The organism is Amycolatopsis sp. NBC_01480, from assembly GCF_036227205.1.
Lineage (GTDB): Bacteria > Actinomycetota > Actinomycetes > Mycobacteriales > Pseudonocardiaceae > Amycolatopsis.
The window spans coordinates 3,849,016-4,076,245 of the sequence record NZ_CP109442.1; the positions used below are offsets into that span (position 1 = coordinate 3,849,016).

General features: G+C 70.2%; 225 protein-coding genes, 4 tRNA genes and 2 pseudogenes (2 of these 231 running past the window's edge). 163 read left to right on the forward strand and 68 right to left on the reverse strand.

What is annotated here, in order from left to right:
* The 15 genes from OG371_RS18460 to nuoN all read left to right on the forward strand — a co-directional run.
* A protein-coding gene (locus OG371_RS18460; protein ID WP_329070853.1) for a geranylgeranyl reductase family protein crosses the window boundary here: on the forward strand, window positions 1-612 show its 3' portion. The gene continues 678 nt to the left of window position 1, outside the view; only the last 612 of its 1,290 coding nucleotides appear in the window; its start codon lies off the left edge, out of view; it ends in the stop codon at window positions 610-612.
* A 572-nt stretch (window positions 613-1,184) separates the two neighbouring features.
* Complete coding sequence (locus OG371_RS18465; RefSeq protein WP_091618603.1) at window positions 1,185-1,604, forward strand: NADH-quinone oxidoreductase subunit A; 420 nt, start codon at window positions 1,185-1,187, stop codon at window positions 1,602-1,604.
* Window positions 1,605-1,608: 4 nt separating this feature from the next.
* On the forward strand, window positions 1,609-2,157 hold the full coding sequence (locus OG371_RS18470; RefSeq protein ID WP_091618395.1) for a NuoB/complex I 20 kDa subunit family protein: 549 nt from the start codon (window positions 1,609-1,611) through the stop codon (window positions 2,155-2,157).
* Window positions 2,158-2,162: 5 nt separating this feature from the next.
* Window positions 2,163-2,933 (forward strand): NADH-quinone oxidoreductase subunit C, encoded by a 771-nt coding sequence (locus tag OG371_RS18475; RefSeq protein WP_329070856.1) that lies wholly within the window; start codon window positions 2,163-2,165, stop codon window positions 2,931-2,933.
* Complete coding sequence (locus OG371_RS18480; protein WP_329070858.1) at window positions 2,930-4,270, forward strand: NADH-quinone oxidoreductase subunit D; 1,341 nt, start codon at window positions 2,930-2,932, stop codon at window positions 4,268-4,270. The genes OG371_RS18475 and OG371_RS18480 overlap by 4 nt, the downstream gene beginning before the upstream one ends.
* Window positions 4,267-5,145, forward strand: coding sequence for an NADH-quinone oxidoreductase subunit NuoE (nuoE, locus tag OG371_RS18485; protein WP_329070859.1), 879 nt, complete (start codon window positions 4,267-4,269; stop codon window positions 5,143-5,145). Before OG371_RS18480 ends, nuoE begins: the two co-directional genes overlap by 4 nt.
* Complete coding sequence (nuoF, locus tag OG371_RS18490) at window positions 5,145-6,434, forward strand: NADH-quinone oxidoreductase subunit NuoF (RefSeq protein WP_329070861.1); 1,290 nt, start codon at window positions 5,145-5,147, stop codon at window positions 6,432-6,434. The genes nuoE and nuoF overlap by 1 nt, the downstream gene beginning before the upstream one ends.
* Window positions 6,431-8,905 (forward strand): NADH-quinone oxidoreductase subunit G, encoded by a 2,475-nt coding sequence (locus OG371_RS18495; RefSeq protein WP_329070863.1) that lies wholly within the window; start codon window positions 6,431-6,433, stop codon window positions 8,903-8,905. The genes nuoF and OG371_RS18495 overlap by 4 nt, the downstream gene beginning before the upstream one ends.
* A gap of 29 nt (window positions 8,906-8,934) precedes the next feature.
* Window positions 8,935-10,245, forward strand: a complete 1,311-nt coding sequence (gene nuoH / locus OG371_RS18500; protein ID WP_329073155.1) for an NADH-quinone oxidoreductase subunit NuoH — start codon at window positions 8,935-8,937, stop codon at window positions 10,243-10,245.
* Window positions 10,232-10,768, forward strand: coding sequence for an NADH-quinone oxidoreductase subunit NuoI (nuoI, locus tag OG371_RS18505; RefSeq protein ID WP_329070865.1), 537 nt, complete (start codon window positions 10,232-10,234; stop codon window positions 10,766-10,768). Before nuoH ends, nuoI begins: the two co-directional genes overlap by 14 nt.
* A complete protein-coding gene (locus OG371_RS18510; protein ID WP_329070868.1) occupies window positions 10,765-11,637 on the forward strand; it encodes an NADH-quinone oxidoreductase subunit J in 873 nt (290 codons plus the stop codon). Before nuoI ends, OG371_RS18510 begins: the two co-directional genes overlap by 4 nt.
* Window positions 11,634-11,933, forward strand: coding sequence for an NADH-quinone oxidoreductase subunit NuoK (gene nuoK / locus OG371_RS18515; protein ID WP_315653920.1), 300 nt, complete (start codon window positions 11,634-11,636; stop codon window positions 11,931-11,933). Before OG371_RS18510 ends, nuoK begins: the two co-directional genes overlap by 4 nt.
* A 10-nt stretch (window positions 11,934-11,943) precedes the next feature.
* Window positions 11,944-13,851 (forward strand): NADH-quinone oxidoreductase subunit L, encoded by a 1,908-nt coding sequence (nuoL, locus tag OG371_RS18520; RefSeq protein WP_329070870.1) that lies wholly within the window; start codon window positions 11,944-11,946, stop codon window positions 13,849-13,851.
* Between the two features lies 1 nt (window position 13,852).
* Entirely contained in the window at window positions 13,853-15,433 is a 1,581-nt protein-coding gene (locus OG371_RS18525; protein WP_329070873.1) for a complex I subunit 4 family protein, read from the forward strand.
* 12 nt (window positions 15,434-15,445) lie between these two features.
* A complete protein-coding gene (nuoN, locus tag OG371_RS18530; protein ID WP_442876167.1) occupies window positions 15,446-17,011 on the forward strand; it encodes an NADH-quinone oxidoreductase subunit NuoN in 1,566 nt (521 codons plus the stop codon).
* 57 nt (window positions 17,012-17,068) lie between these two features.
* Here the strand turns inward: nuoN and OG371_RS18535 are convergent, their stop codons facing one another.
* Window positions 17,069-17,794: a hypothetical protein gene (locus OG371_RS18535; protein ID WP_329070877.1), complete on the reverse strand. Its 726-nt coding sequence runs from the start codon at window positions 17,792-17,794 to the stop codon at window positions 17,069-17,071.
* A gap of 361 nt (window positions 17,795-18,155) precedes the next feature.
* On the opposite strand from OG371_RS18535, the gene OG371_RS18540 reads away from it, so the two are divergent.
* The 3 genes from OG371_RS18540 (at window position 18,156) to OG371_RS18550 (ending at window position 21,685) form a co-directional block, all read left to right on the forward strand.
* Window positions 18,156-18,824, forward strand: coding sequence for a hypothetical protein (locus tag OG371_RS18540; protein ID WP_329070879.1), 669 nt, complete (start codon window positions 18,156-18,158; stop codon window positions 18,822-18,824).
* Between the two features lie 121 nt (window positions 18,825-18,945).
* Entirely contained in the window at window positions 18,946-19,998 is a 1,053-nt protein-coding gene (locus OG371_RS18545; RefSeq protein WP_329073157.1) for a polyprenyl synthetase family protein, read from the forward strand.
* A gap of 13 nt (window positions 19,999-20,011) precedes the next feature.
* Entirely contained in the window at window positions 20,012-21,685 is a 1,674-nt protein-coding gene (locus OG371_RS18550; protein ID WP_329070880.1) for a sunset domain-containing protein, read from the forward strand.
* Between the two features lie 84 nt (window positions 21,686-21,769).
* On the opposite strand, the gene OG371_RS18555 is transcribed toward OG371_RS18550, so the two are convergent.
* From OG371_RS18555 to OG371_RS18570, 4 genes are all read right to left on the reverse strand, one after another.
* Window positions 21,770-22,834 (reverse strand): 2-oxoacid:ferredoxin oxidoreductase subunit beta, encoded by a 1,065-nt coding sequence (locus OG371_RS18555; protein WP_329070882.1) that lies wholly within the window; start codon window positions 22,832-22,834, stop codon window positions 21,770-21,772.
* Window positions 22,831-24,762, reverse strand: coding sequence for a 2-oxoacid:acceptor oxidoreductase subunit alpha (locus OG371_RS18560; protein WP_329070884.1), 1,932 nt, complete (start codon window positions 24,760-24,762; stop codon window positions 22,831-22,833). Before OG371_RS18560 ends, OG371_RS18555 begins: the two co-directional genes overlap by 4 nt.
* A 259-nt stretch (window positions 24,763-25,021) precedes the next feature.
* Window positions 25,022-25,783 carry an enoyl-CoA hydratase gene (locus tag OG371_RS18565; RefSeq protein WP_329070886.1) on the reverse strand — a complete coding sequence of 254 codons (762 nt, stop codon included), beginning with the start codon at window positions 25,781-25,783 and terminating at the stop codon, window positions 25,022-25,024.
* Between the two features lie 62 nt (window positions 25,784-25,845).
* Window positions 25,846-26,295 (reverse strand): Lrp/AsnC family transcriptional regulator, encoded by a 450-nt coding sequence (locus OG371_RS18570; RefSeq protein ID WP_329070888.1) that lies wholly within the window; start codon window positions 26,293-26,295, stop codon window positions 25,846-25,848.
* Between the two features lie 74 nt (window positions 26,296-26,369).
* Here OG371_RS18570 and ddaH point away from each other — a divergent pair, with 74 nt between their 5' ends.
* From ddaH to OG371_RS18640, 14 genes are all read left to right on the forward strand, one after another.
* Window positions 26,370-27,212 (forward strand): dimethylargininase, encoded by an 843-nt coding sequence (ddaH, locus tag OG371_RS18575; protein ID WP_329070890.1) that lies wholly within the window; start codon window positions 26,370-26,372, stop codon window positions 27,210-27,212.
* 84 nt (window positions 27,213-27,296) lie between these two features.
* Window positions 27,297-27,935: a polysaccharide deacetylase family protein gene (locus OG371_RS18580; RefSeq protein WP_329070892.1), complete on the forward strand. Its 639-nt coding sequence runs from the start codon at window positions 27,297-27,299 to the stop codon at window positions 27,933-27,935.
* A gap of 286 nt (window positions 27,936-28,221) precedes the next feature.
* Window positions 28,222-28,917: a glycoside hydrolase family 75 protein gene (locus OG371_RS18585; RefSeq protein WP_329073159.1), complete on the forward strand. Its 696-nt coding sequence runs from the start codon at window positions 28,222-28,224 to the stop codon at window positions 28,915-28,917.
* 220 nt (window positions 28,918-29,137) lie between these two features.
* The gene (locus OG371_RS18590) at window positions 29,138-30,454 is read left to right on the forward strand and encodes a nucleotide sugar dehydrogenase (RefSeq protein WP_329070894.1); all 1,317 of its coding nucleotides are present in this window, start codon (window positions 29,138-29,140) and stop codon (window positions 30,452-30,454) included.
* Window positions 30,444-31,634 (forward strand): glycosyltransferase family 4 protein, encoded by a 1,191-nt coding sequence (locus tag OG371_RS18595; RefSeq protein ID WP_329070896.1) that lies wholly within the window; start codon window positions 30,444-30,446, stop codon window positions 31,632-31,634. The genes OG371_RS18590 and OG371_RS18595 overlap by 11 nt, the downstream gene beginning before the upstream one ends.
* A 143-nt stretch (window positions 31,635-31,777) precedes the next feature.
* A complete protein-coding gene (locus OG371_RS18600) occupies window positions 31,778-33,112 on the forward strand; it encodes an exopolysaccharide biosynthesis protein (RefSeq protein WP_329070898.1) in 1,335 nt (444 codons plus the stop codon).
* Window positions 33,109-34,812, forward strand: a complete 1,704-nt coding sequence (locus OG371_RS18605) for a Wzz/FepE/Etk N-terminal domain-containing protein (protein ID WP_329070900.1) — start codon at window positions 33,109-33,111, stop codon at window positions 34,810-34,812. The genes OG371_RS18600 and OG371_RS18605 overlap by 4 nt, the downstream gene beginning before the upstream one ends.
* A gap of 73 nt (window positions 34,813-34,885) precedes the next feature.
* Window positions 34,886-36,799, forward strand: a complete 1,914-nt coding sequence (gene asnB, locus OG371_RS18610; protein WP_329070902.1) for an asparagine synthase (glutamine-hydrolyzing) — start codon at window positions 34,886-34,888, stop codon at window positions 36,797-36,799.
* A 7-nt stretch (window positions 36,800-36,806) separates the two neighbouring features.
* Window positions 36,807-39,008, forward strand: a complete 2,202-nt coding sequence (locus OG371_RS18615) for a bi-domain-containing oxidoreductase (protein WP_329070904.1) — start codon at window positions 36,807-36,809, stop codon at window positions 39,006-39,008.
* Window positions 39,008-40,915: an alginate lyase family protein gene (locus OG371_RS18620; RefSeq protein ID WP_329070906.1), complete on the forward strand. Its 1,908-nt coding sequence runs from the start codon at window positions 39,008-39,010 to the stop codon at window positions 40,913-40,915. The genes OG371_RS18615 and OG371_RS18620 overlap by 1 nt, the downstream gene beginning before the upstream one ends.
* Window positions 40,916-40,944: 29 nt before the next feature.
* On the forward strand, window positions 40,945-42,468 hold the full coding sequence (locus OG371_RS18625) for a right-handed parallel beta-helix repeat-containing protein (protein ID WP_442876168.1): 1,524 nt from the start codon (window positions 40,945-40,947) through the stop codon (window positions 42,466-42,468).
* 1 nt (window position 42,469) lies between these two features.
* Entirely contained in the window at window positions 42,470-43,711 is a 1,242-nt protein-coding gene (locus OG371_RS18630) for an O-antigen ligase family protein (protein ID WP_329073161.1), read from the forward strand.
* Entirely contained in the window at window positions 43,708-44,898 is a 1,191-nt protein-coding gene (locus tag OG371_RS18635; RefSeq protein ID WP_329070910.1) for a glycosyltransferase, read from the forward strand. The genes OG371_RS18630 and OG371_RS18635 overlap by 4 nt, the downstream gene beginning before the upstream one ends.
* A complete protein-coding gene (locus tag OG371_RS18640) occupies window positions 44,895-45,533 on the forward strand; it encodes a phosphatase PAP2 family protein (protein ID WP_329070912.1) in 639 nt (212 codons plus the stop codon). Before OG371_RS18635 ends, OG371_RS18640 begins: the two co-directional genes overlap by 4 nt.
* Here the strand turns inward: OG371_RS18640 and OG371_RS18645 are convergent.
* The gene (locus OG371_RS18645; protein ID WP_329070914.1) at window positions 45,493-45,891 is read right to left on the reverse strand and encodes a winged helix-turn-helix transcriptional regulator; all 399 of its coding nucleotides are present in this window, start codon (window positions 45,889-45,891) and stop codon (window positions 45,493-45,495) included. The genes OG371_RS18640 and OG371_RS18645 overlap by 41 nt on opposite strands.
* Before the next feature lie 106 nt (window positions 45,892-45,997).
* On the opposite strand from OG371_RS18645, the gene OG371_RS18650 reads away from it, so the two are divergent.
* The 4 genes from OG371_RS18650 (at window position 45,998) to OG371_RS18665 (ending at window position 47,924) form a co-directional block, all read left to right on the forward strand.
* Window positions 45,998-46,366, forward strand: a complete 369-nt coding sequence (locus OG371_RS18650; RefSeq protein ID WP_329070916.1) for a DoxX family protein — start codon at window positions 45,998-46,000, stop codon at window positions 46,364-46,366.
* Between the two features lie 30 nt (window positions 46,367-46,396).
* On the forward strand, window positions 46,397-47,110 hold the full coding sequence (locus OG371_RS18655; protein ID WP_329070918.1) for an SAM-dependent methyltransferase: 714 nt from the start codon (window positions 46,397-46,399) through the stop codon (window positions 47,108-47,110).
* Between the two features lie 110 nt (window positions 47,111-47,220).
* Window positions 47,221-47,541, forward strand: coding sequence for an AbrB/MazE/SpoVT family DNA-binding domain-containing protein (locus OG371_RS18660; RefSeq protein WP_329070920.1), 321 nt, complete (start codon window positions 47,221-47,223; stop codon window positions 47,539-47,541).
* Window positions 47,538-47,924 carry a type II toxin-antitoxin system VapC family toxin gene (locus tag OG371_RS18665; RefSeq protein ID WP_329070922.1) on the forward strand — a complete coding sequence of 129 codons (387 nt, stop codon included), beginning with the start codon at window positions 47,538-47,540 and terminating at the stop codon, window positions 47,922-47,924. Before OG371_RS18660 ends, OG371_RS18665 begins: the two co-directional genes overlap by 4 nt.
* A gap of 38 nt (window positions 47,925-47,962) precedes the next feature.
* Here OG371_RS18665 and OG371_RS18670 read toward each other — a convergent pair whose 3' ends face one another.
* The 13 genes from OG371_RS18670 to OG371_RS18730 all read right to left on the reverse strand — a co-directional run bounded on the left by OG371_RS18670 (window position 47,963) and on the right by OG371_RS18730 (window position 61,222).
* Window positions 47,963-49,273, reverse strand: coding sequence for a glutamate-1-semialdehyde 2,1-aminomutase (locus OG371_RS18670; RefSeq protein WP_329070924.1), 1,311 nt, complete (start codon window positions 49,271-49,273; stop codon window positions 47,963-47,965).
* Between the two features lie 5 nt (window positions 49,274-49,278).
* On the reverse strand, window positions 49,279-49,827 hold the full coding sequence (rfbC, locus tag OG371_RS18675) for a dTDP-4-dehydrorhamnose 3,5-epimerase (protein ID WP_329070926.1): 549 nt from the start codon (window positions 49,825-49,827) through the stop codon (window positions 49,279-49,281).
* Window positions 49,824-51,008 (reverse strand): polysaccharide pyruvyl transferase family protein, encoded by a 1,185-nt coding sequence (locus tag OG371_RS18680; RefSeq protein ID WP_329070928.1) that lies wholly within the window; start codon window positions 51,006-51,008, stop codon window positions 49,824-49,826. Before OG371_RS18680 ends, rfbC begins: the two co-directional genes overlap by 4 nt.
* Complete coding sequence (locus OG371_RS18685; RefSeq protein WP_329070930.1) at window positions 51,005-51,958, reverse strand: glycosyltransferase family 2 protein; 954 nt, start codon at window positions 51,956-51,958, stop codon at window positions 51,005-51,007. Before OG371_RS18685 ends, OG371_RS18680 begins: the two co-directional genes overlap by 4 nt.
* Window positions 51,955-53,256, reverse strand: a complete 1,302-nt coding sequence (locus OG371_RS18690; RefSeq protein ID WP_329073163.1) for a hypothetical protein — start codon at window positions 53,254-53,256, stop codon at window positions 51,955-51,957. The genes OG371_RS18685 and OG371_RS18690 overlap by 4 nt, the downstream gene beginning before the upstream one ends.
* A gap of 41 nt (window positions 53,257-53,297) precedes the next feature.
* Window positions 53,298-54,563: a DUF4910 domain-containing protein gene (locus tag OG371_RS18695; protein WP_329070931.1), complete on the reverse strand. Its 1,266-nt coding sequence runs from the start codon at window positions 54,561-54,563 to the stop codon at window positions 53,298-53,300.
* The gene (locus OG371_RS18700; protein ID WP_329070933.1) at window positions 54,563-55,585 is read right to left on the reverse strand and encodes an NAD-dependent epimerase/dehydratase family protein; all 1,023 of its coding nucleotides are present in this window, start codon (window positions 55,583-55,585) and stop codon (window positions 54,563-54,565) included. Before OG371_RS18700 ends, OG371_RS18695 begins: the two co-directional genes overlap by 1 nt.
* 4 nt (window positions 55,586-55,589) lie before the next feature.
* Window positions 55,590-56,237 carry a PIG-L deacetylase family protein gene (locus OG371_RS18705; protein ID WP_329070934.1) on the reverse strand — a complete coding sequence of 216 codons (648 nt, stop codon included), beginning with the start codon at window positions 56,235-56,237 and terminating at the stop codon, window positions 55,590-55,592.
* Window positions 56,234-57,031 carry a sugar phosphate nucleotidyltransferase gene (locus OG371_RS18710; RefSeq protein ID WP_329070935.1) on the reverse strand — a complete coding sequence of 266 codons (798 nt, stop codon included), beginning with the start codon at window positions 57,029-57,031 and terminating at the stop codon, window positions 56,234-56,236. Before OG371_RS18710 ends, OG371_RS18705 begins: the two co-directional genes overlap by 4 nt.
* The gene (locus OG371_RS18715) at window positions 57,028-58,263 is read right to left on the reverse strand and encodes a class I SAM-dependent methyltransferase (RefSeq protein ID WP_329070937.1); all 1,236 of its coding nucleotides are present in this window, start codon (window positions 58,261-58,263) and stop codon (window positions 57,028-57,030) included. The genes OG371_RS18710 and OG371_RS18715 overlap by 4 nt, the downstream gene beginning before the upstream one ends.
* A 193-nt stretch (window positions 58,264-58,456) precedes the next feature.
* Window positions 58,457-59,329 (reverse strand): LLM class F420-dependent oxidoreductase, encoded by an 873-nt coding sequence (locus OG371_RS18720; protein WP_329070939.1) that lies wholly within the window; start codon window positions 59,327-59,329, stop codon window positions 58,457-58,459.
* Window positions 59,326-60,201 carry an LLM class F420-dependent oxidoreductase gene (locus OG371_RS18725; protein WP_329070941.1) on the reverse strand — a complete coding sequence of 292 codons (876 nt, stop codon included), beginning with the start codon at window positions 60,199-60,201 and terminating at the stop codon, window positions 59,326-59,328. Before OG371_RS18725 ends, OG371_RS18720 begins: the two co-directional genes overlap by 4 nt.
* Before the next feature lie 40 nt (window positions 60,202-60,241).
* Window positions 60,242-61,222 (reverse strand): YncE family protein, encoded by a 981-nt coding sequence (locus OG371_RS18730; RefSeq protein WP_329070943.1) that lies wholly within the window; start codon window positions 61,220-61,222, stop codon window positions 60,242-60,244.
* Between the two features lie 161 nt (window positions 61,223-61,383).
* Here OG371_RS18730 and htpX point away from each other — a divergent pair, with 161 nt between their 5' ends.
* Window positions 61,384-62,247 (forward strand): zinc metalloprotease HtpX, encoded by an 864-nt coding sequence (gene htpX / locus OG371_RS18735; RefSeq protein WP_329070945.1) that lies wholly within the window; start codon window positions 61,384-61,386, stop codon window positions 62,245-62,247.
* 44 nt (window positions 62,248-62,291) lie between these two features.
* On the opposite strand, the gene rfbA is transcribed toward htpX, so the two are convergent.
* Window positions 62,292-63,173 carry a glucose-1-phosphate thymidylyltransferase RfbA gene (gene rfbA / locus OG371_RS18740; RefSeq protein WP_329070947.1) on the reverse strand — a complete coding sequence of 294 codons (882 nt, stop codon included), beginning with the start codon at window positions 63,171-63,173 and terminating at the stop codon, window positions 62,292-62,294.
* Between the two features lie 80 nt (window positions 63,174-63,253).
* Entirely contained in the window at window positions 63,254-64,405 is a 1,152-nt protein-coding gene (locus tag OG371_RS18745) for a sialidase family protein (protein WP_329070949.1), read from the reverse strand.
* Window positions 64,406-64,618: 213 nt separating this feature from the next.
* Between OG371_RS18745 and OG371_RS18750 the strand changes: the two genes are divergently transcribed.
* Window positions 64,619-65,308, forward strand: coding sequence for a hypothetical protein (locus OG371_RS18750; protein WP_329070951.1), 690 nt, complete (start codon window positions 64,619-64,621; stop codon window positions 65,306-65,308).
* On the opposite strand, the gene OG371_RS18755 is transcribed toward OG371_RS18750, so the two are convergent.
* Both OG371_RS18755 and OG371_RS18760 read right to left on the reverse strand, forming a co-directional pair.
* On the reverse strand, window positions 65,295-65,681 hold the full coding sequence (locus OG371_RS18755) for a nuclear transport factor 2 family protein (RefSeq protein WP_329070952.1): 387 nt from the start codon (window positions 65,679-65,681) through the stop codon (window positions 65,295-65,297). The genes OG371_RS18750 and OG371_RS18755 overlap by 14 nt on opposite strands.
* 102 nt (window positions 65,682-65,783) lie before the next feature.
* The gene (locus OG371_RS18760; RefSeq protein ID WP_091618448.1) at window positions 65,784-66,275 is read right to left on the reverse strand and encodes a YajQ family cyclic di-GMP-binding protein; all 492 of its coding nucleotides are present in this window, start codon (window positions 66,273-66,275) and stop codon (window positions 65,784-65,786) included.
* 129 nt (window positions 66,276-66,404) lie between these two features.
* On the opposite strand from OG371_RS18760, the gene OG371_RS18765 reads away from it, so the two are divergent.
* Window positions 66,405-66,486, forward strand: a tRNA-Tyr gene (locus tag OG371_RS18765).
* Between the two features lie 94 nt (window positions 66,487-66,580).
* On the opposite strand, the gene OG371_RS18770 is transcribed toward OG371_RS18765, so the two are convergent.
* The 6 genes from OG371_RS18770 to OG371_RS18795 form a co-directional block, all read right to left on the reverse strand.
* A complete protein-coding gene (locus OG371_RS18770) occupies window positions 66,581-66,805 on the reverse strand; it encodes a type II toxin-antitoxin system HicA family toxin (protein WP_329070955.1) in 225 nt (74 codons plus the stop codon).
* Window positions 66,802-67,014 carry a type II toxin-antitoxin system HicB family antitoxin gene (locus OG371_RS18775; RefSeq protein ID WP_329070956.1) on the reverse strand — a complete coding sequence of 71 codons (213 nt, stop codon included), beginning with the start codon at window positions 67,012-67,014 and terminating at the stop codon, window positions 66,802-66,804. Before OG371_RS18775 ends, OG371_RS18770 begins: the two co-directional genes overlap by 4 nt.
* Before the next feature lie 237 nt (window positions 67,015-67,251).
* Window positions 67,252-69,654 carry an endopeptidase La gene (gene lon / locus OG371_RS18780; protein WP_329070958.1) on the reverse strand — a complete coding sequence of 801 codons (2,403 nt, stop codon included), beginning with the start codon at window positions 69,652-69,654 and terminating at the stop codon, window positions 67,252-67,254.
* Between the two features lie 88 nt (window positions 69,655-69,742).
* Window positions 69,743-70,582: an SAM-dependent methyltransferase gene (locus OG371_RS18785; protein WP_329070961.1), complete on the reverse strand. Its 840-nt coding sequence runs from the start codon at window positions 70,580-70,582 to the stop codon at window positions 69,743-69,745.
* Window positions 70,579-71,433, reverse strand: a complete 855-nt coding sequence (locus tag OG371_RS18790) for an SAM-dependent methyltransferase (RefSeq protein ID WP_329070963.1) — start codon at window positions 71,431-71,433, stop codon at window positions 70,579-70,581. Before OG371_RS18790 ends, OG371_RS18785 begins: the two co-directional genes overlap by 4 nt.
* 100 nt (window positions 71,434-71,533) lie before the next feature.
* Complete coding sequence (locus OG371_RS18795) at window positions 71,534-72,472, reverse strand: GNAT family N-acetyltransferase (RefSeq protein ID WP_329070965.1); 939 nt, start codon at window positions 72,470-72,472, stop codon at window positions 71,534-71,536.
* A 264-nt stretch (window positions 72,473-72,736) separates the two neighbouring features.
* Here OG371_RS18795 and OG371_RS18800 point away from each other — a divergent pair, with 264 nt between their 5' ends.
* The 6 genes from OG371_RS18800 (at window position 72,737) to OG371_RS18825 (ending at window position 76,908) form a co-directional block, all read left to right on the forward strand.
* Window positions 72,737-75,373 carry a putative bifunctional diguanylate cyclase/phosphodiesterase gene (locus OG371_RS18800; protein WP_329070967.1) on the forward strand — a complete coding sequence of 879 codons (2,637 nt, stop codon included), beginning with the start codon at window positions 72,737-72,739 and terminating at the stop codon, window positions 75,371-75,373.
* 77 nt (window positions 75,374-75,450) lie between these two features.
* Window positions 75,451-75,523: transfer RNA gene (locus OG371_RS18805), tRNA-Thr, on the forward strand.
* 128 nt (window positions 75,524-75,651) lie between these two features.
* Window positions 75,652-75,724 (forward strand) — tRNA-Met (locus OG371_RS18810).
* Window positions 75,725-75,774: 50 nt separating this feature from the next.
* Entirely contained in the window at window positions 75,775-75,939 is a 165-nt protein-coding gene (rpmG, locus tag OG371_RS18815) for a 50S ribosomal protein L33 (RefSeq protein ID WP_020668467.1), read from the forward strand.
* Between the two features lie 124 nt (window positions 75,940-76,063).
* Window positions 76,064-76,513, forward strand: a complete 450-nt coding sequence (locus OG371_RS18820; protein ID WP_329070969.1) for a MaoC family dehydratase N-terminal domain-containing protein — start codon at window positions 76,064-76,066, stop codon at window positions 76,511-76,513.
* Complete coding sequence (locus tag OG371_RS18825; protein WP_329070971.1) at window positions 76,510-76,908, forward strand: MaoC family dehydratase; 399 nt, start codon at window positions 76,510-76,512, stop codon at window positions 76,906-76,908. Before OG371_RS18820 ends, OG371_RS18825 begins: the two co-directional genes overlap by 4 nt.
* Window positions 76,909-76,996: 88 nt before the next feature.
* Here the strand turns inward: OG371_RS18825 and OG371_RS18830 are convergent, their stop codons facing one another.
* The 4 genes from OG371_RS18830 to OG371_RS18845 all read right to left on the reverse strand — a co-directional run bounded on the left by OG371_RS18830 (window position 76,997) and on the right by OG371_RS18845 (window position 80,279).
* On the reverse strand, window positions 76,997-77,908 hold the full coding sequence (locus OG371_RS18830; RefSeq protein ID WP_329070973.1) for an SGNH/GDSL hydrolase family protein: 912 nt from the start codon (window positions 77,906-77,908) through the stop codon (window positions 76,997-76,999).
* 60 nt (window positions 77,909-77,968) lie between these two features.
* On the reverse strand, window positions 77,969-78,946 hold the full coding sequence (locus OG371_RS18835; RefSeq protein WP_329070975.1) for a hypothetical protein: 978 nt from the start codon (window positions 78,944-78,946) through the stop codon (window positions 77,969-77,971).
* Window positions 78,943-79,293 carry a GntR family transcriptional regulator gene (locus tag OG371_RS18840; RefSeq protein ID WP_329070977.1) on the reverse strand — a complete coding sequence of 117 codons (351 nt, stop codon included), beginning with the start codon at window positions 79,291-79,293 and terminating at the stop codon, window positions 78,943-78,945. Before OG371_RS18840 ends, OG371_RS18835 begins: the two co-directional genes overlap by 4 nt.
* A 95-nt stretch (window positions 79,294-79,388) precedes the next feature.
* Window positions 79,389-80,279: a TIGR03619 family F420-dependent LLM class oxidoreductase gene (locus OG371_RS18845; protein ID WP_329070979.1), complete on the reverse strand. Its 891-nt coding sequence runs from the start codon at window positions 80,277-80,279 to the stop codon at window positions 79,389-79,391.
* 306 nt (window positions 80,280-80,585) lie between these two features.
* Between OG371_RS18845 and OG371_RS18850 the strand changes: the two genes are divergently transcribed.
* The 6 genes from OG371_RS18850 to OG371_RS18875 all read left to right on the forward strand — a co-directional run bounded on the left by OG371_RS18850 (window position 80,586) and on the right by OG371_RS18875 (window position 84,372).
* Window positions 80,586-80,658: transfer RNA gene (locus OG371_RS18850), tRNA-Trp, on the forward strand.
* 26 nt (window positions 80,659-80,684) lie between these two features.
* On the forward strand, window positions 80,685-81,128 hold the full coding sequence (gene secE / locus OG371_RS18855) for a preprotein translocase subunit SecE (protein ID WP_329070981.1): 444 nt from the start codon (window positions 80,685-80,687) through the stop codon (window positions 81,126-81,128).
* A 79-nt stretch (window positions 81,129-81,207) separates the two neighbouring features.
* Window positions 81,208-82,068 carry a transcription termination/antitermination protein NusG gene (nusG, locus tag OG371_RS18860; protein ID WP_329070984.1) on the forward strand — a complete coding sequence of 287 codons (861 nt, stop codon included), beginning with the start codon at window positions 81,208-81,210 and terminating at the stop codon, window positions 82,066-82,068.
* 79 nt (window positions 82,069-82,147) lie between these two features.
* A complete protein-coding gene (gene rplK, locus OG371_RS18865) occupies window positions 82,148-82,582 on the forward strand; it encodes a 50S ribosomal protein L11 (RefSeq protein ID WP_091618458.1) in 435 nt (144 codons plus the stop codon).
* Between the two features lie 191 nt (window positions 82,583-82,773).
* Window positions 82,774-83,493: a 50S ribosomal protein L1 gene (rplA, locus tag OG371_RS18870; protein ID WP_329070986.1), complete on the forward strand. Its 720-nt coding sequence runs from the start codon at window positions 82,774-82,776 to the stop codon at window positions 83,491-83,493.
* Between the two features lie 69 nt (window positions 83,494-83,562).
* Complete coding sequence (locus tag OG371_RS18875) at window positions 83,563-84,372, forward strand: alpha/beta fold hydrolase (RefSeq protein WP_329070989.1); 810 nt, start codon at window positions 83,563-83,565, stop codon at window positions 84,370-84,372.
* On the opposite strand, the gene OG371_RS18880 is transcribed toward OG371_RS18875, so the two are convergent.
* Entirely contained in the window at window positions 84,324-85,511 is a 1,188-nt protein-coding gene (locus OG371_RS18880) for a CaiB/BaiF CoA transferase family protein (RefSeq protein ID WP_329070991.1), read from the reverse strand. The two genes, OG371_RS18875 and OG371_RS18880, sit on opposite strands and share 49 nt — an antisense overlap.
* Before the next feature lie 78 nt (window positions 85,512-85,589).
* On the opposite strand from OG371_RS18880, the gene OG371_RS18885 reads away from it, so the two are divergent.
* Complete coding sequence (locus OG371_RS18885) at window positions 85,590-86,300, forward strand: IclR family transcriptional regulator (protein ID WP_329070992.1); 711 nt, start codon at window positions 85,590-85,592, stop codon at window positions 86,298-86,300.
* On the opposite strand, the gene OG371_RS18890 is transcribed toward OG371_RS18885, so the two are convergent.
* Window positions 86,284-87,168: a hypothetical protein gene (locus tag OG371_RS18890; protein ID WP_442876169.1), complete on the reverse strand. Its 885-nt coding sequence runs from the start codon at window positions 87,166-87,168 to the stop codon at window positions 86,284-86,286. The genes OG371_RS18885 and OG371_RS18890 overlap by 17 nt on opposite strands.
* Before the next feature lie 558 nt (window positions 87,169-87,726).
* On the opposite strand from OG371_RS18890, the gene rplJ reads away from it, so the two are divergent.
* From rplJ to OG371_RS18960, 14 genes are all read left to right on the forward strand, one after another.
* Window positions 87,727-88,281 carry a 50S ribosomal protein L10 gene (rplJ, locus tag OG371_RS18895; RefSeq protein ID WP_315653863.1) on the forward strand — a complete coding sequence of 185 codons (555 nt, stop codon included), beginning with the start codon at window positions 87,727-87,729 and terminating at the stop codon, window positions 88,279-88,281.
* Window positions 88,282-88,331: 50 nt separating this feature from the next.
* A complete protein-coding gene (rplL, locus tag OG371_RS18900; RefSeq protein WP_329070995.1) occupies window positions 88,332-88,718 on the forward strand; it encodes a 50S ribosomal protein L7/L12 in 387 nt (128 codons plus the stop codon).
* An 84-nt stretch (window positions 88,719-88,802) separates the two neighbouring features.
* Window positions 88,803-89,084 (forward strand): hypothetical protein, encoded by a 282-nt coding sequence (locus OG371_RS18905; protein WP_329070997.1) that lies wholly within the window; start codon window positions 88,803-88,805, stop codon window positions 89,082-89,084.
* A 272-nt stretch (window positions 89,085-89,356) separates the two neighbouring features.
* Window positions 89,357-90,580 (forward strand): ABC transporter ATP-binding protein, encoded by a 1,224-nt coding sequence (locus OG371_RS18910; protein ID WP_329070999.1) that lies wholly within the window; start codon window positions 89,357-89,359, stop codon window positions 90,578-90,580.
* Window positions 90,581-90,621: 41 nt separating this feature from the next.
* Window positions 90,622-91,374 (forward strand): MlaE family ABC transporter permease, encoded by a 753-nt coding sequence (locus OG371_RS18915; protein ID WP_329073170.1) that lies wholly within the window; start codon window positions 90,622-90,624, stop codon window positions 91,372-91,374.
* Between the two features lie 2 nt (window positions 91,375-91,376).
* Complete coding sequence (locus tag OG371_RS18920) at window positions 91,377-92,213, forward strand: MlaE family ABC transporter permease (RefSeq protein ID WP_328606165.1); 837 nt, start codon at window positions 91,377-91,379, stop codon at window positions 92,211-92,213.
* Window positions 92,210-93,544 (forward strand): MCE family protein, encoded by a 1,335-nt coding sequence (locus tag OG371_RS18925; RefSeq protein WP_329071003.1) that lies wholly within the window; start codon window positions 92,210-92,212, stop codon window positions 93,542-93,544. Before OG371_RS18920 ends, OG371_RS18925 begins: the two co-directional genes overlap by 4 nt.
* Window positions 93,541-94,572 (forward strand): MCE family protein, encoded by a 1,032-nt coding sequence (locus OG371_RS18930; RefSeq protein ID WP_329071005.1) that lies wholly within the window; start codon window positions 93,541-93,543, stop codon window positions 94,570-94,572. The genes OG371_RS18925 and OG371_RS18930 overlap by 4 nt, the downstream gene beginning before the upstream one ends.
* Window positions 94,569-95,555 (forward strand): MCE family protein, encoded by a 987-nt coding sequence (locus tag OG371_RS18935; RefSeq protein WP_329071008.1) that lies wholly within the window; start codon window positions 94,569-94,571, stop codon window positions 95,553-95,555. The genes OG371_RS18930 and OG371_RS18935 overlap by 4 nt, the downstream gene beginning before the upstream one ends.
* Window positions 95,552-96,730 carry an MCE family protein gene (locus OG371_RS18940; protein ID WP_329071010.1) on the forward strand — a complete coding sequence of 393 codons (1,179 nt, stop codon included), beginning with the start codon at window positions 95,552-95,554 and terminating at the stop codon, window positions 96,728-96,730. The genes OG371_RS18935 and OG371_RS18940 overlap by 4 nt, the downstream gene beginning before the upstream one ends.
* A 2-nt stretch (window positions 96,731-96,732) precedes the next feature.
* Window positions 96,733-97,959 (forward strand): MCE family protein, encoded by a 1,227-nt coding sequence (locus tag OG371_RS18945; protein WP_329071011.1) that lies wholly within the window; start codon window positions 96,733-96,735, stop codon window positions 97,957-97,959.
* Window positions 97,959-99,221: an MlaD family protein gene (locus OG371_RS18950; RefSeq protein ID WP_329071013.1), complete on the forward strand. Its 1,263-nt coding sequence runs from the start codon at window positions 97,959-97,961 to the stop codon at window positions 99,219-99,221. Before OG371_RS18945 ends, OG371_RS18950 begins: the two co-directional genes overlap by 1 nt.
* A 36-nt stretch (window positions 99,222-99,257) precedes the next feature.
* Window positions 99,258-99,851 carry a hypothetical protein gene (locus OG371_RS18955; RefSeq protein ID WP_329071015.1) on the forward strand — a complete coding sequence of 198 codons (594 nt, stop codon included), beginning with the start codon at window positions 99,258-99,260 and terminating at the stop codon, window positions 99,849-99,851.
* 84 nt (window positions 99,852-99,935) lie between these two features.
* The gene (locus OG371_RS18960; RefSeq protein ID WP_442876170.1) at window positions 99,936-100,937 is read left to right on the forward strand and encodes a hypothetical protein; all 1,002 of its coding nucleotides are present in this window, start codon (window positions 99,936-99,938) and stop codon (window positions 100,935-100,937) included.
* Window positions 100,938-100,985: 48 nt separating this feature from the next.
* Here the strand turns inward: OG371_RS18960 and OG371_RS18965 are convergent, their stop codons facing one another.
* Genes OG371_RS18965 through OG371_RS18980 form a run of 4 tightly spaced genes read right to left on the reverse strand, consistent with a single transcriptional unit; the run spans window position 100,986 to window position 102,833 of the window.
* On the reverse strand, window positions 100,986-101,435 hold the full coding sequence (locus tag OG371_RS18965; protein WP_329071019.1) for a SitI3 family protein: 450 nt from the start codon (window positions 101,433-101,435) through the stop codon (window positions 100,986-100,988).
* Window positions 101,436-101,448: 13 nt separating this feature from the next.
* A complete protein-coding gene (locus tag OG371_RS18970; protein ID WP_329071022.1) occupies window positions 101,449-101,772 on the reverse strand; it encodes a colicin immunity domain-containing protein in 324 nt (107 codons plus the stop codon).
* On the reverse strand, window positions 101,769-102,242 hold the full coding sequence (locus tag OG371_RS18975; protein ID WP_329071024.1) for a SitI3 family protein: 474 nt from the start codon (window positions 102,240-102,242) through the stop codon (window positions 101,769-101,771). Before OG371_RS18975 ends, OG371_RS18970 begins: the two co-directional genes overlap by 4 nt.
* A gap of 9 nt (window positions 102,243-102,251) precedes the next feature.
* Window positions 102,252-102,833 (reverse strand): chorismate mutase, encoded by a 582-nt coding sequence (locus tag OG371_RS18980; protein ID WP_329071026.1) that lies wholly within the window; start codon window positions 102,831-102,833, stop codon window positions 102,252-102,254.
* A gap of 172 nt (window positions 102,834-103,005) precedes the next feature.
* Here OG371_RS18980 and OG371_RS18985 point away from each other — a divergent pair, with 172 nt between their 5' ends.
* On the forward strand, window positions 103,006-103,872 hold the full coding sequence (locus OG371_RS18985; RefSeq protein WP_329071028.1) for an ADP-ribosylglycohydrolase family protein: 867 nt from the start codon (window positions 103,006-103,008) through the stop codon (window positions 103,870-103,872).
* Window positions 103,873-103,924: 52 nt separating this feature from the next.
* Here OG371_RS18985 and OG371_RS18990 read toward each other — a convergent pair whose 3' ends face one another.
* The 5 genes from OG371_RS18990 to OG371_RS19010 all read right to left on the reverse strand — a co-directional run bounded on the left by OG371_RS18990 (window position 103,925) and on the right by OG371_RS19010 (window position 108,074).
* On the reverse strand, window positions 103,925-104,155 hold the full coding sequence (locus tag OG371_RS18990) for a hypothetical protein (RefSeq protein ID WP_329071030.1): 231 nt from the start codon (window positions 104,153-104,155) through the stop codon (window positions 103,925-103,927).
* Between the two features lie 4 nt (window positions 104,156-104,159).
* Window positions 104,160-106,292 carry a putative T7SS-secreted protein gene (locus OG371_RS18995; RefSeq protein ID WP_329071032.1) on the reverse strand — a complete coding sequence of 711 codons (2,133 nt, stop codon included), beginning with the start codon at window positions 106,290-106,292 and terminating at the stop codon, window positions 104,160-104,162.
* The gene (locus tag OG371_RS19000; RefSeq protein WP_329071035.1) at window positions 106,292-106,891 is read right to left on the reverse strand and encodes a hypothetical protein; all 600 of its coding nucleotides are present in this window, start codon (window positions 106,889-106,891) and stop codon (window positions 106,292-106,294) included. The genes OG371_RS18995 and OG371_RS19000 overlap by 1 nt, the downstream gene beginning before the upstream one ends.
* Window positions 106,891-107,019: a hypothetical protein gene (locus OG371_RS19005; protein WP_329071037.1), complete on the reverse strand. Its 129-nt coding sequence runs from the start codon at window positions 107,017-107,019 to the stop codon at window positions 106,891-106,893. Before OG371_RS19005 ends, OG371_RS19000 begins: the two co-directional genes overlap by 1 nt.
* 362 nt (window positions 107,020-107,381) lie before the next feature.
* Complete coding sequence (locus OG371_RS19010) at window positions 107,382-108,074, reverse strand: hypothetical protein (RefSeq protein ID WP_329071039.1); 693 nt, start codon at window positions 108,072-108,074, stop codon at window positions 107,382-107,384.
* A gap of 523 nt (window positions 108,075-108,597) precedes the next feature.
* Here OG371_RS19010 and rpoB point away from each other — a divergent pair.
* The 3 genes from rpoB (at window position 108,598) to OG371_RS19025 (ending at window position 116,624) form a co-directional block, all read left to right on the forward strand.
* Window positions 108,598-112,101: a DNA-directed RNA polymerase subunit beta gene (rpoB, locus tag OG371_RS19015; protein ID WP_329071041.1), complete on the forward strand. Its 3,504-nt coding sequence runs from the start codon at window positions 108,598-108,600 to the stop codon at window positions 112,099-112,101.
* Between the two features lie 132 nt (window positions 112,102-112,233).
* Entirely contained in the window at window positions 112,234-116,145 is a 3,912-nt protein-coding gene (locus OG371_RS19020; protein WP_329071043.1) for a DNA-directed RNA polymerase subunit beta', read from the forward strand.
* Window positions 116,146-116,225: 80 nt separating this feature from the next.
* A complete protein-coding gene (locus OG371_RS19025; RefSeq protein WP_329071045.1) occupies window positions 116,226-116,624 on the forward strand; it encodes an SRPBCC family protein in 399 nt (132 codons plus the stop codon).
* A gap of 56 nt (window positions 116,625-116,680) precedes the next feature.
* Here the strand turns inward: OG371_RS19025 and OG371_RS19030 are convergent, their stop codons facing one another.
* Complete coding sequence (locus tag OG371_RS19030; RefSeq protein WP_329071047.1) at window positions 116,681-118,162, reverse strand: hypothetical protein; 1,482 nt, start codon at window positions 118,160-118,162, stop codon at window positions 116,681-116,683.
* Between the two features lie 569 nt (window positions 118,163-118,731).
* On the opposite strand from OG371_RS19030, the gene OG371_RS19035 reads away from it, so the two are divergent.
* The 5 genes from OG371_RS19035 to OG371_RS19055 all read left to right on the forward strand — a co-directional run bounded on the left by OG371_RS19035 (window position 118,732) and on the right by OG371_RS19055 (window position 123,812).
* Window positions 118,732-120,591: a hypothetical protein gene (locus tag OG371_RS19035; protein WP_329071049.1), complete on the forward strand. Its 1,860-nt coding sequence runs from the start codon at window positions 118,732-118,734 to the stop codon at window positions 120,589-120,591.
* A gap of 118 nt (window positions 120,592-120,709) precedes the next feature.
* Entirely contained in the window at window positions 120,710-122,470 is a 1,761-nt protein-coding gene (locus tag OG371_RS19040; RefSeq protein WP_329071051.1) for a hypothetical protein, read from the forward strand.
* 226 nt (window positions 122,471-122,696) lie between these two features.
* Complete coding sequence (locus OG371_RS19045; RefSeq protein ID WP_329071052.1) at window positions 122,697-122,978, forward strand: hypothetical protein; 282 nt, start codon at window positions 122,697-122,699, stop codon at window positions 122,976-122,978.
* A 20-nt stretch (window positions 122,979-122,998) separates the two neighbouring features.
* Window positions 122,999-123,247: a hypothetical protein gene (locus OG371_RS19050; protein WP_329071054.1), complete on the forward strand. Its 249-nt coding sequence runs from the start codon at window positions 122,999-123,001 to the stop codon at window positions 123,245-123,247.
* Between the two features lie 76 nt (window positions 123,248-123,323).
* Window positions 123,324-123,812 (forward strand): hypothetical protein, encoded by a 489-nt coding sequence (locus OG371_RS19055; protein ID WP_329071056.1) that lies wholly within the window; start codon window positions 123,324-123,326, stop codon window positions 123,810-123,812.
* Between the two features lie 21 nt (window positions 123,813-123,833).
* Here OG371_RS19055 and OG371_RS19060 read toward each other — a convergent pair whose 3' ends face one another.
* Window positions 123,834-124,322 (reverse strand): GNAT family N-acetyltransferase, encoded by a 489-nt coding sequence (locus OG371_RS19060; protein WP_329071058.1) that lies wholly within the window; start codon window positions 124,320-124,322, stop codon window positions 123,834-123,836.
* Window positions 124,323-124,758: 436 nt separating this feature from the next.
* Between OG371_RS19060 and OG371_RS19065 the strand changes: the two genes are divergently transcribed.
* From OG371_RS19065 to truA, 38 genes are all read left to right on the forward strand, one after another.
* On the forward strand, window positions 124,759-124,905 hold the full coding sequence (locus OG371_RS19065) for a hypothetical protein (protein WP_329071060.1): 147 nt from the start codon (window positions 124,759-124,761) through the stop codon (window positions 124,903-124,905).
* A 354-nt stretch (window positions 124,906-125,259) separates the two neighbouring features.
* Window positions 125,260-125,634, forward strand: a complete 375-nt coding sequence (gene rpsL, locus OG371_RS19070; RefSeq protein ID WP_003102113.1) for a 30S ribosomal protein S12 — start codon at window positions 125,260-125,262, stop codon at window positions 125,632-125,634.
* Window positions 125,634-126,104, forward strand: a complete 471-nt coding sequence (rpsG, locus tag OG371_RS19075; protein WP_091618491.1) for a 30S ribosomal protein S7 — start codon at window positions 125,634-125,636, stop codon at window positions 126,102-126,104. The genes rpsL and rpsG overlap by 1 nt, the downstream gene beginning before the upstream one ends.
* Before the next feature lie 63 nt (window positions 126,105-126,167).
* Window positions 126,168-128,267 carry an elongation factor G gene (fusA, locus tag OG371_RS19080; RefSeq protein WP_329071062.1) on the forward strand — a complete coding sequence of 700 codons (2,100 nt, stop codon included), beginning with the start codon at window positions 126,168-126,170 and terminating at the stop codon, window positions 128,265-128,267.
* A gap of 126 nt (window positions 128,268-128,393) precedes the next feature.
* On the forward strand, window positions 128,394-129,587 hold the full coding sequence (gene tuf / locus OG371_RS19085; RefSeq protein ID WP_091618493.1) for an elongation factor Tu: 1,194 nt from the start codon (window positions 128,394-128,396) through the stop codon (window positions 129,585-129,587).
* 492 nt (window positions 129,588-130,079) lie between these two features.
* On the forward strand, window positions 130,080-130,385 hold the full coding sequence (gene rpsJ, locus OG371_RS19090) for a 30S ribosomal protein S10 (RefSeq protein WP_003102098.1): 306 nt from the start codon (window positions 130,080-130,082) through the stop codon (window positions 130,383-130,385).
* 32 nt (window positions 130,386-130,417) lie between these two features.
* The gene (rplC, locus tag OG371_RS19095) at window positions 130,418-131,074 is read left to right on the forward strand and encodes a 50S ribosomal protein L3 (RefSeq protein WP_091618494.1); all 657 of its coding nucleotides are present in this window, start codon (window positions 130,418-130,420) and stop codon (window positions 131,072-131,074) included.
* Window positions 131,071-131,760, forward strand: coding sequence for a 50S ribosomal protein L4 (gene rplD / locus OG371_RS19100; protein ID WP_329071067.1), 690 nt, complete (start codon window positions 131,071-131,073; stop codon window positions 131,758-131,760). The genes rplC and rplD overlap by 4 nt, the downstream gene beginning before the upstream one ends.
* A complete protein-coding gene (rplW, locus tag OG371_RS19105; RefSeq protein WP_091618496.1) occupies window positions 131,757-132,068 on the forward strand; it encodes a 50S ribosomal protein L23 in 312 nt (103 codons plus the stop codon). The genes rplD and rplW overlap by 4 nt, the downstream gene beginning before the upstream one ends.
* Window positions 132,069-132,082: 14 nt before the next feature.
* Window positions 132,083-132,919, forward strand: a complete 837-nt coding sequence (gene rplB / locus OG371_RS19110; RefSeq protein WP_091618497.1) for a 50S ribosomal protein L2 — start codon at window positions 132,083-132,085, stop codon at window positions 132,917-132,919.
* A gap of 18 nt (window positions 132,920-132,937) precedes the next feature.
* Complete coding sequence (gene rpsS, locus OG371_RS19115) at window positions 132,938-133,219, forward strand: 30S ribosomal protein S19 (RefSeq protein ID WP_153035997.1); 282 nt, start codon at window positions 132,938-132,940, stop codon at window positions 133,217-133,219.
* 31 nt (window positions 133,220-133,250) lie between these two features.
* Entirely contained in the window at window positions 133,251-133,670 is a 420-nt protein-coding gene (gene rplV / locus OG371_RS19120) for a 50S ribosomal protein L22 (RefSeq protein WP_091618499.1), read from the forward strand.
* Window positions 133,670-134,536 carry a 30S ribosomal protein S3 gene (gene rpsC, locus OG371_RS19125; protein ID WP_329071070.1) on the forward strand — a complete coding sequence of 289 codons (867 nt, stop codon included), beginning with the start codon at window positions 133,670-133,672 and terminating at the stop codon, window positions 134,534-134,536. Before rplV ends, rpsC begins: the two co-directional genes overlap by 1 nt.
* A gap of 3 nt (window positions 134,537-134,539) precedes the next feature.
* A complete protein-coding gene (gene rplP / locus OG371_RS19130) occupies window positions 134,540-134,959 on the forward strand; it encodes a 50S ribosomal protein L16 (protein WP_091618501.1) in 420 nt (139 codons plus the stop codon).
* The gene (gene rpmC / locus OG371_RS19135) at window positions 134,959-135,204 is read left to right on the forward strand and encodes a 50S ribosomal protein L29 (RefSeq protein ID WP_091618502.1); all 246 of its coding nucleotides are present in this window, start codon (window positions 134,959-134,961) and stop codon (window positions 135,202-135,204) included. The genes rplP and rpmC overlap by 1 nt, the downstream gene beginning before the upstream one ends.
* Window positions 135,201-135,479, forward strand: a complete 279-nt coding sequence (rpsQ, locus tag OG371_RS19140) for a 30S ribosomal protein S17 (protein ID WP_329071073.1) — start codon at window positions 135,201-135,203, stop codon at window positions 135,477-135,479. The genes rpmC and rpsQ overlap by 4 nt, the downstream gene beginning before the upstream one ends.
* Window positions 135,480-135,562: 83 nt before the next feature.
* Entirely contained in the window at window positions 135,563-135,931 is a 369-nt protein-coding gene (gene rplN, locus OG371_RS19145; protein WP_091618504.1) for a 50S ribosomal protein L14, read from the forward strand.
* A 3-nt stretch (window positions 135,932-135,934) separates the two neighbouring features.
* On the forward strand, window positions 135,935-136,249 hold the full coding sequence (gene rplX / locus OG371_RS19150; protein WP_091618505.1) for a 50S ribosomal protein L24: 315 nt from the start codon (window positions 135,935-135,937) through the stop codon (window positions 136,247-136,249).
* 2 nt (window positions 136,250-136,251) lie between these two features.
* Window positions 136,252-136,815 (forward strand): 50S ribosomal protein L5, encoded by a 564-nt coding sequence (gene rplE, locus OG371_RS19155; protein WP_328606200.1) that lies wholly within the window; start codon window positions 136,252-136,254, stop codon window positions 136,813-136,815.
* Between the two features lie 4 nt (window positions 136,816-136,819).
* Window positions 136,820-137,005 (forward strand): type Z 30S ribosomal protein S14, encoded by a 186-nt coding sequence (locus OG371_RS19160; protein WP_091618510.1) that lies wholly within the window; start codon window positions 136,820-136,822, stop codon window positions 137,003-137,005.
* A 106-nt stretch (window positions 137,006-137,111) separates the two neighbouring features.
* Window positions 137,112-137,510: a 30S ribosomal protein S8 gene (gene rpsH, locus OG371_RS19165; protein ID WP_076163008.1), complete on the forward strand. Its 399-nt coding sequence runs from the start codon at window positions 137,112-137,114 to the stop codon at window positions 137,508-137,510.
* Between the two features lie 16 nt (window positions 137,511-137,526).
* A complete protein-coding gene (gene rplF / locus OG371_RS19170; protein ID WP_329071077.1) occupies window positions 137,527-138,066 on the forward strand; it encodes a 50S ribosomal protein L6 in 540 nt (179 codons plus the stop codon).
* Between the two features lie 2 nt (window positions 138,067-138,068).
* The gene (gene rplR / locus OG371_RS19175; RefSeq protein WP_329071079.1) at window positions 138,069-138,470 is read left to right on the forward strand and encodes a 50S ribosomal protein L18; all 402 of its coding nucleotides are present in this window, start codon (window positions 138,069-138,071) and stop codon (window positions 138,468-138,470) included.
* 31 nt (window positions 138,471-138,501) lie between these two features.
* Window positions 138,502-139,149, forward strand: coding sequence for a 30S ribosomal protein S5 (gene rpsE / locus OG371_RS19180; RefSeq protein WP_329071082.1), 648 nt, complete (start codon window positions 138,502-138,504; stop codon window positions 139,147-139,149).
* Between the two features lies 1 nt (window position 139,150).
* A complete protein-coding gene (rpmD, locus tag OG371_RS19185; RefSeq protein ID WP_329071084.1) occupies window positions 139,151-139,336 on the forward strand; it encodes a 50S ribosomal protein L30 in 186 nt (61 codons plus the stop codon).
* Entirely contained in the window at window positions 139,333-139,779 is a 447-nt protein-coding gene (gene rplO, locus OG371_RS19190; protein ID WP_091618520.1) for a 50S ribosomal protein L15, read from the forward strand. The genes rpmD and rplO overlap by 4 nt, the downstream gene beginning before the upstream one ends.
* Window positions 139,780-140,169: 390 nt before the next feature.
* Complete coding sequence (gene secY / locus OG371_RS19195; RefSeq protein ID WP_329071087.1) at window positions 140,170-141,477, forward strand: preprotein translocase subunit SecY; 1,308 nt, start codon at window positions 140,170-140,172, stop codon at window positions 141,475-141,477.
* Window positions 141,474-142,028: an adenylate kinase gene (locus OG371_RS19200; RefSeq protein WP_329071089.1), complete on the forward strand. Its 555-nt coding sequence runs from the start codon at window positions 141,474-141,476 to the stop codon at window positions 142,026-142,028. Before secY ends, OG371_RS19200 begins: the two co-directional genes overlap by 4 nt.
* Before the next feature lie 44 nt (window positions 142,029-142,072).
* Complete coding sequence (gene map / locus OG371_RS19205) at window positions 142,073-142,849, forward strand: type I methionyl aminopeptidase (RefSeq protein WP_329071091.1); 777 nt, start codon at window positions 142,073-142,075, stop codon at window positions 142,847-142,849.
* 324 nt (window positions 142,850-143,173) lie between these two features.
* Window positions 143,174-143,395, forward strand: coding sequence for a translation initiation factor IF-1 (infA, locus tag OG371_RS19210; protein ID WP_004558881.1), 222 nt, complete (start codon window positions 143,174-143,176; stop codon window positions 143,393-143,395).
* A 37-nt stretch (window positions 143,396-143,432) separates the two neighbouring features.
* Window positions 143,433-143,546 carry a 50S ribosomal protein L36 gene (gene rpmJ / locus OG371_RS19215; RefSeq protein WP_004558882.1) on the forward strand — a complete coding sequence of 38 codons (114 nt, stop codon included), beginning with the start codon at window positions 143,433-143,435 and terminating at the stop codon, window positions 143,544-143,546.
* A gap of 206 nt (window positions 143,547-143,752) precedes the next feature.
* Window positions 143,753-144,133, forward strand: a complete 381-nt coding sequence (rpsM, locus tag OG371_RS19220; protein ID WP_220246095.1) for a 30S ribosomal protein S13 — start codon at window positions 143,753-143,755, stop codon at window positions 144,131-144,133.
* A complete protein-coding gene (locus OG371_RS19225; RefSeq protein WP_091618528.1) occupies window positions 144,130-144,315 on the forward strand; it encodes a hypothetical protein in 186 nt (61 codons plus the stop codon). Before rpsM ends, OG371_RS19225 begins: the two co-directional genes overlap by 4 nt.
* Before the next feature lie 18 nt (window positions 144,316-144,333).
* The gene (gene rpsK / locus OG371_RS19230) at window positions 144,334-144,741 is read left to right on the forward strand and encodes a 30S ribosomal protein S11 (RefSeq protein WP_091618530.1); all 408 of its coding nucleotides are present in this window, start codon (window positions 144,334-144,336) and stop codon (window positions 144,739-144,741) included.
* A 23-nt stretch (window positions 144,742-144,764) separates the two neighbouring features.
* On the forward strand, window positions 144,765-145,370 hold the full coding sequence (gene rpsD, locus OG371_RS19235) for a 30S ribosomal protein S4 (RefSeq protein WP_091618532.1): 606 nt from the start codon (window positions 144,765-144,767) through the stop codon (window positions 145,368-145,370).
* 106 nt (window positions 145,371-145,476) lie between these two features.
* The gene (locus OG371_RS19240; protein WP_329071098.1) at window positions 145,477-146,550 is read left to right on the forward strand and encodes a DNA-directed RNA polymerase subunit alpha; all 1,074 of its coding nucleotides are present in this window, start codon (window positions 145,477-145,479) and stop codon (window positions 146,548-146,550) included.
* Between the two features lie 41 nt (window positions 146,551-146,591).
* The gene (gene rplQ / locus OG371_RS19245; RefSeq protein ID WP_329071100.1) at window positions 146,592-147,155 is read left to right on the forward strand and encodes a 50S ribosomal protein L17; all 564 of its coding nucleotides are present in this window, start codon (window positions 146,592-146,594) and stop codon (window positions 147,153-147,155) included.
* Window positions 147,156-147,228: 73 nt separating this feature from the next.
* Window positions 147,229-148,059, forward strand: a complete 831-nt coding sequence (truA, locus tag OG371_RS19250; RefSeq protein ID WP_329073172.1) for a tRNA pseudouridine(38-40) synthase TruA — start codon at window positions 147,229-147,231, stop codon at window positions 148,057-148,059.
* A gap of 70 nt (window positions 148,060-148,129) precedes the next feature.
* Here truA and OG371_RS19255 read toward each other — a convergent pair whose 3' ends face one another.
* Both OG371_RS19255 and eccE read right to left on the reverse strand, forming a co-directional pair.
* Window positions 148,130-148,849 carry a hypothetical protein gene (locus OG371_RS19255; RefSeq protein WP_329071102.1) on the reverse strand — a complete coding sequence of 240 codons (720 nt, stop codon included), beginning with the start codon at window positions 148,847-148,849 and terminating at the stop codon, window positions 148,130-148,132.
* Complete coding sequence (gene eccE / locus OG371_RS19260; RefSeq protein WP_329071104.1) at window positions 148,846-150,087, reverse strand: type VII secretion protein EccE; 1,242 nt, start codon at window positions 150,085-150,087, stop codon at window positions 148,846-148,848. The genes OG371_RS19255 and eccE overlap by 4 nt, the downstream gene beginning before the upstream one ends.
* A gap of 894 nt (window positions 150,088-150,981) precedes the next feature.
* Between eccE and OG371_RS19265 the strand changes: the two are divergent.
* From OG371_RS19265 to OG371_RS19275, 3 genes and pseudogenes are all read left to right on the forward strand, one after another.
* Window positions 150,982-152,251: pseudogene (locus OG371_RS19265) on the forward strand (type VII secretion protein EccB).
* 84 nt (window positions 152,252-152,335) lie between these two features.
* A complete protein-coding gene (locus OG371_RS19270) occupies window positions 152,336-152,665 on the forward strand; it encodes a hypothetical protein (protein WP_329071106.1) in 330 nt (109 codons plus the stop codon).
* A complete protein-coding gene (locus OG371_RS19275; RefSeq protein WP_329071107.1) occupies window positions 152,662-153,777 on the forward strand; it encodes a WXG100 family type VII secretion target in 1,116 nt (371 codons plus the stop codon). Before OG371_RS19270 ends, OG371_RS19275 begins: the two co-directional genes overlap by 4 nt.
* 63 nt (window positions 153,778-153,840) lie before the next feature.
* Here the strand turns inward: OG371_RS19275 and OG371_RS19280 are convergent, their stop codons facing one another.
* Both OG371_RS19280 and eccD read right to left on the reverse strand, forming a co-directional pair.
* Window positions 153,841-155,472: a S8 family serine peptidase gene (locus tag OG371_RS19280; protein WP_329071110.1), complete on the reverse strand. Its 1,632-nt coding sequence runs from the start codon at window positions 155,470-155,472 to the stop codon at window positions 153,841-153,843.
* Window positions 155,472-156,839, reverse strand: coding sequence for a type VII secretion integral membrane protein EccD (eccD, locus tag OG371_RS19285; RefSeq protein ID WP_329071112.1), 1,368 nt, complete (start codon window positions 156,837-156,839; stop codon window positions 155,472-155,474). Before eccD ends, OG371_RS19280 begins: the two co-directional genes overlap by 1 nt.
* Before the next feature lie 372 nt (window positions 156,840-157,211).
* Between eccD and eccCa the strand changes: the two genes are divergently transcribed.
* The 6 genes and pseudogenes from eccCa (at window position 157,212) to OG371_RS19315 (ending at window position 165,133) form a co-directional block, all read left to right on the forward strand.
* Window positions 157,212-161,225: a type VII secretion protein EccCa gene (gene eccCa, locus OG371_RS19290; protein WP_329071114.1), complete on the forward strand. Its 4,014-nt coding sequence runs from the start codon at window positions 157,212-157,214 to the stop codon at window positions 161,223-161,225.
* A 40-nt stretch (window positions 161,226-161,265) separates the two neighbouring features.
* A pseudogene (locus tag OG371_RS19295) lies at window positions 161,266-162,768 on the forward strand (Hsp70 family protein); the annotation flags it as partial.
* A gap of 591 nt (window positions 162,769-163,359) precedes the next feature.
* On the forward strand, window positions 163,360-163,830 hold the full coding sequence (locus tag OG371_RS19300; protein ID WP_329073173.1) for a type VII secretion-associated protein: 471 nt from the start codon (window positions 163,360-163,362) through the stop codon (window positions 163,828-163,830).
* A 9-nt stretch (window positions 163,831-163,839) separates the two neighbouring features.
* Entirely contained in the window at window positions 163,840-164,196 is a 357-nt protein-coding gene (locus tag OG371_RS19305; protein ID WP_329071116.1) for a hypothetical protein, read from the forward strand.
* 257 nt (window positions 164,197-164,453) lie between these two features.
* Window positions 164,454-164,774: a WXG100 family type VII secretion target gene (locus OG371_RS19310; protein ID WP_091623789.1), complete on the forward strand. Its 321-nt coding sequence runs from the start codon at window positions 164,454-164,456 to the stop codon at window positions 164,772-164,774.
* Between the two features lie 71 nt (window positions 164,775-164,845).
* Window positions 164,846-165,133, forward strand: coding sequence for a WXG100 family type VII secretion target (locus OG371_RS19315; protein ID WP_091623792.1), 288 nt, complete (start codon window positions 164,846-164,848; stop codon window positions 165,131-165,133).
* Between the two features lie 268 nt (window positions 165,134-165,401).
* Here OG371_RS19315 and OG371_RS19320 read toward each other — a convergent pair whose 3' ends face one another.
* Together OG371_RS19320 and OG371_RS19325 are read right to left on the reverse strand one after the other, a co-directional pair.
* A complete protein-coding gene (locus OG371_RS19320; protein ID WP_329071119.1) occupies window positions 165,402-165,884 on the reverse strand; it encodes a DUF4333 domain-containing protein in 483 nt (160 codons plus the stop codon).
* 1,180 nt (window positions 165,885-167,064) lie between these two features.
* Complete coding sequence (locus tag OG371_RS19325; protein WP_329071121.1) at window positions 167,065-167,955, reverse strand: hypothetical protein; 891 nt, start codon at window positions 167,953-167,955, stop codon at window positions 167,065-167,067.
* Between the two features lie 265 nt (window positions 167,956-168,220).
* Between OG371_RS19325 and rplM the strand changes: the two genes are divergently transcribed.
* The 9 genes from rplM (at window position 168,221) to OG371_RS19370 (ending at window position 177,024) form a co-directional block, all read left to right on the forward strand.
* Window positions 168,221-168,673 carry a 50S ribosomal protein L13 gene (gene rplM / locus OG371_RS19330; protein ID WP_091623802.1) on the forward strand — a complete coding sequence of 151 codons (453 nt, stop codon included), beginning with the start codon at window positions 168,221-168,223 and terminating at the stop codon, window positions 168,671-168,673.
* 14 nt (window positions 168,674-168,687) lie between these two features.
* Window positions 168,688-169,185, forward strand: coding sequence for a 30S ribosomal protein S9 (rpsI, locus tag OG371_RS19335; RefSeq protein ID WP_329071122.1), 498 nt, complete (start codon window positions 168,688-168,690; stop codon window positions 169,183-169,185).
* A 204-nt stretch (window positions 169,186-169,389) separates the two neighbouring features.
* Complete coding sequence (gene glmM, locus OG371_RS19340; RefSeq protein WP_329071125.1) at window positions 169,390-170,724, forward strand: phosphoglucosamine mutase; 1,335 nt, start codon at window positions 169,390-169,392, stop codon at window positions 170,722-170,724.
* Between the two features lie 136 nt (window positions 170,725-170,860).
* Window positions 170,861-171,172: a hypothetical protein gene (locus OG371_RS19345; protein WP_329071127.1), complete on the forward strand. Its 312-nt coding sequence runs from the start codon at window positions 170,861-170,863 to the stop codon at window positions 171,170-171,172.
* Window positions 171,169-173,922: a hypothetical protein gene (locus tag OG371_RS19350; protein ID WP_329071129.1), complete on the forward strand. Its 2,754-nt coding sequence runs from the start codon at window positions 171,169-171,171 to the stop codon at window positions 173,920-173,922. The genes OG371_RS19345 and OG371_RS19350 overlap by 4 nt, the downstream gene beginning before the upstream one ends.
* Window positions 173,923-173,945: 23 nt before the next feature.
* Window positions 173,946-174,416 carry a hypothetical protein gene (locus tag OG371_RS19355; RefSeq protein WP_329071131.1) on the forward strand — a complete coding sequence of 157 codons (471 nt, stop codon included), beginning with the start codon at window positions 173,946-173,948 and terminating at the stop codon, window positions 174,414-174,416.
* Window positions 174,417-174,584: 168 nt separating this feature from the next.
* Window positions 174,585-174,890: a hypothetical protein gene (locus OG371_RS19360; RefSeq protein ID WP_329071133.1), complete on the forward strand. Its 306-nt coding sequence runs from the start codon at window positions 174,585-174,587 to the stop codon at window positions 174,888-174,890.
* Window positions 174,890-176,488, forward strand: a complete 1,599-nt coding sequence (locus tag OG371_RS19365; RefSeq protein WP_329071135.1) for a hypothetical protein — start codon at window positions 174,890-174,892, stop codon at window positions 176,486-176,488. The genes OG371_RS19360 and OG371_RS19365 overlap by 1 nt, the downstream gene beginning before the upstream one ends.
* A complete protein-coding gene (locus tag OG371_RS19370; RefSeq protein ID WP_329071137.1) occupies window positions 176,485-177,024 on the forward strand; it encodes a hypothetical protein in 540 nt (179 codons plus the stop codon). The genes OG371_RS19365 and OG371_RS19370 overlap by 4 nt, the downstream gene beginning before the upstream one ends.
* 1 nt (window position 177,025) lies before the next feature.
* On the opposite strand, the gene OG371_RS19375 is transcribed toward OG371_RS19370, so the two are convergent.
* The gene (locus OG371_RS19375) at window positions 177,026-177,916 is read right to left on the reverse strand and encodes a dienelactone hydrolase family protein (protein WP_329071139.1); all 891 of its coding nucleotides are present in this window, start codon (window positions 177,914-177,916) and stop codon (window positions 177,026-177,028) included.
* Window positions 177,917-178,111: 195 nt separating this feature from the next.
* On the opposite strand from OG371_RS19375, the gene glmS reads away from it, so the two are divergent.
* The 8 genes from glmS to tsaE all read left to right on the forward strand — a co-directional run bounded on the left by glmS (window position 178,112) and on the right by tsaE (window position 187,597).
* A complete protein-coding gene (gene glmS / locus OG371_RS19380; protein ID WP_329071141.1) occupies window positions 178,112-179,974 on the forward strand; it encodes a glutamine--fructose-6-phosphate transaminase (isomerizing) in 1,863 nt (620 codons plus the stop codon).
* 16 nt (window positions 179,975-179,990) lie between these two features.
* Entirely contained in the window at window positions 179,991-181,439 is a 1,449-nt protein-coding gene (locus OG371_RS19385; protein WP_329071143.1) for an NAD(P)H-hydrate dehydratase, read from the forward strand.
* 142 nt (window positions 181,440-181,581) lie between these two features.
* Window positions 181,582-182,385, forward strand: a complete 804-nt coding sequence (locus tag OG371_RS19390) for a DeoR/GlpR family DNA-binding transcription regulator (RefSeq protein WP_329071145.1) — start codon at window positions 181,582-181,584, stop codon at window positions 182,383-182,385.
* A complete protein-coding gene (gene xylB, locus OG371_RS19395) occupies window positions 182,375-183,814 on the forward strand; it encodes a xylulokinase (protein ID WP_329071146.1) in 1,440 nt (479 codons plus the stop codon). Before OG371_RS19390 ends, xylB begins: the two co-directional genes overlap by 11 nt.
* Before the next feature lie 3 nt (window positions 183,815-183,817).
* A complete protein-coding gene (locus OG371_RS19400) occupies window positions 183,818-184,909 on the forward strand; it encodes an ABC transporter ATP-binding protein (RefSeq protein WP_329071148.1) in 1,092 nt (363 codons plus the stop codon).
* 29 nt (window positions 184,910-184,938) lie between these two features.
* Window positions 184,939-186,057, forward strand: a complete 1,119-nt coding sequence (gene alr, locus OG371_RS19405) for an alanine racemase (protein WP_329071150.1) — start codon at window positions 184,939-184,941, stop codon at window positions 186,055-186,057.
* Window positions 186,054-187,145 carry an alpha/beta fold hydrolase gene (locus OG371_RS19410; RefSeq protein ID WP_329071152.1) on the forward strand — a complete coding sequence of 364 codons (1,092 nt, stop codon included), beginning with the start codon at window positions 186,054-186,056 and terminating at the stop codon, window positions 187,143-187,145. Before alr ends, OG371_RS19410 begins: the two co-directional genes overlap by 4 nt.
* On the forward strand, window positions 187,142-187,597 hold the full coding sequence (gene tsaE, locus OG371_RS19415; RefSeq protein ID WP_329071154.1) for a tRNA (adenosine(37)-N6)-threonylcarbamoyltransferase complex ATPase subunit type 1 TsaE: 456 nt from the start codon (window positions 187,142-187,144) through the stop codon (window positions 187,595-187,597). The genes OG371_RS19410 and tsaE overlap by 4 nt, the downstream gene beginning before the upstream one ends.
* Before the next feature lie 24 nt (window positions 187,598-187,621).
* On the opposite strand, the gene OG371_RS19420 is transcribed toward tsaE, so the two are convergent.
* Genes OG371_RS19420 through OG371_RS19430 form a run of 3 tightly spaced genes read right to left on the reverse strand, consistent with a single transcriptional unit; the run spans window position 187,622 to window position 191,324 of the window.
* The gene (locus tag OG371_RS19420) at window positions 187,622-188,566 is read right to left on the reverse strand and encodes a squalene cyclase (protein ID WP_329071156.1); all 945 of its coding nucleotides are present in this window, start codon (window positions 188,564-188,566) and stop codon (window positions 187,622-187,624) included.
* Window positions 188,563-189,906, reverse strand: a complete 1,344-nt coding sequence (locus OG371_RS19425) for a carboxyl transferase domain-containing protein (protein WP_329071158.1) — start codon at window positions 189,904-189,906, stop codon at window positions 188,563-188,565. Before OG371_RS19425 ends, OG371_RS19420 begins: the two co-directional genes overlap by 4 nt.
* The gene (locus OG371_RS19430; RefSeq protein WP_329071160.1) at window positions 189,903-191,324 is read right to left on the reverse strand and encodes an acyl-CoA synthetase; all 1,422 of its coding nucleotides are present in this window, start codon (window positions 191,322-191,324) and stop codon (window positions 189,903-189,905) included. The genes OG371_RS19425 and OG371_RS19430 overlap by 4 nt, the downstream gene beginning before the upstream one ends.
* A gap of 158 nt (window positions 191,325-191,482) precedes the next feature.
* On the opposite strand from OG371_RS19430, the gene tsaB reads away from it, so the two are divergent.
* The 3 genes from tsaB to tsaD are packed head-to-tail and all read left to right on the forward strand — an operon-like array spanning window position 191,483 to window position 193,673.
* Entirely contained in the window at window positions 191,483-192,148 is a 666-nt protein-coding gene (gene tsaB, locus OG371_RS19435; protein ID WP_329073174.1) for a tRNA (adenosine(37)-N6)-threonylcarbamoyltransferase complex dimerization subunit type 1 TsaB, read from the forward strand.
* On the forward strand, window positions 192,145-192,627 hold the full coding sequence (gene rimI, locus OG371_RS19440; RefSeq protein WP_329071162.1) for a ribosomal protein S18-alanine N-acetyltransferase: 483 nt from the start codon (window positions 192,145-192,147) through the stop codon (window positions 192,625-192,627). The genes tsaB and rimI overlap by 4 nt, the downstream gene beginning before the upstream one ends.
* Window positions 192,627-193,673, forward strand: a complete 1,047-nt coding sequence (gene tsaD / locus OG371_RS19445) for a tRNA (adenosine(37)-N6)-threonylcarbamoyltransferase complex transferase subunit TsaD (RefSeq protein WP_329071164.1) — start codon at window positions 192,627-192,629, stop codon at window positions 193,671-193,673. Before rimI ends, tsaD begins: the two co-directional genes overlap by 1 nt.
* A gap of 74 nt (window positions 193,674-193,747) precedes the next feature.
* Here tsaD and wecB read toward each other — a convergent pair whose 3' ends face one another.
* From wecB to OG371_RS19460, 3 genes are all read right to left on the reverse strand, one after another.
* Window positions 193,748-194,905, reverse strand: a complete 1,158-nt coding sequence (gene wecB, locus OG371_RS19450; RefSeq protein WP_329073176.1) for a non-hydrolyzing UDP-N-acetylglucosamine 2-epimerase — start codon at window positions 194,903-194,905, stop codon at window positions 193,748-193,750.
* A gap of 68 nt (window positions 194,906-194,973) precedes the next feature.
* Window positions 194,974-195,153 carry an LPXTG cell wall anchor domain-containing protein gene (locus tag OG371_RS19455; RefSeq protein WP_329071165.1) on the reverse strand — a complete coding sequence of 60 codons (180 nt, stop codon included), beginning with the start codon at window positions 195,151-195,153 and terminating at the stop codon, window positions 194,974-194,976.
* A 19-nt stretch (window positions 195,154-195,172) separates the two neighbouring features.
* On the reverse strand, window positions 195,173-195,937 hold the full coding sequence (locus tag OG371_RS19460) for a choice-of-anchor P family protein (RefSeq protein ID WP_329071166.1): 765 nt from the start codon (window positions 195,935-195,937) through the stop codon (window positions 195,173-195,175).
* A 328-nt stretch (window positions 195,938-196,265) separates the two neighbouring features.
* Between OG371_RS19460 and xrtP the strand changes: the two genes are divergently transcribed.
* Complete coding sequence (gene xrtP, locus OG371_RS19465; protein WP_329071168.1) at window positions 196,266-196,823, forward strand: exosortase P; 558 nt, start codon at window positions 196,266-196,268, stop codon at window positions 196,821-196,823.
* A 53-nt stretch (window positions 196,824-196,876) separates the two neighbouring features.
* On the forward strand, window positions 196,877-198,205 hold the full coding sequence (locus tag OG371_RS19470) for a glycosyltransferase (RefSeq protein ID WP_329073179.1): 1,329 nt from the start codon (window positions 196,877-196,879) through the stop codon (window positions 198,203-198,205).
* A 41-nt stretch (window positions 198,206-198,246) separates the two neighbouring features.
* On the opposite strand, the gene OG371_RS19475 is transcribed toward OG371_RS19470, so the two are convergent.
* The gene (locus tag OG371_RS19475) at window positions 198,247-200,181 is read right to left on the reverse strand and encodes an N-acetylmuramoyl-L-alanine amidase (protein WP_329071170.1); all 1,935 of its coding nucleotides are present in this window, start codon (window positions 200,179-200,181) and stop codon (window positions 198,247-198,249) included.
* A 216-nt stretch (window positions 200,182-200,397) separates the two neighbouring features.
* Between OG371_RS19475 and OG371_RS19480 the strand changes: the two genes are divergently transcribed.
* The 4 genes from OG371_RS19480 to groL all read left to right on the forward strand — a co-directional run bounded on the left by OG371_RS19480 (window position 200,398) and on the right by groL (window position 203,143).
* Window positions 200,398-200,661 carry a type II toxin-antitoxin system prevent-host-death family antitoxin gene (locus OG371_RS19480; protein ID WP_329071173.1) on the forward strand — a complete coding sequence of 88 codons (264 nt, stop codon included), beginning with the start codon at window positions 200,398-200,400 and terminating at the stop codon, window positions 200,659-200,661.
* Window positions 200,662-200,952: a type II toxin-antitoxin system RelE family toxin gene (locus OG371_RS19485; protein ID WP_329071175.1), complete on the forward strand. Its 291-nt coding sequence runs from the start codon at window positions 200,662-200,664 to the stop codon at window positions 200,950-200,952.
* Window positions 200,953-201,132: 180 nt separating this feature from the next.
* A complete protein-coding gene (gene groES / locus OG371_RS19490; RefSeq protein ID WP_009072407.1) occupies window positions 201,133-201,426 on the forward strand; it encodes a co-chaperone GroES in 294 nt (97 codons plus the stop codon).
* 100 nt (window positions 201,427-201,526) lie between these two features.
* Entirely contained in the window at window positions 201,527-203,143 is a 1,617-nt protein-coding gene (gene groL, locus OG371_RS19495; protein ID WP_329071177.1) for a chaperonin GroEL, read from the forward strand.
* 368 nt (window positions 203,144-203,511) lie between these two features.
* On the opposite strand, the gene OG371_RS19500 is transcribed toward groL, so the two are convergent.
* The gene (locus tag OG371_RS19500; protein WP_329071180.1) at window positions 203,512-203,811 is read right to left on the reverse strand and encodes a WhiB family transcriptional regulator; all 300 of its coding nucleotides are present in this window, start codon (window positions 203,809-203,811) and stop codon (window positions 203,512-203,514) included.
* Between the two features lie 248 nt (window positions 203,812-204,059).
* On the opposite strand from OG371_RS19500, the gene OG371_RS19505 reads away from it, so the two are divergent.
* The 5 genes from OG371_RS19505 (at window position 204,060) to OG371_RS19525 (ending at window position 209,179) form a co-directional block, all read left to right on the forward strand.
* A complete protein-coding gene (locus OG371_RS19505; protein ID WP_329071182.1) occupies window positions 204,060-204,980 on the forward strand; it encodes a MerR family transcriptional regulator in 921 nt (306 codons plus the stop codon).
* A 105-nt stretch (window positions 204,981-205,085) separates the two neighbouring features.
* Window positions 205,086-206,495 (forward strand): hypothetical protein, encoded by a 1,410-nt coding sequence (locus tag OG371_RS47430; protein ID WP_442876121.1) that lies wholly within the window; start codon window positions 205,086-205,088, stop codon window positions 206,493-206,495.
* A 131-nt stretch (window positions 206,496-206,626) separates the two neighbouring features.
* Complete coding sequence (locus OG371_RS19515; RefSeq protein WP_020662719.1) at window positions 206,627-207,223, forward strand: response regulator transcription factor; 597 nt, start codon at window positions 206,627-206,629, stop codon at window positions 207,221-207,223.
* A 423-nt stretch (window positions 207,224-207,646) separates the two neighbouring features.
* The gene (locus tag OG371_RS19520; RefSeq protein ID WP_091623879.1) at window positions 207,647-208,219 is read left to right on the forward strand and encodes a sigma-70 family RNA polymerase sigma factor; all 573 of its coding nucleotides are present in this window, start codon (window positions 207,647-207,649) and stop codon (window positions 208,217-208,219) included.
* Window positions 208,220-209,179, forward strand: coding sequence for an anti-sigma-D factor RsdA (locus OG371_RS19525; protein WP_329071186.1), 960 nt, complete (start codon window positions 208,220-208,222; stop codon window positions 209,177-209,179). It abuts the gene before it with no gap.
* Between the two features lie 138 nt (window positions 209,180-209,317).
* Here the strand turns inward: OG371_RS19525 and OG371_RS19530 are convergent, their stop codons facing one another.
* Window positions 209,318-209,713, reverse strand: a complete 396-nt coding sequence (locus OG371_RS19530; RefSeq protein WP_329071188.1) for a DUF5319 domain-containing protein — start codon at window positions 209,711-209,713, stop codon at window positions 209,318-209,320.
* A 140-nt stretch (window positions 209,714-209,853) separates the two neighbouring features.
* Between OG371_RS19530 and guaB the strand changes: the two genes are divergently transcribed.
* The 5 genes from guaB to OG371_RS19555 all read left to right on the forward strand — a co-directional run bounded on the left by guaB (window position 209,854) and on the right by OG371_RS19555 (window position 216,787).
* Window positions 209,854-211,365: an IMP dehydrogenase gene (gene guaB, locus OG371_RS19535; RefSeq protein WP_329071189.1), complete on the forward strand. Its 1,512-nt coding sequence runs from the start codon at window positions 209,854-209,856 to the stop codon at window positions 211,363-211,365.
* 138 nt (window positions 211,366-211,503) lie between these two features.
* Complete coding sequence (locus OG371_RS19540; protein WP_329071191.1) at window positions 211,504-212,643, forward strand: GuaB3 family IMP dehydrogenase-related protein; 1,140 nt, start codon at window positions 211,504-211,506, stop codon at window positions 212,641-212,643.
* A 138-nt stretch (window positions 212,644-212,781) separates the two neighbouring features.
* On the forward strand, window positions 212,782-214,488 hold the full coding sequence (locus OG371_RS19545; protein ID WP_329071193.1) for a GMC family oxidoreductase: 1,707 nt from the start codon (window positions 212,782-212,784) through the stop codon (window positions 214,486-214,488).
* Window positions 214,489-214,504: 16 nt separating this feature from the next.
* The gene (locus tag OG371_RS19550; RefSeq protein WP_329071195.1) at window positions 214,505-215,206 is read left to right on the forward strand and encodes a maleylpyruvate isomerase family mycothiol-dependent enzyme; all 702 of its coding nucleotides are present in this window, start codon (window positions 214,505-214,507) and stop codon (window positions 215,204-215,206) included.
* Between the two features lie 120 nt (window positions 215,207-215,326).
* Window positions 215,327-216,787, forward strand: coding sequence for an FAD-dependent oxidoreductase (locus OG371_RS19555; RefSeq protein WP_329071197.1), 1,461 nt, complete (start codon window positions 215,327-215,329; stop codon window positions 216,785-216,787).
* A gap of 4 nt (window positions 216,788-216,791) precedes the next feature.
* Here the strand turns inward: OG371_RS19555 and OG371_RS19560 are convergent, their stop codons facing one another.
* Together OG371_RS19560 and OG371_RS19565 are read right to left on the reverse strand one after the other, a co-directional pair.
* A complete protein-coding gene (locus OG371_RS19560; protein WP_329071199.1) occupies window positions 216,792-218,237 on the reverse strand; it encodes an aldehyde dehydrogenase family protein in 1,446 nt (481 codons plus the stop codon).
* An 85-nt stretch (window positions 218,238-218,322) separates the two neighbouring features.
* Complete coding sequence (locus OG371_RS19565; RefSeq protein ID WP_329071201.1) at window positions 218,323-219,357, reverse strand: zinc-dependent alcohol dehydrogenase family protein; 1,035 nt, start codon at window positions 219,355-219,357, stop codon at window positions 218,323-218,325.
* 137 nt (window positions 219,358-219,494) lie between these two features.
* On the opposite strand from OG371_RS19565, the gene OG371_RS19570 reads away from it, so the two are divergent.
* Window positions 219,495-220,160, forward strand: a complete 666-nt coding sequence (locus OG371_RS19570; RefSeq protein WP_329071203.1) for a rhomboid family intramembrane serine protease — start codon at window positions 219,495-219,497, stop codon at window positions 220,158-220,160.
* 78 nt (window positions 220,161-220,238) lie between these two features.
* Here OG371_RS19570 and OG371_RS19575 read toward each other — a convergent pair whose 3' ends face one another.
* On the reverse strand, window positions 220,239-220,793 hold the full coding sequence (locus OG371_RS19575) for a DinB family protein (RefSeq protein ID WP_329071204.1): 555 nt from the start codon (window positions 220,791-220,793) through the stop codon (window positions 220,239-220,241).
* Between the two features lie 119 nt (window positions 220,794-220,912).
* On the opposite strand from OG371_RS19575, the gene guaA reads away from it, so the two are divergent.
* The 4 genes from guaA (at window position 220,913) to OG371_RS19595 (ending at window position 224,877) form a co-directional block, all read left to right on the forward strand.
* Complete coding sequence (gene guaA, locus OG371_RS19580; protein WP_329071206.1) at window positions 220,913-222,469, forward strand: glutamine-hydrolyzing GMP synthase; 1,557 nt, start codon at window positions 220,913-220,915, stop codon at window positions 222,467-222,469.
* A gap of 188 nt (window positions 222,470-222,657) precedes the next feature.
* Entirely contained in the window at window positions 222,658-223,104 is a 447-nt protein-coding gene (locus OG371_RS19585; protein ID WP_329071208.1) for a GIDE domain-containing protein, read from the forward strand.
* Between the two features lie 236 nt (window positions 223,105-223,340).
* Window positions 223,341-224,648 carry a PspC domain-containing protein gene (locus OG371_RS19590; RefSeq protein WP_329071210.1) on the forward strand — a complete coding sequence of 436 codons (1,308 nt, stop codon included), beginning with the start codon at window positions 223,341-223,343 and terminating at the stop codon, window positions 224,646-224,648.
* Complete coding sequence (locus OG371_RS19595; protein WP_442876122.1) at window positions 224,626-224,877, forward strand: hypothetical protein; 252 nt, start codon at window positions 224,626-224,628, stop codon at window positions 224,875-224,877. Before OG371_RS19590 ends, OG371_RS19595 begins: the two co-directional genes overlap by 23 nt.
* A gap of 92 nt (window positions 224,878-224,969) precedes the next feature.
* Here the strand turns inward: OG371_RS19595 and OG371_RS19600 are convergent, their stop codons facing one another.
* The 3 genes in view from OG371_RS19600 to OG371_RS19610 are tightly spaced (at most 51 nt apart) and all read right to left on the reverse strand, a layout consistent with a single transcriptional unit that may run on beyond the window.
* On the reverse strand, window positions 224,970-226,421 hold the full coding sequence (locus OG371_RS19600; protein ID WP_329071214.1) for a hypothetical protein: 1,452 nt from the start codon (window positions 226,419-226,421) through the stop codon (window positions 224,970-224,972).
* A 51-nt stretch (window positions 226,422-226,472) separates the two neighbouring features.
* Entirely contained in the window at window positions 226,473-227,027 is a 555-nt protein-coding gene (locus OG371_RS19605) for a DUF3558 family protein (protein ID WP_329071216.1), read from the reverse strand.
* Window positions 227,024-227,230: the 3' end of a hypothetical protein gene (locus OG371_RS19610; protein WP_329071218.1), read on the reverse strand. Its footprint extends 297 nt past the window's final position; 207 of the gene's 504 nt are visible here — the last part of the coding sequence; the start codon falls outside the window, past its right edge; the stop codon is at window positions 227,024-227,026. Before OG371_RS19610 ends, OG371_RS19605 begins: the two co-directional genes overlap by 4 nt.

The following is a 227,230-nucleotide window of genomic DNA, read 5'->3' on the forward strand; positions in this document are numbered from 1 at the left end:
GGTTACGGCTGGGCGTTCCCGCTCGGCGACGGCACGGTCAACGTCGGGCTCGGCATGCTGTCGACGTCCGCCTCGTTCCGCAACACCGACTACCGCGCGCTGCTGCGGCAGTGGCTCGACGGCACGCCCGAGGAATGGGGCTACCGCGAGGAGAACGCGATCGGCAAGGTCGGCGGCGCCGGGCTGCCGATGGGCTTCAACCGCACCCCGCACTACCGCGACGGCCTGCTGCTGCTCGGCGACGCCGGCGGCATGGTGAGCCCGTTCAACGGCGAGGGCATCTCCGCGGCGATGGAATCGGCGCAGCTCGCTTCGGAGTTCGTGGTGCAGGCGCTGGCCCGCGCCGAAGGGCCTTCGCGCGAGCGCGCGTTGGAGGGCTACCCGCGCGCTGTCGGCGAGCTGATGGGCGGCTACTACCGGCTCGGCAACGTGTTCGCGAAGCTGATCGGCAAGCCCAAGATCATGCACGCCGCGACCAAGTACGGCCTGCGGATCAACAAGATCCTTCCGTTGGTGTACAAGGGACTTTCCGGCTGCTATGACGCCAAGGGCGGCGACGGCGTCGACCGTCTGATCGCCGCTCTCGCGCGCGCCACGCCCAGTCCCCGCTGACCCGCCGTCTGAAGCGCCCCAATGTGGCGTTCGGTGCGTTGAGCGCACCGAACGCCACATTGGGTGCGTGGAATCGGGGCTGGGCGCGGAGCGCCTCCGTTGAGGGTGGTGGTGGGGCAGGGCTGGAGCAACCAACGCCACATTGGGGCGGAGTGACCCGGCCGGAGCAGTGGTTGCCCGGCCGGTCAGGTGGGATACGTCACAAGATCAGGTCCGGTAAGCACCATATGCGAGTGCTCGCGAGGCCTCTTCCCGCTGGTCCCGAGAGTGCGCCCGGGCGAGTCCCGGATTGGCCGCCTGGTCAAGTTAGGTAAGCCTTATACCACGGCCCCTAGGGACAACCGTGTGAGTCGCGTCCTACACTCCCCCCATGCTTGTGAACCGCTTCACATCCACGACGAGTGGCTTGTGAACTATTTCACAAGCAGCCCCCGGTCCGGCCACGGGCCGTAAGGGTGCCCTGACCCTCGGCGGTGTGACCCAGCTCCCTTAGGGTGCCGTCGAGGAAGCGGACCACCACCCGTAGAAGAACCCCGCAGCGGCGCGGAAAGGATGGCGAAAACCCCGTGCTGATGTTGCCCGTGCTGGCGCAGGCGGAAACCGCAGGAGCGGCTGCGGCCGCGCCTGGCCTGAAGGTGTACCTGCCGCTCGTCCTGTTGTTCGTTCTCGCGGCGGCGTTCGCGCTGCTGTCCGTGCTGCTGGGCCCGATGGTCGGCCCGAGCCGGTACAACAAGGCCAAGACCTCGGCCTACGAGTGCGGGATCGAGCCCTCGCCCCAGCCGGTCGTCGGCGGCGGGCGGATGCCGGTGGCGTACTACATCACGGCGATGCTCTTCATCCTGTTCGACATCGAGATGGTGTTCCTCTACCCGTTCGCGGTGAACGCGAACGCGCTCGGTGTGTTCGGCCTGGTGGAGATCGTGCTGTTCATCGTTACGGTCGGGTTCGCGTACGCCTACGTGTGGCGGCGCGGCGGCCTGGATTGGAACTGAAGCCATGGGCCTCGAAGAGAAACTCCCCAACGGCATCCTGCTGGCCAGCCTCGAGGGCCTGGTCAACTGGGCGCGCAAGAACTCGCTCTGGCCCGCCACGTTCGGCCTCGCCTGCTGCGCGATCGAGATGATGACGGTCGGCGGCTCCCGCTACGACATCGCCCGGTTCGGCATGGAGCGGTTCAGCGCCACCCCGCGCCAGGCCGACCTGATGATCGTCGCCGGCCGGGTGACCCAGAAGATGGCCCCGGTGCTGCGCCAGATCTACGACCAGATGGCCGAGCCGCGCTGGGTGCTCGCGATGGGCGTCTGCGCCTCCTCGGGCGGCATGTTCAACAACTACGCGGTGGTGCAGGGTGTCGACCACGTCGTGCCGGTCGACATGTACCTGCCCGGCTGCCCGCCCCGGCCCGAGATGCTGCTCGACGCGATCCTCAAGCTGCACGCCAAGATCCAGGACGAGCCGCTGAACGCCCGCCGCGCCGCGATCCGCGCCGCCAGCGGGGCGCGCACCGAGCTGATCCCGTCGTCGATCAAGTACGCGAAGAAGTGAGCGACGTGCCCGAAACCCCAGAGACCGGACCGGAAACCGGCGGCGAGCAGTCCAGCGCCGAGCGCCCGGAAGGCGGCCTCGAGCCCCAGGGCGCCAACCCGGCCGCCCCCGCCGAGCCCGTCGTCTCCGGCCGCGCCCGCCAGGGCATGTTCGGCGTCACCGGCAGTGGTGACACCTCCGGCTACGGCGGCGTGCGCCTGCCCGCGTACAGCCCGGCCCCGGCCGAGCGCCCGTACGGCGGCTGGTTCGACGAGTTCGCCGACGAGTTCCTCGCCGCGCTGGCGGACAACAACGTTCCGGCGAGCGCGATCCTGCAGACCACGGTGCACCGCGACGAGATCACCTTCTACGTCGAGCGCGAGCACCTGGTGGCCATCGCCCGCACCCTGCGCGACGATCCGGGCCTGCGCTTCGAGCTGCTCAGCTCGGTGTCCGGAGTGGACTACGGCGTGGACGTGCCGCAGCGGCTGCACTCGGTCTACCACTTCACCTCGATGACCTACCGGCGCCGGATCCGGCTCGAGGTCACCCTCGACGTCGAGGACGCGCACGTGCCGTCGCTGGTCGGGCTGTACCCGACGGCGGACTGGCAGGAGCGCGAGACCTGGGACATGTTCGGCATCGTCTACGACGGCCACCCGGCGCTGACCCGGATCCTCATGCCGGACGACTGGGACGGCCACCCCCAGCGCAAGGACTACCCGCTCGGCGGGATCCCGGTCGAATACAAGGGCGCGGAGATTCCGCCGCCGGACCAGCGGAGGTCGTACTCGTGAGCATCGAAGACACCACCGAGACCGACGCCGCGGTCCCCGAGGCGGACAGCCGCGACACCACCGAAGGTCGCGTCTACACCGTTTCCGGCGGTGACTGGGACGACGTCGTCGCCGACGCGCAGCACGACGAGCGCATGGTCATCAACATGGGCCCGCAGCACCCGTCGACGCACGGCGTGCTCCGGCTCGTGCTGGAGATGGAGGGCGAGACCGTCACGCAGCTGCGTTCGGTGATCGGCTACCTGCACACCGGCATCGAGAAGAACTGCGAATACCGGACCTGGACCCAGGGCGTCACGTTCGTCACGCGGATGGACTACCTGGCGCCGCTGTCCACGGAGATGGCGTACTGCCTCGGCGTGGAGAAGCTGCTGGGCATCAAGGCCCCGCCGCGCGCGGAGCTGCTTCGCGTGATGCTGCTGGAGATCAACCGGATCGGCTCGCACCTGGTCTACATCGCGACCGGCGGCATGGAGCTCGGCGCCACCACCGCGATGACGCTCGGCTTCCGCGAGCGCGAAGAGGTGCTGCACCTGCTGGAGCACCTGACCGGCCTGCGGATGAACCACGCGTTCATCCGCCCGGGCGGGCTCGCGCAGGACATGCCGGCGGACTTCGAGGAGAAGGTCACCGAGTTCTGCAAGGTGATGGACAAGCGCCTTCCCTTGTACGACAAGCTGTTCACCGGTCAGCCGATCTGGCGCAACCGGCTCAAGGGCGTGGGCTACCTGCCGGTCGACGCGTGCCTCGCGCTCGGCGTCACCGGCCCGATCCTGCGCTCGGCCGGGCTGCCGTGGGACCTGCGCAAGACCGAGCCGTACTCGCGCTACGACGAGTTCGACTTCGACATCCCGACGTCCAACGACGCGGACTGCTGGGCCCGGTACCTGATCCGGGTCGAGGAGATGCACCAGAGCCTGCGGATCATCAAGCAGGTGCTCAAGAAGCTCGAGCCGGGCCCGGTCATGGTCGAGGACAAGAAGGTCGCGTGGCCGGCGCAGCTGTCGATCGGCAGCGACGGCATGGGCAACTCGCTCGAGCACGTCAAGAAGATCATGGGCCAGTCGATGGAATCGCTGATCCACCACTTCAAGCTCGTCACCGAGGGCTTCCACGTGCCGGCCGGCCAGGTCTACTCGCCGGTGGAGTCGCCGCGCGGGGAACTGGCCGCGCACCTGGTGTCCGACGGGGGCACCCGGCCGCTGCGCGTGCACGTGCGGGAGCCGAGTTTCGTGAACCTGCAGTCGATGCCCGCGATGGCCGAGGGCGGGCTGGTGGCCGACGTGATCGCCGCGGTCGCGTCGATCGACCCGGTGATGGGGGGAGTGGACCGATGACGAGTTCGACTGCGATGCCCGAGCCGGGGCCGCACGACGCGAAGGCGACGTACGCCGCCTCGGGCGGCGACACCGACGTGGTCGCGATCGCGCCGGATCCCGCTGTGGCCGAAGGCATCCTGGCGGATCACCCGGCCGAGGACATCTTCGGCGAGGACGTGCACGCCAAGGCGAAGGACCTGATCGCCCGCTACCCGATGTCGCGCTCGGCGCTGCTGCCGCTGCTGCACCTGGTGCAGTCCGTGCAGGGGTACGTCAGCCAAGAGGGCATCGCCTTCTGCGCCGCGCAGCTGGACCTGTCCGACGCCGAGGTCAGCGCGGTCGCGACGTTCTACACCATGTACAAGCGCCGCCCGTGCGGCGAGCACCTGGTGAGCGTCTGCACCAATACGCTGTGCGCGGCGATGGGCGGCGAGGCGATCTACAAGAAGCTCCAGACGCACCTCGGTTCCGAGGACGCGCCGCTGGGCCAGGAGGAGACGGCGGGCACGCCGGGCGAGCCGGGCTCGATCACGCTGGAGCACGCCGAGTGCCTCGCGGCCTGCGACCTGGCCCCGGTGCTGCAGGTCAACTACGAGTACTTCGACAACCAGACGCCGGAAAAGGCCGTCGCGCTGGTGGATGCGTTGCAGGCAGGCAAGAAGCCGGCCCCGACGCGCGGCGCCCCGCTCACGGACTTCAAGGGCGCGGAGCTCCAGCTCGCCGGGTTCTTCCCGGAGGACGAGGCCATCTACCGCGGTGACGTCGACGGGCCTTCGCAGGCCGTGGAAACGCTGCGCGGCGCGCAGATCGCGAACGAGCGCGGCTGGACCGCGCCGGCCACCCAGGACGTCCCGCTGCCGGTTCTGCCCGCCAAGGAAGGGGAGAAGAAGTAATGCCTGATCCCATTACTCCGGTCCTCACGAAGCGCTGGCTGTCGCCGAACTCCTGGCGCCTGGAGACCTACGAACGGCTCGAGGGCTACACCGCGGCGCGCAAGGCGCTGGCCGGCACACCCGAGCAGCTCGTCCAGGTGGTCAAGGACTCCGGCCTGCGCGGCCGCGGCGGCGCGGGCTTCCCGGCCGGCGTCAAGTGGTCGTTCATGCCGCCGAACTTCGACAAGCCGCACTACCTGGTGATCAACGCCGACGAGGGCGAGCCGGGCACCTGCAAGGACATCCCGCTGATGATGGCGGACCCGCACTCGCTGATCGAGGGCTGCATCATCGCCTCGTACGCGATGCGCTCGAACCACTGCTTCATCTACGTCCGCGGCGAGGCGCTGCACTGCATCCGCCGGCTCAACGCGGCGGCGCGCGAGGCGTACCAGGCCGGGTACCTGGGTAAGGACATCTTCGGCACCGGCTACGACCTCGAGCTGACCGTGCACGCCGGTGCCGGCGCGTACATCTGCGGCGAGGAAACCGCGCTGCTCGACTCGCTCGAAGGCCGTCGCGGCCAGCCCCGGCTCAAGCCGCCGTTCCCGGCCGCCGCGGGCCTGTACGCCGCGCCGACCACGGTGAACAACGTCGAGACGATCGCCTCCGCGCCGTTCATCGTGAACGCCGGCTCGGCCTGGTTCCGCGAGATGGGCCGCGAGAAGTCACCCGGCCCGAAGATCTACTCGATCTCCGGCCACGTCGAGAAGCCCGGCCAGTACGAGTGCCCGCTCGGCACCACGCTGCGCGAGCTGCTGGAGCTGGCGGGCGGCATGAAGGACGGCATCCCGCTCAAGTTCTGGACCCCGGGCGGCTCGTCCACGCCGATGTTCACCGCCGAGCACCTCGACACTCCGCTCGACTTCGAGGGCGCGGCCGAGGCCGGCTCGATGCTCGGCACCACCGCGGTGCAGGTCTTCAACGAGACCGTTTCCGTGCCGTGGGCCGTGATGAAGTGGACCCAGTTCTACGAGCACGAGTCCTGCGGCAAGTGCACGCCGTGCCGCGAGGGCACGTACTGGCTCGCGCAGATCCTGGAGCGCATGGTGGAGGGCCACGGCACCGCCGAGGACATCGACACCCTGCTGGACGTCTGCGACAACATCCTCGGCCGTTCGTTCTGCGCGCTGGGCGACGGCGCGGTGTCGCCGATCCAGAGCGGGATCAAGTACTTCCGCGAGGAGTTCCTCGCGCTGTGCGAGAAGAACAAGGCCGCCCAGCCCGAATTGGTGGGAGCACAGGCATGACGATCGCCCCCGACAAGCCGGCGACCCAGGAGACCCCGGTCCCCGAAGGTCACGTGAAGCTGATCATCGACGGTGAAGAGGTCATCGCGCCCAAGGGCGAGCTGCTGATCCGCACCGCCGAGCGGCTCGGCACGGTCATCCCGCGGTTCTGCGACCACCCGCTGCTCGACCCGGCCGGCGCCTGCCGCCAGTGCCTGGTCGAGGTGGAGATGGGCGGCCGGCCGATGCCGAAGCCGCAGGCCTCCTGCACCATGACGGTCGCCGACGGCATGGTGGTCAAGACCCAGCTGACCTCGGCCGTCGCGGACAAGGCCCAGCACGGCGTGATGGAGCTGCTGCTCATCAACCACCCGCTGGACTGCCCGATCTGCGACAAGGGCGGCGAGTGCCCGCTGCAGAACCAGGCTCTGGCCCACGGCCGCACGGAATCGCGGTTCGTCGACACCAAGCGCACGTTCCCGAAGCCGCTGCCGATCTCCTCGCAGGTGCTGCTGGACCGGGAGCGCTGCGTGCTCTGCCAGCGCTGCACGCGGTTCTCCGCGCAGATCGCCGGCGACCCGTTCATCGAGCTGCTCGAACGCGGCGCGCACCAGCAGATCGGCACCGCCGAGACCGCGGACGTGCTGGACCTGGCCTCGCGCACCACTTCGGGCCAGCCGTTCCAGAGTTACTTCTCCGGCAACGTCATCCAGATCTGCCCGGTGGGCGCGCTGACCAGCGCGGCGTACCGGTTCCGGTCGCGGCCGTTCGACCTGGTGTCGGCGCCGGGGGTGTGCGAGCACTGCTCGTCCGGCTGTGCCGAGCGCACCGACTTCCGCCGCGGCAAGGTGCAGCGCAAGCTGGCCGGCGACGACCCGGAGGTGAACGAGGAGTGGCTGTGCGACAAGGGCCGCTTCGGCTTCCGCTACGTGCAGGCCGGTGACCGCATCCGCCGCCCGCTGGTCCGCAACGCGGCCGGCGAGCTGGAAGAGGCCTCCTGGACCGACGCGCTGCGCACCGCCGCCGAGGGCCTCGCGAAGGCCCGTGACGGCAAGGGCGCCGGCGTGCTCACCGGCGGCCGGCTGACCACCGAGGACGCGTACGCGTACGCCAAGTTCGCGCGGATCGCGTTGCGCACCAACGACATCGACTTCCGCGCCCGCGCGCACTCGGCCGAGGAGCTGGCGTTCCTCACCTCGAACGTGCTGGGCACCACGCCGGAGAACGGCGTCACCTTCGGCGAGATCGAAACGGCCCGCACGGTCCTGTGCGTGGCCTTCGAGCCGGAGGACGAGGCGCCGATCGTGTTCCTGCGGCTGCGCAAGGCGGCCCGCAAGAACCGCACCCGGGTGCTCCACTTAGGACAGTGGACGACCTCCTCGGTCCGCAAGACCTTCGGTGAGCTGCTGGCCTGCGTGCCGGGTGGCGAGGCCGCAGCGGTCGACGGCATCGCGCAGCACGCGGCCGACGTCGATGCCGCGCTCAGCGCCGAGGGCGCGGTGATCCTGGTCGGCGAGCGCGCCGCCGAGGTCCCGGGTCTGTTCTCCGCACTGCGCCGGCTCACCGAGCGCACGGGCGCGCGGCTCGCGTGGATCCCGCGCCGGGCCGGCGAACGCGGCGCGCTGGAGGCCGGCTGCGCGCCGACGCTCCTGCCGGGCGGCCGTTCCGCCGAAGATGCCGACGCCCGCGCCGAGGTCGAAAAGCTTTGGGGCGTCACGCTTCCCGCCCAGGCGGGCCGCGACACCACGGGCATCCTCGAGGCCGCGTCCGGGCAGCAGCTCGACGCGCTGCTGGTCGGCGGCGTCGACCCGAACGACCTGCCCGACCCGGACCTGGCCCGGCGCGCGCTGGACAACGCCGGCTTCGTGGTCAGCCTGGAGCTGCGGGCGGGCGAGGTGACCGAGCGGGCCGACGTGGTCCTGCCGATCGCGCCGACGGTGGAGAAGGCGGGCAGCTTCCTCAACTGGGAGGGCCGCCACCGCCCGTTCGACATCACGCTCGAAGGCACCGGCGCACTGGCCGACAGCCGGGTGCTCGACACCCTCGCGGTCGAGATGGACGCGGACCTGTTCACGCAGACCCCGGCCGCCGCGGCGGCCGACTTCGCCAAGCTGGGAGAGTCCCTGAAGGCCACCTTCAGGGACCCAGATGCCCTCAAGGTGGCCTTCAGGGCGAGCGAGCCGGGGGCGGGCCAGGCGTTGCTGTCCACCTGGCGGCAGCTGATCGACAACGGCTCGCTGCAGGACGACGAGCCGCACCTCAAGGGCACGCAGCGCGAGCCCGTCGCCCGCCTCTCGGCGAAGACGGCCGAGGGCCTCGGCGGCACCGTCCGCGTGTCGACCGAGCGCGGCGCGATCACGCTGCCGGTCGAGGTCGCCGACCTGCCCGACGGAGTCGTCTGGCTCCCGGGCAACTCCGACGGCTCCGCCGTCCGCGCCGCTCTCGGCGCGGGCCACGGCGCGCTGGTGCAGATCTCCGGAGGTGAACAGTGAGCCCTCAGCTCACGCCGTTCCTGGACCAGATGCCGGACGCCGCCGAGCGGGCTCGCCTGCTCGCCGACGACCCGTGGTGGCTGATCCTGATCAAGGCCGTGGTCATCCTGCTGATCGGGCCGATCCTGACGATCTTCCTGATCGTCTGGGAGCGCAAGGCGGTCGGCCGGATGCAGAACCGGCCCGGCCCCAACCGGGTCGGCCCCGGCGGGTACCTGCAGTCGCTGGCCGACGCGATCAAGCTCCCGTTCAAGGAGCAGATCATCCCGGACACCGCCGACCGCAAGGTGTACTTCCTCGCCCCGGTGCTCGCCGCCGTGCCCGCGCTGATCGCGCTGTCCGCGATCCCGTTCGGGCCGGTGGTCTCGATCTTCGGCCAGCAGACCACGCTGCAGCTGGTCGACCTGCCGGTGGGCGTGCTGGTGATCCTGGCCTGCTCGTCCATCGGCGTGTACGGCATCGTGCTGGCCGGCTGGGCCTCGGGCTCGCCGTACCCGCTGCTGGGCGCGCTGCGCTCGACCGCCCAGGTGATCTCCTACGAGATCGCGATGGGCCTGTCGATCGTCGCGGTGATCCTCTACTCGGGCACGCTGTCCACCTCCGGGATCGTCGACGCGCAGGCCCACGGCTGGTACTTCTACATGCTCATCCCGAGCTTCGTGATCTACCTGATCTCGATGGTCGGCGAGACCAACCGCGCGCCGTTCGACCTCGCCGAGGCCGAGTCGGAGCTGGTCGGCGGCTTCCACACCGAGTACAGCTCGATGAAGTTCGCGATGTTCTTCCTCGCCGAGTACGTCAACATGGTGATCGTCTCGGCCTTCTGCACCACGCTGTTCCTCGGCGGCTGGCGCTTCCCGTTCGTCGGTGAAGACTCGGCGCTGAACCAGAACTGGTGGCCGATGCTCTGGTTCTTCGCGAAGACCTTCGTCCTCCTGTTCTGCTTCATCTGGCTGCGCGGCACGCTGCCGCGCATGCGCTACGACCAGTTCATGCGCCTGGGCTGGAAGGTGCTGGTGCCGGTCAACCTGGTCTGGATCGTCGTGGTGGTCGCCATCAAGACCGTCCAGTGGAGCTGGCCGCAGATCCTGGTCGGGGTCGGCATCGTCCTGGTCGTGCTGGTGCTGCTGAGCCTGGCGCTGCCGGAGAAGAAGGTGCCGAACGACGACTACGTGCCGATCACCGGCGGCGGGCACCCGCTGCCGCCGCTGGACCTGAAGGTCCCCGAGAGCACCCCGCGCCGCAAGGCGCTGGCCAAGGCGGAGGCGAGGGCCGCCCGGCGGGCCCCGGCCGCCGTCGGCACCGCGGCAAAGGAAGGGGCGGAAGATGGCCAAGACTGACTTCCTCAATCCCATCAAGGGTTTCGGCGTCACCTTCGCGATGATGTTCAAGAAGGTCGCCACCGAGGAGTACCCGGAGGCCGGTGCCCCGGCCGCGCCGCGGTACCACGGGCGCCACCAGCTCAACCGGCACCCGGACGGGCTGGAGAAGTGCGTCGGCTGCGAGCTGTGCGCCTGGGCGTGCCCGGCCGACGCGATCTTCGTCGAGGGCGGCGACAACACCGAGGAGGCGCGGTTCTCCCCGGGTGAGCGCTACGGCGCGGACTACCAGATCAACTACCTGCGCTGCATCGGCTGCGGGTTGTGCATCGAGGCCTGCCCGACCCGGTCCCTGACGATGATCAACTTCTACGAGATGGCGGACGACGACCGCCAGCGGCTGATCTACACCAAGGAAGACCTGCTCGCCCCGCTGCTGCCCGGCATGGAGCAGCCGCCGCACCCGATGCGCCTGGGCGAGAACGAGCAGGACTACTACGTGAACGGCCCTGAGCTGGCGAAGCAGCAGGAGGGCAAGCAATGATCACGGCTCTCCTCGCGCAGGCGCCCGCCGCCGCGGACGGTTCGGTCTCGGTCGGCGAGGCCATCGCGTTCTGGATCCTCGGCCCGCTCTGCCTGCTCGGCGCGCTGGGCATGATCTTCTCCCGCAACGCCGTGCACTCGGCGCTGTGGCTGGTGCTCACGATGCTGAGCCTGGGCGCGCTCTACATGACGCAGTCCGCGCCGTTCCTCGGGTTCACGCAGATCATCGTCTACACCGGCGCGATCATGATGCTGTTCCTGTTCGTGCTGATGCTGGTCGGGCGGGAGAGCTCCGACTCGGTGGTCGAGGTCCTGCGCGGGCAGCGGATGGCGGCCACCCTGCTCGGCATCGGGCTCGCCGCGCTGATCGCGGCCGGCCTGTTCCGCTCGCTGGTGAACGTGACCCCGGCCGCGCCACTCGACCCGTACACCCCGGCCGGCGGCGCCGCGGGCGGGCTGGGCCGGCTCATCTTCACCCAGTACCTGTTCCCGTTCGAGCTGACCTCGGCGCTGCTGATCACCGCCGCGCTCGGCGCGATGGTGCTCGCCTTCACCGACCGGCATGCCAAGGGCGGCAAGCTCTCCCAGCGCGAGCTGGTGGTCATGCGCTTCCGCGGCGAGCACGACCGCCCGTCGCCGCTGCCCGGCCCGGGCGTGTTCGCCACGGCCAACTCCGTGGCCACCCCGGCCCTGCTGCCGGACGGCACGATCGCCCCCGAGTCGCTCTCGGCGATCATCGAGTCCACCTCGGCCGTGCAGCTCCTGCGCGACCGCAAGCTCGTCGCCGACGAGGGCCCGAAGCCGGACGCGCACGCGCTGGTCGGCGCCGAGTCCGAAGCCGGCGCGGAAGAGGAAGGGGAAGGCAAGTGACCCCGACCTACTACCTGCTGCTGTCGGCGTTGCTGTTCGCCATCGGCGCCGTGGGCGTCCTGGTCCGCCGGAACGCGATCGTGGTGTTCATGTGCATCGAGCTGATGCTGAACTCGGTGAACCTCACCCTGGTCACGTTCGCCCGGATCAACGGCGGGCTCGACGGCCAGGTGATGGCGTTCTTCGTGATGGTCGTGGCCGCCGCCGAAGTCGTGGTGGGCCTGGCGATCATCATGTCGATCTTCCGCACCCGGCGCTCGGCCTCGGTCGACGACACCAACCTGCTGAAGTACTGAGAGGGCGAGTGTGACCGCATCATCGTGGCTGCTGGTGGCCCTGCCGGCCCTCGGCGCCCTGATCCTGCTGCTGGCCGGGAAGCGTTCGAAGGCGTGGGGGCACCTGCTCGGCACCGCCACCGTCGTCGCCGCCTTCGTCTACGGCCTGATCCTGTTCTTCGGCTTCGACGGCAAATCCACTGTGGACACCAAGCTGTTCTCGTGGATCCCGGTCGGGCAGCTCCAGGTGGACTTCGGGCTGCGCATCGACGCGCTGTCGCTGACGTTCGTGCTGCTGATCACCGGCGTCGGCATGCTGATCCACTTCTACTCGATCGGCTACATGGCCGACGACGAGGGCAGGCACCGCTTCTTCGCGTACCTGAACCTCTTCGTCGCCTCGATGCTGATCCTGGTGCTGGGCAACAGCTTCGTGACGCTGTACCTCGGCTGGGAGGGGGTGGGCCTCGCGTCCTACCTGCTCATCGGCTGGTACCAGGACCGCCCGTCCGCGGCCACCGCGGCGAAGAAGGCGTTCCTGATGAACCGCGTCGGCGACGTCGGGCTGGCGCTGGCGATCTTCCTGATGTTCAAGTACGTCGGGTCCACCGGCTACGCGCAGGTCTTCGACGGCGTCGCGAGCGGCAAGATCCCGTCAGGCGCGATCACCGCGATCGCGATCCTGCTGCTGCTGGGCGCCTGCGGTAAGTCGGGCCAGTTCCCGCTCCAGGCCTGGCTGCCGGACGCGATGGAGGGCCCGACCCCGGTCTCGGCCCTGATCCACGCGGCGACGATGGTCACCGCCGGGGTCTACCTGGTCGCCCGCTCCAACGTCATCTTCAGCCAGACGCCGGACGGCCGCCTGGTCGTGACGCTGGTCGGGGCGGTGACCCTGCTGCTCGGGTCCATCGTCGGCTGCGCCTACGACGACATCAAGAAAGTGCTCGCCTACTCCACGGTCAGCCAGATCGGCTACATGATGCTGGCCGTGGGCCTCGGCCCGGGCATCTACGCGCTGGGCATCATGCACCTGGTCGCGCACGGCTTCTTCAAGGCCGGGCTCTTCCTCGGGGCCGGCTCGGTCATGCACGGCATGAACGACGAGGTCGACATGCGCAAGTTCGGCGGCCTGGCCAAGAAGATGCCGATCACCTTCGTCACCTTCGGCCTCGGCTACCTCGCGCTGATCGGCTTCCCGTTCCTCTCGGGCTACTACACGAAGGACGCGATCATCGAGGCCGCGTTCGGCCAGGAGGCCTGGCGCGGCTGGGTGTTCGGGCTGGCCACGGTCATCGGCGCCGGGCTCACCGCGTTCTACATGACCCGCCTGATGATGATGACGTTCTTCGGCAAGTCGCGCTGGAAGACGATCAAGAGCACCGACGGGCGCGAGTTCCACCCGCACGAGTCCAAGCCGGTGATGTGGATCCCGATGGTGATCCTGGCGGCCGGCTCGGTCGGCGCGGGCGCGTTCTTCGCCATCGGCAACCGGTTCGTGGACTGGCTCGCCCCGACCGTCGGCCAGTTCCACGAGGCCGAGCACACGCCGATCTCGGCGTCGCTGGTCCCGTGGCTGACCCTCGCGCTGGCCCTGATCGGCGCCGTGATCGCGGTCCTGGTCTTCCGGCCCAGCGCCGACATCCCGGTCGAACGCCCCGAGCGCGTCTCGTGGCCGATCCGGGCGGCGCGCAAGGACCTGTACGGCAACGCCATCAACGAGACGCTGGTCGCCCGCCCGGGCACCTGGCTCGCGCGGGCGCTGGTGTACGTCGACAACCGGGGGGTGGACGGGGCGGTCAACGGCCTCGCCGCGGCCCTCGGCGGCGGGTCCGGCCGGTTGCGGCGCCTGCAGACCGGGTTCGTCCGGTCGTACGCGCTGTCCATGCTCGGCGGCACGTTCCTGCTTCTCGCGGCCCTTCTGCTGGTGAGGTTCTCCTGACATGACTTGGCTTCTGGCGCTCATCCTGCTGCCGCTGGCCGGCTCGCTGGTGCTGGCGTTCCTGAAGGGGAACGACCGCGCCGCGATGGCCACCGCGCTGGTCGTGTCCATTGTGGAGTTCTTGCTGATCATCCCGTTCTGGGCGAGCTACTCGCCCTCGGGGGACCGGATCCAGCAGGCGACCACGATGGACTGGATCCCCAGCTTCGGCATCCACATCTCGTTCGGCACCGACGGCATCTCGCTGATCATGATCGCGGTGATCGCCCTGCTGGTGCCGATCGTGGTCGGCGGCCTCGGCCTCACCGACAAGCTCCCGGCCGGCCGCAGCGCCGGCGGGTTCCTGTCGCTGATCCTGCTGCAGGAGGCCATCACCATCGGCGTCTTCGCGGCGACCGACGTGTTCCTGTTCTACGTGCTGTTCGAGATCATGCTGATCCCGATGTACTTCCTGATCGGCGGCTACGGCGGCGCGAACCGGCAGTACGCGGCGGTGAAGTTCTTCCTGTACTCCTTCCTCGGCGGCCTGATCATGCTGGCCTCGGCGATCGGCGCGTACTCGCTGGCGTCGGACAAGCTGGGCAAGGGCACGTTCGACTGGGCCACCCTGGTCACCGTGGTGCGGGACGCGCCGACCGGCACGCAGATCTGGCTGTTCTTCGGCTTCTTCCTGGCCTTCGCGATCAAGGCACCGCTAGTGCCGTTCCACACCTGGCTGCCGGACGCGGCGGGGCAGGCGCCGATCGGCGTCGCCGTGCTGCTGGTCGGCGTGCTGGACAAGGTCGGCACGTTCGGCTTCCTGCGCTACCTGCTGCCGATGTTCCCCGCGGCGAGCAAGACGCTGGCGCCGCTGGTGCTGGTCCTGTCGGTGATCGGCGTGGTCTACGGCTCGATCCTGGCCGCCGGGCAGTCGGACATGAAGCGGTTCCTCGCCTACGTCTCGATCGCCCACTTCGGCTTCATCGCGCTGGGCATCTTCACCTTCAACGAGCAGGCGATGGTCGGCTCGGTGTCGTACATGCTCAACCACAGCCTCTCCACCGGCATGCTGATCGTGGTGGTCGGCCTGATCATCCGGCGCGGCGGCTCCACCCGGATCTCGGACTACGGCGGGATGGCCAAGCTGACCCCGCTGCTCGGCGGGATGCTGCTGATCGCCGGCCTGTCCGCGCTGTCGCTGCCGGGCACCAACTCGTTCGTGAGCGAGTTCCTGGTGCTGCTGGGGTCCTTTGTGGACCACCCGGTGTACACGATCATCGCGACGGTCGGCATGGTGCTGGCCGCGGCCTACGTGCTCTGGCTCTACCAGCGGATCATGCAGGGCCCGGTGCGCGGTGACGCGCTGCTCTCGCCAGCCTCGTCCACTCCGGGCGGCGTGGAGTCGGGCGGCTCGGTCGCCACCGCGGTCGCGCAGGAGACCGGCGTGAAGAAGGCCGTCAAGGACCTCGGGGCACGGGAGATCGCGATCCTCGCCCCGCTGGTCATCCTGATCATCGGGCTGGGCTTCTACCCCAAGCCGGTGCTCGACACGATCACCCCGTCGGTGCAGGCGACCCTGTCTGCCGTGCAGGGAGGCAAGTAAACCGTGCTCGACATGTTCCTGGCGCAAGCGCCACAGCCGTTGCCGACGCCTTCGATCGACTACGCGGCCGTGCTGCCGATGCTGATCGTCCTCGGCATGGCCTGTGTGGGCGTGCTGGTGGAGGCGTTCGCGCCGAAGGCGGTCCGGTGGGGGATCCAGGTGACGATCTCCGTCATCGCGATCCTCGCGGCCGGGGTCTCGCTGATCCTGTACGCCACCGGCAGCTCGCCGAAGGCCGGGCTGACCACGTTCGCCGGCGCCATCTCGGTGGACCGGCCCTCGCTGTTCCTCTGGGGCACGCTGCTGCTGCTCTCGCTCGGCGCGGTGTTCCTGATCGCGGAGCGGAAGGTGGAGCCGGGCGGCGCGTTCGTCGCGCAGGCGGCGATCAGCCCCGGCACCGTGCAGGACCGCGCGCAGGCCGGCCCGACCACGGCGTCGCAGACCGAGGTGTTCCCGCTGACGCTGTTCGCCCTCGGCGGCATGATGGCGTTCTGCGCGGCCAACGACCTGCTGACCATGTTCATCGCCCTCGAGGTGCTGAGCCTGCCGCTGTACCTGATGTGCGGCCTGGCCCGGCGGCGCCGGCTGATCTCACAGGAGTCGGCGGTCAAGTACTTCCTGCTCGGCGCGTTCTCCTCGGCGTTTTTCCTCTACGGCCTCGCACTGCTGTACGGCTACGCGAACTCCGTGAAGCTCGCCGACATCGCCAACGCCGCGGCCGGCTCGGACCGCTCGGACACGCTGCTGTTCGCCGGCCTCGGCCTGCTGGTGGTGGGCCTGCTGTTCAAGGGCTCGGTCGGCCCGTTCCACACCTGGACGCCGGACGTCTACCAGGGCGCCCCGACTCCGGTCACCGCGTTCATGGCGGCCTGCACGAAGGTGGCCGCGTTCGGCGGGATCCTGCGCGTGCTGTCGGTCGCGTTCTCCTCGACCAGCTGGGAATGGCGCGGCGTGCTGTGGGCCGTGGCGATCATCTCGATGCTGATCGGCGCGGTGCTGGGCCTGACCCAGACCGACGTGAAGCGCATGATCGCGTACTCCTCGATCGCGCACGCGGGCTTCCTGCTCGTCGGCGCCATCGCGATGACCGAGAACGGCCTGTCCAGCACCCTGTTCTACCTGCTGGCGTACGGCTTCACGACGCTCGCGGCGTTCGGCGTGATCAGCCTGGTCCGCGACGGCAGCGGGGAGGCCACGCACCTGTCCGCCTGGGCGGGCCTCGCCAAACGCTCGCCGGTGCTGGCCGGGGTGTTCACGTTCTTGTTGCTGGCGCTGGCCGGCATACCGTTGACCAGCGGGTTCGTCGGCAAGTTCGTGGTCTTCTCGGCCGCGCTGTCCGACGGCATGGCCCCGCTGGTGGTGGTGGCGCTGGTGTTCAGCGCGGTGGCCGCGTTCTTCTACTTGCGCGTGATCGTGCTGATGTACTTCTCCGAGCCGGCCGCGGACGGGCCCACGGTCACGGTGCCCGGCGGGTTCACCACGGCGGCCATCACGCTCGGCGTGGTGGTGACGTTGGTGCTCGGCGTGGTTCCGGCGTTCGCGCTGAACTGGGCCTCTTCGGGCGGGTTCGCCTCGTAGGACTCGTGAGTGTTTATGACGGTTCTAACCGTCATAAACACTCACGAGTACTTGGGCTTACGGCGTGGGTGAGCAGGCGGTGCGCCCGACGGTCACCGAGCCCGTGATGCCGGACGCCGGCAGGAAGTCGAACCGCAGCATGGTGAGGCTGATGCTGCCGTCGCCGGGCAGGGTCTGGGCGTTGAAGACCGCGTTGGCGAGCACGGTGCCGTTCGTCTTGGTCAGCGGCTTGGTGTAGTTCGCCGGCATCGGCGAGGGCAGGCCGCTGATGCCGCCGAGCCCGCTGAACGTCCAGTTCGCGTTGGTCTGGGTTTGCGTCGCGGTGCAGGTGACGGTGTACGAGGACAGCCGCACGCGCGGCCCGCCCGCGCTGACGAGCGCGGAGAGCTCGAAGTTCTTCCCGTTGGCCGTCGACGTGGTGGTGGTGAGGTCGTTGCCCGGGTCGGTCACCGTGGTGTCACAGGTGGTCGAGCCGCCGCCGAAGGTCAGCCCGGTCTTGGTGACCGGTGAGGCCGTCGCGCTGGTCGGTCCTTCGACCGCGCAGGGAGCGAGGGTCGGGACGGTGACTGTGGTGGAGCCCTTGGTGAATCCGGCTTCGCCGAGATCGGCCGTGCCGGCCGCGGTGGCTGGTGCCTTTGCTGTGGCTTGTGTTGACGATGTTGCTGCGCTGGCTGCTGCGCCCGTCGGCGTGCCCGCCTGGGCCGTCCCCACGCCGGCGAAAACCCCACCGGCCACCAGCACCGCACCGACGAGCCCGGCCCGCCTGACGATGGTGTTACGCATGCGCTGTCCTCCTTACAACCCCGGGAGACCTGTCGGGACCGGCAGCTCTTCCACTGACTGAATATCCGCGCGCCCGATTCGCCCGTTGCGCCACGCCGCGGTGATCACTCGTCTGCGCGCGGTGATCAACCCGTTCGTGGCTCCGGTGCCCGTCCGGCAGGCTCGTGTGCCGGGAGGAATCATGAAGACAGTCCAAGGGTTCTTTCGGTCGGCTCCGCTGTGGCGTCTCTGCGTGGCTTGGTCGCGGTGGAACCACAGGTTTCTGACCAGCCCTCGGCCGTGGAAGCAGATGGTCCGCTCTGGCCTCACCGCCGACGAGGCCAGAGCGGGGTGGGACACAGCGGCCACCTCATTGGTGCCGATGCTGCACGGCTGGCTCTTCACCATGGCGTTCATCGTCGGCTGGGACCTCGCGTTCGAAGCCGTTTGGACGCTCTGGCGCAACCGCTGGGTTTTCTATCTGAACGCCGTCCCGATCGCGCTCGCCATCCCTGTGCTGGTGATCGTCTTGTGCCGCGTGGCCGGACGTCGAACGGCGCCGGAACGGCTGCTCGGCCGGGTGCAGGCGGCAGTTTCGGCACTGCGGCCCCCGATCATCCCACGACGTCGGAGGCGCCCTGGACAGCCTGGCCGCTGGTTCGCGCTGAGTCGCCTGCGGGCGCGGCAGCGGCGCAGGCTGAAGACGCTCGCGTGGCAGATAGACGGCGATCTTGCCCTGCTGGCGGGCTACCCCCGCAGGCATCGGGATCCTGGTCGCAGCCTCGGCAAGGTGCTTGTGTGGGCCGCGGATGGTCTCGACCAGGCCGACCGGACGGAGCTGGCTATCCGCTTGTGCAATGACGTGGTGCGCCACGTCGTATCCGGACAGCCCTGGCCAGTTCCGATCGATGGTTGGGACCCTGCGGGGCAACCACCGGTCAAGTGGAGGTTCGTCGATTTCATGACCGGCCTCAGGCGGTTGGTACCGGCGATCGCTCTCCCGGTGGTTACGGCGGTACTGGTCACTCTGGCCACGGGGGTACTGAAATAGGACCGATGTCATGTTCGTCACCGTTTCCCCTGGACAGCGGGTAAACCGGGTACCTGGGGTAACCACTACCCTGAAAGCAGAAAACCCGACCGGCGCATGAGAGAGCGGAGCCGACGTGTCTGTGTCTTCACCACCCCCGGGGGCGGGACCCGCCGCTGCTCGGGATGGCGCTGTCGAGGACCTGCGCGCGACCGTCGGGCTGCAGATCGAGGACGAGCAGCTGCTCAGGGCCATCGCGGGCGGGCTCGCGGAGGTGGAGACGATGCTGCGCGACGTCGTCAAGAGCGACGTGCAGGCGGTCCACGACGCGGCGTTGCACCTGGTCGAGGCGGGGGGCAAACGTTTTCGTCCCCTGTTCACGCTGCTGTCCTCGCAGTTCGGGCCCAAGCAGGGTGGGGAGCAGGTGCTCATCGCCGCCGCCGCGGTGGAGCTGGTGCACCTCGCGACGCTGTACCACGACGACGTGATGGACGAGGCGACCATGCGGCGGGGCGCGGAGAGCGTCAACGCCCGCTGGGACAACACCGTCGCCATCCTGACCGGCGACTTCCTGTTCGCGCACGCCTCGCGGCTGGTCGCGGACCTGGGCACCGACGCGGCGCGGATCATCGCCGAGACGTTCGGCGAGCTGGTCACCGGGCAGATGCGCGAGACGGTCGGGCCTGGGCCCGGCGACGACCCGGTCGAGCACTACCTCACCGTGATCGCGCAGAAGACCGGTTCGCTGATCGCGACGTCCGGCCGGTTCGGCGGGATGATGTCCGGCGCCGAGGAGGACCACGTCCAGGCGCTGCGCCGGTTCGGCGACATCGTGGGCACCGCGTTCCAGATCTCCGACGACATCATCGACATCGCTTCGCCGTCGGACGAGCTGGGCAAGGCCCAGGGCACGGACCTGCGTGAAGGCGTCCGCACCCTGCCCATGCTGTACGCGCTGGCCGACCCGGACACCGACCCGCGCCTGATCGAGCTGCTGGCCGGCCCCATCACCGAGGACGAGCTGGTCGAGGAGGCCTTGGAGCTGCTGCGCCGTTCCAGTGGCCTCGAACGCGCGCGCGTCACCCTTTCCGACTACGCTTCGCGGGCACGTTCCGAGCTCGCAGCGCTGCCCGCTTCCCCCGCGCGGAATGCCTGCGAGTCGGTCGCCGACTACATGGTCGCGCGCACGCACTAAAGGGGCAGGGAAGATGTCCATTTTCGGACAGGTTTGGCTGTGGAGCCTGTTGGCGTTTTTCGTCGGGGTGCTCCTCACGTGGCTGGTGCTGGTATTGCCCGCCCGCAAGCGCACCCGCGAGCTGGAGGCCGCGCTGACCGCGGCCCACGCCGAGTCGGCCCGGACCCCGGCCAACGCCGGGGCGCTGGCGGGCGGCACCGCACTGCTTTCGCCGGTGGACGAGGAAGACGACTTCTCCCCGGCCGAGCCGGCCGCGGCGCCCTCGTGGGCCCGTGAGCAGTCGCCCACCGAGCTGATCCACCGGGCCGAGCCGGAGCCCGAGCCCGCCGCCGTCGAAAGCCGGCTCGGCGGGTTCGAGCCGGAGGCCGAATACGAGGCGGAGTACCGCACCGCGGCCGAGCCGGCCGTCAGTCAGACCACTGTGGACGAAGAGCGGACGCCGGAACGGCCCCACGAAAGGGAATCCGAACCGGCCACGCGGCAGATCGACGGGTCCGTCTACCGCGCCGCCGCCACCGAGTACCTCAGCCCGGTCTCCCACAGCCTGGAGCCGGACTACGCCGAATCGGCCAGTGGCTACGAAGCCGACCGCCTCGACGAGTTCGCCGACACCGGCCGCGGCAGCTTCCAGGAGGTCGGGCAGCGCGCCGGCCACCGCGAGGAGGAAGACGCTTTCGCGGGTTCCGCCGGCCGTCACCTGGAAGCCGAGGGCGGCCACCACGCCGCCGAGACGACGTCCATGTTCACGCGGCCCGAGCCCGAAGCCGAGGAGTCCTTCTCGAATCGGCTGGAGCCGGCGGGCGACGCCGAGGCCGGATCGTCGTTCGGACAGCTGGGAACCCACGACGCCGAGGCGGGTTCGTCGTTCGGCAGCCTGGAGCCGGAAGCCGAGGCCGGGTCGTCGTTCGGGCAGCTGGAACCGCAGGCCGAAGTGGACTTCGGCCACCTGCCGGAGGCCGAGCCCGCCCGCCCGCAGGAGTCCGAATCGGACTTCGGCCGGGCGCCGGAATCCGAGGACGAGCAGGTTTCGCTGTTCCAGCCCGCGAAGGCCACCGACCCGAAGCCCGAGCCGGCCTGGTTCGAGCACGGGGACGACGTGACGCCGGACCGCTCGCCGTTCGAAGAGCCGGCCGGCGGGGACTTCCTCGACGAGCAGTCGTCCACCGAGCACCTGATCCCCTCGGCCGAACGCGCCGCGGAGCCTTCCGAGCACAGGGGCGGTGACCTCGTGGCCGGGGACGAGCCGATCGACTCCACTCAGGTCCTGCCCAAGCGCCAGCCGCGGGAGGCGCCGCGGGGCGGGTTCGAGCCGCCGCGGCCGATCCAGCCGTCGATGCGGCCGGTCGAGCGCCGGGAGCCGGAGCTGGCGGGCACGCAGAGCGGTTCGCTGTTCGAGCCCTCGGTGCAGCCGAACCAGCAGGGCGGCGCCGCGCCGTTGAACGCGCCCGAGCCGCCGCCCGCGCGGCAGGTCACCGAGGACGCCGTGCCGCCCGGCCCGTTCGGCCCCGGCTCGGCCATGCCCCGTCCAGGTGGCGGAAGGCCGTCGGACGGCTTCGCGGTGAAGGCGAGCGTCACGGCGCTGCGGTACTGCACCGAGGAGTCCCCGCAGTTCCCGCGCATGGTCGCCGAGGTCTGGTTCCGCACCTCGGCCGACGCAGAGCGGGTCGGGTTCCGGCCGCTCTCCTGACCGAATGACAAAAGTCCACATCGGACCCAAGAAAAGGGCCACCGCCCGGAAACCGAGCGGTGGCCCTTTCTCTGTCCATTCAGGTCAGACGACGGTCCACGTGTCCTTGCCGCGCAACAGACCCTGCAGGTCCGGCTTGCGGGCCGCGCGGGCCTGCTCGACCTGGGCGCGGGCGCCGTCGTCGTAGGTGGGCCGCTCGACCTGGCGCAGGATGCCGATCGGGGTGTGCGTCAGGTTCTGGTCGCCCAGGCGCGAGAGCGCGAACGAGTAGGTGGTGTCCGCGATCGACGGGTCGTGGACCACGAGGTTGTCCTCGCCGATGTCGCTGACCTTGCCGATGTCCAGACCACCCCAGTCGCCGCGGCGGACGCCGAACTCGCCCTCGGGGCCGAACCGGATCGGCTCGCCGGCCTTCAGCGGGATCAGCCGCTGGGCCGCCTCGTCCTTGTCCTTCAGCACGTCGAAGGCGCCGTCGTTGAAGATCGGGCAGTTCTGGTAGATCTCGACCAGCGCCGAACCACGGTGCTCGGCCGCGGCCTGCAGCACCTCGGTGAGGCCCTTGCGGTCGGAGTCCAGCGCGCGCCCGACGAACGAGGCCTCGGCACCGATCGCGAGCGAAAGCGGGTTGAACGGCGAGTCCAGCGAGCCCATCGGGGTCGACTTGGTGACCATGCCCTGCCCGGAGGTGGGCGAGTACTGGCCCTTGGTCAGCCCGTAGATCCGGTTGTTGAACAGCAGGATCTTGATGTTCACGTTGCGGCGCAGCGCGTGGATCAGGTGGTTGCCGCCGATGGACAGCGCGTCGCCGTCACCGGTGACGACCCACACCGACAGGTCCGGGCGGGTGGTGGCCAGCCCGGTCGCGATCGACGGCGCGCGGCCGTGGATCGAGTGCATGCCGTAGGTGTTGAGGTAGTACGGGAACCGCGACGAGCAGCCGATGCCGGAGACGAACACGATGTTCTCGCGCTTGAGCCCCAGGGTCGGCAGGAACGACTGCACGGCATTGAGCACGACGTAGTCGCCGCAGCCGGGGCACCAGCGGACTTCCTGGTCGGACTTGTAGTCCTTGGCCTTCTGCGGCTCTTCGGTGGTCGGCACCAGGTCCAGGCCGCCCAATTGGGGCAGCCCGAGGTCGATGGCAGTCACTTGACGCCCTCCGGGGTAACGCTCGTGATGATCTCGCGGAACAGGTCCTGCAGCTCCTCGGCCTTGAACGGCAGGCCGGCGACCTTGGTGTGCGAGTGGACGTCCACCAGGTACTTGGCTCGCAGCAGCAGGGCGAGCTGGCCGAGGTTCATCTCCGGCACCACGACCTTGTCGTAGGAGCGGAGGATGTCGCCGAGGTTGCCGGGCAACGGGTTGAGGTGCCGTAGGTGCGCCTGCGCGACCGGCATGCCCAGCTTCCGCACCCGCCGGCAGGCGGCGCCGATGGGACCGTAGGACGAGCCCCAGCCGAGCGCGAGCACCCGCGCCTTGCCGCCGGACGGGTCGTCGACCACAACGTCGGGCACGTCGATGCCGTCGATCTTCGCCTGGCGCAGCCGGACCATCTTGTCGTGGTTGTCGGGGTCGTAGGAGATGTGCCCGGTGCGGTCGGCCTTCTCCAGCCCGCCGATGCGGTGCTGCAGGCCGGGCGTGCCCGGCACGGCCCACGCGCGGGCCAGCGTCTCGGGATCGCGCACGTACGGCCAGAACTCGCCGGAGCCGTCGTCCGCGTTGGGCTCGGTGGCGAACTCGACGCGCAGGTCCGGCAGGTCCTCGACGTTCGGCACCAGCCACGGCTCGGAGCCGTTCGCGATCGCGCCGTCGGACAGCAGCAGCACCGGGGTCCGGTACTTCAGTGCGATCCGGGTCGCCTCCATCGCCGCGTCGAAGCAGTCCGCGGGCGAGAGCGGCGCCACGATCGGCACCGGGGACTCGCCGTTGCGGCCGAACATCGCCTGCAGCAGGTCGGCCTGCTCGGTCTTGGTCGGCAGCCCGGTGGACGGTCCGCCGCGCTGCACGTCGATGACCACCAGCGGCAGTTCGGTCATCACGCCGAGGCCGACGGCTTCGGACTTCAGCGCGACGCCCGGCCCGGAGGTCGAGGTGACGCCCAGCGCGCCGCCGTAGGAGGCGCCCAGAGCCGCGCCGATGCCGGCGATCTCGTCCTCGGCCTGGAAGGTGATGATGCCGTAGTTCTTGTGCTTGGACAGCTCGTGCAGGATGTCCGAGGCCGGCGTGATCGGGTACGTGCCGAGCAGGATCTGCAGCCCGGACTGCTGACCGGCGGCGATCAGCCCGTACGCCAGCGCGGTGTTCCCGGTGATCTGCCGATAGGTGCCCTGGTTCAGCTTCGCGGGCGCGACCTCGAACGTGGTCGCGAACGACTCGGTGGTCTCCCCGTAGTTCCAGCCCGCGCGGAAGGCCAGGATGTTCGCCTCGGCGATGTCCGGCTTCTTGGCGAACTTCTCCTTGAGGAACCGCTCCGTGCCCTCGGTCGGCCGGTGGTACATCCACGACAGCAGCCCGAGCGCGAACATGTTCTTGCACCGCTCGGCGTCCTTCTTGCCGAGCCCGGTCTCGGCCAGCGCGCCCTGGGTCAGGGTCGACATGGCGACGCGGTGCACCTGGAAGGACGAGAGCGAGTCGTCGTCCAGCGGGTCGTTCTCGTAGCCGACCTTCACCAGGTTGCGCTTGGTGAACTCGTCGGTGTTCAGGATGATCGTGCCGCCCTTGGGCACGTCGCGCTGGTTCGCCTTCAGCGCCGCCGGGTTCATCGCCACCAGCACGTCCGGCCGGTCGCCGGGGGTGAGGATGTCGTAGTCGGCGAAGTGCACCTGGAACGAGGAGACACCGGGGATGGTGCCCTGCGGGGCGCGGATCTCGGCCGGGAAGTTCGGCATCGTCGACAGGTCGTTGCCGAACGCCGCCGCTTCGGAGGTGAAGCGGTCGCCGGTCAGCTGCATACCGTCGCCGGAGTCGCCCGCGAACCGGATGACCACCCGGTCCAGCTTGCTGACTTCGGTGGACCTGGTTGCGGTCAGGGAGCTGGGGCCGTCACCGGTCCCGCTGCCGTTCGCACTCGTGCTCATAGGTCAGGGAATCCCTCTCTCCCGACGTACTGCGGCCCCGGGTCGGCCCCGGGATGAACGCCCGCCCGGCGATGTCGGCTGGATCACCAGGCCTACCCCGAGGCTACTCGTCGGGGACTCGGGTATTCCCGAAGTGTGGGGTACCCGGACCGGAAGGATTCCGGGCCCGGCCGCGGTGGCGGACACAATTCAGCTCTGCTCGACCGATGGTAAAGGGATGACCGGGCCGAACGCAGTGACGCGCGTCTCCTGCCGGCCCCTACCGCCCGCTGATCCGGGCCTTCATCGCCGCCAGCCGCTCGGCGAACGCGGGCGCGGCCAGCGATTCCAGCTGCGGCCCGATCTCGGCGTCGACCGCGGCCGCGTGCTGGGTCAGGCCGCCGGTGTGGCGCAGCGTCCGCTTGGTGGACAAGACCACTTCGCGGGGCGAGGCCACGGCCGGCGCGGCGAGGTCGCGGGCGGCCTGGACCAATTCGTCGTGGCCGCCTTCGACCAGCCGGAGGGCCAGGCCGGCGCGCACCGCAGCCTCGGCGTCGAGCGCCTCGCCGAACAGCGTCATCGCGGCGGCCTGCTGCGGGCCGACGGCGCGCTGCGACATCCAGGTCATCCCGCCGCCAGGGTGCAGGCCCAGCTCGAGGAACCGCGGGATGAACTTCGCGCGCGGGCCGGCCAGCCGGACGTCCGCGGCGAGCGCGAGGTTCAGCCCGGCGCCGACGGCCGCGCCCCCGACCGCGGCGATCGTCGGCAGGGCGCAGCGCGCGACGGCGAGGAATCCCTCGTACACCGCGCGGAGGCCTTGTTCCCCCGCGGCGCCGAGCGCGGTCAGGTCCGCGCCCGCGCAGAAGGCGGGCGGCGCGCCGGTGACCACCACGGCGTGCACGGACTCGTCGGCCTCGGCCCGCGCGACGGCCGCGGCGAGTTCGGCGGACAGGTCGAGGGTCAGCGCGTTGCGGCTCTTCGGCGCGTCGACGGTGAGGAGCGCGACGCCCTGGTCGTGCTCGCTGTGGATGCGGTCGGTCATGGGGCTCACCTTCCCAGGAAGGACTCGTGAGTATTTATGACGGTTCTAACCGGCATGAACACTCACGAGCTTTTGGGGTTCGGTGGCCGTTCCAACAGCCGGGACAGCACGACCGTGGACACGGTGCGGTCGATGATCTCCAAGCCGCGCAACCGTTCCAGCGCCGTCTCGAGGTGGTGGATGTCGCCCGCGCGCAGGTGGACGATGGCGTCCGCGGCGCCGGACACGGTGTACGCGGCGACGACCTCCGGCAGCGGTTCGAGCCGGGCGCGGATGCGGGCGGGCGTGACGTTGCCCTGGCAGTGGACCTCGACGAAGGCCTCCGTCCCCCAGCCGAGCGCCTCCGGGTCGACCACCGCGGTGAAGCCGCGCAGGACCCCGGTTTCGAGGAGCCGGTCCACGCGCCGCTTCACCGCGGGCGCGGACAGACCGACGACCTTGCCGATCTCCGCGTAGCTGGAACGCGCGTTGGCCACCAGGCAGGAAACGATTCGCTGGTCGATGCTGTTCACACGCAATGTTTAGCAGGTATACGCGCAGCAAACAGCGATTGATTGTGATATTAGGTCAACCTTAGTCTTCAGGTATGCCGGGAACAGCTGAGCAGCGAGTGCCGACCACCCGCCGTTACCTCATGTGCGCGCCGCGGTTCTTCGCGGTCGACTACGTGATCAACCCCTGGATGGACCCCACCAAGCCGGTCAGCGCGGACGTCGCCGTCGCGCAGTGGACCGAGCTGCGCGACACCTACCGCCGCCTCGGCCACACCGTCGAGGAGATCGACCCGCAGCCCGGGCTGCCGGACATGGTCTTCGCCGCGAACTCCGGCACCGTCGTGGACGGGCGCGTGCTCGGCTCGCGGTTCCGGGCGCCGCAGCGCACCGCCGAGGCCGAGCACTTCCGCCGCTGGTTCGTCGAGCACGGCTACCGCGACATCACCATGCCGGAGAAGGTCAACGAGGCCGAGGGCGACTTCGCCTGGACCGGGCGGCTGCTGCTGGCCGGCACCGGCTTCCGCACCGACCCGGCCGCGCACGCGGAGGCACAGGAGGCGCTGGGCGTCCCGGTCGTCTCGCTGAGCCTGGTCGACCCGCGCTACTACCACCTGGACACGGCGCTGTTCGTGCTCACCGAGGCCACGGACGCCGGCCCCGCGCAGATCGCGTACTACCCGGAGGCCTTCTCGCCCGGCTCCCGGCGGGTGCTGGCGCGGCTCTTCCCGGACGCGGTGATCGCGACGGCGGCCGACGCGGAGTGCTTCGGGCTCAACGGCGTCTCCGACGGGCGCAACGTCGTCCTGCCGCTGGAGGCGACCGAGCTGGCGGCCCGGCTGGCGGCCCGCGGGTACGACCCAGTGCACGTCGACATCTCCGAGTTGCGCAAGGCCGGCGGCGGTCCGAAGTGCTGCACTTTGGAGATTCGCAAATAACTTTGTGTCAACAGTGTAACTACTCCATTTGCCAATCCGATTAATCGTGAAACGGGGGTACGCACGGTCTCGGAGGGGAGCGCGATGGTCAACTTCGCGGTACACGGAGTAGGACGTCCGGAGCGCCCGCTCGATCCAGGGGAGGACGAGCGCTGGATCACGGTCGAGCAGTTCGACCGGCTGCTCGAAGCCGTCGCCGAGCAGGAAGACGCCCATCTGACCTTCGACGACGGCAACGCCTCCGACGTGGAGGTCGCGCTGCCGCGGCTCGTCTCGCGCGGGCTGCGGGCGGAGTTCTTCCCGCTGGCCGGCCGCGTCGGCGAGCGGGGCTACGTCGATCCGGACGGGCTGCGGCAGCTGGTCGACGCGGGCATGCACGTCGGCTCCCACGGCTGGGAGCGCCGGGACTGGCGACGGCTGGACGACCGGCAGGCGCGCCGTGAGCTGGAGGCGGCGCCGCAGCTGCTGACCGAGCTGAGCGGACGGGCGGTCTGCCGGTACTCGCTGCCTTCGGGACGGCTGGACCGGCGGGTGCTCGGGCGGCTGCGGGCCGCGGGGGCCACGCGGGTCTATTCGAGTTCGCGGTCGCTGGGGACCGGGCCCGGGGGATGGCTTCAGCCGCGGGTCCAGGTGCATCGGGAGATGGACTCGGGGTGGGTGAAGGCGGCGCTCGGCACCGGCGGGGGACTGCGGCGGGGGCTGGGCGGACGGTGGTGGGGCTGACGTTCGGGCGGGTGGCCGGGCTTTGGCGATACCTGCTCCGCTGGGGTCGGACGCCGGTAAGGACTCCTTACCGGCGTTGGACGCGGTTAAGGGGGCCTTGGCGGCAGGCCGGGCCGGGCCTGGGTATTCGGTGACGGGGGCGGGGCGTCTCGGTGATGGGGAAAGTGTTCCGGTGGTGGGGAAGTACGCCTCGCCCAAGTTGAAAGGTGTAACGCGCAGGGGCATTCTGTTGGCACGCCGCGAATCTGTAAGGAAAGTTTCCTAACCAGAGGGAGTGCGACAGATGATGAGGAAGCTGATCCTGTTCGCGACGGTGGTGCTCGCTGCCACTGTGATGCCGTCGGCTGTCGCTTCGGCTTCGGTGCCCGCGGGGCACGGCCAGGCCGCGCCGGCCGCGGCGCCCACTGCCGCCGAGCTGCTCGCGAAGACCACGGGCTGCCAGCAGGTGTCCAACGGGAAGTACAAGACCGACGAGGACGCTTCGTCGGACACGGTCGCCGTTTGCGACGCCAACGGCGCCGTGTTCTGGAAAGCCGACATGGACATCGACTGCGACGGGCAGCGGACCACGCAGTGCAACGAGAACACCGACTGCTGCTTCCAGCCCGACACGGCGTTCCACCAGTCCGACGACCAGCCTCTCGACGCCGCGAAGCTGCCGTACATCGTCGTGCCCAGTGCCTCGAGCAAGTGGAACTACGAGTCCTCGCAGCTCAAGGGCGGCGGGTCGTGCGCGGTGATCTACAACAACAAGGTCGAGTACGCGGTGATCGGCGACACCGGGCCGACCGGGATCATCGGCGAGGCCTCCTACGCGACGGCCAACGACCTCGGCATCAACCCCGACCCGTCCAACGGCGGCACCGACTCCGGCGTCACCTACATCTGCTTCAAGAACTCCGAGGTCTCGCCCATCGAGGACCACGGCAGCGCCACGAGCACGGGGCAGGGTCTCGCCACCACCTTCGTGAACAGCAACTGACCGGCCCACGCGGCGCCGGGGGAAGCTTTCGCGGCTTCCCCCGGCGCTTCGTCGCTTCTTGGCCGGAAATGGCCCAACGGCAATGAAAACCGCCGCACGCGAGGCAAAAAAAGCGAAATCGATACCGGGATTCGGTAACGATTCCCCCGGTGGCCGAAAGTGGTAACGAACGGCCCCCGCCTGCCGACCAACCCGTCAGCTAACGGGCGGAGGTTCGGGCGTGAAGATCAGTGTCTTCGGGCTGGGTTACGTGGGGTGTGTGTCCGCGGCCTGCCTGGCGGGGCGTGGGCACGAGGTCGTCGGTGTCGACGTGAATCCGGTGAAAGTCGATTTGGTGACGCAAGGCCACGCGCCGGTGGTCGAAGAGCGGATCGGGGAGCTGACGGCGGAAGTCGTGGCGTCCGGGGCGCTGCGGGCGACCACCGATGTGGCGCTGGCCGTCGCGACGAGCGACGTGTCGCTGGTGTGCGTGGGCACGCCGTCGGCGGCCAACGGCAGCCTGTCCACCGAGTACCTGGAACGGGTCGCCGACCAGATCGGCGAAGCGTTGGCACGCAAAGGAACGCGGCATACGGTCGTATTCCGCAGCACCATGCTGCCAGGCACCTGCCTGGACCTGCTCGTGCCGATCCTGGAGAAGTCCAGTGGCGGCACGGCGGGCGTCGACTTCGGGGTCGCGGTGAACCCCGAGTTCCTGCGCGAGGGCAGCAGCGTCCGCGACTTCTTCGACCCGCCCAAGACCGTGATCGGCGAGATCGACCCGGCCAGCGGCGACGTGGTGGCCGAGCTCTACGAGGGCCTGCCCGGCGACGTCTTCCGCGTGCCGATCCCGGTCGCGGAAATGACCAAGTACGCCGACAACGCCTTCCACGGCCTCAAGATCGGCTTCGCCAACGAGCTCGGCTCGGTCTGCCGGGCGCTGGGCCTCGACTCGCACAAGGTGATGGACGTCTTCCTCGCCGACCGCAAGCTCAACGTGAGCCCCGCGTACCTGCGGCCCGGCTTCGCGTTCGGCGGCTCGTGCCTGCCGAAGGACCTGCGCGGGCTGGTTTACGCGGCGCACCGCGCGGACGTCTCGGTGCCGATCCTCGCGCATGTGCTGCCCTCCAACGAAGATCACCTGCAGCGCGCGTTCGACCTGGTCGCGCGCACCGGCAAGCGCAAGGTCGGGCTGTTCGGGCTGTCGTTCAAGCCCGGCACCGACGACCTGCGCGAGAGCCCGCTGGTCGAGCTGGCCGAGCGGCTGCTGGGCAAGGGCTACGACCTCAAGATCTACGACGCGAACGTCAGCCTTTCCCGGCTGATGGGCGCGAACCGCGAGTACATCGAAGGCCGGCTGCCGCACCTCGGGCAGCTGCTCGCCGGGTCCGTCGAAGAGGTGCTGGCGCACGCCGAGGTCTGCCTGATCGGCACGGCCGACCCCGCGGTGCTGGCCGCGCTCCCGCACGGCGGCGGGCAGACGCTCGTCGACCTGGTCCGCATCCCCGACGCCGAGGCGCGCCGGGCCGAAGAGGGATACGTCGGTCTTGCCTGGTGACAAGAGAAGAGCGCTGATCCTGGTCGAGAACCTCTCGGTCCCCTTCGACCGCCGCGTGTGGCAGGAGTGCACCACGCTGCGCGACGTCGGCTGGGAGGTGCACGTGATCTGCCCGCAGGGCACCAAACGTGACACCGAGACCGAGGCCGTGATCGACCAGGTCCACATCCACCGTTACCCGCTCACGGCGGCCACCGGCGGCCCGGCCGGGTATTTGCAGGAGTACGGCACCGCGCTGTGGCACACGTTCCGGCTCGCGCGCCGGATCGGCCCGGTCGACGTCGTGCACGCCTGCAACCCGCCGGACCTGCTGTTCCTGGTCGCCCGGATGCTCAAGCGCCAGGGCGCGAAGTTCGTCTTCGACCAGCACGACCTCGTGCCGGAGCTGTACCTCTCGCGGTTCGACCGCGGGCAGGACGTGCTCTACCGTGGCGTCTGCGCGCTGGAGCGGTCCACCTACCGGGCGGCCGACGTCGTCATCGCCACCAACGAGAGCTACCGCCAGGTGGCGCTGATCCGCGGCGGCAAGCGGCCCGAGGACGTGTTCGTGGTCCGCAGCGCGCCCGTGGTCGAGCGGTTCCACGAGGTGCCGGTCGAGCCGGAACTCAAGCGGGGCAAGCCACATCTGCTCTGCTACCTCGGCGTGATGGGCCCGCAGGACGGCGTCGACTACGCGTTGCGCGCGCTGGCTTCGCTGCGCGACGAGGTGGGCCGCGACGACTGGCAGGCCGTGTTCGTCGGCGCCGGCGACACCTTCGACGAGATGGTGGCGCTGTCGAAACAGCTGGGCCTGGACAACCAGGTCGAGTTCACCGGCCGCGTCTCGGACGCCGACCTGCTGCGTTACCTGTCCGCGGCCGACGTGTGCCTTTCGCCGGACCCGCTCAATCCGCTCAACGACGTGTCGACCATGAACAAGATCATGGAGTACATGGCGATGAGCAAGCCGATCGTCTCGTTCGAGCTGCGGGAGGCCCGGGTTTCCGCCGGCGAGGCCGCGCGCTACGCCCCACCCAACGACGTCGCCGAGTTCGCCCGGCTGGTCGGGGAGCTGCTCGACGCCCCGGAGGAGCGCGCCCGGATGGGCAAGCTCGGCCAGGAGCGGGTCAGCGGGCCGTTGGCTTGGGGGAATTCGCAGCAGGCGCTGCTGGCCGCGTATGAGCGGGCTGTCCGGTCTTGATCGCGGTTTGAACAAGCATCGAGGGTATTTGTAACCAACACCCGCGGGCTGACGACGGGGTCTATGACTCCGCACGCCACCAGTGAAGTGCAAATGTGGGAAGGGACCCCGCTTTGAGCGACGACACGGTTCGGCTTTCCACAGTGGGAGTGCTCCTCCGGCGGCGGTGGCGGGCGTTGCTGCTGCTGACGGTGATCGGCGCGGGAGTCGGCGCCGGCGCTTCGCTGGTTTTCTCGCCGGGGTACGAGACCTCGGCGAGCGTGCTGCTTCAGGGCCCGCGCCAGGCCGACGAACTGCTCACCCAAGCGCAGGTCGCCACCAGTTCCGTGGTGCTGGACCGCGCGTCGGCCACGCTCGGCCTGCGGGTCAGCGGCACGGACCTGCAGAAGTCGGTGACCGCTTCGGTGGCGCAGGGCAACGTCGTGACGATCACGGCCAGCGGGGACAGCCCGGTGTCGGCGCAGCAGCTGGCGGACGAGGTGGCGAAGGAGTTCGTCAAGTACTCCACCCAGCTGCTCAGCAATTCGGCGAACAGCGCGGCCCAGCTCGCGCAGCAGCAGCGCGAATCACTGCGGCAGCAGGTGACCCAGACCAATCAGCGGATCCTCGACCTGTCCCGCTCGGTGCAGGACGGCCAGACCGTCGAGGCCGTGCAGGTGCGGACCGAGCTGCAGGGCCTGCGCACCTCGCTGGAACAGGCGATGAACAACCTCAACGCGGCCGACGCCGCCACCGGCTCGGGCAACATGGTCGTGATGGGCCCGGCCGAACGGCCGACGTCCGCGGCTGTGCCCACCCAGCCGCAGCTGATCGCCGGCGGCGCGGTCCTTTTCTTCCTGATCGGCCTGCTCAGCTATCTCTTCGGCGCGCGCACCGATCGACGGTTGCGCGGCGAGGAGGAGATCGGCTCGGCCCTCGGCGCGCCCGTGCTGGCCGCCGTCGACGTGCCCGAGCCTGCCGAACGCGCGAAGCCCGTCGGCTTCCGGGCGCGGCTGCGCCGGTTCACCGGCAGCGACCGGCCGTGGCACCTGCCCCAGATGCCGGCTTCGGCCGACCGGGCCAGCCGCGACCGGCGGTACCACCGGGTGCTCGCCCGGCTGACGGCCGAAAAAGGGGTCCGGCGGCTGCTCGTGCTGGTCGCCGAGGGCGACACCGTGGCGAAGCAGGCCGTCGCCCAGTTCACGAACCTGGCGGACGCCGCCCGGCCCCGCGTCGAGCTGACCATCGCCGAAGTGACGGTGGCGCAACCGGTTGTGCCGGACGGCAGCACCGGCGTGCTCGTGGTGCTCTCCCTCGGCTCGCGCAACGCGTGGGAACTGGTCGCCATCGCGGAGGCCTGCGCCGACGCCGGGCACGAGGTGCTGGGCGCCGTGCTCACCCGCGCTGTCCGCGTGAAGGGCAAGACGCGTGACCAACCCGCCGACGCGGGTCCACCCGAGGTCCAGGCGGACCGTGACGTGATGGTTGGTTCGGCGTGACGAGTCCGCAGAGTTCCTCCCCGCCGCTGGTCGACCTGCACCGCCTGGGCGTGGCCCTGCGCCGCCGTCGCCGGCTGTGGCTCGGCTTCGCGCTGGCCGGGCTGGTGATCGGCGGGACTTCGGCGGTCGTGCTGCCCGCGGCGCCGACCGCCGTCACCAAGGTCCTCGTGGTGCACCCGGACGACTCGCCCACCGACAGCGGCACGCTGATGCGCACCGACGTCGCGGTGCTGCAGACCGGGAAGATCGCCTCCGCGGCGTTGAAGAAGCTCGGCAGCACGGAAGCGCCGGCGGACTTCCTCAAGGAGTACACCGGCCTCGGCATGACCAACAACATCATGCAGGTTTCGGTCAAGGCCAAGACAAACGCCGACGCCGTCGCCAAGGCACAGGCGCTCGCCGACGTGTTCATCGCCGACCACGTGCAGCGCAACCAGGCCGCCGCGACCGCGCAGGCCAAGGCGCTGCTGGACCAGCGCGCGCAGGCCCAGCAGCAGCTGGCGGACGTCGACGCGCAGGTCGCGGCCGAGACCGACAAGGGCAGCAAGGCGAACGCGGGCACGCTCGAGCAGCTCTACACGCAGCGGGCCGACCTGGTGTCGAAGGTCGCGGACCTGCAGAACCAGGCGCAGCAGGCGGGCATCGGCACGCCGCAGGTCGCCGCGGGCACCCAGATCGTGGACGCGCCGGTCGTGCTGCCGGCGTCACTGCTGAAGACCGGTGCCACGGACGGCGCCATCGGCCTCGCGCTGGGACTGGCGCTGGGCCTCGGATTCGCCGCGGTGACGGCGTTGGTGCGCGACCGGCCGGTACTGCGCCGGGAGATCGCCGAGCACCTCGGCGCCTCGGTGATCGCCCAGCTGCGCTCGAAACTGCCCGGCCCGTCGCGGCTCTGGTCCCGCGGCTCGGCGGTGGTGGAGCGCAAGCGCGTGGCGGTCACGCTGGCCCGCGCCATCCGCTCGGAGCGGGGGCCGCTTGCGGTGCTGGAGCTGGGCGCGCCCGGCGTCGCCGCGGAGCTGGCGCTGAACCTGGCGAAGGAGCTGGCCGAGGACGGCCCGGTGGTAGTCGTCGACGACCTGCCGCACCGCGACGTCGGCAAGCTGCCGGTCGAGGGCGACGTGCGGGTGGCCGGCGCGGGTGACGCGGCGATCGACGCGGCGTCCCGGCGCATCGGCGTCGGCACGGTCACGCCGGGCACCGCGTGGACGGACCTGGAATACCTGGGCACGGAGGCGGTGCTCGTCGTCCGCGCCGGGCACGCGAACACGCTGTGGCTGCACACGGTCGCGCGCCAGCTCGCCGACTGCCGGATCCCGATCGCCGGCGTGGTGCTGGTCGACCCGGACCCGAAGGACCACACCGACGGCACACTCTGGGACGGCCTGCACACGGCGTTGCGGGGCCGGGCCTCGGCCGTCGCCGCCAAGCAGGTCGAGGGCGAGCCGGCCGTGCACGCCACGGCCGAACGGGTCCCGGTCAAGCACATCCCGGCCGAGGCCGGGCCGCGCAAGTTCGTCGAGCAGGAGCCGGAGCGGCCGATCGACTGGCCGGTGGAGCTGCCGGACGAGCAGACCGTGGTGGCCCCGCCCGTCGTGGTCCCGCGCGGGACCGACTCGTTCGACGCGCCGACCCGCCGGTTCCACCCGATCGTCCCGCCCTCGGGCACCACCGTCGGCAATGGCCACGGCCACCAGACCTGACTCGTGAGTGTTTATGACGGTTCTAACCGTCATAAACACTCACGAGTCCTGACCTGCAGAGAGGCGAACGCCGATGTGCGGCATCGCAGGTGCTTACCACTGGCCGGACGGCGGCCCGCTGACCGACCGGCTCACCAAGTGCCTCACGCACCGCGGGCCGGACGGCTCGGGCCGCTACGACCACCGTTCCGGCCCCGGTGAGGTCCACTTAGGACACCGCAGGCTGTCGATCATCGACCTGTCCGAGACGGGCGCGCAGCCGATGGTGGCCGAGGGCCTGGCCCTGACCTACAACGGCGAGCTGTACAACGCGCCCGAGCTGCGGGTCGAGCTGGAAGCGAAGGGCGTGAAGTTCCGCGGCACGTCCGACACCGAGGTGCTGTTGCGCGCCTGGCGCGAGTGGGGCACGGACTGCCTGCCGCGGCTGCGCGGCATGTTCGCGTTCGGCGTCTTCGACGAGCGCACCGGTGAGCTGGTGCTGGTGCGCGACCAGCTGGGCATCAAGCCGCTGTTCTTCGTCCGGCGCGGCGGTGGTGTCGTTTTCTCCTCGGAGCTGAAGGCGCTGGCCGGCGAGCTGGGCGGCACGCTCCGGATGGACGAGGCCGCGCTCATCGCGTCACTGCTCTACTACTGGGTGCCGGACAGCCGGTGCGCCTACCGCGAAGCCGAGAAGCTGCAACCCGGCACGTGGGCGCGGTTCCGGCCGGACGGCACCAGCGAGCGCGGCACGTACTGGTCGCTGCGCCAGGTGGCAGAGGAAGGCGCCGCGTACACCGGAGACGTCGACCTGCACGCCGTGATCGCGGACTCCACCAGCAAGCACCTGCTTTCCGACGTGCCGGTGGCCACCTTCCTCTCCGGCGGCCTCGACTCCAGCTACCTGACCGCGCTCGCCGCCCGGCAGACACCCGGGATTTCCGCTTACACCATCGGTTTCCGCGCCGAGGACGCCAAGTTCGAGGCGATGCCGGACGACCTGAAGTACGCGCGGATCGTCGCGAAGCAGTTCGGCGTCGACCTGCACGAGATCGAGATCGCGCCGCAGGTGCTCGACCTGCTGCCGCGGATGACCTACCACCTCGACGAGCCGATCGGCGATCCCGCGGCGATCAACTCGTTCCTGATCTGCTCGGCCGCGCGCGAGGCCGGGGTCAAGGTGCTCCTCTCGGGCATGGGCGCGGACGAGCTGTTCGCCGGGTACCGCAAGCACTTCGCGAACCAGCTGGCCCTGCGCTACCAGCGGGTGCCGGGCCCGGTGCGCCGGCCGATCGGCGCCGTGGTGGACCGGCTGCCGGTCGCGTCCGCCAGCCGCGGCTACCGGACGGTGCGGTTCGCCAAGCGGTTCCTGTCGTTCGCGGAACTGCCGGAAGAGACGGCGTTCCGGCGCAGCTACACCATGTACGACCGCGGCGAGCTGCTCGACCTGGTGAACCCGGACCTGGCCGCCGAGGTGGACGACGTGCTCACCGAGCACACGGACACGTACAACGACAACTCGCTGACCGACTACGTCAACCGCATGTGCCTCGCCGATTCCCGGATGTTCCTGCCCGGCCTGAACCTGGCCTACACCGACCGCTCGACGATGGCCGCGTCCACCGAGGTGCGCACGCCGTTTGTCGACGTCGAGGTGGTCAAGGCCGCGTTCCGGGTGCCAGGCAACAAGAAGATCGTCGGACGCCAGGGCAAGGCGGCGCTCAAGGAGGCCGCCCTGGCGATCCTGCCGAAGGAGATCGTCTACCGGCCGAAGGGCCTGTTCAGCGCCCCGCTGCGGGCCTGGATGAGCCGGGACCTCGCGCCGCTGGTGCGGGAGGTCGTGAACGAGGGCGTGCTCGTCGAATCCGGGTTCCTGCGGCGCGACGCGTTGCAGAAGCTCGTGGCCGAGGACGCCGCCGGGCAGCAGGACCGGGCCAAGCACCTCTGGCACATCTTGACCCTCGAGTACTGGTACCGCGGCGCCCAGGCCGCCGCGGCGTCGAGCAGCTAGGAGCGTTGTGAAGCAGGTAGTGCAGAACTACAAGAGCGGGGAGCTGGCACTCCTCGACGTCCCGGTGCCCGCGTGCAAGCCGGGCGGCGTGCTCGTGCGCACCACGTACTCGCTGATCTCCACCGGCACCGAGATGATGAAGGTGTCCGAGGCGAGCATGTCCATGCTGGGCAAGGCGCGCTCGCGGCCGGACCAGGTGGCGAAGGTGATGCAGAGCGTCGCGACCAACGGCCTGCCCGCGACCTATCGCAAGGTGACCAACAAGCTCGACTCGTACACCCCGCTCGGCTACTCGCTTTGCGGCGTGGTCGAAGAGGTCGGCGCGGGGATCGACGACGTCTCCGTCGGCGACCTCGTCGCGTGCGCCGGCAACGAGCACGCGCTGCACGCGGAGCTGAACTGGGTGCCGAAGAACCTGTACGCGAAGGTGCCTGCCGGGCTTTCCGCGCGGCACGCGGCGTTCGGCACCGTGGGCTCGATCGCGATGCAGGGCGTCCGCCGCGGGGAGCCGCAGCTCGGAGACCTCGCGCTGGTGATCGGGCTGGGCCTGATCGGGCAGCTCGTGGTCCAGCTGCTGGTGGCCTCGGGCGCACGGGTGGTCGGCGTCGACCCGGACCCGTCCCGCTGCGAGCTGGCCCAGGGGCTCGGCGCGCTGGCCTGCGGTCACCCGGGTTCCGGGCTGATCGCCAACGCGGTGGCCGAGCTGTCCGGCGGCCACGGCGCCGACCAGGTCTACCTCGCCGCGGGCGGTAGCACGAACGACCCGGTGGAGCTGGCCGCGAAGCTCGCGCGCGACCGCGGGCGCGTGGTCGACATCGGCAAGATCTCGCTGAACCTGCCGTGGAACGCGTACTACGAGAAGGAGCTGGACGTCCGGTTCTCCCGCTCGTACGGGCCCGGGCGCTACGACCCGTCGTACGAGCTGGAGGGCCGCGATTACCCGATCGGCTACGTGCGCTGGACCGAGCGGCGCAACATCGAGTGCTTCCTCGACCTGGCGGCGCGCGACAAGCTGGACGTCGAGCCGCTGATCACGCACGTGGCGGACTTCTCTTCCGCCGTGGAGACCTACAAATCGCTCAACGACGGGGAGTTGAAGGCCGTCGCGGTGCTGTTCCGCTACCCGGACGCGCCGCTCACCTCCTCCCCGCCGCAGTCCCTGAAGGCCACCATGAGGGACCCAGATGCCCTCAAGGTGGCCTTCAGAGCACGTCCGGAACCGCGGAGCGGCGGGCTGAGGGTCGGGTTTGTGGGGGCCGGCAACTACGCGTCGTCGATGCTGCTGCCGCACCTGGTCGAGCAGGACCGCGTCAGCCTGGCCGAGGTGGTCACCACTTCGGCGCTGTCCGGCGCGAACGCCAAGCGCAAGTTCGGCTTCGCCCGCGCGAGCACCGACCTCGACCAGCTGCTCGCGAACGAAGCAGTCGACACGCTGTTCATCGTGACCCGGCACAGCTCGCACGCCGAGCTGACCCGGCGCGCGCTGCTCGCGGGCAAGGCCGTGTTCGTGGAGAAGCCGCTGGCACTGTCCGAAAAGGAGCTTCGCGGGATCGTCGAGGCGATCGCGGAGTCGGGCAACAACCGGCTCCAGGTCGGCTTCAACCGCCGGTTCGCGCCGCTGCTGAACGAGGCGCGGCTCCAGTTCGGCCCGCGCGTCGGCCCGGCTTCGGTGCGCTACCTGGTGAACGCGGGCCGGCTCGACTCCGGCAGCTGGTACAACCAGGCCGGCGCCGAGGGCACCCGGTTCGCCGGCGAGGGCGGGCACTTCATCGACACCGTCAGCTGGTTCCTGGGCAGCGACCCGGTTTCGGTCTACGCCACCGCCGCCCCGGGCAACAACGACCTGCAGGTGCTCCTGCGCTACGCCGACGGCTCGACCGCCGCGATCAGCTACGTCACCAGCGGATCCACCGCGTTCCCGAAGGAGACGCTGGACGTGCTGGCCGACGGCCGGGTGCTGAAGTTCGACGACTTCACCAGGGCGTCCGTCTACAGCAAGAAACGCTGGTCCAGCTCGCGCATCCCGAAGGGCCGCGACAAGGGCCAGCGTGCCGAGATCGAGGCCTTCGTGACGGCGCTGACCACCGGCGTCGCGATGCCGATCAGCGTCGGCTCCCTGGTGGCGACCACGCTGGCGACGCTCGCGGTGAACCGCAGCCTCGAAACCGGCGCGCCGGTGCGGCTGGAGCCTTCGGCGGTGCTCGGGTGATGGATCCCGCCTGGTACCTGCGAAGACTTTCGGCGATGGGGCCGGCCGAGATCGCCGGCCGCGCCACCGAAGCGCTGCGCAAGCAACAGTGGCGTGGCGTCGCCCGGCAGAAGGCGAGCTGGCTGCCCCATCGCGCGTTCCCGCCGTTCACCCCGGTCACCGGAGTCGCTGGAGTCTCCGAAGAGGCCCGCCGCGAGCTGCTGGCCACGGCCGAGCGGCTGATGGACGGGCACGCCGAGTACTTCGGCGTCGAGCGCGCTGACCTCGTCGCGCCGGACTGGGCCTTCGACCCGAAGACCGGCCGGCGCGCGCCGGGCGAGGCCTACTCGTTCGACATCGCCTACCGCAGCGAGGACACGGTCGGCGACATCAAGCAGATCTGGGAGCCCTCGCGGCACCAGCACCTCACCGTGCTGGCCGCGGCGTACGCGCTGACCGGCGACGACCGGTACGCCCACCGCGTGGCCGACCACCTGAAGTCCTGGTGGGTGGCGAACCCGCCGATGCGCGGCGTGCACTGGCTGAGCGGGATCGAGCTGGGCATCCGGCTGCTGTCCTGGGTGTGGGTGCGGCGGCTGCTCGACGGCTGGGCCGGCGCGCCCGGCCTGTTCGAGGACAATCCCGAGGCGCTGCACCAGATCTGGCACCACCAGCGCTGGCTGGCCGCGTTTCCGAGCCGCGGCTCCTCGGCCAACAACCACGTGATCGCCGAGGACGCCGGACAGCTCGCGGCCGCCTGCGCGTTCGACTGGTTCCCGGAATCACCAGCCTGGCGCGAGGCCGCGATGCGGTCGCTGGACACGCAGCTGCAGGCCAACACGTTCGCCTCCGGGCTCAACCGTGAGCTGGCCACCGAGTACCACGGGCTGGTGCTGGAGCTGGGACTCGCGGCCGCGCTGGAGGCCGGTGCCGTGGTGCCGGAATCGACTTGGCTGGTGCTGCGCCGGATGTGCGACGCACTGGCGTCCATTGTGGACGCCGAACTGCGGCCGCCGCGGCAGGGCGACGCCGACGACGGCTACGGGCTGGTCGTAGACGGCGCCGGCGTGAGCCGCTGGGCCTCGCTGCTCGCGACGGGTGACGCGCTCTTCGGCCGCTGCGAGTGGTGGCCCGAGGTGGCGGGCGGCGACGTGCGGACCGCGTTGTTCTCCACGCTGGCCAAGGTGCCCGCGCTGGAAGGCACGCGGCCGCCGCGCCGACCCGACGACCTGTTCGACGCCGGTCTGACGATCCTGCGCACTCCGTCCGGTGAGCCGGGGGAGATCTGGTGCCGCTGCGACGGCGGGCCGCACGGCTTCCTCGCCATCGCCGCCCACGCGCACGCGGACGCGCTTTCGCTGGAGGTCCGCCACGACGGCGTCGACATCCTCGCCGACCCCGGCACCTACTGCTACCACGGCGAACCGGAGTGGCGCTCGTACTTCCGCTCCACGCTGGGCCACAACACGCTGGAACTCGGCGGCACGGACCAGTCGGCGTCCGGCGGGCCGTTCCTCTGGACGCGCCACGCGAACACGCGGACGCTGGCCGTCGGCCCGGTGCGCTGGCGCGCGGAGCACGACGGCTACGCGCCGGCCGTGCACCGCCGATGCGTCGAACTGGCCGGCCGCACGCTGACCGTGGTCGACGAGGTGGAGTCCGGGACGCCGTTGCCCGCCCGGCTCGTCTTCCACCTCGGGCCGCTCGTCGAGGTGAGCCTGGACGGCGCCGTCGCGAAGCTGGCCTGGCCGGGCCACACGGCGGCGCTGGAACTGCCCGGCGGGCTCGCCTGGACCGCGCACCGCGGCGAGACGAACCCGCCGCTCGGCTGGTACTCGGCCGGCTTCGGCCGCCGCGAACCGGCGACCACCTTGGTGGGCCAAGGCTTCATCACCGAACCGCTGACCACCGTGCTCCGCTTCACCTGAGGCGTTTCACCGAGAGGATCGATGTGCGACTGACCAGCAGGCTGGCTCTGCTCCTGGGTGCGCTGTGCCCGCTGGTCCTGGCCGGGTGCTCCAGCGCACCCGACGAAGACCCGGCGGCGAGCCAGGTCGCCGCGACCTCGGCCGCGCCGGCCGGGCCCGTCGCCGCGGTGTGCGACAAGATGCCGCCCGGCCCCGCCACCGCCCCGGCGGGCGCGGTGACCGTGGACCCGGCGGTGCCCGGCGACCTCGCCACCAAGACCAAGGACTCCCCGTCCGGCACCACGTTCTGGCTGGGGCCCGGCGCCCACCACCTCGGCGACGACCGGTTCGACCAGGTCCAGCCCAAGGACGGCGACGTCTACGTCGGGGCGCCCGGCGCGGTCCTCGACGGGCGCCGGATCAACCAGTACGCCTTCACCGGGCACGCGAAGAACGTCAAGATCCAGTCGCTGACCGTGCAGGGCTTCGTGGCGCCGCGCGACGAGGGCGTGGTCAACCACGACTCCGGCGACGGCTGGCTGATCCAGCACACCACCGTCCAGGACAACGACGGCGCCGGGCTGATGGCCGGGGCGAAGCAGCAGGTGCTGGACAACTGCCTGCGGCGCAACGGCCAGTACGGCATGAACGCGTTCTCCGGCGACGGCGACATCACCGGGCTGGTGGTGCGCGGCAACGAGATCACCGGCAACAACACCGGCGACTGGGAGAAGAAGGTCGACGGCTGCGGCTGCACCGGCGGGATCAAGTTCTGGGACGTGAACGGCGCCGACGTGACCGGCAACTGGGTGCACGACAACCGCGGCACCGGGCTGTGGGCCGACACCAACAACAACGACTTCCTGATCGAGGGCAACCTGATCGAGAACAACGACAGCTCCGCGATCACGTACGAGACCAGCTACAACGCCGTGATCCGGAACAACACCCTGCGCCGCAACAACCTGGTCGACGGCCGCTCCTACACCGACCGCGGCGACACCTTCCCGCTGGCGACGATCTACGTCTCCGAGTCCGGCGGCGAGCCGCGGGTGAAGGCGCGCACGTCGAAGCTGGAGATCTACGGCAACGTGTTCGAGAACAACTGGAACGGCATCACGCTGTGGGAGAACGCGGACCGCTTCTGCAACAGCCCGGCCAACACCTCCAGCGGCGTCTGCACCGAGCTCGTGCCGGACACGACCAAGTGCGCCGCGCCGGCGATCGCGCAGAAGCCGCTGTACGACGACTGCCGCTGGAAGACCCAGCGCGTGGACGTGCACAACAACCGCTTCATGCTCGACCCGGCGGCGATCGGCTGCCAGGAGACCTGCGCGCGGATGGGGCTGCTGTCGAACTTCGGCACCTACCCGGACTGGTCCCCGTACAAGGGCGACGTGGTGCAGACCGCGATCACCCACAACCAGGACAACTCCTGGCACGACAACGCCTACACCGGGCCGTGGACGTTCATCGCCGGCGACCAGAGCCACATCCTGGGCATCGGCGAGTGGGAGGGCGCGCCGTACGACCAGGACGCGCGCACCACCTATCAGCGTGGCGGGGGTGGCTGAGATGGCTCTGCTGAACAACATCCGGCAGCCGACGCCCGTGGAGACGGGTGAGCCGACGCCGAAGCTCGTCGGCGCGTCGTGGGCGCTGCTGATCCTCAACACGCTGGGCTCCACCGGTGCCCAGACTGTGATCCCGCTGCCGCGCTCGGTGATCCAGATCGTCACCATGGGCGCGCTGATGTCGGCGTTCGCGCTGGCGCTGGTGCTCAACCCGCGGATCAAGGTGCGGCCCAGCGCGTACCTGATGCTGCTCAGCCTGCTGCTCGTCTCGAGCATCGTGGCCAGCCTCGACCTGGAAAGCGGGCTCGGGGCGCTGTTCCGGTGCTTCCGGTTCGCGATCTTCGTGGTGACGCTGTGGCTGCTCACACCGTGGTGGAACGGGTCGTTCACCTTCGTCCGGCACCACATCCGGATGTTCGGCGCGGTGCTCGTCTCGGTCGTCATCGGGCTGGTCGTCTCGCCGGGCAAAGCGATGCCCGGGACCTACGGCGGGCGGCTCGCGGGTGCGGTGTGGCCGCTGACCCCACCGCAGGTCGGGCAATACGCAGCCGTGATCGCGGGCCTCGCGGCGCTGCTGTGGCTCGGCAAGCGGATGGAGTACAAGACGGCGCTGGCGGTGATCGTCCCGTCGCTCGCCCTGCTCCTGCTGACGCACACCCGCACGGCGACGCTCGGGCTGGTCGCCGGTTTGGTCGTCGCGCTGCTCTCGCTGGCGCTGACCAGCGCCCGCGCGCGCAAGGTGTTCGCCGTGCTTGTCGTGATCAGCGGGTTCTCCGCCGTGGTGCTCGGCGGGCTGCTGCAGGCGTGGTTCCTGCGCGGGCAGAGCCAGGACAACTTCTCCAGCCTCACCGGCCGCGCGAAGGTGTGGGACGCGCTGCTTTCGGCCCCGCGCACGATCAACGAGTACATCTTCGGCGTGGGCCTGACCGACAAGTCCTACGGCGGGCTCCCGATCGACAACAGCTGGCTCGCCGTCTACCACGAGCAGGGTTTTGTCGGGATCGCGATCGTCGCGACGTTCCTGCTGGTGCTGGTCGCGGTGGCGCTGCTGCGGCCGCCGTCGCTGGCCCGCGCCTGCGCGATCTTCCTGATCACCTACTGCATCTCCGCGTCCTACACCGAAGCCGGACTCGGCGACGCCTCGCCGTACCTGCTGCACCTGGCGCTGGCCGCGACGCTGCTCGCGCAGGGTGGCGGCCGGATGCGCGAGGACGACTTCATCCCGAAAGGCCGGCCCGAATGAGGGTGCTCGTCGTCCACAACCGCTACCGCTCCGAGCAGCCGAGCGGGGAGAACAATGTCGTCGACGCCGAGGTGAAGCTGCTGCACCACGGCGGGGTGAAGGTCGGCCGGTTCGAGCGGCAGAGCGACGACATAGCGTCGATGTCGTTGCCGCGCAAGGCTTTGGTGCCGTTGCAGGTGCCGTGGAACCGCTCGGCGCGCGCCGAGCTGGCCACGCGGCTGCGGGTGGAGCGGCCGGACGTGGTGCACGTGCACAACACGTTCCCGCTGCTTTCGCCCTCGGTGCTGGCGGCGTGCGCGGACGCGCGGGTGCCGGTGGTGGCGACGCTGCACAACTACGGCCTGGTCTGCCCGCCCGGCACGCTGTACCGCGACGGCCACGTGTGCACGGACTGCGTCGGCCGCGCGCCGGTGCCCGCGGTGCGGCACGGGTGCTACCGCGGGTCCGCCGTCGCGACGCTGCCGATGGCCGTCAACCTCGTCGCGAACCGGCACCGCTGGCGCACGGGGGTCACGCGGTTCTTCTGCATTTCCGGCGCCCAGCGGCGGCTGCTCGTGGACGCGGGCCTGCCCGCGGACCGGCTGACCGTGAAGCACAACTTCGTCACCGACCCCGGCGTGCGCCGGACCGGCGCCGGTGAGCACGTGCTGTTCCTCGGCCGGCTGACCGAGGAGAAGGGCGTGTCGCTGCTGATGGCCGCGTGGCACCGGCTGGGTGGTTCGCTCGGGTTGCCGCTGGTGATCGCCGGCACCGGCCCGCTGTCGGACGAGGTGGCTGCGTGGGCCTCGGGGCGCGACGACGTGTCGTACGTCGGGCTCCAGAGTTCTGCGGAGTGCCGTGACCTGGCCGCTCGGGCGGCGGTGATGGTCGCGCCGTCGGCCTGGCTGGAGGCGTTCGGGTTGGTGGTGGTGGAGGCGATGGCCGCGGGAGTGCCGACGGTCGCGCCCGCGCACGGCGCGTTCGAGGAGCTGATTTCCGACGGCGTCACGGGCCTGCTGCACACCCCCGGTTCGGCGCCGTCACTGGCGGACGCGTTGCGGGACGCCGTCAGGGATCCGGAGCGCAACCGCAAGATGGGCTCGGCCGCGCGGGAGCGGTACGAACTCGATTTCACCCCGGAAACCGGCCTGCGCCGCCTGATCGAGGGTTACGAGGCGGCGATCACGGCGTACGGTTCCGCTCGATGAGAACTAGGGTCCGCCCGGCGTTGCCCGCCTCGGTGCGCGCGCCTTCGCTGGTGCTCGCCGGTCTGGGCCTCGTGACGCTGGTAGTGCTCGGCCTGCTGTTCGCGGGCCGCTCGACCCCGAGCGCGTTCGACGCGGGCCTGCTGCCGGGCCCGGACGGCTTGCTCGACCCGTGGTGGTACTTCGCCAACGCCATCGATTTCTGCGGCGAGCCAGTGGGTTCGGCGATCTTGATGGTGCTGTTCGTCGGCGGCGCGCTACTGGCGGGCCGGGTGCGGACGGCCGTGCTGGCACTCGTCGGCTGCGGGATCACGGTCGCTTTGACGTCAGTGTTGAAGCCGCTGACCGGCCGGACGATCCACGGCAGCTTCCTGTCCTACCCGAGCGGGCACACGGCGTTCGCCACGGCGTTGGCTCTCATTGGCGCTTTTGTGCTGGTGGACCGCTTTCGCCTGGGCCGCGCTGGTGGTCTGGCGCTGATGCTGGGACTTGCCCTGGTGTGCGGTCTCCTGATGGCGTGGGCGGAAGTGGCCCTCGGCGCCCACTACCCGACGGACACCATCGGCGGCTTCGCCACGGCACTGGCGGTGATCCCGGCTACGGCTTTCGCGGTCGACCGGGTGTGGGCGCGGCGTTGACGGCACCGGAGCGGTTGGCGTTGATCTGCTCGTGGTTGGCCATCGCCCATTCGGCGAGCGCCATCACCAGCGGCACCAGGCTGTGGCCCAGCTCGGTCAGCTCGTACTCGACGCGTGGCGGCACCTCGGCGTAGGCGGTGCGGGTCACCAGGCCATCCTCGACGAGGTGTTTGAGCGTCAGGGTGAGCATCCGCTGTGAGATGCCGGCAATGCCCTCCTCCAGCGCGCCGAACCGCAGCGGCCCGGCGCGCAGGGTGCCGACCACCAGCAGGCTCCACTTGTCGCCGATGCGGTCCAGCACTTCGCGGACCGCGCCGCCTTCGCGGATCCGCGCGCCCTTCGGTGTGACCTTCGCCATGCCCGAGGCTCCTTTCCTGGACACATACATCGCTGTGCCTTTTGCCGCCGTCCCCATGCACACAGATCATCAGGCTGCGCACACAAGGTAAGGATTGGGGAATACGGTGAATATCGCATTGTGGATCGTCCAGGTCTTCCTCGCTGCGGTTTACCTAGCGGCGGGTGGGCTCAAGGTCGTACGGCCGCGCGAACGCTTGGTCGCCACGGGAAACTTGGACTGGATGAAGGACTCCTCGGACGCCGGGGTGAAGGCGGTCGGCCTGGTGGAGATCCTGGGCGCGCTCGGCGTGGTCCTGCCCTGGCTGACCGGAATCGCGCCGATCCTCACCCCGATCGCCGCGGTCGGCCTCGTCGTCGTGCAGATCGGCGCGCTCCGGGTGCACCTGGTCCGCAACGAACGGCGGCCGTTGCCGGCCAACGTGCTCCTGCTGCTGCTCGCCGCCTTCGTCGCGGCCGGCCGTTTCCTGGGTTAATTGGCGCGACGCGAGCCGGGCGGACTTGTCATGCTGCCCCGCGTGATCGACGACTACGCGCTCGCGCGGCGGGCGAACATGCGCTGGAACACCCCGCTCGACGAGCAGCACGCGGAACTGCTGCTGCGCCGGCTCGACGTCCGCGGGGGGACCGTGGTGGACCTCGGCTGCGGGTGGGGCGAGCTGCTGATCCGCGCGGTCGACGGGACGGCGGCGCGGGGGATCGGCGTCGACGTCGACGAGGTCGCGCTCGACCGGGGCCGGAAAGCGGTGAGCGAGCGGGGCGCCGCGGTCGAGTTCGTGCACCAGCCCGCGGCGCAGTGGCGCGGGACGGCCGTGCGGGCCATCTGCATCGGCGCCTCGCACGCGTTCGGCGGGACTAAGCCTGCCCTCGAAGCCCTCGCCGCGACCACCGACCGGCTGCTCTTCGGCGACGGCTACTGGGCCGCCGAACCCACCGAAGCCGCGCGGGAAATCCTCGGCGACGACATCCTCACGCTGCCCGAACTGCTCGAAGCCTGCCGCGAAACCGGGTGGCGCGTGCGGCACCTCAGCACGGCCGACCAGCGCGAGTGGGACGACTTCGAGTCGACCTCCTGGTCCGGCCGGCTGGACTGGCTGCTGAGCCACCCCGACGACCCGCGGGCCGCCGAGACGCGCGAGTGGCTCGACCAGCGCGAGCGGGAGTACGTGTCCGTCTACCGGGGCGTGCTCGGGCTCGGCTATCTGGTGCTGGTTCGCTGACAGGTTCCACTTGCCGAGATTTGCTCAGGTTCGCCGTAGAAATGAGAGTACCGCCGGAGATTTGCGATCCACGGTGAAACGTCACTGAATACGGCGGTAGGCTGGGGCGCGTGACGAGCACTGATCCGATGATGGCGCGGGCGGACGTATCCGTCGCCGCCGACGGCCGGGTGACGATCCCGGCGCAGCTTCGGCAAGCGGCGGGGATCTCGCCGGGGTCGAACCTGGTCGCCTACGTCGAGCGAGGCAGGGTGATCCTGGAGGACCGCGATCACCTGCTGCGGCGAGTGCAGGACGAAGCGATCGCGGCGGCCCGCGCCGCCGGGGTGACCGGGAGCGTGACGGACTCCCTGCTCGCCGACCGGCGAGCAGCGGCAGCGCAGGAGGGCGCCGGTGGCAACGCGACCGCGGTCGAAGGGGGCCCGGCGTGACGGCGGTGCTGGACGCGAGCGCGATCCTCGCGCTGATCTACCGCGAGGACGGTCACGACCAGGTGGCCGCGCAGATCCGAGGCGCGGTGATCAGTGCCGTGAACTTCTCCGAGGTCGTGCGGAAGCTCGTCCAGAACGGCCACCCGGCACCGGCGGAAGCGGCAGGCGTTGTGCTGTCCCTCGGCGCGACCGTGGCCGCGTTCACCGCAGCCGAGGCCGTCGACACCGCGCTGCTGTGGACCAGCACTCGCAGCGGCGGTCTGTCGCTGGGCGACCGTGCGTGCCTCGCGGTCGCCGGCAGTGTCCCGGAAGGCCGCGCGGTCACCGCGGACCGGGCTTGGGCGCGGGTCGATGCCGGCGTGCCGGTCGACCTCATCCGCTGACCACGCGGTTTCGACCGTCCGCCGTCAGGAAGGCTCGCTCAGGCTTTCCGCCGAAACACCGGTTTCACCGGCCGCCCGCCGAGCCACGGTGACGGGTCGCCGGCATCGAGGGCCTTGCGGTAAACCACACAAGCCGCGGCGACGGCGTCCAAGGTCTGTTGCAGGTCGGCGTCCGTCAGCGCCGCGCTGACGACAAACGACGGTCCCAGCACACCGCCGGTCACGAGCTGGCGCAGGAACAGTGTCCGGTAGTCCTGTGAGGGGCGGCCGCTGGCGTCCAGCGTGCCGAAGACCAAATTGCTGTCGCGGCCGCGCACGATGACGTGGTCGGACAGGTCGTGGCTCGCGGCGATTTCGCGGACGCCGGTGGCCAGGCGCGCGCCGATGGTGTGCAGCCGGGCGGTGACCGCTTCGGTTTCGTAGACGTCCATCACGGCCATGGCGGCGGCCAGCGCGTGCGTTTCCGCGCCGTGGGTGGTGGACAGCAGGAACACCCGGTCGCGGCCCGAGCGCAGGCCGCCCAGTTCCATCAGCTCGCGTTTGCCGGCCAGCGCGGAGACCGCGAAGCCGTTGCCGAGTGCCTTGCCGAACGTCGAAAGATCGGGCGTGACGCCGTACAACCCTTGCGCGCCATGCTCGGAAAACCGGAAGCCGGTGATCATCTCGTCGAACACCAGCAGCGCGCCGTGCCGGTGGGCCAGCTCGCGCAGACCCGCCAGGTAGCCCTCGGGCGGGTCGGCCTGGGTCGCGGCTTCCAGGATCAGGCAGGCGACCTGACCGTCGTGCTCCTGGAGCATCGCCTCGGTGGCCGCGAGGTCGCCGTACGGGAAGCGCACGGTCAGGTCCGTGATCTCACCGGGGACGCCGGCCGCCATCGCCGTGGTGCCGATGAACCAGTCGTCGGTGGAGAAAAACGCGTGGTCGGCGCACAGGGCCACCAGCGGACGGCCGGTGGCGGCGCGGGCCAGGCGCACCGCGGCGGTGGTCGCGTCCGAGCCGTTTTTGGTGAACTTCACCATGTCCGCGGTCGGCACGGTGGCCAGGAACCGCTCCGCTGCCTCAGCCTCCACAATGGACGGACGCGAGAAGTTGCTGCCCCGCCCGACCTCCCGCCGCACCGCCTCGGTCACTCGTGGGTGCGCGTGGCCGAGGCTCACCGCCCGCAGCCCCGAGCCGTACTCGACGTAGGAATTCCCGTCGACGTCCCAGACGCGCGCGCCGAGCCCGTGCGAGATGACCGGCGCCAGGTTCTCCGGGTACTGGTCCGAGCCCTTGGCGTACGTGTGCGCGCCGCCGGGGATCACCCGGTGCAGCCGCTCGTCAGCCGCGCGGGAGGCGGTTAGTTCCATCGTCTTCACCCCAACGGTTTGAGTGCCTCGGCCAACGAGCCGGCGGCGGAGTCCCGCTCGGAAACCAGCGCGGCCGGCAGCGGCCACGGGATAGCGAGTTCAGGATCATTATAGGCGATTGCTACGTCTTCGTCCGGATTGTGCACCCGGTCGATCCGATATGAGACGTCGGCGATATCGGAAAGCGCCTGGAAACCGTGCGCGCAGCCGGCCGGGATGTACACGCTCTCCTGGGTGTCGCCGGAAAGCCGGAAGAACTCGCGGTTGCGGAACGTCGGCGACTCCGGCCGCAGGTCCACGACCACGTCGAAGACCTCGCCGAACGAGCAGCGCACCAGCTTCGCCTCGCCGTCGCCCGAGCGCAGGTGCATTCCGCGCAGCACCCCGCGATAGGAACGGGAAACACTGTCCTGCACAAACGTTTCCGGTTCGATTCCCACCGACCGGGCCACGTCCGCGTCGAAAGTGCGCGAAAAGAAGCCGCGGTCGTCGCGGTGCGGCGTGGGCTGGAACAGGTACGCGCCCGCGATGGACGGCACGGGAATGGCTTTCATCGGACCTCCGAAGCAGGGAACAGCGAAGCGGACAGCGCGGCGAACTGGTGCTTGAGCCGCTGTTCGTTCTCCTCGTTGTGCTCGGCCAGCGTCAGCCGCAGCTCCGGCGCGCGCCGGTCCAGCTCCGCGAACTGCGTGATCAGCCGGTCGACGTCGACCGCGCGGGCCTCCTGGCAGAATTCACCGAGGCCCATCTCGGCCATCAGCACGTCGTTTTTCTTCGCATACCCGATCGCCAGCGTCGGCTTCCCGAGCTTCAGCGCGCACAACACGTTGTGGTACCGCGTCGCGACGACCGTGCCGACGCCGGCCATCGAGCGCATCAGCTCGTCCAGCGTCTCCAACGGAGTGGCCGTGACCAGCGGCGACGCCACGGCCGCCTGGATCTCCTCGACCACCGCGGTGTCGATCTGGTCGCCGATGAACAGCCGCACCGGCCGCCCCTGCGCCACCAGATGCCGCACGAAGCGCGTCATGGCGTCCACATAGGACCGATAGATCCGCTCGTCGTCGGCCCGGTCGTCGTTGCCGCCGTAGTACGCCATCACGCCGACGCCGACCGCGCGCGGGTCCTCGGCCACGGTGGGCACCGGCAGCGAGAACGCGAGGTCGGGGTACACCGCGTCGCCGTTCACCGGCACGCCCATCGAGCGCATCGCCGTCCGGGAAAGCTCGTCGCGGTACGAGCGGTAGGCCGCCAGCCGCGCCGTCTGCCGGACCAGGAACCGGGTGGCCGGCACAGTGATCCGGTCGGCGCCGACGCTGACCAGCGCCACCTTCGTGCCGAACACCCGCCCGGCCGCGCTCAGCAGGAACAGCGCGTACGGGAAACCCCAGGGCCGCAACGGAAGCGTCGCCTCGAGCACTCCCATGCCGGGCACGAACACCACGTCCTGGCGCCGCACCCACGCGGCCGTGCGCACGACGTCGACCAGTTTCCCGAACGCCTTCATGGCGATGGACCGCAGGCCCGAAGCCGTCTGGTACTCGTCGGCGTACCAGTTCAGTCGCGTCGCCGGGATGCCGTAGCGAGCCGAAACCACCGCCGGCCCACCGCAGAAGGCGGACACGGTCGCGTCCGGGTGCTCGGCGCGCAAATAGCCGAGCACCGCTTCCAGCGAGCCGTCGTTGCCGAGGTTGCCCGAGCCGAGCAGCCCGAACAGCCCGACGCGTGCGCTCACGAAACCCGTCCCTCACGGCCGGCCACAACCTGGTCGACGGTCAGGGAAAGCTCGTCCGCGGCCACCGGTGCGCGGTCCTCCACGCGCTCACCGGCCTCGCCCGGCTTGGCCCGGCTGGCGAACCACTCCGCCAGCGCGAGGTAACAGCGCCGCCGCTCGCGCGAGGACAGCGGGGCGACGCGGATGCCGTGCACGTAACCCCAGACGTACTCGGCCAGCAGCCGCGCGGTCGGGTTCGTGAACGGGTTGCCGCGCTTCGGGTCGAGGTTCGCGCACCGCGCGCGTTTGCTCGGGTTCGCGCGCTCGGCGCGGTCCGGGTGGTCGCGGCGGAAGTACAGCAGCTCCGGGACCTGGTGGAACGGGCCGTGCAGGGCCAGCTCGGCCACGTACGTGCGGTCGGCGTGGTGGTAGCTGCCCATCGGCGTGACGCGGCGCAGCACGTCGGTGCGCACGACGCCGTAGAAGTCGTCGCCGCCGGGCTCGAACAGCAGGCTCTTGAACCGGACCGAAGGCCGCGCCGCGTCCGTCTTGTGCACGTAGTCCAGTGGCACGGTGACCGCGCCGCGCTCGTCGATGATCGCCTGCCACGAGTGCGCGAGCACGATCTCGGGTCGCTCGTCGAGCGCCTCGACGCAGCGGCGCAGCAGGTCGCGGCCGTACAGGTCGTCGTGCGAGGCCCACTTGAACAGCTCGCCGCGCGCCATGTCCAGCAGCACGTTGTGGTTCGGCGTCGCGCCGACGTTGCGGGCCTGGCGCCGGTAGCGGATGCGGGTGTCCTTTTCCGCGTACTGACGGCAGATCTCCTCGGTGCCGTCGGCGGAGGCGTTGTCGGAGATGATCAGCTCGAAGTCCTCGTAGGTCTGCCCGAGCAGCGCGTCGAGCGCCTCGCCCAGGAACTCCTCGCCGTTGTAGACGGGCAGGCCGATGCTCAGCCGGGGGACGGTCCTCATCGCGTTCTCATTTCCTCATGACCGACGGATGATTCGACGGATGTTTCGACAGCGGCGGCGTCGTCGCGCGGTGTCGAGGTGACTGGTGTCGCGAAGTAGTCGCGCAGGGCGAGGTGCAGCTGTACCCACCACACGCCCGAGCCGGCCAGCGTGGCCGCCGCGACGCCCCAAGCGGAGCCGAGCGCGCCGCCCATCGCGGCGCCGGTGAGGCCGAAGGTGACGTACATGGCCGAGGCGATCAGCTGCGAGCGAAGGCTCCTTCGCGCGACGCCGAGTGCGCGCAGCCCAGCCGCCGCGCCCGTGGTGAAGCTGGCGCCGACCACGGCGAGCGTGACCGGCAGGATCAGCTTCGACGAGGTGTCCCACAGCGAGCCGAGCACGAACCGGCCGGCGTTGTCGGGCACGAGCAGCAGCAGGGCGAGGCCCCAGGTCAGCGCGGCGGCGGCCTGCGCGCCGCCGAGGATCAGGCAGAAGTGCCGAAGCCGGCGCGGCGACCGTTGCAGCACTCGCGCGCCTTCGGCCACGGTGACCAGCGAAAGCCCCATCAACAGCGCGAGGAACGGCCCGAGCAGCTGTTCCGCGCCGCGCACGGTGCCGACCGCGGCGAGCCCGGCGATCGCGCCCAGCCCGTACGCGCGCAGCTGCGACGCCCCGCTGTTGCTCACGTTCTCGACCAGGTAGCGCACGCCCAGCTCGCGGTGGTCGCGCACCCAGTGGCGCACCGCGCCCAGGTTCGGCAGCACGCTCGTCTGCACCCAGCCGTACAGCGCCGCGACGCCCGCGGACGCGCCCCAGGCGAGCAGGAACCCGACCACGGTGCCGTGCCGCGCGGCCAGCACCATCGCCGGGAACAACGCGACGCCCCAGATCGCGTCGTTGAGGAACGCTTTCTGCCCGGAGCCCGCGGCGAAGAAGCCGAACCGCCAGGCGTCCTGCAGCAGCAGCGCGGGCATCACCACGCCCAGCGCGACGAACGCCCCGCCGACCGCCCCGCCCACCAAGAGTCCGAAAAGGACACTCAACGCGCCGGCGAGCAGCCCGACGGTCAGCGCCGTGCCCGCGGCCCGGCCGAGCGCCTCCCGCCACCGTCGCCGGGTCACGCCGGAGAAGCGCACCATCAGCGGGTCCGTCGCCAGGCCGCGCGAGACGTTCAGGATCACGCCGTAGGTCACCCAGGCGATGCTGAACACGCCGAACGCCGTCGCGCCCAGCGAGCGCGCGACGTACAGGCCGACGACGAAGTTCGTCAGGCTGGAGACGGCCTGGTCGCCGAGGCCCCAGCTGAGCCGTCCGGCCATCGCGCGGACGGCGCGCGAGCGCAGGATCGAGGGCACCGCCCTCACTCCTTGAGCAGGCCGGCGGCCTGCAGGGCCCGCGCGGCACCGTCGACCGCGTCGAACGGCAGGCCGGCGCGCTCGGCGATGTCGAGCAGGCTGTTGCCGCCGTCGGAGTAGCTGAGCACCCAGAGCATCGCGAGCTGGGCGTCCTTGGCGTCGCTGCGCCCGCCGAGTGAGTCGTACAGCCCGCGCTTGCCCAGCTGCGGCTCGCCGTACGGGCTGAGGTTGACGAAGCGGCGGTTGCGGTCGAGCACGGAGAACGCGGTGCGCAGCGTGTCGAGCGTGTCCTCCATCGACTCCGGCGAGACGAAACCCGGGTTGTCCGCGGAGGTGTGGTACTCCGGGTAGCCCGCGTACGGCGTCCGCGTCAGCGATCCGACGCCGAGGTTGAAGCCGGGGGAGCAGAACTGCCGCTCGTCGTAGCCGTACGGGGAGAAGTCGCGGATTTCGTGCGGCTTGTCCTTCAGCACGAAGGCCATCACCCGGTCGATCTCCGCGTCGCCGCGGCGGCTGCGCTTGTAGGTGAGCGAGCCGCGGTCGCCGGCGCAGGCCAGCACCACGCCGTGCTTCACGCGGTCCACGCGCTCGCCGTTGCGTGCCAGCCAGGTGATCGCGCCGATCGTGCCCGGCATGAACAGGAACCGGTAGGTGTGGAACGGTTTTTCCGCCGCCAGGGCCTGCGCGAGCGAGACGGCCACGGCGATGCCCGCGAGGTTGTCGTTCGCCAGCGAGGGGTGGCAGATATGGCAGGAGACGATGACCTCGTCGCCCACCTGGCCGGGCACCATGTGCTCGCCGTAGGTCAGCGAGCCGTCGGCCAGCGTCGAGTCGATCTTGACCCGGTAGTCGCCGTCCGGCAGCGCGTCGAGCACGTCCTGGGCCAGGCAGAACCCCCAGGCCGGCGAGTAATAACTGGTCCGGTACGGCACCCACGACGGGGTTTCGGGCAGCGTGTGCAGGTGGCCGCGCAGCTCGGCCAGGCTCATCGTCTCGTCGACCGGCACGCTGTAGCCGACCACGTGCAGGTTCGACTCGCGGAAGTCGATCACCCGGCGCCCGGCCGCGTCCGCCACGTAGGCGTCGCGGATGTTCCACTCCTGCGGCACGGTCCAGTCCAGCACCGAGGTGCCGGTCGGCACCTCGTGCAGCTCGAGCGGGATGTGCTCGCCGACGACGGCGAGCGTCTCGCGCACGCCGTCGCCCGTGATGCTCCGGCAGAACGGGTACATCCGCTCCACCAGCGCGTGCATCTGCGCCCCCGTCAGCATCAGGCGTGCCGCAGCGTTTCGTCGACGGCGCCGGCGCTCTGACGGTCGTTCAGCCAGTTCAGCCGGGTGAACCGGCGCTCGAACTGCGCCTTGGTGAGGCCGTAGTCGCGGTAGGCGTCGATCAGCTGGAGTGCGCCGTCCTTGACCGACCACTCGCAGTCGAAGCCCGGGATCGCCTCGCGAAAGCGCGCGAAGTCCACGCGGTACGAGCGCGGGTCCGCGCCGGCCTCACCGGTGATCCGCAGCTTGGAGCCCGGCACGGCCTCCACGACCTCCTGCGCGATCTCCGCGACCGTCACGTTGTTGCGCTCGGTGCCGATGTTGAACGCCTGGTTGTGCACGACTTCGCGCGGCGCGGACAGCGCGGCGGTGAAGGCGTGCGCGATGTCCTTCGCGTGCACCAGCGGACGCCACGGCGTGCCGTCGGAGAGCACCAGCACCTCGCCGGAGAGGAAGGCGTGGGCGGTGAGGTTGTTCAGCACGATGTCCGCGCGCAGCCGCGGCGAGAAGCCGAACGCGGTGGCGTTGCGCATGTACACCGGCGTGAAGCTGTCGTCGGCGAGCTTCGAGACGTCGGCTTCCACGCGCACCTTCGACTCCGCGTACGGCGTCACCGGGCGAAGCGGGGCGTCCTCGTCCACGAGGCCACCGCCGCCCGAAGCGCCGTACACCGAGCAGGTGGACGCGTAGAGGTAGCGCCCCACGCCGGCGTCCTTCGCCAGCTGCGCGAGCCGGACCGACGCGTGGTGGTTGATGTCGTACGTCAGCTGCGGCGCGAGCGAGCCCAGCGGGTCGTTCGACAGCGCCGCCAGGTGGATCACGGCGTCGAACCCCTCGAGCTGCTCGGGCCGCACGTCGCGCAGGTCGACGGTGATCCCGGCCGGGTCGGCGGGCGCCGGGCCCAGCAGGCAGTCCGCGAACAGGCCCGAGTCCAGCCCGGTGACCTCGTGCCCGGCCTCGGCCAGCACCGGCGCCATCACCGTGCCCAGGTAACCCGTGTGCCCGGTCAGCAACACCCGCATGTCTTCAGCCCCTCAAGTCGAGAACGAGTTTGTTCAGTTCGAACGCCTCCGCGTAGTGCTCCTGGCACTCGATGCCGCGGATCCGCGCCAGGCCGAGGAAGGCCTCGCGGTCGTACCAGGGGCGGTGCCGCTGGGAGGCGTAATGCTCTTGCAGCAGCTGGACTTTCTGCTCGGCCAGCTTGGTGGTGAGCGGCACGTACGCCGGCAGCCGGCCGAGGTCGCCGTCCCACTTGACGATCTCGTAGCCCAGCGTCAGATACCCGCGCCAGACGGTCGGTACCAGCATGGCGAGGCCGCGGTGGTCCTGGTGCGCGTCGACGGTCCGGGGCGCCAGGACCACGCCGGGATCGGTGCGCCCGCGCAGCTCTTCGAGCGCGTTCTTGGCCTCGTCCCAGTGCGCCGGGAGCCGGCCGTCGGGCAGCTTCAGCACGGTGAGCTCGAGGTCGGCGCCCGGGCAGAACGCGGCGAGCGCGGACCGCTCCTCGGCCTCCCGCTCGGTGCCGCCGCCCGACAGCACCAGCGCGTCGACCCGGATCCCGGGCCGCAGCGCGCAGATCGTCAGCAGGGTCCCGCCGGCGCCGATCGCGATGTCGTCACAGTGCGCGCCGAGGACGACGATGCTGTCCAGCCGCTCCGCCGCCAGCCGGATCACGCGTGCACCCGGTCCGGCTGCCCGTGCTCCCAGAGCGCCCACGGCCGGTCGCCATGGGTGTACGCGTCGTCCAGTGCGAAGCGCTCCTTCACCGTGTCGGTCGGCTTCCAGAACCCGCGGTACGGGTACGCCAGCAGCCGGCCGCGCTTCGCGAGCTCACCACAGCCGTCGGCGACCAGGTCGCCGTTCTCCGGGATGTGGTCGAAAACCTCCTGCCGCAGCACGAAATAGCCGCCGTTCTCCCACAGCGGCATGTCGCTGACCGGCGTGATGGCGCCGATCCGGCCGCCCTCGTCCATCTCGACGCAGTGGAACGAGGACTGCGGCGGCACCACCATCATCGAGGCGCCGGCGTCGCTCTGCTCGAACCGCTCGACGATCTGGTCCAGCGGCGCGTCGGTGAGCACGTCGGCGTAGTTGGCCAGGAACATCTCGTCGCCGTCGAGGTGCTCGCGCACGCGGCGCAGGCGCTCGCCGATCGGCGACTCGATGCCGGTCTGCACGAACGAGATCGTCCAGTCGGCGATGTCGGTGGACAGCAGCTCGGTCCGGCCGCCGCGGAGCACGAAGTCGTTGGACGTGGTCTCGCGGTAGTTGAGGAAGAACTCCTTGATGTGGTGCGCGCCGTAGCCGAGGCACAGCACGAACTCGGTGTGGCCGAAGTGCGCGTAGTAGCGCATCACGTGCCAGATCAGCGGACGCGGGCCCACCATGGCCATCGGCTTCGGCACGTCGGAGGCGTCTCCGTTGCGCATCCGCATGCCGTAGCCGCCGCAGAACAGGACTACCTTCACTGATTCACCTCGACGATCTCCAGGCGGGGGATCGGGAACACGAGCCGCCCGCCCCACTCGTCTACATAGGACAATTGCTCGGTGAGCTCGGTCCGCAGGTTCCAGGGCAGGACGAGCACGTAATCGGGCCGGTCGGCGGCGATCCGGTCGGTCTCCAGCACGGGCACCCGGGTGCCGGGGGTGAACCGGCCGTGTTTGTACGGGTTGCGGTCGACGGTGTAGGCGAGCAGGTCGGGCCGGATGCCGCAGTGGTTCAGCAGCGTGTTGCCCTTGCCGGGCGCGCCGTAGCCGACCACGGTCCTGCCCTCCTTGGCCGCCTTGACCAGGAACTCCAGCAGGTCGAGGCGCACCCGCGTGACCCGCTCGGCGAACTCGGTGTAGCCGGACAGCTCGTGCAGCCCGGCCGCCTTCTCGCGGGCCAGCACGTCGACCATCCGCGCGCTCGGCTCGCCGGCGACCGCGGCGGGCCGGGCCCACAACCGGATCGAGCCGCCGTGCGTCGGCAGCAGTTCGACGTCCACAACGGACAGTCCGCCGACGGCGAGCGCGCGGCGCGCGGATTCGACCGTGTAGTACTGGAAGTGCTCGTGGTAGATCGTGTCGTACTGGTTGTCCTGGATCAGCGTGAGCAGGTGCTGCACCTCGATGCTGACCCAGCCGTCGTCGGCCACCAGCGCCCGCAGGCCGTGGGTGAAGCCGACGATGTCCGGGATGTGCGCGTAGACGTTGTTGGCCGCCACCAGGTTCGCGGGGCCGTGCTCCCCGCGGACGTCACGCGCGGTTTCGGGGGAGAGGAACGCCGTTTTCGTCGGCACGCCCTTTTCTCGTGCCGCTTGCCCGACGTTCACCGAGGGTTCGATGCCCAGGCACGGGATTCCCTGCGCCACAACGTGTTGCAGCAGGTAACCGTCGTTGCTGGCCACCTCGACCACCAGCGAGTCCGGGCCGAGGCCGAGGCGTTCGACCGATTCCTCGACGTATTTCCGCGCGTGCTCCACCCAGGAGGTCGAGTACGAGGAGAAGTACGCGTAATCGGTGAACGTGTCCTCGGGTGTGATCAGCGGCGGGATCTGCGCCAGCCAGCACTCGGTGCAGACTTGCAGGTGCAGCGGGTAGGTCGGCTCCGGCTCGGCCAGCTGCGCCGCGGTCAGGAACCGCTCACAGGGCGGCGTGGCCCCGAGGTCGACGACGCTCGCCAGAGCTGTCGATCCGCAGAGTCGGCATGTGGTCATCAACGGGCTCCTTGGCTCGCGGCGTGCGTGCTAAACACGTCGACCACCAGCGGAGGGTCGTTACAAGGAGCTGCCGAGGGCGCGGGCACCGTGTTCTGAATGAGACATGGGAGCGGGGGGCCGAATGCAGCGGATGACGCTTTCCCCGCGCTGAGCGAGGCGAAAGCGTCATCCGCTGCATCGAGCGAGCCGGTCAGAGCTTCGCGGCCGCCGGGATGACGTCGGTGGCGAACTTCTCCAGGAGCTTCAGACTGGGCACGCCGGGCACCCAGCCCATGGTGGCCTGGATGCCCTGTGCGCTCAATTCGCCCAGCCGGTCAAGGAGTTCCGTGGTTTTTTCGCCGTTTTCGCCGATATCCAGCCAAAGGGGCACGGTTTTGGTGATGTCGTCGTAATTCCGGCCCACGTCCTCGCAGTGCTGTCTCAGCACCGCCAGCTTGTGCCCCAGGTCCGGGCCGGGGAACACGTTGCAGGCGTCGGCGTACTTCGCGACGAAGCGGAGCGTCTTCTTCTCGCCGCTGCCGCCGATCAGGATGGGCGGGTGGGGCGACTGGAGGGGCTGCGGCACGTTCAGCAGCCGTTCACCGGAGACGTGGGTGCCGGTGAACGGGGCATCGCCCTCGGACCACATCTGGAGGATGTACCGGAGGGCGTCCTCGAGCTGCTCGAAGCGCTCCTTCATGGGCGGGAAGCGGAACCCGAGGCCGCGGGACTCTTCCTCGTTCCAGCCGGCGCCGATGCCCAGGAGTGCGCGGCCGCCGGACAGCACGTCCAGCGTGGTGACGGCCTTGGCCAGCAGCCCGGGGTGGCGGTAGATCACGCCGGAGACGATGGTGAGCAGCTTGATCCGCTCGGTGTGCCCGGCCAGGTAGCCCAGCGTGGTGTAGGCCTCCAGCATCTCGTGCTCGGGCGGGCCGTAGCGCTCGATCTGGAAGAAGTGGTCCATCACCGACAGGTACTCGAAGCCGGCCTGGTCGGCCGCCTTCGCCACGGCGGCCAGGTCGGGCCCGAGCGCAGCCGGTCCGTTCGGCCAGGTCAGCTGCGAAAGGTGGAGTCCCAGTTTCATGCCAGCTGCTCCGCGGCCGGGATCACGTCCGTGGCGAACTTCTCGATCAGGCCCAGGTCCGGCACCCCCGGGGCGGCGCCGATCGCCGCGTGCACGCCGAGGCCGTGCAGCCGCTCCAGCTCGGCGACCAGCTCACCGGCCTTCTCGCCCTTCGGCCCGATGTCCAGCACGTGGTAGACGGTCTTGGTGATCTCGTCGTAGTCGCGGCCCTCGTTCTCGCAGTGCCGCTTGAGCACGTCGAGCTTGTGCTCCAGCTCGGGGGTGTTGAAGATGTTGCACGAGTCGCCGTACTTCGCGACGAAGCGGAGCGTCTTCTTCTCCCCGCCGCCGCCGACCATGATCGGCGGGCGCGGCGACTGCAGCGCCTGCGGCACGTTCAGCAGCCGCTCGGCCTCGAAGTGCTTGCTGGTGAACGGCGCGTCGCCTTCGCCCCACATCTGCAGGATGTACTGGAGGTTCTCCTCCAGCAGCTCGAAGCGCTCAGCGGTGGGCGGGAACGGGAAGCCGAGGCCCTTCGACTCCTCCTCGTTCCAGCCCGCGCCGATGCCGAGGATCGCGCGGCCGCCCGAAAGCACGTCGAGCGTGGTGATGGCCTTCGCGAGCAGGCCGGGGTGGCGGTAGAGCACGCCGGTGATCACCGTCAGCAGCTTGGCGCGCTCGGTGTGCGCGGCCAGGAAGCCGAGCGTGGTGTACGCCTCGAGCATGTCGTTCTCGCTCGGGCCGACGCCGCGGATCTGGAAGAAGTGGTCCATCACGGCGAGGTATTCGAACCCGGCCTGATCGGCCGCGCGCGCCACAGCGGCGAGATCGGCACCGAGCTTCGGGGCGCCGCCGGCCCAGGTGAAGTCGGGAATCTGCAGTCCAAGTTTCATGGCCCAAACGGTATACCTGGAGTTACACCATCCGCCCGGATCAGAAGTCGCGCACGATGGAAACGGTGCCGTGCAAGGGATCCGTCACGTAAACGGCGCGCGTGCGCTGGTCCACCGCCACGTCGCCGGGGTTCACGCCGAGGCTCAGCTCGCCGCTGAGCACGCCGGCTTTGCCGTCCACGCGCGACAATCCGTTCTGCCCGCCGTTGGTGTACACGGTTTCCGAGCCCTGGTGCACGGTGAGCGAAGAAGCCTCGCTGCGCAGCAGCACGGTCTTGCTCTGCACCCGCGTCACGGAGTCCACAATGGACATGTTGTGGATCGCCGAGTTGGCCACGAACACCGTGCCGCTCGCCTGGTGCACGGCGACGCCGGTGGGGGACGGGCCGACGCCGGTGCTGCCGGTGAACTTCCCGGTGTCGAGGTCGAAGACCTCCACGGAGTTCGTGCCGGGGCTGGTGCAGTAGGCGATCCGCCGCCCGGTGTCGAGCGCGACCCCGGCCAGGCCCGGCTTCGGCGCGGGCACGATCGTCTGCGTGGTGAGGCTGACCCCGTCCAGGATCGCGAGCGTGCCGGTGCTGTTGCTGACCGCGTAGACCTGGTTGGCCCGCGAGTCCACCGCCACGCTGGACGCCCCCGCGCCGGCGCCGATCACGCTCACCGTCTCGTGGCTCTGCGCGTCGATCACCAGGACGGTGCCGCCCGGCGGGTTGGCGACGTACACGCGGTTCGCGACCGGGTCCACGGCGACGTCACTGGGCGCGCCGCCGACCGGGAGGACGGCGACCACCTGCGCGCTGCCCGGGTCGAGCACCGCGACCGAGCCGGACGCCGGCTCGGTGACGTACACCAGCCCCGTGACCGGGTTCACCGCCACGGCCGAGGGCGCGCCCCCGACGTCGACCACCCGCACCTGCTCCGCCCAGGCGGGCCTGGCCAGCACGGCCGTGGCCGCACCCGCCGTGACCAGCGCGAACAGTCCGCGCCGGGTCAGCCGCCCGGAAGGCTCCGGACCCCGCATCGCCCACCTCCGCCGGAGGATGATCCGTTGGGATAGCGCCCCGACCCTAACCCGGGCGACGATCAGGTGAAGGAACTTCGAGTCCCCCGATGGCGTTGTTTCCGGTGGGTAACCACCACACTCGGCAGATACCACACTGGGCGGACGGAGGCGAGACGGGCGTGCACAAGCACCAGAACGGGCTGAAGACGGCACTGCTGCTCGGCCTGCTGTCGGCGATCATCATCGTGATCAGCGGGTTCTTCGGCCGTGGCGCGCTGTTCATCGGCCTGCTGCTGGCGCTCGGCGTGAACGGGTTCGCCTACTTCAACTCCGACAAGATGGCCCTGCGCGCGATGCACGCCCGGCCCGTCTCGGAGGTCGAGCAGCCCGCGATGTACCGGATCGTGCGCGAGCTGGCCACGCACGCGCGCCAGCCGATGCCCGCGCTGTACATCAGCCCCACGGTCGCGCCGAACGCGTTCGCCACCGGCCGCAGCCCCCAGCACGCCGCCGTCTGCTGCACCACGGGCATCCTCGACCTGCTGGACGAGCGCGAGCTGCGCGCGGTGCTGGGCCACGAGCTTTCGCACGTCTACAACCGCGACATCCTGATCTCCTGCGTCGCCGGCGCACTGGCCGGCGTGATCACCGTGCTGGCGAACGTGGCGATGTTCTTCGGCGGCTTCGGCGGCGGCAACAGCCGCGAGGGCAACCCGCTGGTCTCCCTGCTGCTGGTCCTGGTCGGCCCGATCGCGGCGGCGGTGGTCAAGATGGCCGTCAGCCGCTCCCGCGAATACCAGGCGGACGCCTCGGGCGCCCAGCTCACCGGCGACCCGCTCGGCCTGGCGTCCGCGCTGCGCAAACTGGAGCGCGGCACCCGCGCGGCCCCGCTGATGCCAGAGCCCGCGGTCGTCTCCCAGTCGCACCTGATGATCGCGAACCCGTTCCGCCCGGGCGAAGGCCTGTCGAAGCTGTTCTCCACCCACCCGCCGATCGAAGACCGGATCCGCCGGCTGGAGGAGATGGCCCGGGGCCGCTCGTGAGTGTTCATGACGGTTAGAACCGGCATGAACACTCACGAGTCAGGTCAGCCGGTGGCGCCCGCGGTCCGGGCCACGTTCATCACGTAGTCGCCGTAGCCGGACTTGGCCAGCTTCGTGCCCAGCGCGTAACACTCGTCCGCGCTGATGAAGCCCATCCGGAGCGCGATCTCCTCCAGGCAGGCGATCCGCACGCCGGTCCGGTGCTCCAGCACCTGCACGAACTGCCCGGCCTCCAGCAGCGAGTCGTGCGTTCCGGTGTCCAGCCAGGCGAAACCGCGGCTCAGCTCGATCAGGTTCGCGCGGTCCCGGCGCAGGTAGGTGAGGTTGACGTCGGTGATCTCCAGCTCGCCGCGCTTGGACGGCTTGAGCTTGCGCGAGATGTCGACGACCTCGTTGTCGTAGAAGTACAGCCCGGTGATCGCGTTGTTGGAGCGCGGGTTCGCGGGCTTCTCCTCGATGGACAGCAGGCGCCCGTTCGCGTCGACCTCGCCGACGCCGTAGCGCTCGGGGTCCTTCACCTGGTAGCCGAACAGCACGCAGCCGTCGAGGTCGGTGGCCGCGGTCTGCAGGGTGCTGGAGAAGCCCTGGCCGTAGAAGATGTTGTCGCCCAAGACCAGCGCCACGGACTCGTCGCCGACGAAGTCCGCGCCGATCACGAACGCCTCCGCCAGCCCGTTGGGGCTGGGCTGCTCGGCGAACGAGAACGACAGTCCGTACTGGCTGCCGTCACCGAGCAGCCGGCGGAAGTTCGGCAGGTCGGCCGGGGTCGAGATGATCAGGATCTCCCGGATCCCGGCCAGCATCAGCACCGAGATGGGGTAGTAGATCATCGGCTTGTCGTAGACCGGGAGCAGCTGCTTCGACACGGCCTGGGTGATCGGGTGCAGGCGCGTCCCGCTGCCCCCCGCCAGCACGATGCCCTTCATTCCCGCTCCTCGCCTCGTCCGATTTCACCGTACCGAGTGAGTGTGCCGTGAACCGCTCGCGGCGGGGACGGGGGGCGGGCTCAGGGCATCGGGCCCTTGCCGAAGTACGCCTTGCAGCCGGTGTTGTACTGCGTGGCGACCTCCAGCACGCCCGTCCCGTCGTCCACCGGCAGCAGCGCGGAGGAGTAGTTGGGACAGAAGTTGTTGTAGATGCCGGTGATGAGGATGGGGGCGGGCGCCTCGTACCAGTTGCCGGCGCCGAGGTTGTCGTTCACCAGCAGCACTTGCCCGTTCTTCGCGGCCACTGGCGTGCCGCCGGCGTCGGTGTAGATCTGGCCGACCATCACCATCCGCACGCCGTTGGGGCCGCCGGGGAAGAGCGTGACCGTCTGGGCGTGCTGGAAGTAGTCGCCGTTCGCGGTGGTCACGCGGGTGCCGGGATCGGCCGGATCACCCCAGTTCGCGCCGTCGCTGGAGATCTTGTAGTACGGGTCGCAGTAGCGGTCGCCGTAGTTGCAGATCTCGTAGCTGAACCAGTACCGGCCGTCGGGCAGCCGCCGGATGATCGGCATGCCGGGGCGCACCCGGTCCGGCGGGATGGCCATGGTGAGCTGCTTGGTGCCCCAGTGCACGCCGTCGGTGCTCGCGACGCGGTTGATCACCTGCGCGTACTTCGGCGCCTGCGTTTCGTCGGCGTAGTTGACCCAGAGCGTGCCGCCCGCGTCGACGTTGAACTCCGGCTCCCAGATGCCGTCGTGGTTGTGCGAGCGGGCGGCTTCGGACAGGAACGTCCAGGTGTGGCCGCCGTCGCGGCTGGCCCAGACCTTGATGCCGATGCGCCGCTGGGCGCCCGCGTCCTGGCGGTAGCTGGCGCCCCAGAGCAGGGTCCCGGGGCGGAGCGCGCCGACGCGCTGGGGCAGTTCGTACAGCGTTCCGCAGCATTCGCCGAGCTTGCCGTCGGGGTCGCGCACCTCGCCGATCTTGTGGAAGCTCGCGCCCTCGTCGGTGCTCTCCATGATCGGGGTGAACTTGCCGCCGCCGTCCTCGCTGGTCAGCGCCGCGAGGATGTGGCCGCGGCCGAACGCCGAGTACTCGAGCCGGACCAGCCGCGGGTACGAGCCGTAGCCGTCCACCAGCTGCTGTTTCTCGACCACGGCGGACGCCGGCGAGAGGCTCGCGGCGACCACCACCAGCGAGGTGAGGAACGCGATCAAGGGGGTGGCACGGCGCATCCTGAACCTTTCTCACAGCGGCCGCGCGATTACACCACGCACACGGCGGCCGGCCAGGCTTCGTCGCCGCTCCTGCGCAGGTCGGCGGCAGAATTCCACTCGTCCGAGGGGTTTGCATCTCTCCATCGGGTGGCCGGTTTGGTAACGCGCGGTCAAAGGGTGACGAAAGAGCGCTTGAGGGCCGGGTCGCGGCCCACGAGGGGGAACAAGACGATGACTGGTTTCGTCGGGCGCGTCGCGCTGGTGCTGACGGGCGTGCTGTCGGCGGCCGCGCTGGCGGGCTGCTCCGTTCAGCCGTCCGGCTGGGGGATGGTCCTGGGGCAGGCGCAGTCGCCGGTGTCCGAGCCGTCGTCGTCGGCCCCGCCGCCGCGCCCGGTCGAGGCGCCGACGGAGACGCACCAGGGCAAGGGCAACGGCAGCATCACCCTGACCTGGCCCGAGGACGTGGCCGGCTACCTGACGTTCGACTGCCCGCACTGCTCGTCGAACGTCGTCGTCAACACCGACGGCGACGAGGGCCTGCTGATCAACGCCATCGGCGCGTACCACGGCACGGTGTGGTTCAACGTCTCCGAGGACGCCAAGCCCTCGCACACCTTCACGGTGAGCGCGAACTCCTCCTGGACCGCCACGATCACCGACCACCGCGCCCTCCCGGCCGTCACGAAGGCCGCCCCGTACGAGGGCAAGGGCGACGCAGTCCTGAAGATCCCCGCGGGCGTCACCCAGGGCACTTTCAAGACCGATTCGGACGGCCACTCCGCGGTCTGGGTCCAGGGCGGCGGCACGATGGACTTGGCGGTCAACCAGATCGGCGCCACGACGGTGACCTTCAACGTCCCCGGCCCGACCCTGGTGGCCGTGGAGGCCTACGAGTCGAAGTGGACTTTCACGGCTTCGTGACGAGGTTTTCGACAACCGTGGCGTGCGCCGCGATGATCTTCCAGCCGTCGTGCCCGTCAGGAGTCCAGGTCCGCGTGTACCGCATCCGCGCGGCGAACGCTTGACCGTCGACGGTCGCTTCGAGGGTGCCGAGGAACCAGGTGACGCCGACGTGTTCGGTGGCGAACACTGTCAGGTCTTCTTGCTGGATGTGGCTCACGACCTGCCTGCCGCTCTCGTGCGCGCTCAGGTCGTCCTGTTTGGAGGCGAGACTCCCGTCGGGCCCGGTGAACCGCATCGAGTCGTCGATCAGCTCGTCCAGCACCGTGATGTCCGAGGCGAGCTGCGCGGCTTGCAGCCGGCGTTCGGCTGTGCGGAGGGTTTCTTCGGTCATGTGCCTGACCCTCGCAGCCGGGATGGGGCGGGGTCACGGCATTCCGCTCTCGGCGGAGCTGCCGAACCGTGGGCATCCGGCGCGCGGATGCCCACGGGTGCGTCAGCGGTAGTTCGTGAACTGCAACGCGATCTCGAAGTCCTCGCCCTTCAGCAGGGCGATCACGTCCTGCAGTTGGTCCTTCTTCTTGCCCGAGACGCGCAGCTGGTCGCCCTGGATTTGGGCCTGGACGCCCTTCGGACCCTCGTCGCGGATGAACTTCGCGATCTGCTTGGCCTTGTCGGAGGCGATGCCCTGGAGGATCTTGCCGCCGACCTTGTAGATCTTGCCCGACAGGGCGGGCTCGTCCGCCTCGAAGGCCTTCAGCGAGATGCCGCGTTTGATCAGCTTCTCCCGGAAGACCTCGATCGCCGCGAGCGCGCGCTCCTCGGTCTCCGACTCGAAGGTGACGGCTTCCTCGCCGGCCCAGCTGATGGTGGTGCCGGTGCCCCGGAAGTCGAACCGGGTGCCGAGTTCCTTGCTCGCCTGGTTCAGGGCGTTGTCCACCTCCTGGCGGTCGACCTTGCTCACCACGTCGAAAGAGGGATCCGCCACGTGTCCTCACACCTCGTACTCGCTCGTCAGGGGCCACCAGCCTAGCCCCTGCCCCACCCGCGGGTATCCCGGTTGACCCCGGCCCCGGCCGGTTGGGTATCCTTCTCCACGGCTGGTTCGCCCGGCCATGGCGAGTTGCCCGAGCGGCCAAAGGGATCTGACTGTAAATCAGACGGCTCAGCCTTCGGGGGTTCGAATCCCTCACTCGCCACACCAGCCAGATCGGCCCGGTGACCATCAGGTCGCCGGGCCGATCTTGGTTTACGGGCCGTTCAGGTGCTCAGGTCTCGCGGCGGCCGCTGGTCCTAGCCAAGCAGGTCGAGGAACTCCGCCGCGGTGAGGCCGGCCTGCCGGAGGATCGACGACAGAGTGCCACGCTTGATGGTCCCGTGCTGGGGAACGACAACGACGCGGCCGTCCTTGTGCCGGAAGACGGCGTGGCTGCCTTTTGTTCGGCTGTGCTCGAATCCGACGGATTCGAGAATGCGAATCACTTTGCGGACCGGCAGGTCGGAGAGAGCCGGGCTCACGCGGCGCCGGGCACCTGGAATGAGGTGACCAGGGGCGTCGCGCTGGGGTGCGGGTCCTCGGCCTCTTCGAGGTACAGCTCGACGGCTTCAGCCAAGTTGGCCAGCGCCTCGTTCACACTGGCGCCCTGGCTGGCCACGTCGACCTCCAGGCACTGGGCTACGTACCAGTCCTCTTCCTGATGGACGGCGGCGGTGAACACGTTCGACATAGCTCCAAGGATAAGGGCTGGTGGGTTCGAGCGGGGACTACCCGAATCCGGGTCGTGCGGCCGCACCGTGGTCGCACGGGTCGGCCGAAACCCAAAAGCCCTGATCACGGCCTCGCAGTACTTCACCGTAAATCAGACGGCTCAGCCTTCGGGGGTTCGAATCCCTCACTCGCCACACCAGCCAGATCGGCCCGGTGACCATCAGGTCGCCGGGCCGATCTTGTTTGTGCGCCGAAATCACGCAGCCTGGCGCACCGCTGTAGAAGCCGGCGTCAGAGCCAGATCCAGCACCTCACGAACGTTCGCCACAGCGTGGACATCCAGCTGCGACAGGACTTCGGCCGGGACGTCGTCCAGGTCGGGCTCGTTGCGTTGCGGGATGATGACCGTCTTCATGCCCGCGCGGTGGGCGGCCAGCAGCTTCTGCTTCACGCCGCCGATCGGGAGGACCCGGCCGGTCAGGGAGACCTCGCCGGTCATCGCGACGTCGGCGCGGACCACGCGGCCCGAGAGCAGCGACGCGAGCGCCGTGGTCATCGTCACGCCGGCCGAGGGGCCGTCCTTCGGCACCGCGCCCGCGGGGACGTGGACGTGGATGCCGCGGTCCTTCAGGTCACTCACCGGCAGCTCCAGCTCGGCGCCGTGCGAACGCAGGTACGACAGCGCGATCTGCACCGACTCCTTCATCACTTCGCCCAGCTGCCCGGTCAGTTGCAGACCGGTCGCCCCGCTTTCCGGGTCGGCCAGCGACGCCTCGATGTACAGGACGTCACCGCCCGCGCCCGTCACCGCGAGGCCCGTCGCGACGCCCGGCAACGCCGTGCGCTGCGTCGAGGCCGGCAGCGAAGACTCCGGCACGTGCCGCGGGCGGCCCAGGTACGTCTCCAGATCGTTGGCGTCCAAGGAAACCGGCAGCGAGAGCTCGTCGAGCGCCACCTTCGTCGCGATCTTGCGCAGCACCTTCGCGATGGTCCGGTTCACGTCGCGCACGCCCGCCTCGCGGGTGTACTCGGCGGCGATCCGGCTGTACGCCTCGTCGGTCAGCACCACGTCGCCCGGCTTGATGCCGGCCCGCTCCAGCTCACGCGGCAGCAGGTGGTCGCGCGCGATGGTCACCTTCTCGTGTTCGGTGTACCCGTCCAGCGTGACCAGCTCCATCCGGTCCAGCAGCGGGCCGGGGATGGTGTCCAGCGCGTTCGCCGTGGCCAGGAAGACCACGTCGGACAGGTCCAGCTCCACCTCGAGGTAGTGGTCGCGGAACGTGTGGTTCTGCTCCGGGTCCAGCACCTCCAGCAGGGCCGCCGTCGGGTCGCCGCGGTAGTCGGCGCCGACCTTGTCGATCTCGTCCAGCAGCACGACCGGGTTCATCGAGCCGGCCTCCTTGATGGCCCGCACGATGCGGCCGGGCAGCGCGCCGACGTACGTGCGCCGGTGCCCGCGGATCTCCGCCTCGTCCCGGATTCCGCCCAGGGCGACCCGGACGAACTTGCGGCCCATGGCCCGCGCGACGGACTCGCCCAGCGAGGTCTTGCCGACCCCGGGAGGGCCCGCGAGCGCGAGCACGGCGCCGGAACGCCGTCCGCCGACCGGGCCGAGGCCCGATTCCGCGCGACGCTTGCGCACGGCCAAGTACTCGATGATGCGTTCCTTGACGTCGTCGAGGCCCGCGTGGTCCGCGTCGAGCACGGCGCGCGCGGCGGCGATGTCGTAGACGTCCTCGGTGCGCTCATTCCAAGGCAGCTCGAGCACCGTGTCGAGCCAGGTGCGGATCCAGCCGCCCTCGGGCGACTGCTCGGAGGTGCGCTCCAGCTTGTCGACCTCGGCCAGCGCGGCCTTCTTCACGTTGTCGGGCAGTTCGGCGGCCTCGACGCGGGCGCGGTAGTCGTCGTCCTCCGCGGTGCCGTCGAGTTCGCCCAGCTCCTTGCGGATCGCCTCGAGCTGGCGGCGCAGCAGGAACTCCTTCTGCTGCTTCTCCATGCCGTCGGCGACGTCCTTGCGGATGGTGTCGGTGACCTCCAGCTCCGCGAGGTAAGCACGGCTCCATTCCAGCGCCTTCTCGAGCCGTGCGCTGACGTCGAGCGCGTTCAGCAGCTCGATCTTCTGCTCGGTGTTCAGGTACGGCGCGTTGCCGGACAGGTCGGCGACCGCGGACGGGTCCTCGATCTGCTGGACGGCGTCGATCATCTGCCAGCCCCCGCGCTGCTGGAGCACGGAGATCACGACCGCCTTGTACTCGGCGGCGAGCTTGGCGGAACGGTCGTCGGTGGTCTCGGCGGCGTCGTCGGCGTGGACCCAGCGGGCCGCGCCGGGGCCGTCGGCGATGCGGCCGACGACCGCGCGGCCGGTGCCGCGCAGCAGGACGGCGGCCTTGCCACCGGGGACCCGGCCCACGCGCTCGACGGTCGCGACGGTGCCGAGTTCGGCGTATTCGCCGTGGACCCGCGGCACGATCAGGACCTCGGCCTTGGCGGCCGCGCCGGAGTGGATGCCGGGGAAGGACGCCGTCGAGGGCGTCTTGGCCTGGGCGGACTCCACTGCGGCCCGGGTCTCGGCGTCGGTGAGGTCGAGCGGGACCACCATGCCCGGCAGCACGACGTCGTCATCGAGCGGAAGCACGGGCAGGAGGCGGGTGTCGGTCATGTGCACTCCTCGGATAGTTGAGTCTGCACTGCTCAACTCTCCGACGGGCCGGTTTGTTTCCGGAGGAGTGTTCGCTGGGAGCGATCGGTCAGGCGGGCCGCCGCGCGACCGCGCACCAGGCGAACGGCCGGGTCTCGGCTTCCACCGCCGAGACCGCCTGCTCCGGGCGCCAGTCCGGCAGCGCCGTCAGCCCCGGCTCCAGCAGGGGCCAGCCGCCGAACCACGGCAGGATCTCCTCGGCCGAGCGGAGGTACGCGGGGTTCGAGGTGTCGCGGTAGGCGTCGACGAAACGGCGGACTTCCGCGGCGCGCTCGCGTGGCGCGTCGTCGGTGCAGGTGCCGTGCGTCACGGCCAGCCAGGACCCCGGCGCGAGCTTCGCGCGGTAGGTGGCCATCAGGCCGTCGGGGTCGTCGTCCGGGCCGATGAAGTGCAGCACGGTGATCATCAGCAGGCAGACGGGCTCCGACCAGTCGATCAGCCGCTGCGTGGCCTCGTCGGCGAAGACCGCGGCCGGGTCGCGGATGTCGCGCTGGGCCAGCCCGGCCCAGTCCGTGGCGTCCTCGCGCTCGAGGATGAGGGTCGAATGCGCGGCCGCGACGGCCTCGTAATCCACGTAGACGACGGTGGCGGGCTCGTCCGCGGGCAGCCGGTCGCGGACGATCTCGTGCACGTTGCCCGCCGTCGGCACGCCGGAGCCGAGGTCGACGAACTGCCGGATGCCGGCGTCCAGCGCGGCCTCGACCACCCGGTTCATGAACGCCCGGTTCTGCCGCGAGATCGGCCGGATCAGCGGCCAGACCTTCTCCACCCGGCGGCCGAACTCGCGGTCGACGGCCCAGTTCTGGTCGCCCCCGAGGTACCAGTCGTAGACCCGGGCGGCGGACGGCTTCTCGACGTCGACGCCGACCGGGACCTCGTCCGCTGTCATGCCGGCGGCTTCTCCGCGACCCCGCACCAGGCGAACGGCCGCGCCTCGGCCTCGACCGCGTTCAGCTCCCGCTCCGGGCGCCAGTCCGGCAGGTGCGTGATGCCCGGCTCCAGCAGCGGCCAGCCGCCGAACAGCGGCTCGATCTCGTCGCGGTCGCGCAGCCACATCGGGTTGCTGGTCTTGCGGTACTGCTCGACGAGCCAGCGCAGGCCTTCGAGTGCCGAGCCGCTGCCGTCGCCCTCGCTCATCTGCGAGATGGCGAGCCAGCTGCCGGGCGCGAGCGCGTCGCGGTACGCCTTGACCATGGCTTCCGGATTGTCGTCCGGGCCGACGAAGTGCAGCACCGCCATCATCATCAGGCAGACCGGCCGGTCGAAGTCGATCAGCTCGAGGGTGACGGCGTCGCGCAGCACCGACCTCGGCTTGCGCATGTCCGAGTGGACGATGCCCGCCCAGTCGGTGGCCGCCGCCTCCTCGAGGATCAGCGTGGCGTGCGCGACGGCGACCGGCTCGTAGTCGACGTACACCACGGTCGCGGTGTCCTCGTCGTCCAGCTCGGCCTCGATGATCTCGTGCACGTTGCCCGCCGTCGGCACGCCGGAGCCGAGGTCGACGAACTGCCGGATGCCCGCCGCGAGCGCCGCCTGCACCACGCGGTTCATGAACTCGCGGTTCTGCCTCGCCCCCGGCTTCACCAGCGACCACTGCCGCTCGGCCCGCCGGCCGAACTCGCGGTCGACGGCCCAGTTCTGGTTGCCCCCGAGGAACCAGTCGTAGATCCGGGCCGCGGACGGCTTCTCGGTGTCCACGCCTTCCGGCGCTCTCGGTGCGGAATCCGGTTGATCGGTCACGCGACGACTCCCCTCGTCAGGCACTACAGCCAGCCTAGTCAGCGCGGTGGCGGCAGGCAGCCGCCAGTCGCCGCGAGGGGACCGCTCGTCGCAGGGGCGGTCAGCGGACCGCGGGCCGACGCTGCCATCCCGTCCACAGTGGACGGTAGCCCTGGGCGTACCAGAACGGCGTCGACCGCGGGTTGGCCAGCGCGTGGTGCAGGAGGACGACGTCGGCGCCGGCCTCGTCGAAGACCTGGTGCGCGTGGGCCGCCAGCGCGGTGCCGACACCGGCCGAACGCGCGGCCTCGGCGACCGCGAGGGAAGAGAGGTACCCGACGCGCGAGGCGGCGACGCGGTGCTTGATCCACGACGTCTCGTCCGGCATCTGCAGCACGGCCATGCCCAGCGGCTGCCCGTACAGCTCCGCGATCCAGACCTGCGGCTCCGGCCGCTCCAGCTGGCGCAGCAGCTCCTTCGACACCACTTCCTCGGCACCGGGGCGCACCGTGACGCGGCCGAACTGCGCGTCGTAACGCTGGAGCTCGAGCATCAGGCCGACGGCGGTGTCCAGGTCGTCCGGCGTCGCGTGGCGGATGCAGACGCCGGGCGTCGCGGCGGGTCCGGGAGCGGCCATGCGCTGGGCCGGGCGGACCGCGATCACGCCGGCCGGCGCGAAGCCGTGGCGCAGGAGTTCGGCAGTTCCGGCGGTGTCCCGGCTGGGCCGGGAGAGCACTGCCGCACATTCGGGGTCCCCCGGGCGGGCGAGGGTGCGCAGGTGTTCATCCCATCGAGTGAGCAGGGCGTCCAGGGCGGCCGCGGGGTCGGGCCCGGCGAGCTGGACCTCGAGCCGGTGCTCGGCCAGCGCCCGCCAGATGGACTGGGGGCTGTCGGCGCCCAGCTCGGTGTGGGTGGCCAGGCCGGCCGCGCCGGTGGCGCCGACCTGGGCGGACAGCAGTGTGGTGTCCCCGTTGACCTCGAAGGGGAATGGCGCGGGAAGCAAGGCGTCCACCGTGGCGATCCGCGCCGCGTGTCCGGTGGCAGTCACGTCGTTGTGCATGCTTTCCATTGTCGTCCTGTGCGCGCTGGCAGAACCCCTGAACACGCCCCGCAGCGCCCGATGGGGCCGGATCAGAGCCGAACGGGGCGTTTCACTCCTTGGTCCACGCAGGTCAGCGCCACAACCCCATTGTTAACCCTGGGGTGATCTCCTACTGTCTCGAAAGGGACACGGGTACGCCCTACGGGGTACGGTATTGCCCTTGTCCACACCTGACGTCACTGATCGAGCGCGACCGGTTGGGCAGCCGGGAAGGAAGGTCGGATGCCGGACACGAACGCCCACCCCGATGCCGCCACCGGGGCGAGGCAGGGCAGGGCCGCCGGATCCGGATCCGGGACCTTGACCGAGGCCCGGACGGACGAGCGGCGGTTCCGCGTCTACACCTTCGCCGTGCTGAGCCTCGGGCTCATCGCGGCGTTCGCGGTCGGCGCCTGGCTCCCGTTCCACGGCTCGGCGAAGCTCTGGTGGATCGGCCCGGTCCTCGCGCTGGCCTTCCTGCTCGCCGAACAGCTGGGCATCAACGTCGACGTGCGCAGCGGCATCTCGTGGACGATCTCGTTCACAGAAATTCCGCTGGTAATCGGTTTCTTCGTGGCGCCGTTCGAGGTCGTGCTGGCCGCGCACCTGGTCGCCGGCATCGGCACGCTGCTGGCCCGCAAGGTGTCCGGCCGCGTCCTCTACAACGCGGGCGCGTTCCTGCTCGAGATCACCGGCGCCTTCGCGGTGGCCGGGCTGGTGAAGCAGCTGATCGGCGGCGGCGAGGCCATGCCGTGGGTCGCCGCGCTCGCCGGCACGCTGACCGCGCCGCTGGTCAGCACGCTGCTGGCGCTCGCCGCCGTGCGCGTGCTGCGCCGCCGGATGCGCGTGAGCACGGCGATCCGGCTCACCGGCCGCATCCTGGTGGTCGGCTTCGTGAACGCTTCGGTCGGCCTGTCGGGCTACCTCGTCATCTCGAGCACCCCGCAGGCCTGGCCGCTGGTGCTGGCCGTCTTCCTCGGCCTGACCGCGCTGTACTGGGCCTACTCCGACCTGCTGCGCGAGCAGCGGGACATGGAGGCGCTGTCCGACGTGAGCCTGATGGTCGCCCGCTCGGGCCAGCAGGCCGCCGCGCGCCCGGCCAGCCGGGCCGACGAACTCGTGGGCGGCGTCGACGTGCGCGAGTGGGCCACCATCGCCGAGCGGATCAAGGACCAGCTCGCCGCCGGGCGCGTGGTCCTGCGGCTGCGGCTGGAGGCGAAGGACACGATGCGCGTGGTCGTGGCCGGCGACGAGCTGCCGGTGCCCGACCCGTCCGGCGACGACCCGCTGCTGCGCCTGCCCGGCGCGCACGTCCGCCACTTCCGCATCACCGAGGCGAACCCCGACGTCCGCGCCGCGCTGCTCGACCGCGGCGCGCAGGAAGCGCTCGTGGTGCCGCTGCGCACCGGGAACCAGCTGCTCGGCGTCGTCGAGGCGCACGACCGGCTCTCGCGCTGGCGGGGCTTCGGCAAGTACGACGTCCAGCTGCTCGGCACGATGGCCAGCCACTTGGCGACCTCGCTCGACAACCGCCGGCTGCTCGCCACCCTGCGCCACGACGCGTACCACGACCCGCTCACCGGCCACCTGAACCGGCCGGGCTTCCAGCAGATCGCGAAGGAGCCGCTGCGCGACTTCGCCGACGCCGTGGTGCTGCGCATCGACCTCGACGTCTTCTCCACCGTCAGCGACGCCCTGGGCTACTCGTGGGCCGACCGGATGGTGATCGCGGCCGGCCGCCGGATCCGCGACGCGCTGGGCCCGGACGTCCCGCTCGCGCGGCTGGAGGGCGCGTCGTTCGCGGCGCTGCTCGTCGGCTGCACGCAGGAGAACGCCCACGCTTCGGCCGAGCGCCTGCGCGTCCAGCTCTCCGCGCCTTATCCCGTCGACCGGCTTTCGGTCGAGGCGAACGCGATGATCGGTTACGCCGCCACGACCTCCGACGAGAACGGCGAGCAGGTCGACGTGGACGGGCTGCTGCAGCGCGCCGACGTCGCCGTGCGCGCCACCCGCGGCGGCGAGGAGGTCCGCGGCTACGCGCCGAGCATGGGCCAGATCTTCCTGCGCCGCTTCCAGCTCGTCACGCAGTTCCGGCAGTCGCTGGAGGACGGGCACGTGTCCGTGCACTACCAGCCGAAGATCTCGCTGCCGAACCGTCAGGTGCAGGGCGTCGAGGCGCTGGTGCGCTGGGTGCACCCGGAGTTCGGCCGGCTCGGGCCGGACGAGTTCGTGCCCGCCATCGAGGCGGCCGGCCTGATCGGCGTGCTGACGTCGTTCGTGCTGGAGGAGTCGCTCAAGCGCGTGCGCAAGTGGCTCGACGAGGGCCTGCGCATTTCCGCGGCGGTGAACCTGTCCGTGCGGAACCTGGCGGACGAGGACTTCCCGGCGAAGGTCCAGCGCGAGCTGGAGCGCTTCGACATCCCGCCGGAGCTGCTCACGTTCGAGCTGACCGAGTCCGGGGTGATGTCCGACCCGCAGAAGGCGCTGCCGATCCTGCGCGAGCTGCACTCGCTGGGCATCGAGCTGGCCGTGGACGACTTCGGCACCGGCTACTCGTCACTGGCGTACCTGCGGCAGCTGCCGGTGGACCAGGTGAAGATCGACAAGAGCTTCGTGCTCGGCATGGGCACCGACCTCGGCGACCTCGCCGTGGTGCGCTCGATCGTCGAGCTGGGCCACTCGCTGGGGCTGACGGTGGTCGCCGAGGGCGTCGAGGAGGACGTCGCGCGCGACCAGCTGGAGGCGATGGGCTGTGACGTGGCCCAGGGCTACCTGATCTCGCGCCCGCTGCCCGAGGACCGCCTGGAGGCCTGGCTGCAGGCCCGCACGGCGCGCTCGCCGGGCCGGCACTCCGAGACCGTCCTGACCCTCCTGACCTGAGGTTTTGCTCCAAACCGACCCCGGGTGCACGACCGGGTGAGGCGCCTTGTAATCTTTTCTAGGCTTCAACGAGGCAGGCCCCTTTAGCTCAGTCGGCAGAGCGTCTCCATGGTAAGGAGAAGGTCTACGGTTCGATTCCGTAAAGGGGCTCGCAAGTAGGCGAGCTATGCTTGCAAAAAGCGCAAGCCTAGCTCGCTTCGCGGCGTCCTCTGGGGGTCAAACCCCCAGACCCCCGCCAGGGGCTCGCCCCTGGACCCCGGCGGGGTGGTCGTCACCTTGGCGGTGTAGCTCAGTTGGCAGAGCAAGCGGCTCATAATCGCTGTGTCGCCGGTTCAAGTCCGGCCACCGCTACGCGGTAACACTGGGGCTGTTGTCCCCGGACCTAGAGAGAAGGAAACGCTGTGGCTGCCACCGACGTGCGACCCAAGATCACGCTGGCGTGCGAGGAGTGCAAGCACCGCAACTACATCACCAAGAAGAACCGGCGCAACGACCCGGATCGCCTGGAGATGAAGAAGTTCTGCCCGAACTGCGGTACGCACCGGACTCACAAAGAGACCCGCTGACGCGAGCGCGGTTCTTTCCAGCTTGAAGAAGCCGTCCCGGGACCCCCGGGGCGGCTTCTTGCTGCCCGGTGACCCCCGCCGCGCACTGCGCGGGCCGGGGCGCGGCGTCGGATAGCCTCACCGGGTGCCTTTGGACCAGTCGTTCGCCGGGCGGAGCTATCCGCCGACCAGCAAGTACGCCGTGAGCCGGGAGAAGATCCGGGAGTTCGCCGACGCGATCGGCGACGAGAGCCCGTTCTACCGGGACCCGGAGACGGCCCGCGCGGCCGGCCACCCGGACGTGCTCGCGCCCCCGACGTTCATCACCATCCTCAACCTGCCGAAGATCAACGGGATCGTGAACGACCCCGAGCTCGGCCTCGACTACTCGCGCATGGTCCACGGCGACCAGCGGTTCAGCTACGAGCGCCCGGTGCACGCGGGCGACGTGCTGGAGATCGCGGCGCGCATCGACTCGATCATGTCCCGCGCGGGCAACGACTTCATCAACCTGCGCTCGGAGATCACCGACGCGGACGGCAAGCTCGTCTGCGTCACCCAGGCCCAGCTCGTGGTCCGAGGGGAGGACGCGTGAACGTCGGAGACGAACTGCCGCCGCTGGAGGTCCGCGTCACGCGGGACCAGCTGGTCCGGTACGCGGGCGCCTCGCTGGACTTCAACCCGATCCACTGGAACCAGCGCTTCGCCACCGAAGTCGGGCTCCCGGACGTGATCGCGCACGGCATGCTCACCATGGCGCTGGCCGGCCGCGTGGCCACGGACTGGCTCGGCGACCCGGGCCGGCTGGTGGACTTCAGCGCCCGCTTCACCCGCCCCGTCGTCGTCCCGGACAACGACGAAGGCGCGCTGGTCGAGCTGAGCGGCAAGGTCGGCGCGATCTCCGACGACGGCATCGCGCGCCTCGACCTGGTGGTCAAGTTCGACGGGAAGACCGTGCTGGGCAAGCCGCAGGTGCTCGTCCGCGCCTGACCCGCCGCCTTGCTCCGCCCGGTCGCCGTTTGCGCCCCAATGTGGCGTTGGTTGCGCTGAACGCACCGAACGCCACATTGGGTGCGTTTCAGCTCGAGCCGACCAGCGACTCGACGACGTCGGCCATGCCCGCTTCACCCCGGGAGTTGGGGTGGAGCGGGGCGGCCGGCGAGAGCGGGATGAGGCCTTCGATCCAGCGGGTCTCCGAGCCGGTGCAGACGTCGTGGCCCTTGCTCGGGGCGGCAGTGTCGGCGTAGCCCGCCTGGTGGGACGTCGCCTGCTGCTTGAGCATGTCGTTCATCTTGGCCAGCTCGTCGCGCAGGTACGCGACGTCGCCGGAGCCGAGGGGGACCGCGGGCCAGCAGCCGTCGCCGTCCGGGAGCACCGTGGGGTAGCCGACGACGACAACACGCGCCTTCGGGGCCTTCTGGTGGATCCGGTCGAGCACCGCGCCGACCTTGTCCGCGGTGGCGGTGATCCGGTCGGCGAGCTGGTCGTGGCCGCCGGCGGTGAGCTTGTCGTGGCACGGCTCGCCGTCGCGGTGCGAGGTGACGCAGCTCGGCGCGAGAGCGATGAAGCCGATGTCGTTGCCGCCGATGCCGAGGGTGACCAGCGTGGTCGCCGACGTGACGGCGTCCAGCTGCGGCGGGTTCGTGCCGTTGCGCGTGCTCTGCGAGCCGGCCATGTCCGACGTCTTCGCGCCGCTGCAGCTGACGTCCACGAACTGCGCGGGCTTCACCTTCGCGGCCACGAGGTGCGGGTAGTTGTCGTCCGAACGGTCGCAGCCGGCCGGGCTGCCCGCCTGCTTCCCGGTCCGCGGGGCCGAGGTGTAGGAGTCGCCGAGTGCGACGTACCGCCCGGTGCCGCCGCCGGTGCCGGAGCCGGACGGCGGCGCGGTCGAGGAGTCGTGCTTGGACTTGTAGTAGCCGTACCCGAGCAGTCCGGCCACGATCACCAGGACCAGCAGCCCGCAGCCGCCGCCGTTCTTCTTCCCCGCCACTCGTTCGTTTCTACTGGAGCCGGCCCCGGGTTACGACCAGTATCCGGGTGATCACCGCCCTTATTTTTGCGCCGGCGAACGGTGCCGGAGCAGGTCGTTGACGAGCCCGGCGCCGGTGGCCGCGTCCCGGACGCTGACGGCGATCTTGCGGCCGTTGCCGAGGTTGAGCACCAAGGCGCTGCCGCCGCGGACTTTGTACGCCGTGGTGCCGGTGAGGGCGTTGAACCGCAGGCCGAGGCCGCCGTCCCCGATGAGGCTCAGCTCGGCGGGCTCCGCCTCGGTGATCCTCGCCAGCGGGACGTGCCGGCGCGGCAGGCCGAACGCGCCCATCCGGATCGTCACCCCGCTCGCGTCGACCCGCGCCTGCACCCGGTGGGTCATGGCGCCGACGAGCGCGAACAGCACCGTGAGCAGCACGGCCGTGGTCCAGCTGAACGAGGTCGTGGTGGCCAGCAGGGTGGTGATCACGGCGGCGGCGAGCGGCGGCGTCACGAGCAGCACGGCGTTCGACGCGCTGCCCACCCAGACCGCGCGCTGGCCCGGCCGGAGCCCGACCGTCGCATCGGTCGCCGATGGCCCGGCCGCCACGGTGACGGCGCCTCCTCCGGCCAGGCCGCCGATGACGCCGAGCACGGCCGCGCCCGCCAGCGCGAGGAACACCGGCAGCGGGCTCCCGGCGTGCTGCCAGTCCGGCGCGTCGAGGTTCGCGAGCAGCACCCCGGTCAGCGTCGCGGCGGGGATCGCCGCGATCGTCGTGGCCACGCCCGCCCCGAGCCGGGGGAGTGATTCTCCCTTGCGCAGCAACACAATCGCGAGCGCGGTGAGGGCGAGCGTGAGCACCGCCCCGGCGATGGTCATCACCAGCGTGATCGAGCCGGGCGAGGCCGTGTTGTTGACGCTGTCGCCGTTCCAATGCGTGGCGATCGGGTCCGGCAGCCGGCCCGCCCAGGAGCCGGCGAGCACCGCGGCGACGGCGGTCGCGGCGCCGGGCAGGACCAGCGTCGAGACCAGGGCGCGGGCGAGACGGGTGCGGTTCATGCGTACCTCTCCTTGAGCATCGAAGCCAGTTCCTCCGGGCCGACGCCGGACCGGCGCGCCTCGTCCACCAGTGCCGTCACCAGCTCGCCGAGCCGGGCGAGCGGCTGGGCGCCGCCGATGACCACCGCGCCACGGCGACGTCGCAGGTCGATGAGGCCTTCGTCGCGAAGCAGCGCGTACGCGCGCAGCACCGTGTGGACGTTGATCTCCAGCGACCCCGCCAGCTCCCGCGCGGGTGGCAGCTGCTCGCCCGCGGTGAGCGTCCCGTCGGCGACGGCGCGGCGAAGCGAGGCCGCCACCTGTTCGAACAGCGGGGCGGTTGAGCCGGGATCGATGCGGACCAACATAGTTCTAACTGTACTAGAACTAACAGACGTTGGCCAACGCGTTGAAAAGCCCCCGCGAGCGGACCTCACGGGGGCTTTTCGCGGTGCTGTCGGCGCTAGAGGGTGGAGTACAGCTCCTCGGCCAGCTCCAGCGCGTGCGCGACGTCCTCGGCGACGTAGTGCAGGTCCACGAAGACCTCGGTGTACCCCTCGTCCACGACCTGCTTGAGCCGTGCGGCGATGTCGGCCACCGTCATGCCGGCGCGCGGGTTGGCGCGCAGGACGCGGCGCAGCGACGCCGGGTCGCGGCCGGCCTCGGTGGCGGCCGCCGAGATCACCGACCACATCTCGCGCAGGTGTTCCACCGGCGCCAGGGTCGGGAGCCAGCCGTCGGACACCCGGCCGACGCGGCGCAGCGCGCGCTCCGACATGCCGCCCAGCAGGATCGGCGGATGCGGCTGCTGGGCCGGCTGCAGCCCGATCCGCGATTCCGGGATCTGCCAGTGCTTGCCGTGGTGCGAGGCCGGGTCCGCGGTCCATAGCGTGCGCAGGACGTCGATCAGCTCGTCCAGGCGCGCGCCCCGGCCGGCCCACGGGACGCCGGTGACGGTGTACTCGTCGCGCAGCCAGCCCAGGCCGAGGCCGACGTCCAGGCGGCCGCCGGAGATCAAGTCCAGCGACGTGAGCGAGCGGGCCAGCAGGACGGGTGGGTAGACCGGCGCGACGAGCGTGCTCGTGCCGAGCCGCGCGGTGCTAGTGGCGCCCGCGGCGGCGGTGAGCGTGACGATCGGGTCGAGGAAGCGGACCAGCTCCGGCGGGTAGGGCTGCTCGGCCGTGCCGCCGCCCGGGTAGTAGTCCGAGGGCTCGACCGGGGTGAGTACCCGGTCACCGGTCCACAGCGAGGAGTAGCCGATCCGCTCGGCCGCGGCCGCGAATCCGGCGATGACGGCGGGGTCGGCCAGCTGGCCGTACTGCGGCAGGGCGAGTCCGAGTCGTAACGCGGTCACCGGGCCTCCTTGAAGGTGGCTTTTCCTTGTTGGGGAAGGGGATTCGGCCACGGGACGCGAGTCGCCGCCCAGCACGGGGCAGTTTGGCGATTAATCGCGAAACGGGGCACGCGGTCATCCTGGCACGGCCGCGCCGCGGGTGCCGCGCACAGCGGCGGGCGGCGCGGACTGCTCTGAAGGGGCGCGGTTGCGAGACTCCATACGGCTTGCCGTAGACTTCTGAACTCGGAACGCACTACGGTCAGCCCCGCTGGATGGTGGGGATGATGGAATGCGTCCTCCGGAGCCCGGGCGACCGGGCTCCACAGGGGTGTAGCTCAATTGGCAGAGCAGCGGTCTCCAAAACCGCAGGTTGCAGGTTCAAGTCCTGTCACCCCTGCGTACGGGTACTGGTGAAGCGGAGGAGTGGTCGTGAGCGACAGCGACGCCAGCGGCGAGCACGAGCAGGACGATTCGGGCAAGCAGCCCGGGATCGAGTCCCGCCCGGTGAGTGCTGCGGCTCGGCGTGAGCGCCGCGCTTCCGCCCGCCCGTCCGGCAAGTCCGAGGCGCGTCCGGAGAGCAAGAACCGGCCGGCGGGCAAGGCGGGCGACAAGGTCGCGAAGCCCGCCGACGCCAAGGGCGCACCGACCCCGAAGCGGGACCAGAAGGCCAAGAAGCCTTCGGTCTTCGCCCGGATCATGCGCTTCATCCGCGAGGTCTGGGCGGAGCTGCGCAAGGTCATCTGGCCCAACCGCAAGCAGATGGTCACCTACACCGCGGTGGTGCTGGTGTTCGTGGTGTTCATGGTGGCCCTGGTGAGCGGCCTCGACCTGGGCTTCAAGCAGGTCATCGGGCTGGTCTTCGGCTGACGCCGAAAGTGCGCGCCACCGTGCGCCGCGCGGGCCGGCCTGCCCGGACCCGGCAAGTGATCAACTGAGAGGACGGAACGTGACCTCCGACAACGGCACAGGAGCCGGTCGCGACCTGACCGAGCTTTCCGACGAGCAGGTGCACGCGGCCCTCGGCGACGAGGCGTCCGCCCACCTCGAGCCCGTCGAGGTGCCCGACGCCGACGAGGTCGACGGAACCGCCGACGAAGACACCGCGGCCGACGACACGGCGGACGAGGCCACCACGGCCGACACCGAGGACGCCGAGGCGGAGGTGGCCGAGCCGGCCGCCGAGGCCGACGACCCCGTCGCCGCGCTGCGCGCCGAGCTGATGGCCGCGCCGGGCGAGTGGTACGTGGTGCACTCCTACGCCGGGTACGAGAACAAGGTGAAGACCAACCTCGAGACCCGGACCACGACGCTGGACGTCGAGGACTTCATCTTCCAGATCGAGGTGCCGACCGAAGAGGTCACCGAGATCAAGAACGGCCAGCGCAAGCAGGTGCAGCGCAAGGTGCTGCCCGGCTACATCCTGGTCCGGATGGACCTGAACGACCAGTCGTGGAGCGCGGTGCGCAACACGCCGGGCGTCACCGGGTTCGTCGGCGCGACCTCGCGCCCGTCGCCGCTCACCGTGGACGAGGTGCTCAAGTTCCTCGCGCCGCAGGTCGAGAAGGAAGCCCCGGCCAAGGCCGGCAAGGGCGACTCCTCGGCGGCTTCCGCCCCGCTCGGCGGCGGCACCGTGGAGGTCGACTTCGAGGTCGGCGAGTCGGTCACCGTCATGGACGGCCCGTTCGCGACGCTGCCCGCGACGATCTCCGAGGTCAATGTCGACGGGCAGAAGCTGAAGGTCCTGGTGTCGATCTTCGGCCGGGAGACCCCGGTCGAGCTGTCGTTCACCCAGGTCTCCAAGATCTGACGGCCGGGAATACGGCCGGCAGTCCCCGCGTACTGGCAGGTGTGCGGGGGACTCAAGTCAGTTAGAAGGACACAAGGTAATGCCACCCAAGAAGAAGAAGCTTGCGGCGATCATCAAGCTGCAGATCAAGGCCGGTGCGGCCAACCCCGCGCCGCCGGTCGGCCCCGCGCTGGGCCAGCACGGCGTCAACATCATGGAGTTCTGCAAGCAGTACAACGCGGCGACCGAGTCGCAGCGTGGGGACGTCGTCCCGGTTGAGATCTCCGTGTACGAGGACCGGTCGTTCGACTTCAAGCTGAAGACGCCGCCGGCCGCCAAGCTGCTGCTCAAGGCCGCGGGCGTCGACAAGGGCTCGGCCGAGCCCCACAAGACGAAGGTCGCCAAGGTCACCTGGGATCAGGTTCGCCAGATCGCCAAGACCAAGGAGACCGACCTCAACGCCCAGGACATCGACCAGGCCGCGAAGATCATCGCCGGTACTGCTCGTTCCATGGGCATCACGGTCACGGACTGAGTCTTCTGCCTCGACTCCGTCGAGGCGGCGAGATCGCCTTGAGCCGATTTCTTCCCTCCCGATTCCGCCCGGCCAGGGGCCGGTCGAAATCGCTCAGTCCAGAAACCGGCGCGATCTCGCAGTTTCCCGTGGGAGAGCCAGTGCGGCTCGACACCACACTGATCCGATTTTCTTTAGGTAAGGACAGAAGCATGACCAAGCACAGCAAGGCCTACCGCCAGGCTGCCGAGCTGATCGACAAGGCGCGCCTGTACGCGCCGCTCGAGGCCGCGAAGCTGGCGAAGGAGACCTCCAAGACCAAGATGGACGCGACCGTCGAGGTCGCGATGCGTCTCGGTGTGGACCCCCGCAAGGCCGACCAGATGGTCCGCGGCACCGTGAACCTGCCGCACGGCACCGGTAAGACCGCCCGCGTCATCGTCTTCGCCGTCGGCGACAAGGCCGCCGAGGCCGAGGCCGCCGGCGCGGACGCGGTCGGCACCGACGAGCTGATCGAGCGCATCCAGGGTGGCTGGCTCGACTTCGACGCCGCGATCGCGACGCCGGACCAGATGGCCAAGGTGGGCCGCATCGCCCGCATCCTCGGCCCGCGTGGCCTGATGCCGAACCCGAAGACCGGCACCGTGACCCCCGCGGTCGCGAAGGCCGTCTCGGACATCAAGGGCGGTAAGATCAACTTCCGCGTCGACAAGCAGGCCAACCTGCACCTGGTGATCGGCAAGGCGTCGTTCGACACCGAGAAGCTGGTGGAGAACTACGCGGCCGCGCTGGACGAGATCCTGCGCGCCAAGCCGTCCTCGGCCAAGGGCCGTTACGTCAAGAAGATCACCTTCACCACCACGATGGGCCCGGGCATCCCGGTCGACCCGGCGCGGACCCGCAACCTCCTGTCCGAGGAAGCGGCCGTCTGAGTCGCACATCACGCGAAAGGGCGGTCACGCAATGTGCGTGGCCGCCCTTTTTTCGTGTCTGATGGGGACATGCCGACCTTCACGTCGTTCGACGGGCTCCAGCTGAGCTACACGGTGTGGGAAGGCGACGGCCGGCTCCGGCGCCCGGTTCTGCTCCAGCACGGTTTCGCCGCCGATTCCCAGGCCAACTGGGTCGGTCCCGGCGTCGTCGAGGCGCTGCTGGACGCCGGCTTCACCGTGGTGGCCCTGGACGCGCGCGGCCACGGCGGATCCGAGAAGCCGCACGACGAGTCCCGCTACGGCGAGGAAACGATGGCGCGTGACATCTCCGCGTTGCTCGACGAGCTGGGCTACGACGAGGTGTCGCTGGCCGGCTACTCACTGGGCGCGATCGTCGCGCTGACCGTGGCGGCGAACGACAAACGCGTGCGTTGCCTGGCCATCGGCGGCGTCGGCTCCGGGGTGGTGGACTTCGGCGGCGTCGACGTGCGCGTGGTGTCGCCCGAGCAGGTCGCGGCCGGGCTGCTGGCGAAGGACCGCGCGGACGTGCCGGCGGCCGTCCTGCCGTTCCGGCGGCTGGTCCGGCGGACCGGTGGTGACGTCGAGGCGCTGGCCGCGGTGCTGCGTGCTTCCCAGCAGCAGACGCGGATCGACCTGACCTCGATCACCGTCCCGACGCTGGTGCTGGCGGGGGAGTCCGATCAGCTGGCGGCCGAGCCCGAGCGGCTCGCGGCGGCCGTCGCGGGCGCCCGGCTGGTGCGCGTGCCGGGTGACCACATGACGGCCGTGGCCGACCCGGCGTTCGTGGCCGCGCTGGCCGGTTTCTTCGCCTACTCCGACACCGGCGACACCAGACTGGCGATTTCCTCGCCCGCGTAACCGAGTTCGGCCAGCACCTCGGCGGTGTGCTCGCCCTGCGCGGGCGTGTGCCGCCGGACCGAGGCGGGGGTGTCCGAGAGGATCATCGGCGGCCCGACCTGGCGGTACGTGCCCTCGGTGGGGTGCTCGACCAGCGAGACCAGGCCGCTGCCGGTGTAGTACGGATCGGTCTCGACGTCCTCGAGCTCCAGCACCGGCGCGAACGGGATGGACAGCCCGGCGCAGATCTCCTGCCACTGCGCGGTGGTCTTCTCGACCGAGACGCGGCCGATCTCCTCGTACAGCTCGCCGTAGTGCTTCGCGCGGCTTGCGGGATCGCCGAAGCGCGGGTCGTTCGCCAGGTCCTCGCGATCGGCGGCGAGGAAGAAGCCGTGGATGTTCTTTTCGGTGTAGGGCAGGATGCACGCCCAGCCGTCGGCCGTTTTGACCGCCTGGTGGCCCTCGGTCATCGAGCGGTTGAAGCCCATCGGGCCCACCGCCGGCTCGAAGGTGTGCCCCGCGAGGTGCTCGACCAGGTTGAACGCCAGCATGGTGTCGGCCATCGGCACCTCGACCCGCTGGCCGCGGCCGGTGGTGCGCTGGTGGACCACGGCGGCGAGCACGGAGTAGACGATGGTGAGTGCGCACAGCTTGTCGGCGAGGATCGTCGGTGCGTAAGTGGGTTTGCCGGTGGCGCGGCGCATCAGGTCGGCCATGCCGGAGGAGGCCTGCACGATCTCGTCGTAGGCGGCCAGCCCGGCGCGGTCGGAGTCGGTGCGGAACCCCTGGGCGTTGCAGTAGATCAGCTTGGGGTTTTCGCTCGCCAGCTGCTCGTAATCGAGGCCGAGGCGCTGCAGCGCGCCGGGGCGCATGTTGGTGACCAGCACGTCCGCCGACTTCACCAGCCGCAGGAACGCCTCGTGCCCTTGGGGCGACTTGAGGTCGAGCTGGACGCTGCGCTTGTTGCGGTTGACGTTGAGCGCGAGCGCGCCCATGCCGTCGTGCCGCTGCGGGTGCGTGCGCCGGGTGCTGTCACCGGCCGGCGACTCGACCTTGACCACGTCGGCCCCGAGGTCGCCCATGATCTGGGTGGCGTAGGGGCCCATCACCACGGACGACAGGTCGATCACCCGGATGCCGTGCAGGGCGCCTTGTTCCACTGTGCTCCTCCTTGGTTGGTCTTGGTTTTAATTTAGGCAACCTAAGTAATCTACGCAATGTGATACCTTGGTATCTATATGGATAAATCTCGGCAGCACCACCGCACGGTCGACCGGGTGGCGTCGATCCTGGAGGCGGTGGCGAACAGCGCGTCGGGGCTGACGTTGACGCAGCTCGCGGCCCGGCTGGACGCGCCGGTGTCGTCGGTGCAGAAGCTGGTGAACGGCCTGGCGGCGGTCGGCTACCTCGACGAGGAGGACCGCCGTTTCGTGCTGGGCCCGGCGCCGCACGTGCTGACCGTGCGCTCAGGGCGCGTGCCGGTGCGGTCGATCCCGCACGCGTCGCTGGCCGAGCTGGCTTCGGCGTCGGGCTGCGCCGCTTTGCTCGCGGTGCAGGTGGGCGACAGCGCGGTGTACGTCGATTGGGCCGGCACGGACGAGCCGTTCGACTACGCGCTTTCCCGCTCGCTGCGCTCGGCCCTGCCGCACACGGCGGCGGGCCGCGTCCTGCTCGCGTCGCTCCCCGAGGCCGCCCGCCGCGCCGCGGTGACGCACGAATTCGGCCCCGACACCCGCGCGGCCGTCGACCTGCTGACTGCGTTGGCCACGATCCGCGCGGAGGGTTACGCCCTGGTCGACTCGGGCCACGTGCTGGAGACGATGGCGGCGGTCGCCGTCCCGGTCGTCGAATCGGACCGGGTGGTGGCGGCGCTCGCTTTGTCGGCCCCGTCGGCGATCGTGACGGGACGGCTCACGGAACTGGTGGGGCTGCTCAGGAAGTCGGCGTAGTCGAGGGCTGCGACGGGGAGCACTTCTCCGGCCCGGGCGAGTGGCCGGTGATGAGCCACTGGCCCTTGTCGACCTTGGTCACCTGGAAGACGCCGAGCGCGGGCCCGCCCACGACGGCGTAGTCGCAGGAGTCGATGGTCGTGACGTCGGCGGGCGGCGGACCGGACACATAGGACGGAAGCGATTCGGCGTAGTCGTTCATGTTGGTGACCTGCTTGTGCAGCGCCTGAACGGCCACCCGGCAGTCCGGCTGCCCGACGTCCTTGGCGAACTTGGTCTGCACGTCCTCGCGGAACCGGCCGCAAGCGTCGTCGACGAGGCCCTGCGCGATGTTGTGGTAGACGAAGCGCACGGCCTCGTACGGGTTCGTCGAGTAGATGTGGTTGGTGTGATAGGTCCCGCCGCCTTCGGCCGCGATCTGGGCCGAGGACTTGCCTTCGTCGCTGGGGAAGAAGTGGCGGTAGGCCCAGGTGGCGGCGATCGCGATCAGCAGGATCACGATCAGCCAGCCCAGGACCTTGCCGCCGAGGCGCTTCAGCCAGCGCGGGGCTCCGCGGCGCGGGCGGCGGGGCTGTTCGTACGGCGCCAACGCTCCCGGCGGGCCCGGCGGGACGGGCGGCTGCCAGCCCGGCTGCGTCGCCGGCGGCTGCGCTCCCACGGCGACCAGCCCGGCGTCGGGGGCCGGAGCGGGCTGGTTGCCCTGCTGGGCCTGGGTGAACCGCAGATAGTCCTGGAACTGCTGGAATTGCTGGAACTGGCGTAGTTGCTCGGGATCGAGCGCGGGCTGCCCCTCGGACGGCTGTGGCAGTGCGGGTGGCTGCGCGGAAGGCTGCGGCAATGCGGGTGGCTGGGCGCCGGGCTGCGGCAGCGCGGGCGGCTGCGCGCCGGGCTGCGGCAGTGCGGGGGGTTGCGCGCCAGGCTGTGTCACGGCCGGAAGCTGCGGCCCGCTCTCGGCCGGATTCTGTTGCGGCGCAGGCGTTTGCGCGGCCGGGCCGGGCGCTGAGCCCGGCGGCTGCGACACCGGCGGGGTGCCGTCGGCAGGGGTGGGACCCGGGTCGGGGTCGCCGGTCCGCTCGCTGTGATCACGCTGCTCCGCCACGTCACCATGATGCCCGCTCGGGTGTGAATTCTCCGAACCCGGGCGTCTTGTCGCTGGTCAGGAGGGGGTGGCGGGAAGAGTCGGGAAAGCGTGTCGTATGCTTGTCCACGGTTCTACCGAAGACCGCTGGTTTTCCGAGCGCCCCATGGCGTGAAGAACGAAGGTCCTGCCACGAAACGTGCAGGCGGCCCGCGCAGGAGGAACGAGGCTCGCCCGCGACCCCGGTCGTGTGCCATCAAACGCCCCGCGCCTGTTGCGCAGGGGCGTTTTGTCGTTTCGATGGGGCTCTCGTGCCAGTGGAAACACTAGCCAAGAGAGGAGGCGACCATGGCGAAGCCCGACAAGGTGGCGGCCGTCGCCGAGATCGCGGAGAGCTTCCGCAGCAGCTCGGCCACCGTCGTTACCCAGTACACCGGCCTCTCCGTGTCCCAGCTGTCCCAGCTGCGCCGCGCTCTCGGCACCAGTGCCAAGTACCGGGTCGCGAAGAACACCCTCGTCGAGCGTGCCGCCAAGGACGCCGGCGTCGAGGGGCTCGAGGACCTGTTCGTGGGCGCGACCGCGATCGCCTTCATCGAGGGTGAGCCGGTCAACGCCGCGAAGGCCCTTCGCGACTTCGCGAAGGAAAACAACGCGCTTGTCATCAAGGGCGGCTACATGGACGGCAAGCCGCTGTCCGTGGACGAGATCACCAAGATCGCCGATCTCGACAGCCGTGAGGTCCTGCTCTCCAAGGCAGCGGGCGCGTTCAAGGCGAAGCTTTCCCAGGCCGCTGCGCTGTTCCAGGCGCCGGCGTCCCAGGTCGCCCGCCTGGCTGCCGCGCTGGAGGAGAAGCAGCGCAACGCCACCGGTACCGAAGCAGCCGAAGCACCCGCCGAGAGCTGAACACCCCCCACCCCGAACGTTCCCGTTCGTTTTTTTGAGAGGAAGCCATCATGGCGAAGCTGAGCACCGCCGAGCTGATCGACGCCTTCAAGGAGCTCACCCTTCTTGAGCTGTCCGAGTTCGTGAAGGAGTTCGAGGACACCTTCGACGTCACCGCCGCCGCGCCGGCCGCCGTCGTGGCCGCCGCCCCGGGTGGCGCCGCCCCGGCCGCCGCCGAGGAGCAGGACGAGTTCGACGTCGTCCTCGAGGGCGCCGGCGACAAGAAGATCCAGGTCATCAAGGTCGTCCGCGAGGTCGTCTCGGGCCTGGGCCTGAAGGAGGCCAAGGAGCTGGTCGAGGCCGCTCCCAAGGCCCTCCTGGAGAAGGTCGACAAGGAGGCCGCCGAGGCCGCCAAGGAGAAGCTCGAGGCCGCGGGCGCCAAGATCTCCATCAAGTGATCACGGGCGCGTGAGCGCCTGCTGCACCACCTCGTGAAGGGGCGGGCATCCCGAGTGGATGCCCGCCCCTTCCGTTTGCCCGCGATGCGTAACAGCTCGTTGGGCGCTCTCGGCCCGCCCGGGGTCGAGCGGCGGTTGAAGACCTCCGCCGAAGAAGGCCAGAACGAGCTCCACCTGCAGCGCATCCTCGTCGAGGTGCTGGCTCAGCAGGTCGCCACGCGCCGTTACCTCCTCGGGCTGACGGTCATCGCCGTGCTCGGCGTGGTCGCGTCCGTGATCTGCGGGATCGTCATCGCAGTGCAGACGGTGGAGGCCAACCACGTCACGTCCAGTAGCGAGCCGATCTGTTCCGCTTACTCCTGTTAGTCCGAACGAGTGCGAATCGTTGCCCCGCCTGGCTCTGCATCCCGGAGTGACGTGCACTACCGTGCTGCCAGCGGTCACCCGATCTCTGCTCTACCGGGTGAGGTGCCCACAGGCCTGGCCAGGAAAGAAAACTGGTGAGTAACCTATGCGCATTCAGCTCGTTGCACCTGGTTGACGCGGGGATCGCGGCGCGCATTCGGCGCGGGCTCCGCTGCCGGCCGGTGGCGCGGGGCGGCGGTGCGCGACGACGCGGAACAGCTCCTGGAGGTGCGATGGGTGCCGAGGTGGTCATCGAAGGTCTCACGAAGTCCTTCGGCAGGCAGACCATCTGGCGGGACGTGACGCTGACCCTGCCGCCCGGCGAGGTGTCCGCGATGCTCGGCCCGTCGGGAACCGGCAAGTCCGTGTTCCTGAAGTCGATGATCGGCCTGCTCAAGCCCGACCGCGGGCGCTGCGTGATCAACGGCGTCGACATCGTCACGTGCTCCGAGCGCAAGCTGTACGAAGTCCGGAAGCTGTTCGGGGTCCTGTTCCAGGACGGCGCGCTGTTCGGCTCGATGAACCTGTACGACAACGTCGCCTTCCCGCTGCGCGAGCACACCAAGAAGTCCGAGACCGAGATCCGCCGCATCGTCAACGAGAAGCTGGAGATGACCGGTCTGGCCGGCGCGGACAAGAAGCTGCCCGGCGAGATCTCCGGCGGTATGCGCAAGCGCGCCGGCCTCGCGCGGGCACTGGTGCTCGACCCGCAGATCATCCTCGTCGACGAGCCGGACTCCGGCCTCGACCCGGTGCGCACCGCGTACATCTCGCAGCTGCTGATCGACCTGAACACCCAGATCGACGCGACGATCCTGATCGTCTCCCACAACATCAACCTGGCCCGCACCGTGCCGGACAACCTGGGCATGCTGTTCCGCAAGGAACTGGTCATGTTCGGCCCGCGCGAGGTGCTGCTGACCAGTGACGAGCCCGTGGTCGAGCAGTTCCTCAACGGCCGCAAGCGCGGCCCCATCGGCATGTCCGAGGAGAAGGACACCGCCACGATGGCGCGCGAGGAGGCCGAGGCCGCGGCCGGGCACTCCGACGGCTCGCCGGACGAGGACATCCGCGGCGTCGTCCCGCAGATGCAGCCCAGCCCCGGCCTGCCGGAGCGCGCGGGCGCCCGCCGCCGGATGGACCGCGTGATGCGGATCCTGCACACCCTCCCGCCCGCCGCGCAGGAAGGGATCATCGAGTCCCTCTCGCCGGAGGAGCAGCGGCACTACAACGTCCACCCGAGCCACGGCGCGCCGGTGCCCGCCCGGCACGGCCTCGGGGACACCCAGCAGATCCCGCGGGTCACCGGCCCGGTGCCCAACCAGCACCACGGCGAGCTGCCGGCCGACCAGGTCGCCCGGATCCCGGGCGGCTGGAGCGGCAACCCCGGCAACGCGGGTGAAGCCCCGAGACCCGGCACCGGCTACCCGCCCAGGAACGGGCCAGGTGGCGCGTGAGCTCCAACGCGACGCAGGCGAAGAAGATCCCCGGCTACGGCATGCTCCGCGAGACCGGGAACCTGTTCGCCCTCGGCCTGGACATCATCCGGGGCCTGTTCCAGCGCCCGTTCCAGCTGCGGGAGTTCATCCAGCAGTCGTGGTTCATCGCGAGCGTGACGATCCTGCCGACGGCACTCGTCGCGATCCCGTTCGGCGCGGTCATCTCACTGCAGTTCGGCTCGCTCGCACGCCAGCTCGGCGCGCAGTCGTACACCGGCGCGGGCTCGGTGCTCGCCACAGTGCAGCAGGCCAGCCCGCTGGTCACCGCGCTGCTGGTGGCCGGCGCGGGCGGCAGCGCGGTCTGCGCGGACATCGGCGCCCGCACCATCCGCGAGGAGATCGACGCGATGGAGGTGCTGGGCGTCTCCGCGGTCCAGCGCCTGATCGTGCCCCGCGCGCTGGCCATGATGCTGATCGCGTTGCTGCTCAACGGCATGGTCAGCGTCATCGGCGTGCTCGGCGGCTACTTCTTCAACGTCATCCTCCAGGGCGGCACCCCGGGTGCGTACCTGGCGAGCTTCTCCGCGCTGGCGCAGCTGCCCGACCTCTGGGTCGGTGAGCTGAAGGCGCTGATCTTCGGGTTCATCGCCGCGGTGGTCGCCGCCTACCGGGGCCTGCACCCGAGCGGCGGCCCGAAGGGCGTCGGGGACGCCGTGAACCAGTCCGTCGTCATCACCTTCCTGCTGCTGTTCGTCGTGAACTTCGTGATCACGCTGATCTACCTGCAGATCGTGCCCGGAAAGCTGGACTAGCCATGACGTTCATCGCGGGGGCCAAGCGGATCGCGAACCGCCCGCTCCAGACCCTGGACACGCTCGGCGACCAGATGTCGTTCTACGGCCGGGCGCTGCTCTGGACGCCGCGGACGCTGCGCCGCTACATGAAGGAAGTGCTGCGGCTGCTGGCCGAGGTCAGCTTCGGCTCCGGCTCGCTCGCGGTCATCGGCGGCACGGTCGGCGTGATGGTCGGCCTGACCCTGTTCACCGGTGTCCTGGTCGGCCTGCAGGGCTACTCGGCGCTGAACTCGATCGGCACCTCGGCGTTCACCGGCTTCCTGACCGCGTTCTTCAACACCCGCGAGATCGCCCCGCTGGTCGCCGGGCTCGCCTTGAGCGCGACGGTCGGCGCCGGGTTCACCGCGCAGCTCGGCGCGATGCGGATCTCCGAGGAGATCGACGCGCTCGAGGTGATGGGCGTGCCGAGCCTGCCGTACCTGGTGACCACGCGGATCATCGCCGGCTTCGTCGCGGTGATCCCGCTGTACATCATCGGCCTGCTCAGCTCGTATCTCGCCTCGCGGCTGGTCGTTATCTACATCTACAACCAGTCAGCCGGGACCTACGACCATTACTTCGACCTCTTCCTACCTCCACAGGACGTGTTGTACTCGTTCATCAAGGTGCTGATCTTCAGCGTCTTGATCATTCTTTCGCACTGCTACTTCGGCTACCGGGCCTCCGGCGGGCCGGCCGGGGTCGGCGTGGCGGTCGGCAAGGCGGTGCGGCTGAGCATCGTCACGGTTTCGATCGTGAACTTCTTCATCGGTTTCGCCATCTGGGGGACCGACGTCACGGTGAGGATTGCGGGATGATCGCACTACGGCGCAGGCTGCTGGGCCTGCTGCTCGTGGCCCTGCTGGTGGGCGGCATCGCGCTGAGCATCGCCCTGTACAACAAGTCGTTCACCAGCTTCGTCACCGTGAAGCTCGAGGCCGACAGCATCGGCAACCAGCTGCTCAAGCAGTCGGACGTGAAGGTGCGCGGGCTGATCGTCGGCTCGGTCGACGACATCGCGGTGACCGGCAACGGCGCCGAGCTGACCCTGCGGCTCGACCCGGCGTCGGCGAAGTTGATCCCGCAGAACGTGTCCGCGCGGTTCCTGCCGAAGACGCTGTTCGGCGAGCGGTACGTCTCGCTGCAGATCCCGAAGGACCCGTCCACCAAGACGCTGGCCACCGGCGACGTGATCCCGCAGGACCGCACGTCCAGCGCGATCGACCTGGAGCAGGCGTTCGAGCACCTGCTGCCGGTGCTGCAGGCGGTGCAGCCGCAGAAGCTTTCGAGCACGCTCACCGCGATCTCGACCGCGCTGCAGGGCCGCGGCAAGCCGCTCGGCGACACGCTTTCCCAGCTGGGCGACTACATCGGCCAGCTGAACCCGCACGAGCCGCAGCTGCAGCACGACCTCAAGGCGCTCGCGCAGTTCTCCGGGAACCTGAGCAACTCCGCGCCGGACCTGGTGCAGAGCCTCGACAACCTGAGCACGACCACCCGGACCGTGGTGGACGAGCAGCAGAACCTCTCGAGCCTCTACGGCAGCCTGACCACGGCTTCGCAGGACCTGCAGACGTTCCTGGAGAACAACGAGCAGAACATCATCAGCCTGGCCGGCACGGCGCGGCCGACCGCCGAGCTGCTGGCCAAGTACGCGCCCGAGTACCCGTGCGTGATCGGCCAGATGGCGAAGATGGTGCCGGTGATCGACAAGGCGCTGGGCAAGGGCACGGGCCAGCCGGGCCTGCACGCGACCATCGAGGTGGTGGTCAACCGCGGGCCGTACAAGGCAGGCCAGGACGAGCCGCGGTTCGACGACAAGCGCGGCCCCCGCTGTTACGACCTGAACCCGGCGCCGAACCCGTTCCCGCAGGACCCGCCGGACGGCGCGTTCAAGGACGGCACCACGCACACGACCTCCCCCAAGACGGTCGGCGAGGGGCTGAACCCGGCCAACTTCAAGGCCGACGTGGCCAACAGCCTCGGCGGCGGCGCCGCGGGCGGCAACCCGGCCTACTCGGCCGGTGAGAACGAGTTCCTGTCACAGCTGGTCGGCCCGCAGGTCGGGATGCCGGCGAGCGACTTCCCGGGCTGGGGCTCACTGCTCGTCGGCCCGCTCTACCGAGGTGCGGAGGTGACGGTCAAGTGAGGGGCCTGCTCGCGCCGCTGATCAAGCTGTCGATCTTCGTGGTGGTCACCGTGCTGTTCACCACGGTGCTCGGCATCAGCATCGCGAACATCAACACCACCAGCACCAACGAGTACTCGGCGCGGTTCACCGACGCGACGCTGCTGCTGCCCAACGACGACGTCCGCATCGCCGGCGTCCGGGTGGGGCAGGTCAAGGACGTCAAGATCGTGGACAAGCGCCAGGCGCAGGTGGACTTCGAGGTGGACACCGGGCTCAAGCTGCCCGCCGGGGTCACCGCGCAGATCAAGTTCCGCAACCTGGTCGGCCAGCGTTACGTCTCGCTCGGCGAGGGCAGCAACACCACCGGCGCGATGCTCGCGCCCGGCGGCACCATTCCGCTGGAGCGGACCACGCCGGCCCTGGACCTCACCGAGCTGTTCAACGGGTTCAAGCCGCTGTTCACCGCGCTGAACCCGGACGACGTCAACAAGCTCTCCTACGAGGTCATCCAGGTCCTGCAGGGCGAGGGCGGCACCGTGGAGAGCCTGCTGTCGCACACCGCTTCGCTGACCACCGCGATCGCGGACAAGGACCAGGTCATCGGCGAGGTGATCGACAACCTCAACTCGGTGCTCGACACGGTGAACGCGCACACGCCGCAGCTGTCCGACCTGATCGTGAAGCTGCAGCAGCTGGTGTCCGGACTGGCCGCGGACCGCAAGCCGATCGGCGACGCGATCCAGGGCCTGGGCAACCTGGCCACCACGACCGCCGGCCTGCTCGGCGACGCCCGGGCGCCGCTGAAGGACGACATCAGCGCGCTCGGCACGCTCACCAGCCGGCTCGACCAGAACCAGCCGGACCTCGAGCACTTCATCCAGTTCCTGCCGCAGAAGGTCAGCGCGCTGACCCGCACCGCGGACTACGGCTCGTGGTTCAACTTCTACGCGTGCGAGATGAAGGGGAGCATTGCCCTGCCTCCGCTGATCAACCAGCCGATCGACGTCCCGCTGCTGCCCTCGAACCGTGAGAGGTGCAGCGGATGAAGTCGTTCCAGAAACGCAATCCCGTGCCGATCGCGCTGGTCGGCATCGCGGTGCTCGCGCTCGGCTTCATCGCCGCGCTGAACTCCGACAGCCTGCCGGTCATCGGCGGCGGCACCACCTACAGCGCCGAGTTCTCCGAGGCCGCCGGCCTGACCACGGACAACGACGTGCGGGTGGCCGGCGTCAAGGTCGGCAAGGTGTCCGCGATCAAGATCGACGGCGCCAGCGTCAAGGTGTCGTTCAAGGTCAAGGACGCCTGGCTCGGCGACAAGACCACGGCGGCGATCAAGATCAAGACGCTGCTCGGCCAGAAGTACCTGTCGCTCGACCCGCAGGGCGTCGGCACGCTGAACCCCGACCAGACGATCCCGCGGGACCGGACGATGTCGCCGTTCGACGTGCTCGACGCCTTCCGCGGCCTCTCGCAGACGGTCGACAACATCAACACCGACCAGCTCGCGCAGAGCTTCGACGCGATCACGCAGACCTTCGCGAACACCCCGTCGGACGTGAAGGGCGCGCTCTCGGGCCTGTCGAAGCTGTCGGACACCATCGCGAAGCGCGACTCGCAGTTGTCGAACCTGCTGGCCAACACCCGTGAGGTGTCGCAGACGCTGGTCGACCGCGACGCCGAGGTGACCAAGCTGATCACCGACGGGAACCAGCTGCTGGACGAGGTGTCGAAGCGCGAGCAGGCGATCAGCGCCCTGCTCGACGGCTCGCGCCAGCTGGCCACGCAGTTGCAGGGCCTGGTGGACGACAACGACAAGCAGCTGGACCCGGTGCTGACGAACCTCGACCAGCTGACCTCGATGCTGCAGCGGAACCAGGACTCGCTGGCCCAGGGCATCGCGAAGTTCGCCCCGTTCATCCGGGTGTTCACCAACACCATCGGCACCGGGCACTGGTTCGACAACTACATCTGCGGTCTGGTGCTGCCCTCGGTCGGCCCGCTCAACCAAGAGGGGTGTTACTCGAAATGACCGACACCCGCTTCGGCCAGTCCCTCACCCGCGGCTTCACCATCGCGATCGTGCTCGCGCTGGTGGTCGCCGGCGGGCTCTGGTGGACGCTCAAGGACGCCGGGCGCACCCACCTGACCGCGTACTTCTCCGGCGCGGTCGGCCTGTACGAGGGCAACAGCGTGCGGATGCTCGGCGTGGACATGGGCACCGTCACCAAGATCCAGCCGATGGGCAACCAGGTCCGGGTCGACCTCGAGTACGACCGCTCGATCCCGGTGCCCGCCGACGCGAAGGCGCTGATCGTGGCGCCGTCGCTGGTCAGCGACCGCTACGTGCAGCTGGCCCCGGCGTACACCGGCGGCCCGCAGATCTCCGACGGCGCCGTGATCCCGTTGAGCCGCACCGAGGTGCCGCTGGAGGTCGACCAGCTCGCCGCCAGCCTGGCGAAGGTGAGCGAGACGCTCGGACCCAACGGCGCCAACAAAAACGGCTCGCTCTCGGACCTGCTGAACACCGCGGCGAAGAACCTCGACGGCAACGGCCAGGCCCTGCACGACACGATCACCAAGCTGGGCCAGGCCTCCGGCACGCTGGCGGGCAACAAGGACGACCTGTTCCAGACCGTGCAGAACCTGGGCCAGTTCTCCCAGACGCTGGTGAACAGCGACGGCCAGGTGCGCCAGTTCGAGAGCCAGCTGGCCGACGTCAGCGGTTATCTGGCCGGGGAGAAGGACAATCTCGCCGCCACGGTGCAGCAGCTGGGCACGACGCTGACCTCGGTGCAGAGCTTCATCGAGCAGAACCGCGGCCGGCTGAAGTCCAATGTGGACAAGCTGGCCAGCGTCACCAAGGTGCTGGTCGACCAGCGCAGCGCGCTCGCCGAGATCCTCGACGTCGCGCCCGTCGGCCTGTCGAACCTGGTGAACGTCTACAACGGCTCGTCCGGCACGCTCGACGCCCGGCCGAACCTGAACGAGCTGACCGCGCCGCCGCTGGTGATGGTCTGCAACCTGCTCAAGCAGACCGCCGCCACCAAGGCTCTGCTCGGCAGCGCGTGCGACGGCGTCGCCGGCGTGGTCGACGGGCTGGTGCCGCTGCCGTCGACGGCGCAGGTGCTGCAGTCGCTGGAGAACGGCAAGCTGCCACCACTGCCGCTCCCGCTCGCGGGCCAGGTCTACGGGACGGGGAGCTGATCGTGAAGCGACTCACGAAGTTCGCCGGCGCCGGGGTGGTCACCACGGTGTCCGCGCTGGTGCTGAGCGGCTGCGGGTTCAGCGGCATCTACGACGTGCCGCTGCCCGGCGGCGCCGACCTCGGCAGCCACCCGTACACGGTGAAGGTGCAGTTCCAGGACGTGCTCGACCTCGTGCCGCAGGCCGGTGTGAAGGTGAACGAGGTGCCGGTGGGGCGCGTCGAGTCGATCGGGCTGACGCCGGACCACTGGCACGCCGAAGTGACCCTGAAGGTCAACGGCGACGTGAAGCTCCCGGCGAACGCGCTGGCGAACGTGAAGCAGTCGAGCCTGCTCGGCGAGAAGTACGTGGAGCTGTCCTCGCCCGGCGGCACCGAGGCACAGGGGCAGCTGGCGGACAACGCCACCATCCCGCTCGCCCGCACCGGCCGTGACGTCGAGGTGGAAGAGGTGCTCGGCGCGCTGTCGCTGCTGCTCAACGGCGGTGGTGTGGCGCAGCTGAACACCATCACCAAGGAGCTGAACAACGCGACGGCCGGCAAGGAGCCGGACATCAAGGCGCTGCTGGACAACGCCAACGAGCTGGTGACCAACCTCGACCAGCAGTCGTCGAACATCACGCGCGCGCTCGACGGGCTGAACCGGCTTTCGATGACCCTCAAGGACCAGAAGGACAAGCTGGTCGGCGCCGTCGACAACCTCGGCCCCGGCCTCGGCGTGCTGGAGCAGCAACGCGGCCAGCTCGTGACGATGCTGAACGCGCTGAACAACCTCTCCGGCGTCGCGACCGACACGGTCAACAAGAGCAAGGCGGACCTCGTGGCCGACCTCAAGGCCCTCACCCCGACGCTGCAGAAGCTCGGCGAGGCGGGCAACGACCTGCCGAAGGCGCTGCAGATCCTGCTGACGTTCCCGTTCAGCGACCAGGCCTACGACGACGTGAAGGGCGACTACTTCAACCTCTTCGCGAAGGTCGACCTGAATCTGAAGGACATCATCGACAACCTCGGCAGCAGCCGGCAGAACGGGCTGTCCGGGATCCTGCCGGTGCCCGGCCTGACCGGCGGGGTCAGCGGCACACCGGGGAACCAGGCGCCGCCGTTGCCGATCCCGGGCCAGACCGGTTCGGGCTCGCAGCCGAACGCCTCCGGCGGACAGGGCGGCGGGCAGCCACAGCAGCAGAGCGGTCTCACGGGCCTGTTCGGCCTGCTTTCGGGAGGGGCGGGCTGATGCTGCTGCGCAAGACGAAGTTCCAGCTGGTGGCGTTCGCGATCATCTCGATCGTGGCGCTGGTGTACGCGCTGATCCGGTTCGCCGGCCTCGGCACGGTGTTCGGCAGCAGCGGCTACACGGTGAAGCTCGAGCTCAACGAATCGGGCGGCATCTTCACCAACGCCGAAGTGACCTACCGCGGCTTCAACGTCGGCCGCGTCGGGCCGCTGCGGCTGACCCAGACCGGGCTCGAAGCGGACCTCAACATCGATCCGTCGGCGCCGCAGGTGCCCTCGAACCTCGCTGTGGTGGTCGCGAACCGGTCCGCGGTCGGCGAGCAGTACGTGGACCTGCAGCCGAAGGTGGACAGCGGCCCGTACCTGGCGGCGGGCTCGGTGATCCCGGCGGCGAAGACGTCCACTCCGGTGAGCACCGACCAGCTGCTCTCGGACCTCGACTCGCTCGCCGCTTCGGTGCCGACGGACTCGCTGCGCACCGTCGTCGACGAGTCCTACGACGCGTTCCGCGGCACCGGCGGCGACCTGCAGACGTTGCTGGACACCGCGCGCAGCTTCACCACCACGGCGCAGCAGTACCTGCCGCAGACCGTCAACCTGCTGGACGCCGGCGGCCAGGTGCTGGACACGCAGAACCACGAGGCCGCCAACTTCGCCGACTTCTCGAAGAGCCTCAACGAGCTGACCGGCACGCTGAAGAACTCGGACCCGCAGCTGCGCAAGCTGATCGGCATCACGCCGCAGGTGGCGAACCAGATCACCCAGGTGATCACCGAGACCGGGCCCGGTCTGGGCGCCCTGGTGGCGAACCTGCTGACCACGGCCAACCTCACCGTGACCCGCCTCGACGGCATCGAGCAGGGCCTGGTGACCTACCCGGCGCTGGCGGCCGCGGGGCCCAGCGTCGCGCCGGGCGACGGCACCGCGCACCTCGGGCTGGTGCTCAACCTGTTCAACCCGCCCTCGTGCACCAAGGGTTATCTGCCGTACAGCCAGTACCGCACCGGGGCGGACCTCGCGACGCGGCCGGCGGACGACAACGCCTACTGCGCCGAGCCGAAGGGCAGCCCGATCAACGTCCGCGGCTCCCAGAACGCGCCGTACAACGGTGTTCCGGTCGCGCCGTCACAGCAGGACGTGAACAACAACGCCGGCCGGCCCGCGCAGGAGCTGCAGGACCAGCGCGACGCGCAGGTGCCGGGCGTAGCGGGGAGCCCGGGTGTCTCGTTGAACAGCCTGGGAGCGTTGCTCGGGCTCGGCTGACATGGATTTGATGACCGTTACCTACTCTGGAGCGTTATGAGCACCAACCCAGCCACCACCGAGGAAGCCGAGGAAGAGGTGACCCCCTCGGCCGCCCCGTCCTCACGGGCGCTGCCGGGCTCGCCGCGCATCTGGCTGTACGGCGCCGGCGCCTTCGCGCTCGCCGCGCTGGTGGTGGCGGTCGTGTTCGGCATCATGTGGTGGTCGGCGGCCTCGGGCACCAACGCCGCGCTGGCGGCCTCGCGCGACGAGGTGGTCAAGCAGGGCACCGCCGCGGTGAAGGCGTACACCGAGGTCGACTACACCCACCTCGACGACTACTTCGCCAACCAGAAGGCCGTGTCGAACGACGACATGTCCAAGCAGATCGACGCGGCCCGCCCGAACTACTCGAAGGCGCTGACCGACCAGAAGGTGAAGGTCAGCACCACCGTCCAGGACATCGCCGTCGAGGAACTCGACGACCACGAGGGCAAGGCGAGCTTCCTGGCCGCGATCACCACGATGAACAGCGCGGGCGGCCAGACCGCTTCGAAGGCCATCCGCCTCGAGGTCTCGATGGTCCGCGTCGGAAGCGACTGGAAGCTGTCCGGCATCGACAACGTCCCCCTCGTCGCCGCCGGCCAGTAGCTTCACCCAGAACGGAGTCCCGTAGTGCCCCCCTCTCGCCGCCAGCCGCCCCGCAGCAGCACCCCGCCGGCCCGCCGGCCGAAGGTGGCCGGGATGCGCAAGCCGCCGAACGCGGACCCGGCACCAGCGCCCGTCGAACCGGCTGAGTCGGCTGCGTCTCCGGCTCCTTCGAAGCCGCGGCCGCGTCCGGTGCCGCGGCCCGGGCCGCTGACCAGCTCGGCCCCGTCGGCTGCCGAAACCACGCAGGAGATCCGGCTGCCCGGCGGCATCAGCCGGGCCAAGCCGGTCGCTTCGCCGGACGCTGATCCCCAGCCCGTTGAGGCTGCGGACGAAGCTCCCACCGAGGTCGACCCGCTCACCGGCGAGGAGGTGTCCGACACCTCTGAGGCCGACGCTCCGGCTCGTCCCCGCCGCAAGCGCCGCGACGGGGGCACGGCGAAGCCCGTCGACCTGGACGAGGCGGAGACTTCCGGCGAGGAGAGCATCAGCGTCTCGACGGCGCGCCCGAACCGTCCGACCGGCCAGATGCTGACCATCGGCCTGGTGATCGTCGGTTTGGTGCTCGCGGGCCTGGCGGTGTTCTTCAAGCTGCAGTACGACACCGCGGAGGGCGCCACGAGCAACACCGCGCTGCTGGACGTGGCGAAGACCGCGCAGGTCAAGGACCAGGTCTCGCAGGCGACGGAGTCCCTGTTCTCCTACGACTTCAACAACATCAAGAAGACCGAGGACGCCGCCAACAACCTCCTGGCGAACAACGACGTCAAGGCCAAGTACAACTCGCTGATGGGCGAGGTGAAACGCCTTGCGCCGCAACAGAAAATGGTGGTGACCTGCAAGGTCACCCGCAGCGCCGTCATCATGCTCGACGGCGACCGCGCCCGCGTCATGGTGTTCGTCGACCAAACCTCCACCCGCGCCGACACCAAGCAAACCACCGCCGGCAGCGCCCAACTCCACGTCGACGCCCAGCTGCAGGGCAACACGTGGAAGATCACGGACCTGGACACATACAAGGCGCCCCCGGCCCCGGCCGGTCAGGCTCCGGCTTCGTCGGCCCCGGCCTCGCCGCCGCCTTCGAAGTAGGTTCTTTCTCTGTTTGATGCCCCGCCCTGGGATTCTCCGGGCGGGGCATCAGTCGTAGGAGTGCGTGCGGCGGCGGTAGGGCTGAGGGAGTTCGGCGAGCCGTTCGGGGGTCCAGATGTCGGGGTTTTCGCTGACGTCGAGGGTGCCGTCTTTGCGGACCAGCCAGAGCACGTCGAGGCCGGTGAGGATCGCATCGCCGGTGAGCCGTTCGAGCATCCGCGCGCTGAGCCGGACGACGTCGTCCATCTGCTCGCTGATCGCGTCGTGCTTGTACAGCTGGAACGCCAGCCCGACTGTGGTGGTGATGCCTAGTTCGGTGACCTCCGGCCACCATGGCTCAGGCTTGGGCTCGTAGACCCGCGACCAAGCCTTGCGCGCGGTCACGGCCCCGTCCGTGGTGATCAGTTCGGGCGTCACCGAGTTGTCGAACACTCCGGCCGCGATCCCGAGATCGAGTACCTCGCGGGCAAACTCGTCCGGCGACAGCTCAGTCGCCATCTTGAGTGAGTAGTCAAGAGACATCAAGGTTCCTCGGCTGGGTTCTAAGAACGCGAAGCTTCTCTCCGGCAGCTCGGGCCCGCGCACGCAGTGCTTCCTCTGCGCGAGCGCGGTCGTCCGCTGAAGCATCCGGCAGCACGAAGTACTCGTCGACGTGGAAGAACAGCTCGTCGATGGCCCCGAAGGCTGGATCGCCGTGCATGACCTCGTCGTCCTTGACCATGCGCAGGTACTCGGCCTCGAATAGCCCGGCGTCGATCTCCCGGCCGACGAACCGGTCGATCAACTCCACATAGCCGACCAGGTCGCGTCGCGCCGGTCTGTCCCGGGTGCTCACCCGTAGACGTGCGTCATACGCCGGTACGGCTCTGGCAGTTCGGCCAGCCGATGCGGTGGCCAGAGGTAGTCGACCTCGCTGACGTCCAATTCGTCGCCACGGCGGACCAGCCAGTGGTTCTCCATCCCGGTGAGGACCGCGTCTCCAGGAACCCTCCTGAGCAGCCGACCCACGATGCGCACAAAGTCGTCCTTCTGCTCCTCGAGCTTGTCGTGCTTGTACAGCTCGAACGAGATGCTCACCGTGGCGGTGATGCCCAGCTCCGTGACTTCCGGGGCCCACGGGGGAGGGGCGGGCGCATAGACCTTGAGCCACGTGCCGAGGGTTGTCTTGGCGCCATCGGAAACGATCTGCTCAGGGGTGACCGCTGCCTCGACCAGGCCGAATTCCCGCGCGACGTCGACCACCTCCCGGGCGAACAGCTCAAGCGACAGCTCAGTCGCCATGTCGAAGCTGTAGTCGAGCGACATGCACGCAGCTCAGCAGACCGACCGCAAAGCCGTCCGCAACGCGTCCCGGTGCAGTCCGTCGAGCCGGTCGATCACGATGGCCGACAGCTGGGCCTCCGTGACCTGCACGCGGCACGTGATCCCCGGGTGCCGGACTCCGTCGGTGGCGACGAGTTGTTGCAGCAGCGACGTGGTCAGCTGGTCGAGTTCCACGCGGATCTCGTTCAGGTCCGGGCGGGTGGTGGGTGCCTGGTCCGGGTGCTTGGTCCAGCGGTCGAACAGGCCGCGCTGGACGACCTTGCTCGCGGCGATCTGGTCCTGGAAGAAGGCCGCCGTGCGGTCCGGGTCGATGCCGAGGGTGGTGGCCCGGGCGCGAACGTCGGCCAGCTCCTGCTGTTCGCGGACCGGGTCGTCGATGGGCTTGCCGGTGCCGAACTTCGCGGCCGCGACCTGGTCGCTCACCTTGAGCCGCTGGACGACCAGGTCGGTCAGCGGGCCCAGCCGGCCGGCGGCGTCGGGTGCGGCCATGGCCTGAGTGCCTCCGATGGTGAGTGCCGCCAGAACCACGGCGATGGTCACGGCGAACCGCCGCACGGACCTCGACACGGACATGGGCTTTTCCCTTCGACGCGCGGCACCGGGATCGCGGCTGATCTTACCGGCGGACGAGGCCCGGGACCCGCGATTTCCGCCGGGTGGACACAGTTCGTGCCCGAAAATCATCCACAGTGGACTCTTGAGGGGACCGCGGACCTGGCGGCCGCGGCCCGGCTAGGTTGGGGCGGTGACTGATCAGCAAGCGTTCGCGAGCCTCCGTGGACTGGCCGTCGGCGACGCGTTCGGGGCGCAGATCCTGCTGCCGGGCGACCATCCCAACATCGTCGGGCGGCAGTTGCCGACCGCGCCGTGGCGGTGGACGGACGACACCGAGATGGCGTGCTCCCTCTACGCGGTCCTGCGCCGCGCAGGCCACGTCGACCAGAATGCGCTCGCGGCGTCCTTCGCCACCCACCACGATCCCGACCGCGGGTACGGATCCGGCGTCGCGCGTTTGGTGCAGGACATCCGCGCGGGGCAGCCGTGGCCGGAGCTGGCCGCGACGGCGTTCGGCGGCTCCGGTTCGTGGGGCAACGGCGCCGCGATGCGAGTCGCCCCGCTCGGCGCCTGGTACGGCGCGGACCTGCCGCGAGTGCTGCGCGAGGCCGAACAATCCGCCGTGGTGACGCACGCGCACTTCGAAGGGGTGGCAGGTGCGGTGGCGGTCGCGGCGGCCGCGGCGATGCGGGCCGTCCAGCCGACCCTCGGCGGCCCGGACCTGCTCTCCTCGGTGATCCCGTTCGTCCCGCCGGGCCGCGTCCGTGACGGCCTGACGACGGCGCTCGAACTCCTGCGCTCCGGCGCCGACCCCGCTGACGCCGCCAGGACACTGGGCACCGGCCGCGAGATCGCCGCGCACGACACTGTCCCGCTGGCGCTCTGGATCGCCGCCCGCCACTCCGCCGCGTACGTCGAGGCGATGTGGCTGGTCGCCCGCCTCGCCGAAGACGTCGACACCGTGGCGGCCATCGCGGGCGGCGTGCTGGCCGCCGGCGCCCACGAGATCCCCGTGGAATGGCTCCAGGCCACGGAGCCCCTGCCCGACTGGCTCTGACCGCGTCCGCCGGAGGCGGCCCCATCGTGATCGGGGCCGCGTCCGGGCGGGTTCACTGCGGCGGTTGCTGCTTGTCGACCGGGAACGGTTCGAGGTTGTCGTCGAGGCCGATGGCGAAGTTGTCGCCGGGACGGCGCGGCGGCGCGACCTTCCCGGTGGCGCGGTTGCGCGCATCGGCGGCCATCAGCTTGCGCAGCGGCTCCTGCAGCTCGGGCGGCAGGTCCTCGATGTTCGTGTGGTAGCGGCGGCGCAGCTCTTCGTTGCTCAGCGGCTCTTCGGGCATTCCCTCACCTTCCCAGGTCCTTGAGGTGGATCTTCCAGTTTCCCGCGGCGTCCTGGTCACGGCCGAGCACGCGGAAGCCGCTGCCCGGCGGGAACAGCACCTCGCTCTGGCCGACCGAGGCGTCCTTCAGCCACGAGATGTCCTTGCCGGTGGTCGACTGGATGACGAATTCGACGTTCCCGCTGAACGCCTGGTTCATGTCCGCGCTGGTGAACGCGGGCTCGCGCACCGAGGCGCCGGGCGAATAGCGGTCCAGGAACGCGTTCATGTCATGGGGCGCGATGTCGATGCCGCGGTACACCTCGCCCTGGTGCGCGGGGAGCTTGTTCAGGCCCGACACGGCTTCGCTGATCTCCGGGTCCATCGTGCGCAGCGCCCCCGTGTCGCCGGCGCGCAGCGCGCTGTTGAGGTCCTGGTGCGCCATGCCGGTGTAGTGGTCCAGCGCGCGGACCTCCTCGTTGCCGAGTCCCACGTCGGGTGCCCGGTCCAGCTGCTCCTGCAGCAGCCGCTCGTTGCCGGGCCCGAACTTGTCGTTGAACGCCTGGTGGTCGGCCGCGCCGGCGTGGTGGCCGGGGTCCTGGTAGTCCCCGGGATGATGCGGCGCGGCGTGGTCCGGGGCGGGTCCGTCGAGGCGCGAGCCGATGTCGTGGTGCACACCGGGGTCCGCGGGGGCGTGGCCGTCCAGGCGCCCGGCGATGTCGGGCTTCTCGATCAGCTCGGACTTGTCCCACGACGCCTCCGGCGGGGTGCCGTAGTGCGACGGCTGCGGTTCGGGCGCAGGAGGCTCGGCGTGGCTGGACGGGCCGAAGTCGCCCGCCGGGCCGAAATCCTCGTGGGCGCCGTAGCCGTGGTCGCCCCATCCCGCCGCGTCGGAGGCCGTGGTCCCGCCCGGCGGGCCGGCGAGGTCCCGGCCGGCCGTGGCCGCCGCGTCGTCGCCGATCGCCGACGCGGCGTCCCGGCCGGCGGTCTCCGCCGCGCTCCGGCCCACGGTCACCGCGGCCCCTTCGGCGGCCTCCTCGCCCACGCCGACGGCGACGCGCTCCGCCGCCGCGCCGGCCGTGCCCGCGCCGTCCGTGGCCGCGCCCAGCGCGATGTTCGGGATGAGCTTGCCGAAGGCCTCGGCCGGGTCGCTGCCCCAGCCGTCGCCGACCATGCCCTTGAGCAGGTCCATCGGGTGGTTCACGGTGTGCAGCAGCCCGGCGGCCGTGCCGGACAGGCCGGCGACGTACTCCGCGGGGTGCGTGATGTTGTACGGGTCGAACGGGCTCACCGAGCGCGCGAACTTCGCGATCCCGAAGGCGCCCTTGATGATCCCGCCGTAGAAGTGGGTGACGCCGTCCATGCCCATGTCCACCAGGTCGCCGGCGTCGTTCAGCAGCCGGTCGGTGAACTTCGGCTCGGCGGGTGCCGTGGCGGTGGCCGCGTCGACCGCGGCCTTGGCCCGGTCGCCCTCCTCACCGCGCCGCCGGCGGGCTTGGCCCAGCAGGTCTTGCGCGCGTTGCGCCCCGTCGGCGCCGGGATCGCGGAAGTCCGCCGGCCTCGGCCCCTCTTGCGCGGTATAGGCGAGGACCTGCTGGTTGTACGCGGACCTGGCGTGTTCGGAGTCCTGTTTCGCCTGCTTGTACAGCTTCACGGCCTCGGCGGCCTGAGCCTGGGCCCACCGCACCACGGCGGCGTATGAGGTCAGCGCCGTGGCCGCTTTCGCGCACGCGGCGGCGGCGTCGGACCACTGCGCCGGGTGCTGGTGGTACGACGCGCGGAACGCGTCCGCGGCCGAGCCGGTCCAGTGCGCGGTGTCGACCTTCGCCAGCCCTTCGGCGGTGTTGCCGAACGCCGTCGCGAACTTCGCCAGGTGCCCGGCCGATTCGGTGATCGCGCCGGCGTCGCCGTGCACGAGCCGGGTCGGGTCCTCGGTCTGCCCGAGCTGTTCCTCGCCGACCTGCGCGCCGAAGGTGTCGGCCACCGAGTCGCCGAAGCCGTCGACCGCTTCGGCCGCCGAGTGCAGCCCCACGCTGTCCAGCCCGTCGCCGACGAAGTGCGCGACGTCGTCAGCGGCCTTTCCGACCCCGCGGCCGACCGACTCGACGGTGTCCTCGAGGTCGTCGCCGATCTCGTCGATGAAGTTCCAGAGCCCCATCAGTGGGCATCCTGCTGCGGTACGGGGCCGAACGCCTGGTCCTCGACGTGCGCGTACGCGTCTCCCACGCCGATCGCGTTGGCGGCCGTCTTGCCGAGCCCCATCGGGCCTTCGGCCAGGTCGCGTCCCTCCGCCTTCCACTGCGCGGCCATCTGGCTCCCGGCCTTGTCCCAGGACGCGGCGCTGTAGTCCGGACGGCTGTCGGCGGCGAGCTGCTGCCAGGACTCCTGCGCCACCTGCTCGTCCGACTTGTGCGGGTCGCCGCCGACGTCCGACACGACGTCCTTCAGCAGGCCCACCGCGTACTGCTCCATGTCGTGATACCGCCCGGCGGCCAAGCCGAGCCGGCTCGCCATCTCGTTGCCGTCCTGCACCAGCGTGCGCACGCCCCAGGACCAGCGCTCGCAGAACGCGTCGAACGCGCCCTGCAGGCCCTCGTGCCCGATCTCCAGGCCGGACAGCGAAAGCTCGGAGAACCCGCGGCCGGACTCGCCGGCTTCGTCGACGCCGATCGCCTTCAGCTCCGTAATGGCGGTGTTGATGCCCTGCGCGGTCTCCTGCAGCGCGGCCGGCTCCAGGCCGTAACCCTCGCCGGCCATCAGGCGTCCACCGCCAGCTCGTCGGGCACGATGCCGCGTACCGGTGGCAGCAGCATCGGCGCCTGGCCGGCCACGTCGAGCGCCACCCCCGCGCCGCTGCGCAGCAGTCGTCGCCCCAGGACACTCACGTAGGCCTGGCCCGAGGCCCCGTCCGCGCCGCGCGCGAGGGCCCAGCGAGCCAGCTCCGCCTCGGACGTGAACGCGACAGCCAGCGGATCCCACCGGCGTCGCCGGCGGCCAGTGTGCGCGATTCTTCTTGCGGTACAAGGACAACGGTGTCGCGAAAGACCGCGACCATCGCCGCGCCCGCGCCGTCGCCCGCTCGAACGCGCGCGACCAGTTCGGTCAGTTCTGGCAATTCCCCACCCCTTGATCACGAATGATCTCCCGGCGCGGGACCCTATCGACCGCTGACGCACCGCGTACAGGCTTTCGCAAGGAGTAAGCGAAAATCTCTCACCGAAATCCGACTTATCGGGTATACGACGGACTACAGGTCCATCCCGGCCTCGACCAGATGAATGCTGTCCACCGTCACCCGGTGCTGCTGCGCCCACCCGCCGACGACGCGGTTCCAGCTCGTCACCGACAGTTCGTGCCCGGTCAGCTCGATGCTGAACCCGCCGTACTGGCCGGGGATCGGGAACCACAGGCGCGGACGGGTCAGCTCGGTCAGCGGGCCCAGCTGCGGCAGTCGCAGGCGGTGACGCACGACGAGTTCCGCGGACCGGCCCCGGATCAGGAGGTGGAGCTGCGCGCCGAGACCGTCCAGGACCTCGTCGGGCACCTCGTGGCGGGGCGACGGCGTCAGCAGCCCCGCGGTCTCCTCGTGACCGCGCTCGGCGGCGACGTCGGTGGCGCGCTGGCCGTACAGGCCGGTCCGCAGCGTCCGCCACGCGCCGCGGTCCAGGAGCTCCTCGACGACGTCGCGAGGCGCGCCGTGCCAGGCCGCCTGGTGCAGCGGTGAGTAACCCCGCCGGCTGCCCAGGCGCGACGCGTTGACCAGGTGCGGCGCCGTCTCCAGGGTCCTGAGCACCGTCGACCAGTCGGCTCCCGACGCGGCGTCGGCGAGTCGATCCCGGACGGCCAGGTCGCGCGGGTCGTGCCCGTCCCGGCTCGTCACGCCGTCCCACTCGGTCTGCTCCACGGGGTCAGCGCGGTAAGCCGGGTCGTCGGGGTCCACGAAGCGACCGTAGCCCCGTCGGACAGGGGCTGGGGCCGTGACGGGGAACACCGTTTTGCCGCCCGGACCGGCTGTCCGAAACGGCCGCCGCGGCCCGATTCCGCAGGTACCCGGGGGTAACCGGGATGATCATCCCGGTTGTCACCCTCCGCACCCCCTGTTCAACGCTGCGCCAACCGGCGGGACCCCCGTGTGGCATCTTGACTCTCGCGCGCCGTGGGTTCACGCTTACTGCCAACGGCGACGGCCGGGGAACGCGAACCTTGCGGGAGGGGCGCGAAACCGGGTAAGCCGGAGGCATTACGAAGCATTGCTGGGAGCGTTGCGCAGCAGGCTGGGCCCCATCGGGAGCGCCCCCTGGACAGACCGCGATGCTCGGGCTAGACTGGCTCTTTGCGCTGCCCTCTTTCAGGCTGCCCGGAGCCGGTAGTTAGAGTAGTGGGCACACGGCACCCTTGAACAGTCCGCGACAGCTGTTGCCATCGCGGCTGCTCACCGCTCATTGTCCCCGGAAGGACGCATCTTGGCAGTCTCTCCCGCGAACCAGGCCACTGCTGCGACCACCTCGGCTGTATCTCGCTCGGAGTCCACAGGTATCCCCGGCGCACCCAAGCGAGTCTCTTTCGCAAAGATTCGCGAGCCCCTGAACACCCCCAACCTGCTGGACGTGCAGCTTCAGTCGTTCCAGTGGTTCACCGGAGCCGAGGCGTGGTTCGAGCGCCGCGTCAACGAAGGTGAAGAGAACCCGGTCGGCGGCCTGGAGGAGGTCCTCAACGAGATCTCCCCGATCGAGGACTTCTCCGGTTCCATGTCGCTGTCCTTCTCCGCCCCGCGCTTCGACGAGGTCAAGGCCTCGATCGAGGAGTGCAAGGACAAGGACATGACCTACGCGGCCCCGCTGTTCGTCACGGCGGAGTTCGTCAACAACAACACCGGCGAGATCAAGAGCCAGACGGTCTTCCTCGGCGACTTCCCGGTGATGACGGACAAGGGCACGTTCATCATCAACGGCACCGAGCGGGTCGTCGTGTCCCAGCTGGTGCGTTCTCCGGGCGTGTACTTCGACAGCAGTGTCGACAAGACGACCGACAAGGACGTCTTCAGCGTGCGCGTGATCCCGAGCCGCGGCGCGTGGCTCGAGTTCGACGTCGACAAGCGCGACACCGTCGGCGTCCGGATCGACCGCAAGCGCCGCCAGCCGGTCACCGTGCTGCTGAAGGCGCTCGGCTGGACCACCGAGGCGATCCGCGAGCGCTTCTCGTTCTCCGAGACGCTGCTCGCCACCCTCGAGAAGGACCACACGGCCGGCACCGACGAGGCGCTGCTCGACATCTACCGCAAGCTGCGCCCGGGCGAGCCCCCCACCAAGGAAAGCGCGCAGACGCTGCTGGAGAACCTGTTCTTCAAGCCGAAGCGCTACGACCTGGCCAAGGTCGGCCGGTACAAGGTCAACAAGAAGCTCGGCCTGACCACCCCGTACGACACGGGCACGCTGACCGAAGAGGACATCGTCAGCGCCATCGAGTACCTGGTCCGGCTGCACGCCGGCGAGGACAAGATGACCAGCGTGAACGACGTCGAGGTGCCGGTCGAGACCGACGACATCGACCACTTCGGCAACCGTCGCCTGCGCACGGTGGGCGAGCTGATCCAGAACCAGATCCGGGTCGGCCTCTCCCGCACCGAGCGCGTGGTGCGCGAGCGCATGACCACGCAGGACGTCGAGGCGATCACCCCGCAGACCCTGATCAACATCCGCCCGATCGGCGCGGCGATCAAGGAGTTCTTCGGCACCTCGCAGCTGTCGCAGTTCATGGACCAGAACAACCCGCTGTCGGGCCTGACGCACAAGCGGCGTCTGTCGGCCCTCGGCCCCGGTGGCCTGTCCCGTGAGCGCGCCGGCATGGAGGTCCGCGACGTCCACCCGTCGCACTACGGCCGCATGTGCCCGATCGAGACGCCGGAAGGCCCGAACATCGGCCTGATCGGCTCGCTCTGCTCGTACGCGCGGGTCAACCCGTTCGGCTTCATCGAGACGCCGTACCGCAAGGTCGTCGAGGGCCGGGTCACCGACCAGGTCGACTACCTGACCGCGGACGAGGAAGACCGGTACGTCAAGGCGCAGGCCAACGCGCCACTGACCGAGGACAGCCACTTCGTCGAGAACAAGGTCCTCGGCCGTCGCAAGGGCGGCGAGGTCGAGCTGATCGACCCGCTCGACATCGACTACATGGACGTCTCGCCGCGGCAGATGGTCTCGGTCGCGACGGCGATGATCCCGTTCCTCGAGCACGACGACGCGAACCGCGCGCTGATGGGCGCGAACATGCAGCGCCAGGCCGTGCCGCTGCTGCGCAACCAGGCGCCGTACGTGGGCACCGGCGTGGAGCTTCGCGCCGCGGTCGACGCCGGTGACGTGCTGGTCGCCGAGCAGGCCGGCGTGGTCGAGGAGCTGTCCGCGGACATCATCACGATCATGCACGACGACGGCACGCGGAAGAGCTACGGACTGTACAAGTTCCGCCGCTCCAACCACGGCACCTGCTTCAACCACCGCCCGATCGTCAACGAGGGCGACCGGGTGGAGCAGGGGCAGGTCATCGCCGACGGCCCGTCCACCGAGAACGGTGAGATGGCGCTGGGCAAGAACCTGCTCGTGGCGGTCATGCCGTGGGAGGGCCACAACTACGAGGACGCGATCATCCTCTCCGAGCGCCTGGTGCAGGACGACGTGCTCACGTCGATCCACATCGAGGAGCACGAGATCGACGCCCGCGACACCAAGCTGGGCGCCGAGGAGATCACCCGGGACATCCCGAACGTCTCCGAGGAGGTGCTCGCCGACCTCGACGAGCGCGGCATCATCCGGATCGGCGCCGAGGTCCGCGACGGCGACATCCTGGTCGGCAAGGTCACGCCCAAGGGCGAGACCGAGCTGACCCCGGAGGAGCGCCTGCTCCGCGCGATCTTCGGCGAGAAGGCCCGCGAAGTCCGCGACACCTCGCTGAAGGTGCCGCACGGCGAGACCGGCAAGGTCATCGGGATCCGCGTGTTCTCGCGCGAGGACGACGACGAGCTGCCCCCGGGCGTCAACGAGCTGGTCCGCGTCTACGTGGCCCAGAAGCGCAAGATCCAGCCGGGCGACAAGCTCGCCGGCCGGCACGGCAACAAGGGCGTCATCGGCAAGATCCTGCCGGTCGAGGACATGCCGTTCATGGAGGACGGCACCCCGGTCGACATCATCCTGAACACCCACGGTGTGCCGCGACGGATGAACATCGGCCAGATCCTCGAGCTGCACCTGGGCTGGCTGGCCTCGCAGGGCTGGACGATCGAGGGCGACCCGAGCTGGGCCGCCAACCTCAACCAGGAGCTCTACGACGTCGCGCCGAACACGAACACCGCCACCCCGGTGTTCGACGGCGCGAAGGAGGAGGAGCTGACCGGGCTGCTCGGCTCGACCAAGCCGAACCGCGACGGCGAGCGCATGGTCAAGGAGAACGGCAAGGCCACGCTGCTCGACGGCCGCTCCGGCGAGCCGTACCCGTACCCGGTCTCGGTCGGCTACATGTACATCCTGAAGCTGCACCACCTGGTCGACGACAAGATCCACGCCCGCTCCACCGGCCCGTACTCGATGATCACGCAGCAGCCGCTGGGTGGTAAGGCGCAGTTCGGTGGCCAGCGCTTCGGTGAGATGGAGTGCTGGGCGATGCAGGCGTACGGCGCTGCCTACACGCTGCAGGAGCTGCTGACGATCAAGTCGGACGACGTGGTGGGCCGCGTCAAGGTGTACGAGGCGATCGTCAAGGGGGAGAACATCCCCGAGCCGGGCATCCCGGAGTCGTTCAAGGTGCTCCTGAAGGAGCTCCAGTCGCTGTGCCTGAACGTCGAGGTGCTCTCCAGCGACGGTGCGGCGATCGAGATGCGCGACTCCGACGACGAGGACCTCGAGCGCGCCGCGGCGAACCTCGGCATCAACCTGTCCCGCAACGAGTCGCCCAGCGTTGACGACGTCGTCCACTAACTAGCAGCCCGCCTAGTCTGGGCCTGCGTCACGGAACCTCAGGGGACCGTGACGCAGGCCGACCGAGGGAAATATGAGTCGCAACCTTTCTTCGCAGCGCAACCACACCAGTAAGTTCGGGGAGGCGGTCTAGTGCTGGACGTCAACTTTTTCGATGAGCTCCGCATCGGCCTCGCCACCGCCGACGACATCCGTCAGTGGTCCTTCGGCGAGGTCAAGAAGCCGGAGACCATCAACTACCGCACGCTCAAGCCCGAGAAGGACGGCCTCTTCTGCGAGAAGATCTTCGGCCCGACCCGGGACTGGGAGTGCTACTGCGGCAAGTACAAGCGGGTCCGCTTCAAGGGCATCATCTGTGAGCGCTGCGGCGTCGAGGTGACTCGCGCCAAGGTGCGCCGTGAGCGGATGGGCCACATCGAGCTGGCCGCGCCGGTCACCCACATCTGGTACTTCAAGGGTGTTCCGTCCCGCCTGGGCTACCTGCTCGACCTGGCGCCCAAGGACCTCGAGAAGATCATCTACTTCGCTGCTTACGTCATCACCGGCGTGAACACCGAGCTGCGCCACACCGACCTGCCGACCCTCGAGAACGAGATCGGCGTCGAGCGCAAGAACCTCGAGACCAAGCGTGACTCGGACATCGAGGCCCGTGCGCAGAAGCTGGAAGCCGACCTGGCCGAGCTGGAGGCCGAGGGCGCCAAGTCCGACGTGCGCCGCAAGGTCAAGGAGGGCGGCGAGCGTGAGATGCGCCAGCTGCGCGACCGCGCCGGCCGCGAGCTGGACCGGCTCGAGGAGGTCTGGACGACCTTCACGAAGCTGGACACCCGCCAGCTGATCGCCGACGAGCTGCTGTACCGCGAGCTGGTCGACCGCTACGGCGAGTACTTCACCGGCGGCATGGGCGCGGAGGCCATCCAGAAGCTGGCCACCGAGTTCGACGTCGCCGCGGAGGCCGACAACCTGCGCGACACCATCCGCAACGGCAAGGGGCAGAAGAAGCTCCGCGCGCTGAAGCGGCTCAAGGTCGTCGCCGCGTTCCAGGCGACCGGCAACGACCCGCGCGGCATGGTGCTCGACGCCGTCCCGGTGATCCCGCCGGACCTGCGTCCGATGGTCCAGCTCGACGGTGGCCGGTTCGCCACCTCGGACCTGAACGACCTGTACCGCCGCGTGATCAACCGCAACAACCGGCTCAAGCGGCTGATCGACCTCGGCGCGCCCGAGATCATCGTGAACAACGAGAAGCGGATGCTGCAGGAGGCCGTCGACGCGCTGTTCGACAACGGCCGCCGCGGCCGCCCGGTGACCGGTCCCGGTAACCGCCCGCTGAAGTCGCTGTCCGACCTGCTCAAGGGCAAGCAGGGCCGGTTCCGCCAGAACCTGCTCGGCAAGCGCGTGGACTACTCGGGCCGTTCGGTCATCATCGTCGGGCCGCAGCTGAAGCTGCATCAGTGCGGTCTGCCGAAGGACATGGCGCTCGAGCTGTTCAAGCCGTTCGTGATGAAGCGGCTGGTCGACCTGAACCACGCGCAGAACATCAAGTCCGCCAAGCGGATGGTGGAGCGCTCGCGCCCGCAGGTGTGGGACGTGCTCGAAGAGGTCATCACCGGCCACCCGGTGATGCTGAACCGCGCGCCGACCCTGCACCGCCTCGGCATCCAGGCCTTCGAGCCGCAGCTGGTCGAGGGCAAGGCCATCCAGCTGCACCCGCTGGTCTGCGAGGCGTTCAACGCGGACTTCGACGGTGACCAGATGGCGGTGCACCTGCCGCTGTCGGCCGAGGCGCAGGCCGAGGCCCGGATCCTGATGCTGTCGGCGAACAACATCCTGTCGCCGGCCTCGGGCCGCCCGCTCGCCATGCCGCGACTGGACATGGTGACCGGTCTGTACCACCTGACCCGGCTGAACGAGAAGGCCGACGGCGCGGGCGGCGCGTACTCCTCGCCGGCCGAGGCCATCATGGCCTTCGACCTCAAGGCGCTGAGCCTGCACGCCCCGATCAAGATCCGCGTGTCCGACCGTCAGCCGGCGAAGGCCGACGAGGCGCGGCTCGCGGAGGGCGGCTGGGAGCCGGGCAAGACCTGGCTGGCCGAGACGACCCTGGGCCGCGTGCTGTTCAACGAGCTGCTGCCGGCGGACTACCCGTTCATCAACGAGCCGATGCCGAAGAAGCGTCAGGCCGCGATCGTGAACGACCTCGCCGAGCGGTACTCGATGACGCAGGTCGCGCAGACCCTGGACCGGCTGAAGGACGCCGGCTTCTACTGGGCGACGCGCTCCGGCGTCACGGTGGCCATCTCGGACGTGCTGACCCCGGTCGGCAAGAAGGCCATCCTCGACGAGTACGAGGGCAAGGCCGACCAGGTCGAGAAGCGGTACCAGCGTGGTCAGCTGTCGCACACCGAGCGCAACAACGAGCTCGTCAAGGTGTGGACGCAGGCCACCGAAGAGGTCCACAAGATCATGGAGACGGCGCTGCCGGACGACAACCCGATCGCGATCATCGTGAAGTCGGGTGCGGCGGGCAACATGACGCAGGTCCGGTCGCTGGCCGGTATGCGTGGCCTGGTGTCGAACCCGAAGGGCGAGTACATCCCGCGTCCGATCAAGGCCAACTTCCGTGAAGGCCTGTCGGTGGCGGAGTACTTCATCGCGACGCACGGTGCCCGTAAGGGCCTGGCGGACACGGCCCTGCGGACCGCCGACTCGGGTTACCTGACCCGTCGTCTGGTGGACGTCTCGCAGGACGTCATCGTCCGCGAGGTCGACTGCGGCACCACCCGCGGCATCAACATGCCGATCGGCGAGGACCTCGGCGACGGCAAGGTCGCGCGCGACCAGCACGTCGAGACCAGCGTGTACGCGCGGAACCTCGCGACGGACGCGGTGGACGCCAAGGGCAACGTCGTGCTCAACGCCGGTGACGACGTCGGCGACCCGGCGCTGGACAAGCTCATCTCCAGCGGCATCACCAAGGTCAAGGTGCGCTCCGTGCTCACCTGCGAGTCGGCGGTCGGCGTGTGCGCGACCTGCTACGGCCGTTCGATGGCGACGGGTGAGCTCGTCGACGTCGGCGAGGCGGTCGGCATTGTCGCCGCCCAGTCGATCGGTGAGCCGGGCACGCAGCTGACGATGCGTACGTTCCACCAGGGTGGTGTCGCCGGTGACGACATCACGACCGGTCTGCCCCGTGTCACCGAGCTGTTCGAGGCTCGCGTGCCGAAGGGCAAGGCGCCGATCGCGGACGTCGACGGCCGCGTGCGGATCGAGGAGAGCGAGCGGTTCTGGAAGATCACCCTGATCCCGGACGACGGGTCGGAGGAGATCGTCTTCGACAAGCTGTCCAAGCGGCAGCGGCTCGCCAACACCGCGAACGGCCCGCTGGGCGACGGCGACCACGTGTCGGTCGGCCAGCAGCTGCTCGAGGGCACGCCGGACCCGCACGAGGTCCTGCGGGTCATGGGTCCGCGCGAGGCGCAGATGCACCTCGTGGACGAGGTGCAGAAGGTGTACCGCGCCCAGGGTGTGTCGATCCACGACAAGCACATCGAGGTCATCGTGCGGCAGATGCTGCGCCGCGTGACGATCATCGACTCCGGTGCCACGGACTTCCTGCCGGGCGAGCTGCCCGAGCGGACCAAGTTCGAGGCGACGAACCGGGCGTCGGTGGCCGAGGGCGGCGAGCCGGCCTCGGGTCGCCCGGTGCTGATGGGGATCACGAAGGCGTCGCTCACCACGGACTCGTGGCTGTCGGCGGCGTCGTTCCAGGAGACCACTCGCGTGCTGACCGACGCGGCCATCAACGGCCGCTCGGACAAGCTCGTGGGCCTCAAGGAGAACGTGATCATCGGTAAGCTGATCCCGGCCGGTACGGGCATCAACCGCTACCGGAACATCCAGGTGCAGCCGACCGAGGAGGCGCGGGTCGCGGCGTACGCGATCCCGTCCTACGACGACGGCTACTACACCCCGGACGTGTTCGGTTCGGGCACCGGTGCCGCGGTTCCGCTGGACGACTACGACTTCGGTCGCGACTTCCGCTGATCCGCTAGCTGACGAGAAGAGGCCCCCATCCCGGTCCGCCGGGGTGGGGGCTCTTTCGTTGCCCGGGCTAGGGTGGCGTCATGCTGCGACAAGGTGTGACCAGGTCGATCGGGATCGCGGCTCGGCCGGCGGACGTGGTGGCGTTCGTCGCGGACCCGGAGACGATGCCGCGTTACGCGCCGGAGTTCGCGAAGTCCGTGAGGCCGTCCGGGGGAGCGTGGGTGGCGGAGACCAGCCGCGGCACCCTTCAGGTTTCGCCGGTGGTCGCGGCCGCCGCCGGGACCGTGGACTTCCACCTGACCGCCGGGGACGGCTCGGTCACGGTGGCGCACACCCGCACGTTCGCGAACGGCGACGGCGCCGAGTTCGTCTTCACGCTGCTGCTGCCGGAGTCGGCGGCGGCGGACGTCCTCGCCGACCAGGGGCGGGTCCTCGAGGTGGAGCTGGCACGGTTGAAGGAACTGCTGGAGACATCCTGAGCTGGCGCTCGTGAGTGTTGCGGACGGTTCTAACCGTCCTCAACACTCACGAGGGTTCAGACGCGCGCGGCCTTTTCCTTGCGTAGCTTGCGAATCCGGCGTGGCGGTCGTGGCCGGTAGGTCGCCTTCGCGAGGCCCCCGCCGAGGACCAGGGGGATCAGGCCATACAAGAGGGTGATCACCGACGCGCGGTTGCTCTCGAGTACGGGGCGCCACCACAGCGGTCCCACCGCGATGTCGACGACGTCACCTCGCTTGGGCAGGGAGCCGTACCACTGGGTAGTGACCTCGTGGGTGGTGCCGCCGAGTTCGTAGGTGCCGTGGACCCGATCGCTTGAGTTCTGGCAGCCGTTGTCGGACACCGGACACGAGGTACCGACGTAGGTAGCGGTGACGACCAGGTGCGTTTCGGTGGCAAGGCCGGTCATCGCCGCCACCGAGTTGCCGATCGGCAACAGGCCGCCCACCAGCAGGCCCAGCGCGATCAGCGAGCGCATGGTCAGCGACACCGAGGTAACCGGCTGCCGGTCCGCGGCCTCGCGCCGCCGGTTCACCGGTGTGCGGACGACACCACCGCGCTTGCCGTTCCAGCCGGTGTAGCTCGTGTCGGAGCCGGCGGCCACCGAGCTGAACGCCGGGTCGCCCCACACCTCCCACACCGGGGCCGGCACGGCCGCGGCGAGGATGGCGAGCCGGCGGGAGTTGCCGAACATCCGGTCCTCGGTCAACCCGCCCGATTCGATGGTCCACATCGCGTCGCCGCCGAACGCGACCGGGCGCACGCGGAACCACGGGTCGTTCAGGATCAGCGCGCGGACCTCGATGGTCAGCACGGCCGCGGCGAACTCCGGGTCGTCGGTGGACACGGAGAACCGGCGGTCGAACTCGGCGTTGATCTCGATGGATTCCCGCTTGGGCGCGACGGGGTCCAGCCAGCCGAAGTAGTTGCGGGTGATCCGGGCGTCCTCCAGCGGGGTGAAGTGCTCCGGTTCGAACGCCTTGGTGTTCGGCCGGATCACCAGGGTCGGCACCACCGGGGTCCGCAGCTCGACCATCGCGTAGATCGAGTCGATCTGCTCAGCCAGCTTGACGGCTCCACCCGAGCGCCCCGGCGGGCTGGTCGAGTACTCGACGCCGAGCAGCTGGTGGCCCTGATGGCCGAACTCGACCGTCCGGCGCGGGGGCAGCAGGTCCGGGTGGCCGAGGCGCACGGCGTGACCGTTGTGCGGCAGTACCCCGAAGGTCGGCTCCTCGACCGGGTCCAGCCACCGGATCCAGGTCTGCTGCCGCCAGCCCCGCCACGCCACGAACGCGGTGAAGACCAGCGGGAAGGCGATCCACACCAGTTGCGGCACCGAGCTGCCGGTGCCGGCCGAGAGCCAGTACAGCGAGGTCTCCGACACCACGGTGCCGCACAGGGCATAACAGACCGCCGACGCCACCGTGCCGCGTTTTTCCCACCACCCGGCCAGCTGCATCAGGACAAACGCGATCGCGTAGCCACCGACGATGAACCAGGGGTCGAGCAGGTCGTCCATTCACCGGTCCAGGTCGAGGTTGCTGATGCGCCGATTATGCCGCTTACCTCCCTTCGTGCCGTGAGCCCCACCGCGCCACCTCGGCTGCTGATCCAGGTCAGCCGCCTGAGTTCCCGGGATTCGGTCACGAAACGGTCACGAACATAATGGGCAAACGGTCCGTCGCCGGGCGCCATTGTGACTACTCGTGACACCGCCGAACGGGCTATCGCAGGTCGCGAAATGCTGCCACCCGTTCGGCGTAACGAGGGGGCGCAAGTCGGTCCAGGTCGTGGGATATTCACCCCTTTGACGGACGTTCCAGCCGTTGATCACAAGATTGACAGTAAGTCCGATTCGCAAGACGATTTCGCGCATGCCCTCTCCTGTCGCCTTGGTGTGGCGCCGGCACGTCGACCTGCGCCAGCAGGCCAGCGCGCTGTGTAGGGACTTCTGAATCAATTCCCGTCGACTGGACGCGACTCTTTCCCTTGTGCGGTAACGCTTCAAGCGGGTGCTGAGCTTCTCGGCATTCGCGAGTTCGTCGCGTCCGCTCGGCATTTTCGCATTACTGAGAACAGGGAGACACAATGCGATTCAGCTCCTCCTCGGGTGCCCCGCCCCGATGGCGGAAAGCGCTGACGGGCACCCTCGCGCTGGCGCTCGCCGTCGCCGCGGTGACGTACACCGGCGCCACCACCAGCGCGTACGCCGACGTCCAGGTCCTCACCGATTCGAAGGCCGGCGCCGACGGCAAGCAGTACTGGGTGCAGAACCACCTGGTCACCAAGGACCTGGCCGCGCAGTCCCGCGCGGGCGGCACCCCGAAGAAGTGGCTGCTGGTGTGGGCCGGTGACGAGAACATCGCCGACACCGTGGTGAAGGACGTCAAGAACCTGCCCGGCTCGCTCGGCGGCGGCCTGAACAAGGTGAAGAACGCCTTGCCCGGCCCCGATTTCCTCGCCGTGATCGACGCGACGCAGGGCTCGGCGACGTACGGCAAGGTGGTGAACACCGCCACCGTCGGGCCGCTGGTCGAGAACGAGCCGCACCACATGCAGTACGTGTGGCACAAGGGCAACACGATCTACGCCGGCGCGCTGTTCGCCGCGGCGACGTACGCGTTCGACGTCAGCGCGCTGCCGCAGCTGAAGCTCAAGGGCGTCAGCCTGCCGACGCAGACGCTCGGCGGCTCGGTCCCGGACGCCTACTGGGTGCTCAAGGACGGCTCGGCGTACGGCACGTACATGGGCGGCCCGGTCGTCCCGGGGCCGTACACCTACCAGGACGGCTCCACGCAGATCGGCAACGGCTTCGCGGGCAGCCCCGGCGAGGTCGTGCACTTCGACCAGAACGCGCAGGTGCTGTCGCAGAACCCGGCGGCAACTCCGCAGGGGGACAACGCGAAGCTGTGCGACAACCTCCCGCAGCTGGGCAAGCCGTCCTGCGCGAACCCGCACGGCGTCCAGGCCCGCGAGGACCTGAACACGCTGGTCACCAGTGACTACGCCGAACCGCGCAACATCATCCTCGACCCGGTGAAGCAGCCGTCGCCGTACCTGCGGCGGCCGACCATCCGCACCTGGGACATCTCCGACCGCAACCACCCGAAGCTGAAGACCGTGTCGTACCTGCCGGACGGCCCGCGCGCCGACCCGGCCGACCCGCTGCACTCGGAAAGCCGGGCGGCGATGGAGACCACGGTGACGAACCTGCCCGGGCACAAGGGCGCGTTCGCCGAAACCATGCAGGGCGGGGCGGTGTTCTACACGCCGGACATCACGGCGAAGGAGCCGCACTGGATCGAGGTGTTCGACGACGGCGCCGCCAACAAGGCGATGTACGCGCAGAACGACTCGAACGGCGCCAGCTCCAACGGCGGCTGGATCCAGACGAGCCCGGACGACCGGTTCCTGTACCGCGCCATCGTCGGCCGCCAGAAGGGCACCCTCTCGGCGGACGACCCCGGCACCACCGGCGGCGTGTACGTGCTCGACATCCAGAAGCTGCTGGCCGCCGGCGACAACGTCGACGACATCAAGGGCCGCATCGACACCAAGGAGAAGGCGCAGCAGGGCGGCGGGGACGATCTGCCCACCGTCGTCGGCGCCGCGCCGATCAACCCGGGCACCGCGGCGGCCGGGCCGCACTGGGGCGCGTACGACAACTTCGCGCTCGGCAGCGACGGTTTCTACCACGAAACCACGCAGCCGCAGCACCTCGCGGTGTCGAACTACTTCGTCGCCCGGTCCGGTTTGGACGGTGACCACAAGGTCAACCTGCTGAACCTCTCGCCGGACGGCAAGGTCTCGGTGGACCAGAACTTCCGGGACGAGTTCACCGGCCAGGTCGGCATCAACTTCAACCGCAAGTCCTGGCCCCACGGGGACTTCGGCAACGCGAAGCCGCACTCGGAGCTGTTCGTGGTCGCGGACCAGAACGTGAAGTGACCCCTCGCCCGTGGCCGGCCGGCTGTAGCCGCCGGCCGGCCGCGGGTTCCTTTCCCGCCGCTGTCCCGGCTTTCGGGACACCGGTCCCGCTGGCTCCTCCGTTCCCCGGAAGGTCTCCATGGATCACCACGTCACGCCGGTGAGCACCGGTTCGTCCGGAGTGGACATCACCGCGCTGGTGCTGCGGCTGGTGCTGCTGCTGGCCACCGCGTTCCTTGCCGGCACCGGGATTCTCCGCCCGCTCGTGGGTGACCTGCCGCGGAAGCTGTGGCTGACCGTCAGCGGGCTGGGCCTGCTGTCCGCGGTGCTCGCGGCGGTTTCCGCGGCCACGGTCGAGGTGAACCTCGCCGCCCTGATCATCCACATCCTGCTCGCGCTGGCCGTGCCGGTGCTGCTGCGCTGGCCTTCCGCTGGCCGGTGGGCGTCGCTGGCGCTGGTGGTGCTCGTAGTCCTGGAGACCTCACTCGACGGCTCGGGCATCGACTTCGCCATCGACACCGTGTACGTCGCCGCCGCCGCGCTGTGGTTCGGCATCACGCTGCTTTCGGCCTGGGTGCCGGCGGAGCAGTGGCGCGCGACGCAGTTCCGCGTCGGCCCGCTGTCCGTGACGCTCGGCGGGCTGCTGACGTTCGCGGGCGTCGTGCAGCTGGTGCTGTCCGGCGTCGGGTTCGACCGGCGGCTGTACGAGTCGCTGTTCGGCATCGCGTTGCTTGTCGTGGTCGCGCTGCCGGCCATGGTCGCCGTGCTGTCCGGAATCCTGTTGTCCCGCAACGGTTCCACGCGTGTGTACCGGTATGGCGTGCTCGGCGTCGCGGCGGGTTTCGTCGCGTGGAGCGCGCTCGCGGCGGTGCCGCAGCCGCCGCCGTTGCCGATCCCCGGGGTGCCGCTGCTGGCCGACGCGACCGTCGGAGGCGGTTCGGTGCCCGTGCTGCTCAGCCCGCAACGGCCGGGGCGCAACCTCGTGCACTTCCCGCCCGGCGCCGGTGAAGGCCTTTCCGCCGGCGCCGAGGGCGGCCTGATCTCACCCGCCGTCGCGCGCGGCGGCGCCGAGGGCACCTGGGCCGACGTCGATCTCCCGCCCGGCCGCAGTTCCCTGGTGATCAAACGCGGCGACGCCACCACCACCGTCGAAGTGGACGCCGGCACCGCGCCGGGCCCGGTCATCGCCGACGCCGACGCGCCCGAATGCGCCTCGGCCGCGCTCGGCGGCTTGGTGGCCGAGAAGCACGACGTCCTCACAAGTTGCCCGTCCGACGCCCTTTCGCCCGAGGACAGCGGCGCGCTGGTGAAGCTGGTCGAGTTCCTGGCCGGCCGGAGGCCGTCGGCGATCACGTTGGTCGAGGATTCGTCGCCCCGCGGGGTGGCGGCCGCCCGGCTGGTGCGCGACACCGCCGCGCGCCTCGGCCTGCCCGTGCAAAAGGACGCCGGCGCGGACACCGCCCTGGTGGTCGTCTCGGGCTGGTCGGACGGCTACCTGGCGATGACGCGGGCCGCCGAATCGCAACGCCTCAAGCCGACGCACCAGTACGGCCTGTACCTCGCGCCGTGGCTCCTGAACGGCCCCATCGTGAACGCCGTGGCCAGTTCGTCGATGCCCCTGCGCTTCGACCCGCGCGACCAGCTGGCGGTGAGCTACGCAGTCACGGTCGGCAACACGTTCGGCGGCGAAAGCCCCACCATCGGCGGCTTCCGGTCTTGGCTGGGCCCGCAGTGGCAATCCGTGAACGGCGAAGTCCAGCTCTACGCCGCCGCGCAGGTGAACGCGATGCCCATGTACCCGGGCGAACAGCACGCCCCCGGCATGGAGGCGACCCGTGATTACGCGGGCCAATGGGTTCCGGACGGGACGATCGTGCCGGTCAGCGGACTCCTGCGATGAGACGCGGCCCGCTGGTTGGCAACCGCTCCGGTCATGTCCCGCGCGCTGCTCGGCGGATTCCACCGGCCAGGTCCGGTGTTGCTGGTCAGCCGACTTCACCCGCGAGGTCCCGATCTTCCGCCCCGGCGGGCGGATTCCGCTCAACCGGGCGGAGAAGTGCCCCACCGAAGTGGCGCCGTCGAAGTGTCCCCGAAGTGTCCCCGAAGTGTTCCGAGGAGAGGAATCCATGAAACGCACCATCGCCCGTGTCCTGCTGCCGCTCGCTGTGGCGGGCGCGTTCGCCGCTCTCGCCGGGGGAGTGGCCGACGCCGCTCCCGCCGCACCGGCACCGGATTCGCCCGCGTTGCCGAGCTTGCCGACCGCTGGCCTCCCGGCCCTGCCGACCGGTGACGGCACGGCGATCTGGGCCCTCCCGGGCGTCGACCTGGGCGGGCTGCTCGGCCCGACCGTCCAGGCGCCGACCGAGTTGCTCGCGCCGCTGTTCAACCTCATCACCCCGATTTCCTGAACCAGCGAAAGGAAAATCCCATGAAGAAGACCTTCACGCGGACCGTCGCGATCGTGGCGCTCGCGGGCGCCGGGGTGCTCGGTGCGTCCATGCCGGCGCTGGCCGCGACGTCGGACCAGCCGGGTGTTGTCGTGGTCGACGAGCCGGACACCAGTGGTCTGAACAACCTGTGGACGTTCGCTCCGCTGGGTGTTCCGGTGCTCGGCCTGCTCCAGTCGATCAACGGTGTGCCGGGCAAGCTCCTGCCGGCCCCCGCCGCCGGTTACTGAGCGGCGATCACCCGGTAACGGCGGCCGGTGGCTCCCGCGCGGGAGCCACCGGCCCCTCGGCGAGAGGAACGGGGACGTGGACAGACAGATCGTCGGCAGGCTCGCGATCGCCGGTATCGCGGTGGTGGCCGTCGCGGCCGTGGTGGTGATCCTCGGCTCGGGCGGCGGCGACCCGGCGCCGGCCACGGTGGCCGTGGTGGGGGAGCCGTCGAGGCCCGCGCCCCAACGCGGCCCGGACCAGACGGTGACCCGCACCCTCCCGCCGTCCACCTCGGTGGCCGCCGCCTCGAACGACTGGCCGGTCACCTACGAACTCACCGGCGCGGGCACCGCCACCGTGGTCTACGACGAGAACGGTCTGGGCCTGGTGCACCAGGAACTGTCCGTCCCGTTGCCGTGGCGCAAAGACCTGACGTGGCCGAACACGGGCGTCCCGCCGACCGTCCAGCTGATGGGCCAGGGCGCCGGTGCGGTGGAATGCCGGATCTCCATCCGGGGCGTGGTGGTCAAGACGGAGAAGTCGGCCCCCGGCGAGGTCGCCTCCTGCGCCGGCCGCCTCAGCTGATCCGACACCACCGAAGCTGGTTCAGGTCAGGTTCTTCGAGAACCAGTGCTCCGCGTACTTGTCGTTGTTGAAGGGCTCGACCTCGGTGTAACCGGTGCGGGCGTAGAGGGCTCGGGCCTCGACGAGGTCGTCCCGGGTGTCCAGGCGCATGACGGTCGCGCCGAGTGCCCGGGCAGCGTCCTCGGCGGCCGCGACCAGGAGGGCGCCGGCACCATTCCCGCGGTGGCCTGGGCGGACGTACATCCGCTTCAGGACGCCCAGGCCCGGCTGCTCCACTCGCGTGCCGACGCAGCCGGTCATCGTGGCGTCGGACATGCGCGCGATGAGGAAGGTGCCGGTGGGCGCCACCAGGTCGTCGATCGGGTCCTCCGTCAGCGCCATGTCCACCTCCGCCTCGGTGACCGGCCGGCCCCAGTACCGAGCGGCGATCTCGGCGATGTACTCCCGGATGATCAGCCGGGAGTCCGGATGGTCGATGGGGGTCTCGGTGATCGTCCAGCTATCGTTCACCGCTCCATCGTCACCAGGTTGTCCACCGAAATTCACGCCCGGGCCAGGCCACGCCCGGCCGCCCGGCGAGCCCACCAGCCTCCGCCGGAGCCAGCCGAGGCCCGCCAAGCATCGAGGCGTTCGTCACCTCGCTCCCCCGCTCGGGGGAGCACGCCGCCCTGCACCCGGCGAAGCGCCACCAAAGCCCCCGAACCGCGGACCGGCCCCCCGGCACCACTGCCGGACCCACCCGCGAGCTGCCCGAACCCTCCCTGTCACCACACCGCTCCCTCCCCTCGACGAAGACGCCTCCCGCGCCCTCTGCCCCCGATCCTGACCGCCCACCCCGACAGAAACGGCGCGAATGGTGCGTTACGGCCATGTGTGTCACCCGAACGTGGAATGGGTACCGTGCGAGCCGCAAGGGGAAACCGCCACACCAAAGGGGAGTGCGTCAATGGACGGCAACGGGACCGAAGAGAAGAAGGACCAGCCCAAGGGGAGCCACGCCGCGCCGGAGGGGGCCGGGGTCCACCCGCTGATCGACCTCTCGCGCGACCCGCACCCGGGCAAGCCCGACCACGCCAAGCCGGACGAGGAATAGGCGCTCGTCCCGCCATGTTCTGACCTATGGGACGGTTCGGTCGTGCCCCCACGTGGGCCCCAGCTGGGGTTACGATGGGCGGTCGCCGTCCCTTCGGACCCCCCGCCCGGACCTGCCGGGAAGTGGCCGGGTATCTTTGGAGACCGTGCCCGGCAGGCGTCGGGCCGCTCCGCGTGCCGTATGGCATGAGCGGGGTGCTCGCGCACCCGGTTCACCGGCCTGGTTCACGTGGGGTTCCGACGGAAATCCCTCCGGGAAGTTACCGGTCGAAAGACCGTGACGCGGGCCGACACGCCCGACCGCGGGGGCCGGTGAAGACACGAAGAAGCAAGATCACGACAGGAAGCTGGTCCATTGCCCACGATCCAGCAGCTGGTCCGCAAGGGCCGCCAGGACAAGGCTGCCAAGCAGAAGACCGCGGCCCTCAAGGGGAGCCCGCAGCGTCGTGGCGTGTGCACCCGCGTGTACACCACGACCCCCAAGAAGCCGAACTCGGCGCTGCGCAAGGTCGCGCGTGTGAAGCTGACCAGCGGCATCGAGGTCACGGCTTACATTCCCGGTGAGGGCCACAACCTCCAGGAGCACTCGATGGTGCTCGTGCGCGGTGGCCGAGTGAAGGACCTGCCGGGTGTCCGCTACAAGATCATCCGCGGCTCTCTCGACACCCAGGGTGTGAAGAACCGTAAGCAGGCGCGCAGCCGTTACGGCGCGAAGAAGGAGAAGAGCTAATGCCCCGCAAGGGTCCGGCCCCGAAGCGGCCGCTGATCTCCGACCCCGTCTACGCCTCCCCGCTGGTCACCCAGCTGGTGAACAAGGTGCTGAAGGACGGCAAGCGTTCGCTGGCCGAGCGCATCGTGTACGGCGCCCTCGAAGGCGCCCGCGAGAAGTCCGGCACCGACCCGGTCGTCACGCTGAAGCGCGCCCTGGACAACGTGAAGCCCACCATCGAGGTGAAGAGCCGACGCGTCGGTGGCGCCACGTACCAGGTGCCGATCGAGGTCAAGCCGAACCGCTCCACGACCCTCGCGCTGCGCTGGCTGGTCTCCTTCTCGCAGGCCCGTCGCGAGAAGACGATGATCGAGCGCCTGCAGAACGAGCTGCTCGACGCGAGCAACGGCCTCGGGGCCAGCGTCAAGCGCCGTGAAGACACGCACAAGATGGCCGAGTCCAACAAGGCCTTCGCGCACTACCGCTGGTGATTTCCGCCCGGCTGCCGATCCAAGCCATGCCGGGCCCCACGCTTGAGACAGGGGAACATTCTCGTGGCACGTGACGTGCTGACAGACCTGAACAAGGTCCGCAACATCGGGATCATGGCGCACATCGACGCCGGTAAGACCACCACCACCGAGCGGATCCTGTTCTACACCGGGGTCAACTACAAGATCGGTGAAGTCCACGACGGCGCCGCCACCATGGACTGGATGGAGGAGGAGCAGAAGCGGGGCATCACCATCACCTCGGCTGCCACCACCACCTTCTGGGACGACAACCAGATCAACATCATCGACACCCCGGGCCACGTCGACTTCACCGTCGAGGTGGAGCGCAACCTCCGGGTGCTCGACGGCGCGGTCGCGGTCTTCGACGGCAAGGAAGGCGTCGAGCCGCAGTCCGAGCAGGTCTGGCGGCAGGCGGACAAGTACGACGTCCCGCGCATCTGCTTCGTCAACAAGATGGACAAGCTCGGCGCGGACTTCTACTACACCGTGAAGACCATCGTCGACCGCCTCGGCGTCCGGCCGCTGGTCATCCAGCTGCCGATCGGTGCCGAGAACGACTTCGAGGGCGTTGTCGACCTGGTCCGCATGAAGGCGCTGACCTGGCGCGGCGAGGTCAAGAAGGGCGAGGACTACTCGGTCGAGGACATCCCGGCCGAGCTCGCCGAGCTGGCCGCGGAGTACCGCGAGAAGCTCGTCGAGACCGCCGCCGAGGCCGACGACACGCTGATGGAGAAGTTCCTCGAGGGCGAGGAGCTGACGGAGGCCGAGATCAAGTCCGGCATCCGCAAGCTCACCATTGCCCGTCAGGTCTTCCCGGTGCTGGCCGGCTCCGCGTTCAAGAACAAGGGCGTGCAGCCCATGCTCGACGCGGTCGTCGACTACCTGCCGTCGCCGCTGGACATGCCGCCGGTCGAGGGCTTCCTCGCCGACGGCGAGACCCCGGTCACCCGCAAGCCCTCGGTGGACGAGCCGTTCGCCGCGCTCGCCTTCAAGATCGCGGCGCACCCGTTCTTCGGCAAGCTGACCTACATCCGGGTGTACTCGGGCAAGGTCGCGGCCGGCGCGCAGGTCGTCAACGCGACGAAGGAGCGCAAGGAGCGCATCGGGAAGATCTTCCAGATGCACTCCAACAAGGAGAACCCGGTCGAAGAGGCCCAGGTGGGCCACATCTACGCGGTCATCGGCCTGAAGGACACCACCACCGGTGACACCCTGGCCGACGCGCAGAACCCGGTCGTGCTGGAGTCGATGACGTTCCCCGAGCCGGTCATCCGGGTCGCGATCGAGCCGAAGACGAAGGCCGACCAGGAGAAGCTCTCCCTGGCGATCCAGAAGCTGGCCGAAGAGGACCCCACGTTCCAGGTGAAGCTGGACGAGGAGACCGGTCAGACGATCATCGCCGGCATGGGCGAGCTGCACCTCGAGGTGCTCGTCAACCGGATGAAGTCCGACTACAAGGTCGAGGCGAACATCGGTAAGCCGCAGGTGGCCTACCGCGAGACCATCCGCAAGACGGTGGACAAGCTCGACTACGTCCACAAGAAGCAGACCGGTGGCTCCGGCCAGTTCGCGAAGGTCATCGTGAAGCTGGAGCCGCTCGAGCGCACCGACGGTGCTCTCTACGAGTTCGACAACAAGGTCACCGGTGGCCGCGTGCCGCGGGAGTACATCCCGTCGGTCGACGCGGGCGCGCAGGACGCCATGCAGTACGGCATCCTGGCCGGCTACCCGCTCGTCGGGTTGAAGTTCACCTTGTTGGATGGTGCGTACCACGAGGTCGACTCTTCGGAAATGGCCTTCAAGGTCGCCGGTTCGATGGCGATGAAGGAAGCCGCGAGGAAGGCCAGCCCGGTCATCCTCGAGCCGATGATGGCCGTCGAGGTCACGACGCCCGAGGACTACATGGGCGACGTGATCGGCGACCTCAACTCCCGCCGTGGCCAGATCCAGGCCATGGAGGAGCGCGCCGGTACCCGTGTCGTCAAGGCACTGGTCCCGCTGTCGGAGATGTTCGGTTACGTGGGCGACCTGCGGTCTCGCACCCAGGGTCGTGCGAACTACTCCATGGTGTTCGACTCCTACGCCGAGGTTCCCGCGAACGTCGCGAAGGAAATCATCGCGAAGGCGACGGGGGAGTAGTCCCCGTTCGCTCGCGGGCATAAGGGACACTCCTGAACGTCCGCAGCACAGACGAGAAATATCGTGGGCCGGCAGCCACGCCGGCCCACGAGCACAAAAGCGAAATCAGTCCAGGAGGACATTCCAGTGGCGAAGGCGAAGTTCGAGCGGAGCAAGCCGCACGTCAACATCGGGACCATCGGTCACGTTGACCACGGTAAGACGACTCTGACCGCGGCGATCACCAAGGTTCTGCACGACAAGTACCCGGAGCTCAACGAGTCGCGTGCGTTCGACCAGATCGACAACGCGCCCGAAGAGCGCCAGCGCGGTATTACGATCAACATCTCGCACGTCGAGTACCAGACCGAGAAGCGTCACTACGCGCACGTGGACGCTCCCGGCCACGCGGACTACATCAAGAACATGATCACCGGTGCCGCTCAGATGGACGGCGCGATCCTCGTGGTCGCGGCGACCGACGGCCCGATGCCGCAGACCCGTGAGCACGTGCTGCTCGCCCGCCAGGTCGGCGTGCCCTACATCGTGGTCGCGCTGAACAAGGCCGACATGGTCGACGACGAGGAGATCCTCGAGCTCGTCGAGCTGGAGGTCCGCGAGCTGCTGTCCTCGCAGGAGTTCCCGGGCGACGACGCGCCGGTCGTGCGCGTGTCCGGCCTCAAGGCCCTCGAGGGCGACGAGAAGTGGGCCGAGGCCGTTCTCGAGCTCATGACCGCCGTCGACGACAACGTGCCGGACCCGGTGCGTGAGCTCGAGAAGCCGTTCCTGATGCCGATCGAGGACGTCTTCACGATCACCGGCCGCGGCACCGTGGTGACCGGCCGTGTCGAGCGTGGCGTGGTCAACGTCAACGAAGAGGTCGAGATCGTCGGCATCAAGGAGAAGTCGCAGAAGACGACTGTCACCGGTGTCGAGATGTTCCGCAAGCTGCTCGACTCGGGCCAGGCGGGCGACAACGTCGGCCTCCTGCTGCGCGGCATCAAGCGCGAGGACGTCGAGCGTGGCCAGGTCGTCGTGAAGCCGGGCACCACCACCCCGCACACGAGCTTCGAGGGCCGGGTCTACATCCTGTCGAAGGACGAGGGCGGCCGTCACACCCCGTTCTTCAACAACTACCGCCCGCAGTTCTACTTCCGCACCACGGACGTGACCGGCGTCGTGACCCTCCCCGAGGGCACGGAGATGGTCATGCCGGGCGACAACACCGACATCTCGGTGGAGCTGATCCAGCCGGTCGCCATGGACGAGAACCTGCGGTTCGCCATCCGTGAGGGTGGCCGGACCGTCGGCGCGGGCCAGGTCACCAAGATCAACAAGTGATTTAGGCGCCCCGCCCGGGGGTGCTGGAACGCGCGTCGCGGCTGCCAAGGCGGACACGACGCGCGCCACCGCCCAAGTCTTAGCGCAGGTCATGCGCGCAGGCTCGCGGGACGCCAGTACACCCCCGGGTTCGGGGCGTCAAATCACGTGTGCGACACTAATCAGGTTGCTCGTCCCGGGGCGGCCGAATCCCAGAGTTGTGCGAATGACTCAACGGGTTCCGGCCGCCCCTGTACGAGTGGCCACGGTCCGTCCAGCTCTTCCTTCGGGGTGCGGCTAGCGGGCAAAGGCCAGAGGCCGGTACGCCGGCCCGCGGCCACCTCACGTTGAGGAAGACCAGGCAGGACGATCCCACGGGATCCGTCTGTGCGTCGGGCGCGACACGCCCGACCGCGTGGACCGGGGACAGGGCCGTTGAACTGCTGAAACCGGGGCTCAGGCCCGGGTTGACCAGACAAGCGGCACGAGACGACGAAGGAACGAGCAGCCACCATGGCGGGACAGAAGATCCGCATCCGGCTCAAGGCCTACGACCACGAGGCGATCGACACCTCGGCGCGCAAGATCGTGGAGACGGTCACGCGCACCGGCGCCCGTGTTGTCGGGCCGGTGCCGCTGCCCACCGAGAAGAACGTTTACTGCGTCATCCGCTCGCCGCACAAGTACAAGGACTCGCGCGAGCACTTCGAGATGCGCACGCACAAGCGTCTGATCGACATCCTCGACCCGACGCCGAAGACGGTCGACGCGCTCATGCGCATCGACCTGCCGGCGAGCGTCGACGTCAACATCCAGTAAGCGTTGGGCGAGCGGCGGAGATAGAGAAACTCATGTCTGACAGGCAGATGAAGGGCATCCTGGGCACCAAGCTCGGCATGACCCAGGTCTTCGACGAGCAGAACCGGATCGTTCCGGTCACCGTCGTGAAGGCCGGCCCGAACGTGGTGACCCAGGTTCGGACCCATGACAAGGACGGCTACGGGGCCGTGCAGCTGGCGTTCGGCGCGGTCGACCCGCGCCGGGTGAACAAGCCGCGCACCGGCCACTTCGACAAGGCGGGCGTGACCCCCCGACGGTTCCTCGCGGAGCTGCGTACCACCGACGCTGAGACCTACGAGGTCGGCCAGGAGATCACCGCCGAGGTGTTCGCCGCCGGCGTCGAGGTCGACGTCACCGGTACCAGCAAGGGCAAGGGCTACGCGGGTGTCATGAAGCGCCACGGCTTCAAGGGCCAGGGCGCGAGCCACGGTGCCCAGGCCGTGCACCGCAAGCCGGGCTCCATCGGTGGCTGTGCCACCCCCGGCCGCGTCTTCAAGGGCCTGCGCATGGCGGGCCGGATGGGCAACGACCGGGTCACCACGCAGAACCTGACCGTGCACGCCGTGCGTGCCGAGGACGGCCTGCTGCTGATCAAGGGCGCGGTGCCCGGTCCCAAGGGCGGCCTGCTGTTCGTTCGCAGCGCCGCGAAGGGTGGTATCACCGAATGACGAACGTCGAGCTGAAGACCCCGGCCGGTAAAGCCGACGGCACCGTGGAGCTCCCCGAGGAGATCTTCGATGTGCAGGCCAACGTCGCGCTGATGCACCAGGTGGTGGTGGCCCAGCTGGCCGCCGCGCGCCAGGGCACGCACGACACGAAGACCCGTGGTGAGGTCTCCGGTGGCGGCAAGAAGCCGTACCGGCAGAAGGGCACCGGTCGCGCCCGTCAGGGTTCGACCCGCGCGCCGCAGTTCAACGGCGGTGGCGTCGTCCACGGCCCCACGCCGCGCGACTACTCGCAGCGCACCCCGAAGAAGATGAAGGCCGCCGCCCTCCGCGGTGCCCTCTCGGACCGGGCGCGCGCCGGGCAGCTGCACGTGGTGACCGAGCTGGTCGGTGGCGAGAAGCCCTCGACCAAGGCCGCCAAGAACGCCATCGCCGCGGTGACGCAGGCGAAGCGCGTTCTCGTGGTGCTGCACCGCGACGACGAGCTCAGCTGGGTTTCCCTGCGGAACCTGGAGCAGGTCCACCTGATCTGGGCGGACCAGCTCAACACCTACGACGTGCTGGTCAACGACGACGTCGTGTTCACCAAGGCCGCGTACGACGCGTTCGTCGCCGGCCCCGTCCGGGGCAAGGGCGCGAAGGCGACCGCACGGTCGAGCGAGGTTTCGGAAGGGAGTGACGAGCAGTGAGTTCGGTCGCCATTGCCGACCCCCGCGACATCTTGCTCGCGCCGGTCATCTCCGAGAAGTCCTACGGGCTGCTCGAGGACCACAAGTACACGTTCATCGTCCGTCCGGACGCCAACAAGACCCAGATCAAGATCGCGGTCGAGAAGGTGTTCGGCGTCAAGGTGGTCAGCGTCAACACGGCCAACCGTCAGGGCAAGCGGAAGCGGACTCGCGCAGGCTTCGGCAAGCGCAAGGACACCAAGCGCGCCATCGTGACTCTTTCGCCTGAGAGCAAGGCGATCGAGATCTTCGGCGGACCCACCGCGTAAAGGACTGAGCTGACATGGGCATCCGCAAGTACAAGCCGACGACCCCGGGTCGTCGCGGTTCCAGCGTCTCGGACTTCGCCGAGATCACCCGGTCCACGCCGGAGAAGTCGCTGCTGCGTCCGCTGAGCGGCTCGGGCGGCCGTAACTCGTCCGGCAAGATCACCACCCGGCACAAGGGTGGCGGCCACAAGCGCGCTTACCGCGTCATCGACTTCCGTCGCAATGACAAGGACGGCGTGCCGGCCAAGGTCGCGCACATCGAGTACGACCCCAACCGCACCGCGCGCATCGCGCTCCTGCACTACGCCGACGGCGAGAAGCGCTACATCATCGCGCCGGAGAAGCTGAAGCAGGGCGACACCGTCGAGAACGGCCCGCGCGCCGACATCAAGCCGGGCAACAACCTGCCGCTGCGCAACATCCCGGTCGGCACCGTGGTGCACGCGATCGAGCTCCGCCCCGGTGGCGGCGCGAAGATGGCGCGCTCCGCCGGCGCCAAGGTGCAGCTGGTGGCCAAGGACGGGCCTTACGCCCAGCTCCGGCTGCCGTCGGGCGAGATCCGCAACGTCGACGTGCGCAACCGCGCCACGATCGGCGAGGTGGGCAACGCCGACCACGCCAACATCAACTGGGGCAAGGCCGGGCGTAACCGCTGGCGCGGCAAGCGCCCCACCGTCCGTGGTGTCGTGATGAACCCGGTCGACCACCCGCACGGTGGCGGTGAGGGCAAGACCTCCGGTGGTCGCCACCCGGTCAACCCGAACGGCAAGCCCGAGGGTCGCACCCGTCGCCGCAAGGCGAGTGACTCGATGATCGTCCGCCGCCGGCGTACCGGCAAGAACAAGCGCTGAGCAGGGAGGTAGAAGAACATGCCACGCAGCCTTAAGAAGGGCCCCTTCGTGGACGACCACCTGCTCAAGAAGGTGGACGCGCTCAACGAGGCCAACAAGAAGACCGTGATCAAGACCTGGTCGCGTCGCTCCACGATCATCCCGGACTTCCTGGGACACACGATCGCGGTGCACGACGGCCGCAAGCACGTGCCGGTCTTCGTCACCGAGGCCATGGTGGGTCACAAGCTGGGCGAGTTCGCCCCGACGCGGACCTTCAAGGGCCACATCAAGGACGACCGCAAGTCGCGCCGCCGCTGAGCGGGCACGAGACAAGACAAGGGAAGTAGCGATGAACGCCCAGAACGACGCGACGGTCGAGGCTCTGCCTACGGCTTACGCGCGGGCTCGCTTCGTCCGGGACTCGCCGACCAAGGTGCGCCGGGTGATCGAGCTCATCAAGGGACGTAGCGCCGCCGACGCCTTGGCCGTGCTCCGGTTCGCCCCCCAGGCGGCCAGCGAGCCGGTCGCGAAGGTGCTCGCCAGTGCCGTGGCCAATGCCGAGAACAATCTTCAGCTTGACCCGGAGACGCTCTGGATCAAGAACGCGTACGCCGACGAGGGCCCGACCCTCAAGCGCATCCGGCCGCGGGCCCAGGGCCGTGCGTACCGGATCCGCAAGCGGACCAGCCACATCACCGTCGAGGTGGAGTCGCGGCCGAAGGCCGACGTGAAGAAGGCGCAGAGCAAGAAGAAGGCAGGTGGCCGGTAGTGGGCCAGAAGATCAACCCGCACGGCTTCCGCCTGGGTATCACCACGGACTGGAAGTCGCGTTGGTACGCCGACAAGCAGTACGCGGAGTACGTGGCCGAGGACGTCAAGATCCGGAAGCTGCTCTCCACCGGCATGGAGCGCGCCGGCATCTCCAAGGTCGAGATCGAGCGCACCCGTGACCGGGTCCGCGTCGACATCCACACCGCCCGGCCGGGCATCGTCATCGGCCGCCGCGGCGCGGAGGCCGACCGGATCCGCGGCGCGCTGGAGAAGCTGACCGCCAAGCAGGTGCAGCTGAACATCCTCGAGGTCAAGAACCCCGAGGCCGACGCCCAGCTCGTTGCGCAGGGTGTCGCGGAGCAGCTGTCCAACCGCGTGGCGTTCCGCCGCGCGATGCGCAAGGCGATCCAGACCTCCATGCGCTCGCCGCAGGTCAAGGGCATTCGCGTGCAGTGCGGCGGTCGTCTCGGCGGTGCCGAGATGTCCCGTTCCGAGCACTACCGCGACGGCCGGGTCCCGCTGCACACGCTGCGCGCCGACATCGACTACGGCTTCTTCGAGGCCAAGACGACGTTCGGCCGCATCGGCGTGAAGGTGTGGATCTACAAGGGGGAGCTGGTCGGTGGCCTCAAGGCCCGCGAGGCGCGCGACGCCGCCGCGGCTGCCGAGCGGGCCCCCCGCCGCGACCGCGGTGACCGTCCGTCCCGCCCGCGTCGTTCCGGCGCGTCGGGCACGACGGCGACCTCGACCGAAGCCGCCCGGGCCGCTGCCCGGGAGGCGGAGACCACCGCCGCTGCTGCCAAGAGCGACGCCGCGACCGAGGCGGCCCCGGCTGCCGAGACCGCAGAAAAGACGGAGGGCTGAGACGTGCTCATCCCGCGCAGGGTCAAGCACCGGAAGCAGCACTCCCCGAAGCGCCACGGCGCCGCCAAGGGCGGTACGAAGGTCAGCTTCGGCGAGTTCGGCATCCAGGCGCTTGAGCACAGCTACGTGACGAACCGGCAGATCGAGTCCGCTCGTATCGCCATGACCCGTCACATCAAGCGTGGTGGCAAGGTGTGGACGACCATCTACCCGGACCGCCCGCTGACCAAGAAGCCGGCGGAGACCCGCATGGGTTCCGGTAAGGGTTCGCCCGAGTGGTGGATCGCCAACGTGAAGCCGGGCCGCGTGATGTTCGAGATCAGCTTCCCGAACGAGGAGACCGCCCGCGAGGCGCTCCGTCGCGCGATCCACAAGCTGCCCATGAAGTGCCGCATCGTGACCCGTGAAGGTGGTGAGTTCTGATGGCTAACGGAGCCGCTCAGGCATCGGAGCTTCGTGAGCTCACCGCGGAAGAGCTCGTGCTGCGTCTGAAGGAGTTCAAGGAGGAGCTGTTCAACCTCCGCTTCCAGATGGCGACCGGGCAGCTGGACAACAACCGTCGGCTGCGCACCGTCCGCACGGACATCGCGCGGATCTACACGGTCATGCGCGAGCGTGAACTCGGCCTGTCCGTCGCGCCCGACGCCGAGAGTGAAGGTGCCGCATGAGCGAGCCGACGACCGAGAAGACCGTCCGCAACGACCGCAAGGTCCGCGAGGGCTACGTCGTCTCGGACAAGATGGACAAGACGATCGTGGTCGAGCTCGAGGACCGCAAGAAGCACCCGCGTTACTCGAAGGTTCTCCGCAGCACCACCAAGGTCAAGGTGCACGACGAGAACAACGAGGCGGGCGTCGGCGACCGGGTCACCCTGATGGAGACCCGTCCGCTGTCGGCCGCGAAGCGCTGGCGCCTCGTGCAGGTCGTTGAGAAGGCCAAGTAAGCAGGGCTCTTCGGAGTCCTTGGTTCCGCAAGGCTCGTGCTGTCTGAGACAGGCGAGAACCGGCGCGACATACAGGAGTTGACGTGATCCAGCAGGAGTCGCGGCTACGAGTCGCCGACAACACCGGTGCGAAGGAGATCCTTTGCATCCGGGTGCTCGGCGGTTCCGGGCGGCGCTACGCGGGCATCGGCGACATCATCGTCGCCACCGTGAAGGACGCCATCCCGGCTGCCGGGGTGAAGAAGGGCGATGTCGTCAAGGCGGTCATCGTCCGCACGGTCAAGGAGCGGCGTCGTCCGGACGGCTCCTACATCCGCTTCGACGAGAACGCCGCTGTCCTCATCAAGAGCGACAACGAGCCCCGGGGCACTCGCATCTTCGGCCCGGTGGGCCGCGAGCTGCGCGACCGAAAGTTCATGAAGATCATTTCGCTCGCGCCGGAGGTGTTGTAGAGCATGAAGGTGAAGAAGGGCGACACGGTCGTCGTCATCGCCGGCAAGGACAAGGGCGCCAAGGGCAAGGTCATCCAGGCCTACCCCGAGCGTGAGCGTGTGCTGGTCGAGGGCGTGAACCGGATCAAGAAGCACACTCGGATCACCCAGACCCAGCGTGGTGCGCAGTCCGGTGGCATCGTCACCCAGGAAGCGCCCATCCACGTGTCGAACGTGATGGTCGTGGACTCGGACGGCAAGCCGGCCCGTGTGGGCTACCGCTTCGGCGAGGACGGCAAGAAGGTCCGGGTCTCGCGCCGGAACGGTAAGGACATCTGATCATGACCACCGCAGAGAAGATGGTTCCGCGTCTGAAGACCCGGTACCGCGAAGAGATCAAGGGCGAGCTCCAGAAGGAGTTCACCATCGCCAACGTGCACCAGATTCCCGGCGTCGTGAAGGTCGTCGTGAACATGGGTGTCGGCGACGCCGCCCGCGACAGCAAGCTGATCGACGGCGCGGTCCGTGACCTCGCCGCGATCACCGGCCAGAAGCCCGAGGTCCGCAAGGCCCGCAAGTCCATCGCGCAGTTCAAGCTGCGTGAGGGCCAGCCGATCGGTGCGCGCGTCACGCTGCGCGGCGACCGGATGTGGGAGTTCCTCGACCGGCTGCTGACCATCGCGCTCCCGCGTATCCGCGACTTCCGCGGCCTCTCGGGCAAGCAGTTCGACGGCAACGGCAACTACACGTTCGGTCTCAACGAGCAGTCGATGTTCCACGAGATCAACCCCGACGACATCGACCGCCCCCGCGGCATGGACGTCACCGTCGTCACCACCGCCACCACCGACGACGAGGGCCGGGCGCTGCTGCGCAAGCTCGGCTTCCCGTTCAAGGAGAACTGAGCCGATGGCCAAGAAAGCGCTAGTCCACAAGGCCTCGAAGAAGCCGAAGTTCGCGGTGCGCGGCTACACCCGCTGCCAGCGATGCGGCCGGCCGCACTCGGTGTATCGCAAGTTCGGGCTCTGCCGGATCTGCCTCCGGGAGATGGCGCACGCGGGCGAACTGCCCGGCGTCCACAAGTCCAGCTGGTAAGGCTCGAAACTATTTCCCAGTTCGCCACAGGCCCCGCCCGCTCTGCTTCCGGGACAACCCGGACGCAGGGGGCGGGGAACCAGGCGAGAAAGGTTGACAGGTCACCATGACGATGACCGACCCCATCGCAGACTTCTTGACCCGTCTGCGTAACGCGAACTCGGCGTACCACGACGAGGTCGTGCTTCCCCACTCGAAGATCAAGGCGAACATCGCCGAGATCCTCAAGCGCGAGGGCTACATCGCGAGCTACCGCGACGAGCCGGGCGAGAAGCACAAGAACCTCGTGGTGGAGCTGAAGTACGGCCCCAACCGCGAGCGGAGCATCGCCGGCCTCCGGCGCGTCTCCAAGCCCGGTCTGCGGGTCTACGCAAAATCGACCGAACTGCCGTCCGTTCTCGGTGGCCTCGGCGTCGCGATCATCTCGACGTCGTCCGGGCTCCAGACCGACCGTCAGGCCAAGCGCAACAGCGTGGGCGGCGAAGTCCTCGCCTACGTCTGGTAAGGAAGGGGGTACAGGCATGTCTCGTATCGGTAAGCTGCCGGTCGCCGTCCCTTCCGGGGTCGAGGTGACCATCAACGGTCAGCACATTCAGGTCAAGGGGCCCAAGGGCACCCTGGAGCACACCATCGCCGAGCCGATCATCGTCGAGCGCGATGAAGACGGCACGCTGCTGGTGAAGCGTCCGGACGACGAGCGCACGAGCCGGGCCCTGCACGGGCTCACCCGCACCCTGGTGAACAACCTGGTGGTGGGTGTGACCGCGGGCTACGAGAAGAAGCTCGAGATCCACGGCGTCGGTTACCGTGTGCAGGCCAAGGGAGCGGACCTCGAGTTCGCCCTCGGCTTCAGCCACCCGGTGAAGATCGAGGCCCCGGAGGGCATCACCTTCAAGGTGGAGACCCCGACCCGGTTCTCGGTGTCCGGCATCGACAAGCAGAAGGTCGGCCAGATCTCGGCCGTCATCCGCAAGTTGCGCCGCCCCGACCCCTACAAGGGCAAGGGCCTGCGCTACGAGGGTGAGAAGATCCGCCGCAAGGTCGGAAAGACGGGTAAGTGATCATGAGCGACACGACTACGACGAAGCGCAAGCCGGTCGGCAAGGACATCTCGACCCGCCGCCGCGTCGCCAAGACCCGTCGGCACTTCCGCCTTCGCAAGAAGGTCAACGGCACCCCGGCGCGGCCGCGCCTGGTCGTCAAGCGCTCCTCGCGGCACATCGCCGTGCAGGTGATCGACGACCTCGCCGGCCACACCCTGGTTTCGGCGTCCACCCTCGAGGCGGACGTGCGGACGACCGAGGGCGACAAGAAGGCCAAGGCCGCGAAGGTCGGCCAGCTGGTCGCCGCCCGGGCCAAGGACGCCGGCATCTCGGCTGTGGTGTTCGACCGTGGCGGCAACGCCTACCACGGCCGCATCGCCGCGCTCGCCGACGCCGCGCGCGAGGCGGGGCTGGAGTTCTGATGCACATGCTCGTTAATGGAAGGAAAGCCTGATGCCGGGACGTACACGGCAATTCGGCGGCGGCCAGGGCGGACCGGGCGGACAGGGCGGCAACGACCGCAATGAACGCCGCGGTGGCGGCCGGGACCGGCGCGACAGTGGCCGTGGCGGGGCCGGCCAGGACAAGACCCCGCACCTCGAGAAGGTCGTGACGATCAACCGCGTCGCCAAGGTCGTCAAGGGTGGTCGTCGCTTCAGCTTCACCGCCCTCGTCGTCGTCGGTGACGGCGACGGTCAGGTCGGCGTCGGCTACGGCAAGGCCAAGGAAGTTCCCGCGGCCATCGCCAAGGGCGTCGAAGAGGCGAAGAAGAACTTCTTCCGCGTGCCTCGCGTCGCCGGCACGATTCCCCACCCGATCCAGGGTGAGGCGTCCGCCGGGGTCGTGCTGCTCCGCCCGGCGTCCGCCGGTACCGGTGTCATCGCCGGTGGCCCGGTGCGCGCGGTGCTGGAGTGCGCGGGCGTCCACGACGTGCTGTCGAAGTCGCTCGGCTCCGACAACGCGATCAACATCGTGCACGCGACCGTGGCGGCCCTCAAGGGCCTGCAGCGTCCCGAAGAGGTCGCGGCCCGCCGCGGCCTGCCGCTCGAGGACGTCGCCCCGGCCCGGATGCTGCGCCAGCGCGCGGGCCAGGGGGTCTGACATGGCTCAGCTGAAGGTCACCCAGGTCAAGAGCAAGATCGGCACGAAGCACGCTCACCGCGAATCGCTGCGCACCCTCGGGCTGCACAAGATTCGCCAGTCGACTGTGCGTGAAGACACCCCCGAGGTGCGCGGCCTGATCCGGGCCGTCCGCCACCTCGTGGTGGTCGAGGAGGTCCAGTCATGACCGCCATCAAGATCCACCACCTCCGTCCCGCCCCCGGTGCGAAGCGCGAGAAGATGCGCGTCGGCCGTGGTGAGGGCTCGAAGGGCAAGACCGCCGGCCGCGGTACCAAGGGCACCAAGGCCCGGAAGAACGTGCCGGCCGGCTTCGAGGGTGGGCAGATGCCCATCCACATGCGGCTGCCGAAGCTGCGTGGCTTCAAGAACCGCTTCCGCACCGAGTACCAGCCGGTGAACGTGGGCGACATCGCCCGCGTCTTCCCGGACGGTGGCAAGGTCGGCGTCGAGGAGCTGGTCGCGGGCGGGCTCGTCCGCAAGGGCCAGCTCGTCAAGGTCCTCGGCAACGGCGACCTGAACGGCGTCAAGCTCGACGTCACGGCCGACGGTTTCTCCGGCTCTGCCAAGGAGAAGCTCGAAGCCGCCGGTGGCACCGCCACCACCAACTGACGCACCACCCGACGATGGCCCGTCCGGCACCTGCCGGGCGGGCCATCGTGCTGTCCGCCGAGAGTGTTCGCAACGGGCGAAAACGCTTGGGGGAGCGGCAAAGCACGTCCGGAAAGCGACCTCCGGCCGGGGCCGAACAGGTGATCATCTCCGCCTGCGAACGGCCCAACCTGCGCCTCTGCGCCAGGCCCCCGGACGGTGCCCGGACGGAAAACGCACACACACTGCGGACACGCCCGGTGAAGCTGTTAGAGTCGGCGACACGCTTCGGGACCAGTGTGCCCTGAGGCGTTCCTGGCTTTACCGCCAGTGAGCTGTGTTCCCGCCGGTCCTGTACCGGCCAAGCCGATCGTCGGTAGGACAGCCGACGACGCCGAGGAGGTCCCCCGCGTGCTCAGCGCCTTCCGCTCGGCTCTCGCGACGCCGGATCTACGCAAGAAGATCCTGTTCACGCTAGCCATCGTCGCGGTCTACCGGATCGGTGCCGCCATTCCGGCACCCGGGATCTCGTTCTCCGCAGTCCAGGCCTGTAGCTCTCAGGCGGACCAGCAAGGCGTCTACCAGCTGCTGAACCTGTTCAGCGGCGGGGCGCTGCTGCAGCTGTCGCTGTTCTCGACCGGCATCATGCCGTACATCACGGCGAGCATCATCATCCAGCTGCTCACCGTGGTCATCCCGCGGTTCGAGGAGCTGAAGAAGGAAGGCCAGTCCGGCCAGAACAAGCTGACGCAGTACACCCGGTACCTGACGATCGCGCTGGCGATCCTGCAGGCCACCGGCGTCGTCGCGCTGGCCGACCGCGGCACCCTGTTCCAGGGCTGCCAGCAGCACATCATCCCGGACAACAGCGTCTACTCGCTGGCGATCATCGTCTGCACGATGACCGCGGGCACCGCCGTGATGATGTGGCTGGGCGAGCTGATCACCGAGCGCGGCGTCGGCAACGGCATGTCCGTGCTGATCTTCCTGAACATCGCGGCCCGCATCCCGTCCGAGGGCGCCAACATCCTGAGCAACGGCGGCGGCGTCGCCCTGGTCATGATCTGCATCTTCGGCCTGGTGATCATCGCCAGCGTCATCTTCGTGGAACAGGGCCAGCGCCGGATCCCGGTGCAGTACGCCAAGCGCATGGTCGGCCGCCGGATGTACGGCGGCACCTCGACCTACCTGCCGATCAAGGTGAACCAGGCCGGTGTCATCCCGGTCATCTTCGCCTCGTCGCTGCTCTACCTGCCGCAGCTGCTCAGCCAGCTCATCGGCGACCCGAACAGCAACTCCGGCTGGCAGTCCTTCATCCAGAACTTCGTGGTCAACCAGAGCAGCTGGGTGCACGTCCTGCTCTACTTCGCGCTGATCATCTTCTTCACGTACTTCTACATCACGATCACGTTCAACGTGGACGAGCGTGCGGACGAGATGAAGAAGTTCGGCGGCTTCATCCCGGGCATCCGCCCCGGGCGTCCCACCGCGGAATACCTGAGCTACGTCCTCGGCCGGATCACCCTGCCGGGCTCGCTCTACCTGGGCATCATCGCGATCCTCCCGAACTTCTTCCTGTCCCTCACCGGCAGCGGGAACAATCAGAACTTCCCGTTCGGTGGCACGGCTGTGCTGATCATGGTGGGTGTCGGCCTCGACACCGTCAAGCAGATCGAAAGCCAGCTGATGCAGCGCAACTACGAAGGGTTCTTGAAGTGACGCGCCTGGTTCTCGTGGGCCCGCCCGGAGCGGGCAAAGGTACGCAGGCCATCGCCCTGTCCGAGCAGCTGCGGATCCCGCACATCTCGACCGGCGACCTGTTCCGCGCGCACGTCGGCCAGGAGACCCCGCTCGGCCAGGAGGCCAAGCGGTACCTGGACTCCGGCGAGCTGGTGCCGGACTCGGTGACGAACGAAATGGTGCGCGAGCGCCTGGCCGAGCCGGACGCCAAGGCCGGCTTCCTGCTCGACGGCTTCCCCCGCAACACCAAGCAGGCCGACGTGCTCGGTGAGATCCTCGCCGAGTCGGACCTCAAGCTCGACGCCGTGATCCAGCTCCAGGTGCCGGAGGACGTGGTGGTGGGCCGGCTGATGGCCCGCGGCCGCGCGGACGACACCGAAGACGTGATCCGCCGCCGCCAGCAGATCTACGTGTCGGAGACCGCGCCGCTGCTGGAGTACTACGCCGACATCCTGATCAGCGTGGACGGAGTCGGCGAGGTCGACGAGATCTCGGACCGCGTGCTGAAAGCGCTGCGCGACCGCACGTGAATCTCGGAGGATTGCGTGTTCTGCAAGTGCTCCGCCGTGGGCGCATGATCGAGGTCAAGACGCCGGGCGAGCTGCAGGCGATGCGGGCGGCCGGGCTGGTCGTCGCGAAGACGCTGGCCGCCGTCCGGGCCAAGGCGCGGGCCGGGGTCAGCACTGCCGAGCTGGACGAGCTGGCCGAGCAGACCATCCGTGACGCCGGCGCGGTGCCCTCCTTCAAGGGCTACCACGGGTTCCCGGCGTCCATCTGCGCGTCGGTGAACGAGCAGATCGTGCATGGCATCCCGTCGGGCAAGCAGGTGCTCGCCGAGGGCGACCTGATCTCCGTGGACTGCGGCGCGATCCTCGAGGGCTGGCACGGCGACTCCGCCGTGACGCTGGCCATCGGCGAGGTCGGCGAGAAGGACCTGGCGCTGTCCGCCTCCACCGAGCAGGCCATGTGGGCCGGCATCAAGGCGGTCCGGGCGGGCGCGCGGCTCACCGACATCTCGTTCGCGGTGCAGACCGCGGCCGAGCAGGCGGGCCGCGAGCACGGCATCGAGTACGGCCAGATCGTCGAGTACGGCGGCCACGGCATCGGCCGCCAGATGCACATGGACCCGTTCCTGCCGAACGTCGGCAAGCCCGGCAAGGGCCCGCGGCTCAAGGTCGGCATGGCGCTCGCGATCGAGCCCATGCTCACCGGCGGCAGCGGCGAGACGGTGGAGCTCGAGGACGGCTGGACCGTGGTCACCGCCGACGGCTCCCGGGCCGCGCACTGGGAGCACACCGTCGCGATCACCGAAGACGGCCCCTGGGTGCTCACCGCCCCCGAAGAGGACTGACCCGGCATCGGAGCGCTGCTCCGAACGGGCGGTTTCCCTCACCTGACCAGGTGTTTCCCCAGGTCGGGCCATTTTCCGGCATACTGGAGCCGAGGCGCACCGGCGCCGACTTGTAGCACAGTTACCCCCCGTTTGGGGACGCGACACGTGTTGCGTACACTGTCAAGTCGGCGTACTCATCGCGCCGGTTCCAGCGCGCTCGTGAATCTCGCGGTCAATGGAGTCGGGGTGGAGTGTGCCGGAGCACCACCCAGGTAAGCAAGGACTCGAGCTCAACCGATCACGCTGTGTGCATCAAGCGTGCATTCAGGGATTGCGGAGGACATGGCTAAGAAAGACGGGGCCATCGAGGTCGAAGGCCGCGTAGTCGAGCCGCTCCCCAACGCGATGTTCCGCGTCGAGTTGGAGAACGGCCACAAGGTTCTTGCCCACATCAGCGGCAAGATGCGGCAGCACTACATCCGCATCCTGCCCGAGGACAGGGTTGTCGTGGAGCTCTCGCCCTACGACTTGTCTCGTGGTCGCATCGTCTACCGCTACAAGTGATCACGAAGAGCTGAGAAGAAGCAGGAGAGCAGGAGACGTGAAGGTCCAGCCGAGCGTCAAGAAGATCTGCGACAAGTGCAAGGTGATCCGCCGCCACGGCCGGATCATGGTGATCTGCGAGAACCTGCGTCACAAGCAGCGTCAGGGCTGACCACAGCACTTTCGACCAGAGTGGCTTGACGGCTACACACCCTCCCCGCACCTGCCGGGCCGCGCGAGCGGTCCGGTTCACCCCCGGACTTCAGGCCGGGGCCGGGACACCCGGAGCGCAAGCTCCGGGCACGACAGGCGAGTCGGTTCCGGAACCGGACGGGGAGAAGACCTGGAGACGAAACCGAAGAAGGAGCATCAGCGCCAATGGCACGACTCGCTGGCGTCGACCTCCCCCGCGAAAAGCGGTTGGAGATCGCGCTGACCTACATCTACGGCATCGGCCGTACGCGCTCCAAGCAGATGATCGCCGCCGCCGAGCTGAACGCGGACACCCGCGTGAAGGACCTCAGCGACGACGACCTCATCAAGCTGCGCGAGTACATCGACGAGAACTTCAAGGTCGAGGGTGACCTTCGCCGTGAGGTGAACGCCGACATCCGTCGCAAGATCGAGATCGGCACCTACCAGGGCCTGCGCTGGCGTCGTGGTCTGCCCGTCCGCGGTCAGCGGACCAAGACCAACGCCCGCACCCGCAAGGGTCCGAAGAAGACGGTCGCCGGCAAGAAGAAGGCTGGCAAGAAGTGAGCGTCCAGGGCAAGAAGGTCGTGCAGATGCGTGGCGGCAACCGCCACAGCGCGGCTTGTGTCTCGCCCAAGGCGCTCTACGCCCGCCCGATGGCGCTGCGCAACCTGTACACCGACGCCGGGTCCATCATCCGGCGCGGTCAGCACGAAGCAGCCGCCGCTCACCTTCAGAACGCGCGTTAACAGGAGAACCCTCAAAACATGCCACCGAAGTCCCGCACTGCGGCAGGGACCAAGAAGGTCCGCCGTAAGGAAAAGAAGAACATCGCGCACGGTCACGCGCACATCAAGAGCACCTTCAACAACACCATCGTCTCGATCACGGACCCGACCGGTGCCGTGATCGCGTGGGCGTCGAGTGGTCACGTGGGCTTCAAGGGCTCGCGTAAGTCCACCCCGTTCGCCGCGCAGATGGCCGCCGAGTCCGCCGCCCGCAAGGCGGCCGAGCACGGCATGAAGAAGGTCGACGTGTTCGTGAAGGGTCCCGGCTCCGGCCGCGAGACCGCGATCCGTTCGCTGCAGGCCGCCGGCCTCGAGGTCGGCACCATCCAGGACGTGACCCCGCAGCCTCACAACGGCTGCCGCCCGCCCAAGCGGCGCCGGGTCTGAGGAACGGGGAGGAGTAAGAAGAAATGGCTCGTTACACCGGCCCCGCGACGCGTATTTCGCGTCGCCTGAAGGTTGACCTCATCGGCGGCGACCAGGCTTTCGAGCGTCGCCCCTATCCGCCCGGCCAGCACGGCCGCGGCCGGATCAAGGAGTCCGAGTACCTCCTGCAGTCGCAGGAGAAGCAGAAGGCTCGCTACACCTACGGCGTGCTTGAGCGCCAGTTCGTCCGGTACTACAAGGAGGCCGTGCGGCGTCCGGGTAAGACCGGCGAGGTGCTGCTGCAGATCCTCGAGTCCCGGCTGGACAACGTGATCTACCGCGCCGGCATCGCCCGCACCCGCCGTCAGGCGCGGCAGCTGGTGAGCCACGGCCACTTCCTGGTCAACGGCGTCAAGGTCAACGTGCCCTCCTACCAGGTCTCCAAGTGGGACATCATCGACGTGCGGCCGAAGTCGTTCGCGATGCTGCCCTTCGTGGTGGCCAAGGAGTCCTTCGGCGAGCGCCCGATCCCGGCGTGGCTGCAGGTCGTCCCGTCCAACCTCCGCGTGCTGGTCCACCAGCTCCCGGAGCGCGCGCAGATCGATGTTCCGGTTCAGGAACAGCTGATCGTCGAGCTCTACTCGAAGTAGTCCGGCCCCGGTCGGACCACGGGCGGCGGCGCCCAGAGTGCGCCGCCGCCAACGCCATCCCTTCGACGTCATATGGCGGGCGTCGTCTGGAAAGGAACAAGGAACAATGCTGATTTCCCAGCGGCCGGCTCTCGGCGAAGAGACGGTCAACGAGACCCGCTCCCGGTTCACCATCGAACCGCTGGAGCCCGGCTTCGGCTACACGCTCGGCAACTCGCTGCGGCGCACGCTGCTGTCGTCCATCCCGGGCGCGGCCGTGACGAGCATCCGCATCGACGGCGTGCTGCACGAGTTCACCACCGTCCCGGGGGTGAAGGAGGACGTCACCGACATCATCCTGAACCTCAAGGAGCTGGTCGTGTCCTCGGAAGAGGACGAGCCGGTCACCATGTACCTGCGCAAGCAGGGCCCCGGTGAGGTCACGGCTGCCGACATCGTGCCGCCCGCGGGCGTCACCGTGCACAACCCGGACCTGCACATCGCGTCGCTGAACGGCAAGGGCAAGCTCGAGATCGAGCTCGTCGTCGAGCGCGGCCGCGGTTACGTTCCGGCCCTGCAGAACAAGCAGGCGGGCGCGGAGATCGGCCGGATCCCGGTCGACTCCATCTACTCGCCGGTGCTGAAGGTGACCTACAAGGTGGAGGCCACCCGTGTCGAGCAGCGCACCGACTTCGACAAGCTGATCCTGGACGTCGAGACGAAGCCGTCGATCACGCCGCGCGACGCGGTGGCGTCGTCCGGCAAGACGCTGGTGGAGCTGTTCGGCCTCGCCCGCGAGCTGAACGTCGACGCGGAGGGCATCGAGATCGGCCCGTCGCCGCAGGAGGCGGACACCATCGCCGCCTACGCGATGCCGATCGAGGACCTGGACCTCACCGTCCGGTCGTACAACTGCCTCAAGCGCGAGGGCATCCACACGGTGGGCGAGCTGGTCTCGCGCAGCGAGGCGGACCTGCTCGACATCCGCAACTTCGGCGCCAAGTCGATCGACGAGGTCAAGCTGAAGCTGGTCGGTCTCGGCCTGGCGCTCAAGGACAGCCCGCCCGGGTTCGACCCGACCCAGGCGGCCACCAGCTACGACGGTGAGGGCTGGTCGGAGAGCGTCACCGGCATCGGTGGCGGGATTTCGGACGAGGGCCACGACGATGGCCAGGACTACGCAGAGACCGAGCAGCTCTGAGGCTTCACGCCTGGACGCTGTGAGCTGAACTAGGAGAAACGATGCCCACCCCTACCAAGGGAGCCCGGCTCGGCGGGTCCGCCGCGCACGAGCGGCTGATCCTGGCCAATCTGGCCACGCAGCTGTTCGAGCACGGCAAGATCACGACGACCGAGGCGAAGGCCCGCCGGGTGCGCCCGCTGGCCGAGAAGCTGATCACCAAGGCGAAGCGGGGCGACCTGCACAACCGCCGTCAGGTGCAGCGCGTCGTCCGTGACAAGGACGTCGTCCACAAGCTGTTCGCCGAGATCGGCCCGCACTTCTCGGAGCGCGCCGGCGGTTACACCCGCATCACCAAGACGGTGCCGCGCAAGGGCGACAACGCCCCGATGGCGGTCATCGAACTGGTCGCGGAGCAGACCGTGACGTCGGAGGCCGAGCGGGCTCGCAAGACGAAGTTCGCGAAGGACGAGGCCGCTCAGGCCGTCGAGGCCGCCCCGGTCGCCGAGGAGACCACTGAGGTCGCCGAGACTGCCGAGGCCGCCACCGAAGAGACGACCGAGACCGAAGCCTCGGCTTCGGACGAGGCCGCCGCCTCGGACGACGCGGACGCCAAGAAGGACTGAAGTCCTGACGGCACAGTCGACACCGGACGAGCCCGCCACTCCCCACGGGGAGGGCGGGCTCGTTCGTCTGCGCCTGGATGTGAGCTACGACGGCACGGACTTCTCGGGCTGGGCCCGGCAGCCGGGCCGTCGCACCGTCCAGGGCGTGCTGGAGGAGGCGTTGCAGCGGCAGCCTCCGGGTGCCGCGGTGCCGAAGTCGGTGGTCGTGGCGGGCCGCACGGACGCCGGGGTGCACGCGACCGGGCAGGTCGTGCACGTCGACGTCGAGCCGCTGCCGCCGGCCACCGCCGCCCGGATTCCCGTGGACGCCAAGGGAATCCCGGACCTGACCCGGATGACGGGCCGCTGGAACCGGCTGCTGAACGGTGACGCGAGGGTGCTGCGCGCGCAGGTGGCCGCGCCGGGCTTCGACGCCCGCTTCTCCGCCATCCGGCGGCACTACCGCTATCGGGTCTCCGACGCTCCCTGGGGCGTGGACCCGTTGCGCCGCAACGACACTCTCGCGTGGGGTCGTCCACTGTCGACGGACGCGATGAACGAGGCCGCGCAGGCCCTGCTGGGGCTGCAGGACTTCGCCGCGTACTGCAAGCAGCGCGAGGGCGGCACCACGATCCGCGAGCTGCAGCGGCTCGTCTGGCAGCGCGTGGACGAGCACCTGGTCGAGGTCGAGGTCTCGGCCGACGCCTTCTGCCACTCGATGGTCCGCAGCCTGGTGGGCGCCCTCCTGTTGGTCGGCGACGGCCGCCGCGGTGGCGACTGGCCCGCCGAAGTCCTCGCGAGCGGCGTCCGGGACAGCGCCGTCGCGCCGGCCCACGGGCTCACCTTGACGGCCGTGGACTACCCGCCGGACGCGGAGCTGGCCGCGCGCGCGGAGCAGACGCGGAACGTGCGAACCTCGTCCTGACAACGAAAAGCGGGTGGGCCCCTTGAGGACCCACCCGCTTTTCCGTGTCCGGAAGTTTGCCCGAAAGGGCTCAGTCGCCGCGGCGGACCGGGCCGAGCAGCTGCTGCTCCTTCTGCGTGGTGACCAGGCGCAGCGGCCGCCACAGATTGCGGCCCAGCGCCACCACCTGGTCGTCCTTCAGCGTGGTCAGCTGGCGCATCATCTGCGGCGGCAGGCGCCAGATGCGGGCGGCCAGCTCGGCCTGACCGGCGGGCAGCCGCTGCATCAGCACGAGGTCGGCGGCGTTCGCCGTGGCGCCGGCCTGCGGGTGCAGGTACGGCAGCACGTACACGGTGGTCTGCCAGGACGAGCGCGGCGGGAACAGGTCCTGCGGCGTCGGCCCGCCGTCGGTGACGACCAGCAGCGGCGCGTCCTCCGACGGGCGCGGCAGCTCGACCGGCGACAGGCGGCGGATCTGCACCAGCGGGGAGGGCCGCCCGTCGCGGTCGCCCGCGGCCTGGGGGAGCACCTGCCAGGCCGCCGGACGCCCGGTGGCCACGACCACCCAGGCGCCGACGGCCATCGCGCGCATGGCCACCTGGCGGGCCAGGTAGAGCCCGCCGACGAGCACGATGCGGGTCGGGGTGGAGCGCAGTGCCGAGATGGTCAGCGGCTCGCCCTTGAGGCCCGAGCCGAGCACGATGCCGCCGCGGTCGCCCGAGGGGCTGATCGCGTCGAGCATCGCGGGGTCGACGGTGAACTCCGGCGCCACGCCGGCGTTCTGCCCGGCGTCGCGAAGGCGGGTACTCATGCCGTGCCTCCGATCGGCAGCGTCGCGGCGAAGGCCGAGATCTGCAGGCCCCGCAACGGCGTCAGGTCCACGCCCAGCCGTTCCGAGATGGTCTTCAACCGCTGGTCCGCGACGTCCAGCTCACGCGGGTTGCGCGCGCTGATGCGGACGACGCCGCGCAGCCCGATCCGGCCCTCGTCGGCCGCGGGCGAGATCGACATGGCGACCGTCGCCGAGAGCGCCCGGACGCTGGTGAGCGCGTTCAGGCTGCCGCTGATCTTGCCCTTCGGCCAGCCGGTGATGGCGTAGCTGGAGTGCCCGATGCCGGCCGCGGTGACGCCGGTCCAGCTCTCCTGCAGCGTGACCTTCGACGGCGAGCCGGCGACCGCGGTCAGCTCGGCCGCGGAGATGCTGGAGCGCAACAGCTCGTCCGGGTCCAGCGGCCGCGTCGGCACGCCCTGCGACTCCAGCGCGTTGCGCACGCGGGACATCGCGCCGATCAGCGCGCGGTGGGCGCCGACGACGCCGCCGCCACGCTCCCGGATCGCCGCCGGGCAGCGCCGCGGGTCGAGCCGGATCGCGATCCACGTGGTCCGCCGGGCCGCCGCGGGCAGCGGGCCGAGCACCTCCATGTACGAGCTGAGCGCCGGCGAGTCCGACGGCAGGGCCGCGGAGCCGGGGTAGCTGTGCCAGATCATCTGGATCGAGTCGAGGACCACGCCGCGGTCTTCGAGGCACGGGGCGAGCGAGGACAGCGGCAGGCTCGGCGCGCCGCCGGCCTGCGTGATCAGCGCGGGCGCCGGCTCGACGAGCAGCACGGCCGTCCAAGTGCCGTCGTTCCAGGCCATGCCGACCTGCTGGCGTTCGTGGTCGACACCGTGTGCCACAACGAGATCCGGCACGGCGAGGCGCAGCAGGTTCACCCGCGCGTCGTCCGGGCCGGTGACCGCGTTGTCCTCGCCCTCGGCCGCCAGCGCCTCGAGGCTGCTCGGCGGCGGCGGAGTCGCGACGCGGTCGTGCGAACGGAACCGGTAGCGCATGGTCAGGCCGAGCCACTGGGTGAACCAGCGCCCGCCCCAGCGCAGGAACGCGAAGATCAGGGCGAGCGCCGCGATGCCGATCGCCACGTACTTGAGCGACATGTTGATCGCGAGCAGCACCAGCCCGATCGCCACGCCGACTTCGAGCAGCACGAGGTTCGCCACCGGCAGCGGGCCGAGGCTGATGCCGCCGGAGCGACGGCGTGAGGGCGGGGCCATCCGGGCCGTGGACGCCGCGCTCGGCTGAGGCGCGTCACCGGGGCCGTCCGAGCCCTGGCCGCCGGAGCCGCCAGGACCACCTGGGCCACCCGGTCCGCCCGGGCCGCCGGGACCACCAGAGCCGCCGCCGGGACCGCCGGGTCCACCAGGACCGCCGGGGCCATTGGGCCCACCAGGACCACTCGGTCCGCCGGGGCCACCGCCAGGTCCGCCGGGACCCTTGGGCCCGGGTCCACCCGGTCCACCGGGACCGCCCGGACCCTTCGGTCCGCCAGGCCCACCCGGTCCGCCGGGACCCTTGGGCCCACCGGGACCTCCAGGGCCGCCCGGACCCTTCGGTCCGCCAGGCCCACCGGGACCGCCAGGCCCCTTGGGACCGCCAGGGCCACCCGGACCCTTGGGAGCGCCGGGTCCGCCAGGTCCATTCGGGACACCAGGTCCGCCGGGACCGCCGGGACCGCCCGGGGCGCCGGGACGCGGGCCGGGTCCGCCAGGGCCGCCGGGAACCCCGCCGGGGATGCCCGGTCCACCCGGGCCACGCGGCGGCATGCCGGGTCCACCAGGACCGCCCGGCCCACCGGTTCTCCCTGGCCGCTGAGGCGGGCCGAGGGGGCGTCCCCCTGGCGGCGGTGGCGGCCCCGGGGGACCAGGTTGGCGTGGAGGCGTGCTGACGGACATCCGCGCGTTCTCTTCCCCTCGTGCGTGCTGCGTACCCGGAAAGCCGGTCCCGGGGTGTCCGACCCTAGCTTGAGTTGGTAGAAACCCCACACCAGACGGTCCCCGTACGGCTATCCTGCGGAACCGTACCGCGACGGGGAGGACTGTAGGTCGAGAATGCCATCAACACCCACGACTAAGTCTCAGGTTCAGGCCTACAAGTTCGTTCTGCGCCGGATGCAGTCGGCGCTGGTCCGGCGCGATGCCGTCATGCTCCACGACCCCATGCGCACGCATTCGCGCGCGACCGTCGTGGGCGTGATCCTCGGTGTCCTCGGCGGGGTCGTCTTCGTGCTGATCGCCCTGCTCAGCCCCGCGCCGTCGCTGCCGGCGACGGACAACATCGTGATCGGGCAGCAGTCCGGCACCGTGTATGTCGTCTCCGGCAACCCGGAGAAGCTGACCCCGACGTTCAACCTCGCGTCCGCGCGGCTGATCCTGATGGCGCAGAAGAAAGCCGCGTCCCAGGGGCAGGGCCAAGGGCAGGCCGGGCAGCCGGCCCCCGCGACGGATCTGAAGGTCCCGACCGTCGTCTCGGATGAACAGCTCAAGAACATCCCGCGCACGAAGCTGACCGGAATCCCGGACGGCCCGCAGCTGCTGCCCGACGCGCAGCAGCGCATTTCAGCCAACTGGGCCGTCTGCGACCAGGTGGAGCTCGACCCGCAGCTGCCGCAGCCGGACAGCGTCAACAAGACCGTCCGCGGACTTCGACGGCCTGACCGTCGGCGACGTGTTCTCGACCACGCCGGCCGGCCAGGAGCCGGAGTTCTGGCTGATCACGCAGAACGGCATCCAGAAGGTGACCCCCGCCGTCGCCGACATCATCCGCGTGGCGCGCAACGGCGACAGCGGCACCATCAAGTCGCTCGGCCTCGACAAGACCAAGGTCACCAAGCAGCTGCAGCCGACCGACGACGGTTACATCAAGGTCGACAACTTCCCGGCGAAGGTGCCGACCGTCCTGGACGCCACCCAGGGCTCGCCGGTCGCCTGCCTCGGCTGGTCGCTCAGCGCGGACAAGACGAACGCCCACACGTCCGTCTACGTGGGCAGCAACCTGCCGGTGGACAAGAACGCCGACGGCTCGTCGAAGGTGCTCCCGGTCAGCGCCACGGGGCCGAACGGGCTGCCCATCACCGGCTTCTACATGACGCCGGGCTACGGCGCGGTGGTGCAGTCGGCCACCGAGTCGCCCGCGACCTTCGGCAAGGGCCCGATCCAGCTGATCTCCGACCGCGGCATCCGCTACGGCGTGCCGGACACCGCCACGGCGGACGGCCTCGGCCTCACCGATCGGCTGCCGGCGCCGGAATCGATCATCGGCCTGCTGCCCACCGGCGCTTCGCTGAACACGCAGAACGTGCTCAAGCAGTTCGACTCCGTGCCGATCGACCCGAACGCGGGCGCCTTCCCGACCCCGTCGACCCCGCCGGCCGGTAACTGAGGGCACCGCGGCCCGGACGCCGGAACCACGGGCGGCTCCCGGCCGTCCACACTCGAACACACCTCGGGTGAAGTGGAGGGCGTTGTGGCCCCAGGGCAGAGCGCGTTGCGGATCGACGGCGTCGTCGTCGGTGGCTACGCGGAGAAGGTCGCACAGGCGGCAGAGGAGCTGGACGCCGCGGCGGCCGACGTGGGCGCCGGCGCGAGTGCCGCCGAGCCGTTCGGCGAACTGGGCGGCCGGCTCGGCGTGGGCCAGTCGTACACGCGGGCGTCGGACGCGCTCCGGCAGCAGCTCGCCACCGGGGCCGTCGCGCTCCGGTCGGCGGCGGCCGCGCTGGAGCAGCTCGCCTCGGGCCACGCGCAGCGTGACGCCGACGCGGCCGAGCAGATCAACCGCGCCGGGAGGACCTCGTGACCGAGCCGTCGCTCACGTTCGTCTCGGAGCTCGCGCGCGAGCTCGGCGCGACCGACCCCGTCGAGACGTACTACCGGCCGCTCGTCGGCCAGTGGGAGGAGCTGGGCGCGGAGGCCGAACGCCTGCGGGCGGCGGCGAAGACCGCGGCCGGCGCTTCGGGTGGCTTGACCGACGAGCTGGGCCGCCTCGACGCGTCCTGGTCCGGCGCGGACGCCGACGCTTTTGTCGCCTACATGGGTGAAATCCGGTCGGCGAGCGAAGGCGTCGAGGACGCCCTCGACGCGCTCGCGGCCGCGCTGGACGAGTTGGTCACCTCCCTGACCGGGATCGTCCACGACGCCGAGGCCGTGCTCGTGGACGCGGCGGATCTGCTGTCCGAATCGGCGATGCTGCCCTCCGGCGGCACCAGCCGGGCCCGCGGGCAGCTGCGTGAGACCGAGCAGTCGGTGAAGTCGCTGCACGACGCCGCCGAGCACCTGCTGCAGGGCTTCGGCCGGCTGTGCGACGGCGTCGACGCGCCGCCCGGCACGGCGTCCACCATCGAGGTCCGGCATCGGTACCCGCAGGAGCAGTTCCGCCTGCACGACGAGGACGCGGCACCGGCCGCGAGTGGTCCGGCACAGGGGACGCTTCCCGCCGATCCGGCGCCGCACAGTGATTCGGCGCAGCCCGCGGCGGCCGCGGCGGCTTCTGCGGCGGGGGAGCCGCCCGCGTCCGCACCGGCCGACGACGCCGTTTCTCCTTCCAGCACAGACGATTCCGTGTCCCCGTCGGCGACCGGCGATCTCCACGACGGCAAGCACAGCGCCGCCTCCCCGGGGATCGAGCAGGGCCAGGCGGGCGCCGTCCCGGACGCGCCGGAGCCGATCGCCACGGCCGCGCCGCCCGCCGCGCAGAGCCAATCCGGCGGAATGGCGATGATGCCGATGATGGGCGGCATGGGCGGAGGTATGGGCGGTGGCGGCGGCGCTACGCAGCACAAGCCGAAGAACCGGACGCCGGCGAACCGGTCGGAGCTGTTCGGCGAGCCGGCCAACGTCACCCCGCCGGTGATCGGCGAGGACCCCAAGAGCCCCAAGAAGCCCGCCAAGAAGCCGAAACCCGGGAACTGACAAAGGGCCCCTCCTCGCGGTGAAAAGCGAGGAGGGGCCCTTTCAGCCCGAGTATTCAGCCGGTCAGCGCGAAGGCGTCGCCGACCGGTTCCGCCGGATCGTGTGCATGACGAACAGCGTGATCAGCAGCGCCATCACCCCGCCGCCGGTGCCGGCCAGCGCGACGATCATCGGCGTGGAGCTCTGGCCGTCGCCGGGCGGCAGCTGGGCGGGCTGCACCATGGGCTTCGGCGTCGCCAGCACGCCGACGTCACCGGGCAGGTTGGCGGTCAGCGCGGCCACCGGGTCGATCACGCCATAGCCGACGTACTCGTCCCGGCCACCCGGTGCCGCCGGGTGCTGCGCCGTCACCTCGAGGCGCTGGATCACCTGGCGGGCATTGAGTTGCGGGTACATCTGCCGCACGAGCGCGGCCACCCCGGCGACGTACGGCGCCGCGAAGCTGGTGCCCTGGATCGGCGAGGTCTGGCTGCCGCTGGAGATGGTCAGGTTGGCCAGCCCGGTCGAGCCGGCGGCCGGGTCCAGCGAAACGATCTCGGTGCCCGGCGCAGCGACGCCGACCCACGGGCCGTGCACGCTGAAGCTTGCCACACCACCGGTGCGGTCGATCGCGCCGACCGAAAGCACGTCGTTGGTGAACCACGGCGGCGTGACGATCGACTTCGGCTTGTTCGCGTCCGCCTGGTCGTTCTGCGGGCAGGTGTCGGAGACGTTGCCCGCGGCCGCGACGATGACCACGTCGTTGTTGGCCGCGTACTGCACCGCGGCCTGGACCTTCTGCTCGCCCGCCTGGATGTTGCCGTCGGCCGCGCGGCAGTGGTCCACCGACATGTTGACGACCTTGATGTCGTGCCGGTCGGCGATGCCGCGGATGATCTCGGCGAGCGTGTCGAGCGTGCCCGCCGTGCCCTCCTTCTGCAGCTGGCGCTGGTCGCCCTGGTCCTGCTGGGAGTTGGTCCCGCCGGGCTGGCCACCGCCGCCGCCGGAGGTCGACGGCGGGAGCGAGGAGCCGCCGTTGGGCTGCCCGCTGCTGTTCGGCTGGCTCGAGCTCCCGGCGCCGCCGGACGAGCTGTTCGTGGCCTCGGCGTAGTTCTCGCTCAGCTGCCGGTAGGAGACGATCGTGGCGTCCGGTGCGACGCCGATGAAGCCGACCTGCGGGTTGTCCGGCTTGGCCGCGATGATGCCGGCCACCTCGGTGCCGTGACCGTCGCAGTCCTGCAGGCTCGGCGGGATGCCGTTGTCCGGCTGGGCGACGTAGTCGGCGCCGCCGCTCTCCACCCGGCCGCCGAACCACGGGTGCTGCGTGACACCGGTGTCGATCACGCCGATCTTTTGGTCGCCGCCGACGCTGTGCTTCGCGGCCCGGACGATGTCCTGCGCCTTCTGCAGCTGCAGGTAGTCCTGGCCCCATGGCCGGTACTTGATCTCGACGTTGTTGCCGAGCGTGCTGCGCTGCACGCAGTTGGTCTTCTTGGTGTAGGTCTTGTCCGGCTTCTTCTGGTCCGCCGGCAGCTGGGTCATGTCCACCGGCGGCGGTGTCGCCCAGAAGCCCGTGGTGCTGTCGGCGGTCTGCGCGGACGCGGGCGAGGCGACGGCGAACGGGGACAGCACCCCCAGTCCGGCGGACAGCAGGACGACCCCGGCCCGGCCGGTGAAGCCGAGCTTGCGGGCGGCGGGACGCTTGCGGCCGGTCATCACTTGAGGTTCAGGTGTCGCAGTGTCGTGTAGAGGTCCATCACGCCCAGCGCGAGCGGGATCACCACGGCGATGCAGATCGCCTCGAGGATCTCCACGGTCCGCCGCAGCGGCGGCGAGAAGCGCTGGTTCGGGAAGATCACGCCGACCACGAGGGCGCCGGCGCCGACCAGGATCAGCGCGCCGAAGACGTACATCACGCGCTGGTCCGCGGTGGCCGAGGTCATCCAGCCGATCAGGATGCCCGCGGCGGACACCATGCCGGTGGTCAGCAGCGCGATGGCCTGCGCGCCGTTCGCGTACGCCCGCGCGCGCAGGAGAAGCACGAGCGTGGCGACCACGCCGAGGATGATGCCGAAGACGCCGGGGGCGGTCGCCGCGATCACGGCCGAGATCGCCGTGACGGTGCCGCAGCCGATCATCAGGCCGGTCATGTAGTCGTGGGCGATGGAGGTGCGCTGCTCGATGGCGCGGTAGTCCGGGAAGCCGGTGTCCTCCTTCAGCTCCTCCGCGGTGCTGGGCACGTGCGGCAGGGGGAGCTTCGCGAGCCAGATGGTCGCGCGGGGCAGGATCGAGATGCAGGCGAGCGCGACGGCGACCGCGCCGGCGGCGATGCCCGCGGGCGGCTCGTTCGAGATCAGCATCGCGGCCAGGAAGGCGAGCGCGCCGAAGGTGCCGACCGTGGCGGCGGCGATGAAGACGGTGATGCCCGCGCCGATGACCGCGATGCAGACGGACGCGACGATCAGCACCAGCACGGCGCCCAGCAGCAGGTTCGCCCGGACCGAGAGCCCCGGCACGATGTAGAACCCGCTCACGAACGCCAGCGGCAGGCCGCCCGCGGCGGCGATCAGCACGCCCGTGGCCTCCGCCTGGTACGCCTTCGCCAGCGTCGCGCCGAGGGCGACGCACGCGATCGCGCCGATGCCGCCGGCGATGGCGGGGGCGATCGAGCTGCCGCCGTAGAGCGACCCGCTCAGGAACAGCGCGAGCGCGGACAGCGCCAGGGCCAGCCCGCCGGCGACGTGGCCGAAGCGGCGCGCGGTCTCCTTGGTCCAGGGCCGGAAGCTGTCCGGCGCCGACTCCGCGATGGCGTCCACGACGTCGTCGTACAGCGGCGGCGGCGGGTTCTCGTTGCGCTTGCGCAGCTGCAGCAGCTCGCCGTCGATGATCCCGAGGGACGCCAGCGTCCGGCTCGGGTCGAGGGCGGCGTCGCCGAGTTTCGCCAGTGCCCAGCCGCCGTGGCGGGCGCCGCCGTCCGGCGATGTCTCCTTCGCCATGTCCAGCAGCATGGGCAGCAGGTCGGCCACCGCGACGTCCGCCGGCAGCGCGACGTCGATCCGGGTGTTGGGTGCCACCACCGTCACCCTGCTGAAAACCGTCGTGCCCGTTGCCACTAGTTGCCCCCGCTCTGATGAGTCAGCTCCCGGGGGAACTTATACCGAACCCAGGGGGCGGTTACACCGACTGTCCGAAAATGACCGGCGAAAGTACCTCGCCGTACTACTGCGGGCGCCCGTCCGGGGGGCCGGATCCGGTGAGCTGATCTTTACTGTCGGTGGTGGGTCGTAGACTCTGGCGGCAAGAGGAAACGGGTGGGCGAACGGCCCGCCGTGGGGGCCGAACGGGCCGGATCCGGGCGTTGCCCGGATTTCCACGGCGACGTTCGATAGGTTGTCCCGCGCACCCGAGCGCACACCGCCGGCCGCCATCGTCGAGTAGGAACAGAGGGGACCTCGATGAGCACGCTGCAGTTCAAGAAGTCGCCGCGGCTGGCCGCGCCGCGCCCGCCGGGCGGCGAGGTGCACCTGGAGCCACCACCCGAGGTGCCCCGCACGATCCCGGGCAACATCGTGCAGAAGCTGATTCCCGGCGTGATGATCTTCGCCTCGCTGGGGATGATGGGCTACATGTTCACGGCCGGTGGCCGGAACCCGCAGACGATCATGATGAGCGGCATGATGCTGATGGGCACCGTCGGCATGCTCGCCGGCGGTGGCGGCCGGGGCGGTGGCGCCAAGAAGGCCGAGATGGACGAGGACCGCAAGGACTACCTGCGCTACCTCGGCCAGATGCGCGACCGCGCCCGTGAGGCGATGGTCGACCAGCGTGCCGCGCTCGAGTGGGTGCACCCGGACCCGCAGTCGCTGTGGTCGCTCGCCGCGAGCCGCCGCATGTGGGAGCGCCGGACGAACGACCAGGACTTCCTGCACCTGCGCGTCGGCCGCAGCTCGCACCGTCTCGCTACGCGGCTGGTCCCGCCGCAGACGGGCCCGGTCGACGAGCTGGAGCCGATCGCCACCCTCGCGCTGCGCCGGTTCGTGCGCGCGCACTCGATCGTGCCCGACCTGCCCACGCAGATCACCCTGCGCGGGTTCGCGGCCGTGAGCATGCAGGGCGAGCGCGCGCTGACCCGCGGCCTCGCCCGCGCCATGGTCGCGCAGCTGGTCGCCTTCCACGGCCCCGACGACGTGATGATCGCGATCGCCACCGCGGGCCGGGCGAAGGAGGAGTGGGAGTGGGCGAAGTGGCTCCCGCACGTTCAGCACCCGACGATGGCCGACGGCATCGGCCAGCTACGCATGATGGCCGGCTCACTGGCCCAGGTTGAGCAGTGGCTGGACGAGGAACTGCGGGACCGCCAACGGTTCTCGCGTAACGCGACCCCGCCGCCGGACCAGCCGCATGTGGTGATCATCGTCGACGACGCCGAGGTGACCCGCGAGGAGCAGATCATCCTCGAAGAGGGTCTGGTCGGCGTCACGCTGATCGACCTGTCCGAGTCGATCGGCAACCTCGCCGCCCGTCGTGGTCTGCGCCTGGTGGTCGAACCGGACCGCCTGGGTGCGCGCAGTGCCGGTGGGGTGGAGTGGTTCGGCCGCCCCGACACCCTCTCCATCGTCGAAGCCGAGGCCCTGTCCCGCCTGATCGCTCCTTACCGGGTCGGGACCGCCTCCGGTGCGGACGTCAGCGAAGAAGAGCCGCTGCTGTCCAACCCGTCGCTGCTGGAACTGCTCGGCATCCCGGGCGACCCGATGACGTTCGATGTCCAGCAGGCCTGGCGGCCCCGCCCGATCCGCGACCGTTACCGCGTCCCGTTCGGCGTGGGCGAGTACGGGCAGCCGGTGGAGCTGGACATCAAGGAGGCCGCGGTGGAGGGCATGGGCCCGCACGGCCTGTGCATCGGCGCCACCGGTTCCGGTAAGTCCGAGTTCCTGCGCACCCTCGTGCTGGGCATGCTCGCCACCCACTCCTCCAGCACCCTGAACTTCGTCCTGGTGGACTTCAAGGGTGGTGCGACGTTCCTCGGCCTGGACAAGGCCCCCCACGTCTCCGCGGTCATCACCAACCTCGCCGACGAGGTCACCCTGGTCGACCGCATGCGGGACGCACTGGCGGGGGAGATGAACCGCCGCCAGGAAGCGTTGAAGAACGGCGGCAACTTCAAAAACGTGTGGGAGTACGAGAAAGCGCGGGAGAACGGCGCCGACCTCGACCCGCTGCCGGCGTTGTTCATCGTCTGTGACGAGTTCTCCGAACTCCTGGCCGCCAAGCCCGACTTCATTGATTTGTTCGTCGCGATCGGCCGGCTGGGGCGGTCGCTGCAGATGCACATGCTGCTCGCGTCCCAGCGCCTGGAAGAAGGCAAGCTGCGCGGCCTGGACTCGCACCTGTCCTACCGGATCGGCCTGAAAACCTTCTCCGCCGCGGAATCCCGCGCGGCGATCGGCGTCCCCGACGCCTTCGAACTGCCCTCGGTCCCCGGCGGCGGCTACCTGAAGTTCGACACCTCCACACTGGTGCGGTTCAAGGCCTCCTACGTCTCCGGGGCGTATCGGCCGGCCGGGATTCAGGCGGCGGGCCCGGCGGCGACGGTGGTGCGGGCGGACAAGCGGCCGCAGCTGTTCGTGCCGGACTTCGTGGAGTTGCCGAAGGAACCCGAGCCCCAGCAGATCGAGGAAGCACCCAAGGCGGAGGAGAAGCAGCCCGAGGAAGCGGTCGAGCCCAGCGAGCTCGACGTCATCGTCTCCCGGCTGGTCGGGCAGGGCCCGCCCGCGCACGAGGTGTGGCTCCCGCCGTTGAACGAGCCCAACTCGTTGGACACGCTGCTGCCGAACCTGAACCCCACCGACGACCGGGGCCTGTCCCCGGTCGGTTTCTTCGGGAACGGGCGCCTGCAGGTGCCGATGGGGATTGTGGACCGGCCGTACGAGCAGCGCCGGGACATGTTGTGGGCGGACTTCGCCGGCGCGGCCGGGCACGGCGTCCTCGCGGGTGGTCCGCAGTCGGGCAAGTCGACCATGCTCCGGACCCTGATCATGTCCATGGCGTTGACCCACACCCCGGAAGAGGTCCAGTTCTATTGCCTGGACCTCGGTGGCGGCACCCTGGCCGGCCTGGCCGACCTGCCCCACGTGGGCGGTGTCGCGGTGGCGCGGCGCGAACCGGACAAGGCCCGGCGGATCGTGGCCGAGCTGACCACCCTGCTCACCGAGCGGGAGGGCCGGTTCGGGGCACTCGGGATTGACTCGATGAACGAGTTCCGGAACCGCAAACGCCGCGGCGAGATCCCACCCGAGACCGACGCGTTCGGCGATGCGTTCCTGGTGGTGGACAACTGGCGGGCGTTGCGCGATGACTTCGAGGAGCTGGAAACCTCCATCACCCGCCTCGCCACCCAGGGTTTGGCCTACGGCGTGCACGTGGTGATCTCGGCGAACCGGTGGGCGGACTTGCGGCCGGCGATCAAGGACATGCTGGGCACCCGGTTCGAGCTGCGGCTGGGTGACCCGACCGAGTCCGACATCGACCGCCGCACCGCGGTCAACGTCCCGGCCGGCCGGCCCGGTCGGGGGTTGACGCGGGAGAAGCTGCACATGCTGACCGGGTTGCCGCGGATCGATGGCTCCAGCGACGCGGACACCGTCGCCGCCGGTGTCGCGGACGCGGTCGCGAAAATCCGGGGCGCGTGGCGCGGCCGGCCGGCGCCGCAGGTCCGGCTGCTGCCGGAGATGATCACCTACGAAGAAGTGTTGAAGGCCGACACCCGGCGGGACACGAAGCTGGTGCCGATCGGGGTGAACGAGGAGGATCTGCAGCCGATCTACCTGGACTTCAACGCCGACCCGCACTTCTTCGCGTTCGCCGACGGCGAGTCCGGCAAGACGAACCTGCTGCGGCAGATCGCCCGCGGCATCACCGAGCGCTACAGCCCGCAGGAGGCGGTGATCCTGCTGGTCGACTACCGCCGCACCATGCTCGGGTTCCTCTCCGGCGACTCCCTGCTCGGCTACGCGGTCTCCTCGACGCAGCTGGACAGCATGGTCCAGGACGTCTACGGGTCGATGACCCGCCGCCTGCCGGGCGCGGATGTCACGCAGGAGCAGTTGAAGACGCGGTCGTGGTGGACCGGGCCGGACCTGTTCGTGCTGGTCGATGACTACGACCTGGTCGTCACCCAAACCAACAACCCGCTCAAACCGCTCTCGGACTTCCTGGCCCAGGCCAAGGACGTCGGCCTCCACCTCGTCGTGGTCCGCCGCACGGGTGGCGCGAGCCGGGCCTCGTATGACCCGGTCATCGGCAAGCTCAAGGAAATCGCCGCACCCGGCATGGTCATGAACGGCTCCAAGGACGAAGGCGCGTTGATCGGCAACATCCGGCCCAGCGCGATGCCGCCGGGTCGAGGCAACCTGCTGACCCGCAAGGCGGGCAAGCAACTCGTGCAGGTGTCGTGGATCCAGCCGGACTGAGGCCGGGAGGAGTGCGTAAGAGCGTCAGCGGGGGTTTCCGGTGACGGTGCGGGTGGCGGTGGACTTCGGGACATCGAGCACCTGCGTCGTCATCTCCGTCAACGGCCGCGAGCCGCAGGTCGTGGTCATCGACGGGCTCCCGCTGATGTCGTCGGCGGTCTACGCGGCCGCCGACGGCACGCTCTTCGTCGGCCAGGAGGCCGAGCGGCAGGCGGCGGTCGACCCGTCGCGGTACGAGCCCAACCCGAAGCGGCGGATCGACGAGGGTGAGCTGCTGCTCGGCGACACCGTTCTGCGGGTCACCGACGTCGTGCACGCCGTGCTGGCCCGGGTGGTGGCCGAGGCCCGACGGATCGCCGGCGACGCCGAGGTCGACCTGCTGGTGCTCACCCACCCCGCGGACTGGGGCGCGATTCGCACCCGGCTGCTCCGCCAGGCCGCGGGCCGGCTGGCGAACGAGGTCGCGCTGGTGCCGGAGCCCGTCGCCGCGGCGGTTTACCACGCGGCCACATTTGCTCCGGTCGCGTCGGCCGACGATCGCACCGTCGAGTTCAGCGGCCGTCCCGGCGAAGCCCTTGCGGTGCTGGACCTCGGCGGCGGCACGGTGGACGTCAGCGTCGTGCAGCGGCTGCCGGAGGCGTCGCACGACCGGGCGCGGCCGCCGTCCGCGGGTCCCCCACGCGGCGGGTTCCAAGTGCTGGCCACACGCGGCGACCCGAGCTTCGGCGGCGCCGACATCGACCAGGCGCTGCTGGAGCACATCGGCTCACTGGTCTCGGCCACCGATCCCGACGCCTGGCGGCAGCTGGTGGAGGGCCGCGAGCTGACCGACCGCCGACGACGGCGCGTGCTGCGCCAGGACGTCCGCGGCGCGAAGGAAACCCTCTCCCGGCACACCTACACCGACGTGCCGATGCCACCGCCGTTCGCCGACGCGCACGTGACGCGCGAGGACCTGGAGCGGCTGATCACCGCGCCCCTGGGCCGCGCGGTCGAACTCACCAGCGCGGCCATCGCCGAAGCGGGCCTACGACCGAAGCAGCTGACGGCGATCTTCCTCGTCGGCGGTTCCAGCCGGATCCCGATGATCTCGCGGCTCGTGCACGAGCGCACCGGCGTCGTGCCGACCAGCCTGGACCAGCCGGAGACCGTGGTGGCGCGAGGAGCACTGCGCGCGGTGCTCGTGGACCCGGACCGCACCGGCGCGTTGCCCGGCTCGTCCATCGCGCGCCTGGGCCGGGGCGAAGACGCAGGCGGCGAGCGCACCGAGGTCGTCCGCCCAGGCGGTTGGCCCCGCGACGGCCGAGCCGACGCCGAGGGCCGTACCGAGCTGCTGCCGCGCCCAGGCGGCCGCCCACCGTCCGGCCCGCTCCCGATCGCGCACCCGCCGTCGCCGGGCCGGTCCGGTTACGGCGGCCAGACACCCGGTGGCATCGCGAACCCAGCACCCGGCGGCGCCGGACCCGCATTGGGCAACGGACCCGGCGGCGCAGCCGCACTGGGCGGCGGCCCAGGCGCCGGTTCCACTCCGGGCGGCGGCCCCGGACCCGCATTGGGTGGAGGCCTAGGCGCCGGTTCCACTCCGGGCGGCGGTCCCGGCGGTGCTGGTTCCGCTTTGGGCGGTGGGCCAGGTGGCGCTGGATCCGCATTGAGTGGCGGCCTTGGTGGCGCCGGTTCGGCGCCGGGCGGCGGGCCCGGCGGTGCCGGGTCGGCCTTGGGCGGTGGCGCTGGATCGGCGTTAGCCGGTGGGCCTGGTGGCGTTGGATCCGCCTTGGGCGGTGGCCCCGGTGGCCCCGGTGGCCCCGGTGGCCCCGGCGGCGCTGGATCGGCGTTGGGTGGCGGGCGTGGCGGTGCTGGATCTGCGCCGGGCAATGGACCGAGCAGCGGGCCCGGGTTGGGCAGCGGACTCGGGCTCGGCGGTGGCCAAGCGCCGGCCGGGGCCTCCGGCCAGGGTGGCTCGGCGGGCGGTCCAGGCGGGCCGAATTCCGTCCGTCCGGGCGGCGCACCGGCGTGGTCGTCGTCGCAGGGGCGTGAAGACTCCGAGCCGAAAGACGGGAAGCGGCGCTCGAAGCTCCTGTGGATCGGCGTGCCCGCCGTGGTGGTCCTGCTCGTTGCGGGGCTCGTGGTTTACCTGGTGAGTCGGCCGGCCAACCAATCCGGCACGACGCCTGGCCGCACGTACGCGCAGTACGATTTCAGCCTTGTCGCGCCCGAAGACTGGGTGCAGACGAGCGACCAGGTCGCCCAGCGGCAGGTGATCCTGCATCCGCAGGAATCCGTCGCGGGCAACGATCTCGTCGTCGCGCAGGAGTACGTCATGGACTATGACGCGACGGCAGACCGCCAGCGGCTCATCGATGCGTTGCGGGCTGAAGCGGGTAGTCAGGAGAAGTACAGCGGATTCGATCCCGGCATGACCTATGGTGGCCGCACCGTCATCGGCTACCACGAGACCAAGGGCGACCAGTTGCAGGTCGATTGGTACGTGGTCGTGCAAGGGAAGTTCCGCGTGCACGTCGGCTGTCAGTACAACGTGCCGGCGTTGCGGCAGCGTGTCGCCGCGGCCTGTGACCAGGTCGTGCGGACGCTGAAGATCACCAGCTGAGGAGTGCCCGTGCCGTCCGAACCCGAGTCCGCAACGGCGGCTTTCACCCGAGCGGGGCAGGACGCGGTCACGTACGCGCGCCGCGTCGCCGGCACCGCGCTCGCCCGCAATCAACGGCACCGCACCGAGAACCGGGAGTTGCTGAAGCAATTCGGCCGACAGCGGCTCTCCGGCGGGGCCGAGCCGGTGCCGAGCGTGCTGCGCGGCGCCGCCCAGCGGTTCCGCGCGGCGCGCGGCCTGCCCGTGCCGGAGGTTCCCTCCGCGGCGGAATTGGCGGAGCCGGCACCGAATTCCGCACCGCGTCCCCCACGGACGAGTGAAGCGGACGAAGACTTTTCGCAGTTGCGAATCATGCGTCAGGCGTAGTGAATCCGCTTCGGGTCCCGCTGTGCGTCTGCTAACCGTGCAGGTGGAAGTCTTCTTTTCCGACAACGGGTCTGCGCACGGCGCGGGCCTGGGGTCGTACCTGGTGATCGGTTCCCGGATCTCGCGTTCACGCAAGCAACTACTTGCCGCCAAACAGCGACAAGAGGGAACCAGACATGGCAATGTCTTCGTCGTAGGTCCGTACGAAACAAACACGAGCTAGTGCGGACAACCACTAAATGAAGGGGGTAGCTCCCATGGCTGGCGGTTTTACAGGGACTCCGGAGCAGTTCACCGACGCTGAGGGTCGCGTCACCGACGTGCGCGCCCGGATGGACCAGAACCTCTCGCAGCTGCGCGACCGCATCGAGGCGACCCGCGCGGGGTGGCAGGGCGAGGCGCAGAAGGCGTTCGACCACGTCATGCAGCGCTTCGACGAGGACGGCAAGGGCATGAACCAGGCCCTGCAGAACATTGCGAACCTGCTTCAGGAAGCGGGCTCCAAGTACAAGCGCTCTGAGGAGCAGCAGCAGGAGATCATGCAGTCGATGAACAAGGGCTTCGGCGTCCTCGGCTGATCTGGGCCTTCCCGCCCGGTTTTCTTTACCACCCCAGACTTCTTCTTCACTGATTAGCAAGGGAGTTCACCATGGCTGACGGCATTCTTGTCGATTACGCCACCATCCACGCGGCTGCCGACGACTGCACGTCGACCGGCAAGGAGCTTCAGCAGTCGTTCGACCAGCTGAAGGACGACCTGAACCCGCTGATCCAGAGCTGGTCCGGTGAAGCCAAGGACCAGTACATGAACGCGCAGCGTGAGTGGGACCAGAAGTTCGAGGACCTCAAGCAGGTTCTCGCGCAGATCGCCGCGGTGCTGCCGCAGATCGCGGATGGTTACCAGAGCACGGACAAGGGCGTTCAGAACCTGTTCTGAGCCACCTCCGGCCGAAACCACGGCGGGTCACGCACTTCGGTGCGGGCCCGCCGTTTTTCGTTGCCAGGCCAAGTGTTCAGCGAGTTTTTGTGCACACGACACCGACGCGTCACGAAATTCGCGACGCACGGCCGGTGCCGTCGCGGCACAGTTCTCCGCGCCGGATTTCGACCTGCTGGTTGTTGTTGTGCGGCCCCGAAAATGCCGTGCCCGCACGGAATTCAGGTACGCCGAATTCGCGCGAGGTTGTCTCCTCGCATCAAGGAATTCAGTGCGGGGCGCCGACCGAGTACTCGGGCTTGTCGTTGAGCACCCGCACGGTCACCTTCTTCGGCTGCCCGCCGACCTGCACACTGCAGTCGAACGTCGTCCCGTTGGCCACGGATTCGCCGCTGGGGCACTGGACGTTCTGCACGTCGGGCTCGCCGTAGTTCTGGTTGAGCACCCGGGAAACGCCGTCCTGCAAGGACTTCTGCTCAAGAGTGTCCCCTTGGAACGCCCCGAGCAGCCACGCGGCAACCCCACCGACAACCACCACCGCGACAACGCCCCCGCCGATCACCAGCGGCCGCTTGGACCGCGGCGCCTTCCGCACGGCCTCCGCGGAAAACGCCCCCAGCCCCCCATACTGCGACGGCTGGAACCCGCCCCCGAACTGCTGCCCGGCCTGCTGCTGCCCGGATTGCTGCTGACCCGCCTGCTGCTGCCCGGCCTGGTCTTGCGCGCCCGCCTGTGACGGCGCCCCGGTCACCGCGCCTGCCGGTGATGGCGCTCCAGACACCTGCTGCGCGAACCCACCACTGGGCGGCTGCTGCGCTTGCCAGCCGCCGCTGTCGGGACTTGCGGGCTGGGCCCATGCGCCCGGCTGCACCGCTTGCTGAGGCGATTGTTGCGCTTGCCAGTCACCGGTTTCCGGAGCGGTGGGCTGGGCCCAGGTGACCTGCTGCGCCGGCTGTTGAGGCGATTGCTGTGCCTGCCATCCGCCGGTGTCGGGAGCGGTGGGTTGGGTCCCTGCACCCGGTTGCGCCGGCTGTTGTGTTTGCCAGCCGCCGCTGTCGGGAGTGGCGGGCTGAGGCCACGCGCCCGGCTGTGCCGATTGCTGTGCTTGCCAGCCGCCGCTGTCCGGAGCGGCGGGCTGGGCCCCTGCACCCGGTTGCGTCGGTTGCTGTGTTTGCCATCCGCCGGTGTCGGGAGCGGTGGGTTGGGTCCCTGCACCCGGTTGCGCCGGCTGTTGTGTTTGCCAGCCGCCGCTGTCGGGAGTGGCGGGTTGGGCCCACGTTCCCGGCTGTGCCGGTTGCTGAGGCGACTGTTGCGCGGGTTGCTGAGGCCAACTCTGCGCCTGCCCTGGCTGTGCCTGCCCTGGCTGTGCCTGCCCTGGCTGTGCCTGTCCGGGCTGTGCTTGGCCTGGCTGTTGCCAGGCGGCCTGCTGCCCACCCGGCTGCTGCTGCCATTGGCCTTGCTGGGCGTCACTGGCCTGTTGCCACTGGCCTTGCCGGCCGTCGCCCGGCTGCTGCCACGGGCCCGACGGTGCCGGACCGCTCGGAGACCAACCTCCGCCAGTCTGATCCGGCTGCTGCTGCCAGGCCCCGGTCGCAGCGCCCTGTGGCTGACTCGCCTGTCCTGGCTGGCCCCACTGGTTCGGTTGCCCCGCTTGGCTCGCCTGTCCCGACTGGCCAGGTTGACCCACCTGACCCACCTGGCTCGGTTGTCCCACCGAGCCCGGCTGCCCTGCCTGGCCCGGCTGACCCAACTGCCCCGGCTGTCCCGCAGCGGGCGGCTGCCACCACTGCTGCTGTCCACCCGGCACACCCGGCACACCAGGCACACCCGGAACCCCCGAAACCCCAGGTGTTCCAGGCACCCCACCCGGCTCACCAGTCCCGGTCGGCTGCTCGGGCGGCTGGCTCATCGGAGATCACCTCGGGTGCTCATCAGTTGCCCTGCAGTTGGCTGAGGCGGGCGTAGAAGTCCTGTTTCGCGGCGGCGTCCGGCAGGGCCGTGACCTGGGTCGCGTCGGGGGGCTTGGGCAGGTCCTGGGCGCTGGCCTTGCCGGTGAAGCGGAAGTCGTAGCGCAGTTCGATGTTGTGGCCGCTGCCCTGGAGTTTGGCGTCCATCACGAATTCGATCAGGGAGCCGTCCGGGTTGAGGCGGATCGTGGTGGGCACCGGGGCCTTGCGGAGGTCGGCGCCGATCTTGGCCTGCAGGTCGGCCGGGATGACTTCCACGCGCTTGTCCAAGAACTGCGAGAACGGCACGTTCACGGTCAGCTCGGTCGTCCCGTCGCCCATGCTCTTGGCGCCGCGGACGGCTTTCTTGTCGGCCGCGTACGAGGCGTCGACGGCGTCGGCCATCTTGCACGCGGTCAGCACGCCGCCCCAGGCGCACGGCTGCACCAGGCCGGCGTCGGGCTTCGGCATGGAGACCCAGGGCGTCGGCTCCAGCGACTTGTACGCCGGGCCGAGGTACAGGTACTCGACCGGGCCGTCGGCGGGGGTGAACGAGTCGATGATCTCGTCCGGGTTCTTCTGCGACCGGTTGTGCACCACGCGGCTCTCCGGGCTGCCGGTACGCGCCGAGGTGATGATGTTGTGCACCCACTTGTCGTCGATGCGGAGGTACGCGTCGGCGGAATTCGTCACGTCGCGGGCGTCGAGGATGGAGTCCTCGAGCTTGGACATCGCCTTCTCGAACTTGGCGCCGACGTACGAGGCCGCCTGGTCGCCGTCCGGCAGCGCGGTGCCGGCGCGCGCCTGCCCGCACGCGGTCGCGAGCACCAGCACGGCGCTCACAGCGCTGATCGCCCTGACTACCCGTTTCGCCATCGATGTCCCCCGGTCCTCGCCTGGCCGCCGCGATCGTCTCATCATCGCGTTCGACGCCGGGACGCGCAGGTGGTTCCGCCGGAACCACCCGGTACACTTCACCGTGAACGGGCCTACCGTGCACCGTAGGATGAGGCCTTGTTCGCCACCCCGCTGTCCGGGCGCCGCGAACAGGGGGGTATCTTCATATGTCGTTGTGCGTTGCGGCGCGTCAGCGCTAGGCCCGCACAGAACCCACACGCAATGTTGACGACGAGGTAGACCCTTGCCCACGTACAGCCCCAAGCCCGGCGACGTCACTCGTGCCTGGCACGTGATCGACGCCGAGGATGTCGTGCTCGGCCGGCTCGCGACCGAGGTCGCCACGCTGCTGCGCGGCAAGCACAAGCCGACCTACGCCCCGCACGTGGACACCGGTGACTTCGTCATCATCGTCAACGCCGAGAAGGTCGCGCTCACCGGTAACAAGCGCGAGCAGAAGTTCGCGTACCGCCACAGCGGTTACCCCGGTGGCCTGCGCAAGCGCTCGTTCGGCGAGCTGCTCGACACCAAGCCCGAGCACCTTCTCGAGAAGGTCGTCAAGGGCATGCTGCCGAAGAACAAGCTCGGCCGCGCCCAGGCGAAGAAACTGAAGGTCTACGCCGGCCCGCAGCACCCGCACGCCGCGCAGCTGCCGCAGGCGCGCGAGATCACCAAGATCGCGCAGGTCGCGCAGTGAGTGAGGAACAGTCTGTGACCAGCACCGAGACCGAGGCCGTCGTCGCCACGTCGGAGACCCCCGCGGTCGCCGACGCCGTCGCGACCAGCGAGTCCGCTGCCGCCCCGCGCCCGTCGCGGGCCGCGGGCGGCAACGCCCAGACGGTCGGCCGTCGCAAGGAGGCCGTGGTCCGCGTTCGCGTGATCCCCGGCACTGGCGAGTTCAAGCTGAACGGCCGCACGCTCGAGGAGTACTTCCCGAACAAGGTGCACCAGCAGCTCATCCGTGAGCCGCTGGTCCTGGTCGACAAGCCGGACTCGTTCGACATCTTCGCCAACCTGCACGGTGGCGGCATCTCGGGTCAGGCCGGCGCGCTGCGCCTGGCCATCGCCCGTGCGCTCATCGAGGTCGACGCCGACGACCGCCCGGCCCTCAAGAAGGCCGGCTTCCTGACCCGTGACGCGCGCGCCACGGAGCGGAAGAAGTACGGCCTCAAGAAGGCCCGTAAGGCTCCGCAGTACAGCAAGCGCTGATCGCGCCTCAGGCGCAACCCCGGGAGCGCCCATCCGTCCATCGGATGGGCGCTCCCGTGTTTTTTGGGCCCTTTCGCGCCTGCTCGTCCCCGAAGTGATGCGTTTCGCGTTCCGCGGGCGACTTTCCAGGGGCGGGGGCAGGGGGCCGATGGTCCGTGACGGCCGTTAGGTTGTCGTGGTTGTTCGTGGACAAGGAGGTCGAGAATGGCTCGCCTATTCGGCACCGACGGGGTACGTGGCCTGGCCAACGCCGAGCTGACGCCGGAGCTGGCGCTGTCGCTCGCCGCCAGCGCGGCGCGGGTGCTCGCCGCCCACGACCGTTCGCACCGGCCGATCGCCGTGGTCGGCCGTGACCCGCGGGCCAGTGGCGAGATGCTGGAGGCCGCGGTGGTCGCGGGCCTCGCCTCCGCCGGCGCCGACGTGCTGCGCCTCGGCGTCCTCCCGACGCCCGCCGTCGCCCACCTCGTCGGCGCGCTGGACGCCGACCTCGGCGTGATGATCTCCGCCTCGCACAACCCCATGCCGGACAACGGCATCAAGCTCTTCGCCGCGGGCGGGCACAAGCTCCCCGACGGCATCGAGGACGAGATCGAGGCGGGCCTCAGCAGTGAGGTCGTCCGACCGACCGGCTCCGGCGTCGGCCGCGTCTCGGACGTGTCGGACGCGCTGGACCGTTACGTCGAGCACCTGCTCTCGGCCACCCCGCACCCGCTCGCCGGGCTGAAGCTGGTCGTCGACTGCGCGAACGGCGCTTCGTCCGTCGCCGCGCCGGAGGCCTACCGCCGGGCCGGCGCCGAGGTGGTCGCCCTGCACGCGGAGCCGGACGGCATCAACATCAACGAGCACTGCGGCTCGAACCACCCGGACCTGCTGCGCGCCGCCGTCGTCGAGCACGGCGCCGACCTGGGCATCGCGCACGACGGCGACGCCGACCGCTGCGTGGCCGTGGACGCCGCCGGCGAGCTGGTGGACGGCGACCAGATCATGGCCGTGCTGGCGCTCGCGCTCGCCGAAGAGGGCGAGCTGGTCAAGGACACCCTGGTCGCCACCGTGATGAGCAATCTGGGCCTGCACCTGGCGATGAAGGCCAACGGCATCCACGTGGTCACCACGGCCGTCGGCGACCGCTACGTGCTCGAGGAACTGCGGGCGTCCGGGCTGGCCCTCGGTGGCGAGCAGTCGGGCCACGTGGTCCTCCCGGCCCACGCCACCACGGGCGACGGCCTGCTGACGGCGCTGCGCCTGATGGCCCGCATGGCCGCCACGGGCAAGCCGCTCGCCGAGCTGGCCGCGGTGATGAACCGTCTCCCGCAGGTGCTCGTGAACGTCCCCGTCGCGGACAAGGCCGCCGTCGCCGCGTCGGTCGAGGTCCGCGACGCAGTCGGCGAGGTCGAAGCCGAGCTCGGCGAGGAAGGCCGCGTCCTGCTCCGCCCGTCCGGCACTGAGCAGCTGGTCCGCGTCATGGTGGAGGCCCCGTCGCCCGCCAGGGCCCAGGCCGCCGCCGACCGCCTCGCGGGAGTCGTCTCCGCGGCCTCCTGACCACCCGAAATCGCCCAAATCGCTGCGCTCGCCGTCACCGGCCAGGTACATTCCGTGTGCGAGTGCGACGGCACCGGACGGGGGTTTCCCGCGTCTCAAGGTGCTGTACACAGCGGTCTTTGAGGGAGGACGAGCGATGGCGGGCGGCCACAAGGTCGACACGGAAGCGTTGACGAGTGCGGCCAAGGCGGTGAGCGAGACGCCGCGGAGCACGCTGCAGCAGCCGCTCGCGGCCGTCAAGGACGTGCAGCTCACCGCCGCCGATTTCGGCGAGGCGCACGGCGGCAACTTCGACTCGTACCACTCCGGCGTGCTGCGGCTGGCCGACATGGCCGACGCGTACCTCAAGGCGTCGGACGCGTTCTCCCAGAAGCTGAACGCCGCGGGCGGCCGCTACCAGTCCAACGAGGCCGACAGCGCCCAGGCGGCCGGGGGCTCGGGCCGATGAGCGCGAGTGCCGGGGACGACGCTCCGTCAAAGCAAGAAGTCGATCAGCTGATCTATTCGCCCGGCCTGGCCAAGACGGACACCGGGCGGGATCTGGCGCTGCAGTACCTGGACTACGTCGAGGACGAAGACCCCACGAAGTACGGGTTCAAGGACCGCGACGAGTTCAACCAGTGGCGAGACAAGCTGAAGCAGGACTTCAGCATCAGCGAAGGCGACATCAACGCCAACAACTTCGTCGGCGGCTTCACCTCCGACATCCCCGGGGTGTCGAGCCTCCAGCAGGACGTCTACAGCGCGTACTCGAACGCCAAAGCGGTCTACGACCAGAACCAGGAAGGCAGCCGTCAGGCCGACAAGAAGGCCGCCGACGACGCCAAGGGCAAGCTGGACGAGATGGCCGGTCGCGCGTCCGCGACGAACGCCGGCGCGAACACCTCGGACGAGATCCTCGACCTCGGCAACGCGGGGATGCGGACGTTCGACGTCTTCGTGCCGCTGTTCAACCGGGCGGTCGCCGCGGTCGGCACTTACCAGCCCGCCAACAAGGACGATCTGTACAAGCTCTACAACGAGCAGCGCAAGATCCCGTTCACGAAGTTCGTCGCGGGGGCGGACGAGTTCACCAAGCTGAAGACCGCCGTCGCGGATTCGTCGAACGACGTGAAGGGGCAGCTCGCGACCGACCTCGCGAACTGGCAGGGCGGCGCGGCGGACCAGGCGAACGCCTTCCAGAAGAACTACCTCGCCGACGCGAAGACCACCGCGGACGGCATGGGGCACGCGGCCGACGCGGTGCTGGCGGCCGTCGGCTCGGTGGGCAAAGCCTGCCGGGACAAGGCGAACTGGGTGATCAAGTACCGCGTCGACTCGCTCGGCCCGGTCACCGCGCAGGACCTCGACCGGATCATCCGGATCGTCGAGCTGCGCAGCAACGCGAGCCAGGACGACTTCAAGCACTGCGCCAAATTCCTCGACCAGCAGTCGCAGGACCTGATCAACGACGACGACTGCAACCTCAACGACGACACGATCAGCCACATCGTCGACCAGTGCACCCAGTACCTGAAGGACAACTTCGGCAAGTTCTTCGACGGGTACATCCGCGACTTCAAGACCATGTGCGCCAACACGCACACGGCAGTCGACGGGGCGTGGAAGGCGCTGTCGGACTTCCTGCTGACGCTGCCGGAGGACCCGTTCGCCGATGTCGGCAAGTCCGCGGACGACGGTGGGGCGACGAAGGCCAGCGGCAGCTCCGGCGGCGTCAACAGCGGTGGTGGCGGTGGCGTCAACAGTGGCGGAGGTGGTGGGGTCAACAGTGGCGGGGCCGCTCCGCCGCCGTCCGCGTCGGTGGGAGCGCCGCCGAAGCTGCCCGAGGTGCCGGACCCGAACCTGAACCCGGTCACCCACCAGGCCCTGGAGACCAATCCCGAGACCGGGCAGCCGTACCCGATCGACCCGCGCACCGGCGCCGCGATCAAGACCGACACGACCGCGCCTGAGTCGATGACCGTCCAGCAGGGTGACCACAAGATCGCCATGACCGAGCCGGGCGCGGACGGCCGGATGGACATCAAGGTCGACGACGGGTCCGGGTCGGCAAAGGACTATCAGCTCGACTTCGGCCAGGCCAAGGACGGCGCGACGCCCGGGGCCACGCCTGCCGACGGCACGGCGGGGACCCCGCAGCCGGGGGTTCCGGCCCACGGCACGGCTCCGGGTGGCGTTGCTACGGGCAGCACCGCTCCGGGCGGCGTCGCTGCGGGCAGTACCGCTCCGGGCGGCACGGCGGTGCACGAGCCCGGCGCTCAGCCCGCATCGGATGGCGGTTACCGGCCGGGTCCGGACGGCAAGATCCACATCGAAGACGGCCCGCTCAAGATCACCGCCGAACAGCCCCAGGGCCCCGGCGGCCCGACCGTGGTGACCGTCGACGACGGAAACGGCCAGCCGGCCAAGTACACCCTCGGCGACGACCCGGCTGTCACTGGTGGCCACAGTGCGACCGGTGACCTGGGCGCAGTCGGTGGCCACGGCGGTGCAGCCACGGCCGACCCTGCCGCAGGCGGTGCGGCGCCCGGTGGCCATCCCGGCACGGTCGGCCACGAGCCGGCAACGCCGTCTGGTTCGGCGCAGCCGGTCCCGGCCGCGCAGGACCCGGCCTTGGCCCACTCGGCTTCGGCCGGTCATGATCCGGCGTCCGCCCAGTCCGTTTCGGCGGCGCATGGCCCGGCGTACGGGCATTCGGTTTCAGGTGGACATGGCCAGTCCTCGGCGCAATCCTTTGCGCCGCAAGGGAATCCTTCTCACCACGTGCAGTCCACGCCGGACACCACCGCCGCGCAGTCGGCCGTCGGCGTTCCTGTGGCGCAGGCGTCCGGGCCGGACAACTCGACGTCGGCCCAGTCGCTCACTGATCCGATGGACAGTCACAGCAGCGTCGGCGGGCATGAGGACGCCGGGTTGGGCGCGGCTGTCGACTCGGCCGGGCTGGGTGGTGGCGGGGCGACGGACCCGTCGGAGTCCGGGCTGGGGGTGGCGCCGACGGCTGGTGACCAGCATTCGCAGCCCGCCTCGATGGGCATGATGGGCGGCGGGATGATGGGCGGCGGCGGAGGCGGCGGGGAGCAGGAACAGGAGCGTTCCGCCAGCCCGTACCGGGTCGATCGCGGGTTGTTCGAGTCGTCCGCGTCGGGTGGGCGGATCAGCGGCTCGCTCGACGACGACAGCGCGATCGGCTCCCGGTAGCCGGCGTCGGGAAGGGGAGTCCGATGAGTTCCGAAGACGCGCTGGCGGCGATGCGCGCCAAGCTCTCGACGCTCGAGGCGGAGAACACCGCCCGCGCGGCGCTGCTGGACCGCAGCCGGGACGAGGCCGTCGCGGAGAGCAAGGAAAAGCTCGACAAGCAGGGCAAGATCCAGGGTGAGGTGTTCACCCGCTTGCAGGAGCGCAACCGCCGGGCCAAGGCCGCGGGCGGCTGGGCGACGGAGTCGACCGTCGGGGAGAAGCCCGACGACGAGAGCGACTTCGGGTTCGAGGAAGACGACGCCGAGAACGACCGCCGCGCCGGTTACCGCCCCGCGGGGGAGCCCGAGCCCGCTGCCGGGGGCCGCGCCGTCCCGCTGCCCAAGGTCGAGACGCCGCCCGCGCCGCAACCGCCGCCGGTGCCCGGACGACACCGGCGCGGTGCAGCCCGCACCGACGAAGACGACTTCGCCAACACCGACTGGCTGGCCACCTAGCCGACCGGAAACGCAGCGTGGTGCCGTGGGAACACCCGGTCGCGGAAGCCGCACGGTTCTCGTGGGCGCCTGGGGTGAGTAGATTCCCCAGTGCACGGAGGACGGCACCCGGGGGCGGGCCGGCGCGTCGAACCGGGCGAGACACGCGGGACCAAGGGGGCGAGGGCCATGTCCGACGGTGGCTACCGGCACGACTCGGAGAGCATGCTGTCCGCCAAGGGGGCGCTGGAGAGCGCGGCCGAGAAGGCGGCGGGCGCCTTCGGCAAGTCGACGTTGCTCACCGAGAAGGACTTCGGCCGCGTGCACGGCGGCGCGTTCGCTGGTTACAGCAACGGCATCAACGCCTTGGGCGACGCCATGAAGAGTTACGCGGGCCAGCTCGCGCAGCTTGGTGGCGGCGTCGGCACGGCGGCCTCGCGGTACTCGGCGGGCGACGAGGAACAGGGCTCGGCCGCGCGGGATGCGGGGCGCTGATGACTGTCACCGAGGAGCAGATCAAGGCGCTGCAGAACGACCCGTACGTCACCGAGGCCACGAAGCAGTCGGCGATTTCGGCGTACCACCAAGCCGGCCCGGACGGCGCCGGCGAGGCCTACGCGAAGGCCCAGGCGGAACACGATTCGCACGCGCAGGGCGACCAAGCCAACCGCGACGAGACGGCGAAATCAGAGAAGGCCCTCGACGCGCAGCAGGGCCCGGCGCCGGGCGGCGCCGGGGTGAACAAGTCCGACGAGGTGCTTGACCTCGCGAAGCCGGCGCTCGACTTCTTCGCCGGCTGGGCGGACCAGATCTGGAACCGGATGCCCGACGGCCCGGCCGCGAAAATCGAGCCTGGCCAGGACATCCGGGACAAGTTCGCCGAGAACGCCGAGCTCGACTTCCGGAAGTTCCTCGCCGACGCCGAGGAGCTGGCCAACGCGCGCCAGGCCGTCGACGGGACGCGCGCCGACGCGACCACCGCCGTGACCACGCTGTTCAACGACTGGCAGGGCGAGGGCGCCAAAGCCGCGAAAACCCAGTACGAGCACCACATCCAGCCCGGCGCCCAGGACCTGCTCGACCAGCTCGACGGCGCCGCGAAGCTCATCCCCGAGACGATGACGCACATCTACGCCGCGTTGAAGACCAAGGTCGACGAGGTGCTGAAGCTGCGCGTCGACGAGATCGCCACGGCGCCGCTGTACCTGGCGAACCAGGTGGTCGAGGTCGCGCAGGGCAAGGCCGTCTCGAAGGAAAGGCTGCTGGACATCGCGCAGTGGCTCGATTCCGCGTGCCCCGGCAACAACCTGCACGACCGCCTGCGCGACGACGACTGCGGGCTCACCGACGAGAACAAGGACTACGCGATCGGGGCCGCCAAGCAGTGGCTCACCGGGCCGTTCGCGGCGGAGTTCGGGCAGCGGTACGACTCGTTCAAGGGCCTGTGCCAGACGGCCACGGACACGATCAACTCCCACTTCCAGACGCTTTCGCGGTTCATGGCGGGACACCAGAACCCGTTTTCGTTGGTGGGAACGGGTTCTGGTGGCGGAGCAGTGCCGGCGGCGCCGGACGTCTCGGCGATGTTCGCCTCGGTGGGCGGATCGGGCTCCGGAGAGGCGGCCAGGCCCGCGCACGGTGGCGGGTTCGCGGCGCCGAGCTTCGAGGTGGATTCGTCGACCAGCACGGCGTCGGCTGATTCAGGGGACGAGATGACCACGGCGTCGGCTTCGCTGAGCGATCTCGGGGCGCACGTGCTCGACGCGGATGGTCAGCCGTACGGGGTCGAACCCGACCAGAACTCGACCGACGGGCAACTGGGCGCAGCGCCGGGCGGCTTCACCGTCGACCCGCTGGGCGCCGGCCAGCAGACCGGCGCGATGCCTGACGGGACAAGCGGTTTCGGCGGCGTGGGCATGGGGATGGGCATGGGCGGCGGGCTGGGCAGTTCGCCCGGCGGCGACCAGCAGCGGGGCACCAGCCAGCACCGGCTGGGCGACGACGTCTTCGAGGCGCGGGGTTCCGGCAACCGCATCAGCGGTTCGCTCGACGACGAGAGCGGGCCCGTTCGCCATGAGGGCGGCGGCCGGTGACCACTCCGTCCGCATCGGAGGAGTGGCCGGGCCCGTCCGCGACGAACGGGGCGGCCGGGGACCGGCTCGCGGCCGCGCGCTCGGCGATGGAGTCCGCGACGCGTGAGCACCAGGAGCAGCGCGGCTTACGCGAGCGGCACCTCGAGGAGGCCAAAACCCAGGCGCGCCAGACGATGGAGCGCGACGCCGCCGTGCACGGCCGCTACATCACGCACATGCAGGAGCTGAACCGCCGGCACAAGGAGGCGGGCGGCTGGCTCACCGAAAAGGCGCTCGTCGATCGCTGGCAGACCATGGAGTTCGGCCCGGAAGAAGACGACAAGCCTCGCGACGATTTCACCAAGCTCATCCCGCCGAAGCCGCCCGGGCCGATCGACGCGCCGATCATGGAAGGGCCTCCGGTCTCGACCCAGCCGACGCCACCCGAACCGTCTCCGCCGACGACGCCGATCCCGTCACCGCCGCCCGCCGCCAGCCGTCGCACCGGCTCCTTCGACGATGACGACTTCTCCAACAACAGCTGGATGGTCGACTGAGTCAGGCCGCGGGCTCTTCCGGCAGGTCGATCGGGGCGCGCTTGACGTCCGACTCCAGCAGGGGCAGGTACTTGTCCGTGCCCGTGAGGTGGGTCAGGAAAAACGCGGTGAACAACGCCCGCGTGAGCTGCTGGGTGCTGCGGTGGGGCTTGCCGTGCAGCAGGAGCTGGCTCCAGTGCCGGCCTTCGGTGACGCCCAGGTGCGAGGACTTCCCGAGCGTGCGCAGCTGCACCGGCCCGGCCCAGGCGTTGGCGATCGCCTCCGCGTGGCCGATCGGCGGGGCGACCAGGTCCTCCTCGGCCGCCAGGTGCAGGCCGGGCGCCGTGATCAGCTTCGCGGCCTCGGTGGCCGGCGGGAACGTCTGGGCGGCGGTGATCGTGGCGACGGCGCCGATCCGCGGGTACGTCCGGCCGAGGTCGCCGGCCGAATTGTTCTGCGGCGCGGAAATCGCACGGGCCTTGCCGGAATCGGCAGAAGCCGCGGCCGAGGTGCCCGCGGCCAGTACCGCGGAGCCGCCGCCGGTCGAGTGGCCGGCCAGGCCCAGCTGCTCCGGGTCGACGCTGATGCCGTCCGGGCCGAGGCGGACGGTGGTGATCACGTCCAGCGTCGTCAGCAGGTCCGCGGCCAGCAGCCGGTGCGACGGCAGCGGGCCGCGCTGCGTGGCGGGCGCCGCGGCGACCACGCCCCAGCTGGCGAGGTGGTGCAGGAGCTGGCGGTAGCGCCCGGTCGGCTGCAGCCAGCCGTGCCCGAACGCGATGGCGGGCAGGCCGAGGCCGCTGCGCGGGGTGAACACGATGCCCGGCAGCCCGACCAGGGCGAGATTGCCGCGCAGGACCTCGTGGGGCCCCGGGTGTGACAGCTCCGTGAGCAGCTGCTTGGGCTTGCTGGCCATGCGCGTGACCTTACTGCCCGGGCGTGCGTCCGGCCCGTCCGCCGCTCCGAGCCGCCGGACCACGCTTCAGGGGTGGGGTCGGACGCAGCCTTACAGCGTATGTGCCGATGAGTGAAACGCCTGGTCAACCCGCCAGAAACCGCTCGTCAAGGTACCGGAGTAGGGGACTGGACATCCCTCGTTAGGCTTATCCGCGTGTGTGGAATCGTGGGATATGTCGGACACCGGCCGGCCCTGGACGTCGTACTCGGCGGACTGCGGCGCATGGAGTACCGCGGCTACGACTCGGCCGGCGTCGCGGTGCTGGACGGCAAGGGCGCGCTGAACGTCGAGCGCAAAGCCGGTCGCCTGGCGAACCTGGAGACCCGGCTCGACGAGGTCGGCCGGGACGCCTTCGCGGGCACCGCCGGCATGGGGCACACCCGCTGGGCGACGCACGGCGCCCCGGTGGACCGGAACTCGCACCCGCACCGCGACGCGTCGAACCGCGTCGCCGTGGTGCACAACGGCATCATCGAGAACTTCGCCGCCCTCCGCTCCGAGCTGGAGGCCGACGGCGTCGAGATGGCCAGCGACACCGACAGCGAGACCGCCGCGCACCTGGTCGCCCGCGCGTACGACGCAGGCGAGACCAAGGGTGACTTCGCGGCCAGCGTCGCCGCCGTCTGCCGCCGCCTGGAGGGCGCGTTCACGCTGGTCGTGACGCACGCCGACCATTCGGACACCATCGTCGCGGCGCGCCGTTCTTCGCCGCTGGTGGTGGGGGTCGGCGAGGGTGAGACGTTCGTCGCGTCCGACGTCGCCGCCTTCATCGAGCACACGCGCGAGGCCGTCGAGCTGGGCCAGGACCAGCTCGTGGTGATCACCCGCGACGGCTACGAGGTCACCGACTTCCACGGCGACGCCGCGCAGGCCAAGCCGTTCACCGTCGACTGGGACCTGAGCGCCGCCGAGAAGGGCGGCCACGAGTACTTCATGCTCAAGGAGATCGAGGAGCAGCCCGAGGCGCTGGCCAACACGCTGCGCGGGCACTTCGAGTCCGGCCGCATCATCCTCGACGAGCAGCGCATCTCCGACCAGGACCTGCGCGACGTCGACAAGGTTTTTGTCGTCGCCTGCGGTTCGGCGTACCACTCCGGGCTGGTCGCCAAGTACGCGATCGAGCACTGGACCCGGCTGCCGGTCGAGGTCGAGCTGGCCAGCGAGTTCCGCTACCGCGACCCGGTGCTGGACCGCGACACGCTGGTGGTCGCCGTGTCCCAGTCCGGCGAGACGGCCGACACGCTGGAGGCCGTGCGCCACGCGCGCGAGCAGAAGGCACGGGTGCTGGCCGTCTGCAACACCAACGGCGCGCAGATCCCGCGTGAGTCCGACGCGGTGCTGTACACCCACGCCGGCCCGGAGATCGGCGTCGCCTCGACGAAGGCGTTCCTCGCCCAGATCGCGGCCAACTACCTGGTGGGCTTGGCGCTGGCGCAGGCCCGCGGCACGAAGTACCCGGACGAGGTCGCCCGCGAGTTCGCCGAGCTGGAGGCCATGCCGGCCGCCGTGCAGAAGGTGCTGTCCACTGTGGACCAGACGCGGGACCTGGCCCGGCGCATCTCCGACTCGCGCGCGGTGCTGTTCCTCGGCCGTCACGTCGGGTTCCCGGTGGCGCTCGAAGGCGCGCTGAAGCTCAAGGAACTGGCGTACATGCACGCCGAGGGCTTCGCCGCGGGCGAGCTGAAGCACGGCCCGATCGCGCTGATCGAAGAGGGCCTGCCGGTGGTCGTCGTGATGCCGTCGCCGAAGGGCCGCGCGGTGCTGCACTCCAAGCTGGTCTCGAACATCAGTGAGATCCAGGCCCGCGGCGCGCGCACCATCGTCATCGCCGAAGAGGGTGACGAGACGGTGCGGCCGTTCGCCGACGAGCTGATCGAGGTGCCGGCCGTGCCGACGCTGCTGCAGCCGCTGGTGTCCACCGTGCCGCTGCAGGTGCTGGCCGCGGAGATCGCCCGCTCCCGCGGGTACGACGTCGACAAGCCGCGTAACCTGGCGAAGTCCGTCACCGTCGAGTAAGCGGGAGGCCGCTGCCGTGTTGGGGATCTGGACCACGGAACGGATCCGGGCGGCGGAGGACCGGCTGCTGGCCGTCACCCCGGACGGTGAGCTGATGCGCCGCGCCGCCTTCGGGCTGGCCACGCAGGTCGCGGAGCTGCTGGCCGAGACCACCGGGTCGGTGTCCGGACGGCGGGCCGTGCTGCTCGTCGGGTCCGGCAACAACGGTGGTGACGCCCTGTGGGCTGGCGCGTTCCTGCGTCGCCGCGGAGTGGCTGTTTCGGCTGTACTGCTCAAGCCGGAGAAGGCGCACGCGGCGGGATTGGCCGCACTGCGACGTTCCGGTGGCCGGTTGGTGTTGCTCGAGGACAGTCCACAGTGGATCTCGCGGGCTGATGTCGTGGTCGACGGCATCGTCGGCATCTCCGCGAGGGGGCCGCTGCGGCCGGACGCGGCGAAGCTGGTCGAGTCGGTGGAGGCGCCCATCGTCGCGGTGGATCTGCCCAGTGGTGTCGATCCGGATACCGGTGCCGTTGACGGGCCGCACGTCACGGCCACGCGCACGGTCACGTTCGGCGCGCTGAAGCCCGTCCACGCTCTCGCGCCGCAAGAGTGCGGCGAGGTGGTGCTGGTCGACATCGGCTTGCGGCCCTCGTTGGGTGAGCCGGACCTGGAGCAGCTCGAACTGGCGGATGTCGCCGCGGTGTGGCCGACTCCCGGCCCGACGGACGACAAGTACAGCCAGGGCGTCGTCGGCATCGCGGCCGGCTCCGCGACGTACCCGGGCGCGGCGGTGCTCGCCTCGGGCTCGGCGGTGCACGCGACGGCCGGCATGGTCCGCTACGCCGGGCACGCGGCCGAGGTCGTCCGGTCCCGCTGGCCGGAGATCGTCGCGACGGGCTCGGTCACCGACGCCGGGCGGGTGCAGGCCTGGGTGGTCGGGCCGGGCATCGGCACCGGCGCGGACGGCCGTGAGCTGCTGCGCCACGTCCTCGGCCAGGGCGTCCCGGTCTGCGCCGACGCCGACGCCACCACGATCATCGCGCGCGACCCCGACGTGCTCGACGCCCGCGACCCGGACACCCCGCTCGTGCTGACGCCGCACGCGGGGGAGTACGAGCGCCTGATGGGCCGCAAGCCCGGCGCCGACCGGCTCACCGCCGCGCGCGAAGCGGCGAAGAAGTACAACGCCGTGGTCCTGTTGAAGGGGCATTGCACGGTGGTCGCGGCACCGGACGGCCGCGTCTCGGTCAACACCCCGCGCGGCTCCTGGCTCGCCACCGCCGGCTCCGGCGACGTCCTCACCGGCCTGATCGGCTCCCTCCTGGCCGCTCGCGTCGACCCATGGCTGGCGGCGTCGGCGGGGGCACAGGTGCACTCGCTGGCCGGGTCGCTGGCGGCGAAGGGCGCGCCGACTTCGGCGTCGGGGATCGTCGACGCGATTCCTTCGGCGCTGCGGGTGGTCAAGGCTCGTGAGTGGCTATGACGGTTCTAACCGTCAGCAACACTCACGAGCCCTTCCCGGCTGGAAGTTATCGAGTTACCTGTTAACTCCCGGGGCAAAATCTGGTAAGAAGCACGTGTGAGCGGCGACACTCCTGATCAGGCGGCCCCCAGCGGGGTGGCCTGTGCCTAGGACCCGCCCGTCGGATGCCGCCGTCGAGCAGCGGCGGAAAGAGATCCTCGACCACGTCATCGAGGTGCGCGAGGCTCGGATCGACGACCTCACCGCGCGGTTCGGCGTCAGCCTGATGACGATGCACCGCGATCTGGACGACCTGGCCGAGCGGCGGCTCCTGCGCAAGCTCCGCGGCAAGGTCGAGGCCTACCCGGCGCTCACCATGGAGACCGCGAGCCGGTTCTCGCTGCACGAGGGCGAGAAAGAGGCGCTCGCCGAGGCGGCGATCCGGCAGGTGGAGCCCGGGCAGACCGTGTTCGTCGACGATTCCACCACGTTGTTTCCCCTGGTCGAGCGGCTGGCGGAGGTGCCGGGCCTGACCGTGATCACCAACTCCCTGCACGCCGCGCGGTTGCTCGGCAGCGGTGTCGAGGTGGTGCTCGCCGGGGGTCGGTACCACGCCGAGTACGACTCCTGCTCCGGGCCGGACGTGCTGGCGCTGCTCGACCGGACCCGCGCGGACGTCGCGTTCGTGTCCGTCAGCGCCGTCGCCGTCGGGCGGCTGTTCCATCCCGTGCGCGACTACGCCGAGCTGAAGAAGGCCGTGCTGCGCGCCGCGAACCGCAACGTGCTGGTGCTGGACCACTCGAAGTTCGGCCGCACCGCCACGTACGCGCACGGTTCCGTCGGCGACTACGACCTGCTGGTCACCAGCGAGATCACGCCGACCGAGGAGATCGAGGCCGCGCTGAACGAGGGCACGGCCGTGGAGACCGTCGAACACGTCGAGGAGGGGCAGCCCTATGACAGCTGAGCTGGTGGCCGGGGTCGATTCGTCGACCCAGTCGTCGAAGGTGGTGGTCTGCGACGCGCGCACAGGTGAGGTCGTGCGCACCGGCCGCGCGCCGCACCCGGACGGCACCGAGGTGGACCCCGCCGCGTGGTGGACAGCGTTCGGGGAAGCCACGAAGGACGTGCTCGAGGGCGTCCGGGCCATCGGCATCGGCGGTCAGCAGCACGGTCTGGTCACCCTAGACGAGGACGGCGAGGTCGTCCGCCCGGCGTTGCTGTGGAACGACACCCGCTCGGCGCAGGCGGCCAAGGACCTCACCGACGAGCTGGGCGGGCCCGGCGTCTGGACCAAGTCCGTCGGGTCGGTGCCGGTCGCCAGCTTCACCGTCACCAAGCTGCGCTGGCTCGCCGAGCACGAGCCCGAGAACGCCGACCGCGTGGCGCGGGTGCTGCTGCCGCACGACTGGCTGACCTGGCGGCTGCTCGGCCGGCCCGAGACGGCCGTGACCGACCGCGGCGACGCGTCCGGCACCGGCTACTTCTCCCCGACCGAGAACACCTACCGGCTGGACGTGCTGGCCCACGCGTTCGGCGGCCGCACCCCCGAACTGCCCACGGTGCTGGGCCCGGCCGACGTCGCCGGGCACACCGGGAACGGCATGCTGGTTTCCGCGGGCACCGGCGACAACATGGCCGCCGCCCTCGCGCTGGAGCTGGCGCCGGGCGACGCGGTGGTCTCGATCGGCACCAGCGGCACCGTGTTCGGCGTGGCGGAGCAGGGCTCGGCCGACGCGAGCGGCCTGGTCGCCGGGTTCGCCGACGCGACCGGCCGGTTCCTCCCGCTCACCGCGGCGCTGAACGCCGCCCGCGTGCTCACCGCGGGCGCCGCGATGCTGGGCGTGGAGCTGGCCGAGTTCGACCGCCTCGCGCTGGCCGCCGAGCCGGGCGCGGGCGGGCTCACGCTGCTGCCGTACCTCGACGGCGAGCGGACGCCGAACCTGCCGGATGCCACCGGCTCACTGCACGGCCTGACCCGGGCGAACATGAGCCCGGAGAACCTCGCCCGCGCGTGCGTCGAAGGCATGCTGTGCGGTCTGGCCGCCGGCCTCGACGCCGTGCGCGCGCAGGGCCTGGAGGTACGGCGGGTGCTGCTCATCGGCGGCGGCGCGCAGTCCGCGGCCGTGCGGGCCGTGGCGCCGATCGTGTTCGGCGTGCCCGTGGTGATCCCCGAGGTCGGCGAGTACGTCGCCCTCGGCGCCGCGCGGCAGGCCGCCTGGGCGCTGGCCGGCTCCGCCGAGCCGCCCGCCTGGGCGGGACAGGGACCTGGAAACCGGCTCGAGCTGGACGAGCCGACCGGGGCGCAGCGCGCCGCGGGCCACGAGATCCAGCACCGCCACCGCGAAGCACGCCAAGCCGTGCACGGGGTTCCCGCGAAATTCGGAGAGGACTGACCGATGGCCACCATCACTTACGACAAGGCGTCCCGGCGCTACGCCGGGACCGACCGGCCCGCTGTCGACGCGCTCGAGCTGGAGATCGCCGACGGCGAGTTCCTGGTGCTCGTCGGCCCGTCCGGCTCCGGCAAGTCGACCGCCCTGCGCATGCTCGCGGGCCTCGAGGACATCGACGACGGCGCCGTGTGGATCGGCGACCGCGACGTCACCCAGCTGCCGCCGCGCTCGCGTGACATCGCGATGGTCTTCCAGAACTACGCGCTGTACCCGCACATGACCGTGGCGCAGAACATGGGCTTCGCGCTGAAGATCGCGGGCCGCCCGGCGTCGGAGATCAAGCAGAAGGTGCTCGACGCCGCGAAGCTGCTCGACATCGAGGACTACCTCGACCGCAAGCCGAAGGCGCTCTCCGGTGGCCAGCGCCAGCGCGTCGCCATGGGCCGCGCGATCGTGCGCGAGCCGCAGGTGTTCCTGATGGACGAGCCACTGTCCAATCTGGACGCGAAGCTGCGCGTGTCCACCCGCACGCAGATCGCCGCGCTGCAGCGCCGCCTCGGCGTCACCACCGTGTACGTCACGCACGACCAGGTCGAGGCCATGACGATGGGCGACCGCGTCGCGGTGCTGTCCGACGGCCTGCTCCAGCAGTGCGACACCCCGCGCGCGCTGTACGACCACCCGGCGAACGTGTTCGTCGCGGGCTTCATCGGCTCGCCGGCCATGAACCTGGCCTCGGCGAAGCTGACCGCGGACGGCGCCGAGGTCGGCGGCGCGAGCGTGCCGCTCAGCCGCGAGATCGTCAGCGCGGCCGACGGCGACACGATCACCCTGGGCTTCCGTCCGGAGTCGCTCGAGGTGACCACGGACACCGACGGCACCCTGCCGATGAAGGTCGAGCTGGTCGAGGAGCTGGGCTCGGACGCGTACGTCTACGGCAAGCTGGCCGGCGAGGACGCCGCGGGCACGCAGTCCAACGTCGTCGCGCGGGTGGACCCGCGCACACCGCCGAAGATGGGCGACACCCTGCACCTGCGGATCCGTCCCGACGAGCTGCATGTGTTCTCCGGCACTACCGGGCTGCGGCTCCCCTGAGGTCGTGACGTGGGAAACTGGTAGTCGCTATGACTGCCAGTTTCCCGCGGGCCGAGGTCGTGATCGACCTCGACGCCCTGCGCCACAACGTCACCCTGCTGGCCGAGCGCGCCCCGGGCGCCGAGCTGATGGCCGTGGTCAAGGCCGACGCGTACGGCCATGGCGCGCTGCCCGTCGCGCGCGCCGCGATCGACGCCGGGGCCACCTGGCTGGGCACCTGCTCGCTGGGTGAGGCGCTGGACCTGCGCCACGGCGGCATCACCACCCGGCTGCTGAGCTGGCTCGACGTGCCGACCGCCGATTTCGCGCCCGGGATCGAGGCGGACGTCGATCTCGCCGCCAGCTCCGTCGACGAGCTCCGCCGCATCGCGGACGCCGCCGGTCAGGCCGGCAAGCGCGCGCGGGTGCACCTCAAGATCGACACCGGGCTCTCCCGCAACGGCTGCCCGCCCGCCGCGTGGCCGGAGCTGGTCGAGGCCGCGGCCGCCGAGCCGCGGGTGGACGTCGTCGCCATCTGGTCGCACCTGGCCTGCGCGGACGAGCCGGGCCACCCTTCGGTCGACGCGCAGGCGAAGCGCTTCTCGGAGGCGTTCGACATCGCCCGCGCCGCCGGGCTGGAGCCGCTGCGCCACCTGGCCAACTCCGCCGCCGTGCTGACCCGGCCGGACCTGCACTTCGACCTGGTGCGCACCGGCATCGCGATGTACGGGCTCAATCCCGTGCCACAGAAGGAAAACCTGCGCCCGGTGATGTCGTTCCGCTCCGCCGTGGCGCTGACCAAACCGCTGCCCGCCGGCGAGTCCGTCTCTTATGGACACACGTGGACCGCCGAGCGCGACACCACGCTGGCGCTGGTGCCCGTCGGGTACGGGGACGGGGTGCCGCGGTCGCTGTCCGGCAAGATGGACGTCTGGCTGGGCGGGCGGCGCCGTCCGGTGGCCGGGCGGGTGTGCATGGACCAGCTGGTGGTCGACTGCGGTGACGACGTGCCCGCGGTCGGCGACGAGGTCGTCCTGTTCGGCGCCGGCGAGGCCGGGGCGCCCACCGCGCGGGAATGGGCCGACAAACTCGGCACCATCGACTACGAGATCGTGACCTCGATGTACCGGCCGCGCGTGCGCCGGCGGTATCTGGGAGGACCGGCGTGACACCTTCACGGAGACTGTGGGCCATCGTCGGCGGTGTGGGCGCCGTGGCGACCGGCACCGCGGCCGCGGCGCTCGTCGCCGCGCAGCAGCGCAGGCACAGTGAGGACCCGTACGTGGACGAGCGGCTCGGCGAGCTGAAGCCCGACCGCACCTCGACCGTCGCGGCCGAGGACGGCACGCCGCTTTCGGTCGAGGAGATCGATCCGGAGGACGGGGGGACACCGGAGCTGACGGTCGTCGGCGTGCACGGTTTCGCGCTCTCGCGCCGTTGCTGGCATTTCCAGCGCCGGGACCTGGCGACGCTGCGGCTGCCGCGGGTGCGGCAGGTGTACTACGACCACCGCGGCCACGGGCTGTCCGGCCAGGCGTCGGCGGAGACCAGCACCATCGAGCAGCTGGCGCACGACCTCGACAGCGTGCTGCGGGCGATGGTGCCCGAGGGTCCGATCGTCCTCATCGGACACTCCATGGGCGGCATGGTGATCATGGAGCTGGCCGCGGAGCACCCGGAGCTGTTCGAAGACCGCGTGCTCGGCGTCGCGTTCATCGCCACCGCGGCGGGCGAAATCGGCTCGCGCGGGCTGCCGCGGCCGCTGCTGTCCAAGTACAACCCGCTCACGCGCGGCGTCGGCAATCTGGCCGGCTGGCAGCCGGGGCTGGTGGAGTTCGTGCGCGCGGCGGGCGGCCAGCTCACGCGCCAGGCGGTGCGACGGCTGGCGTTCGGCAGCCGCGAGGTCTCGCCGCGGCTGGTCGACTTCATGCTGCAGATGCTGGACCTGACGCCGGTGCGCGGGCTGGTGAACTTCGTCGACACCCTCGGCAGCCACAACCGCTACGCCGCGCTGGCCGGCCTGAAACACGCCGAGGTGCTGGTGATCGGCGGCGACTCCGACCGGTTCACGCCGTTCGCGCACGCCGAGCGCATCGCCGCCGAGCTGCCCGAGGCGGAGCTGGTGCGCGTGCGCGGGGCCGGGCACATGGTGCTGCTGGAGCAGCCCGAGCTGGTCACCAGCCATCTGATCGACCTGTTGCAGCGCTGTTTCGGCAGCGCGGCCCCGAACCGGCGGAACTGGTGGTGGAAACGGTGAGCTTCCTGTTCGCGACCCCCGAGGACACGATGGCGTTCGGCCGGGCGCTGGGCGCGTCGTTGCGCGCGGGCGACCTGGTGCTGCTCGCCGGGCCGCTCGGCGCGGGCAAGACGACGCTGACCCGCGGCATCGCGGACGGCCTCGGCGTCGGCGGGCGGGTCAGCTCGCCGACGTTCGTGCTGGCCCGCGTGCACCCGGCCGGAACCGCGGGCGTGCCGTTGGTCCACGTCGACGCGTACCGGCTGGGCGGCGACCTTTCGCAGCTCGACGACCTCGACCTGGACACGGATCTGGAGCGTTCCGCCGTGGTCGTCGAGTGGGGCGAGGGCACGGCGGACCGCCTGTCGGACGACTACCTGGTCGTCCGCCTCGACCGCCGCGACGACGACGTGCGCGTGGTGGAGCTGGAGCCGCACGGCACCTGGGCCGCACGCCGGCTCGTGAGTGTTTAAGACGGTTCTAACCGTCATAAACACTCACGAGCCCTTTTGCCACCAGTCCAGGACCCGGGTGCCCGACAGCGTGAGCCACTTGGACGGCTCGCCCGCCGGCACGTCGACCTCGAACCACACCCGGCCAGGGTGGCGGCGGCCCTGGAGCCAGCTGCCGTCCGGCTGCCGGGCGGCGCGGATCAGCTCGATCGCCTCGGCCATCCGCGGATCCGGCGGGGTGCCGTCGAACAGCGAGGCCTCGCGGAAGTACTCGGCCGCGTTCAGCACGTTGTAGAACCAGCGGAACGGATACGCGAACCGGTCCACCCAGTCCGCGACCGGTTCACCCGTGGACAGACGGCGGAAAAGCTTACGCTGCAACAGGTATTCCTCGCCGGAGCGACGGGCCTCGCGCGTCGCGTCCGTGCCCCCGGTCGCGATGTCGTACGCGAGCAAGCCCTTGAGCGTGTTCAGTGTCGAGTGGACTGACGAACGCGTTGAGCCCTCGACCCATTCGCAGTTCCAGCCGCCGTCGGGCAGCCGGTGCTCGACGAACCAGTCGACGATGCCGGTGACGTCGGCGCCCAGCCACAGGCCGTTCAGCACCGTCCAGGAGTTGATGCAGCAGTCGACCTCGCCGCCCCAGTACGGCAGGTTGTCGTACTCCCAGCGGCTGTTCTCCGCGATCAGCTCGGCCGTGCGGCGCGCCCGCAGGACCGCGGGGTCGAGGCCCCATTCCCGGAGGGAGTTGAGCGACCAGGTCGTGGCGGTCCACGGCTGGCCGTCCTCGCCGCCGCGGAAGCCCGCCGGGAAAAACGCGCCGCCCGCCCACTGGCCGTCCGGGTCCTGCAGCGCGAGCAGGCGCGCGCCGAAGCCCTCGGTCGCGACCCTGGCCCGCGTCGCCTCCCACACCTCGGGCGGCTCGTGGCGCAGGTCGCGCTCGACCTGCCAGCGCAGCGCCGGGTCCGAGTCGAGAAGCCAGTCGGTCACGACGCCGCTCCGTCCGCCGGCTGGACGATGCCGTTCGCGATGCCCAGCTCCACCAGGTCGGCCGGGCGCAGCCGCAGCCGGTCGGCGATCTCCGGGATCTCGGTCATCGGCCGTTTCAGGATCGCCGCGGCCGCTTCCGGTGACGTGACGGAGAAGTACGCGTCCGGCGCCACCCAGGACGACCCCGGCGCCGCGAAGGCCATCGCGCCGCCCGAACCGCCCTCGCCGATGACCAGCGTGGTGACGGGGACTTCGGCGGTCGCGATCGCCTCGAACAGCTCCGCGATGGCCGCGCCGACGCCGGTCTGCTCCGCGTCCTCGTCGTTGGCCGCGCCCGGGGTGTCGACGAGCGTCAGCACCGGGATGCCCAGCCGGGACGCCAGCCGCACGAGACGGGCCGCCGTGCGGAAGCCCGCCGGGCGCGTAGCGGTGCCGCACTGTGCTGCGTACGCGACCGCGCGGCCGTCTCGCCGTCCGAAGCCGCACAGGACGCCTTCGTCGACACCGCCGGCGCGGTCTCCGTTGATCGTTTCGCGCCAGTCGAAGTAGCTGTTGAGGTACTTCGCGGCGCGGGCGCGGGAAGACGCGCGCGCTGCGCGTACGGCGTCCCAACCCGACTCGGGCGGTTCCACCGTGCCCAATGCCTTAGGCGGCGGAACGGCTTCGGTCGAGCGGGCCGTCAGCAGGAAGAGCCATCGCGCCAACACGTCGGCCAGGTCCTCGGGCTCCACGAGCTGGTCGATCTGGCCCCACTCGTACTTGGCCTCCGCCGTGTACGCCTCCGAAGGCGACGTCGCGGGCCGCACCCGCGAGCCGGCGAAGCCGACCTGAGCCTCCGGCAGCCCGAGCACCACGTCGGCGCTCGCGCCGAGCGTCGCCCAGCCGCCACCCGTCGTCGGGTCGCGCAGCACGGAGATCTGCGCGACGCCGTCTTTCCGCGCTGCCGCCGAAGCCCGCGCGATCCGCTGCAGCTGCGAGAGCGCGCGCATGCCGTGCTGCATGCGGCTGCCGCCGGTCGCGATCAGCGAGACCACGGGCAGCTTCAGCTCGCGGGCCTTGGCGAACGCGGCCTCCACCCGGTCGCCGGTGCGCTGCCCGATCGAGCCGCCGAGGAAGCCGAACTCCCAGGTGATCAGCACCGTTTCGACGTCGCCGACCTTCGCCGTGCCGACGACCACCGACTCGGATTCGCCGCTGCGCTCTTCCGCCGCGGCGCGCGCCACGCCGTAGCCGGGCCAGTCGATCGGGCCGTCCGGGCCGTCAGTGTCCACAGAGGACACCCTCAGTTCCTCGAAGCCGGTCGAAACGGCGGCGATCACCTCACGGGCCGGGGGCCTCATCCCAGCGCCCGCTTCAGGATCTTGCCCATGTCGTTGCGCGGCAACGCTTCCAGGTACCGCACGACTCGTGGCCGCTTGTGCGGCGCCAGCAGTTTCGCGACGTGGTCGGCCAGCTCCTCGGCCGACGGCCGCTCGCCGTCCGGCACGACCCACGCGACGATCCGCTCGCCGAGGTCGTCGTCCGGCTCGCCGGTGACGGCCGCCTCGGCGACGCCGGGATGCTCCAGCAGCGCGTTCTCGATCTCACCCGCGCCGATCTTGTACCCGCCGCTCTTGATCAGGTCGGTGGCCTTGCGGCCGACGATCTTCACGTAGCCGTCGGCATCGCGGGTGGCCATGTCGCCGGTGCGGAACCAGCCGCCGTCGAGCGCGGCGGCCGTGGCGTCCGGCCGGTTCAGGTACTCGGTGAACAGGTTGGGCCCGCGCACCTGGATCTCCCCGACGGTCTCGAGGTCGGTGATCGCCGCGCCGGCTTCGTCGACCAGCCGCAGGTCGACCCCGGACAGCGGGACGCCGACCGTGCCCGGCTTGCGCTCGCCGTCCGCGCGGACGCTGGTGTTCATCAGCGTCTCGGTCATCCCGTAACGCTCCACTACCTGCTGCCCGGTCGCCGCCGTGATCCGCTGGTGGTCGTGCACCGGCAACGCCGCCGAGCCCGAGACCAGCAGCCGCGCGCCACGCAGGGCGGTCGACAAATCGCTGTCATTCGCGACGGTTTCCGCGATCCGGTGATACATCGTCGGGACGCCGAACATCATCGTGGCGCCGTCCGCCAGCTCGCGCGCGACGCCCTCGGTCGAGAACCGGCCGAGGTGGCGCACCGAGCCGCCGCGGCGCAGCGGGCCGAGGATGCCGAGGATCAGGCCGTGCACGTGGAACAGGGGGAGTGCGTGCACGAGGACGTCTGAGGCGCTCCACCCCCACGCGTCCTCCAGCGCGTCGAGCGTCGAGGAGATCGCGCGCCGGGGGAGCACCACGCCCTTGGGCGGGCCGGTGGTGCCGGAGGTGTAGACGATCAGCGCGGGTGACTCCGGGTCGGGCTCGGCTTCCGGCACCGGGCCGTCGCCTTCGAGGGTGACGTCGAGGCGCGGCAATTCGGCCAGGCCCGCGGGCAGCTCGACACCCGGTTCGGCCAGCACCAGCGAGGGTTTGCTGTCGGCGACGATGTGCGCCAGCTCGCGCTCGCCGATCTTCGGGTTCACCGGCACCGCGGGGACCCCCGCGAGCAGCGCGGCGACCACGGCGACACTCGTGGGCAGCGTGGACGTCGCCCACACCGCCACCCGGTCGCCGGGCAGCTCACGCGCCAGCGCGCCGGCGACCGCGCCGAGCTGTGCGTAACTGAGGGCCCGGTCGCCGAAGCGCAAGGCCTCGGTGTCCGAACCGGTGGTGATCGCGGGGAACAGCGGATCGGGCACGTCGAGTACCTCCTGCGTCGCTTCATCGACCGGCGCCTGGCTTCGCACGGTACCGCGCCACGACGTCCGCCACCTGCGACGCGATTCACAGGGTTACGGGGGTTGCCCGTTCAGCCCGGCAGACATGCGCCGCGAGCCTGGTCGTAGGCTTGGACACCGTGTTAGTACTGGCGATCGACACCTCGACCCCGGCCGTGACCGCGGGCATCGTCGCCGTGGACCAGGCGGAGCTGACCACCCGCGGCGACCGCGTGACGGTCGACGCGCGTGCCCACGGCGAGCTCATCACGCCGCACGCCCTCGCCGCCGCCGAAGCGGCCGGTGTGACGCTGCGTGACCTCGACGCGATCGTCTGCGGCGTCGGCCCCGGCCCGTTCACCGGCCTGCGCGCGGGCATGGCGACCGCCGCGGCGCTGTCCCACGCGCTCGGCATCCCCGCGTACCCGGTGTGCAGCCTGGACGCGATCGCCGCTGACGTGGTCAAGACCGAGAGCCCGTTCCTCGTGCTCACCGACGCCCGCCGCCGCGAGGTCTACTGGGCCGCGTACGACGCCGCCGGCGCCCGGGTGGACGGGCCGAACGTCCAGCGTCCGGCCGAGGTCGAGACCACCGTGCGCGTGGCCGCGGGCGACGGCGCGCTGCTGTACGCCGAAGCCGTCGGCGTGACCCCGATCGAGCCGCGGTTCCCGTCGCCGGCCGGGCTGGTCTCCGCGGCGCGCGCGGCCCTGCTGTCCGGCGCGGCGCCCGAGCCGCTGACGCCGCTGTACCTGCGTCGCCCGGATGCCGTCGAGCCCACCGGCCGCAAGCGGGTGACCGCGCCGTGAAGCTCGACCAGCTGCGCCGCAGCGACGTCCGCAGGTGCGCGGAGATCGAGGAGATCCTCTTCCCCGGCGACGACCCGTGGAGCGCCCGCGCGTTCCACTCCGAGCTGGACCAGGGCCACTACTACCTCGCCGCGCGCTCGGACGACGGCACGGAGCTGCTCGGCTACGCGGGCCTCGCCGTCGTCGGGCGGCGCGGGGACTACGAGGCGAGCGTGCACACCATCGGCGTGGTGCCGGAGGCGCAGGGCCAGGGCATCGGCAAGGCGCTGCTGCGCGCGCTGCTGGAGAAGGCCGACGAGCTGAAGGCGCCGGTGTTCCTCGAGGTCCGCACGGACAACGCCACCGCCGTCGGCCTGTACGAGCGGCACGGTTTTCAGAAGCTCGGCGTCCGGAAACGCTACTACCAGCCCTCCGGCGCCGACGCGTTCACCATGGCCCGCCCCGCGCAGGCCCCGGCGCGAGACGAGGTGGCCGGCTGATGTCGCGCATCATCATGGGGATCGAGAGCTCCTGCGACGAGACCGGCGTCGGCCTCGTCCGGCTGTCCGACGACGGCGCGGTCGAGCTGCTCGCGGACGAGGTCGCCTCGAGCGTCGACCAGCACGCGCGCTTCGGCGGCGTGGTGCCGGAGGTCGCGAGCCGCGCGCACCTGGAGGCCATGGTGCCGACGGCCGAGCGGGCGTTCGCGACCGCGGGCCTGAAACTGTCCGATGTGGACGCCATCGCGGTGACCGCCGGGCCGGGCCTGGCTGGTGCGCTGCTGGTGGGCGTCTCGGCGGCGAAGGCGTACTCGGCGGCGCTCGACGTGCCGCTGTACGGCGTGAACCACCTGGCCGGCCACATCGCGGTGGACACGCTGCAGCACGGGCCGCTGCCCTCGCCGGTGCTGGCACTGCTCGTCTCGGGCGGGCACACGCAGTTGCTGCGGGTGGACGACATCGCGTCGAAGATCACCGAGCTGGGGTCCACTGTGGACGACGCGGCGGGGGAGGCCTACGACAAGGTCGCGCGGGTGCTGGACCTGCCGTACCCCGGTGGCCCGCCGATCGACAAGGCCGCCCGTGAGGGCAACCCGTCCGCGATCGCGTTCCCGCGGGGCATGACCGGACCGCGGGACGCGAAGTTCGACTTCTCGTTCTCGGGCCTGAAAACGGCGGTCGCGCGCTGGGTGGAGAACGCCGAGCGGGGCGGCGCCGAGGTCCCGGTGAACGACGTCGCGGCGTCGTTCCAGGAGGCGGTGGCCGACGTGCTGACCGCCAAGGCCGTGCGCGCCGCGAAGGACCAGGGCATCGGCACGCTGGTGATCTCCGGCGGGGTCGCGGCGAACTCCCGGCTGTCCTCGCTGGCGGCGGAGCGCTGTGCCGCCGCGGGCATCGAGCTGCGCGTGCCCCGTCCTCGCCTGTGCACGGACAACGGCGCGATGATCGCGGCGCTGGGCGCGCACGTCGTCGCGGCGGACCGGCCGGTGGCCCCGCTGGACTTCTCGGCCAACCCGGCCCTGCCGGTCGACGTGATCTCGCTCTAGCCGCGCTACGCCCCCGCACACCGGCAAGGCCTCCTTACCCGCGTCCCACGCCGGTAAGGAGGCCTTGACGGACCTCAGCTGCGGGCCTGTTCCAGATCGGGCACGGCCTGCTCCGGCAGGCCGAGCAGCTCCTCGATCGCCGCGCTCGCCAGTTCGGCGGCTTGGCCATCCCCGTAAGGGTTTCCGACCGGGGACGGGCGCAGCTCCCCGCGCAGCAGCCGGCCCGCGGTGGCTGTGATCAGCTCGGTGTCGGTGCCGACGAGCCACGCGCAGCCGGCGTCGATCGCCTCCGCGCGTTCGGTCACCTCGCGCAGCACCAGCACCGGGGTGCCGAACGTCGGGGCCTCCTCCTGGATGCCGCCCGAGTCGGTCAGCACCAGCGACGCCAGCCGCAGCGCCCGGACCAGGTCCGGGTACTCCAGCGGCTCGGTGATGGTCACCCGCGCCCGGCCGCCCAGCTCGCCGACCACCTGCGCGCGCACGGCCGGGTTCGGGTGCACCGGGAACAGCACCTGCACGTCCGGGTGCTCGGCGACGATCCGCCGGACCGCGGCGAGCGTCCGCCCCAGCGGCTCGCCCCACGACTCACGCCGGTGCGAAGTGACCAGCACCAGCCGTCCGCCGGTCTCGGCGATCTCCATCTCCAGCAGGGCCAGCCCCTGGTCGTGGGCCGGCAGGTCGCGGGCCGCGACGGCCAGCACCGCGTCGACCACGGTGTTGCCGGTCATCGCGATCCGCCGCTGGTCGATGCCCTCCGAGAGCAGCGCGGCCACCGCGCTTTCGGTCGGCGCGAGGTGCAGCGACGCGATGCGCGAGACCATCTGGCGCGTGCCCTCCTCGGGGAACGGCGCGGCGAGGTCGTGCGTGCGCAGCCCCGCCTCCAGGTGCACCACGGGAATCCCGAGCCAGAACGCGGCGAGCGCGCCGGCCAGCCCGGTGGTCGTGTCGCCCTGCACCACGATGGCGCCGGGGGAGAACCGCCGCAGCGCCGCGTCGAGCGCCGGCAGCAGACCCGCCACCAGCTCGGCCTGCGTGCCCGAGACCCGCGGCGGGATGTCCAGCCACGCGTCCACGCCGAGGCCGAACGGCACCAGCGCCTGCTCGACCATGCCCTGGTGCTGCCCGCTGTGCACGAGCAGCGGCCGCAGGCCGGGCCGCTGAGCGAGGGCCAGCGTCAGGGGAGCGAGCTTGACCGCTTCCGGCCGGGTGCCGGCCAGCAACATCACGTCCACAGGTTCCACGCTTTCGAGTGTCCCGGAAGTCCCGGGCTGCCGGCGCGCTCGCCGGCAGCCCGGGGTCTTCAGCCTCGCGCCTTGGCGAGGCGCCGATTGCGGCGGTGGGCGGCGATCACCGCGATGGTCCCGAGGACCACCAGCAGCAGGCCGACCGCCAGCCACCAGCCGATGTCGGCACCGGTGGAGGCGAGGGTTCCCACGCTGCCACCGGCGACGCCGACCCCGGCGCCGGGCATCTTGTACATCGGATCACCCCGTACCGTCTCAGGCGCCCGCGCGACGGCGGGAGAAGCGCAGACCCACCGGGATCGCGACGGCTCCGAGCAGGCCGAGGCCCACCCACAGCCCGGGCCCGGACGCGAGCGGCATCGGCGGCGCGGCCGGGCCGCAGGTCGCCGACGAGACGATCACGTCACCCGAGCCGAGCGCGCCGACCGCCCCGCCGAGCAGCTTCAGGTGCAGGGCGTTCACGGTGAGGCTGCCGTCCGGGTTCTTGATCTGCTCGTTGAGGATCAGCGTGGCCACGTTCACCGGCCCGAGCGCGACCTTGATCTGCGTGTTCGGCGCCGGGTTGGCGTCCACCGTGCCCACGCTGCCGAGCTTCGCGTCGGCCAGCGTGCTGCTGCCCTTCACGCCCTCCTGGGTCGCGGTGCAGACCGCTTCGACCGCCTTGACGCTCACGGTGCCGAGCGCCGCCTTGAGCAACGGCAGCCCGACGTCGGCGGTGCTCGCCTTCGCCGTGACCGCGCCGGAGTTGTCGTCCCGGATGGCGGAGCTGGTGATGACCCCCGCCGTGAGGATCCCGGCGGCGTTGGCGTTCGCCACGCTGGCCTTGGTCGGCCCGTTGGTGTTGGACGCGGCCAGCGGTCCGACCTTGACCGCGGACTGCCCGAGCAGTTGGACGTCGACGCTGACGCCGTACGCGGAGCCGTCGCCGGGTGCCGCCGAGGCCGGGGCCGCTCCGGCGAGGGCGACGCACGCCACCACAGCGGCGAGCATTCCGCCCCGTCGCGCGAGGTGTCTTTTCACTGGTCCTCCGATTTTTGTCAGAGCGAGCCGCTGCACGGACGAATCCCGCTGAGCAAAGAGTCGGCACGCCGAATCGGGTATCGGCGAAGGCGGCCGAAAAGGCACACAATTTCCCGGTTCTCACCGTATCGAGTGGTTTCATTGGTGCTTATCTGCAGGTCGAGTGAGCATCACCTGAACGGCCTAGCAAGTTTCTCGCCGAGGGTGCCGAAAGGCGTTTTCAGGGGCTCCACGAAAGGGGGACCCGCCGGGATTCCGGGGTCGGGAGGCTTACGCTGACGCTCGGGGTCCGCTCGTTTCATCGTCGCTTCCGGCTGAGAGGGTCGTCGTGGCAGTAGCGAACACACCTGTACCTGGTAGCACCCGGTTTCCCCTGCGGTTGGCGGTGCTCGCAGTGGTGGCCGTGGGCGTCGGACTGGTGCTGATCGAGCGGGTCTACCGGGAGTTCGAGGTGCAGCTGGCCGGGGCGATACTCCGGGTCATCACCTCTTCGGGTGTTTATGTGGCGGGTAATCGTGAATCCGTTTACTTCGGGTTGACCGGCGCTACTCCATTCGGGTTGCGAATGACTCCGGAATGCTCGTCGGTATTCCTGTTACTGCCACTCCTGCTCGTCACTGCCGTGATGCTCTACTTCCGGCCCGGAAATGCGCGACGACTGTTCTTTTCGTTGGGGATATCCGCGATCGCCGTCATTCTGGTTAATCAGTTACGGATCCTCACCATTGTCGGACTCGTGAACGGGCTGGGCACGGACGAGGGCTACTACTGGGGCCACACCCTGCTCGGCTCCATGGTCAGCGTGTTCGGCGGCGCGGTGTCGCTGGTGCTGTTCGTGTGGCTGGCCACCCGCCGGACCAAGGCCGAGAAGGGCGCCGCCGCGTGAGCGGGGACGGGCTGAAGATCCTGCTCTCGATCACGCAGGCGTTCGCGCTGACCATGAGTGTCGCGTTCATCGTGTACGTCGTGGTGATCGTGGTCCCGTACCTGCGCCGCAAGCCCGCGCCGGTGGGCGATCCGGACGACTTCGAGTGGCACTTCTTCGTGCCGTGCCGCGACGAGCAGGCGGTGATCGGCGAGACCGTGCGCTACCTGCGCGGCACCTTCCGCCGTGCGCACGTCTGGGTCGTCGACGACGACTCCGAGGACCGCACCGCCCGCGTCGTGCGCGCGCTGTGGCGGCGAAACGGCGGCTACGACGAGCATCTGCACTTGGTCGCGCGCACGCGCCCCGAAGCCCGCACGGGCAAGGGCGACGCGCTGAACGCCGCGTACCACGCTCTCGACGAGTGGCTGGACCCGCGCAAGCCCCGCGAGGACGTGGTCGTCGTGGTGGTGGACGCCGACGGCCGGCCGGCCCCGAACTGCCTCGAGGTCTGCGCGGCCGGCCACCTGTTCGGCGACGAGCAGATCGGCGCCGTGCAGCTCGACGTGCGGATGAGCAACGTCCGCACCCGCCCGCCGGGCCGCACCTGGGCTTCGCGCGCATTCGGGCTGAAGCTGGCGCAGCTGCAGGACCTGGAGTTCCGCACGGCGATCGCGGCGATCCAGACCTCGCGCGGCTTCACCGGCACGATCTCGATGGGCGGCAACGGGCAGTTCACTCGCCTGGCCGCGCTGGACTCCATCGCGGGCGACGAGCGCCAGCCGTGGCGCGGCTCGCTGCTGGAGGACTTCGAACTCGGCGTGCACCTGCTGACCGCGGGCTGGCGCACCGGCTTCACGCCGGATTCCCATGTGGCGCAAGAGGGCCTGTACAGCCTGCGGCGGTTCCTGGTGCAGCGCACGCGCTGGGGTCAGGGCACCATGCAGTGCTCCCGTTACCTGCGCCGGATCTGGGACTCACCGCACGTGTCCACTTTGGGCGCCGCGGAGATGATGTACTACCTGGCGCAGCCGTGGATGCAGCTGCTCGGCTCCTTGCTGTACCCGGTGCCGTTCATCCTGCTGCTGGTCGGCACGGCCGGCGACCCGAGCCAGGTCTGGTCCTGGTTCACCGGCGGCGCCTGGATCCTGTTTGTCATCTACGGCTCGTTCGGGCTGCTGCCGTTCATCGTCTGGGGCCCGATCTACCAGCTGAAGTGCTTGCGCAGCAAGAACATCTTCCGCGGCATCGGTATGGGCCTGCTGTACGCGGTGTACATCTACACCTTCTACATCACGTCGTGGCGTGCGCTCCTGCGCCTGGTGCGCGGCCGCAACGGCTGGGCGAAGACCCGCCGCAACACCGAGACGACAGCGGGCGTGAAGGTCGCGCTGGACTCGTGAGTGCCTACGCCGGTTAGAACCGTCATAGGCACTCACGAGGGTCAGAAAGCGGGCAGCAGCAGCACGTCGTTGAGGTTGACGTACTCGATGCGGTGGCCGAACTGGATCTCGACGTACTTCGTCTTGCCCTTCACGACCACGTGCTGGGCCGGGTCGAACGTGGTGGCCGAGTAGTACTCGGAGCCCTCCACGCCGCCGACGGAGTACTTCTGGCCCGCCGCCAGTGTGTACGGCATCGGCGCGAGTGCCTGCACCGGCACGTTCGCCGGGTAGGCCGAGGCCTCCGGGAACGCGCGGCCGTACACCGGGATCGTGGCCAGGCCGGGCCGCGGCGTGGCGACCAGGCCCACAGCGGGCACGGCGGTGCGGGCGCTCGGAGCGTTGCGGAACCAGCCCTTCTGGCCGAGATACCAGATCGCCGTCCAGTCACCCTGCACGCCGGCGACCGCGTACTTCTGCCCGGTCGCCGCGCGGCTGCCGACGTCCGCGACATCCATTGTGGACGGACCGCCGCCCGGGTGCAGGCCGGCGTCGGCGAGCAGCGGTGCGTCCTCGCTCGGCGCGGTGTGCAGCACGACCGCCTCGGAGCCGCGGGCCGCGCACGCGTTGCCGGAGCCGATCTTGTCGCAGCCGGTGAAGATCGGCTGGTTCCCGGCGAACGACGGGTCGATCGTGACCAGCGAGGAGTTCGGCCGGCCGACCGCCTGGAACGGCGCGCCGAGCAGGTCGAAGTAGTGCGACCAGTCCCAGTAGGGCCCCGGGTCCCAGTGCATGCCGGCGATGGTGGCCGGCGTGGTGCCCGGGACGTTGTCGTGGCCGATGATGTGCGCGCGGTCCAGCGGGATGTCGTAGCGCTTCGCGAGGTAGCCGACGAGCTTCGCCGAAGCGCGGTACATCGCTTCGGTGTACCAGGTGCCCTTCGCGGCGAAGCCCTCGTGCTCGATGCCGATCGACTTCGAGTTGATGTACCAGTTGCCCGCGTGCCAGCCGACGTCCTTCGTCGCCACGTGCTGGGCGATCAGGCCGTCGGCGGAGCGCACGGTGTAGTGCCACGCGAGGTAGGCCGGGTCCTGCACCAGCTTCAGCGCGTCGGCCCAGTAGCCCTCGGTGTCGTGGATGACGATGTAGTCGATCTTCTGGCTCTGCGGCCGGTTCGCCTTGTCGTAGTTGCCGTAGTCGCCGCCCGGCAGCTCCTGGTACGGCGCGGGCACCGACTCGCACGCGACGCGCTTGGGGCACTCCGTCGCGGTGGGCGCGTCGGAGCGCAGGCCCAGCCGGCTCGCCTGCGCGCGGTCCGGCGCGAGGCCGGGCGTGGCGGTGAGGGTCAGCTGCTGGCCGTCGTCCGTAGTGCGGGCTTCGCCGGTGGAGATGGTGTCGAAGACCTCGTCGGCGAACGTCTGGGCGGCCGTCACGTCGTCGGACCCGCTGTAACGCGCGATGGCGCCGTACCAGTCCTTCGCGTCCTGGCTGTGGATGCCGAGCTGACGCTGGTAGTCCGCGAGCAGCGCGGCGCCGCCCCGGACGTTCTGCGTCGGGTTCGTGCGCAGGGTGGCGGCGTCGGTGTGCAGCAGCGAGGCCACGGTGTCGACGGTCTGCAGGGTCGGCGGCGGCGCGGCCGGCTCACTCGCCTTGGGCTGCAGCGCCGGTCGGGCCGTGTCCCCGCGCGGGTCCTCGGTGCCCTGGTCGAACTCGGTGCCGGCGACGCCCGCCGTCCGCAGGTCGGTCAGGTGCATCGGGCCGTAACCGGCGGCGGTGCTGGGCGTGCCGGCGTTGTAGTCCCAGCGCGACTCCATGTAGGAAACGCCGAGCAGCACGTCGAGCGGCACGCCGAACTCACTCGCGGCGGCCGCGAAGTCCCGTTGCCGCTGCTGCCCGGACGGCTGAGCCTGCGCCGGCGCCGCGGCGAACAGCCCGGCGCCCAGTGAAACGACGGCGGCCGCCACGGCCAGCCGCCGGGGAAGGGGAGGGAACGACATGGTGTGACCCCCAGGTGTCGGTGTCATTCAGGCAAGACCTAACCAGAAGGCGGCCCACCGAGTAAGGCCTGGTCCGGGTGGATCTGCCGGGTTTACGGGCCGTTTCCCGGGGCCTGGCCGCGGCGCGGGGTCGGCGAGGTTCGGCCGGAGCGCCAGACCGGGGCCCGTACCGATCGGCGGCTGGCGAACGCTCGGCAAAAGATGTACATTTTGTACATGAGCATCGAGATGAACATGACCGACGCTCGTCGCGAACTTCCGGACATCACCAACCGCGCCGAGTATGTCGGTGAGACGACTTACCTGACCAAGCACGGCCGTCGTACTGCCGCCGTGGTACCCGCGGCCAGCGCGGAACTGCTGGAAGACCTTGAGAACTTGATCGACGGAGAGCAGGTGCGGCAGGTCCTGGAAGCGCTGGCCGACGGCGCCGAGAAGACTGTGCCCTATCGCCGTCGCACCGCCCGCCGGGACGGCTGAGTGTCCTACGAGATCCAACTGTCCGGCACCGCTGACAAGTTCCTCGCCAAGCTCAGCCGAGCTCAGCCCAAGGATGCCGCTGCGCTGGAGGACCGGCTCGACGAGCTGGCGGAAGACCCACACCCGCCCGGGTGCCTTCCACTGACCGGGTACCCGGGGGTGCTCCGGGTCCGAGTGGGCAACTATCGGATCTGCTACCGGCTCGAGAACGGCAGATTGCTCGTATTCGTGCTGGTCATCAGTAAGCGCGGTGACGTGTACGAGGTGATCAAGCGGCATCTCGGTCGCTGATCGGCCAGCAGGCCACGCGAGTTCCGCCACGTCGAGTGGACCCTCCTTGCGAAGCTGGCACTCACGTGGCTAGAGTGCTAATCGCACGGCCCGAACACGCCCCGGCACCCGCGACGGCGGGGGTGGTAGGAGCCGTAAGTCATCCTGCCGACGCTTTCGACGACCGTGGAGGTCAACCCGGTGAGCGTGAACATCAAGCCGCTCGAGGACAAGATCGTTGTCCAGACGAGTGAGGCCGAGGAGACGACCGCTTCCGGCCTCGTCATCCCCGACACCGCCAAGGAGAAGCCCCAGGAGGGCAAGGTTCTGGCCGTTGGCCCGGGCCGGATCGACGACAAGGGCAACCGCGTGCCGCTCGACGTGGCCGTGGGCGACGTCGTGATCTACTCCAAGTACGGCGGTACCGAGGTCAAGTACAACGGTGAGGACTACTTGATCCTCTCCGCCCGCGACGTGCTGGCCGTCATCAACTGACGTAGCCAGTCGCAGCGCAATGACGCCCCGGGCCCCGCACAAGCCGGGGGACGGGGCGTTCTTGTGTCCTAAGACACCTGAAAGGTAAGCGGAAAACGCTATGCCCAAGCAGATCAGTTTCGACGAGGACGCTCGTCGCGCGCTGGAGCGCGGGGTGAACAAGCTCGCCGACGCCGTCAAGGTCACCCTCGGCCCGCGCGGTCGCCACGTGGTCCTCGACAAGAAGTTCGGCGGCCCGACCATCACCCTCGACGGCGTGACCGTCGCCCGTGAGATCGAGCTCGACGACCCGTTCGAGAACCTCGGCGCCCAGCTGGCCAAGAACGTGGCCACCAAGACCAACGACGTCGCCGGCGACGGCACCACCACCGCCACGGTGCTGGCCCAGTCGCTGGTCCGCGTCGGCCTCCGCAACGTGGCCGCCGGCGCCAACCCGACCGCGGTCGGCCGCGGCATCGAGGCCGCCGCCGACAAGGTCATCGAGGTCCTCAAGGCCAAGGCCACCCCGGTCAAGGGCCGCGAGAACATCGCCCAGGTCGGCACCGTGACCTCCCGCGACGCCGCGATCGGCCAGCTGCTCGGCGAGGCCGTCGAGCGCGTGGGCGAGGACGGCGTCATCACCATCGAGGAGTCGTCGACCCTGGCGACCGAGCTGGTGATCACCGAGGGCGTGCAGTTCGACAAGGGCTTCCTGTCGGCGCACTTCGCCACCAACCCCGAGGACCAGAAGGCCATCCTCGAGGACGCGTACATCCTGCTCAGCCGCGAGAAGATCTCGTCGCTGGCCGACCTGCTCCCGGTGCTGGAGAAGGTCGTCGAGGCGAAGAAGCCGCTGCTGATCATCGCCGAGGACGTCGACGGCGAAGCGCTGTCCACCCTCGTGGTGAACTCGCTGCGCAAGACCATCACCGCCGTCGCGGTCAAGGCGCCGTTCTTCGGCGACCGCCGCAAGGCGTTCCTGGACGACCTCGCCGTCGTCACCGGTGGTGAGGTCATCTCGGCCGAGATCGGCAGCAAGCTGTCCGAGACCGACCTCGGCTCGCTGGGCCGCGCCCGCCGGATCGTCGTCAGCAAGGACGACACCACGATCGTCGACGGCGGCGGGACCAAGGACGCCCTGGCCGGCCGGACCGCGCAGATCCGCAAGGAGATCGAGAGCACCGACTCCGACTGGGACCGCGAAAAGCTGCAGGAGCGGCTCGCGAAGCTCGGCGGCGGCGTGGCCGTGATCAAGGTCGGCGCGGCCACCGAGACCGAGCTCAACGAGCGCAAGCACCGCATCGAGGACGCGGTGGCGTCCACGAAGGCGGCCGTCGAGGAGGGCATCCTCCCCGGTGGCGGCTCGGCGCTGGTCCACGCGGTCAAGGAGCTCGAGGGCGACCTCGGCCTGACCGGCGACGAGGCCACCGGCGTGCACATCGTGCGCGACGCGCTGACCGCCCCGCTGTTCTGGATCGCGACGAACGCGGGCCACGAGGGCGCGGTCATCGTGAACAAGGTCAAGGAGCAGTCCTGGGGCCAGGGCTTCAACGCCGCCACCGGCGAGCTCACCGACCTGATCGCGGCCGGCATCGTCGACCCGGTCAAGGTGACCCGCTCCGCGGTCGCGAACGCGGCGTCCATCGCCCGGCTCGTGCTCACCACGGAGAGCGCCGTGGTCGAGAAGCCGGCTGAGGAAGAGGACGAAGCGGGCCACGGCCACGGCCACTCGCACTAGTCACTTCTGTTTCACCGCAACGAAAAACGGGGCGGCACTCCCTTCCTAGGGGGTGCCGCCCCGCTTTCGTTTTCACCGGTTCAGGCTATGAAGCCACCGCCGCCCGCGTCGTGACCAGCACGGCGCGGACATGCGCCGCCGAGGTGTGGTCGATGGTCGCGACCTCCAGCTCGTCGATGGTCGCGACGAACTACGCACCGTCACGCCAGAGCGTCCACGATCACCTGGCCGAGGCGCGCGAGGAGACGCGTGAGCTGATCCGCGCGCGCCTTCGCCGGGGGCGTGGAAGACGAAGATCTGTCAGCAGCCGCCGACGTCGAAGGGGCGGCGTCCGAGGTGGACGCCGCCCCTTCCGTGCCCGGCTGAGCTCAGCCGGACATGCTCAGTGCTCGTTTGTCCTGCTTGATCAGGTTTTCCCGCTCCGATTCGGACAGCCCGCCCCAGATGCCGTAGGGCTCGTGCACTGCCAGCGCGTGCCGGCGGCACATCTCCAGTACCGGGCAGCTCAGGCAGACCGCCTTCGCCCTGGCCTCGCGCCGTGCCCTCGCCGGCCCCCGCTCGCCGTCCGGGTGAAAGAAGGACGCGCTGTCCATCCCCCGGCACGACCCCTCCAGCTGCCAGTCCCACATGTCCGCATTGGGGCCGGGGAGCCTGCGCGTGTCTGCCATCCTGACCGCCTCCGTCATCCGGTCGATGCCATTAGCTGCTCTGCTGTGGTGCCGATACTCCATTCGGTGCAACGGCGGTAACGTTAGAAGCGCGCCAATAGTTGTTCAAGGGATCCGGGCCGATTCAGCCGTTAGGCATCCCCCGGATGTGTGAGCAGGGCTTTTGGCTCCGGTTGCCGGGACCGGCCCAGGCCTGGATATTGGGCCGAGTGGGATCCGGGTCGAGCGAAGGAGAGCCCACCCTGCCGGTGGCCTCGGTCGCTCGCCGGCTCGGGGTCGCCCCGTCCACCCTTCGAACCTGGGACCGCCGTTACGGATTGGGCCCCAGCCGGCACACCGACGGCCGTCACCGCAGGTACGGCAGCTCCGACATCGGGCGCCTCGAACTCATGCAGCGCGCGTTGCTCCGGGGCGCGTCGACGGCGGAGGCCGCGCGCTACGCCCTCGACCACATGCCGCGCGCAGTCGTCGACGAACTGCCACCGCCGGCCCCGGCCCAGGTTCCCGACGAGGACGAGGCCCCCGCCCTCGACGGCGACCACGAAGTCCCGTCCCGCCTCGCCCGCAGGCTGAGCACGGCCGCGCTGGCCATGGACGTCGGCGCCGTCCAGCGCATGCTCGCGGACGCGATCGCCGAGCTGGGCGTGCTCGCCGCGTGGTCCGGCGTGATCGACCCGGTGCTGACGGCGCTGGGCGCGCGCTGGCGTGGGGTCAGCGCGGGCGCGGAGGTCGAATACCTGCTGGCCGAGTGCGTGTACGCCTCGCTCGTCCGCGCGACGCCGGTGCTCGACCACCCGCGCAACCAGCGCCCGGTGCTGCTCGGCTGCGTGCCGGAGGAACGGGACAGCACCCCGGTGTACGCGCTGGCGGCCGCGCTGGCGGGCCGCCGGGTCGGAACGCAGCTGTTCGGCGTGCCGCTGCCCGCGGAGGTGCTGGCGGTGGCCGTGCGCCGAAGCGCGCCGGCCGCCGTGGTGCTGTGGGCTCACCGCCGGGCGGCGGCGGACCCGCGCCTGTTCGCGCGCGTTTCCCGTGGCCGTCAGCGCAGCCGCCTGTTCGCCTGCGGCCCCGGCTGGGACCCGGCCACCCTGCCGGACAAGGTGGAACTGCTGGTGGACCTGCCCACGGCCGCGGACCGCGTCGAACACGTCCTGGTGGGTACGAGGGGTTAGGCCGGTCGCCCGGTTCGATCGGCCGTTCGGCGGGCCTTTCGCGGACTTGGCGCGAGTGGTTTCCGAGGGGCGGATTTTGTCGGTGGGACGCGCTAGAAAGAACGGGTGGAGAAACAGACCCTGCGGGCCCTCGCCTTCGGCGACCACCCGCCGCCACCTGAGCCGGTCACGGCGCCGCGGTCGGCCGCGCCGTGGGACCGGCTGCTGGCCGCGGTGGTGCTGGGCGCCCAGGGCCGGTATGCGGCTGCTTCCACGGCCCTGACTGATCTCCGCCGGAGCCGTGACCCGCTGCTGGCGTCGCTGGCCGCTACGACGCTGGCATCGCACCGTCGCCAGCTTGGCGGGCACACCGCTGCTCGGGCCTTGGACGGGGAGGCTTTGGCGCTTCTTACGGCCACCTCCGCGCTGCCGCTCGGCCCCGGCTCCAGCGGCGGCGGTCCTGTTGGCCCCAGCTCCCGTGGGGGGCGTCCTGTTGGCCCCAGCTCCCGCGGCGGCGGCCCGGTTGGCCCCAGCTCCCAGGGGGGCCGTTCTGTCGGTCGCCGCTTGTCCGGCGGTGCCGCTGACAACCCTGCGGCCGCCAACTCCCGCGCTGCGGCCCCCGCTGCCGACCTCGCCGCCGTCGACCGAGGTGCCAACCCTGCCGCTGGTCCTGCGGCTGCCGACCGCGCCGCCACCGATCTCGCTGCCACCAACCCTGCCGCCGGTCCCGCGGCCGTCGACCGCGCCGCCACCAACCGTGCTGCCGCCAACCCCGTCGCTTCCGGCCCGGTTGCCGTCGACGTGGTGGCCGATCGCGGCGCTGACCGTGCTGCCGCCGATCCCGCTGCCGCCCGTGCCGCTGCTGACCCTGCGGCAGCCAACCCGGCCCGGCCCGCCTCAGCCTCCGGCCAGCCCGCCCCAGATCCCGGCACTTCCACCATTTCCGGCACCGCCAATCACCCCACCCCAGATCTCGACTATTCCGATCCTGACGGTCTCGACTACAGCGGCGCCCGGGCCGATGCCCTGCTCGGCCTGGCGGCGGACAACCTCGCGCTGGGCCGGATCGCGGCGGCGCGGCGGCTGGCGGCGCGGGCGGTGGCCGGGGACGGGCGGTGGCGGGCGACCGTCCGGGCCGGGTGGGTCGGGGCCGAGATCGAGCTGGCGGCGGGACGGCCGGCCGAAGCGGTGGCGCCGGCGCGGCGGGCCGCCGAAACCGCGCGGGAACGCGGCGCGCGGCGGCACGTCGTGAAGTCCGACATCGTGCTCGGCGTCGCGCTGTCTGCAGCCGGCGACGCCGGCGATCGGGAAGCCGCGCTGAAGCTTGTCGAAAGCGCCCTCGCCGAGGCCGAGAAATGCGAACTCCATTCACTTATTTGGGTGGCGGCCCGGGTCGCGGCTGATCTCGGGGCTCAACACGCCGAGAAGTATCGATTCAGAGGCCAGGAGGTGTTGCACGCAGTGTTACGACGAGTCGATCCTTGCGTGATGCGTATCGCACACGATTCGCCCTGGGTTCCCACCGGGTCCGGTTGAGCCTCCTGGAAAGGCCGTTCCGGCATCCGGGCTAAGAAACTTCAAAAAAAGCCACCGGATCGTGTCAAGGTTCGAGCTAAAGCGTCCGATAGGGGAAGTGGAATGTCACCCGGCTGCAGGAAGGAAACCCCGTGACGACGGTCTTGATCTGCGACGACCGACGCAGTGTCCGCGAAGGGCTCACCCGCGTGATGTCCGCGGTCCCAGGGGTCAGTCGCATCGACTGCGTAGCGCACGGTGACGAGCTGCTGGCCCGGTACACCCGTCAGCCGGTCGACGTCGTGCTGGTCGGGACGCAACGCGCGGTCCCGACGGGCGTCGAAGCCACGCGCCGGCTCGTCTCCGCGAACCCCCAGGCGAATGTCATCGTCTTCGGCGCCCCGGACGACGCGGGCAGCATCGCCGCGGCGATCGCCGGCGGTGCCCGCGGCTACCTGCGCTGGGACGCCTCGCGGCCCGAGCTGGTCGCCGCACTGGCTCACACGCTCGCCAGCACCTCGGTGCCGGCGCCGCGCCAGCCGTCGGACCCCGGCGTGCAGCTCACCGAGCGCGAGCTGCAGGTCCTGCGCGGCATGAGCCAGGGCAAGAGCAACGGCCAGATCGGCCGCGAGCTCTACCTGTCCGAGGACACGGTGAAGACCCACGCGCGGCGGCTGTTCCGCAAGCTCGGGGTCCGCGACCGGGCTCAGGCGGTGGCCCACGGCTTCCGCCGCGGTCTCGTCTCCTGAGACCGGGCCCCGGGATCTTCCGGGGCTCTTGAGGTAAAGCGCTCTCCAGCGGCTTCGTTCCCGACGCGGTTGCACGGTGACGACGGGCCAGGGCTCGCGCCCTGGCCCGTACCTGTGTTCCGTGTCACGGACGGCGCCGTTGTCCCCACCGCTCGGGCAGGCTTCCGGACTGGTCGCCACCCCGCCCGGGCCGCCTCGCGTACCGCACTGGCCAGCCGTTCGGCCGGCTTGGGCGAATACGCGTGAGCAGCCGGTAAAGCCGGGTTTCCACCGGCGCCGCGAGCGCGGCGCGCCGGGGACCACCTCTGGCGGTTGTCCAGGGGGTCCCCGACGGTACGGTAACTGTCACCGGCGGGCGGGGCAGGATGACCACGCGCCGGATTCTTTGCACGCCTACACGTAACACTGGGACTGTTGTCTGCGATGGCCAATGTGGGGGATGGACTGGATGAGCCAGTCGCCGCTGCTGTCGAGGGAGATCCTCAAGCGGTGGAGCGGCTGCTGGCGGCCATCCGTCCTCTCGTAGTGCGGTATTGCCGCGCTCGGGTTGGCAGGCAGGAGCGTTCGTTCGCTTCTGCGGACGATGTTGCGCAGGAGGTGTGTCTCGCGGTGCTCACGGCATTGCCTTCGTACCGTGACCAGGGGCGGCCTTTCCTCGCGTTCGTCTACGGTATTGCCCAGCACAAGGTGGCCGACGCGCACCGCGCGGCGGCTCGCAACCGGGCTGAGCCGGTCGCCGAAGTCCCCGACGAGGTCGAGGGCGGGGTCGGACCCGAGCAGCGCGCGTTGCAGGGTGAGCTGAACGAGCGGATGTCGCAGTTGTTGCAGGTACTGCCGGACAAGCAACGGGAGATCGTCGTGTTGCGGGTCGTGGTGGGGCTGTCGGCGGAGGAGACCGCGGAGGCCGTCGGTTCGACGCCGGGCGCGGTCCGGGTCGCCCAGCACCGCGCCTTGGCCCGCTTGCGCAAGGTGCTCGCCGCCGAGGAGGTGATCTGAGTGACCGATCGCGACGACGACCGTGACCTGTCGCCATCCACGTGGCCGAGCGGCATGACGGCGTTCGACGCCGAGGCCGACGGTGACCTGTCGGCCATCCAGGCCGACGACGCGCTGCTGGACGCGCTCGGGGGCACGGATCCGGCCATCGCCGACAGCCTCGGCGACCAGGAGCTGAACGCGCTGCTGCTGGCCTGGCGGCGCGACATCGACAGCGAGCCGCTCGCCGAGCTGGTCGACGTCGACACCGCGGTCACCACCGTCCGGACGGCCACGCTGGCGCGCAAGCACTCACAGCGCGGCCGCCGCCGTCGTTTCCTCGTGCCGGTCGCCGCCGCGTGCGCGGCCGCCGCGATCGCCTTCACCGGCACCGGCCTGGCGGCGCGTGACGCACAGCCGGGCGACACCCTCTGGGGCCTCACGAAGGTCCTCTACGCCGACCACGCCCGCTCGGTCGAAGCCGCCGCCACGGTGAAGCTCGACCTGGAGAAGGCGAACATCGCGCTGGCCGACAACCGCCTGTCCGACGCCCGCAAGGCGCTCGACGACGCGCAGGCCGCACTTGGCCAGGTCAGCGACGACGACAACCGCAACCAGCTGATGGAGCAGCACCGCCAGCTGGCGGCGCAGCTCGACGACCCGTCCGCGCCGCACCCGGGCGGGAACCCGGCGAACCCGCCGGCCAATCCGCCGGCGAACAACCCGGGCACCGGCTCGCCGCAGGCCAGCGGTCAGCCCACGCAGCTGCCGGGCACGGGCAGCACGGCGACCCCGCCGCCGGCCACCAGCATCCCGGAGTCGCTGCCGCCCTCGGGCGGCACGACCACGACCCCGCCGCCGCCCACCACGCCGACCGGCGTCACGGGCAGCAACCCGGGCTCGGGCGGCAGCAGCGGCAGCCCGCGCAACGACCCCAGTGGCAGCGGCGCCGAGCAGAACGGGTCTCCGCAAACCCCGTAATTCCGGACGCTTTCGAGAAAGGGCTTCGGCGGATCGATTCCGCCGGGGCCCTTTTTTCGTATGCCGGGCCAGGAAACGGGCACGAAAAAAGGCCTCGGTGAGCAACGTCACCGAGGCCTTCGCCAAGCCGCTACCGGCTCAGTAGGCGCTTTCGTTCGCCGTGACCCCGTCGGCGAAGCCGCGGCAGTAGTCCCAGCTCACGTAGTCGCCCGGGTTGGGATCGAAGGCCGGCTCGTGCGGGCGCATCCGGCCGTCGGCCAGCAGCTGCTCCAGGCTGGCGCGCAGCAGGTGCCAGTCGTGGTAGTGGGGTTCGTCGCATTCGCCGCAGTCCACCACGATGCCCCGCACGCCGCGCGGCTCCAGGAGGGCCTGGTAGACGGCGAGATCGGAGAGGTCGGCCAGCAGCTCGGTGCGTTCGTCCGAGCTGATCGGCTCGTCGAGGTCGTCTTCGGGGTCGAGGAAGGCCCGGGCCGGATCGTCCGGGTCGTCCGCGAACGGATCTGGGGGCAACACATCGTGCGGCACGGCCTGCACGGTACCTGCTCACGCGGTGTCGTCCCCACCCGCCCAGGGCGGGGGTCCGGCCCGGATATCATGAGGGGAAGGCCCAGCCCCGTCGGCCGCTGTCCGCCAGCGGCTTCGCACACCCCTGCCAGGAAGGCCCTTCGCCCGCCATGACCAGCGAAAGCATCACCGCCCCCGTGCCGAGCAAGTTCGCGATGCTCGGCCTGACCTTCGACGACGTGCTGCTGCTGCCTGCCGAGTCCGACGTGGTGCCCAGCGGGGTCGACACCAGCACCCGGCTCACCCGCAACATCACGCTGAACATCCCGCTGGTCTCCGCCGCCATGGACACCGTCACCGAGGGCCGGATGGCGATCGCGATGGCGCGCCAGGGCGGCATCGGCGTGCTCCAGCGCAATCTGCCGATCGACGAGCAGGCCGCGGCCGTCGAGGTGGTGAAGCGCTCGGAGGCCGGCATGGTCACCGACCCGGTCACCTGCTCGCCCGACGACACGCTGGCCGAGGTCGACGCCCTGTGCGCCCGGTTCCGCATCTCCGGCGTGCCGGTCACCGACGCGTCCGGCTCGCTGGTGGGCATCATCACCAACCGCGACATGCGGTTCGAGGTGGACTACACCCGCCTGGTCAGCGAGGTCATGACCAAGGCGCCGCTGGTCACCGCGCAGGTCGGCGTCACCGCGGAGGCGGCGCTGGGGCTGCTGCGCCGGCACAAGATCGAGAAGCTGCCGATCGTCGACGGCGCGGGCAAGCTCCGCGGCCTGATCACGGTCAAGGACTTCGTGAAGACCGAGCAGTACCCGAACGCCACCAAGGACACCGACGGCCGGCTGATCGTCGGCGCCGCCGTCGGCGTGGGCGCGGACGGGCACAAGCGCGCGATGACGCTGGCCGAGGCCGGCGTGGACGTGCTGATGGTGGACACCGCCCACGGCCACTCCCGCGCCGTGGTGGACACCGTGAAGCTGCTGAAGAAGGAGCTGGGCGACACCGTCGACATCGTCGGCGGCAACGTCGCCACCCGCGCGGGCGCGCAGGCGCTGGTGGACGCGGGCGTGGACGGCGTGAAGGTCGGCGTCGGCCCGGGCTCGATCTGCACCACGCGCATCGTCGCGGGGGTCGGCGTCCCGCAGATCTCCGCGATCTACGAGGCCGACCAGGCCTGCCGCCCGGCCGGCGTCCCGGTGATCGGCGACGGCGGCATCCAGTACTCGGGCGACATCGCCAAGGCCATCGCCTCCGGCGCGTCCACCGTGATGCTGGGCAGCCTGCTGGCCGGCACCGCCGAATCGCCCGGCGACCTGATCCTGGTCAACGGCAAGCAGTTCAAGGTCTACCGCGGCATGGGCTCGCTGGGCGCCATGCAGTCGCGCGGCCAGGCGAAGTCGTACTCGAAGGACCGCTACGCGCAGGACGACGTGCTCAACGAGGACAAGCTGGTCCCCGAGGGCATCGAAGGCCGCATCCCGTTCCGCGGCCCGCTGTCGAACGTCGTGCACCAGCTCGTCGGCGGCCTCCGCGCCGGCATGGGCTACGCGGGCGCCGAGACGATCGCGCAGCTGCAGGAAGCGCAGCTGGTGCGGATCACCGCGGCCGGGCTCAAGGAGAGCCACCCGCACGACGTCACGATGACCGTCGAGGCGCCGAACTACACCACGCACTGAGCCGGACTCGTGAGTGTTTAGGACGGTTCTAACCGTCATGAACACTCACGAGCCGCTTTGCTCACCCCGTGCGCAGGTCACCCACGCGGCCTAGCGACAATGGAGGCCGTTGTCGTCGGTGCGGAGAAGGGACTTCACGTGCGGGAACTGGTCGAGATCGGCATGGGCCGCACCGCGCGGCGGGCGTATGACCTCGATGACGTGGAGATCGTCCCGTCGCGGCGGACGCGGTCGTCCTCGGTGGTGTCCACCGCCTGGCAGATCGACGCCTACCGCTTCGACCTGCCGTTGGTGACGCACCCGACCGACGCCATCGTGTCGCCGGGCACGGCCGTCGCGATCGGCGAGCTGGGCGGGCTGGGCGTGCTGAACGCCGAGGGCCTCTGGGCCCGGCACCCGAACGTCGAGGACGCCATCTTCCGGCTGGTCCGCGCGGCCGAGGACGGCGAGGACCCGACGGCGGTCGTGCGCGAGCTGCAGGACCTGCACTCGGCGCCGGTCCGGCTCGACCTGCTCACCGAGGCCATCAAGACCATCCGCGAGTCCGGGGTCACCGTCGCCGCGCGCGTCAGCCCGCAGCACGCCGCCGAGCTGACGCCGGACCTGCTCGCGGCGGGCGTCGAGATCCTGGTCGTGCAGGGCACGATCATCTCCGCCGAGCACGTCGAGCGCGAGGCCGAGCCGCTGAACCTCAAGGACTTCATCGGACGGCTGGACGTGCCCGTGATCGCCGGCGGCGTGAGCGACTACCGCACGGCCATGCACCTGATGCGCACCGGCGCGGCGGGCGTGATCGTCGGCCACGGCTACACCCCGGGCGTCACCAGCACCGACCGCGTGCTCGGCATCGGCGTCCCGATGGCCACCGCGGTGGTCGACGCGGCCGCCGCGCGCCGCGACTACCTGGACGAGACGGGCGGGCGCTACGTCCACGTGCTCGCCGACGGCGGCATGACCACCTCGGGCGACATCGCGAAGGCCATCGCCTGCGGCGCGGACGCGGTGATGCTCGGCGCCCCGCTCGCCACCGCCAGTGACGCCCCGGGCCAGGGCCTGTACTGGACGGCCGCCGCGGCCCACCCGTCGCTGCCGCGCTCGCGCGTGGTCGCCGGGCCGGACTCGGACTACGCGGTCGACCTGAAGACCCTGCTCTTCGGCCCGTCCTCGGACGCCGAGGGCGTGGTGAACCTGTTCGGCGCCCTGCGCCGCGCGATGGCGAAGGCCGGGTACTCGGACCTGAAGGAGTTCCAGCGCGTCGGGCTGACCGTGCGCCGCTGACCCGACCGAGTGCCCTGAAGGCCACCATGAGGGCATTTAGGTCCCTCATGGTGGCCTTCAGGGCCTCAGCGGGGCGGGGGTGACCCGCGGGTAACTTACGTCTGGTCAGAAGGACATCCCGGGGTTACCCTCGAACCTGTGACTGCCAGTAACACCACCACAGTGACGGGCAGCCCCGACTACGACGTCGTAGTCGTGGGCTCGGGGTTCGGGGGCAGCGTCGCGGCGCTGCGGCTGACCGAGAAGGGCTATCGCGTCGCGGTGGTCGAGGCCGGGCGGCGGTTCGCGGACGACGAGTTCGCCAAGACCTCCTGGGACCTCAAGCGCTACCTCTGGGCGCCGCAGCTCGGCTGTTACGGCATCCAGCGCGTGCACATGCTCTCGGACGTGATGGTGCTGGCGGGCGCGGGCGTCGGCGGCGGTTCGCTGGTCTACGCGAACACGCTGTACCGCCCGCTCAAGCCGTTTTACGCCGACCGGCAGTGGTCGCACATCACCGACTGGGAGTCGGAGCTGGCGCCGCACTACGACCAGGCCAGCCGGATGCTCGGGGTGGTCACGAACCCGACCGTCACGCCGTCCGACGTGGTGATGCGCAAGGTCGCCGAGGACATGGGCGTCGGCGACTCGTTCCACGCGACGCCGGTGGGCGTGTACTTCGGCAAGCCCGGTGAGAGCGTGAAGGACCCGTTCTTCGGCGGCGCCGGCCCGGACCGCGTCGGCTGCACCGAGTGCGGCGCCTGCATGACCGGCTGCCGCGTCGGCGCGAAGAACACGCTGGTCAAGAACTACCTGTACCTCGCGGAGCAGGACGGCGCGAAGGTCATCCCGCTCACCACGGTCACCTCCGTGAGCCCGGTCGGCGACGGCTACCACGTCACGCTGCAGAAGACCGGGACCCGCTCGAAGCGCTTCCGCACCACGATCACCGCCGGCCAGGTGGTGTTCGCGGCGGGCACCTGGGGCACGCAGAACCTGTTGCACCGCATGAAGGACACCGGCGCGCTGCCGAAGCTGTCGCGCCGCCTCGGCGAGCTGACGCGCACGAACTCCGAGGCCATCATCGGCGCCGCGCGCACCGAGGTCGACGAGAGCCGGAACTTCAGCCGCGGCGTCGCCATCACCTCGTCCATCCACCCGGACGAGAACACGCACATCGAGCCGGTGCGGTACGGCAAGGGCAGCAACGCGATGAGCCTGCTGCAGAGCATCGCGACCGACGGGGCCTCGCCGGTGCCACGCTGGCGCCAGGCCGTCACCTTCATGGCCAAGCACCCGATCCAGTCGGCCAAGCTGCTCAACGGCTACCGCTGGAGCGAGCGGACGGTGATCCTGCTGGTGATGCAGAGCCTGGACAACTCCATCACCACCTACACCAAGCGCGGCCTGTTCGGGCGGCGCAAGTACACCTCGAAACAGGGCCACGGCGAGCCGAACCCGAGCTTCATCCCGGCCGGGCACGAGGCGAACGAGCGCACGGCCGAGCACATCGGCGGGCTCGCGGGCGGCACCTGGGGCGAGATCTTCGACATCCCGCTCACCGCTCACTTCATCGGCGGTGTGCCGATCGGCGACAGTGCCGAGGCCGGCGTGATCGACCCGTACCACCGCGTTTTCGGCTACCCCGGACTGTCCGTTGTGGACGGATCGGCGATCACCGCGAACCTCGGCGTGAACCCGTCGCTGACCATCGCGGCGCAGGCCGAGCGGGCGTTCTCCTTCTGGCCCAACAAGGGCGAGGCCGATGGACGCCCGGCGCAGGAGGCGGCGTACGCGCGGCTGGACCCGGTGGCTCCCAAGAACCCGGCGGTTCCTTCCGGCGCCCCTGCCGCGCTGCGCCGATAAGCCCTACGATCGCCGGGTGAGCGAAACGGCGGCGGTGGCCCGCATCCGGGACCTGCAGGACGAGTGGGCGCTCGCCGTCGGCGCGCTGGACGAGGCCGCGGTGCGGGCGCCTAGCGCGTTGCCCGGCTGGTCGCGCGCCCACCTGCTGACGCACCTCGCGCGGAATGCCGATGCCGTCGTCAACCTGCTGACCTGGGCCGAAACCGGCGTCGAGCACCCGATGTACGGCCCGGGCACGGCCCGCGACGACGACATCGAGGCCGGCGCGGCCCGCGGCACCGCGGAGATCCTGGCCGACTTCGTCGCTTCGGGGGAGCGGCTGGTGGAGTTCGCTTCGGCGTTGCCGGACCGCGTCTGGACGGCCCCGGTCCGCGCCCGCTTCGGCCAGCGGATCACCGGCGCGAACGCAGTGACGCTGCGGCTGGCGGAGACCACCATCCACCTCGTCGACCTGGACCGCGGCCACGATTTCGCCGCGTCCACAACGTTGCTGGGCCCGTTCCTCGGCGACGTCGTCGAGAACATGATCGGCATGTACGGCGGCGACCTCCCGGCCCGCCGCCTGGCCACCACCGACGGCGCCCACAGCTGGACGATGGGCGACGGCTCCGGCGGCACGGTCACCGGCCGTCCCGGCGACCTGCTGGCCTGGGTTTCCGGCCGGGCCGACGGCTCCGCGCTGAGTGGACCGGTGCCGGACCTCAGGTCGTTGATCTGAGCGGGCCCGGGCGCTCGGCAAGGCGCTGCACCTGACGAAAGCAGCCACCTGACCTGCCCGCCACCACCCGGCCAGGCGACGGAGCGCAACCGCCACCGTGCCCCGGACGTCATTGATTACATGACTTCAGTGGGGAGAAGGACGTTCCTGCGGGCGGCCGGGCTGACGGCGGTCGGCGCGGTGGCCGCGGCGTGCGGGCCGGGCAAGAGCAGCCCGCCGGCCGCGCCGAGCAGCAGCCCCACGCCGTCGTCACCGCCGCCGACCAGCGCCAAGCCGACCGGGCCGCCGGACTGGAACGCGTTGCGGAGCAAGCTCAGCGGCGATCTCCTGCTGTCGGGCGACGGCCAGTTCGCCACCGCCAAGCGCGCGTTCAACCCGCTGTTCGACGGCCACAGCCCGGCCGCCGTCGCGAAGATCGGCAAGCCCGAGGACGTGCAGGCCTGCCTCGCCGCGGCCGCGGGACGGCTCCCGATCGCCGCGCGCAGCGGCGGCCACAGCTACGCGGGCTACTCGGTGCCGGACAGCGGGCTGGTGCTCGACGTCGGCGCACTGTCCCAAGTGGACGTCCAGGGCGACCGGGTGACGATCGGCGCGGGCGCGCGGCTCACGGACGTCTACGCGGCGCTGGCCAAGGCCGGCCGGTGCCTGCCCGCCGGCTCCTGCCCGACCGTCGGCATCGCCGGGCTCACCCTCGGCGGCGGGATCGGCGTGCTGGCCCGCAAATACGGGCTGACCTGCGACCACCTCGCCGCCGCGCAGGTGGTGACCGCGGACGGCAAACTGTGCACGGCCGACGCCGACACCGAGCCGGACCTGTTCTGGGCCCTGCGCGGCGGCGGTGGCGGCAACTTCGGCGTGGTCACCTCGTTCACGTTCACCACCGATCCGGCGCCGGACATCACCGTTTTCTCACTGCACTTCCCGGGCGGGGCCGCGGCCGACACGCTGGACGCCTGGCAGCGGTGGCTGCCGACCACGCCGCCCGAGCTGTGGTCGAACATCGTCGTGTCGGGTGGTTCGCCGGTGCAGTGCCGGATCGGCGGCGCGTTCGTCGGGAGTTCCTCCGCGCTCACGGCACTGCTGGCCAAGCTGGAAGCCACCCCGTCGAGCCGAACCATGAAACCCCTGAGCTACGCCGGCGCGATGCAGTATTTCTCCGGCAGCTCCAGCCGGCAGACCTTCGTGGCTTCGTCGCGGATCATCACCGACCCGGTGGCCGGGGCGAAGGTGAGCGACCTCGCCTCCGGCCACCAGGGCATGGACCTGCTGATCGACGGCCTCGGCGGCGCGGTCGCGAACCTGGCGCCGACGGACACCGCGTTCTGGCACCGCAAGGCGCTGGCCAGTGTGCAGGTCTACGCGCCGGCGACGGCCGGGAACCGCTCGTCCGTCGCGAAGTCGGTGTCCACTGTGGTCGGTGGGCTGGCCGACGCGGGCGCGGGCGGCGGCTACGTCAACTACATCGACCCGGACCTGCCGGACTGGAAGACCGCGTACTACGGGGACAACGCCGCCCGGCTCGGGCAGGTCGCGAAGACCTACGACCCGGACGGCGTGTTCAAGTTCGCCCAATCCTTGTGACGCCTCAGAGATCGACCCCGGTGAAGACCGTCACGCGTTCCTCGGTGAAGTCGTTCATCGCCGACAGCACGCCTTCACGGCCGACGCCGGAGCCCTTCACCCCGCCGTACGGCATCTGGTCGGCCCGGTAGGACGGCACGTCGCCGATGATCACGCCGCCGACCTCCAGCTCGGCCGAGGCGTGGAAGGCGAGCTGGACGTCGCTGGTGAAGACGCCGGCCTGCAGCCCGTAGGCCGAGGCGTTGACGGCGGCGAACGCCTCGTCCACACCGTCCACAACGGACACCGCGAGCACCGGCCCGAAGACCTCCTCGGCCCAGGCCTTCGCCTCCGGCGGGACGTCGGTGAGCAGGGTCGGGGCCACCGTCGCGCCTTCGCGGGTGCCGCCGGTGAGCACCTTCGCGCCCGCGGCCACCGCTTCATCGACCCACGCGACGATCCGCTCGGCGGCGGCCTCGTCGACCACCGGCCCGACGTCGGTGTTGCGGTCGTACGGGTCGCCGGTCTGCTGCGCCTCGACGGCCTCCACCAGCGCGGGCACGAACTCGCCGGCGATCGCGGCGTCCACGATCACCCGCTGCACCGCGATGCAGGACTGGCCGGCCTGGTAGTTGCCGAAGGTGGCGATGCGGTGCGCGGCGCCCTCGGGGTCCGGCCAGTCGCGCAGGACCACGGCCGCGGCGTTGCCGCCCAGCTCCAGCACCACGTGCTTGCGCGGCGCGGCGTCCGCGATCGACCAGCCGACCGGGCCGGAGCCGGTGAACGACACCACGGGCAGCCGGGGGTCGGCGACCAGCGCCTGCGTCTCGGCGTTGCCCAGCGGCAGCACGGAGAACGCGCCCTCGGGCAGCTCGGTCTCGCCCAGGATCTCGCCGAGGACCAGCGCGGACAGCGGGGTGCGCGGCGCGGGCTTGACGATGATCGGCGCGCCGACCGCCAGCGCCGGCGCCACCTTGTGCGCCACCAGGTTCAGCGGGAAGTTGAACGGCGCGATGCCCAGCACCGGCCCGCGGGGCACCCGCCGCGTGAGCGCGAGGCGGGCGTCGCCGGCCGGGTCGCTGTCGAGCCGCTGGACGTCGCCGGTGAAGCGGCGGGCCTCCTCGGCGGCGATGCGGAACACCGACACCGCGCGGCTCACCTCGGCTTCGGCCCACTTCAGCGGCTTGCCGTTTTCGGCGGTGATGATCTCGGCGATCTCTTCGGCGCGCGCCTGCAAACCGCGGGAGACGTGTTCGAGCGCTGTGGCGCGGACGTGCGCGGGGCTGTGGCGGAACTCCTTCGCCACGCCGGCCGCGGCGGCCACCGCGCGCTCGGTCTGCTCGGGTCCGGGCACAGCGACGGTCGCGACCTCACTGCCGTCGTACGGGTGGTGCACCGTCAGCGTGGCGACGCCTGGTTCGGGCCGCCCGGCGATCCACGACGGCCGCGGGTCCGGGGTGATCATGTCCATACGCACCAAGGTATTCGGGCCGGGGCCCGGCCGGGCGGACCCCCACCCGTCCGGGGCAACGAGCGCGTCGCCCCGGACGGCGGCGTCACGGCTTGACGAGCACCTTCAGCGCCTCGCGGTCGGCCATCGCGCGGTAGCCCGCGGGCACCTCGGACAGGCCGATGGTGCGGTCGAAGACGCGGCCGGGCTGGTAGCGGCCCTCCAGGACGTCGGGCAGCAGCTCCGGGATGTACTGCCGCGCCGGGGCGACGCCGCCGGTGATGGTGATGTTGTTGACGAAGACCGGGCGGCCGATCGGGCCGTCGGCGTACTGCGGCACGCCGACGCGGCTCAGCGCGCCGCCCGGGCGCACCACGCCGAGGCCCATCTCGAACGCCGGCTTCGTGCCGACGCACTCCAGCACGGTGTGCGTGCCGCGGCCGCCGGTCAGCTCGCGGACCAGCGCGATGCCCTCCTCGCCGCGCTCGGCGACCACGTCCGTCGCGCCGAACTCGCGGCCCAGCGCGGTGCGCTGCTCGTGCCGTCCCATGAGGACGATCCGCTCGGCGCCCAGCCGGTGCGCGGCCAGGACCGCGGACAGGCCAACGGCGCCGTCGCCGATCACCGTGACGGTCTTGCCCTTGGTCACACCCGCGGTGACGGCGGCGTGGTGGCCGGTGGAGAAGACGTCCGAGAGCGTGAGCATCGACGCCAGCAGATCGTCGTCCTCGGTGTGCGGCAGCTGCACGAGCGTGCCGTCGGCCAGCGGCACGCGCACGATCTCGCCCTGCCCGCCGTCAACGCCGGGCTCGCCCCAGTTACCGCCGTTCAGGCACGAGGTCTGCAGGCCCTCCTGGCAGAACTCACAGGTGTTGTCGGAGTACTTGAACGGCGCGACGACGAGGTCACCCTTGCGCACGCTCGTCACGTCCGCGCCGGTTTCCTCGACGACGCCGAGGAACTCGTGGCCGATCGGCCGGCCCTGCTCCTGCGCCGGCATGCTGCCGTACGGCCAGAGGTCGCTGCCGCAGATGCAGGACCGGACCACGCGGACCACGGCGTCCGTCGGCTCGACCAGCTTCGGGTCGGGCACCGTCTCCACGCGGACATCGCCGGCACCGTAGATGAGAGTCGCTCGCATGAAGGTCCTTTCCGTGGTTCGGCTTCACCCTCTTGTTAGTCGATCCGGCCGCGATTCATTCCACGTGACGCATGCCGTGGGCGAGTGATGACAAATGTCCGGGGTATGTCGCGGCGGCCGGACCTACCGTTCCGAGCATGAACACATCGGCGACATCGCGCTGGCACGAGAACCCGTTCGTGGCCGTCTTCGACCGCATCGGCACGCAGCGCAAGCCGGTGCTCACCGTGACCGTTGCCGTGGTCACCGCCGTGGCGCTCATCGCCCAGCTGGTGCACCCCGCGTTGCTCGACCAGTTTCGCCGCGACGGCGCAGCCATCGACGCCGGCCAGTGGTGGCGGCTGGTCACCGGCATGTTCTTCCAGGACGGCAAGCTGCTCGGCGGGCTGTTCAACCTGGTCGCCCTGGTCGTGGCCGGCACGCTGGCCGAGCGTTATTTCGGCCGGACGCGGTGGTTTGTCCTGTATTTCGGCTGCGGCCTGTTCGGGCAGTTCTTGAGCTACGTCTGGCTGCAGCCGGTCGGGGCAGGGAACTCGATGTGCGTCGCGGGGCTGATCGGGGCGCTCGCCGTCGCGCTGCTGCGGGCGCCGGCGCGGCACGGGGTGGAACTGCCGAGGCCGGTCTTCGTCGCGTCGCTGCTGGTGCTTCCGCTCGCGGTGCTCGACACGCTGCTGCACGACAACCACGGGATGCCGGCGCTGCTGGGGATGGCGCTGGGCTTCCTGCTCCTGCCGAAGGCGTCCGTCAAGGCCTCCTTGACCGCGTCGGACGCGGGTAAGGAGGCCTTGACGGACCAAGGGTGATGACGGGGGTAGGGCGGTCCGGCCCGTTCGCCGAGGGGGCGAGCGGGCCGGACCGCCTTTTTCACCTCAGTGATTACGTCAGCGGACCGGCCGGTTGCGGTAGAGGTCGCGCAGCAGCAGGATCTCCGCGCCGTGGTGGATCGCCTCGCGGTTGATGTGCAGGACCAGCATGGCCATCGGCGATTCCGCGTACGGGCCCTCCGCCGGTCCGACCGGGCGCTCCAGTGCGTCGGCGTCCAGGCCGCGGACGCCGGAGCTCCAGGAGGCGTAGGCGTCGTCGAGCTGCTTGACGCCCTCGGCCGCGGTCCCGGCGTACGGGTACGAGCCGTAGGTCATCGGCGGGCCGCCGAAGTGCGAGGCCGCGCGCATGCCGAACACCCCGACGGTGATGTGGGCCATCCGCCAGGCGATCGTCGTCACCGGGGGCGGCTCCGGCGCGGGGTCGGTGTAGTCGATGGTGAAATCCGCGGAGCCCCACTCGTCCGGTCCCGTCCGCGGGCGCACGGTCCAGCAGCCGTCGACGGGCTGCCACAGGTACTCCTCGTCGGTCAGCCCGTCCAGGTGCGGGCGCACGTGGTTAGACCAGTGCCAGTCGAGCTGTTCGTGCAGTTCGGTGGTCCAATCGATAGCCATGCGGGCACCGTAGGCCCGATCAAGGACAGCTCGCGTCCTCGTTCATGGGGCAGCGGCGGCGTGACCGGGCCCACCTGGGACGATGGGGGGACAAAGCGCTCACCGCCTGGAGGTCTTAGGTGCCCAGTCCCACCGGTCCGGTACTCGTCATGGACTTCGGGGCGCAGTACGCGCAGCTGATCGCCCGCCGCGTGCGGGAGGCCCAGGTCTACTCCGAGGTCGTGCCGTCGAGCGCGACCGCCCAGGAGCTGCTGGCCAAGAACCCGTCCGCGATCATCCTGTCCGGCGGCCCGTCGAGCGTCTACGCCGAGGGCGCGCCCGGCATGGACCCTGCGCTCGTCGAGGCCGGCGTGCCGATCCTCGGCATCTGCTACGGCCACCAACTGCTCGCGCGGGCGCTGGGCGGGGTCGTGGAGCCCACCGGCGTCCGCGAGTTCGGCCGCACCGACGTGCGGATGGTCGGTGAGGGCGGGGTGCTCCACACCGGCCTGCCCGCGCACCAGACGGCGTGGATGAGCCACAACGACAGCGTCACCAAGGCGCCCGAGGGCTCCGTGGTCACCGCTTCCTCCGACGGCGCGGCGGTGGCCGGCTTCGAGGACGTCGAGCGGCGCTTCGCCGGCGTGCAGTACCACCCGGAGGTGGCGCACTCGCCGCACGGGCAGGAGGTGCTGCGCCGGTTCCTGCGCGAGATCGCGGGCATCAGCCCGCAGTGGACCACGACGTCCATTGTGGACGAACAGGTCCGGCGGATCGCTGAGCAGGTGGGCGACGGGCGGGCGATCTGCGGCCTTTCCGGCGGGGTGGACTCGGCCGTCGCCGCGGCGCTGGTGCAGCGCGCGATCGGCGACCGGCTGACCTGTGTGTTCGTCGACCACGGCCTGCTGCGGGCCGGCGAGCGGACGCAGGTGGAGCGCGACTTCGTCAACGCCACGGGCGTCAAGCTCGTCACCGTGGACGCGCGCGACCGGTTCCTCGACGCGCTCGCCGGGGTCACCGACCCCGAGCAGAAGCGCAAGATCATCGGGCGCGAGTTCATCCGTGTGTTCGAGCAGGCGGAGCGCGACCTCAAGGCGCAGGGCGACTTCAAGTTCCTCGTGCAGGGCACGCTGTACCCGGACGTGGTCGAGTCCGGCGGCGGCGAGGGCACGGCGAACATCAAGAGCCACCACAACGTCGGCGGCCTGCCCGACGACCTGCAGTTCGAGCTGGTCGAACCGCTGCGCCTGCTGTTCAAGGACGAGGTGCGGCGCGTGGGCCTGGAGCTGGGCCTGCCGGAGACGATCGTGCAGCGCCAGCCGTTCCCCGGCCCCGGTCTCGGCATCCGGATCATCGGCGCGGTCGACGCCTCAAGGCTCGAAACGCTGCGGGCGGCCGACGCCATCGCCCGCGAGGAACTCACGGCCGCGGGCCTGGACCAGGAGATCTGGCAGTGCCCCGTGGTGCTGCTGGCGGACGTGCGCAGCGTCGGCGTGCAGGGCGACGGCCGGACCTACGGACACCCGATCGTGCTGCGCCCGGTGTCCTCGGAAGACGCCATGACCGCCGACTGGACCCGCCTGCCGTACGAGGTGCTGGAGCGGATCTCGACGCGCATCACCAACGAGGTGGCCGAGGTCAACCGCGTGGTGCTGGACGTGACGAGCAAGCCGCCGGGCACCATCGAGTGGGAGTGACCGATGTGGATCGTGGGGGCGCTGCCGATCGTCGCCGCGGTGGCCGGGTTCGTCAGGGCTGCGGGCGACCAAGAGCGAGCTGCACGCGATGATCGCCCGCGGAGACACTGAGTTTCCCCGAGCTGGAGGACCTGCGCCGGGTCTCCGATGAGCTGGGCGGTCGCGGCGGGTCCCGCAAGGTCACCGAGGTGGTCGGCGCCGCACACCCGCGTCCCGAAGGGCCGCTGACCGCGGAGGTCAGCAAAACGCCGTTCGCGTGGTACCGCTACCAGTTCGAACGCGAGTACGAGCACGTTGTGTACCGCGACGCCCGGCGCCGCCGGGCCAAGCGCACCGAGAAGGTCGCCGACCACACCTCGAACGAGGGTTACGCGCTGATCGACGAGCGGGGCCGGACCATCGGGGTCGCGCCGGACGGGACCCGGCCCGAGGCCGTCGAGCAGACGGTGAACCGGTTCGAGCCCTACCGCGGCGGCGACCAGTCGTTCGAGCTGTTCGGCCTCCGGGTACCGGCGATGTTCGGCGGCAACCAGGACTCGACCATCGGCTATCGCTACCGGGAATGGCTCATCCGGCCGGGCACGCGCGCCGCTACGTCCTTGGCGAGGCGCACGACGCCGCCGGCCCGCTGGTGATCGGGAAACCCCAGTCGGGCGGGCACTCATCGTGGCGAAAACCGAGGATGAGCTGCGGGCCGACCGGACTCGTCGCCACAAGTTCCTCGCGGCGGGGTGCTGATCGCGTTCTTCGCGGGAATCACAGTAATCGTGGTCGGGATCACCAGGTAAGGCTGCGCCTGATCCAACCCTGAGCCGAACATCAGGGACCATCCCCGATGTGGCCGGCGCGCGCGTCGAGCATGCTTTTCGGTATGAGTGGTGCGAACGAGGCGCGGGCTCCGAAGACGAATCCGCTCAACGGGTTCGAGGAGACCGTCAAGGATTTCTGGGCCAGCAGGCCCCGGCGGCCGCATGGGGGCCGGAAGGTGGCCGGGGTCGCGGCGGGGCTGGGGCAGCGGTACGGGATCGATCCCGTCGTGATCCGGGTGGCGCTGGTGGCGGCGACCGTGTTCGGCGGGTTCGGGCTGGTGTTCTACCTGCTGGGCTGGCTGTTCTTCCCGAGCGAGGGCGACGACGTGTCGGGCTTCGAGTCGATGATCGGGCGGGGGCGCTCGTCGATGACCACGGCGTTCACCGTGGTGCTGTGCGTGGCCCTGATCCCGGTGGTCGGCTGGACCTTCGGCGGCGGCTGGTTCGGCACCAGCGGCGGCTGGTTCGACGGCGGCGGGCTGATCGGCCTCGCGCTGCTCTCCATCGGCCTCTACTTCCTGCACCGCAGCCGCGGCCAGTACAACCGCCCGGCCCCCGTCGTCCCTTATGCGACGGCGCAGGCCGCGACCGGAACCGGAGCGTTCACGATGACCGACACCACCACCGCGACCGGCACGGCCGCGCCGGACTGGGACCCGCTCGCGGCCTCCCCCGGGGGCTGGGACCTGCCCGACCCGGCGGCACCGCCGCCCCCGCCGCCCTCCTACGAGGAACCGCCCGCGCCGCAGCCGCGGCAGCCGCGGTCGAAGATCGGCTCGATGACGCTGGGCGCGGCCGTGATCGTGGCCGGCGTGGGCGTGGTGCTGAACCTCAACGGCTCCAGCTGGTTCTCGGTGGCGCACATCATCGGCCTGGTGCTCGGTGTGCTCGGCGTGGGCATGGTGGCGGGGTCCTTCGTCCGCGGTTCCCGCGGCCTGATCGCGCTGGCCGCGCCGCTGGCGATCGCCGGGATGATCCTGACCACGAGCCCGTTCACCGGCTTCGACCTGAAGGGCGGCGTCGGCGACCTGACCGCCACCCCGCGCTCGGCCGCGGAACTGCAGCCGGTCTACCAGCACGCGGCGGGCAACCTGCGGCTCGACCTGACCCAGATGCCGCTCACCGGCCCGATCACCACCACGGTGTCCAACGGCGCCGGCGACACCGTCGTCACGGTCCCCGCGACCGCGGACGTGACGTTCGACTGCAAGAACACCGCGGGCAGCGTGAGCTGCCTCGGCCACTCCGGTGACGGCGTCGGCCAGTCCCCCATTACCGGCACCGAGCTCGGCGACGACGGTGCCGGCGGACAGAAGATCACCCTCCACGTCTCGAACGGCGTGGGCGATGTGGAGGTGCGACGTGGCTGAAAACCCTTACGCCTACTCGGATTCCGACCAGCGGCACCGCCCGGCGCGACGCGGGGTGGACGTGTTCACCCTGATCGCCGGCATCGCCATCCTGCTGGTGTCCGCGTACGTCCTCTCCGACGGCAACAGCTGGCTGCCCACCTTCGACTTCCGCTGGATCCTGGCGGGCGGCGCGGTGTTCGCCGGGGTGCTGCTGCTGGGCGCGTCGTTCCGCAAACGGCGGCCGTAACCGGCGGAAACCCACTCATACCACCGAAGAAGGCCCCGGATGTCCGGGGCCTTCTTCGGTGGTGCCGACGTGGGCCCGCTTCTTTCGTGCTGTTAGCCGCCGATCACCGGTGGGGTGATTTTCTCGCCGTCGGGGCCGCGTTCGGGTCGGACCTCGAAGACCTCGTCGGGGTCGACCTGGGTCGGGATTTTGTTCTTGTGTTCCTTGTCCTCTTCCTTCTTCTTGCCGGCGGCGTTGCCCGCGGCTCCGCCCTCGCCCGCTTTGCCGACTTTGCCTGCGTTCGCCGCGGCGGTGCCCCCACGTTCGAGCCGCTCGCCGGCAGCACCCTTGCCGGTGCCTTTGCCAGGCTCTTCGACCTCGCCGGGCTTGTACCCGCCACCGGACACGCGGCTGCCCGCGAACCCACCGCCGGACCGCCCGCTCCCGATCCCCGGCCGGCTGCGGGTGATGTCGCCACCCCCGCTGCCGCCGCCACCGGGCGGACCGCCCATCGCCAGCGCGTCGGGGGTGACCCGGCCGAAACCGCCGCCACCGCCGGGGCCGCGGAACCCGCCGCCACCCCCGGGTGGCCCACCGATGTTGCCTGCTCCGGTACTGGCACCGGACCCAGGCGTGTACGACGACCCAGCCCCACCGGTGCCCACTCCGGGCTGCCCGCCACCAGGCTGGCCGCCCGCCGGGTTGTAACTGCTGCCCCCGGGCGCCCCGACCCCGGACCCGTGCGTGCCGACACCGCCGCCGGAATCGGCGCTGCTGATGTGGGTGCTGCTGTCCGGCGCGCCGATCTGCGGAGGCGGCGCGTAGGTCGGCTGGGTGGTCGCTGTGCCGTGGTAGGTGCTGTCCAGCCCCTGCATGACCTGCACGGCATGCTGATGCGCGGCGTCCGCCTGCTGCTGCTTGTTCGCGACGTTGTTCATGGTGAGCGCGCTGCCGGCGGGATCGCCATTGCTGAGCTGCGTGGTCGCTTTGTTGATCTCGGCTTGCTGGTTGAAGCCAGTCGGCTCGGGCATGTTCTTCTGCGCGTAATCCGCGGCCGCCGACTGCTGCGAGTACCGGTTCGACACCAGCTGCATCGCGTTGCCGGTCTGCTCGGTGTGGCTGGCGGTGCTCTGGAAGAACGAGTTGGCCTGAGAGGCCGCCCCACCCTGCCAGGACGCGCCGGCCGTGTTCGCGGCGTCGCGGAAGGCATTGGAGGCGTCGGCGAGCCAGTTGCCGTAGGTGTTGGTGACCCGGCTTCGGTCATTGATTTCTTCGAGATCGAGGCCTTGGTGGACCATGTTGTAGAGGTCTTCGTGCGATGCGGCCGCGTAGTTCTGGCCCGGCACGGGAGCGTCGTCACGCGTAGTCTGGCCTTCGAGCAGCTGGTTGCCCTGAGTGACCGAGTAGGCGGAAGCCTCTTTCTGGGTCTCGCCGGTGATGCCCTTTTCGGCGCTGGGCCGATCCTCCGAGCCGAAACGCGCGGCGTTCTGCTGTAAACGCTGCTGCGTCTGCGCGTAGTAGTCCCCGGCGGACTGCTGATGCTCGGCCCGATGCGACTCACTCATGACGAGTTCCTCTCGGCTCTTCGGGAGCAGTGGTTCCGGCTCGTGGCGGGGTCAGGCCGGTGGCAGGAGGGGCTCCAGCTTGGTGGCCAGGTCTTCGGCGGTTTGGCAGGAGACAGCGGTGTCGGAGCCGCCGGTGACGAGCACCAGCGCGCGTGAGTTCGGGGCCACGGCCATGCCGACCTGGCACTGGCCCGGTGAGCCGAGCGGCTCGGGTTGTTCGATGGACGGGCGCCCGTTTACGTCGCCTCGTCGCGCTGTGCTGGGGTTGTTGATGTTGTCGGTATAGAGCTGGCCGTTTTGCAGTGCTATTCCGACGTCGGCGCCATCTGTGGTTCCGACGTTCGGTTTCTGGGCTGCGCAGGAGCGCTTTGAGTCGGCGACGGTGGGAGTTGCCTTGGGGAACCCTTTTCCGGCGAGGAGCCGGTCGACCAGGGCACACGGGTCCATTCCGGAGAACGGGTTTGCCGAGGCTGGACTGCTGGTCCGCGTCGATGTCGATGGAGCGCTGGGCGTGGCCGCCCCGTCGACTGAACTGTCGCATCCGGCGAGCAGGATTGCGGTGGCCGCCACTGGCAGCAGGAGGTTCCTGGTTCCCGGTGTGCTCACTTGTCGTTCAGTTCCTTGTTGAGTTCGGCGAAGGAGGTGCTGTGCGCGTCTTCGGTCTCACGGTAGTTCTTCCGCGCGATGGTCAGAGCATCGCGTGCCTGTTCGACGCCTTTCCTCATGAGCTCGAGGTTCGGCAGCAGTGACTGTGGATCTCCGTTGGCGACTTTGACGTTGAAGTCCGCGACCGCGTGGGCGTATGGGGA

Coding starts and splice junctions, on each gene's coding strand:
- OG371_RS18465 (WP_091618603.1), top strand. CDS start 1,185: ATGTTGCCCGTGCTGGCGCAGGCGGAAACCGCAGGAGCGGCTGCGGCC.
- OG371_RS18470 (WP_091618395.1), top strand. CDS start 1,609: ATGGGCCTCGAAGAGAAACTCCCCAACGGCATCCTGCTGGCCAGCCTC.
- nuoE (WP_329070859.1), top strand. CDS start 4,267: ATGACGAGTTCGACTGCGATGCCCGAGCCGGGGCCGCACGACGCGAAG.
- nuoF (WP_329070861.1), top strand. CDS start 5,145: ATGCCTGATCCCATTACTCCGGTCCTCACGAAGCGCTGGCTGTCGCCG.
- OG371_RS18495 (WP_329070863.1), top strand. CDS start 6,431: ATGACGATCGCCCCCGACAAGCCGGCGACCCAGGAGACCCCGGTCCCC.
- nuoH (WP_329073155.1), top strand. CDS start 8,935: ATGCCGGACGCCGCCGAGCGGGCTCGCCTGCTCGCCGACGACCCGTGG.
- nuoI (WP_329070865.1), top strand. CDS start 10,232: ATGGCCAAGACTGACTTCCTCAATCCCATCAAGGGTTTCGGCGTCACC.
- OG371_RS18510 (WP_329070868.1), top strand. CDS start 10,765: ATGATCACGGCTCTCCTCGCGCAGGCGCCCGCCGCCGCGGACGGTTCG.
- OG371_RS18525 (WP_329070873.1), top strand. CDS start 13,853: ATGACTTGGCTTCTGGCGCTCATCCTGCTGCCGCTGGCCGGCTCGCTG.
- nuoN (WP_442876167.1), top strand. CDS start 15,446: ATGTTCCTGGCGCAAGCGCCACAGCCGTTGCCGACGCCTTCGATCGAC.
- OG371_RS18535 (WP_329070877.1), bottom strand. CDS start 17,794: ATGCGTAACACCATCGTCAGGCGGGCCGGGCTCGTCGGTGCGGTGCTG.
- OG371_RS18540 (WP_329070879.1), top strand. CDS start 18,156: ATGCTGCACGGCTGGCTCTTCACCATGGCGTTCATCGTCGGCTGGGAC.
- OG371_RS18550 (WP_329070880.1), top strand. CDS start 20,012: ATGTCCATTTTCGGACAGGTTTGGCTGTGGAGCCTGTTGGCGTTTTTC.
- OG371_RS18560 (WP_329070884.1), bottom strand. CDS start 24,762: ATGAGCACGAGTGCGAACGGCAGCGGGACCGGTGACGGCCCCAGCTCC.
- OG371_RS18565 (WP_329070886.1), bottom strand. CDS start 25,783: ATGACCGACCGCATCCACAGCGAGCACGACCAGGGCGTCGCGCTCCTC.
- ddaH (WP_329070890.1), top strand. CDS start 26,370: ATGCCGGGAACAGCTGAGCAGCGAGTGCCGACCACCCGCCGTTACCTC.
- OG371_RS18580 (WP_329070892.1), top strand. CDS start 27,297: ATGGTCAACTTCGCGGTACACGGAGTAGGACGTCCGGAGCGCCCGCTC.
- OG371_RS18585 (WP_329073159.1), top strand. CDS start 28,222: ATGAGGAAGCTGATCCTGTTCGCGACGGTGGTGCTCGCTGCCACTGTG.
- asnB (WP_329070902.1), top strand. CDS start 34,886: ATGTGCGGCATCGCAGGTGCTTACCACTGGCCGGACGGCGGCCCGCTG.
- OG371_RS18620 (WP_329070906.1), top strand. CDS start 39,008: ATGGATCCCGCCTGGTACCTGCGAAGACTTTCGGCGATGGGGCCGGCC.
- OG371_RS18630 (WP_329073161.1), top strand. CDS start 42,470: ATGGCTCTGCTGAACAACATCCGGCAGCCGACGCCCGTGGAGACGGGT.
- OG371_RS18635 (WP_329070910.1), top strand. CDS start 43,708: ATGAGGGTGCTCGTCGTCCACAACCGCTACCGCTCCGAGCAGCCGAGC.
- OG371_RS18640 (WP_329070912.1), top strand. CDS start 44,895: ATGAGAACTAGGGTCCGCCCGGCGTTGCCCGCCTCGGTGCGCGCGCCT.
- OG371_RS18645 (WP_329070914.1), bottom strand. CDS start 45,891: ATGGCGAAGGTCACACCGAAGGGCGCGCGGATCCGCGAAGGCGGCGCG.
- OG371_RS18655 (WP_329070918.1), top strand. CDS start 46,397: ATGCTGCCCCGCGTGATCGACGACTACGCGCTCGCGCGGCGGGCGAAC.
- OG371_RS18670 (WP_329070924.1), bottom strand. CDS start 49,273: ATGGAACTAACCGCCTCCCGCGCGGCTGACGAGCGGCTGCACCGGGTG.
- rfbC (WP_329070926.1), bottom strand. CDS start 49,827: ATGAAAGCCATTCCCGTGCCGTCCATCGCGGGCGCGTACCTGTTCCAG.
- OG371_RS18685 (WP_329070930.1), bottom strand. CDS start 51,958: ATGAGGACCGTCCCCCGGCTGAGCATCGGCCTGCCCGTCTACAACGGC.
- OG371_RS18690 (WP_329073163.1), bottom strand. CDS start 53,256: ATGGCCGGACGGCTCAGCTGGGGCCTCGGCGACCAGGCCGTCTCCAGC.
- OG371_RS18695 (WP_329070931.1), bottom strand. CDS start 54,563: ATGCTGACGGGGGCGCAGATGCACGCGCTGGTGGAGCGGATGTACCCG.
- OG371_RS18700 (WP_329070933.1), bottom strand. CDS start 55,585: ATGCGGGTGTTGCTGACCGGGCACACGGGTTACCTGGGCACGGTGATG.
- OG371_RS18715 (WP_329070937.1), bottom strand. CDS start 58,263: ATGACCACATGCCGACTCTGCGGATCGACAGCTCTGGCGAGCGTCGTC.
- OG371_RS18720 (WP_329070939.1), bottom strand. CDS start 59,329: ATGAAACTGGGACTCCACCTTTCGCAGCTGACCTGGCCGAACGGACCG.
- OG371_RS18725 (WP_329070941.1), bottom strand. CDS start 60,201: ATGAAACTTGGACTGCAGATTCCCGACTTCACCTGGGCCGGCGGCGCC.
- OG371_RS18730 (WP_329070943.1), bottom strand. CDS start 61,222: ATGCGGGGTCCGGAGCCTTCCGGGCGGCTGACCCGGCGCGGACTGTTC.
- rfbA (WP_329070947.1), bottom strand. CDS start 63,173: ATGAAGGGCATCGTGCTGGCGGGGGGCAGCGGGACGCGCCTGCACCCG.
- OG371_RS18745 (WP_329070949.1), bottom strand. CDS start 64,405: ATGCGCCGTGCCACCCCCTTGATCGCGTTCCTCACCTCGCTGGTGGTG.
- OG371_RS18750 (WP_329070951.1), top strand. CDS start 64,619: ATGACTGGTTTCGTCGGGCGCGTCGCGCTGGTGCTGACGGGCGTGCTG.
- OG371_RS18755 (WP_329070952.1), bottom strand. CDS start 65,681: ATGACCGAAGAAACCCTCCGCACAGCCGAACGCCGGCTGCAAGCCGCG.
- OG371_RS18775 (WP_329070956.1), bottom strand. CDS start 67,014: ATGTCGAACGTGTTCACCGCCGCCGTCCATCAGGAAGAGGACTGGTAC.
- lon (WP_329070958.1), bottom strand. CDS start 69,654: ATGACCGACACCCGCCTCCTGCCCGTGCTTCCGCTCGATGACGACGTC.
- OG371_RS18785 (WP_329070961.1), bottom strand. CDS start 70,582: ATGACAGCGGACGAGGTCCCGGTCGGCGTCGACGTCGAGAAGCCGTCC.
- OG371_RS18795 (WP_329070965.1), bottom strand. CDS start 72,472: ATGCACAACGACGTGACTGCCACCGGACACGCGGCGCGGATCGCCACG.
- OG371_RS18800 (WP_329070967.1), top strand. CDS start 72,737: ATGCCGGACACGAACGCCCACCCCGATGCCGCCACCGGGGCGAGGCAG.
- OG371_RS18835 (WP_329070975.1), bottom strand. CDS start 78,946: ATGAACCGCACCCGTCTCGCCCGCGCCCTGGTCTCGACGCTGGTCCTG.
- OG371_RS18840 (WP_329070977.1), bottom strand. CDS start 79,293: ATGTTGGTCCGCATCGATCCCGGCTCAACCGCCCCGCTGTTCGAACAG.
- rplK (WP_091618458.1), top strand. CDS start 82,148: ATGCCACCCAAGAAGAAGAAGCTTGCGGCGATCATCAAGCTGCAGATC.
- rplA (WP_329070986.1), top strand. CDS start 82,774: ATGACCAAGCACAGCAAGGCCTACCGCCAGGCTGCCGAGCTGATCGAC.
- OG371_RS18875 (WP_329070989.1), top strand. CDS start 83,563: ATGCCGACCTTCACGTCGTTCGACGGGCTCCAGCTGAGCTACACGGTG.
- OG371_RS18885 (WP_329070992.1), top strand. CDS start 85,590: ATGGATAAATCTCGGCAGCACCACCGCACGGTCGACCGGGTGGCGTCG.
- rplJ (WP_315653863.1), top strand. CDS start 87,727: ATGGCGAAGCCCGACAAGGTGGCGGCCGTCGCCGAGATCGCGGAGAGC.
- rplL (WP_329070995.1), top strand. CDS start 88,332: ATGGCGAAGCTGAGCACCGCCGAGCTGATCGACGCCTTCAAGGAGCTC.
- OG371_RS18905 (WP_329070997.1), top strand. CDS start 88,803: ATGCGTAACAGCTCGTTGGGCGCTCTCGGCCCGCCCGGGGTCGAGCGG.
- OG371_RS18910 (WP_329070999.1), top strand. CDS start 89,357: ATGGGTGCCGAGGTGGTCATCGAAGGTCTCACGAAGTCCTTCGGCAGG.
- OG371_RS18915 (WP_329073170.1), top strand. CDS start 90,622: ATGCTCCGCGAGACCGGGAACCTGTTCGCCCTCGGCCTGGACATCATC.
- OG371_RS18920 (WP_328606165.1), top strand. CDS start 91,377: ATGACGTTCATCGCGGGGGCCAAGCGGATCGCGAACCGCCCGCTCCAG.
- OG371_RS18925 (WP_329071003.1), top strand. CDS start 92,210: ATGATCGCACTACGGCGCAGGCTGCTGGGCCTGCTGCTCGTGGCCCTG.
- OG371_RS18935 (WP_329071008.1), top strand. CDS start 94,569: ATGAAGTCGTTCCAGAAACGCAATCCCGTGCCGATCGCGCTGGTCGGC.
- OG371_RS18940 (WP_329071010.1), top strand. CDS start 95,552: ATGACCGACACCCGCTTCGGCCAGTCCCTCACCCGCGGCTTCACCATC.
- OG371_RS18950 (WP_329071013.1), top strand. CDS start 97,959: ATGCTGCTGCGCAAGACGAAGTTCCAGCTGGTGGCGTTCGCGATCATC.
- OG371_RS18955 (WP_329071015.1), top strand. CDS start 99,258: ATGAGCACCAACCCAGCCACCACCGAGGAAGCCGAGGAAGAGGTGACC.
- OG371_RS18965 (WP_329071019.1), bottom strand. CDS start 101,435: ATGGCGACTGAGCTGTCGCCGGACGAGTTTGCCCGCGAGGTACTCGAT.
- OG371_RS18975 (WP_329071024.1), bottom strand. CDS start 102,242: ATGTCGCTCGACTACAGCTTCGACATGGCGACTGAGCTGTCGCTTGAG.
- OG371_RS18980 (WP_329071026.1), bottom strand. CDS start 102,833: ATGTCCGTGTCGAGGTCCGTGCGGCGGTTCGCCGTGACCATCGCCGTG.
- OG371_RS18990 (WP_329071030.1), bottom strand. CDS start 104,155: ATGCCCGAAGAGCCGCTGAGCAACGAAGAGCTGCGCCGCCGCTACCAC.
- OG371_RS18995 (WP_329071032.1), bottom strand. CDS start 106,292: ATGGGGCTCTGGAACTTCATCGACGAGATCGGCGACGACCTCGAGGAC.
- OG371_RS19000 (WP_329071035.1), bottom strand. CDS start 106,891: ATGGCCGGCGAGGGTTACGGCCTGGAGCCGGCCGCGCTGCAGGAGACC.
- OG371_RS19025 (WP_329071045.1), top strand. CDS start 116,226: ATGCTGCGACAAGGTGTGACCAGGTCGATCGGGATCGCGGCTCGGCCG.
- OG371_RS19030 (WP_329071047.1), bottom strand. CDS start 118,162: ATGGACGACCTGCTCGACCCCTGGTTCATCGTCGGTGGCTACGCGATC.
- OG371_RS19035 (WP_329071049.1), top strand. CDS start 118,732: ATGCGATTCAGCTCCTCCTCGGGTGCCCCGCCCCGATGGCGGAAAGCG.
- OG371_RS19040 (WP_329071051.1), top strand. CDS start 120,710: ATGGATCACCACGTCACGCCGGTGAGCACCGGTTCGTCCGGAGTGGAC.
- OG371_RS19045 (WP_329071052.1), top strand. CDS start 122,697: ATGAAACGCACCATCGCCCGTGTCCTGCTGCCGCTCGCTGTGGCGGGC.
- OG371_RS19050 (WP_329071054.1), top strand. CDS start 122,999: ATGAAGAAGACCTTCACGCGGACCGTCGCGATCGTGGCGCTCGCGGGC.
- OG371_RS19065 (WP_329071060.1), top strand. CDS start 124,759: ATGGACGGCAACGGGACCGAAGAGAAGAAGGACCAGCCCAAGGGGAGC.
- rpsG (WP_091618491.1), top strand. CDS start 125,634: ATGCCCCGCAAGGGTCCGGCCCCGAAGCGGCCGCTGATCTCCGACCCC.
- rpsJ (WP_003102098.1), top strand. CDS start 130,080: ATGGCGGGACAGAAGATCCGCATCCGGCTCAAGGCCTACGACCACGAG.
- rplC (WP_091618494.1), top strand. CDS start 130,418: ATGTCTGACAGGCAGATGAAGGGCATCCTGGGCACCAAGCTCGGCATG.
- rplD (WP_329071067.1), top strand. CDS start 131,071: ATGACGAACGTCGAGCTGAAGACCCCGGCCGGTAAAGCCGACGGCACC.
- rplB (WP_091618497.1), top strand. CDS start 132,083: ATGGGCATCCGCAAGTACAAGCCGACGACCCCGGGTCGTCGCGGTTCC.
- rpsS (WP_153035997.1), top strand. CDS start 132,938: ATGCCACGCAGCCTTAAGAAGGGCCCCTTCGTGGACGACCACCTGCTC.
- rplV (WP_091618499.1), top strand. CDS start 133,251: ATGAACGCCCAGAACGACGCGACGGTCGAGGCTCTGCCTACGGCTTAC.
- rpmC (WP_091618502.1), top strand. CDS start 134,959: ATGGCTAACGGAGCCGCTCAGGCATCGGAGCTTCGTGAGCTCACCGCG.
- rpsQ (WP_329071073.1), top strand. CDS start 135,201: ATGAGCGAGCCGACGACCGAGAAGACCGTCCGCAACGACCGCAAGGTC.
- rplX (WP_091618505.1), top strand. CDS start 135,935: ATGAAGGTGAAGAAGGGCGACACGGTCGTCGTCATCGCCGGCAAGGAC.
- rplE (WP_328606200.1), top strand. CDS start 136,252: ATGACCACCGCAGAGAAGATGGTTCCGCGTCTGAAGACCCGGTACCGC.
- OG371_RS19160 (WP_091618510.1), top strand. CDS start 136,820: ATGGCCAAGAAAGCGCTAGTCCACAAGGCCTCGAAGAAGCCGAAGTTC.
- rpsH (WP_076163008.1), top strand. CDS start 137,112: ATGACGATGACCGACCCCATCGCAGACTTCTTGACCCGTCTGCGTAAC.
- rplF (WP_329071077.1), top strand. CDS start 137,527: ATGTCTCGTATCGGTAAGCTGCCGGTCGCCGTCCCTTCCGGGGTCGAG.
- rplR (WP_329071079.1), top strand. CDS start 138,069: ATGAGCGACACGACTACGACGAAGCGCAAGCCGGTCGGCAAGGACATC.
- rpsE (WP_329071082.1), top strand. CDS start 138,502: ATGCCGGGACGTACACGGCAATTCGGCGGCGGCCAGGGCGGACCGGGC.
- rpmD (WP_329071084.1), top strand. CDS start 139,151: ATGGCTCAGCTGAAGGTCACCCAGGTCAAGAGCAAGATCGGCACGAAG.
- rplO (WP_091618520.1), top strand. CDS start 139,333: ATGACCGCCATCAAGATCCACCACCTCCGTCCCGCCCCCGGTGCGAAG.
- map (WP_329071091.1), top strand. CDS start 142,073: ATGATCGAGGTCAAGACGCCGGGCGAGCTGCAGGCGATGCGGGCGGCC.
- infA (WP_004558881.1), top strand. CDS start 143,174: ATGGCTAAGAAAGACGGGGCCATCGAGGTCGAAGGCCGCGTAGTCGAG.
- rpsM (WP_220246095.1), top strand. CDS start 143,753: ATGGCACGACTCGCTGGCGTCGACCTCCCCCGCGAAAAGCGGTTGGAG.
- rpsK (WP_091618530.1), top strand. CDS start 144,334: ATGCCACCGAAGTCCCGCACTGCGGCAGGGACCAAGAAGGTCCGCCGT.
- rpsD (WP_091618532.1), top strand. CDS start 144,765: ATGGCTCGTTACACCGGCCCCGCGACGCGTATTTCGCGTCGCCTGAAG.
- OG371_RS19240 (WP_329071098.1), top strand. CDS start 145,477: ATGCTGATTTCCCAGCGGCCGGCTCTCGGCGAAGAGACGGTCAACGAG.
- rplQ (WP_329071100.1), top strand. CDS start 146,592: ATGCCCACCCCTACCAAGGGAGCCCGGCTCGGCGGGTCCGCCGCGCAC.
- OG371_RS19255 (WP_329071102.1), bottom strand. CDS start 148,849: ATGAGTACCCGCCTTCGCGACGCCGGGCAGAACGCCGGCGTGGCGCCG.
- eccE (WP_329071104.1), bottom strand. CDS start 150,087: ATGGCCCCGCCCTCACGCCGTCGCTCCGGCGGCATCAGCCTCGGCCCG.
- OG371_RS19280 (WP_329071110.1), bottom strand. CDS start 155,472: ATGACCGGCCGCAAGCGTCCCGCCGCCCGCAAGCTCGGCTTCACCGGC.
- eccCa (WP_329071114.1), top strand. CDS start 157,212: ATGAGCACGCTGCAGTTCAAGAAGTCGCCGCGGCTGGCCGCGCCGCGC.
- OG371_RS19310 (WP_091623789.1), top strand. CDS start 164,454: ATGGCTGGCGGTTTTACAGGGACTCCGGAGCAGTTCACCGACGCTGAG.
- OG371_RS19315 (WP_091623792.1), top strand. CDS start 164,846: ATGGCTGACGGCATTCTTGTCGATTACGCCACCATCCACGCGGCTGCC.
- OG371_RS19325 (WP_329071121.1), bottom strand. CDS start 167,955: ATGGCGAAACGGGTAGTCAGGGCGATCAGCGCTGTGAGCGCCGTGCTG.
- glmM (WP_329071125.1), top strand. CDS start 169,390: ATGGCTCGCCTATTCGGCACCGACGGGGTACGTGGCCTGGCCAACGCC.
- OG371_RS19345 (WP_329071127.1), top strand. CDS start 170,861: ATGGCGGGCGGCCACAAGGTCGACACGGAAGCGTTGACGAGTGCGGCC.
- OG371_RS19350 (WP_329071129.1), top strand. CDS start 171,169: ATGAGCGCGAGTGCCGGGGACGACGCTCCGTCAAAGCAAGAAGTCGAT.
- OG371_RS19355 (WP_329071131.1), top strand. CDS start 173,946: ATGAGTTCCGAAGACGCGCTGGCGGCGATGCGCGCCAAGCTCTCGACG.
- OG371_RS19360 (WP_329071133.1), top strand. CDS start 174,585: ATGTCCGACGGTGGCTACCGGCACGACTCGGAGAGCATGCTGTCCGCC.
- OG371_RS19365 (WP_329071135.1), top strand. CDS start 174,890: ATGACTGTCACCGAGGAGCAGATCAAGGCGCTGCAGAACGACCCGTAC.
- OG371_RS19375 (WP_329071139.1), bottom strand. CDS start 177,916: ATGGCCAGCAAGCCCAAGCAGCTGCTCACGGAGCTGTCACACCCGGGG.
- xylB (WP_329071146.1), top strand. CDS start 182,375: ATGACAGCTGAGCTGGTGGCCGGGGTCGATTCGTCGACCCAGTCGTCG.
- OG371_RS19400 (WP_329071148.1), top strand. CDS start 183,818: ATGGCCACCATCACTTACGACAAGGCGTCCCGGCGCTACGCCGGGACC.
- alr (WP_329071150.1), top strand. CDS start 184,939: ATGACTGCCAGTTTCCCGCGGGCCGAGGTCGTGATCGACCTCGACGCC.
- OG371_RS19425 (WP_329071158.1), bottom strand. CDS start 189,906: ATGAGGCCCCCGGCCCGTGAGGTGATCGCCGCCGTTTCGACCGGCTTC.
- tsaD (WP_329071164.1), top strand. CDS start 192,627: ATGTCGCGCATCATCATGGGGATCGAGAGCTCCTGCGACGAGACCGGC.
- OG371_RS19455 (WP_329071165.1), bottom strand. CDS start 195,153: ATGTACAAGATGCCCGGCGCCGGGGTCGGCGTCGCCGGTGGCAGCGTG.
- OG371_RS19470 (WP_329073179.1), top strand. CDS start 196,877: ATGAGTGTCGCGTTCATCGTGTACGTCGTGGTGATCGTGGTCCCGTAC.
- OG371_RS19475 (WP_329071170.1), bottom strand. CDS start 200,181: ATGTCGTTCCCTCCCCTTCCCCGGCGGCTGGCCGTGGCGGCCGCCGTC.
- OG371_RS19480 (WP_329071173.1), top strand. CDS start 200,398: ATGAGCATCGAGATGAACATGACCGACGCTCGTCGCGAACTTCCGGAC.
- groL (WP_329071177.1), top strand. CDS start 201,527: ATGCCCAAGCAGATCAGTTTCGACGAGGACGCTCGTCGCGCGCTGGAG.
- OG371_RS19500 (WP_329071180.1), bottom strand. CDS start 203,811: ATGGCAGACACGCGCAGGCTCCCCGGCCCCAATGCGGACATGTGGGAC.
- OG371_RS19520 (WP_091623879.1), top strand. CDS start 207,647: ATGGCCAATGTGGGGGATGGACTGGATGAGCCAGTCGCCGCTGCTGTC.
- guaB (WP_329071189.1), top strand. CDS start 209,854: ATGACCAGCGAAAGCATCACCGCCCCCGTGCCGAGCAAGTTCGCGATG.
- OG371_RS19555 (WP_329071197.1), top strand. CDS start 215,327: ATGACTTCAGTGGGGAGAAGGACGTTCCTGCGGGCGGCCGGGCTGACG.
- OG371_RS19560 (WP_329071199.1), bottom strand. CDS start 218,237: ATGGACATGATCACCCCGGACCCGCGGCCGTCGTGGATCGCCGGGCGG.
- OG371_RS19565 (WP_329071201.1), bottom strand. CDS start 219,357: ATGCGAGCGACTCTCATCTACGGTGCCGGCGATGTCCGCGTGGAGACG.
- OG371_RS19570 (WP_329071203.1), top strand. CDS start 219,495: ATGAACACATCGGCGACATCGCGCTGGCACGAGAACCCGTTCGTGGCC.
- OG371_RS19575 (WP_329071204.1), bottom strand. CDS start 220,793: ATGGCTATCGATTGGACCACCGAACTGCACGAACAGCTCGACTGGCAC.
- OG371_RS19590 (WP_329071210.1), top strand. CDS start 223,341: ATGAGTGGTGCGAACGAGGCGCGGGCTCCGAAGACGAATCCGCTCAAC.
- OG371_RS19595 (WP_442876122.1), top strand. CDS start 224,626: ATGTGGAGGTGCGACGTGGCTGAAAACCCTTACGCCTACTCGGATTCC.
- OG371_RS19600 (WP_329071214.1), bottom strand. CDS start 226,421: ATGAGTGAGTCGCATCGGGCCGAGCATCAGCAGTCCGCCGGGGACTAC.